A 176,997-nucleotide genomic window follows, 5' to 3' on the forward strand; every position below is an offset into this window, starting at 1 on the left:
TTTCTTCATTTCGTCTCCGCTTCCTTCCTATTAACAAATAAGAAGAAAAACGAATTGACGACAGGCTATTTTGTTTAGTTTTCAAGGTTCGATGTATTTATATGGTGGGCCTGAGTGGACTTGAACCACCGACCTCACGCTTATCAGGCGTGCGCTCTAACCGAACTGAGCTACAGGCCCATATATGGAGCGGGTGATGGGAATCGAACCCACAACATCAGCTTGGAAGGCTGAGGTTTTACCATTAAACTACACCCGCAAGATCTATTATCTATAAATGGTGCGCCCGAGAGGAGTCGAACCCCTAGCCTCTTGATCCGTAGTCAAACGCTCTGTCCAATTGAGCTACGGGCGCTTATTGCGACAACCACTATAATATCAAATATAATAAGTGATTGCAAGGATAAAATTAAGTTTGTTAAATGGTGCGGCCGAGAGGATTTGAACCTCCACGGGGAAAACCCCACTAGGCCCTCAACCTAGCGCGTCTGCCGTTCCGCCACGGCCGCAAGTGATAGGCTTAGAAAGTTCAATAGATCCTCTTAGAATGACCTTACCCTTATTCTATAAAATCAATCTATTGATTAAAAGACATAAAAAAAGACTTAATTTCATTTATTGAATTGTAAAAAATATTGGCTGGGCCAGTAGGATTCGAACCTACGCATGACGGCACCAAAAGCCGTTGCCTTACCGCTTGGCCATGGCCCAACGTAATATAAAATGGCGGTCCGGACGGGACTCGAACCCGCGACCTCCTGCGTGACAGGCAGGCATTCTAACCAACTGAACTACCGGACCAAGTGACCCGTACGGGATTCGAACCCGTGTTACTGCCGTGAAAGGGCAGTGTCTTAACCACTTGACCAACGGGCCATTTTAATGGCGGAGAAGGAGGGATTTGAACCCTCGCGCCGCTTACGCGACCTGCACCCTTAGCAGGGGTGTCCCTTCAGCCACTTGGGTACTTCTCCATGGCTCCAGCGGCAGGATTCGAACCTGCGACCAATCGGTTAACAGCCGATTGCTCTACCTCTGAGCTACGCTGGAATATTTTCAAAGTGTGAATTGGCTCAATGCAGAAATTATTATAAATTGTTTCGCCATTCATGTAAAGTGTTTTTTTACATTTTATTTCGTTTTCAATGTTGCTATTTCATGGTGTAAAACGCTGACGTTTTTCAGCGACATTTAGTATCATATAACATCTTTATTTTCCTGTCAATTAGTTAAAAAGAAAATAGTATATTTTCGAGTGAACTTTTTGCTCCGTATTTTTGACAGCTTTCATAATGTATCATTTAACTAAAATGATTGTCAATCACCTGAAACCAATTGTTTAATACGGCCTCCACACTTACCACAACGATATTGTTGTGTGTTAACTCGTCTCTTTCGTTCAAAGATTAAATCGCAATCTGTACATTTATATTGTAGTCGCTGCTTACTCACTTCTGATGGAAGCTGTTCACAAAACCGCGGGGAATCTGTTTGTTTCATTAGCTCACGGAATTCGTGACTACGATGATGAAATGGTTTGCCTTCAATATGTAGGTGATAATGGCAAAGCTCGTGTTTAATAATACCAATCAATGCATCTTCCCCTAGCTCACCTAAGTATTTGGGGTTAATTTCGATGGTACGAGTCTTAGGAACATAACGTCCACCTGTCGTTCGGAGTCTGCTGTTAAAGATAATGTGATCTTTGAATGGTTTTTGAAAATAGCGATTAGATAAATCAACTGTGAGTTTGTGCAATCTATGTTCGTCCAAGGAAAATCACTCTTTTCTAGAATTATCATCTTTATATAACCTACATATAATAGAATAAAACGATTGTAGGTGATGTTTATGCCTAATTGGTTACAGCTACAATTACAACGCGCTTTCGCCAATAAAAATAAACGGCAAATAGTGACACTCAATCAATGTTGGTACTATTATAAACTTGATATAGAATAAACCTGCGAACATCCCCGTGCTCGCAGGTCCATTCAAATTAACTTGTCATCGGAATCATCGTTAGGGCAATGCGCTGTCGTTTCTCATCGACTTCTTCAATCCATACAGTGACGATATCACCAACTGCTACCACATCTAACGGATTACGGACAAACTGATTAGACAGTTTTGATACGTGAACTAATCCATCTTGTTTCACGCCAATATCCACAAATGCACCGAAATCCACAACATTCCGTACTGTTCCTTGTAACTCCATCCCCTGTTCTAAGTCTTCCATGGATAAAACATTCGTTTTCAGTAAAGGTTTGGGCAGTTCATCACGCGGGTCACGATTTGGTTTTTTCAAATCTTCTACAATATCTTGTAATGTTAAACGACCAACATCTAAACCTTCACCTAATTGCTCTAATGATTTTTCGCCTAATGTTTGGCGAATCTCTTCTGTTCCAATGGCTTCTACCGTCATATCATTATTAGCTAATAATTGTTTTGTCACATCATAACTTTCAGGGTGAATGGATGTGCGGTCAAGTGGTTGATTGCCGTCCAAAATTCTTAAGAAACCAATCGCTTGCTCATATGTTTTATCACCTAGACGCGGTACTTTCTTGATCTGTTTGCGATCTGAAAACCGTCCATTTTCTTCACGATAAGCGACGATATTATTGGCAACTGTTTTATTTAAGCCTGAAATATATTGTAGTAATGAAGATGACGCTGTATTTACGTTAACACCCACTTGGTTTACTGCTGTTTCAACAACAAATTGTAGGGAGTTCGCCAGCTTCTTCTGACTAACATCGTGTTGATACTGACCTACACCGATTGATTTCGGATCAATTTTAACAAGCTCACTTAATGGATCTTGCACGCGTCTTGCAATCGAAACCGCTGAACGTTCTTCAACTTGTAAGTCAGGAAACTCTTCCCGGGCTAATTTTGACGCTGAATACACACTCGCGCCCGCTTCATTTACGATTAAATAAGCGACATCTAGATTATGCTTTTGAATCACATCAGCAATGAACTGTTCCGTCTCACGTGAAGCTGTCCCATTCCCAATCGCAATTAATTCGATCGGATATTTATTTAAAAACTGCAACACTTTCTTCTCGGCACCTTCTACATCTTTCTTAGGCGCTGTAGGATACATGACATCTACTTCTTGCATTTGTCCTGTATCTTCGACGACTGACAACTTACAACCTGTACGAAAAGCCGGATCAACGCCTAGAATTGTTTTACCTTTTAATGGTGGCTGCAAGAGTAAGTTGCGTAAGTTCTTCGCAAAAATATCAATAGCATGCTCTTCAGCATCGTCCGTTAAAGACGTACGGATATCACGCTCGATCGATGGTTGGATTAAACGTTTATAACTATCTTGAATCGCTTCGTCAATGAGTTGTGCCTCTTCTGTATCTTGATTACGAATAACCGCTCGTTTAAGATAATCCAACACTTTATCCGCAGGTGGCTCAATTGATACTTTTAGGACTTTTTCTTTTTCGCCACGATTTACTGCCAACACGCGGTGAGGCACGATTTTACGAATAGGCTCTTCATATTCGTAGTACATCTGATAAATCTCTTGTTCGTCTTCGGCGTTCTTCTTCAACTCAGTTTGAAGTAACCCATGATGGTATGTAAATGCACGAATATCATCACGGAATGCCGGTTCATCCGAAATCCACTCAGCTATAATGTCATTAACACCTTGAATGACAGCATCCACATCAGGCAACTCATTTTCCTCAGAAAGAAAACTCTCTGCCTCCTGGCGTACATTCATACCTTGTTGTGCCCATACTTTTAATGCCAGTGGCTCAAGACCTTTTTCCTTGGCAATCGTCGCGCGAGTCCGTCGTTTTTGCTTATAAGGGCGGTATAAATCTTCCACTCGCTGCAGTTTTGTTGCTTTCATAATGTCTTGTTTTAATTCATCAGTTAGCTTTCCTTGTTCGTTTATTAAACGAATGACTTCTTCTTTTCTTTCGTGTAATTGTTCTTGGTAATCGTAAGTTTCTTGAATCGCTTGGATTTCTGTTTCATCTAATCCTTTAGTTTGTTCTTTACGGTAACGGGCGATAAACGGGACCGTATTGCCGTCTGATAATAATTGAACAACGGTTTGAACAATCGATTGATCTAGTTTTACTTGTTTTGAAACAACATCGATTAGTTGTGTTTTAACTTCTGTCACGTTCGTCTTCCTCCTCAAATCATAATCCTTTTAAAGTATAACAAAAATCAACGCACATCACATATAGGCCTATAATACAAGGTTTTGTCAAAGTCCGTTGTTGTTATTGTGAATCGCTTTCGGTGGACGCTTTCCACGGGCACGGCTCGAGCCAGGCAACTACATCGAGTAAGCTTCCTTGGAACTTGCACCGAGAAAGCATGCTTCGAAGCTTTGCTAGAAGACGCAGGTGCATCCCTCGGCAACTAAAGGATCTTCGGCTAAATACCGGACGTCCTGTCCGAACGCCGAAGTGACCCACATCCTGTGGGCCTCTGGGGGTCTCGAGACACGTGCTGTTCCCGTAGGAGTCGCCACCTACGCTCATCACAATACAACAACTAAGCATTTACCTTAATATTTCTAATCAACGTTAAGATTTAACAGAGACTAATACAAAAAAAGAGGCAGCACTCTGCTACCTCTTTTTAGCCAAGATACTTCATGGCTATTAATGTTGTATCATCTTCCATATACTCATCTTGTTGTAAGTTAAACCATTCCACTGTTAAATCCATTGAATTCTGATTGTAGAATTCCTTTGTTAATTGTTGTTCGTTAACACCATCTGAAAACATAAAGAATAAGGCACCTGGTTCAAGTGGTTTGGTATGAACATGAACTGGTGCATCCACACCTGATAGATAACCAGGAACTGGGATATTCCGTTGTTTTTTACCTTCAGCATTCACCATAAAAACACTGATATTCCCGACTAAAGCATAAGAAAAAGTGTTTTCATGGTAATTGATTTTCAACAACCCTAAAACACAACCACGTAATTCTTGGCCGAATAAAACATGATTTGCTTTTTCTATAATCTGTTCTAAAGGCTCATCATGATGGTGTTTAATGACTTCAATGACAGCATCTGCTGATTTCTTTGCAATCTCACCACTGCCTAACCCATCTGACAGGGCACAGAAAAAACCATCTTCTGTTTCGTGATAAAAAAAAGAGTCACCTGAGTGATAGTTACCTTTCTTCGGTTTTTGAAAAGTCGCAACCTCCATACGGTCTCGCTTTTCAATCAAAATAAAACCTCCAAGTCTTCTTCACTCATTGACTCTCTTAATTTCCTTAAGGCACGTCTTTGCAGGCGTGATACGTGCATTTGCGATAAGCCTAATCGTTCACCAGTTTCTTTTTGGCTTAAATTCTCAAAGTACGTACATTCAAGGATTTCACGTTCACGATCACTCAATAATGGTAACATCTTTTCTATAAGCAATTTATGGTCGATTTGTTCATAACCTTCATCTTGTTGCCCTACAAGATCCAATATCGTCACTGTACTACCATCCGCATCAGCTTCAATTTGTCTATCAGTTGATAGTGCATTGTAGCTTTTGCTCATTTCCATAGTTTCTAGCACTTCTTCTTCACTAGCATTTAAATAATCCGCAATCTCGCGTACAGATGGCGACTCTTGGTGATCAGTCGTCAACTCTTCAACGGCTGCTTTAATTTTCGGGCCCAATTCTTTAATACGTCTAGGCACATGTACACTCCATGTCTTGTCCCGAATAAACCGCTTGATTTCACCTATAATTGTGGGAACAGCAAATGATTCAAACGATTTACCATAAGAGCCATCATATCGTCTGATTGCAGCCATTAAACCTAGCATCCCGACTTGTACTAAGTCTTCATGGATTTCACTGTTCTTAGAGTACTTTTTTGCTAGAGAATGCACCAAATTCTCATATTGGTATATGATCCGTTCTTGAATTTCCTCGTCTTCTGGATGGTTATGCAAGTACGTGATGAGTTCGTAAATATCTTCCTCATTATTGTGTTGTTGAGATTTGGTCGTCATTCTGCCCCACCTCATTTTCATACAAGAACTTCGTCATGATGACAATAACACCATGATTATTGTTAATTTCGACTTTATCCATTAGGGCATCAATTAAGAAAAGACCGAAACCTCCTTCTCGCATTTCTTCTACTGAAGTTTCTCCATCATTATATGGACCAATTTGTTCGCGGATTTCTTTCAAATCAAAACTGCCACCACGATCAGCAATCATGATTTCAATACGATCATCATACATACCAAACCCAATCGTCACTTCACCTGTGTCTTCATCATAATAGGCATGGTTTACTGCATTCGTGATCGCTTCGGATGTCGCTACTTTCAAATCCTCAATTTCTTCATAAGAAAAACCCATACGGTTAGCGAGGCCAGAGATTGTAAGCCTTAAAACACCAACGAATTCTGATTTAGCCGGCAGTTTCATCTCAACAAAATCGAAAGCTTGCTTCATGTTATTTCACCCTCAACTGTATTTTCAATATTGATCACTTCATTTAAACCAGTAATATTGAATAATCGATAGACATTCTCTTGTAAATTCACTAACTTAAATTCATGACCTTTTTCTTTCGATAATTTCAGCGCACTAATAAAGACGCCTAATCCTGTACTGTCCATGTAACTTACTTTAAGTAAATCAACTTCAACTTTTTGTTTTTCCTCTACTAAACTTAGTAACTTTTCTTTCAGTTGTGGAGCAGTATAAGCATCGATTTCACCTGATAGTTTTAATACACCCACATCTTGTTCAAGATGATCATCGATATGTAAATTCATCATTAATCCCCCATTCTTAATCTCTTTAAGCATTCATACCCGTTTCAGTTATTACTCAAACATACTAATCTTTTCTTTTTATGACAAGTAACGTGAAGTCATCACGTAGTTGAAAATCTTGTAGACGTTCAAAATATTTAAACACACCTTCTACAATGCCTTGAGCATCTAGGTGTGCGAACTGATTTATAATATCTAGAACTTCTTCTTGTTCAATAAAACGTCCATCCACTCTGCATTCAGTCACGCCGTCTGTCAGCAAAATAATTAAATCGCCTGATCGGACGTCAACTTGGCGTTCTTCATATGAAACTTCACCACTCACGCCTAACAGAAGACCCTTTGCATCAATTTCCTCGAATTCACCTGTATCATACCTTAGTATGTAGCATGGTTCATGACCTGCCGAAGAATAATAAAATTGATGGTCAGTTGTATCGTAAAATCCATAAAACATCGTCACGAACATGCCTTCTTCTACGTTACGACCGACCACTCGATTCAAGGAATCTAATACACGTTGTGGATTGATTTCGTTCTCTGAAAAACTTTCCATCGCAAACTTAATCATCGACATGCAAAAAGCAGCTGGAACGCCTTTTCCGATTACATCTGCAATGGCGATCCCGATATTTCCATCTTCATCTTTAATAAAATGATGATAATCTCCGTTCATTTCTTTTGCTGGTACTGATTTCACCCCAATGTCAACTTTTTCATCAGATGGTACAGTAGTTTTCAACAATGTTTCTTGCATATTAGCCGCTACACCAATTTCCGAACGTAATTCGATTTGTTTCTCTCTAAGAACTTGATGTTCTTGGTAAGCTAAGCCATAAGCAATCATTGTTTCAATCAAAAACTGGAATGAATCACGCACACGTTCGCCCATATTAGGCATGACTTCTTCCAAAGCTTCATAATGTACATTTACGATTTCGTCTGGAGATATATTTTGTTGAATCGATTGTTTACTGAATTGTTCAGCTTGATATAAAATGGCTTCATCACGCGTTTGTAAATATTGCGATAATAACTCTTTATAGTTCTGCATATCAGATTCGATTGAGCTCAAAACGTACCCCTCCTACCGAGCCCACTTAATCGCGGTCACCTTGGTTCCATTTTCATCAGATTCTAGATCAAAATGGTCCATCAAACGCTTAACGCCAGGTAAACCAGCGCCTAAGCCGCCCGATGTTGAGTAACCGTCTCTCATAACGGCACTTAAATCTTTAATACCAGGGCCTTGATCTTGTGCTATAATCTTTAAACCAACTTTAGGGATGTCACGCACTTCTTCAAATGTAATTTCACCTTCTTCAGTGTACAAATAAATGTTACGTGCTAATTCTGAGATAGCCGTCGCAATTCGAGCTTGATCAACCGAACCAAAACCTAGGTCTTGCGACACTTGTCTGCCTGCTTGTCTTGCACCGACAATATCCCATTCTTGCTTAATAACAACAGAGGATAGAGTTCCCTTCATCACTTCTCCTCCAATTCTTGTCTTAACTTAATAATACCCTGCTCCAGATCGAGTGCAGTCGGTACCTCCTTTAAATATATGCCTAGTTCAATTAATGTCATCGACACCGCTGGTTGGACACCAGTAAATACGACTTTAGCACCCATCAAATCAGCCATGGAAACGACATCCCCAAATACTTTTGCGATAAATGAATCTACGACTTCGACTGATGTTAAGTCGATTACTACACCTGACGCACCAGTATCATGTATTTTACCTAGTAAGTCTTCTTGGAATTTCATAGCTGTTTGGTCATCTAATTCAATTTGAATGGAAACTAATAAATAATTATGGAGTTTTAGAATAGGTACACGCAACTCAATTACTCCTTCCCGACTGAATCTAATATTTCTTCAATATCTTCTGATCTAGAATCCTTTGAGACGATTTGTTGCTCTGTCATTTGAAGAGCTGTCTCGAATCCTTTCTTAAGTGAGCTTTTCGTTGGGAATTGACTTAAATCAATACCTAGATTCACAATAGTCTGCGCAATTTCTGGACGAATGCCAACTAAAATACAGGTTGCTCCGAGCAATCTTACCGCTTCAGCTGCTTGAATAATATGGTGCGCGACCATCGTATCGACTACAGGAACTCCCGTAATATCAATTAATACAACGTCTGTGCGATTTTTTACGACACCATTTAATAAATTTTCCATGATTAGTTTCGCGCGGTCAGTATCAATCGTACCTACTAATGGCATAACCGTAATCTCGTCCATTACAGGAATAAGTGGCGCTGATAATTCTTCTAACGCTAATTTCTGCATCGATAGAATATTGTTCCAATTAGTCGAATATTGATTCATTAATCGAATCTTCAGTGGATCAATCCAATTGTTCACACGTTCCATTACTTCAACAAATTCGTCCTTTTTATCAGTTTCTAATTGATCAAGTACGAACTTAGTACTTTCCGTACGAAACGCTTGAAGTCCTTCAGCAATGTAACCAAACGGCCAACCTAAATTAACAACCTTCTCAGCAAATTGATCTAAAGCTTCAAGTTGATTATTCTCTTCTTTCAAGCTCTGCATGACAACTTCAGCAAATTCTTTATTCATTTGCTCAACCATGTCACCAGAAATTGTTGATGTGTAATCTTGTAATGAGTCGTTCTCCAACTGACTAATCCAGCGATCAATTAACTGATCACTATTCTCTAATACAACTTCTTTTACGTTCATGTCGTTCCAATACCTCCATAAATAGACTATTATTATCAATTTACCATTAAATTATATCATTTTCTACATTTTTCAGAAAATTTAAGCCTTTTACGCACTTGTGCTTATTATATCTTTAATTTCAAGAAACATAAAGTCATGACAGCTAATTACATAAAATAGCCAATAATCATGTACCACCATACACATGAAAAACCACCTATTGCAAACAATAGGTGGTTCATATGATGAATTATAAATCCATAAGTCCAAGGCTAATTTGCAAGGCGTCATCGACTTGTCCCATCAAAAATTCGTCTAACGTTGTAATTTGATCAGTTAAACGCTGTTTGTCGATTGTTCGTATTTGTTCCAGCAAAATAACCGAATCTCGTTCAAATTCGTACTTTTCAGAGTCAATTTCGACGTGTGTCGGTAGTTTTGCTTTTTGTATTTGTGCTGTAATTGCTGCTACGATGACGGTTGGACTAAAACGATTTCCAATATTGTTTTGTATAATAAGAACCGGGCGAACACCGCCTTGTTCAGATCCTACTACGGGCGTCAAGTCTGCGTAGTAGACATCGCCTCGTTTAACGTACAAGTTATTTACACCCCACTCACTAAGCGCTCAAGAGTGGTTTCAGCCTCCTCTTCAGCTTGGAAAGCTTCAGATGCGATATCTAAGTTGATATTTTTCATTTCTACGTAACCACGGCGCATCTTTTCTTTGATTTGACGTTTCTTCTCTTCTTTGACGTAGCTGTGAACAGCCTGCAAAATGAGTTCTTGATGATTAGAGTGATCTTGCTCTGAGCCAACTAATTCATCGCACTCATTAAGTAAAGACATCGGCAGTTCGACAACCACCTCTTGTGAATTATCAGACATCCTTACACCCCCAACAATTTACGAACAGCAAATCTGTAAGTAGCATAACATTATTCGCTAAGTTTCGTAAAGCGAAATTACGAATAAAATGGGATTTTGACGCTATTTCATCTATTCACGTTATGATAAACTCTCGGAACACGCTGGTTAATCATACAAGGAATTTCATAGTTGATTGTATCTGAATGCCTTGCCACATCGTCTGTTGTGACAGCGTTCCCTTGTTGTTCACCAATAATAACTACTGGTGTGTCAACTGGAAAATGTTGATCAAGTTTCACCATAAATTGGTCCATGCAGACCCGGCCAACAATCGGATATTTATTGCCGTTTACTAGAACATGAAATCCTTGTAATTTACGAATCCAGCCATCACCATATCCCAATGGAACCGTACCAATCCATTCTTTCTCCCGAGCGGTATAAGTCGCTCCATAACTAATCGTTTCACCTGGTTCAATTTGTTTAACATGGATCAATCGGCTCTGTAGTGAAAATGCGGGTTTTAATGGAATCTTAGTTTCATCGCGTACTAGATCAGAAGGATACAAGCCATACATACCAATCCCAAACCGAACAGCGTCATACATTGATTCCGGAAAACGCATTGCTCCCGCTGAATTACCTAGATGAACTTCTATTTCATCAGTCAAGTAATCTTGGAATTCTGTGATATATTGCTGAAAGCGTGTCATTTGCGTTTCTAGCAAGAGTCGTTCGTCTTCATCAGCTGTTGCAAGATGAGAATAGACCCCTTTTAAAACTAAGGATGTTGATTTCATCGTTGTTAATAAAGCATACGCTTCATCAGCCGACTTTATACCTTGACGGTTCATACCTGTATCAATTTTAAGGTGAACGTGTAACGGTTCATCCAAGTATTGATCTGCTTTTAAAACCCATTCCGATTGAAAGATTGTCACCATTAAATTGTGTTCTGCCGCAACAGGTGCTTGTTCCGGACGAATCCTACCCAATATAAGAATCGGTACTTCTGGAAACTGTTTTCGTAAATGGACCGCTTCATCAAGCAAAGCAACCGCAAGTTGATCAGCCCCCGCTTCCAAAGCCGCTTGCGCTACTTCAACATCACCATGTCCATAAGCATTAGCCTTAACTACAGCGTATACTTTTTTAGGTGATGGATATCGGTTCTTCATTTGCTTCATATTAAACCGGATCGCGTCTAAATCAATATCAGCCCACGTATCACGGTAAAATGATTGCGTCATCTAGGACCCTTCTTTTTCTTGAATGTTTGTTATTGATATTATCTACCGCTAAATTGCAGGCTGTCAATCACGAACCTTCCTAAAATAAAAACCCGCCTTAAAGACGGGTTGATCTAATCACTCGCTTTACTTCACAACTTGTTGATCAACAGATTGAGCCACTTGAATCATTTCATCTACAGTTAATGAGTCACTCGCGATCACAAAGCGGTTTCCTTCATATTGCCATTCAAGTGAATGATTATTTAAATGACCAACAGCAAACCCTAAATCAACCATGTCACCACTTGCAGTAACAGGGACTTGCAGGCTTGTCGGATAGGATTCGAATTGTTCTTGAACGATAGTGAATGGTTTCTCGCCTTCATAAGACATCATGACGCGTTCACCATTTTCAAATTCAATAACTTCTTCCTTCGCTAATTCGACACCTTCTGGGACGAAATTAGGTTTGTAAACAGTCGCTTCTTGTTCCTCTAATTCTGTCATCGTCGGAACACTGACTGCTCCTTCAGATAAATTCTCATCTGTATCAAATTCACGATCTTCAATATCTGTATTGAATTCAAATGATTCGAAGTCAACTTCTACCATTGTTTCACCGTTTTGATCTTGTACACGAACTAAAGCGGGCTTGTACGAGTCCTTATGGAAATAGACTTCTTGATACGGTAATTGTTGATTACCTTTGTAATTCGTTTTGACCTTAAATACATAGTAGTTATCTGTCATTTGGAATTCTCGGTCACGATCATTCAAAACGTCATTCACAAGCGATGTGTACATATACGGCTGACTATGTTGATTAGGCCAATCGTTTTGAAATTTGTAGCTCTTGTTAATCGAAGGAGTTAATACAAAGACACCTTCATCATTTCTGAGAATCACTTGATTTCCTTTTTCATCTTCAGCATTGTTCATAACCACTTTGAAATAATCATCAGCCTTATGCATGACGTCCACTTCATATTGCTCTGGCTCATCTCCAGTCGACATCGTCATACTAGCTTTCCCTTTAAAGCTTGACATGTCAGCTACTTGGTCGTCTAATGCTTGTAAGACATCATCCACTGTCTCCTCACCACAGGCAGTCAATACCATTACGGCAACCACCGCAGTTACAAAGAGCATTAGTTTTCTTTTCATGCAAACAACTCCTCCGTCTCATTGTTTTATGGCTTGTATCATAGAAACAAGCAATCTATTCAGTTGCGGTGACAATGTGCACATCAGACCTTTTTGTTACCCGCAATACACTATATGAGACAAGGAGTTGGAATATGCAGACGAGCTATGAAGTCTCTTCAATAATTACTTGAGCTATGACATAGTGATCACTATGGGATAGCGAAACATGGACATGTTGACTATAAACGCCATTAATATAAATTATAGGCCGTCCAGTACCATTAGAAAGTAATTCTATCGATTGGAATGAAACATCTTTTCCTATGCCACACCCCGCTGCCTTACTATATGCTTCTTTCGCAGCAAATCGTCCAGCAATAAACTCTAATCTACGCTTTTCATTTGTATAATGTGATAACACGCTTCGTTCTCTTTCAGTTAATACGCGTTCGATCAGGCGAGGTTGTCGCCATAATAACGTTTGAATCCGTTTCGTTTCAGTCAAATCAACACCAATACCTTGGATCATGATTGTTCACCTGTCTTTCTTATTGCAAGATTGGCAAAAGATTAGTATTCTTAAAGGAAATAATGTGTTTAATAAAGCGAGGCTAACAAGGATGTTTTTCGTACGAACAGAGAGCTTTAAGCAATTTCTTAAATTTTACCCAGTGATATCAACCCTTGTAGCAATCCATATCATTGTCTTCATGATATCAAGTCTATCTATGCCTTTCCGAGAACTCATCGTTGGTTCGAACTTACCGATCTTACTTGACCAACAATACTGGCGGCTTGTCACGCCAATTTTCACACACTTTGAACCCATGCATCTATTATTTAACACGTTTAGTTTAATTATTTTCGGGCCTGCCTTAGAGGTCATGCTCGGTCGGATTAAATTCATTTTAGCATATCTTGCAGTTGGCATAATGGCTAATGTCGTGACACTATTTTTAGCAGAGATGACTTATGCTCATGTAGGTGCTTCAGGCGCTATTTTTGGCTTGTTCGGTATTTACTTATTTTTATTATTAATGCGCCCCGAATTAATTGATGCTAATAGTCGCCAAATCATTATTGTGATCATTATTGTTGGGGTTGTCTTAACATTTAGACCTGGCATTAATATTTACGCTCATATTTTTGGCTTAATCGGAGGTTTAGCACTCGGTCCGATTTTGTTCGCTCGTTATAAAGGGCATTTCCGCATTTAAGTTGAATCACAGATAAGGAGTGACACGATGAACAAACAAACAATTGCACCTTATATAGCGATTGTGATCGGCGTTTTAGCTGTTTCCACCTCTGCTATATTTGTTCGACTCGCTGATGCTCCATCGTCAATCACTGCCAACTACCGCTTATTACTAGCTGTGATTATTATGTTACCGTATGTATTATTAAGAAACATCGGTGAATTCCGCAATATATCTAAGCGTGATTGGATTTACTCAGCTGCTGCAGGTGTGTTTTTAGCTTTTCATTTCATCTTATGGTTTGAATCACTCAATCATACATCTGTTGCCAGTTCAGTTGTTCTTGTGACGACACAACCCATTTTCGCATTCATTGGAACGTATTTATTCTTCAAAGAACGATTTACTAGCGGGGCAGTTCTGAGCATGTTAATCGCCTTCACAGGTAGCGCGATCATTAGTTGGGGTGATTTTCAAATTAGTGGTTGGGCGCTCTTCGGTAATTTCCTTGCCTTAATGGGAGCAATCGCGGTTACAGGTTATTTCTTATTCGGACAAAACGTTCGCCAACGCCTATCACTGATGACCTATACTTTTATCGTCTATGGTATTAGCTCTGTTACGTTAATTTTGTATAATCTAGTACTATCTCAACCATTTACAGGGTATTCTAATGATACATGGCTCGTCTTTCTAGCATTAGCTATTATTCCAACATTCTTTGGCCATACTTTATTCAATTGGGCGATTAAATGGGTGAGCGCTTCAACGATTACGATGGGGATTTTATTTGAACCTGTCGGCGCCTCAGTCTTGGCCTATTTCGTACTAGGAGAACTGGTCACGTGGTCACAATTTTTAGGTGGTTCCATAGTTATTGTTGGTTTAATGTTATTTATTATTAGTACATCAAAGAAACGAAAGGTTAAAGTAATTAACGAAAGACAAAATAAGCAATTAAATAGAGGTGAATAAAATGTCTTTTCAACTAATGGTCGATGGCGGTGTTGATCTGCCACAAGGTTTCGCAGACAAGTTTAACGTCAAAACAATCCCACTTAACATTCATTTTAGTGATGGCGTCTATAAAGCAGGCGTCGATTTAACGACAGAACAATTTTACGAAAAACTTGGTGACACAGATGATTTAGCCAAAACATCAGCACCAAGCCCGAACGATTTCTATGAAGCTTTCAAATCTGTTGATCCAAACACTCCGATTCTATTATTATCCTTATCCAAGAATATCAGCGCCACTTATCAAAACGCTGTTATCGGACGGGATATGTTACTTGAAGAGGATGCAGATCGACAAATCGAGATTGTTAATACCACAAGTGCTTCATGTGGAATGGCTCTCTTATTAAATGAAGTTATTAAACTCAAAATGAAACAGTTTGAGTTTCAAGACATTGTTAACCAAACACGACAAAATGCTGAACGCACAGTGACGCTTTTCTCCCTTAGAACGGTTGAAAATTTAATTAAAGGCGGACGTCTCGATCGTTTTCGCGGTGCTATTGCTAAAACATTAAATATCAAATTACTTATGCGCGCCTCTGAAGAAGGTGAAATTGAAGTTACTGAAAAAATACGTGGCGAGAAGAAAGCACTTCGTCGTTTAGTCGATCAAATTGGCGAATATACTAAATCACTTGAAGGCAAAACAATTGTCATGTCACAAAGCCGTTGTGAATCAAAAGCCAAGCAAATTATGGACCAAATTAGAGACCGTTATCATCAAGATGAAGAGTACATCGTTGAAATGGGTCCACTCATTGCCAATTATGCTGGTGAAGGCGGACTTGTTATTTCCTTCTTACGTGATGATCAATAAATAAAGCACGACGAGCCTTTCCTCGTCGTGCTCTTTTTATATCTTATTCAGATTTTGGTGCTGGAGAAATAAAGGCAAATATGGCGGCCAACACTGGTAAGGTTAAGGATATTAATAAAATCTCAGAATAGCCACCCAGCCAATCATAAAATATACCGAATGGAAGTGGGCCTAAAGCTGAACCAACAACCATTACAGATTGCGCTACACTACGAATACTTCCTAAATGTTGTTTACCAAAATAGTTCGGCCAGACAATATTCAGTGTAATCCGCTCAAAACCATGAGCAATTCCCCAAATGACGCCATAAATAATAAAGGCGATATTCGTTTGTGTCTGCCATAACCATAGGATCGCAACGATATGCACCACAAATGTCATCGATAACACAATATTAACTTTAAACTTGTCCACTAAATAACCTGTTACAAATGTAATCGGAAAACCAACAATGGCCATTAATGATAGAACAATCGCGGATAATTCAACAGATAGGCCCTTTCCTTCAGAAATAGAGACAAGATGAAAAGTAATACCTGTGTTGGTCAGAGCTGGCACACTAACACAGAATAAAATCATCCAAAAAGCTCGTGTTTTGGCCGCTTCACGTAACGTCCAGCTTACTTCACGGTCTTCGTTTTCAGGTTGTGAACGCTCATGTTCCTCTGGCGATTCATCTAATTGTTTCACTTTGAATTGACGGTGACGCATTACATAAAAAGCCGTAATCACTAGGGCAGTAAACAATAGAATTCGCCAAAAGGCTGATGGTAACCAACCTATCCAATCTATAAATGCTGTCTCAATGGTCGGAATTAAAGTGATTAACACTAATAATGCCACACCAATTAAAGCAAACGAAGGTAACCGTGACGGATAACGACGATGCCCTTTATGCGGAGTCGATCCATCAATAACTTCACCAATATCTGCCGGTTTATTACGAACAATGAGTAAGACAGCTGGAATAAATATGAGAGCAATAGCTCCACCCCAAATTAACCAAACCGTTCGCCAATCAAACGTTTGAATTAAAAAGGTGTTAAGGGGTGGAATTAAAGCTGCGCCTGCGAAACCACCAATTGTCATCACGCTCAATGCACGTCCACGCTTATGCATAAACCATTGTGGCACCAAGGTATTGGGTAATAAAGTCATCGATCCTTGTCCAAAAATCCTCAACATGAAGAAACCAAAGAACATCATAACTGGCCCTACAATCATGGCATTCCAAACCGTCGCAAATGCTAGTGATGAACCTATGACTAACATCATAATTCTTTGACCATATAAGTCTGTTAATTTACCAATTGTAAACAACAGAAATCCCGCACACAGTGTCGCGGCTGAATAAAGCCCTGACACTAGCGATCGCGAATAATCAAAATCCTCTATGTAATATTCAATAAAAATCGATATGGCATATGTTTGGCCTGGGCCTGAGAAAAATACGCCCAGCGCAGAGACGACTACAATAAGCCAACCATAATAGAACGGTGTTTTAATAGGTGGTTGATTCTTCATCATGATCATCCTTCTTTCGATTGTAATCATTCGTAACCCTAATTAGTTTAACATAGATGCTTTACTTATGAACCCTCTATGAAGATGATAGATTAACAAAAAATACGCCGCATTTGACTAAGCTTTGCGGCGCATTGGACTTATTCATTCGGGCGAACAAATGTAGATAAAGTTTTAACTATAGGCGATACTTGTTGGCTCAGATGAACCACTTGCCCTAATGTTTTTAATACTTTATCAAGATCTATTTCACCGTCTTCTTTTTGGAAATAATGCCACAGCCATTCCATCTGATTCGTACTAACCATTGAGTCATTCGGTAAATATGGCGCTTCCATTTGTGTCTGGTATCCCCATTCAGCATAAACAGTCGGATCGTAATAATATACGACCGGACTCTGCCATCCGTTATATACATTGGGAGACATCGACCTACCACCTTTCACCTAAGAAGCCTTGATACTCACATTATATGAAGGACACAAGTAGGTGTGCGTCACGAATCCTCATGCATATGGTTTTCCGCAGAACGACCAAGTTTCTTCATAAGCGAAATCGCTTCTCGTTTTTCCTCTTCTGTCAATCCATCCATAAACTGCTCGATTGCTTGCCAATGTTTCGGAAAAATTTCGTTCAGCAAGTCTCGGCCAGCTTCTGTAATTTCAGCATAAGTCACGCGACGATCATTCGGTGACGGCACTCGAGTTAGCCAGCCTTTTGCTTCTAAGTTATTCACGACATATGTAATACTCCCGCTAGTTAGAAGGATCCGTTCGCCGATCTTTTGTAAGGGTTGACGTCCTCGGTGATAAAGCAATTCTAATAAGGCAAATTCACTAGGGTTCAAGCCATAGCGTGTCATATCATGTTGTGCTAAATGATTTAGCGTTCCCGATGCTTTTGATAAAACGACAAATAATTTAAGTGACGGGTCTTCTTTGCGGACTTTATATTCTTCTTCATTCATCCTCATCATCCTTTATCTATGTTACATTAATTATAGATTTTTCCTACGCACCCGTCAAAAACATTTGGCAATTATTTGAACTAATCGGTTTATTAAGGTTCGTTGTTGATATTGTGATCCGCTTTCGGTGGACGCTTTCCACGGGCACGGCTCGAGCCAGGCAACTACATCGAATAAGCTTCTTTGGAACTTGCACCGAGGAAGCCTACTTCGAAGCACTACTAGAAGACGCAGGTGCATTCCTCGGCCGAAAAGCGTGGCCTGTGGGGTCTCGAGACACGTGCTGTTCCCGTGACGACCTGGATGGTCTAATGTCGACGTTGGTCACAGGACGTGACCGCTTTTAGTCGACCAGGAGTCGCCACCTTCGCTTCTCACAATTCAACAACTAAGTGCTAAACCTTTGCAACAAAAAACGCTAAAATTTATAGAACCAAACTAATGAACAACCCTTATAAACAAGGAGGAACAATCATGATTGAAGATACAGGTGAACGTGTCATCCCTAAAATGATGGATCCTTTAAATCCGCTACTTTTAGAACATATTGCACGCTACCAATTTGCTTTGCCATATTTACACGGACGCGTCCTTGATTTATCGTGCGGGGCTGGTTATGGCAGTCATATGATAGCAAAACGACGCAAAAAACAAGTCGACGAAGTAGTCGGTGTGGATCTTGATTCTGAGATCATCCAGTACGCAAAGGGTGAATATTATCACCCGAAAACACAATTTGTGGTTGAGAATGCGATTGATGAGACGTTAGTTGATCGATACGGCACTTTCGATGCAATTGTTAGCTTTGAAACCATTGAACATATAGCTGAAGAACAAGCCTTACTCGATAATTACAAACGATTACTAAAGCCTGGTGGCACATTAATCGTGTCTACTCCATTCGGTCAGGGACGTGGCATGCCAGTCGGCTCACCGTTTCATGTCCATCAATTAACCATCGCAGAATTCCAAGATCTATTTTCTGATTATAATCATGTAGAATTTTACTACCAAAACGGTGTCCTAATAGAACCAGGACGTGAAGGTGTACACTATCCACTAGGGATTGCTGTTGCTCAATCGACACAATAAGACAAAAGTTCTAAAAAACGGATTTACTTTCCATGACTTTATTATTATACTAAAAACAATAATAACCGTTTTAGGAGTGTCCATTATGTTTAAACGTCAGAAGCAAGCAGCACCTGTTCTAAATCCAGAAAACTACTTAAATGAAGTCAAAATGAATGCTCATCAAGAAGTAGACTTAAAGAAGCAATTAAAAATGGTGAACCTAACATCATATGATCTTGCAACCCTAAAGTCACTCAAACCTCTTGTGTCAGAGCATATTGAATCCATTGTTGCACAGTTTTATGCCAATATTGAGCATGAACCTTCTTTAATGAAAATCATTGAGACTAATAGTTCCGTTGAACGACTAAAACAAACTCTAACCCGTCACATTCAAGAAATGTTCAACGGGGTAATTGATGATTCTTTCGTAGAGCAACGTAAGTATATTGCTTATGCTCATGTCAAAATTGGACTCATGCCTAAATGGTATTTATGTGCCTTTCAAGACTTATTGAATTCTTTTCACGAGATTTATTTCGACCACTTTGAGCATGTGGATGATATTCGCATCGCCCTATCTGCAACATCTAAAATCTTAAACATTGAACAACAACTTGTTTTAGAAACATTTGAACAAGAAAACAACCGAGAACGTCAAGAACATAACAATCGCCAGCAAGCTCTGATTGAGGAAATTGAACGTATGTCAGATGAGCTCGTCGCTGTTTCTAATCAAACAGACGAAGCAACCAAACAATTACTAGAGCATTCGAATGAGATCCATTCATTCTCTCAAACAACAGTTGAAACAGCTTCAACCGTTGAAGATCAATCCTCAACAGGCAAAGCTGACTTAGAACAACAGTTAGTTCAAATTGATTACATAGAAGATCAAATGAATGCCATTTATCGAGATATGGCAGAACTTGAACAAGCATCATCTAAAATCAACGAAATGCTTAACTTTATTACAGATGTATCAGAGCAAACGAATCTCTTATCTTTAAACGCCTCCATCGAAGCTGCACGGGCGGGTGAATTAGGTAAAGGCTTTGCGGTGGTAGCAGAAGAAGTGAAGAAACTATCGGAACAGACGCGAGGTTCAATTGATCATATTACCGAATTAATCGAAACGACAAATAATCAAATTAATCGTGTGTCAGAAAGGGTCTCTGAAACGACTAATCATATCCAAAAGAATAGCGAAAGCATGAAACGTATGGATGCTTTCTTCGATGGCATTCTATCAAATACACATGAGAGTAAAGCCCTTAATGATGAAATGGGTAACAAATTAGCGCATATTAACGAGATTATTCAGCAACTAAGCGAATCTTATAGTGAAGTCAATGAATCAGCTGAACAACTCGCGCAATTAGCTAAAGAACATCATTAGCAAGCATAAAAATAGGTTGGGACTAGCCCTTATAATGCAAAGTAAAACCCGAACGATTTAATTGAAATAATAAAACGTTCGGGTGTTCTACTTGTATAACGCTCCATCAAAATGCTTCGCTTTCCGCGGGCACGGCTCAAGCCTCCTCGGAAACTAATGGAACTTCGGCTAACTACCGGACGTCGTGTCCGAACGCCGAAGTGACCCACATCCTGTGGGCCTCTGGGGGTCTTGAGACTCGTGCTGTTCCCGCAGGAGTCTTCGCATTTTGATTCCGCTTCATAAGTGCTTAACTGTTATGATTTCAAACATTCATTTTTGTACAATTAAACAACCTTTTGTTACAGCTTCTTTTCATTTTTTACTTCATAATTCTTATAACCTTCGTTCAAATCGTAGCCAACTATATAATCGGTATAAAGGATACAGTAAAACTAATACATACGCTATAGTTGGGACTTCAATAATAAAGATAAACAACACATATAACACTAAAAAGATTGCCGTCATGATGTTCGCATAACGCCCGTTAAACGGTGTTGCATCAAAAAACATTGAGGCTGATTCTTTCTTCTTTTCTACGCGCTTCTGGAAGCAGTCTTCATGAAACGGCCTAACAAGCATTTTAATGTTAGCCGTTCTTAAATTTTCTCGTTCGGTAATTGGTTTATTACACCAATAACAGGTGATTGGTTTATTTCCCATCGCTCTTCCCCTCATTCTATAGGCAAATCAATTGAATTTTCTCTTAATATCTAAAACAATTATAATCATAACTTATTTTGCAAAGGGTGTCATGTATCATGTTAAAACTAAGTGTACTCGATCAATCACCATTATTACATAATCACACGTCACAAGAAGCCTTACAGCAAACCTTAACTTTAGCACAACACGCTGATGAGTTAGGTTATACACGTTTTTGGATGAGCGAACACCATAGTACAACGAGCTTAGCTGGGTCAGCACCTGAGATGCTCGTCCCTACGGTTGCTGCTCACACAAAGCGCATTCGTGTCGGCACAGGTGGCGTTCTGCTTCCGCATTACAGCCCATTTAAAGTGGCCGAACAATTTCGCGTTTTAGAAGCTATGTATCCAAATCGAATTGATTTAGGAATTGGCCGAGCACCAGGGGGACAACCTGGCGTTAATTATGCGCTCAATCGTGGTCAATATCCCGACACCAAAAATTATTCGACTGATGCTGGACATTTAATCGATTATTTATTGGGTCATGATCCACAGGGTTATCAGGTTAAAGCAACACCAATGAGTCCAACAACACCACCAGTATGGATGTTAGGTTCAAGTGGTTCCAGCGCTCAAGTGGCGGGCGAACTCGGTACATCTTATAATTTCGCCCAATTTATTAACCCTGAAGATGGCCGTGATGCTGTCGAGCGCTATTATGACCATTTCATTCCGTCACCACTCCAGGAAGAACCATACGCAAGTATTGCCGTGTTCGTCGTCGTTGGTGATACAGATGAAGAAGCTGAATACTATGCTTCGAGTTTGGATACTGCCTTACTAATGGCTGATCAAGGTCAACGACGCGATCATTTTCCAAACCCTGAAGAAGCCAGTCAAATGACGTTTAATCATTTCGAACAAAAACGAATTGTCGAAAATCGTGGCAGGATGATTCTGGGAAATGTCGAAAGTGTTAAACAACAGCTTATCGACTTAGCAAGCCATTATCAAGTTAGTGAAGTCATGATTAATTCAATTGTCGCGCCATTCGAACAGCGACTAGCAGCTTATGAAAAGATCGCACACGCTTTTCACTTATCTTAAATTGGAGGGATTTATGTGACAGCTTTTGACCATCTTGTCATACACTCTTTCAATCCGAAGCAACATAAAGAACTATTCTCGCAAGTTCATCAATTACAAGGAACAGCTGGCGGAAAGCACGATGCTTGGGGGACTCATAATCATTTAGCCTTTATGCAAAATGATTGTTATATTGAATGGCTTGGAGTTGATGATGAAACGATTGCGAGATCATCCGAAAATCCACTGATTCAATCAACCATTCAAGCGTACGACCAAAAGCATGAGGGCCCGTTTCAATTCGCTTTACGAGTCAATCATTTAGATGACATCATGAATCGTTTAACACAAGAGCAAGTGTCATTTGCGGGACCTTTTCCTGGACAACGAACCAAACCAGACGGATCAGAATTAGCTTGGCGCATGTTATTTCCAATGGATGAATCACTTAATAGACCGCTCCCCTTCTTAATAGAATGGGACGTTGACATTAATCGACCAGGGGATTCCAGTTTGATTAACCAGCGATCGTTCTCAAACATTGAAATTGGTGTCAATGATCCTGGACGTTTTTTAGATACTCTAGCAATCATTGAACCTAGTTGTCGGCAAGACGATCATATTATTCTAGATAATGGTCAAATTTCAGTCGATACTGGTAATCATTTGGTAGCCCAGTTTGAACATATTACATTTAAATAAAGGATAACTTATGAAACAGATTATACTATTAATAGGGGGATGCTTTCTGTTGAGTGCTTGCTCTGATACGCTACCAGCTGACATGCATCCAGAAATAGCCCCATCCACTCATGAAAAAGAATCATTACAATTACAAGACCATTCTATAACCATTAATCACTATGACCGCACCCCTTCTGAATGGGGTGAATTTGTTAGTGGCGTTAAAACTCAACTCGATACCAATCAAAAACAAATGGCCTTAACATTTGATGCTTGTGGTGGTGCGCATGGCAGTGGCTATGATCAGGCACTCATGGATTACCTAATCGAACAAGAGATTCCAGCGACGTTGTTTATGAACAAACGCTGGATTGAAGAGAATCCTGAGACCTTCAAACAACTAGCCAATAACCCATTATTTCAAATCGAAAATCACGGCACTCATCATAAACCTCTCTCTGTAACAGGAGAAGAAGCTTATGGAATTAACGGTACGGAAGATGCACAAGCAGCATATGACGAAGTGATGGTCAACCAAGATCATATATCCTCCATAACTGGAGAAGAACCGTCATATTTTCGTTCCGGAACAGCTCATTACGACGATGTCGCCGTTGATCTTGTAGAAGCCTTAGGGTTGGAAGTCGTTAACTACGACATTCTCGGTGACGCTGGTGGAACTTACTCTAGCGATGAAGTTGAGGAATCCCTTTTACAAGCCGAAGCAGGCTCAATCGCATTATTACACATGAACCAGCCATCAAGCGGAACTAGTGGTGGTGTTCAAGCCGCCATTCCCCAATTACAAAATGATGGATTTGAATTCGTTAAATTGGATGAAGCAAACCTTAAATAATTGCTTCTTACGCATTTCAAGAACTATATATGCTAAAAATGCATTTAGATTTTGATGTAAGATAAAACAGCTCAGTTCAATTTTACTGAGCTGTTTCTTATATCTAATTTTATTATTTTGTATCGTTACACTGTAAACAAAGGATTTTATGATTCTTCGCCCAGCTCTTTAAATTTGTTATACCATTTAACTCCCCTGCTTCAACTATAATCGCTATCTTATCAGTTGATTCAATTTCTTTATTGCAATGACTACACTTAATCTTTGATGAAAACATACAAACTCTCCTTAATATACTTATTTAACATAACAAACAAAATCCGAACTAGGTGGACGCCCAAATTCTATATGTCAGTATTTTATTTAAAATAACTTTTCAATTAGCTTACTTGCTACACCACTTAGAAAAACAGTTACACCAATAACTATTGCAAGTATTTTTGCCTTCTTACTAAGTGTCATATGAATCATTCCAACTTTCATCATTTAGCATCATAAAAATTATCGCTACTTAACATATACTAATTTTTGCAAAGGCTTTTCTTTGCTAAATTAATGCAAATTCTAGTTGCTGCACATATGATCGAACAATTTATAAAGGTGTCTGTCTAGTTATGGTGCAAATCCATAAAACATCAGTATAAATATAAAGGGTAGAACAAACCCTATTCCTGCTAATAGAACAAGCCAAAGTATAGACATCATTATTTTTGCCCAAATTGATTCAAAAACTTTATTAGTGAATTTAAATAACTTATATCCCAATAAAATAAACAGAGGAATGAAATATAAATACAAAAATACATACACCCAGTCAAACTTTTTATCGAAACCACCGTCAATGGGATCGTGGGACAACTGATAGGTTGATGATATATAGTTTAATCCAATTATGAATACAATCGATAATAAAGAAAAATATATGAGAAATGTGAACTTGATGCTATTCCTTTCGTTTCTCAGCAAAACATACATCAGTCCCAAAAAGATAATCAAAAAAATGATTTTAAACATTTGATCCTCCTCTCCGTCGTAATAACTTTGTTTTTTCAACAATATGATTCTATTGTGTTTTTACTGTTTAATGATCAAGCCATTCAAATGAAACCATTAATTCCAGTATTTAGAATTATCTTAACATAAATAAGTATCCTTAACGTATTAAGCTTTTGCTTTTTTCCCCACTGTATGTAAACGACTTAATAATATGGGTCGTTTTTTTTGATTTTTCTGTATCTATTTGTTAAAGTGAGTATATAATAAAACGTAGTAAATTTATCTGAATTATAATACTTTGAAGGAGCGATTGTTTTATGAGTGAAGAGCAAGAGTATCAAATGCCACGTATTGGTGATGATGCCCCTTATTTTGAAGTGCAAACCACACAAGGTCCGATTAAATCAACTGATTACAAAGGAAAATGGCTTGTGCTATTCTCACACCCAGCGGATTTTACACCTGTTTGCACAACAGAGTTTGTCGCATTCCAAGAAATCTTACCTGAACTTAAGGAATTGAACACAGAGCTACTTGGTCTAAGTATCGACAGTAATCAATCTCACCTTGCGTGGGTTCGAAATATTGAAGAAAATTTCAATGTTAAAATCGAGTTTCCTGTAATTGCTGACTTAAGTAAAGATGTGGCTAAAAAATACGGCATGATCCATCCGAATGACAGTGGTACTGAAGCAAACCGTGCGGTATTCGTCATTGACGATCAACAGAAGATTAAATCCATCATTTATTACCCGTTAACAACAGGGCGTAATATGGCTGAGATTGTCCGTTTAGTTAAAGCACTACAAACAACAGCTAAGCACCAAGTTTCAACACCAGCAAATTGGACTCCAGGCGATCAAGTCCTCGTTCCACCACCTGCTACTCAACAAGATGCAGATGCTCGAGTGAACGATGACAGTGTTGAAGTGATTGACTGGTATTTAGCGAAAAAAGATTTAAATGAATAATGTTTGATTTAATCGCGCAACTTGGATGTTGCGCGATTTTTTTGTTGAATTTATTTCTAGTTTCGAAATTTTCTTCACTCGAACTAATGAGTATGCTATACTATCGTTGTATTATTTAGAAAATTATGAAACTAAACAGGAGGTTCGTTGCATGCCACAAACAAGTTATCCGATTGTCTGGGATTTAGAGACATTTTTTAAAGGGGGCAGTGATTCTAAAGAGCTGCGCCAACATTTAGATGAGGTTAAAGACCGTCTAAAAACATATTCAGCAAAACTAAATCAATTTGAGACCCCAACATCGAGTTCTGAAGCTGATGACATTGCTTCACTTATAGAAGAAGGTTCAAATGTTAGCCAACACATTCGTCAGGCTGGTGCTTTTATTACGTGCTTAGAAGCTCAAGATATGACGGATCATAAAGCAAGTACCCTTCGCAGTGAAGTGATGGAACTAAACGCCACTTATGGCGCAGCTGTTAACCGTTTCAAGCAAAAGCTAGCCCAAACTGAAGCGTCCGTTTGGCAAGAATTACTTAAACACGAGCAATTAGCTGACCTTTCATTTGTCTTAAATGAATGGCGTGAAGCGGCACAAGAACAGCTATCAGAAGATGAAGAGTCCTTAATTACAGCTCTGTCTGTTGATGGTTATCATGCCTGGGGTCAGATGTATAACACCATTGTTGGTGAAATGACTGTTAACGTGACAGTCGACGGTGAAGAAAAGGAATTATCAGTCGGGCAAGCCAATAACTTACTTTCACATGAAGACCCAAATGTCCGTAAACAAGTCTATGAAAAGCTTGAAGCTGCTTGGAAAGAGAAAGAATCACTATTTGCGAACACATTAAACCATTTAGCTGGTTTCCGCTTAAACGTTTATGACAAACGTGGTTGGGACAATGTGTTAAAAGAACCCCTCGATATTAACCGTATGCAACAAGAGACGCTTGATGCGATGTGGGGTGCCATCACGAAACACAAACAACCTTTTGTTGATTTCTTATACCGTAAAGCAAACTTACTAGGTAAAGAGAAACTGGAGTGGTACGACTTAGGTGCACCAACTCAAGAAAACACTCAGACTCTATCTTATGATGAAGGTGCTCAGTTTATTTTGAAACACTTTAAGCAGTTTAGCCCGAAACTAGCTGATTTTGCAGAGCATGCTTTTGAAAATGGATGGATTGAAGCTGAGGACCGTTCAGGAAAACGCCCTGGTGGTTTCTGTACTGGATTCCCACTAAGCGAAGAATCACGAATCTTCATGACTTACAGTGGTTCTATGTCTAACGTCGCTACCTTAGCACATGAACTTGGTCACGCTTTCCATACACATGCTTTAAAGCCCGTTCATCCATTAAATCGTCGCTATGCCATGAACGTTGCTGAGACAGCTTCGACCTTCGCCGAAATGATCGTAGCTGATGCATCTGTTAAAGAAGCTGAGTCTGATCAAGATAAAATTGCGTTATTAGAAGATAAGTTACAACGAAGCGTAGCGTTTTTCATGAATATCCATTCTCGCTTTTTATTTGAGACTCGTTTTTACGCAGAACGTAAAAATGGATTCGTCCCAGCTGAGCGATTGAATGAATTAACGGATCAAGCACAGCGTGAAGCTTATCAAGACGCTGTACGGTCTACGAGTCCAAGCTATTGGTCTAACAAACTACATTTCCATATTACGGGCGTGCCTTTTTACAACTTCCCGTATACATTCGGTTATCTATTCTCACTTAGTATCTATGCGAGAGCACTTGAAGAAGGCGTGAGCTATGAAGACAAGTACATGGCATTATTGCAGGATACGGCTCGAATGAGTGTTGAAGATTTAGCCATGAAACACTTAGGTGAGGATATTACGAAAGAAGCGTTCTGGGAAAAAGGCATTGAGCTTTGTAAACGAGACGTTGAGGAATACCTCGATCTAACATCTAAATAATAGGATCAAACCTAAAAAAGGCCAGACAATTGCAAAATGCTTTGTCTGGCCTTTTCAATTTAGTTTATGAGGAATGAATCTTCTTTTCGTAATAATAGAATGGTTCGGGAAACTGCCCATGGTATTGTTTATCTACTAACGTATAATTGCCTTTTTGAAATAGTCTCAGAGCCGCTTCATTTTCCCCGTTAGTATCCGTACGAATGTAAGGAATATCACGCTGAGCGGCTAATTGTTCAGCATACTCGTAGAAAGCCAACCCTACTCCCTTTTGTCTCGCTTGTGGCGATACAGCGACACGTTTCAAACAGAGAAATGCATCAGCTTCTGACCAAGCAATTTCATGATACTCTTCATGTCCTTTGTTACTAATACATGCCACACCAATAATTTGCTGATCTTGTTCAAACACGTACAGCTCTTGATTATGTAAGTCTTTTTCATAGTGTTCACGAAGCGGATACGTCTCTCCCCATTGTGTTAAGCCAGCCTGAGCCATCACTTGTTTAGCCTCTCCGACAATCTCTTCTATTTGATCTAAGTCTCGCTCTGTTGCCTCTCTTATCATCATGATCACCTTTAACTTTTTCCATTAGTTTATCATATCACCACGCTAAAGTGAACGGTTGCGCTTGACATTCAAACACTCATTTGAATATAATACAATCAAATACTGGTTTGAATGAAAGAAGGCGACTTATTATGAAATTAACGAATTGCACGTCCGAAATCACAGATGAACAGTTAACCCATATTCATAAACAAGTTAGTCAAACAGAAACGCCATCCGTTGCTCAATTATTCAAAGTGCTTGCTGACCCTACACGCGTTAAAATCGCCCAAGCGTTAACAATTGAAGACGAACTCTGTGTTTGTGATGTGGCAGCTGTCACTGAAACATCTGTTGCGACAGCATCACATCATTTAAGAACATTAAAACAACACGGGCTCACCAAAACCCGTAAACACGGAAAAAATAGTTATTATTCTTTGGATGATCATCATGTCGTCCAACTTATCCAAGTAGCTGTTGAACATCAACACGAACAGGAGGCCTTATCATGACGCAAGAAACCTATTACGTACAAGGGATGACTTGTTCTTCATGTGCTAAAACGTTCGAAGACAATGTTAAAGAGATTAAGTCTGTTGAAGACGCTGAAGTTAACTTCGGCGCCTCCAAGATTACGGTTTATGGTGAAGCGTCAATTAATGACCTCGAGAAAGCCGGTTCATTCGAAAAATTAGCCGTTTCTAAAGAATACAACAAACAATCATTTGATCTCATGCAAACCTTGAAATCAAACTGGCATTTAGTCACGTCATTCATTTTGCTTCTAATTGGATTAGTCACATTAAATCAATTAGGTGAAGAACACATCGTTACAAGAACAATCTTCCTGGGTTCAATAGCAATCGGCGGATATTCGTTACTTCAGACTGGTGTACGTAATCTAATCAAGTGGCGTTTCGATATGAAAACACTGATGACCATTGCCGTCATTGGCGCTGTCATTATTGGCGAATGGGTTGAAGGAGCTGTTGTTGTCATATTATTTGCGATCAGCGAATGGCTCGAGGAATTCTCAATCGACCGCGCACGTTCGTCGATCCAATCACTCATGGATTTAGCACCTGATACAGCCACCGTCAAACGAAACGGGCAAAATGAAGTCGTCAATGTCAAAAACATCGAAGTTGGCGAGACTATCATCATTAAACCCGGTGAGAAAATTCCTGTTGATGGCGTTGTCTCAATAGGCGAAAGTTCGATTAATCAAGCAGCTATTACAGGTGAGTCTGTTCCTGTCTATAAAGCTGAGGATGAAAATGTATTCGCTGGTACCCTCAATGAAGAAGGCTATTTAGAAATCACGGCGCAAAAGCGTGCGGATCAATCAACGCTAGCCAAAATTATTCATCTCGTTGAAGAAGCTCAAAATGAAAAAGCCCCTGCACAGCAGTTAATCGACCGATTCGCGGCTTATTACACACCACTTATTATGGTTATTGCCCTTGGCGTTGCGACGATTCCACCGCTCGCATTTGGTTTAAGTTTTGAAACCTGGCTATATCAAGGCCTGGCCGTTCTAGTCGTTGGTTGTCCATGTGCCCTTGTGATTTCCACGCCTGTTGCGATTGTCACAGCAATTGGAAGCGCTGCCCGTAACGGCGTGCTTGTTAAAGGGGGCTCATTCTTAGAAACTCTCGGTCGAATTAAAGCGATTGCGTTTGACAAAACAGGAACCATTACACAAGGGAAGCCTGTTGTTCAACAATATGAACTCTTCAGTGATCAAGTATCATCAGAGCGATTTTTCCAGTTAGCTAGCGCTCTAGAAATGAAATCTCAACATCCATTAGCACAGTCGATTATTGATTATACAGATAACCAATTCGAAATAAACGAAACGCTCACCGTTGAATCTTTTCAATCCTTAACAGGGAAAGGTGTTCAAGGGACAATCAATGGCACTCACTATAGGATTGGAAGCCCTGAAATCTTCGAGCTAACTGAAAATCAACAAGCTAGAATCCAAGAAGCACAGGAACAAGGTTACACTGTGATTATTTTAGGTGATCAAGAACGTTCACTTGGCTTTATTAATATCGCTGATCCATTACGTTCTATTGCTAAAGACATGATTGAACAATTACAAGAAGCCCAATTAACTGAAACGATTTTATTAACAGGTGACCATGATCGAACAGCTCAATCAATCAGTCAACAGGTTGGTATACACCAATATATCGCCAAACTATTGCCAAAAGATAAACGGACGCAAATTCAACAATTACAACAGAGACATGGGACTGTTGCGATGGTAGGTGATGGTGTCAATGATGCGCCGGCCCTTGCGACTGCTGATGTCGGCATTGCGATGGGAAGTGCTGGAACCGACACAGCATTAGAAACAGCCGATGTCGCCTTAATGGGAGACGATTTAACAAACCTCCCTTACACCGTGAAGTTAAGTCGGAAAACGTTAAGAATCATCAAACAAAACATCGTCTTTGCTTTAAGTACCAAAGCTCTTGCTTTACTACTCGTCATCCCAGGATGGCTCACATTGTGGATTGCGATATTAGCTGACATGGGAGCAACATTACTCGTTACACTCAACGCCTTACGTCTCATGAAGCAGAATAAGTAAATTATTTTGGCTCGAGCATTATAATCTTAATTGTATAATAAGCGACTGTTTAATATTTATTCGTTATAATAGAGCACTTATGAAGCGGAATCAAAACACGTAGACGCCTGCGGGAACAGCACGCGTCTCGAGACCCCGGAAGCCCCGCTTTTGGGCTGAGGGATGCACCTGCGTCTTCTAGCAAAGCTTCGAAGTAGGCTTCCTCGGTGCAAGTAACAAAGAAGCTTATTCGATGAAGTTGCCTGGCTCGAGCCGTGCCCCGGTAAAGGAAACACGGCGATTGCATTAGCAGAGCCGATGTTGAGCTTATGTCACGTAGAACCAAGCGAAGTGCTTTGATGGAGCGTTATTTAAGCAAAAAAACCTAAGGATTTACTTCTCAATTAAATCCTTAGGGTTTTAATTTACTTTATGAGGTTTTGCCTTAATCTCATGAGATAAGTGATTGAATGATATCAATCAAACGCTTCATTTCGTCATCTGTTCCAACTGAAATTCGAACATAACCTTCTAATCCTGGCTTATTAAAATAGCGAATATATACCCCTCGAGCTTTTAATTGTTGATATAAGGTTTCGGCTTCAATTCCCCTTGGCTTAACAAATAGAAAGTTGGCTTTAGAATTCGATACCCAAAATCCTAACTCCTTTAAGTCATGCTTTACCCATTCACGCGATTTGACGATGGCTTGCAGAGTCTCAGCATAATACGGTTCATCAGCTAATGCCGCTTCAGCTCCAGCTAAAGAAACACGATTCATCGTATAAGAGTTAAACGAATTCTTAATCCGTTCTAACCCTTCAATTAACGCTACATCACCTACCGCGTAACCAACTCTTAGCCCTGCTAAAGCGTGCGATTTAGATAACGTCTTCGTCACTAATAGATTCGGATATTGCGTGGTTAGACTTATAGCGGATTCTGCTCCAAATTCTACATAAGCCTCATCTACAATCACCACTTGATTGGGATTATGAGCGACAATAGTTTCGACTTCTTCGCGCGATAACGCTAAACCAGTCGGCGCATTCGGATTAGGAAAAATAACGCCGCCAACTGATCGCTTAAATCCTTCAACATCAATCGATAAATCATCTTGTAATGGTATTTGTTGAAAAGGAATATCATAGAGATTCGCATAAACAGGATAAAAGCTATACGTAATCTCTGGCATCTTAATCGCTTCATTCGGGTCGAAAAACGCTTGAAACGCAAACGCTAGCACTTCGTCTGAACCGTTTCCAACAAAGACTTTATTGACATCCACACTTTCTCGTTTAGCAATCACTGTTTTTAAGCGATCCGCTGTAGGGCTTGGGTATTTCTTCAAATCAGCATTGATCGACTGTTCCATAGCCTCAAGCGCAAGAGGTGATGGTGGAAATGGATTCTCGTTTGTATTTAACTTAATAACATTGGCATCACTAGGTTGCTCCCCTGGTACATAAGGCTTCGCTTCTCGAGCTGTCCGACTCCAGAATTTACTCATTGGAATCCCCTTTCATCCGTTCGGTCAAAACGGCTTTAACGTCATCTGTACTCAAACCACGCTCAGCCATTAACACAAGCGTATGATAGGTTAAATCTGCTATTTCCATCGCTAGATTTTCATTATCTTGATTTTTGGCTCCGATAATGACTTCTCCTGCTTCTTCACTTACTTTCTTCAGGATTTTATCAACGCCTTCATCAAATAGATAATTCGTATATGAATTTGCTTGAGGATGGTCACGCCGGTTTTGAATAGATTCAAAGACACGTTCAACTATTTGAGAATCAACCGTTGATGGCTCACCTAAGTCCACTTCGCGGTAAAAGCAGCTCTTCTCACCTGTGTGACAAGCTGGGCCAGTTTGTTCAACTTTTACAAGTAGAGCATCTTGATCACAATCGTAGTATAATTGTTTAACATGCTGCTCATTTCCAGATGTTGCCCCTTTTTGCCATAATTCTTCGCGGCTACGGCTATAAAACCATGTTCGCTTGGTTTCGATTGTTTTATTTAACGACGTTTCGTTCATATACGCTAGCATTAATACCTCACCTGTTCGCACGTCTTGTACGATGGCTGGGACAAGGCCTTGTTCGTCGAATTGAATATTTAATGATTCCACCTATGATCACCCTAACCTAATCGGAAGTTCATGATTATATAAATACTGTTTTAGATCGCTTAATTCTATTTCATTAAAATGAAAGACAGAAGCGGCTAAGGCTGCGTCTGCTTTTCCATTCGTTAATACATCGAGGAAATGTTCTTCTTTACCTGCACCACCTGAAGCAACAACAGGGATGTTAACGTGGTCACTTAACTGAGCCATCACATCGCTTCGATAGCCTTGTTTAACGCCATCAGTATCCATGACATTTAAAACAATCTCGCCAGCGCCACGTTTTTCCCCTTCTATGGCCCATTCGATTAACTTCTTACCCGTGTTCTCTCGGCCGCCTTTCACAAAGACGTACCATTCACCGTCCGCTTCTTTCGCATCAATCGATAAAACAACGCATTGATTGCCAAAACGGACAGATGCTTCATCGATCAGATCTGGATTCGTGACAGCCGCACTATTGATCGACACTTTATCAGCACCAGCTTGAAGAACAGCCCGAAAATCATCGACCGTTCGAATGCCGCCGCCGACTGTAAATGGAATGTGAACTTCTTCTGATACACGTTCGACCACGTCTAAGAAAATATCGCGTTTTTCATGGGAAGCCGTTATATCATAGAATACTAATTCATCAGCACCTAGTTCACTGTACCGCTTACCTAACTCAACCGGGTCAGCCACATCTTGAATATCAGTGAACTTCTTGCCTTTTACCACACGGCCATCTTGTACGTCTAAACATGGGACAATGCGTTTGGCTAACATGTTGATGGCTCCTTCATAATCGCTGCTAGATTCACTTTGTTTTCATATAACGCCTTTCCAACAATCGCACCGTAAAGTTTCACGTCATTAAGCGCGCGTATATCTTTTAAGGAAGTCACACCACCTGATGCGATGACATTAAGCGACGTGGCCTCATTCATTTCGTAAAGCGCATCGATATTGGGTCCTTGGAGCATGCCGTCTTTAGCAATGTCAGTATAAACAATCGTTTTGATTCCATAAGACTGCATCTGGACAGCAAAGTCAACCGCTTCTAATTCAGACGTTTCGATCCAACCGTCCGTTGCTACATAACCATCACGTGCATCAATCGAAACGACAACACGGTCACCACCAAATTGTGCGGCTGCTTCTTTAGCAAACGCCGGATCCTTCACGGCCGCCGTCCCTAATATAACTCGCGTCACGCCTTTATCTAATAATGTTTGAATACGCTCTAAATCGCGCACGCCTCCGCCAACTTGAACTGGAATATTGACGTGACTCACAATTTGTTCGATTACCTGGCCGTTCTCAGAAGGGTCCCCTTTAGCTGCATCCAAATCGACTAGGTGTAAGTAGCTCGCGCCATCACGTTCCCACTGTTCCGCCATCTCAATAGGATCACCATAAACGGTTTCATCGTTATAGTCACCTTGCTTTAAACGAACGCATTGTCCGTTTCGTAAATCAATCGCAGGAAAAATTCTCATTGCACCATCTCCCCGAAATTTTTTAGTAATTGCATTCCGACACGCGAGCTTTTCTCTGGATGGTATTGCATCCCCATCACGTGACCTCGTTTCACAGCTGACGTGAACGACTTTCCATAAACCGTTTCATGTAAAATATCTGCTTCATGTGTCGCTTGAGCATAATAGGAATGAACAAAGTAAACATAGTCCTCATCTTGAACACCTTCATTAAGCGATGTCATTTGTTTTAATGCTAACTGATTCCAACCCATATGCGGGACTTTCACATCGTCAGAAAACCGAACAATCTCACCCTCTATCAAGCCTAAACCAGCATGTTCACCGTGTTCATAACTTTTGTCGAACAACAATTGCATCCCTAAACAAATCCCTAAAAGAGGCGTTCCCTTGTCTACTTCTTGTTTAATTGTATCGACAAAACCACTTGCTTCAAGGCGTTTCATCGCTTCACCAAAAGCACCAACACCAGGCAAAATCATCCCGTCTGCTTGAGCTAGATCACTTGGATCATCCGTAACGAATGCATCAATTTCTAATAGTTTTAATGCGTGTTTCACATTTTTTAAATTACCTGCTCCGTAATCAATAATGGCTATCATGGCTGTACTCCTTACTCTGATAACGTTCCTTTTGTAGAAGGGACGGATCCGTCTCCATGTTTAATCGTGACCGCTTCATTTAATACGCGACCAAATCCTTTAAAAATCGATTCAATGATATGGTGATTATTCGAGCCGTGCATCAATTTAATGTGTAAAGTCACACCCGCTTGATTGATAAACGCACGGAAGAATTCCTCAACGAGTTCTGTATCAAACGCCCCTACTTTTTCACCTAAGCCATCTACATCAAAAACGAGATATGGACGATTGGACACATCGATTGACACTAAGCTTAAAGCTTCATCCATAGGTGTAAAATCAGACGCATATCGGGTAATCCCAGCTTTATCACCTAGCGCTTGCTTAAACGCCTGGCCTAAGACAATCCCGACATCTTCCACGGTATGATGATCATCTACAGACGTATCGCCATCAGCACTTACGGTTAAATCAAAAGACCCGTGTGCGGCAAATAGCGTTAACATATGATCTAAAAAACCAACACCTGTCTCAATATGAATGTCTTGTTTGCCATCTAATCCGTAAGCTAAACTAATCGCCGTTTCACTTGTTTCTCGTTTAATCGTTGCTTGGCGCATATGATAACCTCCCCTTATTCATTAAATCGAATCCGGACCGACTCTCTATGACCATCAAGCCCTTCTTGATCAGCAAATCGCTCAACTTGATGTCTCACTTGGTTTAACGCACTTTCTGTATAATAAATCACGCTAGATTTTTTCATGAAATCATAAACCCCGAGCGGCGAGGAAAATTTAGCTGTGCCATTTGTCGGCAATGTATGATTCGGCCCAGCGAAGTAATCACCGAGTGGCTCTGGTGTATAGTGTCCTAGAAAAATAGCACCCGCATGTTTCACATGAGCTAACCATTCGAACGGTTCAGCTATTTGTAATTCCAAATGTTCTGGTGCCCAGGCATTCACGAATTCCATCGCTGTCTCCAATTCTGACACAACATAAATCCCGCCTTGTTGCTGAATCGACTCTTGTAAAATAGCCTGGCGAGCACGTTTTTTCATCTGTCCCTCTACTTCTCGTTGTATGGCTGATGCGATCGCTTCACTTGTCGTTACAGCGACAGCCGATGCGAGTTCATCGTGTTCAGCTTGTGCGATTAAATCGGCAGCAACAAAAGCTGCGTCTGCCGTTTCATCTGCTATAACACACACTTCGCTCGGTCCAGCAATCATATCAATGCCTACATCACCAAAGACATACTTTTTGGCACGTGCTACGTACGCATTCCCTGGCCCGACAATTTTATCAACAGCCTGGACTATTTCCGTACCATAAGCTAAGGTTGCCACACCATGAGCGCCTCCAACTTTTAAAATCTGACTTGCGCCCGCCAAATCAGCAGCAACTAATGTCATCGGATTGATCGTTCCATCAGGTTGTACTGGCGTTGTCACGATAATATCACTTACCCCTGCTACAACAGCCGGCATGATATTCATCAGAACCGTCGACGGATAGGCAGCTTTCCCACCTGGGACATAAACGCCTACACGCTCAATTGGCGTCACCTGTTGGCCTAACCACGTCCCTTGCGCATCTGTCGAATACCATGAAGTCTCTTTCTGTTTAGCATGATAATCTTTAATATTTGCTTTCGCTTCGTTTAGGACGTCGATCATATCCTCACTTACGATTTGATAGGCTTCCTCTATTTCTTCTTGTGTCACGATATAATCGGTTAGATGAACGCCATCTAATTGATGGATATAATGTTTAACCGCTTCATCGCCATCTTGTCTAATCGCTTGTACGATCGTTTTAACACGGGCATCAATCTCATCGTATTGAACAGCGTCTCGACTTTTGCGATTCTTGATAATTTGAGGAATATCATTTGTTTGGATACGATTAATTTCCATTTGTGACACGTCCTTTTTCATCAACGATTGATTTGACTTGATCGATCACTGGACGAATGGCTGTACCTTTTGTCTTGAAACTGGCTTTGTTCACAACGAGTCGTGCGCTAATGGATAGCATCGTCTCGATTACTTCAAGATTGTTTTCCTTAAGCGTACTCCCAGTTTCTACAATATCAACAATGACATCACTCAAACCGACTAATGGTGCTAATTCAACCGAACCGTTTAATTTTATGGTTTCTACTTGGCGTCCTTGTGCTTGGAAATAGTCATTGGTAATCTTCGGATATTTCGTTCCAATGGTAAGTGGTTGATGAGCAGACAATTCCGTGCCTGGTTGACCAGCCACTGCAAATTCACAACGACCAAACCCTAAATCAATCACTTCAAACACATCTGCACCTGCTTCAAGCAATGTGTCTTTTCCAGCAACACCTATATCAGCAGCCCCATTTTCTACATAAGTACCCACATCCATCGCCTTGACTAAAATCAGTTCATAGTTTCCGTCATCACTTATAAACGTTAATTTACGTGTTTTTTCATAGTAAGATGAAAATGATATACCGATTTGTTCAAGTAGTTCTAGACTTAAATCAGCCAAGCGGCCTTTAGCGAGAGCAATTTTAATCGTTTCCATTCGTTAAACCTACCTTTTCAAAAACGTCATCTAGTTGGTGATAAGGTTCCTGTTCTCCGTTCATATTCATCGTTTGATTCACAACATCGATGACTAATTCAGCCTGATTGATTGAATCTTGATCAGAAGCTAACGTCGTCACGACATTGTATTCGCGTAGCTGTTGGGCTAACTCCATCGCTGTTTTAATCGTGTCATCATTCGTCATAACCACAGCTTGTGTTGGTCTCGGTAATGAGACAGCTTGCTGTTGTTTGACGATTCTTAACAAGTCATCGATATATACGCCAAAACCAATGGCACTTGTTTTGAGGTTAAAATACGTCATCAATTGGTCATAACGTCCACCTTGAATCACTGGTTTACCATACCCTTCGATATAACCTTGAAACATAACCCCTGTATAATAATTCAAATGATTAACTAAACCAAGATCAATCGATACATCTTCAGCATAACCTAATTCATCCAGACGCTCCACTAAACGGGTTAAATGATCTAAAGCTTGCGTCATTTCACTGTTTAAGACGAGCGTCGTCGCTTGTTTTAATACATCACTAGGTTTACCAAATAATTGCGGTAATTGAAGTAACGCTTGCTTCACCGTTTCTGATACATTTAATTCATCCAATAAATCACTTAGTTCATATTCATTTTTCGCTTCCAACTTCGCCTGTATTTGCGCTTCCGCTTCAGCATCTAAATCTGTTTCACTCATCAAAGCCCGGAAGAAACTTGCTTGACCTAGTTCGAGTTGAATAGCGTTTAAGCCAGTATGTTTCAATGATTTAATCGCTAAGACAACCATATCTAAATCATTTAATTCACGACCATCGTCAAACCATTCAACGCCGACTTGGGAAAAGGAGCGAGACGTTCGGTCTGATTCACCACTTTCCATCCGAAAAATATTCGTGACGTAATACATTTTATTTAATAATGGTGCATCTGACGTCGCCTGTGAGGCCATGCGTGCAATCGGAACCGTGGCATCAGGCCTTAATACAAGCACTTTACCATCACGATCAATTAATTTAATCATTTGATCGTCATCCATTGTTCCGGGTATATTTTTAAATAAATCATAATACTCAAATGTTGGTGTCTGGATCGGCTGACACCCATACACATGATAAAGTTGTTTAAGTCGATCTATTAATGTTTGTTTTAATTCATAATCCTGTGCGTATAAATCAGTTACCCCTTGTGGCAACGGTTGATTCAATGCCATATAAACACCCTTTATCACTCTATTTATTTATCACTTTATCAGAATAAAGTTATGTAAAATATTTTAACGATTGCCCTATTAACTGTCAAGCCATTACAATGAGATTGATAGAAAGGATGAGACCATGTTTGATAATCATATGCATTCGAATTTTTCAGCTGACTGCGACGCACCCATGGAAGACATGATTGAAGCGGGTATCAAGCGCGGGGTCAAGGAATTGTCATTCACCGAACACATTGACTATGACTACCCTGATCCGACGATTCACTTCGACGTTAATTTAGATCAATATGAACAAAAAATACGTGAGATGCAACAGACATACGGTAAGCAAATCACGATTCAAAAAGGAATTGAGCTTGGCTTTCAACCTCATTTAACGGAGCGTTATCAACAATTATTACAAGAACATTCCTTTGATTTTATAATTGGCTCAATGCATACGACTGACCATAAAGACTTACATTCCGGACGCTTATTCGAAGGCCAATCATTAAATGAGGCCTACGAAAAATACTACACCGAATTATATGAATGCGCTAAAGCATTTGAACAATTTAGTATTTTAGGCCATATTGATTTAGTCACTCGTTATAAATATGAACCTGGCGTCTATCATTTTCATGACGTAATCGAAGAAATTTTTAAAGTCATTATTCCACGCGGCCAAGGGATTGAGATTAATACATCTGGGTACAAGTACGGCATGGACCGTGTTCACCCAACCCGTGACATTCTGCAATTGTATTACGATATGGGCGGCGAAATTATCACAGTTGGTTCGGATGCTCACAAACCTGAGCGCGTTGGGGATCACATCGAATCAAGTTATGAACTACTGCGCGACGTCGGCTTTAACTATGTTGCCACATTCGAGCAACAAAAACCGCAATTTCATAAATTATAGAGACGAAGCAGAAGTTGCTCATTTATTATAAGAGTTCGCACTTTTAAATTGGATCGCGCTCAATTATATTGAATCCCGCTCAATTATGAATCATTGCGCCCAATTATTGGACGAGTCGCACATTTATTTGTACAACTCGCACAATTGTAAACAACTTACACAACAGTCTGATACAAAAAACTGGGCTCATCCTACTTGCATAGGGTAAGCCCAGTTTTCTGTATTTATGCTTGATGTTCTAATTTACCTAATAAGGCCGCCACATAGAGCCCTACACCGATCAGCGCGATACTCATGACATTTAAAACAATACTTGGTTGAAAACCTGGATAAATCACGACCACAGAACCAACAACGAGTCCAATAATTAGCGCATACGTCTGGTAAAAATAGTGCGATAAGAAATACCGAATAATTTTACTCATCACAAGTAACCCAAATCCAATCCCGAGCGCTAGTGGAATCAGTCCTTGAATTACAATATCTTCTAACACGTATGTAAATGTCGGATACATGCCAACGAGTAGTAATAGCAACGAGCCGCTGATTCCCGGTAAGATCATCGCAGAACTCGCTAACCAACCTGATAAAAATAACAAGACATATGTGCGAGCATCAAACGTCGTAATCGGTTCACCTGCAGCTTCTTGAAAAAATGCTGTCGAAGCGATCAATACAGCAGCTAGTCCAAACAATAAGTAATGCTTGCGGCCAAAAGTTCTTTTAAAATCAGCCTTTTTCAATAACATCGGAATAATGCCAATAATTAAACCAATAAATAAAAATAAGATTTGATTCGGATAATGGTCAAGTAACCAATTAATCACATTCGCTAATGTGAATATAGCCAGTAATACGCCCAATCCGAGTGGAATCAAAAACCCAAGATGTTTCTTCCAGTCACGTGTTAAAACACCATTAATCGCTTCAATTAGCCGTTCATAAATACCTAAAATAACAGCAATCGTTCCACCACTTATTCCAGGGACAATATCACTGATCCCCATAATAATACCTCTATATAAATTCCGCCATTCCATACAAACGTCAACTCCTATTCCATGTTACATACCTTCACCTATTCTATTATACATAACATGGTCGTTGGAAGATGCCCTTATAATAAAATTTGTGGAATATCTTTGACAGGATGACGAACAATTTCGGGCTTCGTTTGATAAACCGCTTCTAATGTCTCGGTATTCAAGATATCATCACTCGCCCCTTGCTTCACGATTTCGCCTTGATTAAGCAAAATGAGTCGATCACAGTACTGTGCAGCAAGATTCAAATCATGTAACACCATCAGTACCGTTAAACCTGTTCGCTCTTGCCACGCCTTTACGATATTTAAGACTTCCGTTTGATATCCAATATCTAAAAAGGATGTTGGTTCATCGAGTAATAATAAATCAGGATCCTGAACCATTGCCTTCGCAATCGCAACGCGTTGACGTTCACCACCACTCAATGTATCAAGCATTTGATCTTTTAAGTTCATTAATCCTGTCATAGTTAACACATGATCAACCCGGCTTAAATCATCTGCACTTTCACGTTGGAAAAATTTCAAGTGTGGATAACATCCCATCATCACCGTTTCATAAACCGTCATAGGATATGGCGCGAGCCCATCTTGTGTCAAAACAGATACGCGTTGAGCCTTTTTCTTATGCGACCACCGTTTCACGTTTTGGCCAAACAATAGCACTTGCCCATCTGTCACTTCATACATCCCGGAAATTAATTTCATTAATGTTGATTTTCCGGCACCATTAGGTCCAATTAAACCAACACACTGCCCCGCTTCCACATCAAAGGATACATCAGAAACAAGTGTCTGCTCATCAACGGTTTTCGATACATGTTGTAAGGAAAGCATATCGATTCCTCCTAAAAGTACTCGCGTTTTGCCTGACGCAATAAATAAATGAAAAATGGTGCACCTAAAAAGGCTGTAATCACACCGAGTGGCAACTCTCTTGGTGCTAATAACACACGCGCTAATGTATCAGCACCAACAAGAAAGATCGCACCACCAATAATCGATAAAGGCAAGATTAATCGGTAGTCAGATCCAACGATTAGCCGAATCATATGGGGTACGACTAGTCCGACAAAACCAATCGCACCTGAGACGGCGACAGCTGCACCTGTCATAAGAGATGCCAAGACTAATAGGACAAATCGGGTTCGTTCGACAGATACACCAGAATGATACGCTACTTCTTCACCTAGTCCAAGCATGTTAAGTTCTCGCGTGAACATCATGGCCACAATTGCTGTTAGTGCAATCACTGGTATAACAACCGCATTATAACTCCAATCCGTCAATGTCAGACTACCCATCATCCAAAACACAATCGTCTGCAATTTCTCATTCGCTAATGACATAACTAATGATAAACAGGCACCTAGAAATGCTTGAACAACTACTCCTGCTAAGATAATCGTTTCCATTCTGACCTTTTGACCGATTCGAGCAATTGAATAAACAATCATTAACGTTGCAAACCCACAAATGAACGCAACGACAGGTAATGTCATCTGCCCGATCCATACCATTTGAATCCCAAAAACAAATGTCATCGCTGCCCCAAAAGATGCGCCAGAAGAAACACCTAATATAAATGGGTCAGCAAGTGGATTACGAAGCACCCCTTGGTAAAGCGCACCTGCCAGTGCTAAGGCTGCACCCACAACGGCCGCAAGTAAAATCCGTGGCATTCGCAAATCTAACACAATTGTCTCTGTTGAATCAGGCCAATCACGTTCGATCCACCCGTCTATTATAGGAACATGTGACAAGATGACGCGCCAAACATTAACAAAAGAGATTTGGGCTGATCCAAGTGATACGGATAAAGCCATCAATATCACTAAACCTATTAATAAACTGATTATCGTTAACCATAAAGTCGAACGTTTCGCCATCATCAACATCCATTCATTTTACGTTTATTCCATTTCTTCTGGATACAAGATCTCTGCCAGTCTTTCCACACCTTGTGCCAACCGTGGTCCAGGTCGTGATAGAAGACTGTTTTTGATGTCATATATTTCTTCATTTTGAACGGCTGAGATACTATCCCAACCATCACGATTCATAATGGTCTCATGTGCTCCCTCAGTCGTTTGACCGTAAGTTGTAACAATAACATCTGGATTTTGCTCAATAACGACCTCTTCACTTACTTGTGGCCAACCTTCTTGATCGCCTATAATATTCTTACCGCCGGCTAACGTTAGGACCTCATGTAAGAAGGATCCTTCACCGCCAGAAAACAGTTCTGGCCCTACTTCAATCCACACTTTTTTACGTTCTTCTTCTGGAATATTACTTACAGTATCTTGAACGTCACTGACCGTTGTCTTCATATCATCAATGACTTCTTGAGCTTGATTTGTTTGACCAGTTGCTTGACCAACCATTTCAATATCTTGATAAACCTCGTCTAAACTCTGAGAACCTATGACTAACACTTTTAATCCAGCATCACGCATAGCTTGAATGTCGTCAGCATTTTCAACATCTGCGACGACTAAGTCTGGTTCTAAACTAACAATTTTTTCGATATTTAGATTCATATCCCCAACGGTTTCCACGTCGGATACTTCTTCTGGATAATCTGCCCATTCAGACACACCATCTACTTTATCACCAGCACCTACTGAATAAACAATTTCCGTCGCACTTGGAATAACCGATACGACTGACTCAGGTTCTTCTTCAATCGTAACTTCAGTATCTGTTCGATCGGTTAACGTTACGGGATACGACTGCTCCTCAGATTCACTTGAACCATCGGATTCACTGGATTCTTCAGATTCATTTTCGCTTGTCTCTTCTCCACTGTTTTCTCCATTACTTGCTTCTTCGGACCCCTCATCGCTCTGGCAAGCTGTTAACCCGACAACTAACACGATTAATAACGTGAGAAGCCATTTTTTTAAGTTGCTTTGCATCATCTTTACCGCTTCCTTTCTATCATTAAAAAATGCGCCTATTTCCTTCGTGGATCGAAGAAAACAAGCGCATGTCGCTTTACTATATATAAATCATCCGATTGATATATAGCGTTCCCTTTGACCCCGAAGGAAATCAGCTAAAATATATAGGCAGGTCTCCTGGCTCAGGATCTTAGCGTCTAACCCCTTCCCGTCGATTCGACAGTGGTTTGGTTAGTTGCTCCCCTACACAGTGGCGGGACCGCGCCGGATTCACACCGGACTTCCCTATTAAGTGAATGCTCGTCATCATTCACACCTATATATTCTATTGATTAAGTTAATCTATTTTAATCTTAAGCTGAAACAACATGAACGTCAAACAAATTTTGTTATTTTCTTGAGATTTAACTTTAAAAAATAACTCGCCGTCCGATATTAATCTAGTAAGAAATATCGATGAAATTCGACATATTTAACAAGTTTAGGAGGTTGTTTATGAAACGAATCAAAATCACTGTTCTTCTGCTATTCGCGCTAATGATGACAGTCGCCTGTTCATCAAACGGTGAGGATATAGACTCAAGTGAGGACACCCTAAGTGCTGGGCTTCTCGTCACAGAAAGCGGTATTGGTGATAATGCCTTTAGTGACTTAGCCTTCCAAGGATTAACACAAGCACGAGATGAATTAGATGTGGTTTTTGATTACCGCGAACCATTAGATGAGAACTATGAAGAGAAACTTCAGGAACTCATCGACCAAGATCATGATGTCATTTTTGGTCTAAGCTTCACAACTTCTCCAGCGATTAAAGCTAAGGCAGAAGAATATCCAGACCAACAATTTGTCGTGATTGATGACACGATTGACCTACCAAATGTAACGTCAATTACCTTTAAAGAAGATGAAGGAAGCCGTCTTATTGGATTAATTGCAGGGATGCGCACCGATAGTGACGTCGTTGGATTTATCGGTGGTGTCGAAAGCGACGTAATCCAGAAATTCGAAGATGGCTTTAAACAAGGTGTTCAAGAAGCAAATCCAGATGCTGAGATTTTAACTGAATACGCGGGTTCATTCGATGACGACCAATTAGGGGCTGAGATTGCAAGCGACATGATTGATGAAGGTGCCGATTACATATTCCCATCTGCAGGTTTTACTGGAACAGGTGCTTTACAAGAAGCACAAAGTCAGGGCATTCATGCATTTGGTGTCGATACGGACCAATACACGATTGCTGAAGATGCCGTTGTTTCATCCATGGTCAAGAACGTCAATATTGCCATTTATAATGTAATGGAACAGCTCAGTAACGGTGAATCACTAGAAGGAAATCACCGCGAATTAGGACTAGAAGAAGAAGGCGTTGGTTTAGCGCCAATTCGCGTCATAGAGCTAACGGATCAACAACAACAGACCTTAGATGATGCACAAAATTAATCCGGAAAGGAGTCTTTGAATGTCCATTAAAAAACGATTGTACATAATGACATTGACACCGCTTATATTGAGTTTACTAATCGTGTCATTTATTGCTTATCAGATGATTAATTTACAAGATTCATCACAAGATGACATTGATGTCTTACTTGAAAGTAAAGATATCTATTCTCAGCTTCAATCTACTGAACAGGCTTTGTCTACTTACTTCTACAGCCCTTCTGCAGCAACGAAACAAGAGGCTGAATTGCAAGTAGAGCAAACAAATGAAACAATTCAAGGGATTATGGATTTAGTTGAGACAGAGGAGCAACAACGCTGGGCTAGCCAAGCTCAAGAAAAGTATTCAAATTGGCAAACAGCAACCAATGAAGCGCTTGAATCCGAAAACATGAACAACGTCCAACAACAAGCATTAAGAACGGCAGGTCTTGTGAATGATGCTTACATGTTAGAGCGTGCGAGTAATAATTGGTATGATCAGAATATCGAAGAACAACAAAATATGATTAGTGGATTACTGACGATTATTTTAATCGCAAGTATTATCCTGATTATCTTCACGTTGTTCTTAACCCTTAGATTATCGAACCGCATTGCTAACCCACTACAAGCGTTATCACGACAAGCACAAGAAGCGGCTTCTGGTAAACTATCATTAGACATCGACGTTGATGAGAAAGAAAAAGATGAGGTCGGTCAGCTTAAGCGTTCATTTAAGACCATGATTGAAAACTTAAAGGACACCGTCGAATCCATCCATTCTATAAATCGACGTGTAGACGACTTTAGTACACAACTAAATGATGAAATTAAAAGCTTAACAGAAGGTAGTGAACAAGTCGCCAGTTCTACCGACGAACTAGCACAAGGTAGCCAATCCATTTCTAACGATGTGCAAGATGCGGTCACACTTGTTGAAAATATGCAACATGACTTTGAAGCGAATGCTGAAGAAAGTGATGCAGCAAACGAAGAAAGTACCCATGCACAACAAGCGGTCCAAGACGGGCATAAAGCACTTGTTTCGCAGAAAACGATTATGGATCAGAACCAGGAAGCGATGGCGGAAGTTCGTTCATCAGTAGAACAATTCACACATTACACGGAACAGATTGAGCAAGCTGTTGCCCTTGTAAACGATATTGCTGAACAAACGAACTTACTTGCTTTAAATGCAGCGATCGAAGCTGCGCGTGCTGGTGAACACGGTAAAGGTTTCGCCGTTGTAGCTGATGAAGTTCGTAAATTAGCTGATCAATCAACCTCAGCGACAGATGATATTAAACAAATGGTTGATCAAATTCGCCAAGGTGTCGATAAAATCAATGTTCAAACAGAAGAAACAACACGTCTAAGCGAAGAACAAGTGAATGCAGTCGATACATCTGAGCAATCGTTTAATAATATCGCTGAGCACGTCAGTCAAATCTATGATCGTCTAGAGAGACTATCACACAATATGAACGAATCACGTAAGCAATCTGAGCAAATCACCGCAACAATGGAAAGCATTAGTTCTGTTACTGAAGAAACAGCCGCAGGTACTGAAGAAATTTCAGCTTCAGCAAGCGAACAACAAAATGCCTTCCAAAAACTACAACAAGAAGCGGAGAAGCTTGAAATGATGATTGAAGAATTAAATGAAAAAACCTCACATTTTCATTAAATAAATCTATCCCTTTCGACAACATAGTAGTTAAGTCGAAAGGGATTTTTTACATTTGCTACCTTTTTGCTTACAATATTATTTGAAGGTAAAATCATACAATTGTTTTATAACAGACTATCCTACCCAGATAAATTAGGTGAAAAAATGTTTAATGTTAGTTCATTCATTCAATATCATAGGACAAATCAAGGTTTATCCCAACGAGATCTCGCAGAAGGAATATGCTCAATCTCTTATTTGAGTAAAATAGAGAACGCTACGATTGAACCGAGCCAGGATTTATTTAATGAGTTATGCGAGCGATTGGGTGTGTCACTTGAATCTTTTAATAAAATGACTAACTATGCTATTGAAGACGAAATCATGTGGCTTTATAAACTTATTTCGAAAAAGAATTTCAATGAAGCAAGTTCCTACTATCAATTTTTAAAAAACCAATTAACTCCTTTTCACCATGAAAAAATCATCCATTTATTTAAGTTAATCGAACTTTATTATTTTATTGAAATGAAAGATGACCGAGTTAATTACTATGAAATAGATGAGCTATTACGAATGGAATCAAGCTTCGAGGAAGAAAAACGCTACTACTTTCTTAAAATCATGGGCGTTTACTATATTCACCTTGCTTATCCTCACCAAGCGATTCTTTATCTCATCGATGCTGAACAAGTCCTAACGCGTTATGCGATGAAAGGTCCTGACTTGTATTACTTAATTGCTGCTACTTACACCAGATTATCTGAACCTGCCCGCAGCAATCACTATTGTCAAATTGCTAAAGAACAATATATCAATGTGTTTATGTATCCCAAAATTACCAATTGTTACATCTTATTCGGCATCAATTATACATTATTGCAAGCATTTGATATTGCAGAACGCTATTTCTTTCAAGTCTTAAACTCAAGACCGATGATGGATTCAGATCATGTAACGGCCAATGTACAGTATAATATTGGCTTCATGTATTGTGAGAAACAAGACTGGGAACGAGCGTTGAACTACTTACATCAAGCTTTTTCAGGATTTTATTCTACTTTTGAAAAGCTCCATTGTGTTCAACTGATCGCAAAAGCTTATCATCATTTGCAGGAATATAACGAAGCCATGTCGTATATTGAATATGGTAAACAATTAAGTGATCAAATTGGTGACCAGAAAATTCGTTGTTTATTATGGCTGTTAGAACATCGAATTTATGATACCCTTCACACAACACAGTTTACTAATGAAGCTGAACAATATTGGCTTAATTATTTGGTTGAACGAGGAGAAAATAGAACACTAAAACAACTATATTTCTTCCTTGCAGAGTCACTAGTCAGTCAAAATCGCGACAGTGAAGCAATTACGTATTACAAAAAGTTGATGCAAATAGGCATCTAAACTATTAAAAGTGAGGGATTCTATGTCTAATCTCGTGTTATTAACCGAAGAAGATCATGTGACGACTATTACCTTGAATCGTCCTGAACAAGTGAATGCTTTAAACGAAGAAATGTTAAGTGCTTTAGCTGAACGCTTAAATGAAGCATTCCATAATGATTCTAAGATTGTCGTCTTAGAAGCGAATGGGAAAGCGTTTTCAGCAGGTGGCGATTTAAACATGATGATAAATTCAGATGCTGGCGGGCATTTCGAAAACATTATGAACACCATTGAGGACATTGTCTTAACCCTTTATCAAATGCCTAAAATCACGATCGCTGCTCTGAAAGGTTCAGCTGCTGGATTAGGTCTTAGTTTAACACTTGCTTGTGACTACGTTTTAGCTAAATCAGATGCTAAAGTCGCTATGAATTTTATCGGAATAGGGTTGATTCCTGATGGCGGCGGCCATTTCTTCATGCAACAGCGTATTGGAACCGTACGCGCGAAGCAAACCATCTGGGAAGGTAAACGATTAGAGGCTGATGAGGCAAAAGGATTAGGTTTAGTTGACTTTGTGATCAACTCTGATATGGATCAAGTGGTTAACCAATATATTGATAAATTGAAGAAGTCACCAATCCTAGCGATGATTGAATCAAAAATGATTTATCATCACCAATCGATTGATCAACTCAAATCATTCTTGGCTGCTGAGACAAAAGGTCAGACGGCTATGCGACAAACTTCAGATCACCAAGAAGGTGTTGATGCGTTTCTTAATAAGCGCCATCCAAATTTCACTTGGGAGTAAGATCAAATTAATTCCTTAATAAAAATCCCTTAGCCTTCATACCCGTATGTATGAGTTGGCTAAGGGATTTTAATATAGACTCTAATTTGTTGGTGTAGATACACAATGTAGTTAAGCATTGGGATAGAGTCCGTTGGCTACAAGCGCTCCGCTTACGGTGGATGCTTGCCGCGGGCACGGCTCGAGCTTCCTCGGCCAAAAATGCGTGGCCTGCGGGATCTCGAGACGCGTGCTTTTCCCGTGACGGCCCGGACGGCCTAATGTCGACATTGGTCACAGGACGTGACCGCTTTTAGTTGACCAGGCGTCACCACCTACGCTCCTCGCTTGAAGCCAACTTAGCACATTGTTCGCGTACGTTGAAAAGTTTTATAGTCCCATAAAAATAAAAATATACAAGACCAAACAGCACAGATGAGAAGTATTTTTAAAGAAGCACCCTAACATTAGACTTAGAGCTTAAATATATTCCAAAACTCAGTTATCTAACTCGTCCATTATATAATCATAAAGTGGTTCGTCTGGGCTTAGGCCACACACGTCTTCTAAGACTTGTGCATAACCAGATTCTTGAACCGTTTGTTGTAATTCCACCGCTTCAGCGTCTGCTTCGTTACTATAGTTTAGGGCACTCAGAATCACTTTAATCAAATATTTAGGAGCCTCATTAAACAATTCCACATACTGAAGAGCTGGGCGAATCAAGCGATCTTTCTCTCCTAATTTACGCTTCGGTCCACGTGCTACTCTCGTAATCTCATCGTTTAAATAAGGGTTTTTAAAGCGATTAACAATCTTCTTACGATACTTCTTATGCGTCGCGCCATCAAAGCCATATAATTGAATGAGGACATGTCCTGTTTCTTGTAGAGCGCCATTCACAGTCGTTATAATCTCCTGATCTTGGGTTGCCTCCTTAATGGTGTCATATCCAAATTGGTCACCTAGATAAGCAATCGCTGCATGACCTGTATTAACCGTAAATAATTTGCGTTCAATATATGATGTTAAATCTTCAACATAAGTGATTCCTTTTATATCTGGAACCTCACCTTTCACATCATTTCGTGAGACCACCCATTCAAAATAAGGCTCAACTGTAACGGCTAACAGATCCTCATTTTCTTGATTAGGGACAATGCGATCAACAGCAGCATCTGGAAACCCTACCCGCTCTTCTAACAACGCATGATACTCTTGTGGCAAATGTTCTAGCACTTTTTCTTTGAGTAATGAGCTGCCACCGATCATATTCTCACAGGCGATGACATTCAGGTAATCGTTCTTTTCATCAAACCGTTTCACTAAGCCTTCAGCAATATTTCGGGCAATAATCGGAAGTACTTGCGGTCCAACGGCAGTTGTGACGATATCTGCTTTAGCAATATTTTCACTTACTTCTTCTGGCTGTTCAGTACTGACAATACCTGAAATATTGCTCACAATTTTCTCTTGCTCTTCTTCTCCTGCTAAAATCACAGGATATTGCTTGCGTTCATTAATTTCCTGAATAATAGTTTCATTAACATCGACGAACACGGTATGGTAATTCGCATCAGAGAGCAACGTCCCAATGAATCCCCGACCAATATTACCAGCGCCAAAATGCACAGCTAGCATTAATTAACGCCTCCTAAAATCGTTAGAATTTCGTCTTTTGTTTCAGCGTTGATCAACTTTTGAATATTTTCTTCTTCAGAACAAACGAGTGCAATTTTAGATAGGATCTCTAAGTGCTCATTTCCTTTACCTGCGATACCGATTAAAATATTGACCTCGTTCCCGTCAAAGTCTACACCATCCGGTACAATCACAACAGATAGACCCGTCTCATTAACGGTTGATTTCGCATCCTCTGTACCATGAGGAATCGCGACTTGATTGCCAATATAAGTCGTAGATACTTCTTCACGTTCTAACATTTTGTCAATGTAACTCGCTTCTACATACCCTTGATCATTTAAAATCTGCCCTGCATATCGCACAGCTTCCTCTTTACTATTTAGTTCTGCATTTAATACAATATTGTCTTTCGTTAAAATATCATTAGCCATTGTCATTCTTCCCTTCTATTTGATGTTAAGAGTCGCTTAAGTCAATTGCTCCACTAAATAAGCTTTGATTATTTCTTCCTCTTGAGACTCGAAAACAGAAATCGCTTGATCATCCTTAACGAGTAATTCACTAATCGAACTTAGAACTTCTAATTCATATTGACCAACAGATTCTGGTGAGATCATAACCATCATGTGCTTCATTTCCATCCAGTGATCGTCCATTCCCTTTACCTTAATAGGCGTCTGTAATGGATAAATTGTTAAGGAAGGCTTCACAACCTCATGATTCCGTGTATGAAATAACGCTAAAGATGTGTTGGGGATTCCGACCCCACCGCTATTCAACCTTTTTAACAACTGATCTGAAACAACTTGATCATCGCGGATCACATCCTGATCAAGCAATAATTCACAAACCTTTTTCACCGTTTGTTCTAAACTTAATGTTTCCTGAATCGGATCAACTGAAACATCATCAATAATGGGGAGTAGATGATGTTTCAGTTCAGAAGCTTCTACTTCAGCACTATGAGCCGATCCTGCTTCAGATTGATTCCTTCTTCCTACATTTCGACTCACGCGTTGTTTATGAATAAAACGATTAATCTCACGAATGTCATCTTGGTCTAACATAGGTGATACCAGCACATATTCATAAGACATGTTTTGAATGGGGACAGTTGATACCACAAAATCATATTTCTCTAAGTCTAAGCGTTCGATATCAAACAAAGAACCATGGTCAACTGAACTGATCTCCGTAAATTGTTGATTAATTTTAGTCGCTAACATTTTCGATGTGCCGATCCCACTCGAACACACAACTAATACATCAAAACGTACATCCTCTTCCATCTTTAGCATCGTCGAGGCGAAGTGTAATACTAAATACGCCACCTCTTCTTTTGGAAAAGTTAAATGAGGAAAAACTTGATGAACTCCCTCTTCAATAATCTCGAATAAGACAGGGTGATCGGTTTCAATTTGTGATGCTAAGGGGTTTTTAATATTCATCCCTTGCGATAAACGGAAAACAGCAGGTTTTAAATGAGCCACCAAATCATTTAAAATCTGATCTTGCTCAAATACAAACCGCTCCATTCTGCGATTAACAAAATCAATTAATTCTTTAGCTTTAAAAGCCATATCAAGTGAAGATTCTTCTAGCAAATAATCATGATCATAACGCAACTTTGCCCCTAGAAGATGCATCGTGATATACCCAATTTCATCACGAGGGATCGTCATATCAAACGCCTTCTCTAGCTTTTCTATCATCTTTTGAGCTATTTGAAACTCTCTCGAATCTTCTAACTCGGTCAAATACGCCTGATCAAATTGAATCGTCTCACCTTTTTGTAATCGTTCCATAGCCAACGCTAAGTGAACAATCAAACCAATGTACGCATTGTCTGCTAGTTCGTACGGTAAATCCGCATTCGTTTGATTGACCGCTTCTTTAACCCGCGATAATTTATCATGTTCGACTAAATCAAGAAGACGATGCGAAATCGAATTCATCTGTTGCGAGTCTTGCTCTATATGTTTACTTAACAAATGAATGAGCTCTGATTCATCGACATGTTTAGATATGAAATAACTCATCGCTGAGCGTTTTTGCTTTTCTTCACCATCAATCTTCACGCCATACCCTCGCTTACGAATTAAACTTAACTCGTATTGCTCTAATACAGGCTGCAAATAATCGAGGTCATGACTAACCGTCGCAATGGTAACCTGTAGTTCATTCGCCAATGCATACAATTTAATCGGGTCTTGAGCTTCTAATAACGTCGTCAGTATAATAGATTGTCTCTCTTCGGGTGTGTAATCAGTGTGCTCAAGTTGTAAAATCGCATGCTTCAACCGTTCTTGATCATCTTTGTCTCCTGATAACTCAACGCCCACACCAGATTTCTTATGAATCGTTAAGTGATAATCTTGAATGATTGATTCAAGATTATTTAAATCACGGTGAACCGTTCTGACACTAACATCTAATTCTTCTGACAACTGATTAACAGGAATTGGTTCATCGTAAGATAAGAGTGTCTCAATTAATTTACGCTCACGACCAGAAATGTACACTGATTCACACCCCCTTCTGACATTTCATCTAAATGCCCACTATTATTGTAACTACCCTAAAACTGCTTAAGCAATTCAATCTTCTTGCTATTTAGACATAATCATTGTTGTCATCATTAAACAACTTAATTATTTAATGCGCATAGAAAAATCGTGGAAATCACTCTAGAAAGGCTATTCCACGATTTTTTGTTAGATTATTGCTTTTTAATAGTTTCAACTAACTCATCATATTTAGGACTATTCAAGAAGTTTTCTACTGAAATATGATAAGCACCTGGCATTTTCGTTCTAGCACGATCAGTAAGGTCTTTATGCGTGATAATAATATCAGCATCACCAGGCAATTCATTAATGGCTGTATTATTTACCTCAATACCTTCAATGTCAGCTTTTTTGAATTTGTCTTTTAAGAGCGAAGCGCCCATCGCACTTGAGCCCATACCTGCATCACACGCAAAGATGACTTTATTAACGTTCTCAGGCACTTCAGCAGGCTCCTCTTCGGATTGATGGTCTTCGTTTGTTTCATCAGATTGAGCTGATTGTTGATCTTGTTTTAACTGTCCAGAGACCGAACTCTCTTTACCTTTAAGTGATTCCATTTGGTTAGTTGCATTCTCTAACTCTTCAGAGCCATCAGTCTTACTCGCTTTCAGAATAACAGAAGCAATTAAGAATGAAACAGCTGCTGCAACAATCACACCTAATAAGACACCTAAATGATCACCTCTAGGAGTCATTGCCATTAAAGCAAAAATACTACCTGGAGATGGCGTTGCTGTTAAACCAACATCCATGATACTAAAGGTGAATACACCACTTACACCACCAGCTACTACCGCTAATAACAATGATGGTTTCATTAAAATATAAGGGAAATAGATTTCATGAATACCGCCAAAGAATTGGATAATAGTCGCACCAGAGGCAGAACTTCTTGCCATTCCTGTACCAAACACAACAAATGCTAGTAAAACACCTAAACCAGGTCCTGGGTTCGTTTCTAATAAGAAGAGAATAGACTTCCCGGTTTCAGATGATTCTTCTAAACCTAACGGGCTTAAAATACCGTGGTTTATCGCATTGTTTAAGAACAGAACTTTACCTGGTTCAATAATGATATTCGCCAATGGCAATAATCCTGCATTCACTAACACTTCAACGCCTGATGCTAACACTTGGTTTAATGCAGAAACTAATGGGCCAAAGACTTTCAATGCCAATCCTGCTAATATTGCACCTAATATACCTGCTGAGAAGTTATTATAAAGCATTTCAAATCCTGAGCGAATACGATGTTGAAACGCCTCGTCCATTTTACGAGTGATATAACCACCGAGTGGACCTAGGATCATAGCACCTAAGAGCATGGTAATGTCTGTACCCACAACAGCACCAATTGTCGCTGTTGCACCAACTACGCCACCTCGGCCACCGTGTATCATTTTACCGCCGGTATAACCAATTAAAAGCGGTAATAAATAGGTGATCATCGGTCCTACGAGCTGAGCCAATGATTCATTTGGAATCCAACCGTCCGGAATGAATAAGGCCGTGATTAAGCCCCATGCAATAAAAGCTGCGATGTTCGGCATAATCATACCACTTAAATAACTACCGAAACGTTGAATCTTTTCGCGCACACTATTTTGTGCCATACTTTTTCCTCCTCAAGTTACTTATAAAATGATTTTAACTGAATCTAATATGATTGCTAATGTCTATGGTAAAGCGTTTTCATTACCTTCACAATCTTCTCTTAAAGCATTTTTGACAACATGAATGTTGACACCATTAAAAAAGTACAGGTCTAGACCTGTACTTTTAGGGGAAATATCTATCAATTTCATCATTTAGCAACTTAAGAGTATAAATGATCGCCTTCTTTAATCGCCTGACTCATCGGTAAATAATGTGAAAATACACGAGCCATTTCATAAATGCGATGTTTTACACCTTCCGCAATTAATTCATTAGTATGGGAGAATTGAGACGAATCGGTATAGACATAATTAGGCGTGATTAAACACTTAAAGTAATCAAAAACAGGTTTCAGTTGGTTCTCGATCACTAAATGATGTTGTACCGTTCCACCATTCGCCATAAGTGAGACGGGTTTGTAGCGCATCGATTGAGGTGACACAAGATCGAGAGCATTTTTTAGCGAACCTGGAATAGACCCTTGGAAAATAGGCGTCGCCACAATAAAACCATCCGCTTCTTCCAATTTTTTAATCAACGATTGTGTCACTTCAGAATAATCTTCTAATCCCCGCCCGTCTGCAAAATCGACAGGATATTGTTCTAAATCTATAGATTCAATTTCAATTTCGTTTGATATATTTTTTAAATGTTGCTCCGCTTCTAATAAAAGCGTCTTTGTCTTTGAGCCAACCATAGTTCCATTCAATAATACAACTTTCACTAATACCCCTCCCATTAGGATCTTGACTTTATTTTAACCCTTTGTGACAGCCTTTTCAAATTGATGAAATAGTGCTTTTAGTCTGTTTGTTAAAAATTTTTAGATTCTTTTCAGGCATGTCATCAAACTGTTATACATTTGTACAAGCACTGTGATTGACCTGTTACTTGTAACTGTTATACTACCCCTCGGGCTCAAAAAAGAAAACCAAAGTCCTATTGTCAATTTGTTCAATTTACGGAGGTATGAACATGAATAAAACTATTGTACTAATGCTTGGTGCAGGGATCCTGATTGCCACTCTATTAGTAGCATTTGATTCTAATATAAAAGACGCTAATTCAAGCCAAGATACAGATGCAGAAAACACAGAAGAAACAGATTCATCGAAGACAAGCTCAAATAACTACCAAGCCATTTCAACACATCTCTCATCAAAAGAGAGCATTACTGTTGTGAAATCAGAATCTAAAACAAAAGTAGCTAACAAACAATCTAGTAATCAAGCTGATAACGAAGAAAAAGAATCAAAACAAAACAATGAGCAACAATCTCAAGAGTCAAACCAAAATAATAACCAAGAACAACAAACACAAGAAACAAAGCAACAAGATAATTCTGGTGAGGTTCAACATGTCAGTGAATCCAATGATGTGAAAGAAAGAATGTATATGGAAGCAACTGCTTACACAGCATATTGTGATGGTTGCAGTGGTATAACAAAAACAGGTATAGACCTACGTGCTAATCCAAATCAAAAAGTCATTGCCGTTGATCCGAACATCATTCCATTAGGGGCTAAAGTCTGGGTTGAAGGCTATGGTACAGCTATAGCAGGAGATACAGGCGGCGCCATAAAAGGTAACCGCATTGATGTGTTTATGGCTAACGAAGCAGATGCGAACCGATTCGGAAGAAGACAAGTTCAAATCAAGATATTAGAATACTAATGAACGTAGCCAGTTAAGGAATCGATTTCTTAACTGGTTTTATTTTTATGCTATTTATTATTCATGTGACTTAGTTCAACTTTGAAGAAGCTTGATTCATCTTTTGGGGTGGTTGATTCAACTTTTAAGGTTCTTGATTCAAAAAAAGGTCTGTGGCTCGAACAGCCACAGACCTTCTTATTACACATTTTTATTTAACAACCGCTTCTAACTCTACATCAATGTTATCGCGCGTTGCTTTAGAGTATGGACAAACTTTATGCGCTTCTTTCATCAATTCGTCCGCTTCATCTTGAGAAACACCACTAATTTCAGAAATCAGTTTCACACCAACTTTGAAGCCACCATCAGATTCATCTTTCATGAAACTAACTTCACCGTGTGTTGTTGATTCAATGTCTTTCTTTTGATTCTTAGCAACTAAGTTAAGAGCCCCGTCATAGCATGCTGCATAACCGGCTGCGAATAATTGTTCAGGGTTTGTCCCTGTTTCATCCGTATTCTCTGTCGGCATAACTACGTTTAAATCAATCACGCCATCTTCTGACTTAACGTGACCACCACGTCCGCCTTGTGCTGTTGCTTTTGTTGTAAATAAATGACTCATATTTAAACACTCCTTTATATAAAGTCTATCTAATCTATACCCGAAAAATCAAATTTTCATGCATGCAATATTATATTAATTTAATAATTTTTCTTGATAGGAAGTATTCCAGTCCATCAATTCATGAGCTGAGATCGGCTTTCCGAAATAGAAACCTTGAATTTCGTCAGCAGAGGTTTGTCTAATAATATCAAGCTCTTCAACTTCTTCAACACCCTCAATAACAACACCAAGGGATAAAGTTGAACCGAGATCAATCACCTCCGTTAAAAATTGTTGAGCTAATGAGTCTTCTATAACCCCTTCTAAAAAGGACTTATCAATTTTCATCTTATCGATTGGGAGTTTACGCAAATAAGTTAACGATGAAAAACCTGTCCCAAAGTCGTCTAAAGCAATCGTTGCTCCTAATTCACGCAGGCTTTTCATTGTCATGAGTGCCACTTTTTCCTCTTCAATTATACTTGATTCTGTGATTTCAAATTCTAGTAAACTTGGATTAACCTGATATTTCTCAATAATACGTTCAACATCAACAACAAAGGTATCTTCTATAAGTGTTCGGTTTGATAAATTAATAGCCACTTTACCCACATCAAATCCTGCCCACTGCCATTCCTTGATTTGTTTACAAACATGTTCGATAAGCCATAATGTAATAGGATGAATGTCGCCTGTTTTTTCTGCAATCGGAATAAATTGTCCTGGCGAAATAAACCCAAGTTGTCGATCATTCCAGCGTATTAAAGCTTCAACTCCAATGAAATCGTTGCTATGATTCGCAATTTTTGGTTGATACTTCACGACTAGTTCTTCATCATATTCAATTAAACGTAATCGTTCCAATAGTTTTTCTCGGAGACCTTCGCTGTGTGTTGTACCTTGGTAAAATGCAAAATCATTAATTAAATCCAAGCCCTTTGTATTAATGACAGCATAAGCCTGATCGACTAATTCTAATGCATCTTTCGTTGTTTTTGGTTTAGATGCCAAAGCTACACTAACATTAAGTCCTGCAACAGTCTCACTTTGACATCGATTAATTAAGTCTTTAGAGAAAACTCCTAATTTTTTTGATATAGTAAATTCACTAGCAATGACACCGATTTTTTGATTACTAATTCGATAAATTAAAAATTCACGTCTAGAGAATATCTGTCGATAGGCTTGTTTAATTAAATCAATTAAAACTTTGATTGTTTCATCACCTTGTTGATAACTATACTTATTATTAATTGTATCGAGATCATGTAGATGAATGACCGCAAGACCAATCTCATTCATATTCTTAAATTGATTCATTTGTTGATTAAAAACTTTACGGTTAGGTAGATTGGTCAATGGATCGTATAATTCCAGTCGCCTTTTTAATTGACGGTCAAACATAGTACTAAATATTGAGAAAAAGACGATAGCCAACACACCCACTACAACACTCGAGATGAGAATACCAAACAGTTCATGCGTCCCTTGAGCCTCTAGAACTACAGGATCTGCCTCAAATGACGTCGCATACATACCCGTATAATGCATACTAGATATCCCGAAACCTAATAAACTCGCAATCGCCACTTTATTAAGAAACTTCATGCGTTCAGGTTGGTTAATCAATATGAGAAGCGCAATTAATGAAATAGCTACCGCTAGTATGATAGAGAGAAAGACATAGCCAGCATGATAGTCCATGGTGACATTAGGTATTCGCATCGCTTCCATACCTAAATAATGCATAGATGCAATCCCTATCCCCATAATCATAGCAGCGATCAGCATATGTAAGTACTTACGCTTACGGTAATAAACCATCCAAAAAGCTAATAATGCAGCAAAAATCGCTGGCAAAACGGACAAAATGGTTAATATAGGATCATACGTCATCGGCACGCCTAATTGATAAGCGCTCATGGCAATAAAGTGCATCGACCAAATACCAGCTCCCATCGTCAATGACGCTAAACCAATCCAAAAATAAGGATGAATTAGACCACTATGATATAAACGCTCATTTAAGGACAATGCTGCATAAGAGGCAATAATCGCAATCAGAATTGATAAACTTACTAAAAACTGATTGTATGTACCATTGATTGTTACTGTCATGATCAAATTATAGTCTAATAAACCCATCTAATATTCCTCACAATTTCTTGTAACATCTATCCATATTTTAATACAGTTAAGACAAAATGACTATGATATTTCGACAAAATTCGTAACATTAACTGCACCACTACATGCTTTACCTGTCGCCACTTGATTTTAGCCAATAAAAAAGACAGCAAACTAAACCGTTCGCTGCCATTAACTTTCTAATATTAATTTAAAACCTGCCTGACCTCATAATTGAATATAACATCCAAAGAAACATTAATAATGCTATCACAAACCCAATTTCAATCGCAGGAATACTCCAAACCATGGAATGTTGTTCGTTTAATGCAGAACCAATCATTAACCCGACCATAATCAAACTAAACGCTAATAACACAATACTGAATGATAATCGATTACTCACTTGATCTAATTTCCGCATAAATGTGTCTGCTTTAGAGAAATTCATCTCAATCGGAACTTTGCGTTTCTTAGCCATAGCATTAATCTCTTGTAAGACTTCTGGTAAATCTTCGACAGCCTCTCCATATTCACCTAATTGGTCAAATATCTTCTCAGCTGTTCGTTTCGGGTTGTACTTTTGACGAAGTAAGTCTCGCCCGTATGGCTCAGCAATCGCAAACATATCCAGATCAGGCGCAAGCGTTTCAATGACTGATTCCATGGTGAACATCGTCTTGCCCACTAACGATAAGTCAGGTTGAATATAGATTTGATGTTGCTGAGCAATCTTATACATATCCGTGATCGATTCACCAATGCTAATATCTTTTAATGGGACATCATAATACTTGATCATGAGCTGATCAATATCTCTTCTTAGAGACGATTCATCTAGATGATCTGGTGCAATTCCTAGTTTCTTAATTGTCTTCACGATTTTATTAGCATCTTGGCGCACAATCGCAATGACCAATGAAGCCAATCTCGATTTCATATCACGGGACAGCCTTCCAACTAACCCAAAATCCATTAAAGCGATTTGTTGATCTTCAGTTATAAAGAAGTTTCCTTGATGAGGATCCGCATGAAATAATCCATCTTTAAAAATTTGATGATACAGGGCTTGGATCATGTTTTCCGCAATCGTATCAAGGTCAAAATTCGCTTCTTTCATCTCATCAACTTGGTTTAGCTTATACCCCTCTACAAATTCCATCGTTAACACACGCTTAGAGGAGTAATCCCAATAGATATCAGGAATTTTAATTGTATCCCATTCCTCGAATTGCTTGCGCATTAAATCAGCATTTAATCCTTCTGTTTCATAATTAAGTTCATCAATAATAGCACTCTTAAATTCTTCTAACACACCTGTAACTTGATACTGCCCGGCCCAATCAAAACGACGTTCAGCACGTTTGGCTAACTCTTCTAAAATTTCAAGGTCTGTATGTATTTGTTCGAACACGCCTGGCCTACGCACCTTAACCGCAACACGTTGACCATTAGGTAATGTCGCTTCATGTACTTGACCAATAGACGCTACACCAATTGGTTCAGGGTTGAATTCATCAAATAAATCTTCAACACGTTCCCCGAAATCTTGCTCGATCATCATTTGAACATCTTCGAATGAAAATGGTTCTAGCTCATCCTGTAAATAAGACAATTCACGAATGACATCTTTAGGTAATAAATCAGGACGCATACTAGCAATTTGGCCAACCTTAATAAACGTCGGGCCTAGCTCTTCTAAAAATGACCGTAGTCTCATCCCTAATTGTTGGGATGTTTCACTATGTCGTTGGTTAACATACACGCGACGTGGTAAAGAAAACACTTGATCAAGCCCTACTTCTTTTACGAAGTATCCAAAGCCATTTCGTGCTAGTGCTGCTGCTATTTCTCTATACCGCCGCATGTGCTTCATTCGTTTACCAATCATGGAATGCCTCCATCGCTATTAATTAGGACTCTTCGTTCGTATCATGTTTCGCTTCTAATTCAGCAATACGTTTTTCTAATTGATCATAATCTTCACGTGTCGGTATGTTCAATTCATGTAGATACGACTTAAGCTTATCATGAACTTTTTGATCCAGTTCTTCTTGCCGTTGTTCACCTTTTTGACGAACTTCATTTAATAAATTGGTTAATTCTGATTTGGATAACTCACCTTTATCATACATTTCATCTAATACTTTATCCACTTGCTCTTTACTTGCCTGTGCTAATCCCAAACCTAATGATAATCCTTTTTTAAAAGTATCACGCATAAATTGTACCTCCTAATCGTCCATTTAAGTTCTCATTTACCATTACCCTGAAATTTATTCATAAAAACTTATGTATATGGAGAGGTTTATATAAAGCCTAGAAGATACAAAAAAAGGTGTGTAGCTAAAGCTACACACCTTTTTAATCAGTCTATTACTGAGCAACAACGTTTGCTGCTTGTGGTCCACGGTCGCCTTCAACAATTTCGAATTCAACTGTTTGGCCGTCTTCTAATGTTTTGAAACCTTCCGCTTGGATAGCTGAGAAGTGTACGAATACATCGTCACCGTCTTGGCGCTCGATAAATCCGAAACCTTTTTCTGAATTAAACCATTTAACTGTACCTGTCATATATAATGACCTCCTTAATTGTGTTGACAAAAATTGAATCTCGTTACTTACGACATCAATTAAGAGAGGCCTTTCAGTAATCATCGATATCAATCATTTGTTCAACTCTTACTTTACACACTTCTGAACTAAATTGCAACCCCAAACCCTTTAAAATACAAAAACTTTTTTAGAACACCCTATAAAACATGCGTTAATAACACTTTATAACAATCATATTACATTTTATTTTCAAGCAGGGTTTTGGCTTGTACTAGTCTAAACCCTCTGCTACAATTCACTAACGAAACATTTTATAAACAGCAAAGGATGTGTATTAACATGAAAAAGACGCTTTTACTCTTCGTATTAGCGATTCTCGCCAGCGTAATGGTCGCTTGCGGCGGTGATAATAACGATGAAGGCGATTCAAGCAACTCAGAAAATGAAGGTACATCAGAAGAAGAAAGTAACAATGAAAATGGTAACAGTAATGAAGAAAATAGTAATAGCGAAGATGGTAGCAGTGAAGAATCATCTAACGGCGAAGGTAACTCTGAATCATCAAGCAAAGGTGTTTCAGACGTTGGTGAAGATGAAGTCGTCGCAACTGTTGGTGGAGAAGACATCTTAGGTTCTCGTCTACTTCAAGCTGAACAAACACTAAGTTCACGCTATCAAATGATGGGACAAGATCCTAGTAAGAACGCTGGCGCAATTCGTGATGCAGCTATGAATCAGGTTGTTAACTCAAAAGTAATTGAACTAGCAGCACTTGAGGCTGGTCTTGAACCTTCTGAAGAAGAAGTGACTAAAGAAGTTGACTCACAAATTAGTTCAATGAAAGAAAAAAATAAGCTTGAATCTAAAGATGCTGTATACGAGCAACTTGGTATGAGCAAAGAAGAGGTAAAAAGTCAAATTCGGTCATCTTTATTAATCCAAAACTATTTGGATGAAAACATGGAAGAACCAAATGTTTCAGATGAAGACATTCAAAAAGCGTATGAAGACTACAAATCACAAATGAAACAAGCGGATCAAGAAGCAGAAAGTTTAGAAAAAATGCGTAGTAAATTAAAATCACAAGTCAAACAACAAAAACAACGTGAACAACAACAAACGTTAATTGAAAATCTAAAAGAAGACACTGAAGTTAACGTTAAAATTTAATTAATTAAAAAGGCTACTCCGAAAAGTCGGAGTAGCCTTTTTTTATTAATATTGATACGATTGTCCGCCATCAATTGGAATGACTGAAGCATTAATAAAGTTAGCTTGATCAGAGAGTAAGAAAGCGACTAAATATCCGACTTCTTCAGGTTTACCAAACCGCTTCATTGGGTTAGGCTCAACAAACTGTTCGCCAACTTTTTCCCAGTTATCCGGATCGATCTGTTTTAAGGACCCTTCAACCATTGGCGTCATAATCGCTCCTGGTGCAATAGCTTTAATGCTAACGCCATATTGACCATATTCAATACCTGAGTTTTTCGTTAAGCCTACAACACCATGTTTACTTGCCGCATAACCAGATTGATTACCAACTCCACGAATACCTCCTACTGAGGCTGTGTTAACAATTGAACCAGATTCTTGTTTCTTCATCACTTCTAGTACATATTTCATGCCATAGAAAACACCGTTCAAATTGATATTAACAACTTTCTCAAATTCATCAGAACCATAATCCTGTGTTAAGTTTTGCTTCCCTTCGATTCCTGCATTATTAAAGAATCCATCAATTTGTTTAAATGTTTCTACTGTTTGATTAACGTAATTCTTAACTTCATCTTCATTGGAGACATCTGCTCTAATAACGAGTACTTCAACTGAAGGCGCTACTTCTTGAACTTTCGCTTTTGTCTCATCCAATGCTTCTTGATTAAGGTCTACTAAAGAAAGGCTCGCCCCCTCTTTTGCAACTTGAACTGCTGCAGCCTGCCCTAAACCAGACCCTGCACCTGTAATCAATACAACTTGATTGTCGAAACGTTTTTGCATGAATAAACCTCCTTGGTTTACTTTATTATTGGGTAAACGCTTACATCAAACGACCAAAATTTCATAGCTTTAAATTATGTCATGTCGCTTAATGTTCGTTTATAATTAAAGTATACAACGCTTAGATAATCGTACAATCATTAATCTTTAAACATTTGTCTATTGTTTAGACAGATTAGTTTCATTTGTCTAAATAAAGGGAGGAATATCATGCAAGAGGAATCCATTCGACAAAACCGAACAAAGAACCATTTCAAAATCGCCTTAACTGAATTAATTAAAGAAAAAGGCTTCCACACGATTACAGTAAAGGATCTCGTTCAACAAGCACAATATAATCGGAGTACCTTCTATGTTCATTACCATGATAAGTTTGAATTAGCAGAAGAACTCCTACATGAACTGTTAGTCGGATTAGATAAGGCTGTGCAACTTCCCTATAAGCGCCGTCGAGAAATCAACACTGAGAAATTGACAACCTCAAACTTTGAAATTATTTCTTATGTCTACCAACAACGTTTCTATTTTGATTTAATTAACTATGACGATACACTACCTGGTCTCCATCGCAGTCTCCCTAATAAATTCTTAGACATTTATAAAAACTATTTCACATTCGAAACAATCGGTGACCAACCTGTTAATATGGATTATTTTAAACATTATATCGCCCTCGGCTTCTATGGATTGATTCAGAGTTGGATTCAAAGCGGATTTCAAGAAAGCCAGGATGACTTCATCCATGAAGTCATCGAGTTATCCAAAACACATATCCGTTCTGTACAATATATTGGTGACATAAAAAATGGGTAAGTTTTATTGTTTCTGTAACATCGTTAACCACATAAAAGTTAAGCTTTGTTTTAAATCTTTCGGTAATTGCTCAAGCATGCTATCAGATACAGCTTCCTTATAGATTCCTTCTGAACCAATAATATGATAACCCTCACGTTCAGCTAATTGCTCGAATTCCCACGGCATCATGGTATTCATAATGACATCTTCCCCGTATAGTCGCTCAAAACTATTAGCTCTAGGTCCTGCTGTAGGGCCTAAGATGCCAAAACATAAATAGCCTCCAGATCTAACGACTCGCCCTATTTCTCGAAAAGTCTCAGATGGCTTTTCAGTCCACTCAAGTGAATTGATAGCTAGCACACTATCAAACACACTATCTTCAAATGGTAACTGAGCCATATCAGCTTGTTGAAACTGCAACTGATCCATATCCTCAGTCAGACGCTCACGACATAAGTCAATCATATCATCCGATAAATCAACGCCTGTTACCTTATAGTCTAACTGCCACAACTTATAAGAGCCGTAGCCATCACCACAACCTAAATCTAGAACTGCACTATGCTCCGGCACGAACTGATTAAAAAATGGGATAATGTTACGTCGGCTTCCCTCTTCCCACATGGATTGACTTCTAGCGTGCCAGAAATTTGCACGTTCGTTCCATTGTTCTTTTGCTTGATTATGCCAAATGTTCTTTTTCACCTTATACACCCTCTTAAATATAGTTATGTTCCTCACCATAATCCTTTAATCGCTCGAAAGGATTTTGATAATCCAGTCCTAGGCATTCACAGAACGCCGCTTCGGTTGTGAATCCTTCTCTTTTTAAATGACGTACATCCTCCATAAACTCTGGATGATCCATCAATATGTGTGCTTCGACCATCATATGTAAATATGCATTTTGCCGCGTTGTGAGTTGATTCATACCAAATAACTCAAATTCAAAGCCATAAGCATAGAAATTAGCTTTAACGACAGCTGACCCTTTGACTTCAATTGTTTTGAGTGAAAATGACTTAAATGACTGATAAGCCTCACTTAACCGTCTAGCAAAATCATCGAGATCATGTACATAAAAAATAATATCAAGATCAGAATCTCCGTCATGGACATTCAATGGAATCGTACCACAAACAATCGGATCGTATGATGCTAACTCATCTAAAACGCCAAGCTTTTGAATCGCTTCATAAGCTCGTCTTTGATACGGACTACCTTTCTTTAAAGCTAATAATGAATCAAACACCGTTTCTCCCCCACATAAAAAAGCCTTATTGGTCTCTATTGTACCAATAAGGCTTCCAAACTTCGATTTAAGATTCTTTTTCAATTGTTTCAAGTAATTGTTCAAAGCGTGGCCAGAATCCGTCGCCTGCTCTCATCGGGTAGTGATAATCGATCACGACCACGTTATCACCCAGCGTGCCTGCAACATAACCTTCACCCGAACGGTAATAGTGCTTGCCTTCAAGCGACGTGTCATAGTTCTCCAAATTCTCTTCTCCTTCAAATTCACCGTCATCAACTGTCAATGGATTCACCGCTTCATTAACAGTCATATTGGTAAATACTTGGAGGTTAATCGCTACATCAACTGATTCCGCATTGTTATGGTGAGTAACGATGCCATCTTCTACGTTATGAGGTGTAAGCCATTCATCCATTTGGTATGTGATACCGTAAGGATTCAACCTAAATGTTGTTACCTCCGTCTGCTCTTCCATCCCTTCAAGCATGATCGTCCCTTCATCAACTGACACAACCTCAGTCGACAATTCCTCTGTCGTATTTGATGCTTGCTCGAACCGTTCGAGTAATAATGAAGCTGTTTCATTATCATTAGACACTTGCAAACTAATTTCTCCTGAATTTGGTAGTTCGGATTCAGGTATTGTAACATTCATCGTAAAAGATTCATTCGTCACAGATTCATCCATGGTCAAATCTGAAATAATAACTGTCTCACTACTCCACGTAATCTGATGCTTAAGATCATAATAACCATCACTAACACCAATTGGGCCAGTAATCGTATAGTTACCATTTTCCCCTTCAATTTCTGCTTTCTCTACAAATTCTTCAGGTGATATTTTCGCTTCCGCCTCTTCAGAGCTATGATTAGGAGCAACATTTTGCTGACCTTCATCACCGTCGCTCATTATCCCCAACGTCACAAAAGCAAATAATGCTGCAGCTGCGACACTTGTTCCTGCTACCATCCAACGTTGGCGTTTTTGACGTTTTTGTTTTTTATGAGCATATTGTTGAATCGATTGGCGCATCTGTTGTTTTCTTTGTTGGTCCATTTGCCATTCCTTCGATTCTTCTTTCAAAACATCTAATTCATCATGATTCTGACTCAAAAGCAACCCCTCCTTTACGCTGAAGTGCTTTAATCGCACGATGATAAGTGGTGCTCACTTTATTTTCGGACCATCCTAAGACTTGTGCGGTTTCTGTAACCGAGAATTCTTCGATGCCTCGCAGAAAGACAACATCCCGATAATTAGGCTTTAATTGATTGATTAATTCTCGAACATAAACTTTTAATTCAGCATTTTCCACGACTGTCTCGGGCGAATCAACTGTTTTGGGTTGATAGTCTTCCTCATCTATCAATCGTCGCCAATCTCTTACTTTGTTTTTACGCATTTGATCTGTAGCTAAATTACGAGCAATGCTAATAAGCCATGTTTTAGGGTTCGCATCGCCACGAAATGACTGATGGTGATTAATCGCTTTAATAAATACATCTTGGACTAAGTCTTCAACATCTGGCGTCCCTAATCGAAAGACTAAGAATCGATAAATATCATCAGCATATTGATCAAACCATTTTATAATCAAATCATCATCCATCTCACGCCCCCACTTTCTGTCTGGATTACTTATTAGACGTTACGAATCAAAAAATCTTACACGTTAATAAAATCTTCATAATTTCAAACTGTTTTTGTGATATATATCACAAATTAAACCTTCTATAGATTAGATAATGAAATTAACTCAAATATGGAGGGTTTCAAATGTTAACAGAACAACAAAAAGATACCATTAAAGCAACAGCTCCAGTATTACGTGAACACGGCACCACGATTACAACACGTTTTTACCAATTGCTTTTCGAGAAACACCCAGAGCTCTTAAATATATTCAATCAAGCGAATCAAAAACAAGGTAAACAGCAACGCGCTTTAGCTAACTCTATTATCGCATCAGCTGAACACATCGACCAATTAGAATCGATTATGCCTGTTGTCGAACAAATTGCACACAAACATCGTAGTTTAGGTATCAAACCTGAACATTACCCAATCGTTGGCGAAAACTTACTTATTGCGATTAAAGACGTATTAGGTGATGCTGCAACAGATGACATCATGCAAGCTTGGGAAGATGCTTACCAAGTGATTGCTGATATTTTCATCAGTGTTGAAGCAGATTTATATGAAGCAACTGAACAACAACCAGGTGGATGGAAAGACTTCAAACCTTTCTACATTTCGGATAAAGTTGTTGAAAGTGATGTCATCACATCGTTCTATTTAAAACCAGTTGATGAACAACCACTACCAACTTTCAAATCTGGTCAATATATTAGTGTTAAACTTGATATTCCAAGTGAAACCTACACGAATATTCGACAGTACAGTCTTTCATACAAACCGAATCAAGATTATTTCCGAATCAGTGTTAAACGTGAAGATGAGCACGATCCGAACGGTGTGGTCTCGAATTATTTACACAACGAAGCATCCATTGGTGACCAAGTAGACGTCAGTGCACCTGCAGGTGAATTTACGCTAGACACGAATAGTACAAAACCACTCGTTCTGATGGCTGGTGGCGTTGGCATTACACCGCTTATCAATATGCTCCATACAGTCGTAGAGCAACAACCGAATCGACCAGTCTCATTCGTGCATGCTGTTCGTAATGGTAATGTTCAAGCTTTCGAACTAGAATTAACGGATTTAGTGTTAGATCATCAACATGTTAACCTTTATACCATTCTATCTCACCCAACAGCGGATGATGAGGCCAATAAACATTACCATCATAAAGATTTCATCACCTACGATTGGATGAAGGATCACTTGCCAATGGATGAAGCTGACTTTTATTTCTGCGGTCCGAAGCCGTTTATGGAAGCTGTTATGAATCATTTAAGTCAACACGGTGTGACCGAAGACCGTCTTAACTTTGAATTCTTCGGCCCACAAGAAGAACTAGAAACAGTGCAATAACCTCAACCATATAAAACACCTCAGCTTCAAGTTGAATTTCATGAAGCTGAGGTGTTTTGGGTTTTATTTATGATTCTTCAATGATTCAATTCGACGTTTGATATCATCTCGAACATCACGAAAAACTTGATTTACTTCTTCTTCGCTTCCTTCTGCTTTAGCTGGGTCAAACAGCCCCCAGTGATCCGTCTCAACATTTGGCGGTGTAACGGGGCAATTTTCTTTCGCATCACCACAGAGCGTGATCACTAAACTCGCTCTATTCAATAGATCACGATCAATGACAGCTGATTGCTGATCTCGTATATCAATGCCAACTTCATCCATCATTTCAATCGCTTTTGGATTCACACCATGCGCTTCAATCCCAGCGCTATGAACCTCCCACTCATCACCTAATAATTGACGTCCTAATCCTTCAGCCATTTGACTACGACAAGAATTACCCGTACACAAGAAATAAATAATAGGTTTACTCATACAAAACACTCCTTATTAATTCACTAAAATAATTGAGACATACAAGCCGAGTAACGTGATAGCTAGTACTGGAATCGTTAAGATTAACCCGACTTTAAAGTAGTAGCCCCACGAAATCTTAATCCCTTTCTTCGATAACACATGCAACCATAACAATGTCGCAAGTGAACCAATTGGTGTGATTTTCGGACCTAAGTCACTTCCGATCACATTGGCGTAAATTAATGCTTCTTTAATCATACCTGATGTATTCGAGGCCTCAATAGCCAAAGCATCGATCATGACAGTTGGCATATTGTTCATCAGAGAAGACAAGATCGCAGCAAGAAAGCCCATCGACATCGTCGCAGCCAACAGTCCTTGGCCTGCAGCTGCATCAATCACATTGGCGAGGACGTCTGTTAGTCCAACATTCCGCAACCCATAAACAACGACATACATTCCAACCGAGAAGAAGACAATATCCCATGGTGCACCTTTGACAACATCGGTTGTTGGAACAGCTGGGCTTCGTTTCGCTAAAATGAGAAAGATAACAGCAATCGCCCCTGCCACGAATGACACGTAAAGAAAGTCAACCCACTCACTTGCAAAGTACCCAACGAGTAAAACAGCTAAGACAAACCACGAAATACGGAACATCTTATGATCTTTAATCGCTTCTTTAGGTTCTTGCAATTCGCTTAAATCATAATTCTTTGGAATAGATTTTCGGAAGAATAGATATAATACCGCAATACTTGCAATCATTGAAAATAAATTCGGAATAATCATCCGTAATAAATACTCTAAAAAGCCGATTTCAAAAAAGTCAGCCGATACAATATTCACAAGGTTACTAATCACTAAAGGGAGTGATGTCGTATCAGCAATGAAACCACTCGCCATAATAAACGGCAAAATCATCGCCTCTTTGAAATTAAGAGCACGCACCATTGATAAAACAATCGGTGTCAAAATCAATGCCGCTCCATCATTCGCAAATAACGCAGCCACAGCAGCACCAAGTAATGTCACAAGCACAAACATTTTCACACCATTACCACCGGCGAGTCGTGCCATATGTAAAGCTGCCCATTCAAAGAAGCCAATTTCATCTAAAATTAGCGAGATAATAATAATCGCAACGAATGCGAATGTCGCATTCCACACAAGCTCCGTTACATCAATGACGTCTTGCACGTTTACAACACCAAAAACTAATGCAAGCAATGCACCAGCACAAGCTGTCCAACCAATCCCTAGATTCTTAGGTTGCCAGATGACAAATGTTAACGTAACTAAAAATATGATGATAGCTATGAATAAATCCATGACGTAAACTCCTTTATTTATGACATATGACGTTTAGTCCATCTTGTTCAAGTTCATCCAACTCACCTTGGACACTTGGTAAAGATTGAAGAATTTCTTTTATTAATTCAATAGTTGCGTGTTCATCATTCATTCGATAAAACACCCATGATCCTTTTCGCTGTTCCATAACGAGACCACCATCTCGCAACTTACGTAAATGTTGACTGATAGCTGGTTGTGATAGATTGATCAATTCTACTAATTCACAAACACAACATTCACGTTCATAAATGAATTGCATCATTCTAAGACGATTAGAATCTCCTAATAACTTTAGAGTTTGAGACGTTTGTTGAATAGATTGAGGTTTTAACATCATATAAGCATCCCCTTATATAAGATAATACTTATATGATTATAAGTTATAGACTAATAACTGTAAAGAGGTTGTCGATAACGTTAAATCCTTTATTTCTCCTTGATTAACCGCTATAATATAATTATCGAAATTTGTATTTTTGTGAGGGAAAGCTATGCACCCATCTGATTATTTTAATGACTTCTATGAGGCAGTACTAACTGGTAATACAAATGAAGCTCAGAGCGTCATAAAATCCCTATTGGAACATGGTGATACAGTGGATGCTTATCGCATCGTCTCACAAGCAATGTATGAAGTCGGTAAGCTATGGCAGGAAAATAGCCTATCAGTTGCTCAAGAACACTTAGCAACGGCTGTATCACAATTCGTGATTACACAATTAACGATTCAAGCAATAGAAGCAGATCAAGAATACAACCAGTCTGTTGCTTTGTTCTCTGTTGAGACAAATCAACATAATTTAGGCATTCAAATCGTTCGCAACATGTTTTTAGAGCATGGATTTTTGACTTATTATTATGGCGCGGATATTCCGAATCATCATATAATCTCATCATTGATTGAACATCAACCAGACTATATTTGTTATTCGATGACGTTACCTAACCATGTAACAAAAGCGAAAGAGCTCGGTGAAATGATTCGCAACGAGGAAAGATTAGCCCATACGAAAATACTGATTGGCGGTTACGCCTTATTACAGTATCCTGAGCTCTATAACCAACTTGAACATGACTATAATTTTGAAAACATTGATGACCTTCATCAGTGGTTGATTGGAAAAGGTGATTAAGATGTATATTGTCGACTCCACTGTCGTCGTACCAGAAGACAAAATTGATGAGCTAATTGGAATCTATCAAAATCGATCACGTCAAGTAGATGAACAACCTGGCTTCATTAAATTTGAATTACTTCAAAACGACAAAAAACCTCATGAGTTAACCGTGCATACTATTTGGGAAACAAAGCAAGATTATTTGAATTGGGCTCGTAGCGAACAGTTTAAGCAAATTCATGAACTAGAAAAAAATTATCCCGATCAAGAGCTAGCTCAAATTGTTCCTAAAGTCTATCGATATAAGGTGGTGGCGACGTAATGTACCCTGCAGAACTTATGCAGCATGCCCCTTATCAACAACTTGTTGATGCTGTTGTGGCAGACATCTACAAGGAAAAACCGGAACTGTACGATCGCTTTGGTGATAAAGGGGTAGAACGTTGTCGGGAGGATAACTATTTCCATTTGCAGTATCTTACAACAAGTTATCACTTAAAATCGACATCTATTTTTCTCGATTATACAGCTTGGCTAAACGAAGTATTAACAAGTCGTGGCATTGATTCAGGGCATATCGTGCAAAACTATCGATTATTAATTGAACATATCCCAAAAACTATTACGGATTTTAATGAACAACATTTTTTCATCACATGCTTAAAAAAAGCTATTGCTCAATTAGACCCTGGAGGAGATTTCTATTCACAATAACAATAAGAACCTTATGCAAGTTCTGAATCAATCCGATACATTGATTATCCAAACTAATCAAGACGGTGAAATATTAACCCGAACAGGGAAACAAGCAAAGAATATGTATCCTTCTCAATCCATTTTTGACCTTGTGGATGAGCAATCTTTAACTAGAATGAAGCGAATCTTAAACCATGAAGAACAATATACATCAGATATTTATTTAAAGCTAGATGATGAGTCAGTTCCTTATATAGTAGAGGTTCAACATGTAAAAAAAGAATTCTGGTTAATCATGACACCTTTTCCAGAATCATTTTTAGAATCAATTGCCAATATTTATGATACGACCAACCAACTGAATGAATTGTACGTTGAAAAAGCCTTAAATGAGAAACAATTAAATGATGCAATCAAACAATTAAAAGAAAAGAGTATGACTGATCCTTTAACAGGTTTGTATAACCGACAGCATTTCTATGATCAAATCGCTAAGCTTTACAACGCAAATCAACTGCCACCCCGTTTAATTCTCTCAGTGATTGACTTTAACAATTTAAAACAAATCAATGATCATTATGGTCACCTCGCAGGTGATGGACTGCTTAAATTGTTTGCTACGATCGTTGATCAGTATCAAACAGACCGAACACAGGTGTTTCGTTTTGGTGGAGATGAATTTTTGTTTATTACAACAGAGTATAATCTCGCTGATATTAAACAAATCATTCACGATATTGATCAACAGTTTAAAGAAGAATCCAGGGAATGTTCGTTATCTTTTGGCTTTGTGGAATTAACCGCCAATGAAATTGAATCCCTGTATGATGAGCAAAACATTGAATTCTATATTTCAAAAGCTGATCGTGCGATGTATGATTATAAGCAACAACTTAAATCAAATGAAAAACGTCTCGGACAAGATTAATTGTCTGAGACGTTTTTCCATGTAATCACAATTGAGCCACTTATATTATGACCGTGATATTTAATAGGTAAATCACCTGACTCAGTAGATTCGAATTGGTATAACCAATCCTCATCTTCACCGATATAATCTAAGTTACCGTAGTTACTTGTAGCCGAATGGCGTTTTAGGCCATAATTATTCCCTGAGTCATCGGCTAGGTCCCATTCAACCTTCACTTCATAATTTTGACCGGATTCCACTGGGATATATACCGTTTCCTCACCATTAAATTGATCAAAAGTTACTTCATACTGACCTTCATCATATGTTTCAGAAAATCCAGATTTAATCGCAGGATTCCAGGTCATAATAATAATTAGAATGAGAATCGCAGGAACCCCCACGCCAAATGGACGTCTTTTCGAACGACGCACAATGCGTTCAATAAAATAAAACAATAAAAACGCAAATACTGTAAATAAACTACTATAAAAAATCATGTAAAGGTATGCCGCTATAGAACTCATCGCTAAAGGGATATAAACAAGTACCCAAATAAACATGGCTGAAAGCATATACAACGACACAAACGTCCGTTTTGAGTCATCATCCAGCTTACGTGCTGCCCATTCATTTACATAAGAGGAAATCACCAAATAAACAATGAAAATCAACCAAATAAATGGATTAGACACAAGATCATAAGCTTCTGACAAACGAAAACCTGAATATAGTAAGTAAGCGATATATGTTAAGACCATAGTCAAAAAAGTTGTTGCCATTCGACTACTTATATTATGTAATTTATGCATGAATTCGCCTCCAATCTTTTCTTATCATACACCATTTTCGTGAAGTTAGAAAATGTTCATAAATAAAACTTACTTTTTTCTAGCATTCATACTATAATTTGTGATAGATGTTATTTGTAAAAGGAGATCTATCCATGCAAAAACAAAGCGAAAATACTGCGATTATGATATGGATTGTGGCATTAATTGCTACACTCGGTTCTTTATACTTCTCAGAGATTCGTCAGTTCGAGCCATGTTTATTATGTTGGTATCAACGGATATTCATGTATCCACTCGTCATCATCATGATAATCGGTATCGTCGGGAAAGATCGTCACGTTTTCCAATACAGCATGATCTTATCAGGGATAGGACTAGCTATCTCGATATATCATTACACGATTCAAAAAATTGCTTTTATGCAAGATAATGCTTTAAGCTGTGGTGAGGTATCTTGTGTCGCACAATATATTAATTGGGGTGGATTTATTACAATCCCATTCTTAGCAGGGCTTGCATTTGCGATTATACTTACGCTAAGCGTCTTAGGTAACCGTAAGATCAAGCAATCTCATTAATTTATGCTGATCTAACTTAGGAGGATTTAAGTTGAAAAAAATATTAATTTTTGGCGGTATTATCATTGTCTTATTTGTCGTCTTAATCTTATTAACAAACCAAGAATCTGACACATCTAATGCAGAATATTATAGTCAAGCGGTCGAACCAGACCAATTAGAACAACAGATTGCAGAAGAAGATTCCTTAACAGTGTACTACTTCAGTCCCGAATGTCACCATTGTCAAGAAACAACACCACGATTGATGCCATTAGCTGAAGATATGGATGTAGATATGACATTATTTAATCTTCATGAACATGACCAAAGCTGGAGTGATTTTAATATTGAAAGCACACCAACTGTCGTTCATTATGAAAATGGCGAAGAAGTCAACCGTATAGTCGGTGCTGCACCAAACGAACAATTCGAATCCTTTTTCAATCAAGTTGTCTTAGACTAAACAACACAAAAATCTCCGAGCTGACCACCAGGCTAGCTCGGAGATTTTTTTAGATTTCAATTCGTTTAACGTTAAGTCGATTCATGATTACCATAATTCATTCGCTGCTGACTTCGAATTTTCAACCATTTTTGTGCCCAGACTGTATTCATTTCAATGATCGGCTGGGTGAAGATTAACACATATCTTGATGATAAAAACATGACAATGGCACCAGCGATAATCCCTAAAGCTAAGACATCCAAATTCTCATTCATTCGAAGCAATCCTAGCTCGCGAACAAATTGAATAATCACACCGTGAAGCAAATAGACGTAAAGTGTATAAGGCCCCATTGCCGTGATCTGATAGTTCTTATTTGGAATTAAGGCTAATACAGAAAACACCATTAGAATCGCTAAAGCGTATAAGCTTAGCCGTGCTATAATTCCAATCGATTCCATCCCTAAAGCGCTATAAGAAGCTGATCCAAACAGTAACTCATCAGGGATAACGGGCATAACTAGACTGCCTACAAATAAGGTGGCTAAGATTAAAACGGCTACAACCTTGAACTTCATTTCTTTTAGATACGTGATTAATGTTTGGTCCATCCAGTAACCCATTAGGAAAAATGGGAAAAACACAAAGGTTCTCGACACACTAAATTCATGCCCGATAAATGGGACAAGACCAATGCCTAAACCAATACTAAAAGCGATCATCAAACCTTTAATTGGCGATAAGTGTTTGAAAACAATTAGTAGAAGATGCCAACAAAATAGACTTACTAGAAACCACAGACTCCAATGAGGCTCATATAAAGCGACATACCAAGGGTCATTATTACTCAAAATAGGTACAATGGAATATAGTACTTGAAATAATAAGAATGGTAGTAACAGCTTTTTCATCATTTTAACTAGAAAACTTTGATCGCCTCTTCCTTTAGCGAAATAACCACTCATTAACACAAATCCAGGAATATGAAATATATAGATCCATTGATACAGTGCATCAACACTGATCAACTCACCTTGCATAGGTTGAATTAAATGTCCAAAAACAACTAAAAATATAAAAAAGACTTTGGCGTTGTCAAAAAAGGCTAGTCGTTGCATAATCTTTTCGCCTCCCATCAACCAAAGACATAATACCCCACCTCTATGATTGATTAAACCCATACAACCAAATTGTTATTGATTTATTATATCGTTGTAATATTTTGTACTATTTGGCTTTGTTAAGGTCCGTTGTTGAATTGTGATCCGCTTTCGGTGAACGTTTTCCGTGGGCACGGCTCGAGCCAGGCAACTTCATCGAATAAGCTTCTCTGGGACTTGCACCGAGGAAGCCTACTTCGAAGATTTGCTAGAAAACGCAGGTGCATCCCTCGGAAGAAAAGCACTTCCTGCGGGGTCTCGAGACACGTGCTATTCCCATGACGGCCCGGACGGCCTAATGTCGACGTTGGTCACAAAGGCTGATTTCATAAGCTTCTTTGCCTAATTCTGCGCCGAGTACTCGCAGGCGCAGGACGTGACCGAACTTAGTCGACCAGGAGTCGCCACCTTCGCTCCTCACAATTCAACAACTAAGTGCTAAACCATTGTAATATCAACACCTATCTTAAACAGTACCTAACATTTTGTTAGAACTTAATCTCGAAGTGATAAAAAAGGCCGACATGCACGTTTTTAAGTGCATGTCGGCCTTTAACAAATGGCTTGGGCTACTCATTGTTTTTGTCAGGATCTGATTGATCATTTTCTTCATCTTCAGGTAAAGGATCGACGGTATGTTCATAGGCATACCCTTTTGATATTGCAATAATTGTTAGAACAGCTACAACAATAACAATCACAATTGAAATAATTAATACCGTAAACATGTTCAAACTCCTTCAGTCTTTTTGTTTTAATAATTAACAAACTATGCCTTCTCTAACAAAACTATATCATATTCAACGTCAAAAGAGATGTTTAAGCTACGAAACATATGTGGTAACCATGAATAAGAGGTGAAACTTATGAAAATAATGCAATATATCAATCAATTGATCAATATATTAGTCTGGATCGTTCAGATACTCTTAGGATTACGAATTATCCTAAAATTATTCGGTGCGTCTGAGACGGCTCCATTTGTGGAATGGATTTATCAAACAAGCGCGCCATTACTCTTTCCGTTTGAAGGGATCTTTCCTTCAAAAGTGTTAGATGGCATTTATGTCATTGAATTCTCCGCTATTTTTGCCGTTCTAGTATACACCTTACTCGGCAATTTCTTATCATCATTAGTGATGAGTTTTAACAAACGAAAGAACCGTGAAAATGATTAATCATTTTCACGGTTCTTTCTATGCGGTTGAAGCTTGATTTGACGGTTTTAAAGTCAGGAGCAATATCGCTCCTAATAACAACACAATTCCAAAACCAGACACGATATTTAATGGCTCGCCTAGCCAAATAAACCCGAGCATAGCAGCTGTTAAAGGCTCTGCTAAGGCAAGCGTGACAGCAGCAGAAGCGGAAACACCTTTTAAGCCAGCTGCAAATAATAAATAGGCCAAAGCAGTGGCCAGCAACCCTAAGTGTAGCATCGTCACAAGCCCCGTTGGTTCAAAAACCCAGGCTAAATCAGATACTACTAAAATAGGTAATAAGAATAATGCTGCCGTACTAAACACCACTGCTACAACCGTGTCTGATCGATAAGATGCGACAAGTTGTTTACTCGTTAATGTATAAACAGCAAAGGCTACCCCAGCAAGCAAGGCGAGAATCATTCCCCTCGGGTCAAAGGCGACCTTTTCACTTGCTGAAAATAATAAGACACACCCAAGAATAGCTAAAGCTGTTGCTATGACCCATAGTCTTTCTGGAATACTTCGAAATTTAATGGCTTCGAATAATCCAGCTATAATTGGAGCGCTACAAATCGCAATGACTGTTCCAACAGCAACTCCTGTCATTGCGACACCTGAAAAAAAGAATGGTTGGTATAAAGCCATAGCAATGGCACTTATTAATATGGGTTTCTTAGGTAAATGACGAAATGAAAATCGTTTTTGTAATGAAACTAAAATAAATAAAGAGCCACCACCAATGAGTAAGCGTAATGCACCTACTACAAGTGGTGATGACTCATTAGGTGCGAGTGCTTGCGCCGTTCCTGTCGTTCCCCACAAGATTGCGCCAGCTAAGACAAGAAACATATAACGCATGGACATGCCCCACCTTTATAATAGCAAATGCCGTTCAAATCGAATAAATGAATACAAACGCATGAATAACACAATGGATAGAACAACTAATAGTGGAATTTTAATATAGTCTATTTCAGCAAAATAGACCATGATTAAACCTGCCAATGTCATTAACGCTAGGAAATTTGAATAACGTCCATTCAGTGGTGTATTGCTCACTGCAAGTGATGACACCTTTTTAATGCGTTCAAAATAACATGTTTGACAATAAGCTTGAATCATAAAGAAGATTTGAGTTGTAAATAAATCTCGTTTGGATTCGATGTGTTTTCCACAGTTTTGACAGTATACTTTTTTCATTTTTTATTGGCACCTACCATATCAATTTCTTATGACGTGTGAATTGGTTTTAAAACTTTTTCAATACGGTTCCGTTTCGGTTCTAAAAATGGTGGTAAAGCAAGTGACTCACCTAGATGATGAATATCTTCATCAGTTGCAAAACCAGGACCATCAGTCGCTAATTCAAATAATACTCCATTCGGTTCGCGGAAATAGACGGATTTAAAATAATGACGATCAACAAAATTAGAATGGCCAATTCCATTCGCAGTTAAGGTTTCAATCCAACGATTCAAACTCGACTCATCTTCAACACGGAATGCCACGTGATGAACGCCACCACGACCCAATCGTTCAGAAGGAAGATCCGTGCGATGGTGGACATGTACTTCTGCACCTGTGCCACCTTCGCCCATCTCATAGACATAAACCGTTTCATGTTGTTCACCTTGATACTCGCCAATATGACGGAATTCCAGAACGTCGACTATTACTGATTCTAGTTGTTTAAGGTCAGGCACAGTTAAATGAATAGGACCAAGACCAACAATGCCATGCTGCGGGCTTGCGGATGATTTCTCCCAAGCCTTGCCGCCAGCTACACCGTTATTCCCTTCATCAGACACCAAAATTAACCGTTGTTTCTCATGATCTCGAAATGGTAAGACCTTACGACCAAATTGTTCCTGAACCCCATCATGTTCTAGATTAGCTGAGGATAATCGTTCCTCCCAATAAGTCAAGGCTTCGTCAGTAGGTACGCGAAGCGATGTTGCCGAAATACTATTATTGCCATCATGATTCTGACCAATTTGCGGAATTTCAAAGAATGTGAATTCAGTCCCTGGTCGACCAACTTCGTCACCGTAAAAGAGGTGATACATCGATGGGTCATCTTGATTGACCGTCTTTTTGACCATTCGCATGCCTAATAGTTTCGTATAGAAATTAACATTTAATTGAGCTTGTTTCGCCATGGCTGATACATGATGGATTCCTAAAATACTCATATGTTCACCTCCATGTTTTAATACATGATGTTTTTCTATTAATCAATCGATTGATTTGTTTAATTTAATTCTTTGTTTATACTTAACTTCGTAAATCAATCCAGAAGCGTCTAACCACTTCACCGTTTTCTTTGGTAAATGGCAGGCCTTGCATACCGCCAACCTTTTCATAAACGCGTTGTACAGTTGAGTCGCCATCCTGACAAGTGACTAAGGCACGAGGAATGCTAAATGATTTCAACATTGCCATCGCTTCATTCAACATAAACGTGGCATGCCCTTCATTTCGCTCAGATGGACGTACGCCGAAATCGACTAAACCATCGACTTCTACTAAGGAACCAACTAGTTCATGGCGAATAACACATGCACCGATAATTTTATATTTTTCATCAACGAGCCAACGTGTCGAAGCTGGGACCTCTTCTCCTGTTAGACCAACCCCTTTTTCATGGTTTAATAATTGTTCAACTAATGCCTCGAATTCTGATGGTTTTGCATCTAAAACAGACGGTACAACACTTTCACCCGCTTCATGCCAATCATTTAAAAAATCCAGATAAGCTGATTCAAGTGATGCTGTCGGTTTAATTAATGTTAATTGACTCATAAATAACCCTTCCTATTTCTTGGTCACACGTTCCCAATTTTCGAGTTCGCCTTCTACAATCGAAAATAAAGGGTGTGCTTCAATTGATTCGTGTTTCATTTCTTTTAACGATTCAAAGCGCTCAGGATCACGCACTTCTAATTTTGCCAGTAAATGATGCCATTCATATTCCAATTGTCCCTTCGTTACCTTTAGACGAAGCGTTTGGTCGACATCATAGATTTTACTCTGATCAAAGTTATAGCCACGTTGCAAAGCTTCATCATACACATACTGCAAATACGTGCCAATCGTATGAAGTGGGTTCTTCTGATCACGAAAACGAACGAGTTGAGGATGATTTCGATACCCTTTTGTTTCACCTTTTAATACTTTTTGAGCTAACAAGGTCTCACGCCACAACGCCACTAAGCCTTTAGCATCTAAGTATTTCGGGTGAACAGACCATATGCGCATGTCATCCCCTCCTAGATTCGCTCGCCTAACCGTTTAAATTCAAATTCATTAAATTTAGCGATTATTTTCTCACGTTCTGGCTGATATAGAGCTTCATTCAAATCACATGACACATCTGCATCACACCGAATTTCGGCTAGTTGTCTTGATAAATGAACCATATCAAGGTCAGCTTCAAATTTTGTCCGCTGGGCTCTCGTTAGAGTATCTAAATTATTAAGAATGGCATCAAGTGACCCGTGTTGGATTAACAATTTCAAGGCTGTTTTTTCACCAATGCCTCGAACACCTGGGTAATGGTCACTCGTATCGCCCATCATTGCCTTAAGTTCAATCATTTGTTTCGGTTCAATGCCTTTTTCCTCTACAAATCGTGGCGCCTCATAAGTATCATAGTTGCCGTATCCTTTTTTCAGAAGGGCAACACGTACATGATCATCTAATAATTGCAAGATATCTTGATCCCCTGTAAGGATCGTGACATCTGCCTCATCCTGATAATGACTTGCTAATGTGCCAATACAGTCATCTGCTTCATAGCCAGGAATCCCTACATTCGGGATATCCATCGCAGTTGTCACTTCTTTCACTCGATCAAACTGTGGCACGAGATTTTCTGGTGGGGCACTACGATTGGCTTTATAGTCTGGGAAAAGGTCATTTCGAAAGGTGTGACTTCCCATATCCCAACAACTAATCACATGTGTTGGATTAAAAGTATCAATTGCCGTTAATAAATGTCTTGTAAAGCCATGAATCGCATTCGTTGGAAGGCCTTGGCTATTAATCATAAAATTATTCATCATCGCTGTGGAATAGTAGGCACGAAATAATAAAGCCATTCCATCAACGAGTAATACATGTTTTCTCATTGTGTTCCTCCATTACTTGATTTCAACTTTACGGAATTCATGAATTAAATGTTCAGGATTTTCTTTTATTTGAAAGGTCATAACCCCTTTTGTGGTGTGTAAATATAAGAACCCATACTGACCTGATAACATCTTATAAGACATATCAAAGATCATGCTTATTTCATACGTGTATTCAGCTGTTTCAATACGATCTTCATATAATCGAATATAATGGGTATCTTCGATGTTTTTCTGTTGAAAATGAACATGATCAATTTCACGTCTGAACGTAATATAGGGATGTTCGCAAATCATGGTTGGACTCCTTTAAACAATCTATGGTTGTCATTATAGCATTGATTAATGAACGTGTCTTTTGAAGTAAATGACCTATCATATTAAAAGACAAACCCTTTATCCCTCAGATAACACGACCTGCTTATTGAGACACTTGTCCGTAACGACGTAATAACATAGCTAAAAGAGCACTACGTTTCGGAAGTTCGTGAATGATCACATGCTCGTGCTTCGCATGAGCCCCATCCCCCACTGCACCTAAACCATCTAGAGTTGGCTCTAATGAAGCAGTGAAATTCGCATCACTTCCTCCTCCCGTCGATTCTTCTTCTAACTCAATGTTTAAGTATTGTTTCGCTAACGCCTGAGCATGCTCGAATAACACCTCACTATCATTGGTACGTTCAAGAGGTGGACGGTAAATGCTGCCTTGTATATCAATGCTAATGCCATCATTGATCGGCTTAATTGTTTCAATTTCAGACACCACTCGGTTCATTTCTGCTTCAGATTGAACACGAACATCGACCACTGCATGCGCCTCTTCTGCGATCATATTTTTCGATGAGCCACCGTCAATCACACCGACATTGACAGTCGTTCCTTGATCAATATCAGTTAGATTGGATAGGTATGTAATCTGTTCAGCTAACTCTTCTATAGCACTGACGCCTTTTTCAGGTTCAATCCCAGCATGAGAAGATATCCCATGAACCTTAAGTTCATAAGTCCCCACCCCTTTTCGAGCGGTTTTCAGAGCACCACGCTCTCCTTGTGCAGGTTCTAAAACAAAAACCGCATCGCTTTTCGTCGCTTCCTCTTCTATATAGGGCTTAGACGTCGGGCTCCCTAATTCTTCATCACTCGTCATTAATAGAATAACTTTCTTATCCATTGTTTGAATAACCTGCTCAATCGCTTGAATCGCAAAAAGCGCTTGAACAATCCCTGCCTTCATGTCAAATGAACCTGGTCCATATAGTTTACCTGTTTCTATATGACAAGGCATGTCTTCCAATGTACCTTCAGGCCAGACCGTATCTAAATGTGTCACAATCAACAACTGCCCGTCTCCCTCACCCCATTCAGCCTTTATATGAGGCGCATATGGTTCACCTGATAGACGTGTCACATCAGCCTCAATCATCGAATTCACTATTTTGTACAAATAATCTCCCATTGCATTCGTCAACTTAGTATCATTGGAAGGTGACTCCATTAAAACCAATTCACGCAACAACTCTACCATGTCACCTTCTCGATCTTGTAAATATTGAACTAAATCATCCATGTATTATATAGAGCCTCCGTTGTTCATTTATATTTACTCTATTATACACTGATTAATAACTTAAAGGTTATAATATTCATAAATCATGCAACCGCTTTTGGCTTTACGACGTCTAATAAGTAAAACAGAAAGGAGGCTCGTTATGTCGGTTTCTGAATTAACTGCACTAGAAAAAGATTCTTTAACCGAACAAGACCGGCTCGACATCTTGGATTATTGCATGCAATATTACGGGTCTGATATTAAACGTGTCGTGCTTTCATATGTGAAGAACGAAGCCGATGCAGAAGACGTGACACAAGATGTATTTATTACGGTCTATCAAAAGATTGATCAATTTAACCAACAATCTCAATTAAAAAGTTGGCTCTTTCGGATTGCGATTAATAAAAGCAAAGACCATTTACGATCATTTAAACAGCGACAACAACGAATTCGAGATAAATTGATGCAATCAGCACAGAAAGATTCGATTGAAACCCAAACACCTGAATCCATTTCAGTAGAAGCTGATGAAAATGAGTTATTACTACAACGCGTATATCAATTATCGGAAAAATATAAAGAAGTGATTATTTTATATTACTTTGAGCAATTATCCGTACAAGAGATTGCATCAATTTTAGACACGAAATCTAATACAATTAAGGCTCGGTTAAAACGAGGACGAGAAAGACTCAAAACCATCATCGAGTCTGGAGGTGAAGAAAATGGATCAAAAGCTTAAAGATTTACGTGAAACTTATCGAAATCAAACATCGTTTACGAATGATGATCGTAAACAAGTTTTAGCGAAATTAAATGAACCGAAACGAAAAGAAAAGCAGCCCATGTTTCCATTAAAAGTGATCATTCCACTTGCGGCAGCTTTACTACTAATGTTCACCATTTTTGCAAGTTTAGCAACTGATGATAGCCCAAATACAGCCAATGAAGGTGAAGAAGAAACCATGACGGCACCTGAAGGCGACCCTGATGTCGAAGGGTATGTCGTTGAAGAAGAAGATACCCGGATTCTTGTAACGGGAAGTGAGCAGAATGAAAGCGGTCAATACCCTGCCACTTGGTACTCTGATGTAGAGGAAGATGTTCAATTAGGTGACGAAGTCCGTGTATGGCATTCTGATTTAGCAGAATCTTATCCTTCCCAAGGTGAAGCCGATCACCTTGAAGTTGTTGAAGAAAGTGAACAATCCGATATGTCACAACAAGAAGCTTTAGCATCAGCCTTACGCACTATAGAGGACTACACGGTTAAAGTAGTGAGTAACGTTGAATTATTAAGTGAGGAAGGCTACTGGTTAATCGATATTCAAGATGCTGGAATGGAAGGTCAATCCGCCAGCTTCGCAATCGCAGTCGATGGTTCTAGTGTCAGTACCACTTATGGAGAAAACCAATCATTACTTGGCGCAAAACAAGTTCAACTTGATTTATCCTTATCACAATTAATCAATGACGACTATAGCAGTGTTAACTATCAAGGATTTGAAGCCGAAGAACAAATGCTAACGATCAACCTTGATAACGCAGGCGATATCGATCAAGATGCACTAGTTGATGACATTGGCAATACCGTGTTTGAATACGACTCCATCGAAGCGATAACAGTGAATTTTAGTGACCAGAGCATGACAGTATCACGCTCAGAACAACAACAAGACGAAAATGAATCCAACTCAGATGAATCTAACTCAGAACAGTCTGAATCAGAAGAACAAACGAACTCCCCTTCCGAACCAAATATAGAAGATTTATTGAATGAGTATCACGCTGTTCAGGATAGAATATTGGAAACTGTGGAAGGTGAGAGCCATCGCTTAGCGCACTATGACAGCAAAGAAGAGATCATCAATGACGTGAGCGACACTTTATCCGAAACACGAGTTAATTACCTATTTGAAAGTTTCATTGTTGAAGAAGATATTACAAGTGATGCTTCAGAAGGCTTGTATATTCGTCCAACAGGTGGTGACACACGCATCAACCTCGAGGAAGATTATCAAGTTGAACAACCGTCTGATACGACTTATCGTGTTACTCAAGAAATAGAAAATGAACTTTCAGGACACGTTCGAGTCATTTATAACATCAGCTATCAAGATGACAACTGGATTTTAGAAAATGTTGATTACGAACAACTATAGCACTTAAGATGAGGCTGGGACAAAACCCCATAAAGCAAAGTGAAACCCGAACGATTTAATTGAAAAAATAAATCGTTCGGGTTTATTGCTTGAATCACGCTCCATCAAAACACTTCGCTTGCCGCGGGCACGGCTCGAGCCTCCTCAGCCCAAAAGCGGGGCTTGCGGGGTCTCGAGACGCGTGCTATTCCCGCAGGCGTCTACGTGTTTTGATTCCGCTTTATTACTGCTCACCTATAACTATTTCAAACATTCGCTCTTTGTATAAAAGATTATTCTTTTGTCTCAGCCTCTTCTTTTTTATTTCATAGATTTCATATTGCTGTTACCTACTAATAGCCATGTGATAAGATAGAGTATATTTCTAAGCTATATTATTCTCCCATCATTGTAGCAATCACGGAGGCCATCATATGCGTTATATTTTATCATACTTAACACCGTACTATTTCCATATGATCATCGCTTGGAGTCTGATGTTAATCGAATTATCAGTCGAGCTAATGTTGCCATTTTTCCTTGGCAAAATGATTGATAACGGTATTCTCAACCAAGACCTAAACGTCGTCATATACTGGGGCTCAATCATGATTGGGCTTGCGATTTTATCTTTTGTAGCAGGAATCGGAAACTCCTTCTATTCATCACATGTGACCTATAAATTTGGTTATGATATTAGAGGCTATTTGTTCGATAAAGTCCAATCATTTTCGTTTAAAAACCTAAATGAACACCCGACATCAACCTTAATCACTCGCTTTACCAATGATATTAGACAAATTCAAAGCGGGCTTTTCTTAGCCTTAAGAATTATGTTCCGTGCGCCACTATTAGTTATTGGCGGCATAACCATGTCGTTTATCGTTAACTGGCGAATCGCGCTCATATTTCTAATATCCGTCCCTATTCTTATCTTACTACTAGGGATCATTGTAAAAATCAGTAGCCGACTTTTCACTAAAGTCCAAGGTTATTTAGATAAAGTGAACCGTGTGATGCAAGAAAATCTAAGTGGCATTCGATTAATTAAGGCTTTTCTAAGAAGTCGCCATGAAAAAAACCGTTTTGTAACAGCTAATACTCATCTCATGAACGAAACGAAAACAGCTTTTCGTGTGATTGAAGCATCCTCTCCGATTCTATTATTAATCATGAACCTGAGTCTTCTGTTCATTCTTTGGTTTGGTTATGAGGAAATCAATCAAAATAATGCCCAAGTGGGTGAAGTTGTTTCAATTATTAACTATGCCTTACGAGTTTCTCTAGCGATGAATATGTTTGGCTTCTTAACAAGAGCATTCGCTCGTGCTAAGGCTTCTTCAGAACGTTTAGAACACGTTTTCACAACAGAAGTCGATTTACTCGAAGACCCATCAGTCGACCAGAATCAACATTTCACTGCAGGTAACATTCAGTTTAATCAAGTATCATTTCACTATCCAAACGCTCATGACAATGTCTTGGAAGATATTAATCTTGAGATTCAGGCACAAGAAAAAGTGGCTATTCTCGGGGCAACAGGGTCAGGGAAATCAACATTGTTTCAATTGATTCCGCGTTTATATGATACAAGTGAGGGCCAATTATATATTGATCATCATCCAGTTCAATCTTATTCATTCGATCAATTAAGGCAATCAATTGGATACGTACCGCAAGATCCACTCTTATTCACAGGAACAGTCTTTCATAATATTGCTTGGGGGAAAAATGGCGCCTCACTTGAAGATGTTCAACAAGCAGCACAAGATGCGCAAATTCACGATACAATAGCATCATTACCAGATGGCTATCAAACGAAGATCGGACAAAAAGGGGTCAACCTTTCTGGGGGTCAGAAACAACGTATTTCCATTGCCCGAGCACTCATTCGTAAACCGACGATTCTCATGCTCGATGACAGTACGAGTGCATTAGATTTGAAAACGGAAGCCCAACTACTCAACGCTATTGATCATTATCAGTGCACGACTTTGATTGTGACTCAGAAAATCTCTACAGCTATGAAAGCTGACCGTGTTTTACTCTTTGATGAAGGTCAATTAATGGCTGAAGGCACCCACGACCACCTATTGCAACAATCGACGATGTATCAACAAATTGTTGAGTCACAATTCGGAGAGGGTGAACGCCATGAGTCTTAAACAAAAACTATTAGAGCCATTTCAATATGAAAAAATTGATTTAAGTGAAGCTAATCAGTCATCAGCAGGGCGAAAACCAAAAGTCCGTGATTGGAAAGGAACGATTAAGCGTATTTGGTTTTATTTGTGGCGTCAAAATTGGCTTTTACTTGGCGTCATGATTCTCGTCATGTTTAGTGCAGCCTTTTCCATTCTTGGGCCATATTTAATTGGTCGAGGTGTTGATGATTTCATTGTGGACCGTCAGTCAGATGGGTTTACGAGATTCATTCTTATTTTACTTGTCATTTATCTCAGTTACTCAATCACAATGTTTACACAAAACTTCCTCATGATTGGCGTTGCTCAAAACGCTGTTTATCGTTTACGTTCTCAATTATTTAATCACTTACATGAGCTGCCGATCTCATTTTTTGATAAGCGTCAGTACGGGGAAATTATGAGTCGTGTGACAAATGACGTCGATAATATTAGTAACACATTAAATCAATCGTTTATTCAAATATTTCAAAGCATCTTAACCCTTGTTGGAACTGTCAGCGTCATGCTTTATTTAAGCCCACCATTGACGCTCGTTACCTTAACCATTGTGCCTTTACTTGTGTTCGGGATTAAATGGATTACGAAACGAACTAGACCTTTATTTAAAATCCAACAAAATCGTATTGGTGACTTAAATGGCTATGTTGAAGAAACGATTTCAGGTCAGCCTATTGTTAAAACATTCTCCCAAGAAAATCGAGTGATTCGCGAATTCGAGGCTAAAAATAACGCTGTCATGCATTCCAGCTACTGGGCATCTGTCTTTTCTGGATTCATTCCTAAAGTATTAAATATGCTGAACTCGTTAAGCTTTGCCCTTATTGCCTTTGCCGGCAGTGTTTTCGCATTAAATGGGATGGTGACAGTGGGTACCATTGTGATTTTCACAGAATTAGCGCGCCAATTCACACGTCCATTAAACGAACTTGCCAATCAATTTAATCAATTATTAACCGCAGTAGCAGGGGCAGAACGTGTTTTTGACATCATAGATGAAGAGAGCGAGGAAAAAGACGAGACTCATGCGATTGATATTGATGAACCTCGTGGGGACATCACATTTGATCATGTTCATTTTGCCTATGACAATGAAAAAGTATTAGACGATGTCTCTTTTCAGGTCGAATCTGGTAGTATGGCAGCCCTGGTCGGTCATACTGGTGCAGGTAAAACAACGATCATTAACCTATTATCTCGATTTTATGAATACGATCAAGGCCGAATACTACTAGATGAAACCGACATAAAGGATATAAAACGATCAAGTTTACGCCAGTATATGGGCTTTGTCTTGCAAGATGCCTATCTATTCGAAGGAACGATTCGGGACAATATTCGTTACGGACGTTTAGATGCAACGGATGAAGAAGTCACCGAAGCGGCTAAACTTGCCAATGCACACGACTTTATCGCGAAATTACCTGATCAATATCATACCATGCTTGACCAAGAAGGTAGTGGTATTAGTCAGGGCCAGAAACAATTAATTACAATTGCTCGTGTGATCTTATCGGATCCGAAAATTTTAGTGTTAGATGAAGCAACGAGTAGTATTGATACGGTGACTGAAATTAAGATTCAACAAGCCATGCGCCAACTCATGCAAGGTCGTACGAGTATCGTCATTGCCCACCGTCTTAATACGATACGCCATGCTGATGAAATTATTATGTTTGAAAATGGTCAAGTGATTGAGAAAGGTTCACACGAGGAGTTAATGCAACAAAACGGTCATTACGCTGATTTACACCAAGCTCAGCTCAACAATCAAGCTCAATAAATGCTTGAGGATCCCGTTGAATCACAATAAAAAATGAACAAAACCTACTAATTTTGAATCATCATTCACACAGAAAAACCCGATTGTTTTATAGGATTATTGAGTAGACCGTTTCCTTGCAAACTATCTACTGAGTGAGAGTCATTCATCCTACATAAATCATTCGGGTTTTAATTTCATTATTGCTACCATAACCTTATGATTGTTCATCTTCTGGTATTGTGTCGTTTAAACTTCTAATATCACGATAAAACATCATCAATAACCCAACGATCATAAATCCGATACTTAAAAAGTATGGGACATTCACCATGGTTGCTTCCATGACATGACTAAGTTTAAAACTATTTATTTCGTAAGGCACATAATTAGCAATCGCAAGGTGCATAAGTCCAAACAGCAAGATGCCCGATGCGAATAAAACGGTGCCCAAAATTTCTACCCTATTCAGTTCCCTCACCCCTTTTTATCATCAAGACTTATATGATATTTATATTAACATATTTTTCATATATTTCAGATAAGTCTGTTCAAGTTCCTCACTATCCAGTGTTTAAAATTTAAATATTCCGACAATTATTGCTATAATAGATATAAATACCTTATGAGAAACGCTTCAAAAAAGGGGGATGATTCATGAAAGTGCAAATCTATGAGATACGATCAATTGAAGATGCGCAAAAGGCTATTGAAGCAGGAGCTGATCATCTAGGCATCCCATATGATCAAAATCCGGCTTACCCTGGCCATCTGACATGTGAAGAAGCAAAGGAAGTTTTTGAATTTATTCCTTCTAACATATTAAAAATCGGACTAACTATTTCAGAAGATATCAATCACATCCAACAAAATTTACAAGCTGTCATGCCAGATGTACTTCATCTTTCTGGTAATATCAAAGCCATTTCACCTGAAGAAATTGAGCAACTAAAGCAAGCGTTTAAACCATTAAAAATTATGCAAGCGATTCCAGTCTACGCTGATCAAGATTTGGCCAACCAAAAGACACTTGATTATGTAAGACGTTATGAGGGCGTTTCAGACTATTTTCTAATCGATACAAAATCACATTCTGAAAATGTAATCGGAGCAACTGGCGAAATACATGATTGGGAGATTGATCGGGCCATCATTGAATCAACAAATGTCCCTTGCATTATAGCGGGTGGTCTTTCGAGTGAAAATGTTCAAGAAGCAATCCGTATCTCCAAACCATACGCCGTTGATTCATTCACTTCAACCAATGAAGACAATCCTATTGACGAAAAACATATTAAGGCTTTCAAAAAAATACGTGCATTTGTGGAGGCGGCTCAGGATGCTTGAACAAAACTTACAAGTCTTAGTGATTGGCGATGCAGGTATAGATATAGTCGTTCATTTACCTGAAATTAGTGAAGATGGAAAGGCTGACTTTAAAGAACCCTTTTTACTCGGAGGTGGCACTTCAGCCAATACAGCTGTTGCCCTAAGTAGATTAGCGATGAGTACATCTTTTCTAGGTACCATAGGTGACGATGCTCAAGGTAAGCAGGTGATTGAAGAGCTTCAACACGAAGGCGTTAACATCGATCACTTAATGGTCAACAATGATCTAAATACGTTTTCAACATTCGCCTTTATTGATCAAGATGGTGAGCGACACCCTTATATTTGGCCTAAACATGACTTGGCATTTCAGTCGTTAAACCGTAATCAATTAAATCACAATATCTTTCAAAACGTCTCATGGGTTCATTCATCAGGCATTTCGATGCTTGAGGACACTTCAGCTCGACAGACAATCTTATCACTATTTAAAGAAGCGAAAGAATTGGGGTTAACAACCTCATTCGATTTAAATTTAAGGGTGGACAGTGATCTTGATTCAGACTATTACAAGGCAATCATGGAGACGATTCAATACACTGATTATGTTCTAGGCTCGGGTGAAGATGAATTCCATTATTTGTCCACTGAACAGAACTGGTTAGACACGGTTAAACAATTGGTATCAGCAAACCAAACCTTCATCGCACGTATGGGAGACCAAGGAGCATTAGCCGTTCAACAGGCAAATACGATTAAGGCTTCAGGCTACCCTATTGGAGTTGTGGACACTCTTGGTGCAGGAGATATCTTTAATGCTGGTTTCATCTACGCTTGCATGAAGGGTTATTCCATAGAAGAGAGTCTTAAATACGCCAATGCCACGGCTGCATTCAGTGTCAGAAAAGAAGGCGCCCGTTCATCTCCAACAATCGATGAGCTTGAGACATTCTTATCTTCTTATTGATTAAAGATCAGCACTGCTAGTATGCTCACCTTCTAGCAGTGCCTTACATATAAAAATCTAACCCCGTCGCATCCTCTAATTCTAACCTTTTAAGCCATTCATCTTGAATCAAGTCCTCTAATTCCTGCATGGGAACGTATATTTCAGGCAGTCCAGCCGCTCCACTCAAGACTTCATACTGATCAAAATGGAAAACAGCCTTTCCATCATCAATGAACATATTCGAAAAATGATAATCCGTTTGAGCTAACCATCCTTCTAACTCTGGTTCCAAAATATAATCACGATATTGTTCTGACGTGTAGAGTTGCTTTTCAATTAAGGCAAACACCGTATCCTTGGCTTTTTCCGTGTCCTTAAATAAAGATTTGCGATCAAATAACTCGCCCTCTTTTAAATCCACCATCCATGATTTCACTTTTTGATTAACGGTTGCACCGCCTGTATAAGATTCTTCATGAAATTGTATCGAATATAGCCCCTCGCCTGCTTTAGCGATTTCAACGGTTAACTTCAATTCAGCTGGAACGTCATGATTCAGCTGTTGCTTCTGTTCAACAATATGAAAGAATTGATTCATCACCTGCTCGACATAATCACCAAAAAATTGGTCTAAAGTCGCTTCCTGAAACACTGGTGTCTGAACATATAGCTTATATTGCTCATCTTCTCTTGAAACAGTTCGAATTTGAATATCAGGATACGTTGTGTCTTCTAATTCATCCGTTTCTTCAGCCTGTAGCGCCCCAGGATTCTCACTAGGCGCAAACAGAAATAAACCAATAATATAACTGATTGCTAAGGCTAACAAAAAATAACGCAGTGTTTTCTGCCCCATGACCATCATCCTTCATTAATCATTTATTATTAGTTAGCCCGAACAACCCTAAATCTATACAAAAAACACACCGAATTTCGATGTGTTTTTCAGATGATTATAAGACTTTATCTAAGAAATTCTGTGCACGTTCAGTTTGAGGTTGATCAAAAAAGGTCTTCGGTTGTGTTTCCTCTACGATCTTACCTTGATCCATAAAAACCACACGATCAGCCACTTCTTTCGCAAAGCCCATTTCATGCGTGACAACAGCCAATGTCATACCAGAGTGCGCTAAATCCTTAATTACGTCCAACACCTCTTTGACCATTTCTGGATCCAGAGCTGATGTCGGCTCATCGAACAACATTAATTCAGGCTCCATCGCTAAAGCACGCGCAATAGCGACACGTTGCTTTTGCCCACCTGATAAACTATTCGGATAAGCATTGGTTTTATCACTAAGTCCTACTCGCTCTAACAGATCCTTTGCTTTACGAACCGCTTCATCCTTCTTCATCCCCTTTACCGTCATCGGTGCATAGGTTAAGTTATCTAAAACCGTCATATGCGGAAATAAATGAAAGTGTTGAAAAACCATACCGATTTGCTCTCGTACTTTGAGAATATCCACTTTCGGATTAGTAATATCGGCATCATTAACGAAAACGTGACCTGAAGTGGGTTTCTCAAGTAAATTTAAACAACGTAAAAATGTTGATTTCCCTGAACCAGATGGCCCAATTATTGTTACAACCTCACCACGTTCAATTGATGTATTTAAATCACTTAATACTTCATTGTCTCCAAAACTTTTGTGCAACTGTTCGACTTTAATCACTTGCTCTCATCCTTTTCTCTACATACTTACCAGCAATTGTGAGAATCATGACCATAATGTAATACAAGACCCCAACAAATAATAATGGTTCGAAGTTACGGTATATATCTGAGGCAACCACTTGCGCACGACGCATTAAATCTAAATAACTGATGACAGAAACAATCGCTGATTCTTTCGTCAATGTAATAAATTCGTTCATCAAAGCTGGTAAAATATTTTTCATTGCTTGTGGCAAAATAATTTTAAGCATCATTGGTCGATATGGGATCCCAAGAGCCTCAGCTGCTTCACGTTGCCCTTTATCGACAGCTTGAATCCCTGCACGGATAATTTCTGATACATATGCTGATGAATTCAAACCAAACGTTAATATGGCTGATAAGAACGGTGAAATATCATATCCCGTTAACTGTGGAATCGCATAATAAATCAATAATAACTGCAGAATCAATGGCGTTCCACGAAATACGGATGTATAAGCATCTGCTAGAAATTTCAACCATTTAATATTGCTGATTTTTACTAATGCAACTAATGATCCTAAAATAAAACCAAATATAATTGATATAATAACAAATTGTAACGTGACCCATACTCCTTCTAACATAAAAGGAATATAAGGCACGATTTGGCTAAAATCCAAATTCATGCCTTACTCACCCCTAACTCTTTCTTTTTATTTGTTTAATTCCCATTTCTTTTCAAGTTCTTCGACCGTACCGTCTTCTAGAAATTGTTCTACAAGGCTATTTACTTCGTTATAAAATTCTTCATCGCCATCTTTTGGAAAAGCAATGGCCATGCCTGGTGCTGCTTCAGTTGGATCATCGAATCCTGCTAGGTTCTGCTCTTCGATATATCCTTCTGCAACGGTTTTATCTAGATAACCAACATCAATACGTCCTGTTTTAAGCTCTTGAATAATATTCGTTGCTTTGTCCATGGCTTGAATTTCAAAATCATAATCTTCTTGTAAGTTTTCTGCTCCCTCTTCTTGGATCGTACCAAGTTGAACACCAACTGTTGTGCCATCTAGATCTTCAATACTAGTAATATCAGAATCCGGATTGGTCACGAACATCTCACCTGAACTATGATAAGACGTTGAGAAATTCACATTTTCAGAACGTTTTTCGGTAGCTGACATACCAGCCATCACCATATCCGCACGTCCTGATTGCAATGCTCCAATCAACCCATCAAAGTTCATATCACTAATCTTCAATTCATAACCTAATTCATCTGCAATTGCATTCGCTAAATCGATATCGAAACCGACAATGTCACCCTCTTCGTTAATCGATTCAAAAGGAGGATAGTCAGCAGATGTTGCTAATTCAATCACTTGCTTTTCATCCTCGCCATTTCCTTCACTATTTCCACTTGCATCACCACTCTCACCGTCACTAGCACTACCTGCACCACATGCTGATAATACGATTAAAACTATTCCTAGTAGAAAAGCTAATCCCCATTTGTTTTGTTTCATGTTTATCGCCCCTTTTGTATATTTATACGTTTAAATGTATATTAACACATTATATGTAGTTGTCAAAGCTATATTCTGCATAAAAATAAAGTTTAAATATTCAGATTATTGGAAGGGGTTACATACGGAGTTCTAATTCAATTGTTTTTATAACCAAATTTTTATAACTAATTCATGAATTGAGGCTTAATGATATTCATTATAGGGAAAAGAAGGTACATGTCTTCTATATGGGGTAAGTAAATGATCGATTTATTATTTATCATATTGTCTATTATTTGGCTATCAGAATTCACTGTCTTTCGTAATCGTAAGGTGAACGACTCAACTGATCGACGAAGCTTTTCTTGGGTGTTAATAGCTGTTCTCATTATTATTACAGCATCACTTATTTCACGTGAGATGAATTTCTGGGTGATCGACTGGCCCATTGCAGCATGGTTTGGAATAATTATCTTCGCCAGTGGTATTACCTTAAGGTATTGGGGGATTCGAACCCTTGGTAAACAGTTCACCCGACATGTCTATGTTGATCAAGCAGATGTATTAATCAAGCACGGCCCGTTCAAATGGTTACGTCATCCCCTCTACACTGGGTTACTATTAATTATGACAGGATTCACTCTTATCAACTTAAGTTTTATAGGTTTTCTATTAGTCTTCAGTTGGTTTATTCCTACCATTATTCATCGAATACAGTTAGAAGAAAGCATACTTATTGAATCCTTTGGTCACTCATACGAACAGTGGATGAAACAGCGCGCACGACTCATTCCTTTTATTTATTAATCTTTGGAGGTGCTTTATGAAAAAGAAAGCCGTTATTATTGGAGCAGGATTAGGTGGTCTATCCAACGCGATTCGTCTAGCTGGTGATGGTTATGATGTCACTGTTTTAGAACAAAACGAGACAATTGGTGGGAAACTCAATCAACGCTCAGGAAAAGGCTATACATTCGACACTGGGCCTTCGATTTTAACGATGCCTTGGGTTTTAGAGCAATTATTTAATTCTGTCCATCGTCGGTTAGAAGATTATATGACGATCGAGCGCATCGAGCCACAATGGCGTACATTTTTCGAAGATGGCGTTTCCTTGGATGTAACAAGCGATCTGCCACAGATGATCAACGAAATGGAGAAGGTCACAGATGCACCCGCTTCACAGCTAACCTCGTTTTTGAGCTACAGTGAACATATGTATGAACTATGCATGAAAAGCTTCTACAAATATAGCCTATCGGGACTAGCTGACCTTAGAAAGTCACATAAAATGAAAGAATTACTCGCGATGGACCCTTTTCATACTGTGGCTCAAGGAACACACAAGCACTTTAACAATCATTACTTAGAACAGATCTTTAACTTTTTTGTGATGTATGTAGGCTCGAGCCCTTATCAAGCACCTAGCATCTTCAATCAACTTGCCTATGTACAATTAGGCTTAGGGATTCATTATGTTCAAGGTGGCATGTACAACATCGCTCGCGGTATGAAGAATGTATTAGATGAATTAAGAGCGACAGTTAAGACCGAAACCCCGGTTTCCCATGTGTTAACGGAAAAAGGTAAGGCAAAAGGTGTCGTGACAACATCAGGTGACGTTTACCATGCTGATGTGGTTGTATCGAATCTCGAAGTCATTCCAGCCTATGAAACGTTGTTCCCGCAAAGTAAACGCACCAAAAAAGAAGCGAAAAAATTAAGTAAGACCTATGAACCAACTGTATCAGGATTAGTCTTATTACTTGGTGTCGACCGAGAATACAACCAGTTAGAACACCATAATTTCTTCTTCTCTGAAGACCCTGAATTAGAATTCAAACAAATATTTGATCAAGGCCGACCCGCTGATGATCCGACTGTCTATATTGGCGTGTCCAAGAAAAATGATGATTCCCAAGCTCCAGGTGGGAAGGAAAATCTATTTGTCTTAACACATGTCCCACCTAAAACATTAACGAATGGATCAGTTGATTGGGAAGATTACCGACAAGTGGTGATTAATAAATTAAAACGTATGGGACTCACTGATTTAGAGGAGCATATTGAGTTTGAATACCGCTTCACGCCTGACACACTTGAATCACTCTACGGCGCGAATGGTGGTTCCATTTATGGTGTAGCAGCCAATAAGAAAACAAACGGCGGATTTAAAATCCCCGCCAAAAGCGACCAGTTCGAGCATTTATACTTTGTCGGCGGCTCCACTCACCCAGGTGGTGGAGTTCCTATGGTGACATTATCAGGTCAATTAACTGCTGACTTAATATTGAAACATGAAGGCAAAGGGCACATCTAACACATATATAAAGGCACGTCAGTATGTTTTCGACATAGCTGACGTGCCTTTAATTTATGACGTCACACGCACATCATAATGACTAAGCCAATAGTTCACCTGCCAAAGATGTGCCAATAATTGGGGTCCTGTCATTAGCTGACCATACCATGGTTTGCGATAAGCTTTTCCCTCTGTTTCTATTAATTCAGTGATCTGTTCTTTCGAAACAAAATCAAATATAGGCGATTGTGAATCTTTCAAAACGTCATTCATCATCGAAACGACCAATTCTGTGTACTTCGGTTGGAAAGTCTTCGGATAAGGACTTTTCTTGCGATATAAGACCTCCTGCGGTAATAAGCCTTCTAGAGCATAACGCAATAGCCCTTTTTCATAGCCACCTGCTTGCTTCATTTCCCACGGAACATTCCAAACATATTCAACTAAATGATGATCCGCAAATGGAACCCTTACTTCTAGTGTTGCGCCCATACTCATCCGATCTTTCCGTTCAAGCAATTGCGCCATAAACCACTGCATATTCACATAAAAAAGAGCCCGCCGCTCTTGATCTTGGTTACTCTCGCCCATTAATTGTGGTGTCTCAGCTAATGTTTCATGATATCTCATGTTTGCATATTCCTGTATATTTAATCGTTTCCGCCATTCAGGGCTTAATAAGTTCTCTCGTTCCGCCAATGAGCGAATCCACGGAAATCCACCATGACTTTGATCAAAACCATCTTGAAACCAAGGGTACCCACCGAAGATCTCATCTGCACATTCTCCAGATAAACTAACAGTCGTCTTTGATTTTATTTGCTCACAAAACCATAATAATGATGAATCCACATCTGCCATACCTGGTGCGTCTCTCATGATCACGGCATCCTTTAAGTAACCAGCCAAGTTTTCTTCACTGATATAACAGTTGTGATGGTCCGTGCCAAATCGATCAGCGATAATTGAGGTAAAATCAGCATCTGTTGTCGGTTGAAAGGCATTCGATTCGAAATGATCTCGATTTCCAAGATAATCAACTGAGAATGTTGGCAAATTCCCTTTACCTTGCCCTTCAAAGTGATTCGCCGCAACAGCTGTAATCGCACTCGAATCAACGCCGCCCGATAAAAATGTTGAAATAGGTACATCAGAAACCAATTGTCGTTTAACTGCATCTGTGAACAACTCACGAACATTAGTCACGGTCTCTTCAAACGAATCCATGTGCTCACGACTTTCTAATTGCCAATAGCGCCACACACGAACACCTTTCGTCGAACAAGTTAAAGCATGACCTGAACGCAATTCACGAATCTGTTTAAATAACCCATGGCCAGGCGTACGGGATGGTCCGAGTGCAAAAACCTCTGCTAATCCGCTCTCATCAACAAGAGGCTCTATATCAGGGTGTTCTAATAAAGCTTTAATTTCTGATCCGAATAAGAATTGACCACCAATTTCACTGTAGAATAGTGGCTTCACCCCTAGTCGGTCTCGTGCCATAAACAACTCCTCTTCTGCATCATCCCAAATAGCAAAGGCGAAAATTCCATTCAAATAATCTAAGCAATCTTTTCCCCAATGAACATAAGCTGTTAACAAAACTTCTGTATCACAGGTTGTTTGAAATTCAAATCCTTCGCGCTTTAGTTGTCGTCTTAACTCCTCCGTGTTATAAAGTTCCCCATTATAGACAATCGTATAGCGATTGCGATTATGTTCTACCGTCATTGGCTGCCTACCGTAATCTGGGTCAATGACAGCTAATCGTTGATGACCCAATGCGACGTGATGATTCATAAAAAAGCCTTGATCATCTGTTCCTCTGTGTTGAAGTGTCTCTGTCATTTTTTTTAACACTGGATACTGATTAGGGTTTGTCTGATTCCAATGAAACCACCCCGTTAATCCACACATACGAACCGACTCCTCTCCTAATCTTCTATGTCGTTATCATATGTGATGAAGAACAAAAGTTTCATAAATAATTTTAATAACATTAGACTAAAGGGAATTAAGATTGGTATGATAAACATTAGAACATTATAAAGTGGGTTAAAATATGAAAAATCGTCATCAAAAAGCACAATTTGCATCAATTATTGGCATCGTCACTAATTTAATTCTTGCCATTATCAAAGGTGTGGCGGGTGTCTTTGGTAATAGTAAAGCCTTGATAGCTGATGCCTTTCATTCAGCATCGGATGTTGTAAGCTCAGTTGCCGTCTTAGTTGGGATACGTGCAGCAAGAAAACCACCTGACCCTGAGCATCCATATGGGCATGGTAAAGCTGAGAATATCGCAACTTTAATTGTTGCGATTTTACTGGTTGTTGTTGGTTTCGAGATTCTCCTTGATTCCATTACATCTTTAAGAGAACAACAAGAAAGCGCCACAAAGACGATTGCTTTATATGTCATCATCTTTTCGATTATTGTGAAAGAAGTTCTGTTTCAATATAAGAAACGACTCGGCGATAAAATTAATAGCCCTGCACTGATAGCTGATGCATGGCACCACCGATCAGATGCACTCTCTTCCTTTATTGCTCTGGCGGGTATTGGCATTGCGATGATTGGTCAACGTGCTGGCATTCCAGTTTTACAATATTTCGACCCAATTGCGGGTGCTTTAATATCGATTCTCGTCATGTGGATGGGCTTTAAAATTGGTCGCGATGCGGTCAGTGTGACGCTAGAAACAGTGCTGGATCACGGTCGAACGAAAAAATTCGAGATCACCACTGAAAAAATCGATGGTGTTAAGCGACTCGATTTATTAAATGCCAGAACCCATGGCTCCTATGTCATCATTGACGTCAAAATCAGTGTCGACCCTAATATTACAGTCGATGAAGGTCATAGTATTGCAGCTCGAGTCAAAGAACGGCTTATGGAAGATCATCAAGAAGTGCAAGACGTTTATGTTCACGTTAATCCTTATCATGAATAGTTATCTTGAACGCAAAAATGCCAGGAGGTTTCCCTCCTGGCATTTATTTATTGTTGCATCTCTTGCTTTCTAAGTTCGATCCGTCTAATCTTGCCTGACGTTGTTTTCGGCAGTTCTTTGATAAACTCAAGATCACGTGGATACTTATACGGCGCCGTTAAGTCTTTAACATGGTCTTGTAACTCTTTAACAAAACCTTCACGTTCGTGATTAACGCCATCTTTCAAGACAATAAATGCTTTCACAATCGCACCACGTACTTCATCAGGGCTAGCGACCACAGCACATTCTTGAACATCGGGATGCTTTACTAAGGCATCTTCTACTTCAAATGGTCCAATCGTATAACCAGAACTAATAATAATATCATCACTTCGACCTTCGAACCAGAAATATCCGTCCTCATCTTTTGTCGCTTGGTCGCCGGTTAAATAATACTCACCACGGAAAGTAGCGCTTGTTTTCTCTGGATCTTTATAATACTTCTTAAACAAGGCAGGCGTCGACTGGTGAACAGCAATATCTCCCACTTCACCAACTTTGACTGGATTACCGTCTTCATTAATGATATCCACTGAGTTACCTGGCGTTGGTTTACCCATCGAACCAGGACGAACTTCCATTCCCTTGGTCACACCGACAAGTAACGTATTTTCCGTTTGACCATAACCATCACGTACCGTTAAATTGAAATAATGCTCAAATGTATCGATCACTTCACGATTTAATGGCTCACCAGCTGACACAGCACTATGAAGTTCACTTAGATCATAACCTCCTAGTCCGTCAACTTTTGCCATCAGACGATACTCTGTCGGTGTACAGCATAAGACGTTTATACCGTAAGACTGTAGCAATGATAGGTAAGTCGTAGGTGAGAATTTACCTTGATAAACAAAGCCCGTCGCCCCTGAGCCTAATACTGATAAAAATGGACTCCACAACCATTTCGCCCAACCAGGACCAGCAGTTGCCCATACAAGATCTTTTTCTTGAATGCCTAACCATTTCGGCGCAGCTGTTTTCAAATGCGCATAGCCCCAACCATGTGTGTGTACGACACCTTTAGGGTTGCCCGTTGTACCAGACGTATAGGATAGAAATGCCATATCATCACGCTTCGTTTGTACCGTTTCAAACTCAGTAGAGGCTTGATCAGCTAATTCATCTAATCGGTGCCATCCTGTTTGATTGCCACCCAATATAAAGCGCGTTAGATCACTAAACTGATTAACCGCTTCAAACTCATCTGTATGAGGATAATAACTGACGACAGCTTTAACGTCACCATGCTGAATACGATACTGTAAGTCTTTTGTCTTCAACATTTCAGAACTAGGAATAACAACAAGTCCTGCTTTTAAGGCTGCAACATACACTTCATACGCCTCAATTAGGCGGGGGATCATCACCAAGACCTTATCCCCTTTATGTAAGTCTGCTTCTGTAAACACATTCGCAAATTGATTCGCTCGATTAAATAACCCTTCATAGGTTACCTTATCCTTGTTACCGTTTTCATCTTGCCACAAAATCGCATCACGTTGCGGGTCTTTTAGATACTGTTCAAATTCATTTACGATGTTGTAATATTCAGGTGCTATTAGTTGTTCTCTATTCATATAATCACCCTTTCATTATTGTATAAATCTGATTATACCAAATTTTCTTAAAATATAAATAATTATTTTATAATTATCTTAATTGTCATTTTTCGTTCGGGTATTCTTTTGCTAAGATAGAGTTAACACGAAAGGAGCGATTCGATGAAAAAAGTTTATGCAACAAGTCAAGCACCAGAAGCGATTGGTCCCTACTCTCAAGCCGTTGAGGTCGACAGTACGATCTATATTTCCGGTCAGATTCCTCTCGTCCCAGAAACAATGGAGATTGTAGGCGAATCTGTTGAAGAGCAAACCCACCAAGTGATGAAAAACATTGGTGCTATACTTGATCAAACGGGGTTAACGTATGATCACCTAGTTAAATTAACCATCTTACTTGATGACATGGGTGATTTTGCGACGGTAAATGATATCTATGCGAGCTATTTATATGAACCTTATCCTGCTCGAGCGGCATATGAAGTCAGCCAATTACCGAAAAACGTTAAAGTCGAGATTGAAGGCATCGCCAAACGCTTCTAAACTGGCCGATTATGAGGTACTAAGAATTCATGGTACCTCTAAGGTCATTTCACTAGCCAAATAATAAAAATCCATGTATCATAAAAAGTGTAAATTTATTTGATTTTTTTGAGAACTATCAAATAGTTTCAATTAAATCTATTAGTCTTTTGAGCTACTTTTTCACTATAGTTTTGTCACAGTTTATTTATAATTATTTTAATTTACAAATCTATATAAATTAGTTAATATAATAATGTATCATTTAATTCTAAGGAGGAATTATTTTATGGTAGACAAAAACAATCGTCTAACGACGTCTAGTGGCGCCCCTGTCGGCGATAATCAGAACTCTATTACAGCTGGCAAACGTGGTCCAACACTAATTCAAGATGTTCATCTACTTGAAAAGTTAGCACACTTTGACCGCGAACGTATCCCAGAGCGTGTCGTTCACGCAAAAGGTGCAGGCGCTTTCGGTTATTTCGAAGTAACTAACGATGAAATTTCTAAGTATACAAAAGCAGATTTCTTAAACGAAAAAGGTAAACGCACACCAATGTTCGCTCGTTTCTCAACAGTTGCAGGTGAACAAGGTTCTGCTGATACACTACGCGACCCACGCGGTTTCGCATTAAAATTCTATACTGAAGAAGGTAACTATGACTTAGTTGGTAACAATACACCAATCTTCTTCATTCGTGATGCGGTTAAGTTCCCGGACTTCATCCACACACAAAAGCGTAACCCACAAACAAACTTAAAAGACAAAAACATGGTTTGGGATTTCTGGAGTAATTCACCAGAGTCACTACACCAAGTGACGTACCTACACGGTGACCGTGGTATTCCAGCGACTTACCGTCACATGAATGGTTACGGTAGCCACACGTATAAGTGGGTTAACGAAGAAGGAGAAGCATTCTGGGTTAAATATCACTTTGTTAGTGACCAGGGTGTGAAAGGTATGGACGAAAGTGTCGCTGATGAAATCGCAGGTACAAACCCTGATTATCATACAGAAGACCTTTTCAATGCGATTGATAAAGGTGATTATCCTTCTTGGACACTTTACGTACAAATCATTCCTTATAACGACTTCAAAGACTATGAATGGGATATTTTTGACGTTACTAAAACAGTAAGCAAAGAAGATTATCCTCGTATCGAAGTTGGTAAGATGGTCTTAAACCGCAACCCTGAAAACTATTTCGCAGAGGTTGAACAAGCAGCATTATCACCAGCTCACGTAGTGCCTGGTATCGAAGCATCACCAGACAAAATGTTACAAGGACGTCTATTCTCTTACTCAGATACTCAACGTTATCGTTTAGGCGTTAACCATGAACAATTACCAGTTAACCGTCCAGTAAATGAGCAAAACAACTATCAGCGTGGCGGTTACATGCAATATGGTGATCACGGCAGCAACATCAACTATGAACCAAATAGCTATGATGACGCACCGAAAGAAGATCCAGACAGCAAAGTACAACAATTTGATGTTGAAGGTGAAGTACTACAAGCACCTTACCCTAACTCTGATCATTACACACAAGCTGGTGACTTATATCGCCTTATGAGCGCTGATGAAAAAGATCGCCTCATCGAAGCAGTCGTAGGTCACTTAGGCCAGTGCACAATGGAAGAAGTTAAGAAACGTCAAATCGGTCACTTCTACAAAGCAGACCCTGAATACGGTCAACGTGTTGCAGACGGTCTTGGCATGGAAGTACCTGAAGATGTAAAAAAATAAACTTTGACTGATAAACCAGCCGCATAACGTTGCGGCTGGTTTTTTGTGTGTTCATTTTCTCCATACGGCGAGTTGCTTGCTCCATACGGCGAGTTGCTTGCTCCATACGGCGAGTTGCTTGCTCCATACGGCGAGTTGCTTGCTCCATACGGCGAGTTGCTTTAAAAAAGGATCGAGCGCAACATGCGCTCGATCCTTTTTTAAAACCCACTATATGAATCTCTTGTAAACTGACCATTAGCTTGATATAAATACTTTTCTGGTATTTGTTCTTCCACTTTCGGAAATAGATCACGTTCTTCAAAACGGATATGATCTTGTAATAATTGACCTAACGTTTGCATCTCTTCTGTCATAGCACGCGTTGAGTGTCTAAGTTGATGAATATAGCCACGAACCTGCGCATGCTCATATAACATGCGTTTTACTGATTCATGATCAATCTCTTCACCATACGCGAGATAAAGAGGAATCAGCACTGTTTCTTCATCATGAAAATGTTGATCACCGTCTTTCTCCCAAAACTCAATCAACTGCCTCAACATTTCACGATATGAGTGCTTCTGTTTATCCGTACCCACTTGAGTCATATTCACAGCCATCACTAAGGCATGATGGTGGTGATGGGACAGAGGATATAATGATTCATGTCGTTTCATATTAGAAGCCTCCTTTTATATTACCAGAATTTATAACCTGGAGAACCTGGTGCAGGATTTTGAATAATATCAAATACTGGGATGGTATATGCAACTAAAATCAACGCAATCGCAATCCCAATCCACAGTTTCCAGTTTTCCAAAAGTTTCGGAGGGTTAGTACTTTCATCTAAGGCTGTGCCAATTGGAAATTCTTCTTGACCTAATGGTTCAGTTTTAGCTAAGCGAATAATTAATATGATAAACATAAAGATTGAGAACAATAATAATGTTCCACCTACAGCCATCGCCGTCTCATAACTCCCCCACTGGCTAGCGACTTCATGACCGTTGTAATCAGTGTTTTGCGTACGACGCGGATTGCCTGATAATCCTGAGAAGTGCATAGCTGCTGACATGATAAACATACCTATTGTCCACAATACAATTTGGAAATTAGCCAAACTGTTCATTCGTTTCGTCAGCACGCGCCCTTTCAAATGCGGCACCAACCAATAAGCAATTCCAAAGAACGTTAAGATCACTGTTGCTCCTATTGTAATATGGAAATGACCTGTGACCCAAATTGTATTATGAATGACTTGGTTCATTTGATGACTCGCATTAATAATACCGCCTGCTCCAGCTGGAATGAAGAATGCCATACCAATAAATGCCGAAAGAAAACGGACGTCACTCCACGGTAAACCTTTAAACCAACCGAATACTCCTTTATATCCTTTTTCACGTCCAGCCAACTCAAAGCTTGCAAACATAGAAAAGGCAGTCATTAATGATGGTAGGATCACTGCGAATGTTAAGATAACTTGTAAGAACTTCCACGCCTCACTGATCCCTGGTTCTGTTAGCTGATGGTGGAAACCAACAGGGATTGAGAATAAAATAAATAATAAAAAGGCTAATCGTGCTAATGAATCACTAAATATTTTACCACCAATCACTTTTGGTACGACTACATACCACGCCATATAAGCTGGTAGTAACCAGAAGTAAACCAATGGATGCCCAAAATACCAGAATAATGTTCTACTTAAGGTAACATTGATCTCCTCAGACCAACCCAATGACCAAGGAATAAACTGAAAGAGGACTGCCGCAACTACGCCTAATGTTGCAATTAACCATAAGACGATTGTTGCAACTGCCATAAACGCAAATAAAGGCGTCTTTTGACCAGGATTGGCTTTTCGCCAACCATTATATTGAGAAATGATCGCATAACTAGCAAAATACGTTCCGACAATTAATAAAGCTAATGCTATATAAAACAAAGGTGATGCTTGTAAAGGTGCATAGAAGGTATAAAGTACGGTTGCCTTATTCATTAAAATCATCACGACACCAAGAACCGTACCAACTATCATTAGAAGGTAACCAATCCATGCTGCTTTACGTCGATGCGATGTGAATTCACCTGTAGTGCGTGATATCCCAGCATACATAAAGCCAAAAATAAACAATGTCGTAAACACTAATGCTAACAATACGCCGTGAGCTGTTAAAACTTGATAATAATTTAATTTAAAAGGTAACGTAATTGATTCACTACGTACTAAAGTCTGTAATAACCCTAATGATCCGCCAATAAATAGTGCGACAAACGCCGCGTAAATATGATATAAGCTTAGCTTTACGTCATTTTGATGACCCACTTACTTCACCTCCAATTGAGCACTCATGAAATGGTGACCCGTTCCACAATATTCATTACACAAGATTAAATACTCGCCCGTCTCATCAAAGGTATAAGTTGTTGAATTAACATACCCAGGTGTTGCCATCATATTGACTGTTGTCCCCGCAATTTCAAAACCATGCACTACATCTTTTGAGGTTATTTTAAAGTGCAACGTTGCACCTTCAGGTATTGTGATCTCATTAGGAGTGAATCCATAAGACTGTAAAATCATCACTAACTCATATTCATTTTCCCCAATTTCATGTAAACCTGGGTCATCAAACGGTTCCGTTTCTTCAAGATTTTGCGGATCCACTTTTGTTAAATCACTCGGAGCCCCGTGTCCAGAAGCAAAAGCTTGAATACCGACAGTTGTTAAAAATGCGACTAACGTGATAAATCCAATTGCTAACCAAACTTTCTCTAACTTGTGTACATGCATAAACTCACTCTCCTCTCTTATTTATGAATTACATAAATCCAATAAAGATTCCGATCCACATCAATGTAATAATAATTCCAACGATTAAAACCGAAATAAACGTGCCATAAAGCTTCGGTTCATTTTGGTCCGACTTCTTTCTTGAGCTCATATCAATGCCCCCTCTTAAGAATCTAATCTCATCATACTAATCCTTAGGAGAATAATTTGTGATTTATATCACATTTGGAGCATAAAAAAATGACAGCTTTGTGATATTTCTCACAATGCTGCCAATTCATTAAAAGGCTTTGAAAAGATTCAACTGTTATATCCGTTCTAATAACGCTTCATAATCGTGGACGATCACATAGTTTCGGTCATATGTAATAATATTGGATTTCTTAAGTTGATTAAATGTCCGATTCACTGACTCACGTGTAACCCCGACCATATTAGCTAAGTCAGTATTCGTAATCGGTAAGTTTAAAGTAATTTCACCACTTGTTTCATTTTCACCTAACTCATCTGTCAATTGAATTAGCATCGAAACCGTTCGCTCAAACACTGTTTTCGTACTAATTTGCTGGACACGAGATTGTAAATCTAAGATTTTCTTTCCCATCACTCGCATCACTTTGATTGAAATCTTGGGCTTTTGAATTAATAAATTCTCAAAAGCCTCAATTGGAATTGCAAGCAAGTGTGTATCTGTTAATGTAACAGCAGTTGCAGGATAAGGGGAATCATCAAAAAAACCTACATGCGGAAACATATCATTTGAGTGAATGAAATTAATCACTTGTTCTTGGCCACTCTCACTCACTTTATAAATTTTGATCAATCCAGAGATCACAAAAAAGACAGCATCTCGCGCTTCTCCTTGATGAAAAACAACATTTCCTTTTTTCATATCACGCTGATTAGCAATATCATTCACTTCTTGTAATTCTTCATCAGCTAAATCCTGAAAAATCGGAAATTGGCGAAAGAATCCCATTGAATAAGTCATGATATCTCCCTTTCTAGACGATGACACCTCATAACTCTTACAAACTTAATGGTGCATATTAAGACGAACGACCCATTCGTCTCAAGAAATTCAACCAGTCACTTCGACTAGGTAATCGCCAGTCATACATAACTGAGAGCATTCTTAACGTAATGATTAAGGACAATAATATCATATACTCCATCATCTCATCAGCTAAGCCAACACCAATTACAATCGCACCTAATACAGCCCACATCGCATAAATTTCTTTATGTAATACAAGTGGTTTCCGACCCGCAAGGACATCTCGCACCATCCCGCCCCCTGTTCCTGTAATGACACTTCCTACAATAATGGCTGGTAACGGATATCCAGCTGCCACAGCAAAGAGTGCCCCTTGAACAGCAAAGGAGGATAAGCCAATAGAATCAAAGAATGCACCCCATTTGGCCCAACCTGTTAAAAACCAATGAAACGGGATGAAAAATAATAACGTTAACGTGATAAATGCAATTAAAAACAACATGCTTTGATTCCATACTTCTGAAACTGGTAACCCTAAGACAACGTGTCGTATGAGGCCACCACCAAAGGCAGTCGTGAAACCAAGTAAATAAACACCAAATAAATCATATCGTTCTTCCAAAGCGACAATCGCTCCACTAATAGCAAACGCCATTGTACCAATCACATTTAGAATTTCCCACGTCATATCATCACCCCCATTAATTACAACTTTAAACAAAGACTTATATTATTTTAACAAATAATGTCGGGATGTGTGACGTGTTCAAAGAAAACTTTATAAAAGAACTAAAAAAAGGCCGACATATGTCAGCCTTTTCATTTACTTCATCGGTTTCTGCGCTTTAGCAATACCTGAATGCATCGATTCATGAGATGTTGCAAATTTAATCGCATCTTCAACTGTTTCTAAGTGGAACATATCGAATGCCATTGATTGATCTAATTTACCTGAAACTAATTCTTGTAATTTCTGATTATGCAAGGATAATTGTTCAATTAACGCATCTTTCGTAGGTACTACTTTATCTTCCCATTCGTTTGGACTCGTTCCACGTGCGAATAGCTCAGCATAACCATCTGGTACTAAGCTACTTTCACCTAACGCACCTGTGACCAAGCTATCTGTTGTGACTAAAGCATGACCAATGTTCCAACGCGGATTGTTGTTAAAACCTTGAGGAATTCGATCTAAATCTTCTTCTGTCATCGATTCTGTTAATTTAATTAGACCATTGCGCCAAAAGTCCATATCTGCAAAAATTGTTTGTTCGTTCATTTCCTCATCCCTCCTGACTTCATCATAGCAAAAGCTCAATTCAAACGAAAATAACCTGCATAAGAAAAGCATCTCAACCTGAGGATTGAGATGCTTCTCATTAGTCTAAAATTCGATTGTTTTCATCAACATTGCTTAAGTGACGATTATCCTCTTGGTCATAGACTGAAACAAAACCGTCACCGCCACAAACTGTGCAAGTATAGCGCCATTCCTCATCGTCCATTAATAGACCAGCGCCATCACATGCTTTACAACGCGAATCCTGTGAACCCATTTAGACACCACTTTCTTGTTTGTTTTTCACCCAGTTAATAATGCCTCCTGCTAGTATTATGTCCAAATGGCGATCAGTTAAACTGTGTTTAACTCGAATTGTTTCATCTTTTCCTTTGATGCCGACTTCAAATTCATAAGACTCTTGGATTTTCTTACGGACATCGGTGAATTCTAAGACATCGTCTTGTTCGACCTTATCATAATCACTTTCATTCACGAACGTTAGCGGTAAAATACCGAAGTTAATTAAATTTTGTAAGTGGATTCTTGCAAAGTCCTTCGTTATAGCAGCTTTCATACCAAGATATCTCGGCGCAAGTGCAGCGTGCTCCCGGCTTGAACCTTGACCATAGTTATATCCGCCAATTACAGCGTGACCACTTTCATTTCTAATATTCATTGCCCGTTCGTAGTACTGATCATCAACGATTTCAAACGTAAAGGCACTAATCTTCGGTAAATTACTACGGTACGGTAGCACACGTGAACCACCAGCTAAGATTTCATCTGTTGAAATATTATCTCCCATTTTCAGTAGAACTGGCACTTCAAATTGATCCTGTAATGGATTCATTTGTGGGATCGAGCTAATATTAGGCCCTTTCTCAAGTTCCACTTTTAACCCTTCAGCAGGTGTTGATGGTGCTTCTAACATGTGTTTTTCTTTTTGGAAATCGACTTTCGTTGGTTCCTTAATTTTCGGATAACTCATATCAAGTGTACGAGGATCCGTGATTTCACCTGTTAGAGCAGATGCAGCTGCTGTTTCAGGACTACATAAGAATACACTGTCTTCTTTCGTACCTGAACGACCAGGGAAGTTACGAGGCGTCGTTCTTAAACTGTTTTTCCCAGAAGCTGGCGCTTGCCCCATACCAATACATCCATTACAACCCGCTTGGTGAAGACGAGCTCCAGCTTGAAGTAAGCTTGCGATATGGCCATCTTCCACAAGTTGCGTTAGGATCTGACGAGATGATGGGTTAATATCAAGCGATAACCCTTCAGCAATATGTTTATCTTTAACAATCTCAGCTACAATAGCAAAGTCACGATAACCAGGGTTAGCTGATGAACCAATGTATGATTGATAAAGCGGTTCTCCTGCAACTTCACTAACAGGTACGACTTTACCTGGACTTGAAGGTTTAGCAATTAACGGCTCTAATTGTGAAAGATCAATCTCTTCTTCAATATCATATTCAGCGCCACGATCAGCTGATAGTTCTTCAAATTCTTCTTCACGACCTTGCACTTTCATGAAGTGTTTCACTTCTTTATCCGCTGGGAAAACCGTGCCTGTTGCACCAAGCTCAGCCCCCATATTCGCAATTACGTGACGATCCATCGCTGATAATTCTTTGACACCTGGACCATAATATTCGATCACCTTGCCGACGCCACCTTTTACATCATGACGACGTAATAACTCAAGAATCACATCTTTGGCACTGACCCAATCAGGTAGCTTACCAGTTAGCTTAATGCCCCAAACTTCTGGCATTTTAATGTAATAAGGCTCTCCAGCAATTGCTAAAGCAACATCAATACCACCTGCGCCCATCGCAAGCATTCCCATAGAACCGTTTGCACACGTATGACTGTCTGAACCTAATAATGTCTTACCTGGACGAGCTAGTTTTTGCATATGAACAGGGTGACTGACCCCATTACCTGGGCGACTATAATAAATGCCAAAACGATTAGCTGCACTACGTAAGAACATATGATCATCTGGGTTACGATAATCATCTTGGATTAAGTTATGGTCAACATATTGAGCTGAAACTTCTGTTTTAGCTTGATCAATGCCCATCGCTTCAAGCTCAAGCATGACCATGGTACCCGTCGCATCCTGCGTTAATGTCTGATCAATTTGTAACCCGATTTCTTCACCAGGTGTCATCTCACCTGAAACTAAATGTTCAGAAATGAGTTTTTGTGTTACGTTCATTTTCATAAGCTTAAATCCCCTTTCAATAATGATCCGTACTTTCACTCTACATATTGTTCAATATACCCTTCTTCTAAATATCTTAAACACCCACCACATCAGCTATTACCAACTATATCCTGTTCAAGTTGACGAAAATTAGTCAAAAAAATATAAAAAAGTATTTGTTTAGATTCACAGTCCATGTTATATTCTTTATAATTCTTACATAACTTTAATAGATAAAAGCGTTTAAGCGATTTAGTATAAAAGCGCTAAAAAGGAGAGGTAATATGCAGACAATTGAAGCGAAATCAGTCCCTAAACATCTACGAAAATACACGGTTGACCAGAACTATGAAAACTATACATCAATTAATCATGCTGTTTGGCGTTATGTGATGCGACAAAATCATAATTTACTAAAAGATAAAGCTCATGAAGCTTACACAGATGGACTTAAAGCATCTGCTATATCAATTGAACAAATTCCTAATGTCGAGGAAATGAATGAAAGTTTAGCCACATTTGGTTGGGGAGCCGCGACAATTGATGGTTTTATTCCAGGCGTGGCATTTTTCGAATTTCAAGCACAAGGTATTCTTCCTGTCGTTAATGAAATACGGAAATTAGAAAACATATTATACACACCAGCGCCTGATATTATTCATGAGGCAGCGGGGCACGCTCCGATTTTAGCCGACCCTGAATACTCTGCTTTCGTCAAACGATTTGGCGAAATTGGGATGAAGGCATTAGCGACGAAAGAAGAACATGATCATTTTGAAGCTGTTCGCCACTACTCCAATTTATTAGAAAAAGGTGAAGCGACAGATGAACAAATTCTTGCTGCAAAACAACAAGTAGAGGAACGTGAAGCACAAATTACCGAATTATCTGAAGCGCAGATCGTTGGACGGTTCTACTGGTGGACAGTTGAATTTGGACTTATCGGAACACTCGATGACCCTAAAATATATGGTGCCGGCTTACTATCTTCTGTCGGAGAAGGATCTAACGCATTAAGTGATGAGGTAGATAAATTACCATTTGATAAGGAAACAGTCATCAAAACAGATTTTGATATTACAAAACCGCAACCTCATTTATTTGTATGTGAAAGTTTCGCACAATTATCAGAAGCTGCTGAAGAACTCGCGCAATCAATGGCCTTTATGCAAGGCGGTACTGAAAGTTTAGATAAAGCCGTTAAGTCAGGTCATACAGCAACAGCAGTGATGTCATCAGGTATACAGATTACTGGCACAATCGCTGATTTAATTAAGAACGACCAAGGAGAAGCGATTTGGCTCACGACAGACGGAGCAACAGCTCTAGCCGTGGATGATAAACAATTAGTCGGACATGGTTCAGATCAATATCCAGAAGGGTTTCAAGCGCCAATCGGGGAAATCATCAATTTAGACCAACCACTTGAAACATTAACGGATGATGAATTAATAGCTAATGGTATTCATGAAGGTGAACGAGTCTCGTTGATTTATAATAGTGGAATAGAAATCAATGGTGAGGTTGATTCGATCATCAAACGAAATGACAAAGTTGTTCTCTTAAGACTCAAGAACGGCCATGCGTCACTAGGTCAACATTCACTTGTGACATTTGATGAAGAGACATTTGATTTAGCTATTGGAATGTCTGTTACATCTGTATTTGCAGGTGCAGCAGATGGTGAGAGTTTTCATACCGTTCACGAAAATGAAAACGAAAGTACAGAATCAGCTGCTGACACGCCATTAAATGCCTTGTTCGCAGAAATTCGCGAGATTCGTGAGAACAATCCGACTGTGGAAGCCATCAAAAAAGTCCACCAAGAATTAAACGAAAACCATCCTCATGAATGGTTATCACGGCTTGAGTTGTTCGAAATATTAAACGACATAGCGCCAAACGATCCATTAACAACCAGAGTCGAAACGGAATTGCATGAATTACAAGAAGTTAATGATGAATTACACACTTTAATTGAACGAGGATTATCCATAATAGAATAAACAATAAAAACGGGAGAGAATATGATTACTCTCCCGTTTTGTATGTTCAAAAACTACTGAGCCGTGATAAGCTAACAATAAAGCAGGTGATCATGATGCTCTTAAGAAAGTTTTACGCCTTTTTACTAACGACAATATGTTTAATTCCGATCGTGACGATTACATTAAGTTTCACAAGCACTATTTCTTTCACCATTCTATTACTGATGGTTGCTTTATATGTCATCGGTTGCCTCATTTCCTATGGCATTCCCTCATCCGTATTAAGCGATGTTTTAACTTATAAATTAAAACCTAAAAACCGTAAAAAATCAGCACTCATTTGGCATTTGATATTCGGATTTAACTTTATTTTTATCCTCGGTTTATTAGCAGACCCCTCTAAACTCATGCAGGAATTTAACCATTATATTGCAGACATGTATGGTCTGCTTATAGCTAGTGTGTTAGCCGCTTTTACGCTTTGGTTCTTTGACGAACGAATCCGTGAAAAACGCTCAACTCACTAATTCTCTAATGCGTAATCAACAGCACGTGTGACATGAATTTGGGATGTATCAAAAACAGGCACTGTCACATCGTGTGACTTAATCAATAACCCAATTTCTGTACAACCAAAAATAACGCCTTCAGCACCCTGTTGTACAAGTTGATTAATCACATCTATATAATACTGTCTTGAATTTTCATGGAACTCACCTAAAACTAACTCATCAAAAATAATATGGTGAACATGGTCCTGGTCAGTCTCATCAGGTACTAACACGTCTAAATTCTGTTCAGCGATCTGTCCTTTATAAAATTCTTGTTCCATTGTATACTTCGTCCCTAATAATGCGACACGATTTAGGCCCTGTGCTTTTATGGCGTCAGCTGTTGCATCAGCAATATGAATAGTCGGAACTTTAGTTGCCATGTCAATCTGATCGATTACTTTATGCATCGTATTTGTAGCTAAGACAATCACGTCAGCTCCAACTAATTCAAGCTTCTTCCCTGCTTCTGCTAACACTTGTCCCGCTTTATCCCACTCACCTTCAGCCTGATAACGTTCAATCTCAGCAAAATCCACACTATAGATTATGCACTCAGCAGAATGAAGCCCACCTAAGCGTTCCTTCACCTGTCTATTCATTTCCTGATAATATTCAGCGGTCGACTCCCAACTCATACCACCAATCACACCAATTGTTTTCATTAAAATACCACCTTCCGACAAAATAAAATTATTTCCCGGGTAATATGACGTATTTCGATGATTATTTCCCGGCAATGAATTTAAACTGTACCTTCAGCCTAATCCAGTAAATTATTAGAATTATGTTAGTTCAAGTACTATTATAAGTCAAATATCTAAGACGCTTCATACTCCATGTATCAAACTGGAGTTATCCAAGGAATTCGAATAATTAATGATTGAAACAACGTATTATTGAGTGGTATGATTTACAAGCGATTTAGCTACAATATTCGCTAACAAATACAGCAGTTACCCAAAACCTGCTATAAAAAAATTAAGGAGATGACAAAATTGAACGAGATTTTATTTTTTGTGACTTTAGCCATTAACTTTATAGGAATATTGTTATTCTATAAATTATTTGGAAAAACTGGATTATTTGCTTGGATTGCTTTTGCAACAGTGATTGCGAATATAGAAGTTGTTAAGAGCGTCAATATATTCGGTTTAGAAGCAACGCTCGGAAATGTCGTCTATGCGACGATCTTTTTAGCCACTGATTTATTAAATGAGAAGTACGGAAAAGAAGAAGCACGGAAAAGTGTATTTGTTGGACTAGCCTCGATGGCTTTTTTCGTCATCATGATTCAAGTCGACTTAAATTATGTGCCGAACTCTGAAGATTTCGCGCATGAACCCATGGAAACATTGTTCAGCATCACACCAAGAATCATGATCGCAAGCTTTGTGGCCTACTTCATTTCTCAACTACTTGATGTGTATATATTTGATGCCATTAAACGTAAAACAGATGGTAAGTTTTTATTTATTCGAAATAATATCAGTACCGCAACAAGTCAATTAGTGGATAGCTTTATATTTACATTCATTGCATTTCTTGGAGTATTTGGATTCAGCACAGTTGTTATGATTGGAATTACAACCTATTTATTAAAACTCCTTGTAGCGATCTTAGACACACCGATTTTATATCTTGCACGTAAAATGAATGGTCCAGTAAAAGAATAAATAAACCTAACCACCGTCCTGATTAGAACGGTGGTTATTTTATGATTTATTATTCATCATTCTTACATATCAGACCACCCATAAGCACATACTACGCGTGTTAACTTTCAGAAAGGGTGAACATGATGGGAAAAGATGAACACAAAGGAAAAAGTAAAAAGCCACTTGGGCAAACACCACAAAATCAACAAGTCGAGTCTAAGGATGTTGAATTTGCAGAAGACTTAGCTGATAGCGCTGATTTCGAAGCACAACGAAGAGCTGCCGAAGCTGAAGAACGTACGCGACAGGAAAAACATAATAAACGACGATCATTATAATACTAAAGCCCCGAAGCGACTATTTACTTATTGAAAAGTCACTTCGGGGCTTTTTAATGTTTGGGTGCATTCAAAACTAAAGTCACAGAGTTCTATCATTCAAACTACTTCTGCCGACTCACCTGAGTAGTCAATAATAAACCTAACCATAACCCAAAACCAATCACAAAAAACACTGTAAAAGCAGCAAAACCAACAAATAGTTCACCTGTCGCTAATCCTGAGGTAATCGCTGTGAAAATCGCAAATAACATAAAGCCAATTGCAACAGAGTAAAGTGCAGCACGCAAGCGTTGCATGGCGTACATCGTCTGGGTTTCGCGTGTTAGAATACCGTAAGTCAAAAAGACACCACCAATGACCGCAAATATTCCCGCACCAGGCACCGCTACAGGTTCAACGTCCATAAACATCATGCTCATAGACATTAGCAATCCAAAAACAATCAACATCGCCCCGATTACAAGAGCGCCAACTGCCATTCTATTCGTCATCGATGTATAGACGGTTTGTTTTGATGTGTCTGCACCGTGTTGTCTCATATCTTCTACTAATCCACTCATATCTCCCATCGATGCTTTAGTTTCCCGAAAAGCTTCTTGCTCACTCATGCCTTGCTTCTGATAGTCACTAATTCGAGCATGCATATTGGTAATTAACTCTTGCTTTAAATCAAAGAGTTGCTGACTTTCGCCGACATCTTTAAATAAATCGTCTATATAGTGTTGGACATCTCGATTAAGACTCATCGTCATCCCCTCCTGTTATTAATTTGTTTAAGACTTCTTTAGCGAAAAGCCAATCTTGTCGGTTCTGTTCATACGTATCACGTCCTGCTTGAGTCAAACGGTAATACTTCCGCCGACCTCCTTGGGTTTCATCTCCCCAATACGATTCGATCAAGCCATCCTTTTGTAAACGTCTAAATGCTGTATAAAGTGTTGCTTCTTTCAATTCGTATTCGCCATTACTTAGGGCAATAATTTGTTTATAAATCTCATAACCATAACTATCGCCTTGACGTAGAATATTTAAAATAATCGTTGATGTATGTCCGCGAATTAAATCTGTTGAAATATTCGATGCCAAATATCTCACCTCCACAATAACAATGTACAACATATTACTTTGTCTGTCAAAGTAATTTATCAGAACAAGTACTATATCATAAAAAATACCGATCAGTTGTTATACTGATCGGCACCTATAAACCGTATTAAAATCTGTAATTTAAACTTATCATTTTCCGATTTACCATTTCATGAATGGCGTATTTGACGCCTTCATAGCCATAACCTGATTGTTTTCGACCTCCATATGGCATATGGTCAAAACGTAATGTCGGAACATCATTTACCAGTACCTGACCAACTTCTAGACCATGGGCCATATCGATTGCTTGCTTCATATCATTACTAAATAGACCAGCACTTAAGCCGTATTGACTGTTATTCATCGCTATTAACGCCTCATCGCCACTGGCTACACGATTAATAATAACAACAGGTCCAAAAGCTTCTTCTTTCATGATCTTCGCACCCTCTGGAACATCTGTTAAAACAGTTGGAGCAATGCCGTTATCCTTAGCTTTTCCACCTGTTAAAACTTTTGCACCTTGTTGCTCAGCATCTTCTATCCATTCGAGTAAGGTCTGTTGTGATGATTCATCAATTAAATTACAAACATCTGTCTCTTCATCAAGTGGATCACCAAATGTAAGTTGTTCAGCACCCTTAACAAATTGTTCTGCAAAGATGTCAGCAATATCTTCATGCACATAAATGCGTTGTGTACTAATGCAAACCTGTCCGTTATATGCGTAAGATCCATGCACGGCTTTTGGTACGACATCATCCATACGATCATTCATGCTTTTATCGACATATAGTGCTGAGTTATTACCCAATTCAAGGGTAACCTTCTTAAGGCCCGCGTTCGATTTAATTTCACGACCAACTGGTGGGCTACCAGTGAATGTAATCTTTTGGACCGCGTCACTTTTAAGTAAGACATCGCCTAACACTTTGCCTTCGCCTGGTACGACATGGTAAGCATCTTCAGGTAATCCCGCTTGTACCAACGCTTCACGTAATAAGATCGCTGATAGAGGTGTTTTTTCAGCAGGTTTTACAATGACTGTATTACCAGAGGCAATCGCAGGCCCAACTTTATGCACGACTAAATTAAGTGGGAAATTAAATGGTGTAATGGCACCAATGACGCCAATCGGTTCAAAGATCGTGTAAGCGTCACGCCCAGCACCATTTGGCGCAGCATCCATTGGAATGGATTCACCTTCTAGCTTTCGTGCTTCAACTGAGGAGAATTTCAACGTCTGCACAGTGCGGTCTACTTCTGCTAAAGCATACTTCATCGGTTTCGCCGCTTCTTGAGCAATCGTTTCAGCGACCATTTGTTTATTTTCCTGTAAAATGTCACTTGCTCGATTTAAAATATCACTGCGTTCGTGGGCAGGCATATTCTTAATTGTTTTGAATGCTTCATCTGCTTGTTTAATAGCTTTCTCCATCTGCTCTTCTTTACAAATCGGCATTCGAGCAATTTCTTCTTTTGTATGCGGATTAACTAACGCTTGGGATTCAGTTGTATGATTCGCTAACTGATCAAGATAAGGTTGATATTGCAACATATATGTCATCACCTTTCATTTATAATAATGTTCTATAACACTATTCCACATTTAAACCAAAACGTAACACGATTTATGATTTTCCATCCCATTCAGCATAAAATTGTTCTAAATATGTTTCCATAAATTGATGACGCTTCTCTGCCATACGGTAACCTTCAGCTGTATTCATTTGTTCTTTTAAGGTTAATAATTTTTCATAAAAATGATTAATCGCCGTATTGGTTTCATAGCGGTACTCATCTTCTGTCATATTGTCGCGTGGTGACTCTTCGGGATGATGGATGAGATGCCCTTTAGACCCTGCATAGGTGAAACTTCGAGCAATACCAATAGCACCAATTGCATCTAAACGGTCCGCATCTTGGACGACTTCCGCTTCACGGCTCAGTAATGTCTTGTAACCATGCTTAAATGAGATTGTATCGATGATGGCAAATATATGGTCAATTTGTTGCTCTGAAACGCGTTGATCTTCTAACCATTTCATGAGGTCTTGTCGACTCCCTGTAACATCATGAGTGACTTTATCATCGATTAGATCATGTAATAAAGCCGCCATCTCTACAATCCACTTATCAATATCTACTGTATCAGCTATTTGTCTAGCATTGTTAACAACACGCTGGATATGCCACCAGTCATGTCCAGACCCCTCTGACACTAACTGACGATGGACGAATTTTTCCGTATTCTGAATCACTTGCTGCTCCCGTTCATTCACTCGACATCACCCTTTATGACATGACCAACGACAAAGACTAGCAATCTTAGACGTTTACAATCATGCTTTCATTTATTATGATGTAAGTATAACAAAACTGCATACGTGATGAACATGCACTAGGGGAGCTACGTCAAGTGGCTGAGAAGGTTGGACCTGACCCTCAAGACCCGAACTAGGTAATACTAGCGTGGGGAAGTGCAGTGAAGCTTAATCTACCATAAGTGTTACGACACAATAGCTGAACTGCATTCCCACGGGATGCAGTTTTTTTGTTATAAACAGACACTTTATAAGGAGGCGATTCGTCATGACGAATCAACAGTGCAACACAAGTCGTATTGCAGGGGTTCAATTCACGCTCTACCCAATGAGCGACAACTTTGTCGATATTATTTTGTCCGCTCTAGATGAAGTTGACCAATCGAAAGTATGGAAGGAAACCGATGATGTCACAACTTGTGTAAGAGGTAAAATTGTGCATATCTTTGATGTAACAAAGGCTATCTTCTTACACGCCGCTAAAACAGGTGAACATGTTGCCATGACAGGAACTTATTCGATCGGGTGCCCTGGTGATAATGAAGCTGACGTCTATATGGCAGAATCAGATGCACCAGCGAATGCTCCTCAATTAGCCAATGCACCACAACGTGCTGGTTGTAAGTTCGCGATTCATCCACTTGGACGGGAAGACTATATGGACAAAATCTATGAACAAATTGATCTGTCCAAAGCACGTGGCGTGGATGTCAGTGCTGCTCATTATATGACGCGCCTTGATGGTGATGTGCAAGCTATATTTGATGCTATGCAAGATGCGTTCGAATCTGTCCAGCAAGAAGTATCACACACAACAATGACCTTTACTATTTCGGCAAATAGTCCGTCAAATAAATAGGAGGTAAGCCATGACTAAACAATGGAAACTGAAAGAAATTGTGTTGCTGTCGATTTTAGGCGTCGTATTTGCGGTAATCTATCTATTAGCCTTTGGAATCGGCCAAGGACTTGTCAGTGCTCTAACACCTTTTGGCATTGGACCTCTTGGCTATGAATTTATTTATGGCATTTGGTTCATTGTATCGATTATTGCCGCTTATATTATTCGCAAGCCTGGCGCAGCCTTTATGTCAGAATTGATTGCTGGGGTTGTTCAAGTCTTAATTGGAAGTCCAGCTGGCCCACAACTTATAATCAGTGCAGCAGTGCAAGGACTTGGTGCAGAAACTGCTTTTGCTGTGACGAAATGGCGGGATTACCGGACACGTGTGTTACTTTTAGCCGCTGTACTAACAGCGATTGTTAGTTTTGCTTGGCATTACTATTCAGCAGGTTTCTTTGCCTATGAAGCGTGGTTAGTTGGCGTTATGCTGATCACACGCATTATAAGTAGTATGTTAATTATGGCCCTACTTGGTAAATGGATTAGCGATCAATTAGCGAAGACTGGTGTTCTTCGTGGCTACGCGTTAGGAAAGGAGCGTCAACAAAACCGTGAACAAGATGCAGCTTAGTCCCGTCATATCCGTTCACAACTACAGCTTTAGCTACGAGACGTTAGACGAACCACTTCTGAACCAACTAAACTTTACGTTATATGAAAATGAAACAACACTTCTAATCGGTCCAAGTGGATCTGGTAAGTCTAGCCTATCACTTTGTTTAAACGGATTATATCCTGATGCAGTCGAAGGCACTGCATCAGGGGTGATTCGTTTCCGTGGTCAACCTGTTCATGATTTCGAAAAAGGACAGATTAATCAACAAATTGGCATCGTGTTCCAAGACCCCGATAGTCAATTTTGTATGATCACCGTTGAAGATGAACTCGCTTTTACACTCGAAAATATTCAAACTCCGCGTGAAGAGATGGAAGCGCGAATTGATGAGATATTAATGACAATCGGGATGTATGACTATAAGCACGAAGCGATTCATACCCTTTCAGGTGGCCAAAAACAAAAAATCGCCCTAGCTTCTGTGCTATTACTAGAACCAGACGTGCTTATTCTCGATGAACCAACAGCTAACTTAGACCCGATGAGTCAGCTCGAATTTATTCAGTTAATCGAACAATTACAATCAGCTATGCAACTAACGATTCTTTTAATCGAACATCAAGCTGATGATTGGCTCTATTTAATCGACCGTGTTCTAGTATTAAGTCGACAAGGGGAACTAATGGAAGATGGTGAAGTCGAATCTATATTCCAAACGAAACAACAGCAACTAATCGACCATGGTATTTTCATCCCAAAACAATATCTTAACTCACCACCCATTTCAAAACCGATTAATCATTCAAACAACACAGAGCCGTGTTTTACGATGGAAAGCACCTCGTTTTCCAGAAAGAACAAACCAATCTTAAAAAATATTAATCTAACACTGAAAAAAGGTGAAATGACAGCAATTGTCGGTGAAAATGGTGCAGGTAAGTCCACCTTATTACAATTAATGGCAAGGCTCTTACAACCAGAAGCAGGCACCATGACTTTCTTAAACAAGCCACTCACCAAGTGGAAGGAACAGTCATTACGTCAGCATATGGGATTTGTCTTTCAAAATCCCGAACATCAATTTATTACAGATACGACCTACGAAGAAATCGCCTTTAGCATGACATTAAACGGGTATGATGCTGAAACAATCGACACAAGAACTAGAGAATTACTAAGCCATTTTCACTTAATTCATGAACAATCGCAGAATCCTTTCGCCTTAAGTGGTGGTCAAAAACGACGGCTTAGTGTTGCGACTATGTTAGACGAAACGCCTGATCTATTACTGTTTGACGAGCCGACATTTGGTCAGGATGCCCAAACGACTCATGAATTAATGGAGATCATGACCGAAATTCAGCAACAAGGTACAACGATTGTATTCGTTACTCATGATATGGATTTAGTCGATCAGTTTTGTGATTCGGTTTATGTTCTTAATGAACAATCAATACAATATCACGGGCACCCAGCTAAGCTGTGGGAACATGATGAGTTATTAAACCAGGCAAGATTAAGAAAACCATTTCGACTGGAAATGCGGGAGAAAGTTGGTGTTGCTCATGATCTCGGCCATTAACCCCACTGTTAAAGCAATTGCGGTGTTGATTCCTGGTATTTTACTAGGTCTAACATTTGATGTGTTCACACCACTTGTTTATTTAATTTTTATTTTAACTGTGACCTTATTACTGTCAGACATTCCCTTTAAACGATGGATTAAATTTTTCGTTCCGTTCCTTTTATTTATCGCATCGTTTTCTTGGGCACGTTTACTATACACCAGCGAAACATTCCAAAATGGATCCGTGCTGTTTTCATTTTGGACATTCGAAGTAACCACAGGTGGTCTTCTTGTTGCGATTAGTTTGGCATTAAGGTCGCTATGTTTTATTGCCTTGTCACTACTATTTATCATGACAACAGATTCGACGAAATTTATGTTAAGTCTCATGCAACAATTGCGACTCTCACCGAAAATCACGTATGGCGTGTTAGCGGGTTACCGTTTCTTACCGACATTCAAACATGAACTTGAAGTTCTAAGGCAAGCTCATCGCGTTCGTGGAGTGGGTCGGGCAAAAGGCATTCGAGGCCGCATTAGACAATTTAAACGTTACAGCATTCCCTTGCTCGCTAATTCAATTCGTAAAGCTGAACGCGTCGCTAACGCTATGGAATCAAAAGGATTTACAGGGGAACATGATCGAACACATTATCACCAAATGACGGTCACCAAACGAGATTGGCGTTTTCTCGGTATGATGGTTGGCGCCCTATTCTTGGCGTTTGCTGCATCATACTATTTCGGATATTTAAATATTTTCGGTTATCAAGTAAACTAAATAAAATATAATAGTGAACTGTACCATTGTAAAGTCAGTAATTAACCATTGAACGTGACTAATAAAAGGAAATCCTGGTCATTGTCTTATAAGTTCCCAAAAAAATAATTTAGGTCATATTCATTAAGAATATGACCTATTACATAAATTGATTTGAGACCAGTACATCTGTGTTAAATGCCCCAATTAAGATGGTCGAAAATGGATAATAAAGGAGTGATTGATATGTGGAATAAAATATTTTTTTTTAGTACATATGGCCTTTTTGTTCCGATCATTATATTTACAGAACTTTCTATGTTCGAATATTATACGCCGGATTCAAAACGAATAACCATCATATTTTTTATTTATTTTTACTTATCGGCCCCCATTTTTATTGTAGGAGAAAAACTCAATGTATTTAGTCCAGGTCCATCTAAACACAGGATAATTATTAATTCTTTATTACTTGTTTGGGTCGTTGGTTTAATTGTATTCGCTTATTTTATTATGCCAAATGTGGTTGAATTTGATTTATAGGTTGGCATTTACATTCTCCTTCAATTTAATAGTAGTTAATTCTGCATCACATTAAGAGAACTTCCATGTTTTCATGAAGCTTATTTTTTAATGGAGATTATTTAAAGTTCATAAAAAATCAGGCTGCCGAAAAAATGTCGACAACCTGAATCTGGACCACTGCCAGCTTTTATCTTTATTGTCTAATTTCAATCATTCTTAAAACCACATCAGGTGTTTTCGTGATAATCCCATCCACATCGTACTGTAAGACTTGGTTCGCTGTTCGGTCGATATTCGTGGACCAGACCCAAATACCATAACCATCGCGTTTGAGCTCATTCACTAGATCATCTGACAACATGGTTTGATGAACCGTATAAAAATCGACATCTAATCGAGATAAATCCCCTACTGCCGTGAATACAATCTGACCAATTTCAATCTCTTCATTTTCATCTCTTATGGATTGTAAAAACTGATTATTGAACGATTGAACATACGTTTCGCCAATCATTTCTTTTTCTTCAAGCAAGATTGCTAAATTTCGTGCTAAAGCTTCCTCATTTTCATCGGGTTTAACATCTAGTAGTAATTTAACGCCTGCTTCTTGAGCGACCTCAAAAACATCCTCCAATCTAGGAATCGATTCACCCGCAAATTCTTCAGAAAATGAAGAACCAATATCATGAGTCCGTAATTCGTTATAAGTTAAATCACTCACGCGTTCAGGCGCTCCTGCTGTCCGCAGTAAAGTTTTGTCATGGTGTAATACCAATACGTTATCTCGTGTTAATTGCACGTCGACTTCGACCACATTCAAGCCTTGTTCAATGGCTGATTCAACAGCACTCATCGAATTCTCTGGAGCATTCTTTGAGTCCCCTCGGTGCGCCGCCACTTCAACATTCCAATCTAAGTAAACAAGATTGCCGCTTATTGTTTGGTTATAAGCAAATACACCTGTGACATAGACGATGACCAATAATGAGATTAATAATCGTCTACGTCTAAAAAATGAATAAGCTTTGCGCTCAGCAACCGCCAACCTTATACTACGTGATAATTCCAGGTCATCCGTTACTTCTTGTTCTTCTTCATGTTTGTACTGATAGAATAAACGAGTCAACATAATCACATTGACAGGAATTAAAACAAGCGTCGATAAAGTCGCAATAATACTTGTGATCGTCACCAAGTAATGTTCAATTAATTCTCCGATGATCGTCCCCGTCATGACATTCGGAATTAGAGATAGCAAATACAATATGAACGTACTCGCTACAACAATAAGGACATTAATCGATAAAACATTAATTAGAATCGATTTTTGATGACGCTTGGTTAATTTCATGCTGCGTTTGATTGCATGTCGAACATTGTTTTTTTCAATAACAATAAAATGAATCACGAAAATCCAACGCAAAATTATATAAAGAACAAACATTAATATGGAGAAATACACTGCCAACGAAACATAGGATAAAGATAAGTGACCCGAGTATAAAATCGACATATTCAAGTCATAGACAATTTCGTTTAGCGGTGTTCTGATAAATGGCGTGAGTAATAACAGCACTAGAATCAAAGGCAGCACACTAATGCTTAACAATTTTTTCGCTCGTGCAAACCCTGTTATAAGGGCATTAGCCACGGTAATTGGTTTTTTAAAGTATTGTTTCTGAGCAATCACAATAAATACAGCGAATTGTATAAATAATAATATAAAAACGATGAGTCCAACTAATATTAATATCGAGATGCCCGTGTAACTCAGTGCCACTGAGTAAACTTCATTATTAATTAGTGTAGGGGCATCAATATACACAAGAATACGGTTAAAAAAGATCGAAGCCACGGGTACAAAAATAAAGCTCGTCAGTAACATGTAAAAAATAGCAAACGCTAAATGTTGTGGGTATGTTGTTTTAAAGTCATCTAAGCTGCGTTTAAACAAGCGAAACATATGACCCTCCACCTCGACTTATTAATACGTGAAACTTCCCTATTATAGCTTATGCTAAACGATTAGCCCTGCAAACACAATTAAGAAACAATAACATATTTTTAAGTTTTTATGTTGACATTGTCATCTCATTCAATTATGCTATGAATTAAATCTTAAAACGGATTGGCAAAGATGAAGAGAAGTAATTCAGCCTGTCACTTCAGAGAGCTAGTGGTTGCTGTAAACTAGCGTGAACGACTGAACGAATGGACTTCTGAGCCTCCAACCGAACGCTTAATAGGAGTTATTAAGGTTGGCGAATGTCTCATCGTTACAAGAGACGCGTATTAAAGCTTTCACGCTTCGATACGACTAAGTGGACTGCAACGGTAGCAGTCAAACAAGGTGGCACCACGGGTATTCCGTCCTTTTCTATAAGGATAGAATACCCTTTTTTTATGATTAAAATCACTATAGACTAAATCGTTGAGTAAGAGGAGTAGACGATTCGGATTCATGACAGAGAGCTAGCGATGGTGAGATGCTAGCATGATACGATTCGTTGAATGGACTTACGAGAGGTTCTCTGAACTCGAGTATGAGAGCCCGGCATTCCACCGTTAACAGGATAGGGTATCGGAAGGATTATTATTTTCCCCTTTTTAAAACCATTAATCCTTCCCGTACCCGAAATGAAGTGGAGCAAGTGTTAATCACGTGTTCAATAGAGGTGGCACCGCGAGCCGATCGTCCTCTGCATACAGCTGAAGTATGCAGGGGATTTTTTTATACCATAATCAGGAGGTCAATAACCTATGAAATATCGTCACGACGTAATTGAAGGCGACCAAAATACACCTATTTCAATATACTCTAACTTAACAGGAAATCGAAAATTTCTTTTAGAAAGCTCTTTGAAACATGAAGATAATGGCCGTTTTTCATTTATTGGAGCGAATCCATTCTATGAATTTATCGCATACGGTAATCAAATTACAGAAACTGATTTAATCAACGAACAAAGTACAACAACAAGGCAAGATCCATTAATTGCTTTAAATGCCTTAATTGATGAACAGGTCACATTAGATATCGAAATTCCTTTTTTCGCAGGGGGAGTTGGTTATCTGGCTTATGACTTAGGGAAGCAATTCGAATCAATCGGAATTAATCAGCACGATGATGCCAACATGCCCGATGTTCATCTTATGTTTTATGAAAAAGTCGTGGTTTATGATCATTTATTACAAAATATTCATTGTTTCATCTTTGATCGTTGGATTACTGGAGAATCAATTGATTTCGAGACCGAAGCTAACCGCCTATTGCATGATATTCAGTCAGGACAGCCAGAAGATGAAACTGCCTTTACATTAGGTGAGTTTCAGTCCAACTTTTCTCAAGCTAAATATAAACAGTACGTAGATCTAATTAAAGAGAGGATTAAAGCAGGTGATGTCTTTCAAACAGTGTTATCGCAAAGATTGACTGCAACATGCTCAGGTGACGCCTTTCAATTCTATCGACAACTTCGTAAACAAAATCCATCGCCATATATGTATTATATCGATTTTGTAGATTATCAAATAATCGGCGCATCTCCTGAAAGTCTCGTCAAAGCACAAGACAGAACCGTTTCGACCAATCCTATCGCTGGTACAAGGAAAAGAGGTCAAAATCCTGACGAAGACCAGGCACTTGCAGACGAATTGCTCGCAGACGAAAAGGAGATTGCTGAACATCAAATGTTAGTCGATTTAGGTCGTCACGATATTGGCAGAATCGCAAAACCTGGCACCATTACTTTAACCAAATACATGGTGATTGAACGCTATCGATTTGTTATGCATATTGTTTCCGAAGTCAGTGGCCAAATGAATCCTGACATATCATCTCTTGAAGCATTAAAGGCCACTTTACCTGCTGGAACAGTAAGTGGTGCACCGAAGATTAGAGCTATGCAATTATTAAATGACTTAGAGCCAACTAAACGCGGTGCCTACTCAGGTGCTGTAGGTTATTTGAACATTAACGGTAACTTAGATTTTGCCTTAGCGATTCGAACGATGATTATTAAAGACGGTCTAGCACATGTGCAAGCAGGCGCAGGTGTCGTACATGACTCTGATCCCGAAAGCGAGTATCAAGAAACATTAAACAAAGCCAAAGCGCTTATGGAGGTGTTATAAATGATCCTGCTCATCGATCATGACGATTCATTTACGTATAACTTATATCAATATCTAGAAGAACTCGGCGTAACTGTTATCGTAAAACGGCACAACAACATTGATATCACCACAATCAACGAACTTAATCCAACAGCAATCGTCCTATCACCTGGGCCAGGGAAACCTGATGATTACCCGAACACAGGCGAGATCGTTAATGAATATTATCAGTCGATGCCGATCTTAGGCGTCTGTCTAGGTCATCAGATCATTGCCGCTACATTCGGAGCTGAGGTCAAGAAAGCCGATATTATTATGCACGGAAAGAAATCGTTAATTCTTCATAAAGGACACGGTCTTTTCAGTTACCTAAGTCAGCCCTTACATGTCATGCGTTACCATTCACTCGTTGTTGACGAAAAAACCGTCCCTCCCTTTTTCAAACGGCAAGCTATATCGATGGATGACGGTGAATTAATGGCCATCACACATGACAATTACCCATTGTTTGGTATCCAGTTCCATCCTGAATCGATTGGAACAGCAGAAGGCAAACAAGTCTTAGACCGTTTTCTGAATCATACGCGAAAGGAGAATCTTCATGGAACAACTTCAGAAATTAATTAATGGTGAAAAACTAACTCAAAATGAAATGACATCAGTCGCTTATCAACTATTCGACGAACAAACCACCGAAAGTGAAATCGCCTCTGTCCTAACCGCCTTAAAAGTACGCGGTGAATCAGTCGAAGAAATCACAGCCATTGTTGAAGTTCTACGTGACAAAGCCATGCCGATTCAAAAACATTTGGCAGATGTCACAGATAATTGCGGAACAGGTGGTGATGGCGCACACACCTTTAATATTAGCACAACGTCAGCCTTCGTATTAGCTGGCGCTGGGGCGAAAGTTGCTAAACACGGTAACCGTAGCGTTTCAAGCCGTACTGGAAGCGCGGATGTTTTAGAAGAACTCGGGGTTGCGCTCGATTTTACAAGTGATGAAGTCGAGCATTTAATCGAGACGAATGGAATCGCTTTTCTTTTCGCACCTCATGTGCATCATCAATTAAAACGTATTATGCAGGTCCGAAAAGCATTAAACGTACCAACCATTTTTAATCTAATTGGTCCTTTAACAAATCCAGTTGCCTTAGATACGCAATTCCTAGGCGTTTACCGTCGCGATATGTTAATGCAAATGGCAGCTGTCCTACAACGTCTAGGTAGAAAACGTAGCGTTGTCGTTAATGGAGCTGGTCACACTGATGAAGCAACACTTGCAGGCGAAAATCATTTTGTCTTATTAGATGAAGGCGAACTCATTTCATTCACCTTAAGTCCAGAAGATGTTGGTCTAAACACGTATTCAAACGAAGCCATTGTCGGCGGTGATTCGAAAGATAATGCTCGTATATTGCTAGACGTGTTAAATGGCGAGCGTGGTCCTTATTTCGAAACCACCTTATTCAATGCAGGAATCGGATTATTTGCCGCTAATAAAACAAACTCAATCCGCGAAGGAGTCGATCTAGCACGAGAAGCAATCGACTCAGGCAAAGCCTTAGCTAAACTTAATCACCTCACCCATTTCAGTGAGGAGCGTAAACGAAAGGGGATTTCATAATGGATACATTTCTCGACCGGATCTTAGATAAGAAAAGCGAAGAGATTCAAGCACTTTATGACCAGGACATTTTAATAAATCAACCATTACCAGTCTCAACTAAACCGTCATTATATGAAACATTTAAACAGGACGATCAGTTATCAATTATTGCAGAAATCAAACGTGCCTCACCTTCGAAAGGCGATATCAACTTAGGAATCGAGCCACCTGAACAGGCGCGATTATATGAAGAATCAGGTGCTTCGGCGATTTCCGTATTAACAGATGAACCTTACTTTAAAGGGTCAATCGAGGATTTAAATCATGTTCAATCAAAGGTGAACTTACCTGTTTTATGTAAGGATTTCATTCTCGACCCCATTCAATTAAAACGGGCCAAACAAGCAGGAGCGAGCGTTGTCTTATTAATTGCCGCAGCCCTATCACCTGAACGATTACAGTATTTATACGATGAAGCTATTAACCTTGGATTAGAAGTACTGCTTGAAGTACACAATTCAGCAGAATTAAACCTAGCTTTAGCAACAGGAGCTACCATCATTGGTATTAACAACCGCGATCTGACGACATTTCAAGTTGATTTAGACACAACTGAAACACTAATTAACCAAATCGACGACCCAGACATTGTCGTTATTAGCGAAAGCGGCTTTAAAACTTCTGATGATGCCAAACAAGTCGCAGATATAGGGGCAGATGGCATATTAGTCGGAGAATCCTTTATGAAAAGCGATAACGTCTCAGAAGCACTTAGTGAGATGCGTGTCTCAACCACAAGGAGGGTTCAATCATGACTGGGGTAAAAATTTGTGGCATTCGTCAAACAAGTCATGCAGAAGCAGCAGAAACATCGGGAGCTGATATGATTGGGTTCGTCTTTGCTGAGAGCAAACGAAAAGTGTCAATTGAGCAAGCCAAGCATATCGCGTCAACACTGCCAGCATCTATCCAAAAAGTAGGTGTCTTTGTTAATGCATCGAAAGACACTTTAGAACAAACAGCTTATGAAGTTGGCTTAGATTATGTGCAATTACACGGGGATGAACCACCTGAGTTTTGTGAGCAATTGAATGTTCCCTATATTAAATCGTTTCGGATTAATACAGTGGCAGATTTAGAGAAAACCAAGCCATATACGAAAGCGAGTTACTTATTACTCGATAGCGCAAGTGGTCCTTATCAAGGCGGGAATGGCACGACTTTCGATTGGAGTGTTTTAGATCATCTACCATTCGACCGAAGTCAACTGATTCTCGCAGGTGGCCTTAACACACGTAATATTAATCAAGCGATTGAACAAACAACACCAGCGATCGTGGATGTCTCAAGTGGTGTTGAACAAGACGGACAAAAAAGTAATCAATTAATCAAGAATTTTATTAAACTTGTAAAGGAGAGCTAACCATGGAACAATCTCAAGGGTCAAACGGTATGTACGGTCCATATGGTGGCCGCTTCATTCCTGAAACATTAATGGGCGCTGTACAAGAATTAGAAGAATCATACGAGGAAGCGATACAAGACGAAGCTTTTCAAGAGCGTTTACAACAATTACTCAAACAATATGTTGGTCGCGAGAATCCCCTTTATTATGCAGCTAACTTAACCGAAGAAATCGGTGGCGCAAAGATTTATTTAAAACGCGAAGACCTGAATCATACAGGCGCTCATAAAATCAATAACACTATCGGGCAGGCATTACTCACTGAACGAATGGGTAAACGTAAAGTCGTAGCTGAAACAGGTGCTGGTCAGCATGGGGTTGCGACAGCTACAGTCTGTGCCTTGCTTAACTTAGACTGCGTAATCTTCATGGGAGCCGAAGATATGAAGCGTCAGAAACTGAACGTCTTTCGTATGGAATTACTTGGCGCTAAGGTCGAAGCAGTCGAACAAGGAAGTGCAACACTTAAAGATGCCGTGAACGAAGCTCTCCGTTATTGGGTAAGCAACGTCGACGATACCCATTACATTATGGGATCTGTACTAGGGCCTCATCCTTTTCCTAAGATGGTTCGTGACTTTCAAAGTGTGATTGGGCGTGAAACAAAACAACAGCACCTAGACGTGGAAGGTCAATTACCCGATGCCGTCGTCGCTTGTGTCGGTGGTGGGAGTAATGCGATGGGGATGTTCTATCCATTTATCGATGATCACGTCGCCTTATATGGAATTGAAGCTGCGGGTGAAGGCGTTGAAACTGATCACCATGCAGCCACTTTAACAAAAGGATCACCAGGCATTTTGCATGGAGCGATGATGTATTTATTACAAGACGACGCAGGACAAATTCAAGAAGCGAGTTCTATTTCTGCAGGGCTTGATTATCCTGGTGTTGGACCTGAACACAGTTATTTAAAAGATACAGATCGTGTCCAATATCTCGCAGTTACAGATGATGATGCCCTTGAAGCGTTTCAGCTATTATCACGTACAGAAGGGATTATTCCAGCATTAGAAAGTTCGCATGCGGTTGCTGAAGCGGTTAAGATCGCCAAAACAATGAGCCCAGATGAATCATTGGTTATTTGTTTATCTGGACGTGGCGACAAAGACGTCGAAGCTGTTCAAGAGCATTTACAAGGTTAGGAGGCCTATCATGGAAACGATCACGCACGGTAAACAATATATGCAAGCTGTTTTTAATCAAACGCTTGAACAAAATGAAAAAATCTTTGTTCCCTACATCATGGCTGGTGATGGCGGGATTGAATCACTTATGCCTACATTACAGCAGCTCGATCAAGCTGGCGCTACTGCCATTGAAATTGGTATTCCTTTTTCAGATCCAGTAGCTGATGGCCCCACCATTCAAGAAGCTGGTAAACGCGCCCGTGAAACAGGGGTGACTTTACATCAGATCCTTGATAAACTGGCAGAGGAACGCCATTCAATTAAAGCGCCAATTATTGTCATGACCTATCTAAATCCTATATTTCAATTTGGTGTCGATCGCTTTATGGAAGTTGCTCAATCAGCAGGAATTGATGGCCTGATTATTCCCGATTTACCACTCGAACACGAAAGTTTTATTCGAGAGGCAAAAGAACAGCACGGCTTAGCCCTAATCCAACTTGTTTCATTAACAAGTTCCAAAGAACGGATTAAACAAATTGCTGAAGCGTCAGAAGGATTTTTGTATGCTGTGACGGTTAATGGGATTACGGGAGCGCGTCAAACATTCACGGAAGATTTAGCAACCCATTTCGAATTACTCCAAACATATAGTGATGTCCCTGTATTGGCTGGTTTCGGCATATCAACACCAGACCATGTTCAATCCATGACAAAAGTCGCTGACGGTGTAGTCGTTGGAAGTCAGATCATTCAAAGCTTACAAGCCCATGACACTAATCATATCCACGCTTTAATTAATGCAAAAGACAATCAATAGAAAGATGTGACATCCCATGTTAGAGATCATCATCCTCTTTTTCGTCGGAATAAGTGCAACTATCTTAGGAACACTTGCCGGCGGAGGGGGATTAATCAGCTTACCAGCAATGCTTGCACTAGGAATCCCTGTCCATTCAGCTATTGGAGCCAATAAAGTAACTAATTCAATCAGCTCATTCATCATCTTTTTCATGGTATTACGTCATCGGGGCGTAACGCTTAATGAAGGTTTAAAAATCGTACCCATTAGTTTAGCAGGCGGTATAACAGGCGGCTATGTAGCGTCTATTATTCCACCTGATCTAATGTATAAGATTGCAATTGGTCTATTAATCTTTGCGTTTTTATTTTCATTTATTAGTAAAACATCATTTGACGGCACGAATACATTTCGCTTTAAAACACGCGGTACACCACTCTTATATGGGATCGGTATATATGACGGCATGTTCGGTCCAGGTCAAGGTACCCTAATGTTATATGTGTTCTCATACTTGCGCATAGCTTACTACCGAGCGGTTGGCCTAATGCGTGCTGCTACTTTTGCCAGTTGCTTTGGTGCCGCGATCAGTTATATTGCCTCAGGTCATGTGGTTTGGTCCCTCACCTTCACCTTAATCTGCGGTTCATTAATTGGAGCCCAAATTGGTGTGCGCCTAGCTGGCAAACTTAATCCTGACCACATTAAACCACTCTTACGGATCGTAACAGCAATATTAATTGTTTATGTCTTAATCGACAATGTTTGGTTAACCTAAATCCCTTCTTCTTTCCATCTCCTAAAAATAATTGAAAATAATTCTCAATTTCTGTTGACTCTCCACCCACTGGAGAGTTTATTATTCAATATAGATTGATAATCATTATCAATTAAACGAGAATGTCATTAGAAAGTTTGTGTCCTATGAAACAACGCTACTTACTCATTGTACTAGTTTTGTTATCCGTTCTTTCAGTCTTTATCGGCGTAACAAATCTAAACATTAGTGATATCACTAGCCTAACAGACCAACAACAGCAAATTCTTTGGCAAAGCCGGATTCCTCGGTTGATCAGTATTATTATTGCTGGTGCTACGATGGCTGTAGGTGGACTAATTATGCAACAACTAAGCCGAAACAAATTCGTTTCCCCTACTACAGCAGGCACGATGGATTCTGCAAGGCTTGGTATTCTCGTTTCACTTTTAGTATTCACATCAGCCAGCCCTATGCAACAAGCACTTACCGCCATGGTATTCGCCGTTCTGGGCACCATGGTGTTCATGAAAATACTCGATAAAATTAAATTCAAAGATGCTATTTTCATTCCGCTTGTTGGGATTATGTTTGGTAATATCATCGGTTCTATTACGATGTTTTTCGCCTATCAACATGATCTAATTCAAAGCATGTCATCATGGTTACAGGGCGACTTTTCTATGATACTAGCGGGACGTTATGAATTATTATACATAAGCATCCCGCTTCTGGCAGTGGCTTATGGTTATGCGAATAAATTCACGATTGCTGGAATGGGTGAGGATTTCTCAACGAACTTAGGGTTAAATCACAAACAAGTCGTGAACGTTGGTCTGATTATTGTGGCAATATCAACATCTGTTGTCGTTCTAACAGTCGGGCTTATCCCGTTTTTAGGATTGATTATTCCAAATATCGTATCGATTTATCATGGGGATCATTTACGCAAAAACTTGCCCCATACCGCCCTACTTGGTGCCTTATTTGTTCTAGCGTGTGACATTCTCGGTCGCGTCATCATTTACCCTTATGAAATTCCAATCGGCTTGACTGTTGGCGTGATTGGTAGCGGTACATTTATCTATTTATTGTTAAGGAGAAAGGCATATGCATAACCGAACGAAACTGGTCATTCTCGGAATTCTCTCACTCGGGTTAATCGCGATATTCCTTTTCTCAAACTTAGATGAGCATTGGGGTTATGTGCTACCTAGACGGGCAATGAAAATTTTCGCCATCGTTTTAACAGGTAGCGCCATTGCATTTTCAACAGTCATTTTCCAAACAGTCACGAATAATCGCATTTTAACACCAAGTATTATTGGGTTAGATTCACTCTATTTACTCATTCAAACTGGTCTCATCTTCCTGTTTGGCTCAACTCATTCACTTATGAATCAATACGTTAACTTTTTCATTTCAGTTGGATTGATGATTGTCTTTGCATTATTACTCTATCACTTTTTATTTAAGCGTGAGGGTGAAAACATTTATTTCCTTTTATTAGTAGGATTGATTTTCGGAACGTTTTTCAATAGTTTATCAGAGTTTATGCAAGTATTAATCGACCCAAATGAGTTCCAAGTCGTTCAGGATCAAATGTTTGCGAGCTTTAACAATGTAAATACTGACTTATTCTATATCTCATTAATCGGTATGGCAGTTACAACCCTATACTTCTTGAAGTTCGCTAAGTTTTTAGATGTCCTATCACTTGGCAAGGATCAAGCGATCAACCTAGGTGTTGATTATGACCATATCGTAAGACACATTTTTATCATTGTAGCTATTTTAATTTCTATTGCCACTGTCCTTGTTGGCCCGATTACGTTTTTAGGTCTATTAGTTGCTAATGTCGCTTACGAATTCTTAAAAACCTATCGCCATCGTGTGCTGATTTTAGGGGCGATTTTGGTTAGTATCATCGCTTTAGTCGGCGGGCAATTAATTGTTGAACGTGTCTTCACATTTTCAACAACAATCTCAGTCATTATCAACTTCGCTGGCGGTGTGTATTTTATTTATCTTTTATTAAGGGAGAGTCGAGCATGATTGAAGTAAAAGAGCTATCGAAAACATATGGTGACAAACCTGTCGTAAACAATGTCTCGGTCAATATCCAAAAAGGGAAAATTACGTCTTTCATCGGCCCGAACGGTGCAGGCAAAAGCACCTTATTATCAGCCGTTAGCCGACTGATTAAATATGACATTGGCAATATTGATATCGACCACCAATCCATCAGTCAGTGGAAAAACCGGGAATTATCTAAGAAGATGGCGATTTTAAAACAGGCAAATAATATTACCGTTCGACTAACCGTTCGCGAGCTTGTCTCATTTGGTCGTTTCCCTTATTCACAAGGCAACTTAACATCAGAGGACATCGACCACATCAACGAGGCCATCGCCTTTATGGAATTGGAAAACCTAGAGAACCAATATCTAGATGAGTTAAGTGGCGGACAGAAGCAACGGGCTCATATCGCCATGGTTATTGCTCAAGATACGGATTATATCTTGCTCGATGAACCGTTAAATAATTTAGATATGAAGCATGCCGTTCAGATTATGAAAGTTTTACGCCGACTTGTTGATGAGCTTGGGAAAACAGTTGTCATTGTGATTCATGATATAAATTTCGCTTCGTTTTATTCAGACTATATCGTCGCTTTAAAAGAAGGAGAAATTATTAACCAAGGACCAGTCGATGACATTATTGAAGAATCATCACTTAAAGAAATATACGATATGGACATTCCAATCAAGCAACTCGATCGTTGTAAGGTATGTGTGTACTTTGGATAAAAAATTATATGAGGTGATTATGATGAAACGATTCGTATTATTATTAACTTTAGGCGTTATCGCTTTATTTCTAACAGCATGTGGTTCAGCTGATGCTGAGGAAGGAGATAATAGTAGTGAAACCGTAACGATTGAACACGAATTAGGAACAGCAGAAGTAGATAAAAACCCTGAAAACGTTGTTGTCTTTGATTTCGGTATGCTTGATATGCTTGATGCTTTCGACCTGCCTGTTCAAGGTGTCCCGCAAGATAGTTTACCAGACTACCTATCTGATTACGGTAGTGAAGATTACGAGAATGCAGGCGGGTTAAAAGAGCCTGATTTCGAAGCGGTTAATGCAATGGACCCTGACATGATTATCATTTCCGGTCGTCAACAAGATCTATATGAAGATTTTGCAGAGATTGCACCAACGGTTTATGTTGAAACAGATTCAGAGAACTATGTTGATTCCATTGCTCATAACGCTAAAATTATAGGTGACGTCTTTGGCGTTCAAGATCAAGTCGATCAACGTATCAGTGATATAGAAAATCAGGTATCTGAAGTAAATGATCTTGCATCAGATAGCGAAGAAACTGGATTAATCACCTTAGCAACTGGTGGTAAAGTCAGCGCTTATGGCTCAGGTTCCCGCTTCGGTATGATTCATGATGCATTGGGTGTTAAACCTGTTGATGACTCAATCGAAACATCGACACATGGACAAAATATTTCTTTTGAATATATCGTTGAACAGGATCCTGACCATCTCTTTGTAATCGACCGTGATAAAGTCGTTAATGGAGAAGCTGCAGCCAAAGAAACGATTGAAAACGACCTAATTAAAGGAACAACTGCTTATCAAGAAGACCAAATTCACTATCTCGACCCACAGTATTGGTATCTAGCTGACGGTGGTTTACAAGCAGTGGAAAACATGATCGAAGAAGTCCATAACGCATTGCAATAACAATTGAGGTGGCAAGTATGAAAGATCGCTTTACTATTGGCGAAATCGCTAAACTACACAATTTATCAGTTAAAACACTTCGTTATTATGATCAAATCGGCTTATTCAAACCAGCCGAAATTGACCCGAATAACAATTATCGATACTACTCAACAGAGCAGTTTGAACATTTAAACACGATTAATTATTTACGCAGTTTAGGTGTACCTTTAAAAGATATCAAAAAACAATTCGAGGAACGTCAATTAGACGATTTCCTCGAACTATTAAAACGTCACCAAGTAGAGATAGCTCAAAAAATCTCAGAATTACAGCAAATTCATCAACGTGTCGATAACCGGATTAATGAGATAGATCTAGCAAAGCAGTCCAACAATATTCATCAACCATTTATTAGATACTATAATGATCGACATATATTACAATTAAATCATGATATTCAATCCCAGTCAGATTTAGAGCTATCATTACGGAAGATTGAAAACACATCTCATTTAACTTCATCCATTTTTATTGGATCAGTTGGTGTCACTCTGCCAATTGAACGAATAAATCAGATGAAATACAACGCCTATAACTCAGTTTTTATTGCTATAGATGATGAACATATAACGAGTGAACTTAAATCGACATTGCCAGCTGGTAAATATGTTTGTCTATACTGTCAGGATGCACGTATTCATTCGCCGTCATATTATGAATGTTTGTTCGAATATATTAAAAAACATCAATTAACGATTACTGGCGATGCCATTGAACGGACAATTATTGATCAGTTTATGACAAATAATCCAGAAGAATATTTATCTGAAATTCAAATACCTATACTTTAATAATCAATAAAAATGATATTCATCACCAAAAAACGCGAACGATTTACTTAGATAAATCGTTCGCGTTTTATATTAAAATAATAGTTAATAAAATATTCTTTGTCTTCGTCTTTGTCTTGATAATAACCAATAACCAAGTAAGGCCATCAACACACCTACTTGCCATAAAGCTCGTTCGGAGTCCTCCAATAAAATATATGTAACATAATTCATGAGTGATGACCAATCATCTGTGATCGATTCAACCACAACAAACAATAATCCCATTACAACCGAAAGGATGCCAACAACCATTATGACTTTCGCAAAACCTTTCAACACGATTCCCCCATCAATGGATTGTTTATCTCAAAAACGTATTCTCTAAATTATCAGACTTCTAAATCATTGTAGCATAAAATAAAGATATGAACAGAAAATATGATCAATTCGTTTTAAATTTTTTAAAACAAATTCTTTTTGAATAAGATTAACGGGTTATGAGTTATCATTTTGAGATAAGTTTTGTATATACTTCTCAATGGCCTTAAGTAATGGATCAGCTAGCGGTTGTTCTGGTTCTTGATAATTTGAGGTATCTTCTACGCTATTAGCTTGCTTAAGCACGTGATCCATTCCTTCTACCATGACCAATTTAGCCTGATTATTTGCTGCTGCTAATTGCTCAGCATCTTCCTCAAAAACTTGGCGATCATGAGTACCTTGAATAACTAATGATGGAATACTCATTTGAGTCATCAATTCAGCTGGATCATATGACATCCATGACATAAGAAACGGTTGAATCGTTGGTCGAAAGATACTGTATAGCTCACTACTGATCTCTTCTTCCTCTACTAATTCACCTTCTCTTAGTTGGTCTAAGATACTTTGAGCCTCTTCTTCTAGATCTTGAGGTAACTGATTTGATAATTGATCGTTTAAGACATCATCAATCGTACGACCTGCTCCCGCTAAGGAAACAAAACCATCAACTCTCGTTTGCAGTGCTGCTAATTGACCAACAAGCGCTCCTTGGCTATGACCTATTATAATGACTTGCTCATAGTCATCCTTTAAACGTTCCACCCATGCCACTGCATCTTCAGACATACGTTCAATCGTCATTTCTTCTTCTGGTATGGTCGCTTCTTGGTTCTCACCCACGCCTCGCTTACTATAACGTAGACTAGCTGTGCCTTGTTCAGCTAAAGATTCAGCCAATAATTTTAATGTATCCGATTCTGTTCCAGCACTATTTCCATCGCGATTAACTGGTCCTGAACCAGGTATAATTAAAGCCACTCGGTTTGTTTGTTCATTATTAGGTTGTAGTAACTCACCTTTTAAGTCACCAATTTCTGATGAAATCGTTAACCAATTAATATCATCACTCGCTTGTTCAGGTTCAGTCTCAAGTTCGCCGCGCTCTAACTCGAAATCAAATGTATGCCCCTGCTGACTAAATTCACCTGTTAACGTATGATCATGAGGTAAATCACTCACAAATTCCACAAATTGGCCAGGGATATCCATTTTAAAACGAACCTGTTCCTCTTCAAGCTCTAGCTCAGATAATGGGTATTGATTAATCCCTTGCGCAGGAATATCAATAAAACCAACAATTTCTTCGCTCTCGTCATCCTCTTCAAATGTTAGCTGTATTTCCAATGGCATATTCGGCACTTCAATTGCTCCATGCCATTTCCCCAACAATTCATCAAACGTCTGCTCTTCAGTTTCTTGCTCTTCCTCACTTGTACACCCAATTAATACGATGATTAAAGCTAGCCATATCCACTTTCGCATGGGTGCTCCCCTCATTTCTTAATTTAATTAAAAAATAATCACAATGAAAAACCAGACGACCATAATAGTCACGACAACAAATTTAGCTAATGCTCCACTTAGAAAGCCGATTAATGAGCCAAACACAGCACGTAATGCTTCCATCACTTGTCGGTTTTGCATGAGTTCAACAACGAAAACGGCGACTGCTGGTACGATCAGAATTCCAAATGGAGGAATAACGAATGAACCTACAATCACACCAGCCGCAGCTGTCCATTCACCAAGTTTAGAACCGCCATATCGCTTCACAAAATAACTATTCGCAATAATGTCGGCTACAATTAAGACAATCGTCAGTATCGCCATAGATAACCAGAAAACCCATGTAAGCTCGTCTGAATTTACCCCAAATTGATAAACGAAAAAGCCAGCCCACAACACAATTGGTGCTGGAATGACGGGGAAAATAACTCCTGCGTAACTTAGTGCAAATAAAGCAATGATGGCAATCCACCAAATAATATCAAGTATTTCCATATATACCTCGCTCTTTCATCAATAATTCCTTAGTTAAATCGTAATCCAAAGTTTCATGAATTACAATAATAGTGATAGGATTTGGTAAATAATACTGAACATCCTGCTCTAATTAGCTTGTACCAGAGACTAATTAATATTGTGATTGAGACAAAAGTTAATAATACAAAGCTAAACCCGAACGATTAATTGTTCGGGTTTTCTGCTTGAATCACGCTCCATCAAAACACTTCGCTTGCCGCGGGCACGGCTCGAGTCTCCTCAGCCCAAAAACGGGGCTTGCGGGGTCTCGAGACGCGTGCTGTTCCCGCAGGCGTCTACGTATTTTGACTCCGCTTCATAAGTGAATAACTGGTATGATTTTCAAACATTCGTCTTTTGCACAATTGACTATCCTTTTGTCCCATCCTTATTTCATCATGACGTTTCAGTTAAATTAATCGATCGGATTCGCTTCGTATTCGGATGAAAGACCACATCTCCTCTGACAGTCATATCACCTTCTGATGTACCTAATGTGAACAAATACGACTCTTTCAGGTAACCCCCTGATACATTCTCTTCTTCTTGCCACTGACTATTTTTTATTGTGGCTCCTGGATAAGTTTGCCCGAGTACATTCCATAAAACATCACGTAATTGACCGTTTCCGTCTGTTGGAACGACCGCAATTCGAATTGGTATAATTCCCCAATCTAAATTAGCCCCTAAGGCTTCAAACACTTGTCGATGTAAATTCAAGCGATTCTGTGGATAACCTGCTACCGTATCCACCACTTTCACCGTCACTTCTTTACCTGTGTCTTCGAATCTCACATTTAATAATTGACCACAAGTATATGGACTGTCAGTACTAACAGCCGTTGTCATATGATTCATATCCGACCAAGCTAAATTACATTTCGTAACAGGACCACCTTCAGTCCATGTTGCGTCACCACTTATACTTTCGCCTTCATAATTCTGTCTCATCGGTGCATATAGATAAGTGGGTGGGACAAGATATTCTTCATCATTATAATACATAACCATTCCTCCTTCGTGATCTTAAACCATACATTATTCATCATATGTTCTAGACGTCTGAATCGTTTTACTATTTCGTTAAATTGTCATACTTAAGGAAGCTTTTACATTTTCGCTGTCTTGTTTTCGTGGTATAATACAAATGGACGATTAAGAAAGGAAGGGAAGTATAGTGGGTAAAAGAATCTTATTTTTCTTATTAACAAACATTCTCGTATTAACAACGATCGTCATTGTTTGGTCAGTCATCAGATCATTTACAGACATTGGTCCAATGTATAATAACAGTGGTGGCTTAGGCATCGGTTACGTTTCACTAGGTGTATTCAGTATCCTAATCGGTTTCGCCGGTGCATTTATCTCCTTAGCAATGTCCCGTTGGATGGCTAAGAAGATGATGAAGGTACAAGTCCTTGATCCAAATGATAATTTATCGACAGCTGAACGTCAGCTCGTTGAACGCGTTCATCGTCTCTCTCGTTCTGCTGGTTTAATGCATATGCCAGAAGTGGGTATTTATCGTTCACAAGAAGTGAACGCATTTGCAACAGGGCCATCGAAGAAAAAATCACTTGTTGCTGTTTCATCTGGACTACTCAATTCAATGGATGACGACGCCGTTGAAGGTGTGTTAGCACACGAAGTGGCACACGTTTCGAATGGTGACATGGTCACGATGACATTATTACAAGGTGTCATTAACACCTTTGTCGTCTTCTTATCACGTATTGCTGCATCGATTGTATCGAACTTCGTAAGCGAAGAAATGCGTTTCATCGTGCACATTGGTTCGATTATCGTTTTCCAAATCTTATTCTCGATTTTAGGCAGTATGGTCGTCATGGCGTACTCACGTCACCGCGAATTCCACGCTGACCGCGGCGGTGCCGACTTAGCCGGTAAAGATAAGATGCAACACGCACTGCAATCACTGAAAAACACAGTGAACAATGCAAAAGACAACACGAATGATGATGCGATCCAAACAATGAAAATTAATAATAAAGGCGGATTCATGAAATTACTTTCATCTCACCCTGATATGGATGAACGTATCCGCCGTTTAGAACAAAAATAAAACAGGTTAGTCTCATAGCGAGGCTAACCTGTTTTATTTATAGTGATTTAATTTGAGCCAGCTTAAATAATTCATTTAGCATTTTTTGATAATTATTAACCTCTACCTCTGGTACTTGTAAGTTACCATCTTCATCGATCAAATCAAGTACACCACTGATCATCACACGAGGCTGAGCTGGAACTTGAATCCCTAAATGGCTCAATACTTCTCTAAGATGTAATTGCGCTTGCATCGTACCACTTTGACCAGGTGTGCAACCGACAATGCCAGCCACTTTTCCATAGATTGAATTGTCGCCTCCTGGGCGTGTCATCCAATCAATCGCATTCTTTAGGTTCCCTGGAAATGAACCATTGTATTGAGGCGTCGCAATAAGCAATATATCGGCGCGTTCAACCTGATCCTTCATTCGTTGAACGGGTTCAGGGACAGGTTTTTCAATATCCTGGCTGAACACTGGCACATCTTCATATTCTAAAGATTCATACTCCACATAATCCGGAAACATTGTTTTAGCTAAATCTAGTAACCTTTTATTTGAAGAGTCTTCGCGCAGACTACCACATATACCTACGACTTTTAAGTTGCGTTCCATAATTTGAGTCACTCCTAAGCTATTTAATTCACCACATCCATCATAACGATTCACAAGAATATTCTCAAATTAAAAGAAGGGGTCACTCCCCCTTCTTAGTGTGCATTTAATTGGTCAATAAACTGCCAAGCCGCTTCAAAATCGTCAGCTGTGTAGTTTTGTTGACTCTTAACGGTTTGCACTTTTTCTTCGATTTCATCCTTTGAGAAATCCTCAAAGTAAAGCATGGTCGAGACTAATTCAAGAAATTTCGAACTATGTTCATCCATTTCTTCAATTAGAGTTGTCATATTCTCTGGTCTTAAATCTGATTGCTCTAAAAAGTGAACGCCTCGGTCCGTTAGTTGATAACGATATTGATAATAGCCTTTTTCTTTTTCGCGTTCTTCTTCGATGAATCCTAAATTGCATAACTCTTCTATTCGTGTCGATAACTCTTCAGAATATGGACCATAAAAATGAAAAGTATAACGTTCTGAAAAATCAAAGCCACTTTTCTTCAGAATATAAACCATCTTTTGCAGTCGTTTACGTCCGACAATTTCATCTGCCTGTTCAAAAAACGCCATCAACTTTGCATGATCCTCTAACATGAGCACAACTCCTTACCCTTTTAAAATGTCATATATCCGCTGTTTACTAACATCGTCATCTGGCAATTGATCAATTAAATCCTTCGCAAAATACAACTTATGGTCGGTTCGTTTTTTACCGGAAATGGATTCAACAATTTCAGATTGCCTAGAGAGTTCCTTCAATTCACCTGAAGGTAACTGTAAATGAATCGGCAAGCGCTCTTCCTCTTCACCAGGGCGATAAAAGTCATATGGTAAATCAGAAGAGGAATCAACCTCTAAATAATAAGTTGGATCAACACCTGCTTGAATGAAACTTTCTTTTAGCTCGATTAATTGTTGATACTGATCAGCTGGATCAAATTCTATATATTTAAATAAGTCACGATCAACAAATCGGCGACATAAATCCGCTAAAATCTCGTCATCTTCCTCCTGCCAAATATGAAAGTAATAAAACACCACATTTTCATCCAGTTTCAAATAATCATCTAAGGTCACTTCTTGCTCGAAGAAACTTTCAAAATGGCGAGGTTTTAATTTAAACTGAAAATCATCAGCAAAATACAATTCTTTAGCACGATGTAAGATTTTCGATAAGATCACTTCTGCACTTCGAGTCACAGGATGGAAATACACTTGCCAGTACATTTGATAACGACTCATAATATAGTCTTCTACGGCATGCATTCCACTTTCTTTAATTACCATTTGATCTTCCTTCGGTCGCATGACACGAAGAATTCTTTCCATATCAAAATGTCCATAACTAACGCCAGTGAAATACGCATCACGCTGAAGATAGTCCATTCGGTCCGCATCAATTTGGCTCGAAATCAAACTCACAACCAACTTATTAGAATACGTCTTATGTATAACATCAGCGACATCTTGCGGAAATTGCGGGTCAACACGTTTTAAAATAGCATTAATTTGCGTATCACCTAAGATAATTTTCCGCGTGAAATCTTCATGATCTAAATCGAAAACTTTCTCAAATGAATGGGAAAAAGGGCCATGGCCTAAGTCATGTAAAAGCGCCGCACACAAACATAACAACCGCTCATCATCGTTCCAAAATGGTTCTTCACGGAAGTTCTCTATAATCCGTCTCACAATCTCATAAACTCCTAATGAATGATTAAAGCGACTATGTTCAGCGCCATGAAAGGTCAAATAAGTCGTTCCGAGTTGTTTAATACGTCTGAGTCGTTGAAATTCACGTGCGCCAATAAGATCCCAAATGACGCGATCACGGACATGAATATAACGATGGACAGGATCTTTAAATACTTTTTCTTCGTCTAATTTTTCATCACGATATGCCATTTTCCCCGACCTTTCTTTTCACAACTCTTATTTCGTTTTCTCTAGTCATATTATAGCTTGTTTCGACATCCATTAAAACCCAACCTCCTACCTAACATCCTTCATCAAACCGCTTACTTACTAGGCATGCCAACTGCTTAAAAATTTATTATTTTTCTTTCCAGGGTTGTAGTAATTGATCAACATCATGGATCGATACGCTTTGAAATCGAATCGTTGAGCCTGGTCTTAACTGAGCACATTTCCAGTGATCAGCCGTAATGACCGTGCCAACCGTTGTGTAACCACCTGTTGTTTGCCGGTCTGCCAATAGCATCATTGGCTGCCCACTTGCAGGCACTTGAATTGTCCCAAAACTCACGACATCAGAAACCATATTGTCATTCGTTTGATGAATTAAAGGTTGATCATGATGTAGTTGGCACCCCATACGGTCGCCTTTTTGAAACGTATAAGTCACCTGAAAGAAGTGCTCCAAAGACTCGTTCGATAAACGTTCAGCGTAGGGACTTAAGATAACTCGTAATGTCATGTGTTTCGTATATTCAGGAATTAATTCGGGTGATAATTGTTGTTCGACTACTGCTTCCGTGACTTTGTCGGTAGCATACACCTGATCACCTGTTGTTAATTTCCGGCCTAACTGACCTTTCTCGAACACCGATTGACTACCTAACCAAGTTTGAGAATCAATACCTCCTGTGACACAAAGGTAAGCACGCGCCCCTTTCACCGGACGCTCGAAAGAAAGTGTCTGTCCAGATTCAACTTTGAACGTTTGCCATAAAGGAATAATTTCTCCATCTAATGTTGCATATAAGTCTGCACCTGTTACACAAATGACGGCTTCCTCTATAAAAGTAAGTGTTACGCCACCTAGTGTGATTTCTAATGCTGCATGTCCTTGATCATTATTCAATAGTTGATTCCCCGTAATTAACGCATAGCGGTCCATTGCGCCAGAAACAGGAATGCCTAAATGCTGATAACCTGGTCGACCTAAGTCTTGTACCGTTAAAGGCAATTGGGCAGATTCGACTCGTAATAATGGTCGTGTCTCATTAGTCATGGGAATCACATGCCTTAATCACGACTCCTTCATCTTGCAAATACTCTCGAATAAATCGTGCGTGTTGATACGCATCTTCTCCGTCACCATGAAAACAAATCGTTTCGCCTTTTAAATGAATTCGCTCGCCACCTGGGGTTCTGACACCATGGTAAAAAACAATTTGCTGGACCTGTTCTTTTATATCATCCACCTCAGTCAATACAGCTCGATTTTGACCACGTGGTGTCAACAAACCTTCCTGTGTATACGTTCTGTCAGCGAATACTTCTGAAACCACCTCTAGACCAATAGCCTCTCCTGCCTCAAGCAAAGCGCTATTAGCTAATCCAAATAACAATAAATTATGATCGACATCAAAAACAGCTTGAGCAATAGCACGAGCGACTTCTCGGTCTTTAGCAGCTAAGTTATATAAAGCACCATGGGGTTTCACATGATGTAACGATGTCTGATGCGCGCGGCAAACAGCTTGCAGTGCTCCAATTTGATACACCATTAATTGATAGATTTCTTCTGAGGTCATTTCGATATGGCGACGTCCAAAACCGATTAAATCTGGATAACCAGGATGCGCACCAATTTTCACATTCTTATCAACAGCTTGTTTAACGACCTGATGCATGACACGGTAATCACCACCATGGAAACCACAGGCGACATTGACAGACGAAACAACATCCATCAGACGTTGATCATCACCTATCTTATAAGGTCCAAAACTTTCACCAATATCAGCATTTAAATCAACTTCCATTCTCACCCCTCCTCAATAAAGTCTTCTATTCGACCATCTTGTTTAATTGCTTCGTATGTTTCTTTAGTGACCGACTGGAACGTTAACCAATCACCCATTTTAATCAATGTCGGATCCTCAGATTCTGGATTATACAGTTGAATAGGGGTATGTCCGATGATTTGCCACCCCCCAGGGGAATCTACTGGATAAACACCCGTCTGTGCACCTGCAATCCCAACACTCCCAGCTGGCACATGAGCTCTCGGTGTCGTTAACCTTGGAGTTTCTAATGTTGAATCTAAACCACCCATATACGGAAATCCAGGTAGAAACCCGATCATATAGACACGATAATAGGGTGCCGTGTGGCGTTCGATGACTTCTTTCTCCGTTAACTGATGAGCTTGTGCAAGTTGAGCTAAATCAGGAGCATAAAGCGCTTCATCATAACAAACAGGCAAATGAATCGTCCGCCGTTGTGGCGAGCTGTTAGATGAGTCATCTTGATTCAATATGTCTTGAATCAAATCTGTCATCTCATCATAATCTGTTTGGCGCCAATTATAATACACAGCAATGGATCGATAAGTGGGAACGATATCTGTGACATAATGCAAATCTGCCTGTTGAATCATTTGATAATGATGCACCACATCATCATGAATCGCTGGCGATATCGTTTCACCTAGGACTACAACGACAGCTTCATTGCCCAATGGATACATGGAAAATCGCATTATGAATCGGCTCCAATGGTATTCAGACATATTTCTACAGCTCGTTGTAAATCTGACTGCGACCAACTGGGTAGTTTTCCATGCTGAATCGCCAGTTCATGAGAAGCCGGCATATGAATGAAACCACACGATATCTGTTCAGCTTGCGATTTAATTGTATAAAGCGCTCGATACATCACATGATTACACAGATAAGTCCCAGCTGAATTAGATATCTCAGCTGGATAACCTGCTTCTTTCATTTGATCGACCATTTTTTGAATCGGTAATGTTGAGAAGATCCCATCTGGACCATCTTCTACAATTGGTTCTCCATCAGGAATATAGCCCTGATTATCCGCTTCAACGCCTCCATTGCAATTAATCGCAATTCTTTCAGGTGTAACCTTATGCCGACCTCCCGCTAAACCTAATGCCACAATCGCATCAGGTTCTAAGTCACTAATAGCTTGAGTTATTGCTTCGCCACTTGTCGCAAAATCAACGGGTAATATACGGCTAATAATTTCATATTCACCTATTTGTTGCCCATCTAAAGCTTCGGCAATTGTTTTCGTTGGATTAATTGGGAAATTTAAAAATGGTTCGAAACCTGTTAATAGTAATCGTTTCATGATTGGTCCACCTTAACTATTTTAAAATTATCACTATTTTAACATTTTTCGCCCCTTCCATTAAGCACTATTAGTTTTTGTTTTAGTATTAATTTGTTGAGTTAATATTTAAATAGTTTAGCACTGAGTTGTTGAATTGTGAGAAGCGAAGGTGGCGACTCCTGGTCAACTAAGTTCGGTCACGTCCTGTGACCAACGTTGACATTAGGCCGTCCGGGCCGTCACGGGAACAGCACGTGTCTCGAGACCCCGCAGGCCATGCCTTTAGGCCGAGGGATGCACCTGCGTCTTCTCGTAACGCTTCGAAGTAGCTTCCTCGGTGCAAGTAGCAAAGAAGCTTATTCGATGTAGTTGCCTGGCTCGAGCCGTGCCCGCGGAAAGCGTCCGCCGAAAGCGGATCACAATATCAACAACGGGCTTTACAAAACTTTTCTTTTAATTGTTCAAGTTTGCTATAATGAAGGAAGTTCAAACAAAAAGGATCGATGAAGATGAATCATGCGTTATTACAATTTAACCAGTTGCGTCTCGTTGATGATAGTGATATTAACCAATCCGATATCATGACGTCATTTGCGATTGATGACACGCTGTGCTTAACCGCAACTGAAACCAAACAACCCGCGATCCATTTATGGGTTCACCGCCCTACTGTGGTATTAGGAATTCCTGACAGTCGAACACCCTACATAAATGATGGCATTCAGTTTTTAAACGAAACAGGATACCAAGTGATCATTCGAAACTCTGGGGGACTAGCTGTTTTGTTAGATGAAGGGGTACTTAATCTTTCGCTTATTTTCCCTGAAGAAAAACAATTCGATATCCATGACAGTTATCAAGCCATGGTCGAGTTTATTCGTTGGTTATTCGAAGACGAGCCATATACAATCGATGCTTATGAAATCTCCGAATCGTACTGTCCTGGCACTTACGATTTAAGTATTAATGGCCAAAAGTTCGCTGGTATTTCACAACGACGCGTCAAACAAGGAACAGCTGTGCAAATTTACTTATGCATTGAAGGTAATGGACAACAACGAGCAGACGTCATCAAGCAATTTTATGATAAGTCTGTTCAAGGCGAAGAAACGAAATTCACCTATCCTTCGATCCGACCAGAAGTGATGGCTTCTTTAGAACAGTTACTGGGCAAATCTTTATCAACGAAAGAAGTAAAAGATCAGCTCATGACAAAGTTAGAACAGCGAAATATCGAAGTCTTTAATCAAGCATTTACTGAAACAGAACAGCAATGGTTTGATAATAGGTTGAACCTTATGTACAAACGTAATCGAACCATTTCGAGTTAACAAAACGTTCATATGTATTTCTTTTAACCCTAGACATGCCTTGTGTTATAGTAGTTAATGGATGATTTATTTGAAGGAGAGTGACACAAATGCCAGAAGCAGTTGAAACATTAGACGGTTGGTACATGCTTCATGATTTCCGCCAAATTGATTGGACCGCTTGGAAAAAAGCGAGCCAAGAAGAACGCGATCAAGCCGTTAGCGAACTTAATCACTTAATGGCATCATGGCAAGATGTTGAAGGTGACAAACAAGGTAGCTTCGGTTTCTATAAAATGATTGGTCATAAAGCGGATTTATTATTCTTAAATGTTCGACCGACAACTGAAGAGTTAACTGACCTTGAATTTGCCCTAGACAAAACCAAAATGGCGGAATTTTTCACTCAACCGTATTCCTACATTTCCGTCGTTGAATTATCAACTTATATGGCTCAAGGTAAAGATCCTGAAACAGACCCTGAAATACAGGCTCGACTAAAGCCAATCTTACCTAAATGGAACCATATTTGTTTCTACCCAATGGATAAACGCCGCGAAGGTGATGACAACTGGTATATGCTTCCGAAAGAAGAACGCGGTAAGCAAATGTATCAGCATGGCATGACTGGACGTAAATACGCTGGTAAGGTTCGTCAAATTATTTCCGGAAGTCAAGGTTTAGACGACTGGGAATGGGGCGTAACCTTGTTTGCTCATGATATGCTTCAATTCAAAAAGCTTATTTATGAAATGCGTTTCGATGAAGTGAGCGCTCGCTTCGCTGAATTTGGATCCTTTTATATCGGGCATCGCCAAGAACGCGATCAATTAGAAAAACTCTTACAAGTTTAATAAGCACAAACATCCATAACCCTTAAGCCAATATCCGGCTTAAGGGTTATTTTTTTAACTAAAACCTATCATGAATTACGTTAGCCTACATATACATGAACTAGTGATGAAAATTGGCCCTAATAAAGGTGTGATCTTATGGCCGCAATTAAATATACAGAAGCACAACTAAAAGAACTCGCTCGACTCATGCGTGCTGAAGCAGAAGGGGACGGCCAACTTGGTATGTTACTAGTCGGAAATGTTGGAGTTAATCGAGTATTAGGAAATTGTTTAGACTTTGAAGATATTCGATCACTCCCTGACATGATCTATCAATCACCAGGTGGATTTGAAGCCGTTCAAGAATCTTATTTTTATCAACGAGCTCGTGAAAAAGACATTCGCTTGGCCAGAAGGGCAGTGAGGGGTGAAACATTCAGTCCTGGACAATTCTCACTGTGGTTTTTCCGTCCAGAAGGAGAATGCCCTCCCGAATGGTTCGGGCAACCACTGTCTGGCAGATACAAATCGCATTGTTTTTATAATCCGTATCCGGGAGAATGCCCTAATATCTTATAGTCGGGCTTAACTTCATTAACTAATTTAAGGAGGTTGATTATTTTGGATCAGTCTAACAATAATCAGGATCACCAAAACGACAATGAACGATCTCAACCATCATTCAAAAAAGAACCCTACAAACAGCCCGCTCAAAAACCTTACCAACCTAAACAAAACCAACAAGGATGGTATCCAAACAAAGGAAAACAATCATCGAACCAAGGTGGATCATCTTATAAACCACCTTACAAAGGAGGACAAATGGGAATGAACAAAGGCGGACCAAACAATAAACCATGGGGCTTCAACCCTAATGTCAAAGGAGGAAATATGCCTCCATACCAAGGTTCTCCTTCCCAACAAAATCAATGGCAAGGTCAAGGCCAAGGACAGCATATGCCTCAACAACAAATGCCACAGCAACAAATGCCACAACAAAATATGTACGGCCAGCAAATGAATCCTAATATGCCCCCTCAATCCAATATGGGACAGAATCAGGGCATGCAGGGAATGCAAGGTATGCCACCTTGGATGCAAAATGGAAGTGGTCCTGGAGGCCCAGGCGGTCCAGGTGGTCCTGGATCAATCAGTGGAATCCCGCGTGAACAATCATATATTGAAAACATTCTACGTTTGAACACAGGAAAAGAAGCTACCTTTTATATGACATTTGAAAATAATGAAGCATGGAACGATATGACGTTTACTGGCATTATTGAAGAAGCAGGTAAAGATCATATTGTGGTCAGAGATCCACAGAACGGAAAATGGTACTTACTATTAATGATTTACCTTGATTATGTTGAATTTAATGAAGAGATTAACTATCAATATCCATTTGGTTAATCCTGATAAGCGGTTTATCACTTTATGTGGTGAACCGCTATTTTTTTAACACCTTAGGCAGGGGGTAAACGATTGTATAGTTGAAATCCTATCAGCTGATTTGTAGAAAATTCACCTATAATGTTAAAAAGTCATGACTTTTTGTAAATAACTGCTTTAATTTGATAGAAAAAAGCATTATCTCAATATTAATTCACGCAAAACCTGAAATGACAAATTTGTAAAAGTTAATTACAGTATTACTTGAAGGCCGGCCTCTTAATTAGAGGAGCAAATAAATGAAAACCGATCATTTCGACCAAATATTAGACCAATACAAACGAATGATTCATTATCATATCCATCGTTTAAATATTCGCGACCCTCATGGAGACTTCTATCAAGAAGGTATGCTTGCACTATGGGAAGCATGGAAGAAATATGGGGATACGGATACTTTTTCAAAAATGGCTTCGATCCTCATACGTAGTCGATTAATTGATTTAATCCGTAAACGGACACGCATTCAAGACCGCGAAGTTATGAAAGAATTTATGGAAGAGCAATCCTTTACGCCAATAGAGATGGAGCAATTCGATCCACATTTTTGGTCATCTGTACGTTCCTACTTAACCGATAAACAATGGTTGTTTGTTGAAAAGCGAATCATCCAAGGCTATGGACTTGCCGAAATTGCCGAAAAAGAAGGCGGGACAATTGATGCCGTTAAAGGGTGGGGACAAGCTGCCAAACGAAAATTACGTATTCTTTTGAAAGATAATGACTATTATCTATAATTCTACTTCACTAGAACGGGTATTTTATCTATTTATGGGCTTGGTTGTTTGCGACTAGGTATTTTTCCAGCGAGTTAAAGATATTTTCAATCGAGTTTAGGTGAAATACCAGTGAGTGAGCGAGCCTTTCCATCGAGTGAAGGCGCAATACCAGCGAGCGGGCGTCATATATCATCGCCCACCATATATTCTATTAAACAAAAAAGAGCGAACATACCACATGGGTTATGTTCGCTCTTTTAATGATGCTTAATCTACGATAAATTGTGTTTGGCTGTACCCGTCCATCGTTTTTGAAACCTCTAACACAGCTGGTATAGCTGATTTTAGAGCATCGACATGCGAAATGACACCAATCATTCTTCCGGATTGCTGTAGATCAATTAACGTATCGATTGCTTTATTAAGAGATTCATCATCCAATGAACCAAAGCCTTCGTCAATGAACATCGTTTCTATCGAGATGCCTCCTTGATAGCTTTGAATCACATCAGACATACCAAGCGCAAGGCATAAGGAAGCATTAAACTTCTCTCCGCCTGACATAGTCTTCACATCTCGTTCTTGACCTGTGTAAGCATCAAACACATCTAATCCTAAACCACTTTGCCTACCCCGCGCTTCTTGACGTTGACTTCTTACCAAGTAAAACTGACCATTTGATAAATGACGTAATCGCATATTAGCTGCTTCAATAATTTGATTTAAATAATCAATTTGTAAATAACGTTCAAATGATAAGCGTTGTTCATTGTGACCACGAACCAAATCATGCAGATCAGTGAACTGACCTAGTTGCTTTTCTTTCTCAGCGATCGTCTCTTGGTTTTCTTTGAGATTATTAATGAGCTCATCAATTATCTCAAGTTGCCGCAAATGTGTATTGTAGTTATTCAGTGTTTGTTCATAAGCATTTTTCACAGCTTGTAATTGTTGCTCTAGCGTTTCTATATCTTCGAGTTGTTTCCCTTCTAAGCGCTGTTTCAACTCTTCAACTTGCTCTTTTAACACAGACACTTCTTGTCGGTATTGCTCGGTAACTTGTTTCATTTGTTCTCGTTTTTCAGTTGATAACTTAGCCTTTTCATAATCCTCAACATTCGTAAAGCCTGCTTCTTGACGTTTAGATTCAAACACTGAATGTAGACGAGTTTGTTTATCTTCAAGTTGGTTTAATTGATGACGAGCTTCGTTTAATTGAGTATCAATGGTCGTTTTTTGTTCCTGTGCCTGCTCATAGGCTTTCTGTGCGTTTTCCCAATCCTTCTGAAGTTGGTTTTGCTCAGCTTCTAATTGAGCAAGCTTCTCTTCTAACTGGGAAAGTTGACGCACTTCTTCGGGTATATCATTTAATAAATTATGGTAAGTCCGTTCTTCAGACTGTACATCTGCCGTTAATTTTTGATGTGCTTCGTTCTGCTTTTCCTTCTGCTGGCGAAGTGTGTTGAGATGGTCTTCAACCAATTTCACATCTTGCCTTAATTGTTTTAAATCCTGATTTTGTTTGTCTTTCTGTTCTACTTGTTCTTTTAATTTTTGTCCTTCACGTTCTATTCTTTGACGTGTTTGATCAATATCCTCTACCGTCTCTCCTGTTTCAATCACTTGGTGTTCAAGTGATTTCAAATGCGAATCAATCGTTTCTTTTTGTCCTTCCAGCTGATTAAGTTTTCCGTAGACTTGATCCATCTTCTGCTTTGTTTGTTCTAACTTTTCATCTGAAGGAGCATCAATTGTCGCAGTCTGCTTATCTGGATGGTCCACACTGCCACAGACTGGACACGCCTCACCATCGTGTAAATGAGACGCTAATACGCTCGCTTGACTATTTAACCAGTGATTCTGCAGTGCATCATACTCTGCCTTAGCCTGTTCATAAAGTTGCTTTTGTTCTTGAATTGATTGCTCCAACGCTTGTTTTTCTTGGGATTGTTTCGCGTAATCCCTTACGAGTTGGTATTGTTCGCGCTTTGTTTGGCGTTGTTCAACTAATGATAAATAATTCTCAACCGCTTGTTCTAGTTGTTCAACTTGTTTTCGTTTTGATTGTAGAGCATCCTCATTCTCATCATATTGTTTATTTAAATCAGAACTTTTCTTCTCTGCATTTTTTAAGTTAATTTTCATTTGATCAAGCTTTGTTTCTTGTTCATGAAGAGCTTGGACTTTGGGATGTATGTCCTTTAATCGGGTGAATTCAACATGGATTTCTTGTCGTTTCGTTTCTTTGGCCTTTTCTTGTTGATAAATTGTTGTTGCGTGGTTTAAGTGTTGCTTCGCTTGTTCTTGTTGCTGTGTTAATGCTTCCACTGTCTTTTGTTGGTCTGTTAACTCTTGTTTGATATCACGATATTGCTGTTCATAAGGTTCGATCTGTGCGGCACGTTCAGCTTGTTGTGATGATTGTTCCTTTTGTTTCATCTCATCTTCTTGTTCTAATAAGTGATTTAAACGCGTCGACTTTTGCTCTAAATTCTTGGTTTCTTCTTGTGTTGTTTTAGCTTGTTGAATATGACTTGTTTGCTTTTCAATTTCCGTATTCAAACGTTGCTTTTCCAGTTCAAGTTGGTTCACACGCTCAACATAATGTTTTCTTTCCTCAGTCAAACCAGCAATAACCTGATTAATGTTGTAGTAGTCTTGGTTTAAGACATGAAATAAGTGAGAATCACGTTCAGGTAATTTGTTCAATATCGCATGTACATAATGATCACGCATTTTAAGAGCATGTTCATTTTCTTTTTTGGCTTCTTCACGCTTTTCTTTGAGTCGTTCACTTAGTTCTTGATAAGGAATAGTATTAAATATTCGTCTTAGTATCGCTTCTTTATTCTCCGTATCAGATGTTAACAGCTTCCTGAATTCACCCTGTGGCAACATGACAATTTGACGAAATTGATCTTGGGTTAAACCGACAATTGCTTTAATCTGCTCATCGACGTCAGACTTTTTTTGCCGGTCAACAAAAGGTACTTCCCCGTCTTCAGTTAAATGATATAGTTCATGTCGCCCTCCTGTTGCTGTCTTGTTCCCCTCTTTAACGTGGGGCATTTGTCGGTAAACACGATATCTTTCGCCACCAATTTCAAATGTTAAATCAACACTAGTATGTAATTGATCATTGGCGAAATCACTTCTTAACGATTGTTCATGGTCACGGTCTTCCCCACTAGCTGTCCCATAAAGCGCATAACTAATTCCATCAAAAATGGTTGTCTTACCAGCACCTGTTTTACCAGATACAACGAATAAACGATGATGTTTTAACTGTTGAAAATCAATCACTTCACGTTCGCGGTAAGGTCCAAATGCCGTTAAAGTTAAGGTTAAAGGTTTCATGCCGTGTTTCTCCTCTCATTCTAGTCTTGATTTAATACATCATGGAAAACTTCTGCCATAATAGCCTCGTCTTCTTCAGAAGGATTCTCTCCTCTGACATCCTGATAGAATGCCTGAAATAATTCCATGTCTGACATACGATGGCGTGCTGCCCGATCTTCTTGCTCTATATGATGACTAGACTGAGGTAATTGCCTTTCAACATGTAAGGCATTCGGAAACACTGAACGTATTCGCTCCATTGGAAATTGAACCGCTTCTTCATCTAATAAACGAACGAACACATAATCTTCATTCACTTCTTGTTTAAGCAAGTCGTCTATGTAGCCTTCAACCGTACGCATATCATGTTTCGGTTGTAGCGAGCGCTTTTCAATGCTAACTGTTCCATCTTGATCTAAATCAACAACTAAATACCCTTTTTGGTGGTTTTCTTCAGAAATGGAATACTTCAAAGGCGAGCCTGAATAGCGAATCGTTTCTTGTCCGACAAAATGCGCTTGATGCAAGTGGCCTAAAGCCGTATAGTTAAACACTTCAAATAGTGATGCATCCACATGCTCTGCTCCACCAATAGCCAGTGGTCGTTCCGAATCACTTGTATTATCCTGCTCTTGTCCTTTAGGAGTTGCAAACAAGTGACCTACCATAACATGGCGTGCAGATTCATCCATTGTTTCTTTTAGAGAGTTAACCAGGGCTTCTGTTGCATCATGATGACTTTTAATCGTGTCATCATTAAATAAATGCCTAACTGTGCCAGGCTCTGTATAAGGGATCAAATGAAAATGAACCGCTCCAGCATCATCATGTAATACCACAAGATCAGGCTGTTTCGATGGCTCTGAAACAATATGAAGCCCTTGATCTTTCATCATCTGACTACCGAACCGTAATCGTCCTGGGCTGTCATGGTTACCAGAGATTGCAACAACCGGAATATTCAATTCCAAAACAATATGCGCTAAACATTGATCTAATGCGTGTACCGCTTCGGTAGGTGGCACTCCACGATCGTATAAATCACCTGCTATCACAACCACATCTGGTCGATCTTCAGCAACATCCCTTACAAATTGATCTAATATATACTTTTGATCTTCCGTCATGTAAACACCCTGAACAATTTTACCAAGATGCCAATCAGCTGTATGGAATATTTTCATAGAAATCCCCTTTCACTATGAGCGCACAAAATTAACAAACATACGTTCGCTTTTCTTAGTATTCTATCATGACCTCATTATAAAATCCAGCCATAACTGAACCAATCTTCAGCCTTTCTTAAAATTTTTGTCGGACGATAGACCTAAATTTTCATTTTTGTATGTTTTCTGAAAATTTTAACATTATGTTAAATTGAATAGTCATTCATTGTCAGAAAGTTTTATATAATTAGACATCTAAAACAAAATGAAACTTTTTATATTTTTTAAGCGCCAAATTGTTTACAAATACATAAGATGTGGGTATACTTAATTATGGATAAACGAGAGAAAAAATTACCACTCGCTACAAGGAGGCGATTAACATGTTTGATCATCAAATGTTACGCGATGCTATTGTGACTGATAAGAGAAATCAATACACACAACCAAGTAAAAAAGTAGAAAAGCCATCAAGCTCAATCTTTCACTTTTTCAAAATCTTTTAATTAGCGCAACCAAACAAATACAGCAAGAATAGCTCCATAGAATAGTAGTTTGTTAGATATAGATATAGCAAAGCCATCAACCTTCCCCTTTTGGTTGATGGCTTTTTTTATGACTTAAACTGTCCTGTTTCTAAAAATTGCTGGACTTGTTGGAAGGTTTCTACGTCATGATGAATCGTTCGATGCGTAAGTGGTAATACTTTAAAATCTCGTAAACCTGGAAAGTAAACAGAATCGACTTCAACAAATCCATCATTCTCACCAGAAATTAGTGGGTCAAACCCGAGCTTGCTTTTATTACCTGCAATTGCACCTATATCAATACCAGTTTCGTTTTGAAACTCAATATTATCCAGGTATTCTTTGCGTAAGGATTTTACGGTTTTAAAGATATTAACATAACCTCGTATTTTACTCGCTAAGTCGGCCAGTTGACTACCGCGATTCGGGGTGCCGATTAGAACACAGCGACCAATGGCATCTAAATACTTTGTATCCGTTAATAATTTTCGAATCACGAGGCCACCAGTGCTATGTCCTACCAAATGAATCTCCTCACCAGGTGACAAACCTGTTTTAACAATCGCTTCGAGCAAATCCTCTACTTGTGAGACGATCACATCAAATTCATTAAAAGTCAGGGGCAAATTAGGGGTATAGCATTCATAATTTTCTCGTTTTAAATAATTCGCCATGTCTTGCATATCACGGTCAGACCTGAAGAAACCGTGAATTAAAATCACTTTCATGATGATTGCCCCCTTTAAACGTCATTAATTATACTTTACTAAAATAATAGACGATATTTCAAATAGATTGTGGAAATTTTTAGGGTTCATCGTTTATTCTGTTTACTCACTAAAAGAAATATTAGACAAAACAGTGTGAACGCCAATAATTCTAACGTCACAATATACCACGGATACGGTCCCATAAGATCAATCAATGTTGCTTGTGCTGGTTTTTCACTTAAAAACATATAATTAGCATCAAATAAGCCATTCACCATAAATACCAATACGGCAATTACGTTTAAAGCCAAAAAGGATTTTAAAACAGACGTCCAACTTAATGCCATTCGTTCCACAAAAAGCATATAAAAACAACCCACCACAATAGCGGCATGCACTATAAAGAATTGAAAAAATCGTATATGCGGGAAGCCGAAAAACAATTCTGGTGTCATCATGGCGATCAGTCCACCCGTAATGCCAATAAAAAATGTGATCTCAAATAACCATCGCCGCTTCAACAGTAACATGAACACCACTAAATAAACCGAGATTGAACTCAACTGCAGGGGTAAATTAACGGCTAGATCCCATTCTCCATATGTGACATACCAAGCATGGAAGCTGATTTCTCCTATTAGCAATATAGCTATCAGACTATATATCCAAAGCTTACGCGATTGTTTTCGAAGAGTGTCACGAAAATGATAGAGCGACCAAATAATAGCTAAACAAAAAAGGAGCGCCACCATATGCGGTACGCCGAATAAATCAAATGGATACAATTCACGGTCCATTGTGACAAGTTCGCGCATGGTGATCACTCCTATTATCAAATCATTAACCTTGATGTTTTTCTAAGAAATCAAGCATCGTTTGATAAACCTTGATTTCATTTTCTTTTTTCGAAAACCCATGACCTTCATCTTCGAGCACGAGATAATCAACATCTCGACCTTGGCCACGTAATTTCTCAACAATCTGATCTGACTCTTCTTTGACAACTCTCGGGTCTTTAGCGCCTTGTATGACGAGCATCGGTCTCTCCATACTATCTAAATAAGTAACAGGAGAATCTTTGACAAAGCGGTCGTAATCTTCCTCCGGGTCACCCAACCAGTTCTTCATCATCGGCTTCCAATGATCTGGTACTGAATTAACAAAGGTGAACAGGTTTGACACGCCGAAAATATCGACAACCGCTTTAAAATATTCTGGGTGGCGACCGTGTAATAGCAGGGCCATATAACCACCATAACTACCGCCAACTAAGAACAAGTTATCTGGACTTGAAATCCCCTGGTCAAACAACCACTCAATGCCATACACATTATCTAATCGCGGTCCTTCGCCCCAATCATGCTCTACTAGCTTCACGAATGAGGAACCATAACCTGTACTACCTCTAAAGTTCGGACAGAAAATAGTGTAGCCTTGATTTAGGAAGCATTGGAACATCGCACGATACGTTTTTTCTTCTGATGCCTGGGGACCACCATGTGGCCAAAACACAGTATAACCATTATCATTTTCCGGTTTTGCTCTATATAATAGCGCTTCAATCTCCATACCATCAAAAGACTTATATGACACAACTTCTGGGTCAACCATATCTTCAGGTGTAACCCCTAAGACATGATTTGCCGTCAACTGTTTCCACCCTTGATTATTTAGGACAAAAATATTATGTGGAGTGACGGCGCTTTGACCTAACATGTAGACATTACCTGACTTCGCTACATGCAGTTTGCCGATATGGTCTACAGGGATATCGAGACTTTCTAATGTTCCATTTTTTAAATCATAGCGATAAAGAAAGTTTTGAACCCCTTTGACCGTCCCGATATAAAATTGCTTATTTTCTTGATCATATTTCAAATTATTGATGCTTTCGCCTTCAAGTGATAGCACTGACTCGAACGATTTCGATTGGAGATTAAACTTGGCTAAGTAATAATATTCACTGTCATAGTTCGTCACGAAGTAAATATCATCTCCAACAAACGTAGCACCACCTGTTACATGAGCGCTATCAGGATCAGGTGTTAAATAGTGTGTCTCGCCATTTACTTTCACAAAACCTAACACGTATGTATTCGCATAAAGCGTTGTGAACACAACAGCTTCTTCATCATCAGAAACAGTTGCTAAGAATGTGGCCCCACCGTCTCCTTCATGTAATAATGTATCGTGACCTGACTCTAAATCACGGACATAAGTATTCAAATAACTCGGATTTCCCTTGGATGTGTAGTAATACAAGCGATTACCATCTTCAGATAAATGACCGAATAAGTATTTATCCTCATCTTCTCCGGTGATTAAAGGTTGGGGCAGCCCGCCCTCTGGTGGCAATGCATAAAGCTGATGATTTTCATCCCCCTCGTGATCATAGTTGGCAATAACATATCGTCCTTCAGGATCAACTTTCAATGCACCAACAGACTGGTTATGATGTGCGAATAAATAAGGATATTGATTCGGTAAGTTCATCGCCCATACGTTCATCTTGCCGTCCAAATTGGATGCGAATAATAACTTGTCTTCATTCGGACTTACGGTAAAATCAGAGATGACATATGAGCGAAAAAATTGCTCAACAGTCGGATTCGGAAACTTCATCATTAAGATTCCCCCAATAAATATTTTTTGATAATTTAAACATTTCTTATTATTATAACTTAAGATAGGGATTGTTGGAATAAAAATGAAGGAAAAATTTCGGGACGCTAAGGAGAGGTATTATGAACATACAAAATGTAATTGGAAGTATTGATGACGAGACGCGTTGCAAGCACTATCAATCAGAAGTCGATCGGATTGCGATTAAATTCAAATGTTGCAACACGTATTTTCCCTGTTACGAATGCCATCAAGAACACACGGAACATGAGATTGAACGGTGGAATAAAGACGAACGTCATCATGAGGCCATTTTTTGTGGAGCTTGTCATTCGGAATTGACTATTGAAACCTACTTAAACAATCCAAGCGTTTGTGCAAACTGCCTGGCACCATTCAATCGGCATTGTCGGAACCATCACCATTTATATTTTGAGTTATAATTCAATGACGCCAGCGAAACCTAAAATCGCAACTAGCATGAGTAAGCTTGCTGCAAACAGAAAAGAACCTGCTTGAAATTTAAGCCCATTTCTTACATTTTCAACACCAATCAAGCCAATAACGACACTGACTAAACCGGTAATAATAAATGGAGATGTTTGGACTGAATCGGTAAAATAGTTTAATAAAATCAAGACGAACACGGTTAACGAAAGTATAAAATTAAAACGAACTAGCATATCTGACACTCCTTCTTGTCAATCTAATTCTATCTTACTAAATTTCAATCATGGCTTAAATATTTCTAAAATGATGTCACTAAATCGACTCTATTTCCGTCTAATGTTATAAAGCCAGCGAAGAGGAGTGCTATTTATATGATAAGGTTTTTAACATTTACTTTTACAACATTAGTCACACTAGGATTAATTATTCTAGTTTATTCATTTGCAACAGATCAAGCAGGTGAAGACGAGGTCGAAGCAAAAGAATCATCAGGTTACGAGGAGCAAGAGAATACTGATTCAGACAAACACACCATTACAATTGGAGAACCAGAAAAGGAAGAGCAAACTGAAGACAATAATCAATCTGAAGAAAACAACTCATCTGAGAAAAACAATGAAACAGACGAAAATAGTGGCAAAGCGGAAGAGGACAATTCTTCAGATGAAAATAGTCAATCAGAAGAAGGTAACCAATCGGTTACAACTGAATCCGAGGCAGAAGAACGTGTTCTGGAATCAATCGACCTCCCAGACGAGGGCAATTACCAAGTAAAATTTGACCACAAAAATGATGACAACGATTATGTTGTTCAAGTATTCGAAGTCGTTGAGCGTGAAGAAGGTTCGCATACAGCAACCTATGGCTGGTATATCGTTAATGCTGATAATGACAAGGTTGAAAGTATGTTTTAAAAGAAAATATTAATATGCATTCTCTTCAAACCATAAAATATGGTAGGATAGTAAGCAATCGGTTCGACATGTGAGGATTTATTGATTATAACAAGTATTCGATTTCTACTAAATCTTTGCATGTCACGGACTGACTTCGCTAAATTCTGGTTCACTTTAGGTGTGTTGTCACGATTACAAACAACTGACTTTACCTATCGTGACCTGTAATGTTTAAAGAGAAGGAGAATGTATATGTCAACACCTTCACCAGCAGGTTTTTGGATACGATTAGTCGCTAATATTGTTGATAACATCGCCGTTAGCGCTGTTTTAGCATTATTATCTATTGCTATTTATGGAGAGTTTGTATTGGATGAAACTTCGCCATTAGATTTAATAAGCATGCTTTATTTCTTAATCTTACCAGTTGTCTGGTATGGTTATACACTAGGCAAGCGAGCAATGGGCGTCCGCATTGCGCGTCTTGATGGTGAAAAAGTCACGATTGGTACGATGCTATTGCGCCAAATAGTGGCAGCTATAGTGTATGCATTAACACTAGGGGTCGCACTCATTGTTAGTGCAATTATGGTTGGGGTTCGTGAAGACAAACGTTCCATGCACGACTTTATGGCCGGTACATATGTGACGTACGAAAAGCCTGACGCATTAAAACAAAATTCTCAATCAAACGAACAAGAAGAGCTGGCTTAAGTCACCAGCTCTTCTTTTATATCTTCTGAATAATAACTTGGATGACGTGACCTAACCCTAAATGACGCTTTCCTTCAACTCGATCAGCTTCGCCATAATAGAAATGCAGACATTTGTAATCATCAATCCAATCTAATACTTCACTCGGATTATAAAGCATTTCTTCTGTTTTCGGTCCACCTGAACGATAAGGCAACTGGTGCTCAGAGTATACTTCGAACATAATGTAGCCACCTGGCTTAACTGAGTCGATCATGCTCTGAACAAGAAATACTTGATCATCTTTTGGCACGTGGCCAAACACCATAATAGCACCTTCGTATAAGTAAGGATCTACTTTTTCAGCTGTTAAATCTTTCTGAACCGTTCGAACTGAAACACCTCGTTCTTCAGCTAACTGTTTCGTCTTCTCAAGGCCCATTTCAGATTGATCATACGTGGTGACCTCGTAACCCTGTTCAGCTAGAAAGATTGCATTGCGCCCTTCTCCTTCTGCAAAACAAGCGATTCTTCCACCCTCAGGTAACACCGAATAATGCTCTTTAATAAATTGATTCGGTTCTCGCCCATAGACAAAATCTTCATCAGAAAAACTTTCATCCCACATCTGCTTTGACATGATAGTCACCTTCCTTTCTCATAAAATTTATACCATATTGTCATGGATTACGTGAAAACTAATGCTCAAAATAACAACTTAATCATCACAAAATTTTACAATATCAAACATAACTCTTGATTGTTTATTTTTTGTACCAAACGTACAATAGAGTTAGCCTGAATTTTCTGGCAAAAGGAGTTAACGAATATGACAACCCTCAATATTATTGAACGGCTAAAAACAGACCGAGGCGATTTGCAATTACAACAACGTGGTGAACACTATGAAATTATTAGTAATGGCACGTTTTTAATGGCGACCTATAATGGAGAATCTGAGCGAGAACTGGTACGCTCAGCATTGGCAGAATTAAGTGGTGACAAACGAGTTCTAATCGGAGGGCTTGGCGTAGGCTTCTCACTACAAGAGGCACTGAAAGATGATGCTGTTTGTGAGGTGAAAGTCGTTGAAATTGAAGACGCAATTATTAAATGGAATCATGAAACTTTAGCTCCAATAACGAATCATGCTATTGAAGATAAACGAACAACTATTATTCACGCTGACTTAACTGAATGGATTTATCGCACAACCGATCGGTTTAACGCGATTTGTCTTGATATAGATAACGGACCTGACTGGACAGTGTACGACGAGAATGGGTCCCTATATGAACCGCGAGCTTTAAAGCAACTTAGAAAACTTCTTCTTCCAGGAGGGGTCATCGCCTTTTGGAGTGCTCAACCATCTGAGGACTTTGTTCGTATGTTAAACGACTATTTTGATGACGTTAGGACTGTGTCTATTTCCCAGCCAAAAGGGCCTGATGATATCATCTATTTAGCTAAAACAAACCCTTCCTCATCCGACTAAGACTAGTTACTTGAATCCGTGTGAACGATGCAGTAAAATAATCTTGTGACCAACAAGTCACACAATGACCATATAGTCAATATTTGAAGTGAGGCGATGTAAGCGATGTTTTTTCATCCAATGGATATATTAATATTTGCGGCACTCGGATTAGCCATGTGGGCGCAATCAAAGGTCAAAGGGAATTTTGAAAAGTGGTCACAAGTCCAGGCATCGGCTCGAATGAACGGAGCTCAAGTCGCACGTCGTATACTGGATGCTGAGGGGCTTCATCATGTACAAGTGACACACTCGAAACAAGGAGCTCTCTCTGACCATTACGATCCAAAAGCGAAAACCATTCGTTTATCTGACCCAGTCCATAACGGCAACTCTATTTCATCATTGTCCGTAGCAGCGCATGAAGTCGGTCACGCTATTCAAGACTCAACGAATTATTCAATGTTATTATTGCGTCATAAACTATTCCCAGCTGCCAATATTGGGTCGCAAATGGCGCCTTTTCTACTCATCGGTGGTTTTCTTTTAGAAATGGCGAACTTAATAACCGTGGGGATTATACTCTTTTCGGCTGCGGTGTTATTCCAAGTTGTGACGTTGCCTGTTGAATATGACGCCAGCCGTAGAGCAAAGAACCAGCTCGTCCAACTCGGCATGATCTCTAATCAAGAAGTCCGTGGCGTCGGAAAAGTGTTAAATGCTGCTGCATTGACTTATGTAGCGAGTACACTCATGGCTGTCTTGCAGTTAATTAAATTTATTATGATTGCTCGAAGCCAGCGTTAAAGGAGTGATGAAAAATGAAACTGTTAACACCGAAAAAAGCATCTCCCTATGTTAAGCAAGGGTTTAGTGAGATGGAAAGCTATTTATCACCTATACTTAAAAAGAGTATTATCTATTCGATGATTGCCTTTCCACTGATTACGATATCTGTGTTTAACCTTATCTATCTATTAACCACCACTTCAATTAATCAGGATTCGGCTGTGATCATTGGTATACTGGCTGTTCTCGGCGCTGTAGGAATGGCACTATTCAAAGAGTCCATGCATCATAATCGTTCATTGCAACAGCAAAGTTTAAACTATATTTACAAACGCATTCAACAAAGTGAAACTGTACCTGCTCAAGCCATTGAACGTTATATACGCGACCTTAAAGCCAATCCAGGTCGTGCTTATCAAACCTTTCAAGCTTTTTTACAACATGAGGAAAGGTTGACACGCCATGACTGATAAAGAACAAATCATCCTAAACAATGCCATTAAGCTATTCTCTCATAAAGGGTTCTCTCAAACATCGATGCAAGCAATCGCCGATGAATGCGACATTTCTAAAGGGGCGTTATATGCTTATTTCAAATCGAAGAACGATTTATTATTTGCTGCATTAGAATACTATTTTGACAGTATATTAATCCGGATTTCGACCATTGCAGAACCTAAGGATCCGCATGAACGATTAGTCGCTCAATTAACCTATTTTTTCGAAAATGTGATTGAACACCGCGAATTCATGGAACTCCCTTATGAACAAGGGGGTTATTTAAGCGAATCGATCCGTCAAGTCATCCGAGATAAATACACTGACGTTCATCGATTTTATATGCAAGGGTTAGAGACTCTATATGGTCAAGCTATCAAACCCATTCTATATGATTTAGCCTTAATGCTAGAAGGTATGATTCGCGCTTACATCCCTGTCATCATTCACGCTAATTCACATTATGACATGGAATCACTCATACGTTTTGTGCTCAAGCGAATTGATGACATTATCGACGGGTTTAACTTGCGTGAAGATCTACCTTTTTTAAACGACATTCAAGTAAAACAATTATTAAAAAAAGCGCATGATCAACAGCTATCGTGGTACGATGCCATTGAACTGCGCTTATCGAAGTTAGAAGAAGTCGTACAAAACTTATCTCAGGCTAGCGATTACCAAGTTTCGATTGATGTCATTCGGGATGAAATAAACCGAAAACAAGTCAGAAAACCCGTTATTACAGGGATGCTTTCTAATTTAAATGACGTCCCACACGCCCATCGTTATGTTCATGAAATTGAAATGGTTCTGTATCATGATATGTCGATTTAAGATAACCAAATCAGAAAGCTTATAAAAACAACTATTAGAATGCGATTAATGATGATCAACCAATGCTCTTTAGATTCTGGATTATGTATGAAAGATAGAACCGCGGATACAAAAAAGTAAGCCAATAACAAGATTAGGAACACATTTTCTATTATATCTGATATATTTGTTTCGATTAGTGAAGAAACCAATAACAACCCTATAAAAATCTGCATGATTCTATTTTGTATCCGTTTTTTCTGATCGTGATATGGTTGCTGGCGAAAAATCGCATCACCTGTCGCTTCCATGCCAAAGACGTACCGAAAACCGAATTGAAACATTAACATGAACAATCCGAAGACACATGTTAAATAAATAATCATAACACCTGGCATCTTAACACCCCAAAAACAAAATTTTACAGTTTTATTTAATCATAATTTTTATTAAATTTAAAGGAGTGACGACATGACTTACCCATCTCGAAAAGATATTTGGACCGCTATATTATGGTTTGGCATTATTGCAATTGCTCTAATCTGGACATTCATAAATAATGATATGCTTTTATTAAGCATTAGTGTCATTGCATTAATTGTAGCGGTTTGGTTCTGGCTGACAGTTCGCTATCATGTAGAAGAACGCCATTTGACCGCTTATTATGGACCGTTTAAAAAATCAATCGACATTCATGATATTGAAAAAATTCGTTTAGTTCGTAGTCTTAAGTTTTCACCAGCACTGGCGCTGACAAGACTCGAAATTACATACGGATACGATCACCAAGTGATTCGCGTCTCCCCTTCAGATAATAGTTTATTTGTGAAACAACTAATGTCGGTTAATCCTGATATTGAGTTTGAATAAGTGATCAGTTGGTAATGTAGAATTGATCGAGTTTATGATACTTTTGTGCGAGTGGAACAAAAAAAGGTTGGCGCCTAATTAGCGCCAACCTTTTTCTTATTATTCGAAGTTATTTTTGACTAAGTTGACTAGTGTATCAATAGCTTCTTCTTCATCTTCGCCTTCTGCTTTAAGGCCAATTGTCGTCCCTTTTTCAATTCCTAGCGTCATAACGCCGAGAATACTTTTAGCTTCAGTTTCTTTCTGCTCTTCACCTGTTACAATTTTAATATCAGAAGAAAACTTGCTAGCTTCTTGCACAAATTGTTGTGCTGGGCGAGCGTGTAAACCTGTTTCATTTTGAACGACTACTTCTACTTGCTTCATGATAGGTCCTCCTTATGCTTCGAGCGCTGCTAACAACTCGTCACTTGAAGAAGCGTCTTGTAACTTCTGACGGAAATCTTCATGCATGAGTTTTCGTGATAGTTGCGACAAGATTTGTAAGTGTTCATTCCCTGCTTGCTCTTCAGGAATCGCAATCATAAATACTGACGTCACGGGGTTACCATCTAATGATTGCCAATCGATTTCATTGGTTAAACGAGCAAAGGCAAGACCCGGTTCACTAACACCTGTTGATTTGCCGTGTGGAATCGCCACACCAAAACCAATTCCTGTCGATCCTTCTGCTTCACGATTTAGCACCGCTTCTTTATAGACGGCTGCATCTTCTACAACGCCTGTATTTTGCATGACTTTGATTAATTCGTCAAGACTTTCATCTCGAGAATTTGCATCAAGATCAAGTAAGACATGTTCTTTTTTCAATAACTCTTTTAATTCCATTTAAATCGAACTCCTTTTTGTATCTTGCTGTATTAAGCTTCTGTGACTTGTTCGGGTTTTCTCTTAAATAATGCAACTAATAAAGCTGTTACAATAGCACCAATTGCAATCGCTAATGCGTATAAGAAGACGTTCGTTACAGCATCACCTATAAATAACACGAAGACTCCCCCGTGATTCACACGTAATAATACATCAAATGCCATTGTTAATGCACCTGCTGTGGCTGAACCAACTACTAATGCCGGAATAACACGGAATGGATCAGCCGCCGCAAATGGAATCGCGCCTTCAGTAATGAATGATATCCCCATAACACCAGCTGCTTTACCAGCTTCGCGTTGTTCAGGGTTAAATTTATTTTTCACAAATACAGTTGCTAACCAAACACCTAACGGCGGCGTCATACCAGCTGCCATGACTGCTGCCATTGGGCCAAATAATTCACTTGCAAGTAAACCTGAGGCAAAGGCGTAAGCTGTTTTATTAACAGGACCACCCATATCTATAGCCATCATTCCACCTAAAATAAGACCTAATAGAATTGCGTTAGCTCCAGACATTGATTGTAACCAATTTTCTAATCCTGTCATCATCGCCGCTACAGGATCATTAATAACATAAAATAACGATAGACCTGTGATTAGAGTAGCTAATAACGGTATGATTAATACAGGCATAAGTCCTTCGAGGTTTTTCGGAACTTTGAAGTACTTTTTAATCGCAAGGGCGACATAACCTGCTAAGAAACCACCAATGATACCACCTAAGAAACCAGTTCCCACTTCATCCGCAATCAAACCAGCAACTAAACCAGGCGCTAAACCAGGTTTATCCGAGATTGAATACGCAATAAAACCAGCTAAAACCGGAACCATCATCGAGAACGCTAGTCCGCCGATTTCATTTAGATAGAAAGGAAGTGACCCTTCTTCTGGTGAGTCTTTCACACCAAAAGCAAATGATAAGGCCATCAGTAAACCACCAGCTACAATCAATGGAATCATGAAGGAAACACCGTTCATTAAATGCTTATAGAACCCTTTTCCTTCATTTTTTTCTTGTTTACTGACTTGTTCGTCATGTTCTTCAGTTGATTTCTCTTCCATGTTTACAGCGCGATCAATTAAGCCATCCGCATTTTTAATCGCTTCACTAACACCTACGCGAATGATATTTTTCCCAGCAAAGCGCTCTTCATCCACATTCGTGTCAACGGCTAAAATGACGGCATGAGCTTCGCGAATGTCTTCTGCTGTCAGTTCGTTTTCAGCACCGACACTCCCTTGTGTTTCCACTTTCATTTCAATGTCTTTACCTTTTGCGGCTTGGTCCAATGCCTCGGCTGCCATGTAAGTATGGGCAATACCCGTTGGACAAGCTGTGACTGCTACTAACTTTGTCATGTTTCTAACCTCCCCAAATCATTTAATCCTATTTTCTCAACAGAAACCGACTCGACATGTGCTTCGATTTCCTCTAAGGTGCAAACCGTTGTCCCTGCTTTCGAAGCCGTGATCGTCCCTGCTGTTGTCGCCCATTTGGCTAGTGTTTCAAAATCATATCCTTGGCTGAGCGCATACACCATAGCGCCAACCATTGAATCCCCTGCTCCAACTGTGCTCTGTGGTGTGATTGAAAACGGTTTTACTTGATAAGCTTCTTTTTCACTAACAAATAGTGCACCGTCTCCACCTAAAGAAACAGCAACTATCTTGATACCTGACTCAACTAATTCCTGACACGCTTTAACAATTGCTTCAATCGATTCAAAAGTTTTATCAAATAACTCCTCTAACTCATGAATATTCGGTTTGATGACATGTGGCTTAGCTTTAACCCCTTCTTTTAGATTAGGACCACTTGCATCTAAAATCGTTTTTACACCATATTCTCTTGCTAAGTTGATATAACGCTTGTATTGATCATCGTCTACACCATCCGGGGTGCTTCCACTTAAAACTAAGTAGTTTGTATCAGCTAATAATTTAGTTAATTTTTGTTCGAATGCTTGTAGGTCGTTGTCAGATACCTTGATACCTGGTTCATTAATTTCTGTCGTGACGCCTTTAGACTCATCAACGATTTTCAAGTTGGTTCTGACATCTCCAGAAACTTGTTGGAAATCATAATCAATCGATAACTGAGTTAACGCATTTTCAATCATGAGGCCAGTTGATCCGGCGCTAAAACCAGTTGTCTGTGTTTTCATATCTAGCTGTGTTAATACTTTAGCGACATTAATTCCTTTGCCACCTGGATCAGTCACAGGATCTGACTTCAAACGATTTAAACCACCTATTTCAAATTCGGGTAATGAAATCGTTTTATCCAAGGCGGGATTAAGTGTCACTGTCAGTGGTTTGGTCATGATTTAATCCTCCTGAAGCTTTACAATATCTAATTTGACACCTATCTGATCTAATTCTGTTTGATACCAATCATCAACACGATCATCTGTAATTAAATGATGAATCATACTAAGGTCCGCAAATTTCGCAAACGTAATTTTATCAAACTTACTATGGTCAGCTAATACGATCGCATCCGATGCTTGTTGGACCATCAATTGCTTAGTAGAAGCTTCGATTAAGTTCGGTGTCGTGAGTCCATCTTCCAAATCAATACCGTTTGTTCCGATAAATGCTTTATCAACATGCAAAATGGATAAGGTTTGATCAGTGATTGGTCCGACTAATGCTTGCGTTTCATGACGCAGACGACCACCTGGAACGATCACTTCAAACTGGGGTGAATCTTTTAACAGCTCAGCATGGACAACCGAATTCGTGACAACTGTTAAGGATTGAAACTGTTTTATTTCATAAACTAACGGAAGTGTTGTCGTTCCTGCATCGATTAAGATGGTGTCACCTTCTTGAATATACGATGCTGCGCGTTTGGCAATGGCTTGTTTTTCTGCTAGAAACCGATCAGATTTTTCTGTAACAGTCGGTTCGAAATTGACACTTTCAAGCGCAATGGCGCCTCCATGCGTTCGTTTGATCACGTGATCTTGTTCTAATTCTTTTAAGTCACGACGAATTGTCGATTCTGACACATTGAATGCATCACACAATTGTAGAACTGAAGCCCGTTGATGTTTTTCGATATAATTCTGGATTAGCTGTTTTCGCTCTTCACCATAAAGCAAATAAACAACACCTCTCTTAATCACATATATGATCACTTTTGATTGTTTATGATTGTATTTGACTGATTTTGATTATAATAGATGATGTAAGCGGTGTCAAAGATTTTGTTGAAAGTTGACTCCCAACACTTCATCCATTTATGATAAAATTCACTCAAGGAGTTGATTGATTATGACTGAAATTAAAGGCATCGGAGCCTCTAATGGCGTTCAAATAGGAAAAGCCTTTGTACTTCAAGACCCTAAATTAACGATTAATGAAGATAAAGCTAGCGACGTCCAACAGCAAAAAGATCAATTTAATGATGCTGTGGAACAAGCTAAGCTTGATTTAGAACGTATTCAAAAGCATGTCGAACAGGAAATGGGCGAGGATCATGCGAAAATCTTCGGTGCTCATTTGCTCGTTTTACAAGACCCTGAGCTTCTGAATGCGGTCAATACAAAAATTGAGTCCGAGCAAGTTCATGCCGACAAAGCATTAAATGATACAGCAAACCAATTCATTTCCATGTTCGAAAGCATGGACAATGATTATATGAAAGAACGTGCAGCTGACATTCGCGATGTCTCAAAGCGCGTCATCTCGTATTTATTAGGTGAACCTTTAGTCACAACGAGTGACATTACAGAAGAGGTTATTTTAGTAGCACATGACCTGCTTCCTTCTGATACCGCTCAGCTTAACCGGAAGTATGTTAAAGGAATCGTGACGGATATAGGTGGACGAACATCACATTCAGCGATCATGTCCCGTTCAATGGGCATTCCAGCTGTTGTAGGTACTTCGGAAGCCACGAATTCAGTAAATGCTGGTATGACAGTCATCATTGATGGTCAAACAGGCGATGTCATCATAAATCCGACTGACGACCAACTCAATTCATACCGAGCGAAACAACAAAAAGAACAAGAAGAAGCCGAACAATTGAAGAAATTAATCGGCCAACCTGCTACTACAACGGATGATCATACTGTCGAATTAGTGGCTAACATAGGCTCACCGAAAGATTTAGAAACCGTTATTGAAAATGATGGCGAAGGAATCGGGTTATTTAGAACTGAATTCTTATACATGGATCGTGACAGCCTGCCAACAGAAGAAGAACAGTTCCAAGCTTATCAACAAGTCCTATCGACGATGGCCAATAAACCTGTTGTGATTAGAACTTTAGATGTTGGTGGCGACAAGGACTTACCTTATTTAGACTTACCAGAGGAACTAAATCCATTCTTAGGCTTTCGTGCATTACGTTTATGTCTAGAAAGAGATGATTTATTCCGCGTCCAATTACGCGCTTTATTACGCGCTAGTGTCTATGGTAATCTCAAGATCATGTTCCCGATGGTTGCTACATTAGAAGAATTCCGTCAGGCTAAGGCTATACTTGAAGAAGAGAAGCAAGGCTTAATTCAAGCAGGTCATGACGTTAGTGATGATATTGAGGTTGGTATTATGGTTGAGATCCCATCCACTGCTGCCTTAGCTGATCAATTCGCCAAGGAAGTTGATTTCTTCAGTATCGGTACGAACGATTTAATCCAGTATACAATGGCTGCTGATCGCATGAACGAACATGTCAGTCATCTCTATCAGCCATACCATCCAGCAGTCCTTCGCTTAATTAAGCAAGTCATTGATGCTTCTCATGCAGAAGGTAAATGGACAGGCATGTGTGGCGAAATGGCTGGCGATGAAGTAGCTATCCCGATTTTACTCGGTCTAGGCTTAGACGAATTTAGCATGAGTGCTTCAGCTGTCTTACCAGCACGAAAGCAAATTCAAAACTTAAGTTATAGCGCATTACAGGAAGCAACAACTGAAATCCTATCCCAATCAACGAACGCTGATGTTAAAGCGTATGTAGAAAAGCATTTCATAAACTAATGACTTTATAAAATGACTTTGTTAAAGTCCGTTGTTGATATTGTGATCCGCTACCGGTGGACGCTTTCCGCGGGCACGGCTCGAGCCTCCTCGGCCTAAAAGCGTGGCCTGCGGGGTCTCGAGACACGTGCTGTTCCCGCAGGAGTCGCCACCTTCGCTTCTCACAATTCAACAACTAAGTGCTACATCATTTTGAAAATCAACATTAAATTTTTACAGCAAGTATAAGATTAATACCAAAATCAACATTAAAATATCGGAAGTAAACATGAAAAAAAGGGTTAAATTGCTATGCAATTTAACCCTTTTTCTTTGTTATATCTATATTTTGAGTGTTTATTGAAAGGATCTGTTAAAGTCTGTTGTTGTTAATTTGATTAAGAGGAACTTCTGTTCTGTAATAGGTCTAACTATATTAAAATCGGTGATGAACGTGAGAGCAACTGATATTCTTTAAGCCATCAACATCAAAGGCATCCTATTACGATGAATGACTTGATGATAAAAGGGAATTTAATACAAATATCGAAACATATGATACGCTTAGGCTATCTAGTTTCACGATATAAACATTACTGCTTGTTCATTTAACAGGGCAGATTACTTAAAGAAAGAATTAGTTTTTCATAAGTTCTTCATATAGATGGGAGTGGTTTAAATTGTTTGTTGGTCGAACGTTATATTTAATGGGAATGGCTTTTGTCTTCTTTAGTGTAGTGGTTATGATTATGGTTCCTTTTTCAAATGGTGGTGGCGGTATAACCCTTCCGATATTTGCTTTACTAAATGGATTTATTGCAATGGGTGTCGGAGATATTGTTATAGATTTAAATTACAGAAAAAAGGTTGAAAAGATGAACAAAGAATAAGGTATGTCTATTCCACTAACGGGTGCGTTAGTCTACAAGCAAATATTATAAAAATGGAACTTCCGCCTATTAGGAAGTTCCATTTTTATAAATAATATCAACATTAAACTTTAACAGAGCCATTGAGAAAAGACTTAAGCTTTTAAATAACACTAGTTACTACAAGTACATTAATTCAAAAGCCTTGATTATAGTAACTCCTTATTTTTCTTGTATGATCGTTTTAAAGAAATGTAGTTAGTCAAAAACCAAAACAAAGAAAAAACTACTAATATTCCAATGATATCAATCCATTCATTTTGACTGCTGGGTACACCAATAAACACTAAATATAACAGAATAAAAATACCTGCAAAACTACTTGTTTTAAACATAATATGCCTTAACTCTTTACTGTAAGCTCCTACTGTTGCTATATCGGTATATTCAATACCAGACAGTGTATATCTCCCTGTGACGTAAATAAGGAATACAGCAATAGCCATTAAAAGAGCAGTTTCAGCATCTAAGTGAAAATAGTTATTTAAGATAAGTAGTCCTACAAGGGTAAATAACAGGAGTATTCCTCCTTCTGCGAAAAAATACAATACCCTCTTTTCCTTATATTCATCATCCGGTAATAAAAAAGATATCCAAGACTTCATGACAACTCATCCTCCCAGAATAGATCATCTAATGTTTTATCTAATTCTTTCGCAATAGCGATACACAAGTTTAAGCTGGGATTGTATTTTCCCTTTTCAATCAATCCAATTGTCTGCCTCGTAGCATTAACTCGCTTTGCAAGCTGTTCTTGAGTATAATCCTTTTGCACTCTTGCTGACTTCAATTTGTTGACCATATAATCCCTCACGCACACTGTGTAATATATATTTTACTTAATGTTAAATATATATTACATCCTATCCTGATAAAATGCAATATATCCTCCTTTTAAAATAGGCTCTGTTAAAGTTTAGTGTTGATTTTCAACTGATGAAGCACTAAGTTGTTGAATTGTGAGAAGCGAAGGTGGCGACTCCTGCGGGAATAGCACGAGTCTCGAGACCCCGCAGGCTGCGCTTTTTGGCCGAGGAGGCTCGAGCCGTGCCCGCGGAAAGCGTCCACCGAGAACGGATCACAATTTCAACAACGGACTTTAACAGAGCCTTAAAATAAAAAATAGTTCAGTTAAGGGGCAAATAATAACTTTGCTCGCCAAAACTGAACTATATGCAATTAAGCGTGATTTTGCTTTTAATTACGAAGCTAAATCTTGATTTTCTTTTCGACTGATTCTTGTCATAAAGAACGCTAACACTAAGCCAAGTAGTGAGAATAGACCAGCTAAGAAGAATGAGGCATTCACCCCTTGAAGCTGTCCTTGAACACCGCCATCTGGATCAGCTAACGTGACCATCACTGTCACCATCAATGCCGTACTAATGGCACCTGACATTTGTCTAAATGTATTATTCATCGCTGAACCATGTGCAATTAAATGCTCTGGCAAAACGTTTAGCCCAGCTGTCGTCACGGGCATCATCACCATTGCAATACCAAACATGCGAACTGCATTAACGGCAACTAAATAGAAATAACTCGTTTCTGGCGTTAAATTGGCGAACATGAATGTGGTCACCGTCGTCAGTGTCAAACCGACATACAATAACCATTTAGGTCCGAATTTATCAAATAAACGACCCGTAATAGGATTCATCATCCCCATCAAAACAGCTCCAGGCATCAGCATAAATCCTGCTTCAAGCGCTGTATAACCCAGCGTATTCTGCATCATAAGCGGTAATACAATCGCTCCGCCAATCATAGCAAAGAAAGCAGTCATACCAATCACTGTTGCAATCGTAAAGATTTTATATTGAAAAATACGAAACTCTAATATAGGTTGTTCCAATTTCAGTTGTCTTAAAATGAAAATCGTTAGGGTAATCGCTCCGATAACCATGGAAATATAAACGTCAGGTGAGCCCCAACCTTCATTTCCGGCAACACTAAAGCCATATAATAGGCCACCAAAACCAAGTGTCGATAGAATAATAGATAACACATCGATTTTCGGAAAATCTCGTTTCGTTACATTCTTCAAAATAAAGAACGCGACAATAATATCAATAATTGCAATCGGTAAGACAACCCAGAATAGACTACGCCAGACAAACTGTTCTACTAACCAACCTGATAATGTCGGTCCAATTGCTGGCGCAAAGGCAATTACCAAGCCGAACAAGCCCATTACTTGTCCACGTTTTTCGATTGGAAAAATTAAGAATATGACTGTCTGCATGAGCGGCAGAATGATACCTGCTCCGGCAGCTTGTAAAATACGTCCACCTAATAAGAATCCAAATGTCGGCGCAATGGCACACAATAAAGTCCCGACTGTAAAGGAACCAATTGCTGTTAAAAATAAGGCCCTTGTCGTAAATCGGCCAATTAGAAAGGCCGTCACGGGGATCATAACCCCGTTCACTAACATAAATATTGACTGTAACCACTGTGCGGTAGATTCATCAATTTGTAAGTCCCGCATAATATGTGGAAGTGCTGTTCCCAGTAATGTTTGGTTTAATATCGCAACAAACGCGCCTGAAATTAAAACAAGCATTAAGGGCGCACGTTTGATATCATCTTTTTCTTGTTGGTTTCCTAGTGACATTATTATTCCTTCTTTCTATAAATTAATCACCAACAATTAATCATAGCAAAAATATTTCGTTTTACGAAAGGTTTTGCTTAAAAAATGGTTCTAAGTCAAATGTTGGGGTGCTCTCTTAAGAGCACTCCTTACTTATGCCATTTGGCCTTGTATATCCTTATATTTATGATGCAATAAGACT

189 protein-coding genes, 9 tRNA genes, 1 pseudogene, 2 riboswitches and 2 other annotated features are annotated in these 176,997 nt (G+C 39.1%); of the genes and pseudogenes, 79 read left to right on the plus strand and 120 right to left on the minus strand.

The genetic code is table 11. The annotated features are described in order from the left end of the window. Positions 1–102: 102 nt before the first annotated feature. The 10 genes from FHR85_RS06390 to FHR85_RS06435 all read right to left on the minus strand — a co-directional run bounded on the left by FHR85_RS06390 (position 103) and on the right by FHR85_RS06435 (position 1,773). A tRNA-Ile gene (locus tag FHR85_RS06390) sits at positions 103–180 on the minus strand. 5 nt (positions 181–185) lie between these two features. Beyond that, positions 186–259, minus strand: a tRNA-Gly gene (locus FHR85_RS06395). 19 nt (positions 260–278) lie between these two features. Beyond that, positions 279–355, minus strand: a tRNA-Arg gene (locus FHR85_RS06400). Positions 356–423: 68 nt separating this feature from the next. Further along, positions 424–509, minus strand: a tRNA-Leu gene (locus tag FHR85_RS06405). A gap of 127 nt (positions 510–636) precedes the next feature. Then, positions 637–711: transfer RNA gene (locus FHR85_RS06410), tRNA-Gln, on the minus strand. A 13-nt stretch (positions 712–724) separates the two neighbouring features. Then, positions 725–801, minus strand: a tRNA-Asp gene (locus FHR85_RS06415). A gap of 3 nt (positions 802–804) precedes the next feature. After that, positions 805–876: transfer RNA gene (locus FHR85_RS06420), tRNA-Glu, on the minus strand. 7 nt (positions 877–883) lie between these two features. Beyond that, positions 884–974: transfer RNA gene (locus FHR85_RS06425), tRNA-Ser, on the minus strand. Position 975: 1 nt separating this feature from the next. Next, a tRNA-Asn gene (locus FHR85_RS06430) sits at positions 976–1,050 on the minus strand. Between the two features lie 267 nt (positions 1,051–1,317). Next, a complete protein-coding gene (locus tag FHR85_RS06435) occupies positions 1,318–1,773 on the minus strand; it encodes a SprT family protein (protein ID WP_167262046.1) in 456 nt (151 codons plus the stop codon). Positions 1,774–1,851: 78 nt separating this feature from the next. Between FHR85_RS06435 and cmpA the strand changes: the two genes are divergently transcribed. Beyond that, positions 1,852–1,962, plus strand: a complete 111-nt coding sequence (gene cmpA, locus FHR85_RS06440; RefSeq protein ID WP_167262047.1) for a cortex morphogenetic protein CmpA — start codon at positions 1,852–1,854, stop codon at positions 1,960–1,962. A gap of 37 nt (positions 1,963–1,999) precedes the next feature. On the opposite strand, the gene FHR85_RS06445 is transcribed toward cmpA, so the two are convergent. From FHR85_RS06445 to acpS, 14 genes are all read right to left on the minus strand, one after another. Next, positions 2,000–4,165: a helix-hairpin-helix domain-containing protein gene (locus FHR85_RS06445; protein WP_167262048.1), complete on the minus strand. Its 2,166-nt coding sequence runs from the start codon at positions 4,163–4,165 to the stop codon at positions 2,000–2,002. Positions 4,166–4,632: 467 nt separating this feature from the next. Continuing rightward, a complete protein-coding gene (locus FHR85_RS06450; RefSeq protein WP_243864182.1) occupies positions 4,633–5,238 on the minus strand; it encodes a PP2C family serine/threonine-protein phosphatase in 606 nt (201 codons plus the stop codon). Then, complete coding sequence (gene sigB, locus FHR85_RS06455) at positions 5,235–6,023, minus strand: RNA polymerase sigma factor SigB (RefSeq protein ID WP_167262049.1); 789 nt, start codon at positions 6,021–6,023, stop codon at positions 5,235–5,237. The genes FHR85_RS06450 and sigB overlap by 4 nt, the downstream gene beginning before the upstream one ends. Next, positions 5,995–6,477, minus strand: a complete 483-nt coding sequence (rsbW, locus tag FHR85_RS06460) for an anti-sigma B factor RsbW (RefSeq protein ID WP_167262050.1) — start codon at positions 6,475–6,477, stop codon at positions 5,995–5,997. Before rsbW ends, sigB begins: the two co-directional genes overlap by 29 nt. Then, positions 6,474–6,803 carry an STAS domain-containing protein gene (locus FHR85_RS06465; protein WP_167262051.1) on the minus strand — a complete coding sequence of 110 codons (330 nt, stop codon included), beginning with the start codon at positions 6,801–6,803 and terminating at the stop codon, positions 6,474–6,476. Before FHR85_RS06465 ends, rsbW begins: the two co-directional genes overlap by 4 nt. A 64-nt stretch (positions 6,804–6,867) precedes the next feature. Further along, a complete protein-coding gene (locus tag FHR85_RS06470; RefSeq protein WP_279588349.1) occupies positions 6,868–7,878 on the minus strand; it encodes a PP2C family protein-serine/threonine phosphatase in 1,011 nt (336 codons plus the stop codon). Between the two features lie 12 nt (positions 7,879–7,890). Further along, positions 7,891–8,292, minus strand: a complete 402-nt coding sequence (locus FHR85_RS06475) for an anti-sigma regulatory factor (RefSeq protein WP_167262052.1) — start codon at positions 8,290–8,292, stop codon at positions 7,891–7,893. Next, the gene (locus FHR85_RS06480; RefSeq protein ID WP_167262053.1) at positions 8,292–8,651 is read right to left on the minus strand and encodes an STAS domain-containing protein; all 360 of its coding nucleotides are present in this window, start codon (positions 8,649–8,651) and stop codon (positions 8,292–8,294) included. The genes FHR85_RS06475 and FHR85_RS06480 overlap by 1 nt, the downstream gene beginning before the upstream one ends. 5 nt (positions 8,652–8,656) lie before the next feature. Further along, positions 8,657–9,523: an STAS domain-containing protein gene (locus FHR85_RS06485; protein ID WP_167262054.1), complete on the minus strand. Its 867-nt coding sequence runs from the start codon at positions 9,521–9,523 to the stop codon at positions 8,657–8,659. A gap of 232 nt (positions 9,524–9,755) precedes the next feature. Further along, on the minus strand, positions 9,756–10,106 hold the full coding sequence (locus tag FHR85_RS06490) for a type II toxin-antitoxin system PemK/MazF family toxin (protein WP_167262055.1): 351 nt from the start codon (positions 10,104–10,106) through the stop codon (positions 9,756–9,758). Between the two features lie 5 nt (positions 10,107–10,111). Then, positions 10,112–10,393 carry an antitoxin gene (locus FHR85_RS06495; RefSeq protein ID WP_167262056.1) on the minus strand — a complete coding sequence of 94 codons (282 nt, stop codon included), beginning with the start codon at positions 10,391–10,393 and terminating at the stop codon, positions 10,112–10,114. A 107-nt stretch (positions 10,394–10,500) separates the two neighbouring features. Continuing rightward, on the minus strand, positions 10,501–11,625 hold the full coding sequence (gene alr, locus FHR85_RS06500) for an alanine racemase (RefSeq protein WP_167262057.1): 1,125 nt from the start codon (positions 11,623–11,625) through the stop codon (positions 10,501–10,503). Between the two features lie 126 nt (positions 11,626–11,751). Next, complete coding sequence (locus FHR85_RS06505) at positions 11,752–12,771, minus strand: LolA family protein (protein WP_167262058.1); 1,020 nt, start codon at positions 12,769–12,771, stop codon at positions 11,752–11,754. Positions 12,772–12,916: 145 nt separating this feature from the next. Beyond that, on the minus strand, positions 12,917–13,282 hold the full coding sequence (gene acpS, locus FHR85_RS06510) for a holo-ACP synthase (protein WP_167262059.1): 366 nt from the start codon (positions 13,280–13,282) through the stop codon (positions 12,917–12,919). Positions 13,283–13,373: 91 nt separating this feature from the next. On the opposite strand from acpS, the gene FHR85_RS06515 reads away from it, so the two are divergent. From FHR85_RS06515 to FHR85_RS06525, 3 genes are read left to right on the plus strand one after another with little or no spacing between them, the layout of a single operon-like run. After that, entirely contained in the window at positions 13,374–13,970 is a 597-nt protein-coding gene (locus FHR85_RS06515; protein ID WP_167262060.1) for a rhomboid family intramembrane serine protease, read from the plus strand. Positions 13,971–13,997: 27 nt separating this feature from the next. After that, a complete protein-coding gene (locus FHR85_RS06520) occupies positions 13,998–14,927 on the plus strand; it encodes a DMT family transporter (protein WP_167262061.1) in 930 nt (309 codons plus the stop codon). Between the two features lies 1 nt (position 14,928). Beyond that, positions 14,929–15,789 carry a DegV family protein gene (locus FHR85_RS06525; RefSeq protein WP_167262062.1) on the plus strand — a complete coding sequence of 287 codons (861 nt, stop codon included), beginning with the start codon at positions 14,929–14,931 and terminating at the stop codon, positions 15,787–15,789. Between the two features lie 43 nt (positions 15,790–15,832). On the opposite strand, the gene FHR85_RS06530 is transcribed toward FHR85_RS06525, so the two are convergent. The 3 genes from FHR85_RS06530 to FHR85_RS06540 form a co-directional block, all read right to left on the minus strand. Then, on the minus strand, positions 15,833–17,317 hold the full coding sequence (locus FHR85_RS06530; protein ID WP_167262063.1) for an MFS transporter: 1,485 nt from the start codon (positions 17,315–17,317) through the stop codon (positions 15,833–15,835). Positions 17,318–17,454: 137 nt separating this feature from the next. Continuing rightward, on the minus strand, positions 17,455–17,742 hold the full coding sequence (locus FHR85_RS06535) for a YppG family protein (RefSeq protein WP_167262064.1): 288 nt from the start codon (positions 17,740–17,742) through the stop codon (positions 17,455–17,457). 68 nt (positions 17,743–17,810) lie between these two features. Then, on the minus strand, positions 17,811–18,281 hold the full coding sequence (locus FHR85_RS06540; RefSeq protein ID WP_167262065.1) for a MarR family winged helix-turn-helix transcriptional regulator: 471 nt from the start codon (positions 18,279–18,281) through the stop codon (positions 17,811–17,813). Between the two features lie 474 nt (positions 18,282–18,755). On the opposite strand from FHR85_RS06540, the gene FHR85_RS06545 reads away from it, so the two are divergent. Beyond that, positions 18,756–19,373, plus strand: a complete 618-nt coding sequence (locus FHR85_RS06545; protein WP_167262066.1) for a class I SAM-dependent methyltransferase — start codon at positions 18,756–18,758, stop codon at positions 19,371–19,373. A gap of 85 nt (positions 19,374–19,458) precedes the next feature. Beyond that, positions 19,459–20,754, plus strand: coding sequence for a globin-coupled sensor protein (locus tag FHR85_RS06550; RefSeq protein WP_167262067.1), 1,296 nt, complete (start codon positions 19,459–19,461; stop codon positions 20,752–20,754). A 375-nt stretch (positions 20,755–21,129) separates the two neighbouring features. On the opposite strand, the gene FHR85_RS06555 is transcribed toward FHR85_RS06550, so the two are convergent. Continuing rightward, the gene (locus tag FHR85_RS06555) at positions 21,130–21,459 is read right to left on the minus strand and encodes a hypothetical protein (RefSeq protein WP_167262068.1); all 330 of its coding nucleotides are present in this window, start codon (positions 21,457–21,459) and stop codon (positions 21,130–21,132) included. A gap of 98 nt (positions 21,460–21,557) precedes the next feature. On the opposite strand from FHR85_RS06555, the gene FHR85_RS06560 reads away from it, so the two are divergent. From FHR85_RS06560 to FHR85_RS06580, 5 genes are all read left to right on the plus strand, one after another. Continuing rightward, entirely contained in the window at positions 21,558–22,553 is a 996-nt protein-coding gene (locus tag FHR85_RS06560; RefSeq protein ID WP_167262069.1) for an LLM class flavin-dependent oxidoreductase, read from the plus strand. A gap of 15 nt (positions 22,554–22,568) precedes the next feature. Next, positions 22,569–23,234, plus strand: coding sequence for a VOC family protein (locus FHR85_RS06565; RefSeq protein WP_167262070.1), 666 nt, complete (start codon positions 22,569–22,571; stop codon positions 23,232–23,234). 49 nt (positions 23,235–23,283) lie between these two features. Continuing rightward, on the plus strand, positions 23,284–24,072 hold the full coding sequence (locus FHR85_RS06570) for a polysaccharide deacetylase family protein (RefSeq protein WP_243864183.1): 789 nt from the start codon (positions 23,284–23,286) through the stop codon (positions 24,070–24,072). A gap of 1,313 nt (positions 24,073–25,385) precedes the next feature. Continuing rightward, positions 25,386–26,039 carry a peroxiredoxin gene (locus FHR85_RS06575; protein ID WP_167262072.1) on the plus strand — a complete coding sequence of 218 codons (654 nt, stop codon included), beginning with the start codon at positions 25,386–25,388 and terminating at the stop codon, positions 26,037–26,039. Between the two features lie 151 nt (positions 26,040–26,190). Continuing rightward, the gene (locus FHR85_RS06580) at positions 26,191–27,987 is read left to right on the plus strand and encodes a M3 family oligoendopeptidase (protein ID WP_167262073.1); all 1,797 of its coding nucleotides are present in this window, start codon (positions 26,191–26,193) and stop codon (positions 27,985–27,987) included. Between the two features lie 64 nt (positions 27,988–28,051). Here FHR85_RS06580 and FHR85_RS06585 read toward each other — a convergent pair whose 3' ends face one another. Beyond that, positions 28,052–28,558 (minus strand): GNAT family N-acetyltransferase, encoded by a 507-nt coding sequence (locus FHR85_RS06585; RefSeq protein WP_167262074.1) that lies wholly within the window; start codon positions 28,556–28,558, stop codon positions 28,052–28,054. 131 nt (positions 28,559–28,689) lie between these two features. Here FHR85_RS06585 and FHR85_RS06590 point away from each other — a divergent pair, with 131 nt between their 5' ends. Both FHR85_RS06590 and FHR85_RS06595 read left to right on the plus strand, forming a co-directional pair. Then, positions 28,690–29,052, plus strand: a complete 363-nt coding sequence (locus FHR85_RS06590) for an ArsR/SmtB family transcription factor (protein WP_167262075.1) — start codon at positions 28,690–28,692, stop codon at positions 29,050–29,052. After that, positions 29,049–31,142, plus strand: a complete 2,094-nt coding sequence (locus tag FHR85_RS06595; protein WP_167262076.1) for a heavy metal translocating P-type ATPase — start codon at positions 29,049–29,051, stop codon at positions 31,140–31,142. The genes FHR85_RS06590 and FHR85_RS06595 overlap by 4 nt, the downstream gene beginning before the upstream one ends. Positions 31,143–31,572: 430 nt before the next feature. Here FHR85_RS06595 and hisC read toward each other — a convergent pair whose 3' ends face one another. Genes hisC through hisZ form a run of 9 tightly spaced genes read right to left on the minus strand, consistent with a single transcriptional unit; the run spans position 31,573 to position 39,113 of the window. Then, positions 31,573–32,631 (minus strand): histidinol-phosphate transaminase, encoded by a 1,059-nt coding sequence (gene hisC / locus FHR85_RS06600; protein WP_167262077.1) that lies wholly within the window; start codon positions 32,629–32,631, stop codon positions 31,573–31,575. After that, positions 32,624–33,256, minus strand: coding sequence for a bifunctional phosphoribosyl-AMP cyclohydrolase/phosphoribosyl-ATP diphosphatase HisIE (gene hisIE, locus FHR85_RS06605; RefSeq protein WP_167262078.1), 633 nt, complete (start codon positions 33,254–33,256; stop codon positions 32,624–32,626). The genes hisC and hisIE overlap by 8 nt, the downstream gene beginning before the upstream one ends. A 6-nt stretch (positions 33,257–33,262) precedes the next feature. Then, positions 33,263–34,021, minus strand: coding sequence for an imidazole glycerol phosphate synthase subunit HisF (gene hisF / locus FHR85_RS06610; RefSeq protein ID WP_167262079.1), 759 nt, complete (start codon positions 34,019–34,021; stop codon positions 33,263–33,265). After that, positions 34,015–34,734, minus strand: a complete 720-nt coding sequence (gene hisA, locus FHR85_RS06615; protein ID WP_167262080.1) for a 1-(5-phosphoribosyl)-5-[(5-phosphoribosylamino)methylideneamino]imidazole-4-carboxamide isomerase — start codon at positions 34,732–34,734, stop codon at positions 34,015–34,017. Before hisA ends, hisF begins: the two co-directional genes overlap by 7 nt. Then, on the minus strand, positions 34,731–35,336 hold the full coding sequence (gene hisH, locus FHR85_RS06620) for an imidazole glycerol phosphate synthase subunit HisH (RefSeq protein WP_167262081.1): 606 nt from the start codon (positions 35,334–35,336) through the stop codon (positions 34,731–34,733). Before hisH ends, hisA begins: the two co-directional genes overlap by 4 nt. Before the next feature lie 11 nt (positions 35,337–35,347). Further along, a complete protein-coding gene (gene hisB / locus FHR85_RS06625; RefSeq protein WP_167262082.1) occupies positions 35,348–35,938 on the minus strand; it encodes an imidazoleglycerol-phosphate dehydratase HisB in 591 nt (196 codons plus the stop codon). A 14-nt stretch (positions 35,939–35,952) separates the two neighbouring features. Next, positions 35,953–37,239: a histidinol dehydrogenase gene (hisD, locus tag FHR85_RS06630; RefSeq protein WP_167262083.1), complete on the minus strand. Its 1,287-nt coding sequence runs from the start codon at positions 37,237–37,239 to the stop codon at positions 35,953–35,955. Further along, positions 37,229–37,882: an ATP phosphoribosyltransferase gene (gene hisG, locus FHR85_RS06635; protein WP_167262084.1), complete on the minus strand. Its 654-nt coding sequence runs from the start codon at positions 37,880–37,882 to the stop codon at positions 37,229–37,231. Before hisG ends, hisD begins: the two co-directional genes overlap by 11 nt. Further along, a complete protein-coding gene (hisZ, locus tag FHR85_RS06640) occupies positions 37,869–39,113 on the minus strand; it encodes an ATP phosphoribosyltransferase regulatory subunit (protein WP_167262085.1) in 1,245 nt (414 codons plus the stop codon). Before hisZ ends, hisG begins: the two co-directional genes overlap by 14 nt. Before the next feature lie 124 nt (positions 39,114–39,237). Between hisZ and FHR85_RS06645 the strand changes: the two genes are divergently transcribed. Further along, positions 39,238–40,023 (plus strand): histidinol-phosphatase HisJ family protein, encoded by a 786-nt coding sequence (locus tag FHR85_RS06645; protein ID WP_167262086.1) that lies wholly within the window; start codon positions 39,238–39,240, stop codon positions 40,021–40,023. A gap of 224 nt (positions 40,024–40,247) precedes the next feature. Here FHR85_RS06645 and FHR85_RS06650 read toward each other — a convergent pair whose 3' ends face one another. From FHR85_RS06650 to FHR85_RS06665, 4 genes are all read right to left on the minus strand, one after another. Next, entirely contained in the window at positions 40,248–41,063 is an 816-nt protein-coding gene (locus FHR85_RS06650; RefSeq protein ID WP_167262087.1) for a DUF368 domain-containing protein, read from the minus strand. Between the two features lie 77 nt (positions 41,064–41,140). Continuing rightward, positions 41,141–41,905, minus strand: coding sequence for an ABC transporter ATP-binding protein (locus FHR85_RS06655; protein WP_167262088.1), 765 nt, complete (start codon positions 41,903–41,905; stop codon positions 41,141–41,143). A gap of 11 nt (positions 41,906–41,916) precedes the next feature. Continuing rightward, entirely contained in the window at positions 41,917–42,957 is a 1,041-nt protein-coding gene (locus FHR85_RS06660) for a FecCD family ABC transporter permease (RefSeq protein ID WP_167262089.1), read from the minus strand. A 24-nt stretch (positions 42,958–42,981) separates the two neighbouring features. Further along, positions 42,982–43,992: an ABC transporter substrate-binding protein gene (locus FHR85_RS06665; RefSeq protein WP_167262090.1), complete on the minus strand. Its 1,011-nt coding sequence runs from the start codon at positions 43,990–43,992 to the stop codon at positions 42,982–42,984. Positions 43,993–44,124: 132 nt separating this feature from the next. Then, positions 44,125–44,309: riboswitch (cobalamin riboswitch) on the minus strand. Positions 44,310–44,469: 160 nt separating this feature from the next. Between FHR85_RS06665 and FHR85_RS06670 the strand changes: the two genes are divergently transcribed. The 4 genes from FHR85_RS06670 (at position 44,470) to FHR85_RS06685 (ending at position 49,274) form a co-directional block, all read left to right on the plus strand. After that, complete coding sequence (locus tag FHR85_RS06670; protein ID WP_167262091.1) at positions 44,470–45,417, plus strand: BMP family lipoprotein; 948 nt, start codon at positions 44,470–44,472, stop codon at positions 45,415–45,417. A 19-nt stretch (positions 45,418–45,436) separates the two neighbouring features. Then, entirely contained in the window at positions 45,437–47,086 is a 1,650-nt protein-coding gene (locus tag FHR85_RS06675; RefSeq protein WP_167262092.1) for a methyl-accepting chemotaxis protein, read from the plus strand. A 147-nt stretch (positions 47,087–47,233) separates the two neighbouring features. Beyond that, positions 47,234–48,478, plus strand: a complete 1,245-nt coding sequence (locus tag FHR85_RS06680) for a helix-turn-helix domain-containing protein (protein ID WP_167262093.1) — start codon at positions 47,234–47,236, stop codon at positions 48,476–48,478. A gap of 22 nt (positions 48,479–48,500) precedes the next feature. Beyond that, positions 48,501–49,274, plus strand: coding sequence for an enoyl-CoA hydratase (locus tag FHR85_RS06685; protein WP_167262094.1), 774 nt, complete (start codon positions 48,501–48,503; stop codon positions 49,272–49,274). A gap of 477 nt (positions 49,275–49,751) precedes the next feature. Here the strand turns inward: FHR85_RS06685 and FHR85_RS06690 are convergent, their stop codons facing one another. The 5 genes from FHR85_RS06690 to FHR85_RS06710 form a co-directional block, all read right to left on the minus strand. Next, positions 49,752–50,894: a mannitol-1-phosphate 5-dehydrogenase gene (locus FHR85_RS06690; protein WP_167262095.1), complete on the minus strand. Its 1,143-nt coding sequence runs from the start codon at positions 50,892–50,894 to the stop codon at positions 49,752–49,754. Next, positions 50,894–51,328 carry a PTS mannitol transporter subunit IIA gene (locus FHR85_RS06695; protein ID WP_167262096.1) on the minus strand — a complete coding sequence of 145 codons (435 nt, stop codon included), beginning with the start codon at positions 51,326–51,328 and terminating at the stop codon, positions 50,894–50,896. The genes FHR85_RS06690 and FHR85_RS06695 overlap by 1 nt, the downstream gene beginning before the upstream one ends. A gap of 36 nt (positions 51,329–51,364) precedes the next feature. Beyond that, positions 51,365–53,419: a PRD domain-containing protein gene (locus tag FHR85_RS06700; RefSeq protein WP_167262097.1), complete on the minus strand. Its 2,055-nt coding sequence runs from the start codon at positions 53,417–53,419 to the stop codon at positions 51,365–51,367. A 197-nt stretch (positions 53,420–53,616) separates the two neighbouring features. Next, a complete protein-coding gene (locus FHR85_RS06705) occupies positions 53,617–55,080 on the minus strand; it encodes a PTS mannitol transporter subunit IIBC (RefSeq protein ID WP_167262098.1) in 1,464 nt (487 codons plus the stop codon). A gap of 203 nt (positions 55,081–55,283) precedes the next feature. Then, on the minus strand, positions 55,284–55,847 hold the full coding sequence (locus tag FHR85_RS06710; RefSeq protein ID WP_167262099.1) for an NAD(P)H-dependent oxidoreductase: 564 nt from the start codon (positions 55,845–55,847) through the stop codon (positions 55,284–55,286). Between the two features lie 251 nt (positions 55,848–56,098). On the opposite strand from FHR85_RS06710, the gene FHR85_RS06715 reads away from it, so the two are divergent. Continuing rightward, positions 56,099–56,797: a 3D domain-containing protein gene (locus tag FHR85_RS06715; RefSeq protein WP_243864184.1), complete on the plus strand. Its 699-nt coding sequence runs from the start codon at positions 56,099–56,101 to the stop codon at positions 56,795–56,797. 190 nt (positions 56,798–56,987) lie between these two features. Here FHR85_RS06715 and FHR85_RS06720 read toward each other — a convergent pair whose 3' ends face one another. The 5 genes from FHR85_RS06720 to FHR85_RS06740 all read right to left on the minus strand — a co-directional run bounded on the left by FHR85_RS06720 (position 56,988) and on the right by FHR85_RS06740 (position 62,087). Then, positions 56,988–57,404: an organic hydroperoxide resistance protein gene (locus tag FHR85_RS06720; protein WP_167262101.1), complete on the minus strand. Its 417-nt coding sequence runs from the start codon at positions 57,402–57,404 to the stop codon at positions 56,988–56,990. Between the two features lie 75 nt (positions 57,405–57,479). Then, positions 57,480–59,531: an EAL domain-containing protein gene (locus FHR85_RS06725; RefSeq protein ID WP_167262102.1), complete on the minus strand. Its 2,052-nt coding sequence runs from the start codon at positions 59,529–59,531 to the stop codon at positions 57,480–57,482. Between the two features lie 193 nt (positions 59,532–59,724). After that, positions 59,725–61,404 (minus strand): ABC1 kinase family protein, encoded by a 1,680-nt coding sequence (locus tag FHR85_RS06730; RefSeq protein WP_243864185.1) that lies wholly within the window; start codon positions 61,402–61,404, stop codon positions 59,725–59,727. Positions 61,405–61,426: 22 nt separating this feature from the next. Beyond that, complete coding sequence (locus tag FHR85_RS06735; protein WP_167262103.1) at positions 61,427–61,735, minus strand: phasin family protein; 309 nt, start codon at positions 61,733–61,735, stop codon at positions 61,427–61,429. Between the two features lie 154 nt (positions 61,736–61,889). Beyond that, positions 61,890–62,087 carry a cold shock domain-containing protein gene (locus FHR85_RS06740; protein WP_167262104.1) on the minus strand — a complete coding sequence of 66 codons (198 nt, stop codon included), beginning with the start codon at positions 62,085–62,087 and terminating at the stop codon, positions 61,890–61,892. Between the two features lie 321 nt (positions 62,088–62,408). Here FHR85_RS06740 and FHR85_RS06745 point away from each other — a divergent pair, with 321 nt between their 5' ends. Next, positions 62,409–63,239 (plus strand): SurA N-terminal domain-containing protein, encoded by an 831-nt coding sequence (locus FHR85_RS06745; protein ID WP_167262105.1) that lies wholly within the window; start codon positions 62,409–62,411, stop codon positions 63,237–63,239. Between the two features lie 45 nt (positions 63,240–63,284). Here FHR85_RS06745 and FHR85_RS06750 read toward each other — a convergent pair whose 3' ends face one another. After that, positions 63,285–64,070, minus strand: coding sequence for an SDR family oxidoreductase (locus FHR85_RS06750; protein ID WP_167262106.1), 786 nt, complete (start codon positions 64,068–64,070; stop codon positions 63,285–63,287). 210 nt (positions 64,071–64,280) lie between these two features. On the opposite strand from FHR85_RS06750, the gene FHR85_RS06755 reads away from it, so the two are divergent. Beyond that, positions 64,281–64,883, plus strand: coding sequence for a TetR/AcrR family transcriptional regulator (locus tag FHR85_RS06755; RefSeq protein WP_167262107.1), 603 nt, complete (start codon positions 64,281–64,283; stop codon positions 64,881–64,883). A 3-nt stretch (positions 64,884–64,886) separates the two neighbouring features. Here FHR85_RS06755 and FHR85_RS06760 read toward each other — a convergent pair whose 3' ends face one another. The 4 genes from FHR85_RS06760 to FHR85_RS06775 form a co-directional block, all read right to left on the minus strand. Then, on the minus strand, positions 64,887–65,573 hold the full coding sequence (locus FHR85_RS06760; protein WP_167262108.1) for a methyltransferase domain-containing protein: 687 nt from the start codon (positions 65,571–65,573) through the stop codon (positions 64,887–64,889). Positions 65,574–65,586: 13 nt separating this feature from the next. Beyond that, complete coding sequence (locus tag FHR85_RS06765; protein WP_167262109.1) at positions 65,587–66,120, minus strand: DUF4269 domain-containing protein; 534 nt, start codon at positions 66,118–66,120, stop codon at positions 65,587–65,589. Positions 66,121–66,187: 67 nt separating this feature from the next. Beyond that, positions 66,188–67,237 (minus strand): hypothetical protein, encoded by a 1,050-nt coding sequence (locus FHR85_RS06770; RefSeq protein ID WP_167262110.1) that lies wholly within the window; start codon positions 67,235–67,237, stop codon positions 66,188–66,190. Beyond that, entirely contained in the window at positions 67,221–67,733 is a 513-nt protein-coding gene (locus tag FHR85_RS06775) for an RNA polymerase sigma factor (protein WP_167262111.1), read from the minus strand. Before FHR85_RS06775 ends, FHR85_RS06770 begins: the two co-directional genes overlap by 17 nt. 167 nt (positions 67,734–67,900) lie before the next feature. Between FHR85_RS06775 and hmpA the strand changes: the two genes are divergently transcribed. Next, on the plus strand, positions 67,901–69,121 hold the full coding sequence (gene hmpA, locus FHR85_RS06780) for an NO-inducible flavohemoprotein (protein WP_167262112.1): 1,221 nt from the start codon (positions 67,901–67,903) through the stop codon (positions 69,119–69,121). A 63-nt stretch (positions 69,122–69,184) separates the two neighbouring features. On the opposite strand, the gene arsC is transcribed toward hmpA, so the two are convergent. The 3 genes from arsC to FHR85_RS06795 are packed head-to-tail and all read right to left on the minus strand — an operon-like array spanning position 69,185 to position 71,276. After that, entirely contained in the window at positions 69,185–69,601 is a 417-nt protein-coding gene (gene arsC, locus FHR85_RS06785; RefSeq protein ID WP_167262113.1) for an arsenate reductase (thioredoxin), read from the minus strand. A 15-nt stretch (positions 69,602–69,616) separates the two neighbouring features. Then, entirely contained in the window at positions 69,617–70,915 is a 1,299-nt protein-coding gene (locus tag FHR85_RS06790) for an arsenic transporter (protein ID WP_167262114.1), read from the minus strand. A 13-nt stretch (positions 70,916–70,928) separates the two neighbouring features. Continuing rightward, on the minus strand, positions 70,929–71,276 hold the full coding sequence (locus FHR85_RS06795) for an ArsR/SmtB family transcription factor (RefSeq protein WP_167262115.1): 348 nt from the start codon (positions 71,274–71,276) through the stop codon (positions 70,929–70,931). Positions 71,277–71,430: 154 nt separating this feature from the next. On the opposite strand from FHR85_RS06795, the gene FHR85_RS06800 reads away from it, so the two are divergent. From FHR85_RS06800 to FHR85_RS06815, 4 genes are read left to right on the plus strand one after another with little or no spacing between them, the layout of a single operon-like run. Further along, a complete protein-coding gene (locus FHR85_RS06800; RefSeq protein ID WP_167262116.1) occupies positions 71,431–72,072 on the plus strand; it encodes a cobalamin B12-binding domain-containing protein in 642 nt (213 codons plus the stop codon). 1 nt (position 72,073) lies between these two features. Next, positions 72,074–72,379 (plus strand): antibiotic biosynthesis monooxygenase family protein, encoded by a 306-nt coding sequence (locus tag FHR85_RS06805; RefSeq protein ID WP_167262117.1) that lies wholly within the window; start codon positions 72,074–72,076, stop codon positions 72,377–72,379. Then, a complete protein-coding gene (locus tag FHR85_RS06810; protein WP_167262118.1) occupies positions 72,379–72,771 on the plus strand; it encodes a hypothetical protein in 393 nt (130 codons plus the stop codon). Before FHR85_RS06805 ends, FHR85_RS06810 begins: the two co-directional genes overlap by 1 nt. 13 nt (positions 72,772–72,784) lie before the next feature. Then, complete coding sequence (locus FHR85_RS06815; protein ID WP_167262119.1) at positions 72,785–73,681, plus strand: GGDEF domain-containing protein; 897 nt, start codon at positions 72,785–72,787, stop codon at positions 73,679–73,681. On the opposite strand, the gene FHR85_RS06820 is transcribed toward FHR85_RS06815, so the two are convergent. Next, positions 73,678–74,475, minus strand: a complete 798-nt coding sequence (locus tag FHR85_RS06820; protein ID WP_167262120.1) for a hypothetical protein — start codon at positions 74,473–74,475, stop codon at positions 73,678–73,680. The genes FHR85_RS06815 and FHR85_RS06820 overlap by 4 nt on opposite strands. Before the next feature lie 134 nt (positions 74,476–74,609). Here FHR85_RS06820 and FHR85_RS06825 point away from each other — a divergent pair, with 134 nt between their 5' ends. Both FHR85_RS06825 and FHR85_RS06830 read left to right on the plus strand, forming a co-directional pair. After that, positions 74,610–75,035 (plus strand): disulfide oxidoreductase, encoded by a 426-nt coding sequence (locus FHR85_RS06825; protein WP_167262121.1) that lies wholly within the window; start codon positions 74,610–74,612, stop codon positions 75,033–75,035. A gap of 31 nt (positions 75,036–75,066) precedes the next feature. Beyond that, a complete protein-coding gene (locus tag FHR85_RS06830) occupies positions 75,067–75,480 on the plus strand; it encodes a thioredoxin family protein (RefSeq protein WP_167262122.1) in 414 nt (137 codons plus the stop codon). Between the two features lie 71 nt (positions 75,481–75,551). Here the strand turns inward: FHR85_RS06830 and FHR85_RS06835 are convergent, their stop codons facing one another. Next, positions 75,552–76,580, minus strand: a complete 1,029-nt coding sequence (locus FHR85_RS06835) for an acyltransferase family protein (protein ID WP_167262123.1) — start codon at positions 76,578–76,580, stop codon at positions 75,552–75,554. Positions 76,581–77,191: 611 nt separating this feature from the next. Then, positions 77,192–77,350, minus strand: a complete 159-nt coding sequence (ytzI, locus tag FHR85_RS06840; protein ID WP_167262124.1) for a YtzI protein — start codon at positions 77,348–77,350, stop codon at positions 77,192–77,194. Positions 77,351–77,488: 138 nt separating this feature from the next. Between ytzI and FHR85_RS06845 the strand changes: the two genes are divergently transcribed. Beyond that, entirely contained in the window at positions 77,489–77,800 is a 312-nt protein-coding gene (locus tag FHR85_RS06845; protein WP_167262125.1) for a YggT family protein, read from the plus strand. Between the two features lie 18 nt (positions 77,801–77,818). Here FHR85_RS06845 and FHR85_RS06850 read toward each other — a convergent pair whose 3' ends face one another. The 8 genes from FHR85_RS06850 to FHR85_RS06885 form a co-directional block, all read right to left on the minus strand. Then, the gene (locus FHR85_RS06850) at positions 77,819–78,685 is read right to left on the minus strand and encodes a DMT family transporter (RefSeq protein ID WP_243864186.1); all 867 of its coding nucleotides are present in this window, start codon (positions 78,683–78,685) and stop codon (positions 77,819–77,821) included. A 15-nt stretch (positions 78,686–78,700) separates the two neighbouring features. Beyond that, the gene (locus tag FHR85_RS06855; RefSeq protein ID WP_167262127.1) at positions 78,701–79,027 is read right to left on the minus strand and encodes a hypothetical protein; all 327 of its coding nucleotides are present in this window, start codon (positions 79,025–79,027) and stop codon (positions 78,701–78,703) included. Between the two features lie 29 nt (positions 79,028–79,056). Then, a complete protein-coding gene (locus FHR85_RS06860; protein ID WP_167262128.1) occupies positions 79,057–80,019 on the minus strand; it encodes a ring-cleaving dioxygenase in 963 nt (320 codons plus the stop codon). 82 nt (positions 80,020–80,101) lie between these two features. After that, entirely contained in the window at positions 80,102–80,629 is a 528-nt protein-coding gene (locus FHR85_RS06865; protein WP_167262129.1) for a GNAT family N-acetyltransferase, read from the minus strand. Positions 80,630–80,641: 12 nt separating this feature from the next. Beyond that, positions 80,642–81,085: a pyrimidine dimer DNA glycosylase/endonuclease V gene (locus FHR85_RS06870; protein WP_167262130.1), complete on the minus strand. Its 444-nt coding sequence runs from the start codon at positions 81,083–81,085 to the stop codon at positions 80,642–80,644. 11 nt (positions 81,086–81,096) lie between these two features. Next, positions 81,097–81,957, minus strand: a complete 861-nt coding sequence (locus tag FHR85_RS06875) for a 5'-3' exonuclease (protein WP_167262131.1) — start codon at positions 81,955–81,957, stop codon at positions 81,097–81,099. Between the two features lie 12 nt (positions 81,958–81,969). Then, the gene (locus FHR85_RS06880) at positions 81,970–82,254 is read right to left on the minus strand and encodes a hypothetical protein (protein WP_167262132.1); all 285 of its coding nucleotides are present in this window, start codon (positions 82,252–82,254) and stop codon (positions 81,970–81,972) included. A 124-nt stretch (positions 82,255–82,378) separates the two neighbouring features. Further along, the gene (locus tag FHR85_RS06885) at positions 82,379–83,527 is read right to left on the minus strand and encodes a M20 family metallopeptidase (protein WP_167262133.1); all 1,149 of its coding nucleotides are present in this window, start codon (positions 83,525–83,527) and stop codon (positions 82,379–82,381) included. A gap of 142 nt (positions 83,528–83,669) precedes the next feature. On the opposite strand from FHR85_RS06885, the gene FHR85_RS06890 reads away from it, so the two are divergent. The 4 genes from FHR85_RS06890 to FHR85_RS06905 all read left to right on the plus strand — a co-directional run bounded on the left by FHR85_RS06890 (position 83,670) and on the right by FHR85_RS06905 (position 89,640). Continuing rightward, positions 83,670–84,254, plus strand: coding sequence for a sigma-70 family RNA polymerase sigma factor (locus FHR85_RS06890; protein ID WP_167262134.1), 585 nt, complete (start codon positions 83,670–83,672; stop codon positions 84,252–84,254). Continuing rightward, entirely contained in the window at positions 84,238–85,674 is a 1,437-nt protein-coding gene (locus tag FHR85_RS06895) for a DUF3221 domain-containing protein (protein ID WP_167262135.1), read from the plus strand. The genes FHR85_RS06890 and FHR85_RS06895 overlap by 17 nt, the downstream gene beginning before the upstream one ends. A gap of 413 nt (positions 85,675–86,087) precedes the next feature. Further along, a complete protein-coding gene (locus tag FHR85_RS06900) occupies positions 86,088–87,818 on the plus strand; it encodes an ABC transporter ATP-binding protein (protein ID WP_167262136.1) in 1,731 nt (576 codons plus the stop codon). Next, positions 87,808–89,640, plus strand: coding sequence for an ABC transporter ATP-binding protein (locus FHR85_RS06905; RefSeq protein WP_167262137.1), 1,833 nt, complete (start codon positions 87,808–87,810; stop codon positions 89,638–89,640). Before FHR85_RS06900 ends, FHR85_RS06905 begins: the two co-directional genes overlap by 11 nt. Before the next feature lie 196 nt (positions 89,641–89,836). On the opposite strand, the gene FHR85_RS06910 is transcribed toward FHR85_RS06905, so the two are convergent. Continuing rightward, positions 89,837–90,073: a hypothetical protein gene (locus tag FHR85_RS06910; protein WP_167262138.1), complete on the minus strand. Its 237-nt coding sequence runs from the start codon at positions 90,071–90,073 to the stop codon at positions 89,837–89,839. Between the two features lie 203 nt (positions 90,074–90,276). Here FHR85_RS06910 and FHR85_RS06915 point away from each other — a divergent pair, with 203 nt between their 5' ends. Further along, positions 90,277–90,966, plus strand: a complete 690-nt coding sequence (locus FHR85_RS06915; protein WP_167262139.1) for a phosphoribosylanthranilate isomerase — start codon at positions 90,277–90,279, stop codon at positions 90,964–90,966. Beyond that, on the plus strand, positions 90,959–91,915 hold the full coding sequence (locus tag FHR85_RS06920) for a carbohydrate kinase family protein (RefSeq protein ID WP_167262140.1): 957 nt from the start codon (positions 90,959–90,961) through the stop codon (positions 91,913–91,915). Before FHR85_RS06915 ends, FHR85_RS06920 begins: the two co-directional genes overlap by 8 nt. A gap of 43 nt (positions 91,916–91,958) precedes the next feature. Here the strand turns inward: FHR85_RS06920 and FHR85_RS06925 are convergent, their stop codons facing one another. The 4 genes from FHR85_RS06925 to FHR85_RS06940 form a co-directional block, all read right to left on the minus strand. Next, complete coding sequence (locus FHR85_RS06925; protein WP_167262141.1) at positions 91,959–92,753, minus strand: DUF3298 and DUF4163 domain-containing protein; 795 nt, start codon at positions 92,751–92,753, stop codon at positions 91,959–91,961. A gap of 97 nt (positions 92,754–92,850) precedes the next feature. Next, positions 92,851–93,573 (minus strand): ATP-binding cassette domain-containing protein, encoded by a 723-nt coding sequence (locus FHR85_RS06930; RefSeq protein WP_167262142.1) that lies wholly within the window; start codon positions 93,571–93,573, stop codon positions 92,851–92,853. After that, positions 93,566–94,225, minus strand: a complete 660-nt coding sequence (locus FHR85_RS06935) for an amino acid ABC transporter permease (protein ID WP_167262143.1) — start codon at positions 94,223–94,225, stop codon at positions 93,566–93,568. The genes FHR85_RS06930 and FHR85_RS06935 overlap by 8 nt, the downstream gene beginning before the upstream one ends. Before the next feature lie 27 nt (positions 94,226–94,252). Continuing rightward, on the minus strand, positions 94,253–95,065 hold the full coding sequence (locus tag FHR85_RS06940) for an ABC transporter substrate-binding protein (protein ID WP_167262144.1): 813 nt from the start codon (positions 95,063–95,065) through the stop codon (positions 94,253–94,255). Positions 95,066–95,308: 243 nt separating this feature from the next. On the opposite strand from FHR85_RS06940, the gene FHR85_RS06945 reads away from it, so the two are divergent. Both FHR85_RS06945 and FHR85_RS06950 read left to right on the plus strand, forming a co-directional pair. Continuing rightward, a complete protein-coding gene (locus tag FHR85_RS06945) occupies positions 95,309–95,854 on the plus strand; it encodes a methyltransferase family protein (RefSeq protein WP_167262145.1) in 546 nt (181 codons plus the stop codon). A gap of 16 nt (positions 95,855–95,870) precedes the next feature. Continuing rightward, positions 95,871–97,367: a phytoene desaturase family protein gene (locus FHR85_RS06950; RefSeq protein WP_167262146.1), complete on the plus strand. Its 1,497-nt coding sequence runs from the start codon at positions 95,871–95,873 to the stop codon at positions 97,365–97,367. A gap of 54 nt (positions 97,368–97,421) precedes the next feature. On the opposite strand, the gene asnB is transcribed toward FHR85_RS06950, so the two are convergent. Beyond that, positions 97,422–99,269, minus strand: coding sequence for an asparagine synthase (glutamine-hydrolyzing) (gene asnB / locus FHR85_RS06955; protein ID WP_167262147.1), 1,848 nt, complete (start codon positions 99,267–99,269; stop codon positions 97,422–97,424). A 145-nt stretch (positions 99,270–99,414) separates the two neighbouring features. Here asnB and FHR85_RS06960 point away from each other — a divergent pair, with 145 nt between their 5' ends. Beyond that, positions 99,415–100,305 (plus strand): cation diffusion facilitator family transporter, encoded by an 891-nt coding sequence (locus FHR85_RS06960; RefSeq protein WP_167262148.1) that lies wholly within the window; start codon positions 99,415–99,417, stop codon positions 100,303–100,305. A gap of 47 nt (positions 100,306–100,352) precedes the next feature. On the opposite strand, the gene mbcS is transcribed toward FHR85_RS06960, so the two are convergent. Beyond that, positions 100,353–101,927 (minus strand): acyl-CoA synthetase MbcS, encoded by a 1,575-nt coding sequence (mbcS, locus tag FHR85_RS06965; protein ID WP_167262149.1) that lies wholly within the window; start codon positions 101,925–101,927, stop codon positions 100,353–100,355. A 144-nt stretch (positions 101,928–102,071) separates the two neighbouring features. Here mbcS and FHR85_RS06970 point away from each other — a divergent pair, with 144 nt between their 5' ends. Both FHR85_RS06970 and FHR85_RS06975 read left to right on the plus strand, forming a co-directional pair. Beyond that, a complete protein-coding gene (locus FHR85_RS06970) occupies positions 102,072–102,452 on the plus strand; it encodes a RidA family protein (protein WP_167262150.1) in 381 nt (126 codons plus the stop codon). 268 nt (positions 102,453–102,720) lie between these two features. After that, complete coding sequence (locus tag FHR85_RS06975; protein ID WP_167262151.1) at positions 102,721–104,187, plus strand: catalase; 1,467 nt, start codon at positions 102,721–102,723, stop codon at positions 104,185–104,187. Positions 104,188–104,387: 200 nt separating this feature from the next. On the opposite strand, the gene FHR85_RS06980 is transcribed toward FHR85_RS06975, so the two are convergent. The 9 genes from FHR85_RS06980 to FHR85_RS07020 all read right to left on the minus strand — a co-directional run bounded on the left by FHR85_RS06980 (position 104,388) and on the right by FHR85_RS07020 (position 111,481). After that, complete coding sequence (locus tag FHR85_RS06980) at positions 104,388–104,846, minus strand: hemerythrin domain-containing protein (RefSeq protein WP_167262152.1); 459 nt, start codon at positions 104,844–104,846, stop codon at positions 104,388–104,390. A 20-nt stretch (positions 104,847–104,866) separates the two neighbouring features. Next, positions 104,867–106,498 carry a cbb3-type cytochrome c oxidase subunit I gene (locus FHR85_RS06985; RefSeq protein ID WP_167262153.1) on the minus strand — a complete coding sequence of 544 codons (1,632 nt, stop codon included), beginning with the start codon at positions 106,496–106,498 and terminating at the stop codon, positions 104,867–104,869. Further along, positions 106,499–106,966: a cytochrome c oxidase subunit II gene (locus FHR85_RS06990; protein WP_167262154.1), complete on the minus strand. Its 468-nt coding sequence runs from the start codon at positions 106,964–106,966 to the stop codon at positions 106,499–106,501. Positions 106,967–106,994: 28 nt separating this feature from the next. Then, positions 106,995–107,117: a cytochrome c oxidase subunit 2A gene (locus tag FHR85_RS06995; protein ID WP_167262155.1), complete on the minus strand. Its 123-nt coding sequence runs from the start codon at positions 107,115–107,117 to the stop codon at positions 106,995–106,997. Between the two features lie 156 nt (positions 107,118–107,273). After that, the gene (locus tag FHR85_RS07000) at positions 107,274–107,957 is read right to left on the minus strand and encodes a Crp/Fnr family transcriptional regulator (protein ID WP_167262156.1); all 684 of its coding nucleotides are present in this window, start codon (positions 107,955–107,957) and stop codon (positions 107,274–107,276) included. A 58-nt stretch (positions 107,958–108,015) separates the two neighbouring features. After that, positions 108,016–108,651, minus strand: coding sequence for a trimeric intracellular cation channel family protein (locus FHR85_RS07005; protein WP_167262157.1), 636 nt, complete (start codon positions 108,649–108,651; stop codon positions 108,016–108,018). A 135-nt stretch (positions 108,652–108,786) separates the two neighbouring features. Continuing rightward, a complete protein-coding gene (locus tag FHR85_RS07010) occupies positions 108,787–109,242 on the minus strand; it encodes a DinB family protein (RefSeq protein ID WP_167262158.1) in 456 nt (151 codons plus the stop codon). A gap of 100 nt (positions 109,243–109,342) precedes the next feature. Beyond that, the gene (locus tag FHR85_RS07015; protein WP_167262159.1) at positions 109,343–109,519 is read right to left on the minus strand and encodes a hypothetical protein; all 177 of its coding nucleotides are present in this window, start codon (positions 109,517–109,519) and stop codon (positions 109,343–109,345) included. Next, positions 109,520–111,481, minus strand: coding sequence for an aconitate hydratase (locus tag FHR85_RS07020; RefSeq protein WP_167262160.1), 1,962 nt, complete (start codon positions 111,479–111,481; stop codon positions 109,520–109,522). 266 nt (positions 111,482–111,747) lie between these two features. Here FHR85_RS07020 and FHR85_RS07025 point away from each other — a divergent pair, with 266 nt between their 5' ends. Further along, on the plus strand, positions 111,748–113,469 hold the full coding sequence (locus FHR85_RS07025; protein ID WP_167262161.1) for an aromatic amino acid hydroxylase: 1,722 nt from the start codon (positions 111,748–111,750) through the stop codon (positions 113,467–113,469). Positions 113,470–113,564: 95 nt separating this feature from the next. Continuing rightward, on the plus strand, positions 113,565–113,978 hold the full coding sequence (locus tag FHR85_RS07030; protein WP_167262162.1) for a hypothetical protein: 414 nt from the start codon (positions 113,565–113,567) through the stop codon (positions 113,976–113,978). Here FHR85_RS07030 and FHR85_RS07035 read toward each other — a convergent pair. After that, positions 113,975–114,667 (minus strand): aspartate/glutamate racemase family protein, encoded by a 693-nt coding sequence (locus FHR85_RS07035; RefSeq protein WP_167262163.1) that lies wholly within the window; start codon positions 114,665–114,667, stop codon positions 113,975–113,977. The genes FHR85_RS07030 and FHR85_RS07035 overlap by 4 nt on opposite strands. A 333-nt stretch (positions 114,668–115,000) precedes the next feature. On the opposite strand from FHR85_RS07035, the gene FHR85_RS07040 reads away from it, so the two are divergent. Then, positions 115,001–115,678 (plus strand): queuosine precursor transporter, encoded by a 678-nt coding sequence (locus FHR85_RS07040; RefSeq protein ID WP_243864187.1) that lies wholly within the window; start codon positions 115,001–115,003, stop codon positions 115,676–115,678. A 125-nt stretch (positions 115,679–115,803) separates the two neighbouring features. Continuing rightward, positions 115,804–115,998 (plus strand): YfhD family protein, encoded by a 195-nt coding sequence (locus FHR85_RS07045; RefSeq protein ID WP_167262165.1) that lies wholly within the window; start codon positions 115,804–115,806, stop codon positions 115,996–115,998. Between the two features lie 104 nt (positions 115,999–116,102). Here FHR85_RS07045 and FHR85_RS07050 read toward each other — a convergent pair whose 3' ends face one another. The 4 genes from FHR85_RS07050 to FHR85_RS07065 form a co-directional block, all read right to left on the minus strand. Continuing rightward, positions 116,103–116,747, minus strand: coding sequence for a permease prefix domain 1-containing protein (locus FHR85_RS07050; protein ID WP_167262166.1), 645 nt, complete (start codon positions 116,745–116,747; stop codon positions 116,103–116,105). After that, the gene (locus FHR85_RS07055) at positions 116,737–117,087 is read right to left on the minus strand and encodes a PadR family transcriptional regulator (RefSeq protein WP_167262167.1); all 351 of its coding nucleotides are present in this window, start codon (positions 117,085–117,087) and stop codon (positions 116,737–116,739) included. The genes FHR85_RS07050 and FHR85_RS07055 overlap by 11 nt, the downstream gene beginning before the upstream one ends. A 127-nt stretch (positions 117,088–117,214) precedes the next feature. Continuing rightward, a complete protein-coding gene (locus FHR85_RS07060; protein ID WP_167262168.1) occupies positions 117,215–118,648 on the minus strand; it encodes an aldehyde dehydrogenase family protein in 1,434 nt (477 codons plus the stop codon). A 73-nt stretch (positions 118,649–118,721) separates the two neighbouring features. Continuing rightward, positions 118,722–119,372, minus strand: a complete 651-nt coding sequence (locus FHR85_RS07065) for an HD domain-containing protein (protein ID WP_167262169.1) — start codon at positions 119,370–119,372, stop codon at positions 118,722–118,724. 111 nt (positions 119,373–119,483) lie between these two features. Continuing rightward, positions 119,484–119,586, plus strand: a riboswitch (TPP riboswitch). Between the two features lie 96 nt (positions 119,587–119,682). Here FHR85_RS07065 and FHR85_RS07070 point away from each other — a divergent pair. From FHR85_RS07070 to FHR85_RS07085, 4 genes are read left to right on the plus strand one after another with little or no spacing between them, the layout of a single operon-like run. Beyond that, positions 119,683–120,273 carry a YkoF family thiamine/hydroxymethylpyrimidine-binding protein gene (locus tag FHR85_RS07070; protein WP_167262170.1) on the plus strand — a complete coding sequence of 197 codons (591 nt, stop codon included), beginning with the start codon at positions 119,683–119,685 and terminating at the stop codon, positions 120,271–120,273. Positions 120,274–120,283: 10 nt separating this feature from the next. Next, positions 120,284–120,889: an ECF transporter S component gene (locus FHR85_RS07075; RefSeq protein WP_167262171.1), complete on the plus strand. Its 606-nt coding sequence runs from the start codon at positions 120,284–120,286 to the stop codon at positions 120,887–120,889. After that, positions 120,879–122,456, plus strand: a complete 1,578-nt coding sequence (locus FHR85_RS07080; protein ID WP_208379634.1) for an ABC transporter ATP-binding protein — start codon at positions 120,879–120,881, stop codon at positions 122,454–122,456. Before FHR85_RS07075 ends, FHR85_RS07080 begins: the two co-directional genes overlap by 11 nt. Beyond that, complete coding sequence (locus FHR85_RS07085; protein ID WP_167262228.1) at positions 122,440–123,222, plus strand: energy-coupling factor transporter transmembrane component T family protein; 783 nt, start codon at positions 122,440–122,442, stop codon at positions 123,220–123,222. The genes FHR85_RS07080 and FHR85_RS07085 overlap by 17 nt, the downstream gene beginning before the upstream one ends. A gap of 697 nt (positions 123,223–123,919) precedes the next feature. Here the strand turns inward: FHR85_RS07085 and FHR85_RS07090 are convergent. Beyond that, complete coding sequence (locus FHR85_RS07090; protein WP_167262173.1) at positions 123,920–125,689, minus strand: glycerophosphodiester phosphodiesterase family protein; 1,770 nt, start codon at positions 125,687–125,689, stop codon at positions 123,920–123,922. A 162-nt stretch (positions 125,690–125,851) separates the two neighbouring features. Further along, positions 125,852–126,104: a binding site (T-box leader), on the plus strand. A 44-nt stretch (positions 126,105–126,148) separates the two neighbouring features. Beyond that, positions 126,149–126,429: a binding site (T-box leader), on the plus strand. Between the two features lie 57 nt (positions 126,430–126,486). Here FHR85_RS07090 and trpE point away from each other — a divergent pair. The 13 genes from trpE to FHR85_RS07155 all read left to right on the plus strand — a co-directional run bounded on the left by trpE (position 126,487) and on the right by FHR85_RS07155 (position 138,203). Then, entirely contained in the window at positions 126,487–127,860 is a 1,374-nt protein-coding gene (trpE, locus tag FHR85_RS07095; protein WP_167262174.1) for an anthranilate synthase component I, read from the plus strand. Continuing rightward, positions 127,861–128,469: an anthranilate synthase component II gene (locus tag FHR85_RS07100; RefSeq protein ID WP_167262175.1), complete on the plus strand. Its 609-nt coding sequence runs from the start codon at positions 127,861–127,863 to the stop codon at positions 128,467–128,469. Further along, positions 128,444–129,469: an anthranilate phosphoribosyltransferase gene (gene trpD / locus FHR85_RS07105; RefSeq protein WP_167262176.1), complete on the plus strand. Its 1,026-nt coding sequence runs from the start codon at positions 128,444–128,446 to the stop codon at positions 129,467–129,469. The genes FHR85_RS07100 and trpD overlap by 26 nt, the downstream gene beginning before the upstream one ends. Then, positions 129,469–130,266 carry an indole-3-glycerol phosphate synthase TrpC gene (trpC, locus tag FHR85_RS07110; RefSeq protein WP_167262177.1) on the plus strand — a complete coding sequence of 266 codons (798 nt, stop codon included), beginning with the start codon at positions 129,469–129,471 and terminating at the stop codon, positions 130,264–130,266. The genes trpD and trpC overlap by 1 nt, the downstream gene beginning before the upstream one ends. Continuing rightward, positions 130,263–130,874, plus strand: a complete 612-nt coding sequence (locus FHR85_RS07115) for a phosphoribosylanthranilate isomerase (protein WP_167262178.1) — start codon at positions 130,263–130,265, stop codon at positions 130,872–130,874. The genes trpC and FHR85_RS07115 overlap by 4 nt, the downstream gene beginning before the upstream one ends. Before the next feature lie 2 nt (positions 130,875–130,876). Then, complete coding sequence (trpB, locus tag FHR85_RS07120) at positions 130,877–132,061, plus strand: tryptophan synthase subunit beta (RefSeq protein WP_167262179.1); 1,185 nt, start codon at positions 130,877–130,879, stop codon at positions 132,059–132,061. A gap of 10 nt (positions 132,062–132,071) precedes the next feature. Next, positions 132,072–132,866 (plus strand): tryptophan synthase subunit alpha, encoded by a 795-nt coding sequence (gene trpA / locus FHR85_RS07125; protein WP_243864188.1) that lies wholly within the window; start codon positions 132,072–132,074, stop codon positions 132,864–132,866. Positions 132,867–132,882: 16 nt separating this feature from the next. Next, on the plus strand, positions 132,883–133,626 hold the full coding sequence (locus FHR85_RS07130; protein ID WP_167262180.1) for a sulfite exporter TauE/SafE family protein: 744 nt from the start codon (positions 132,883–132,885) through the stop codon (positions 133,624–133,626). Between the two features lie 146 nt (positions 133,627–133,772). Beyond that, positions 133,773–134,723 (plus strand): ABC transporter permease, encoded by a 951-nt coding sequence (locus FHR85_RS07135; RefSeq protein WP_167262181.1) that lies wholly within the window; start codon positions 133,773–133,775, stop codon positions 134,721–134,723. Continuing rightward, the gene (locus FHR85_RS07140; RefSeq protein ID WP_167262182.1) at positions 134,716–135,660 is read left to right on the plus strand and encodes an iron chelate uptake ABC transporter family permease subunit; all 945 of its coding nucleotides are present in this window, start codon (positions 134,716–134,718) and stop codon (positions 135,658–135,660) included. The genes FHR85_RS07135 and FHR85_RS07140 overlap by 8 nt, the downstream gene beginning before the upstream one ends. Continuing rightward, complete coding sequence (locus tag FHR85_RS07145) at positions 135,657–136,415, plus strand: iron ABC transporter ATP-binding protein (protein ID WP_167262183.1); 759 nt, start codon at positions 135,657–135,659, stop codon at positions 136,413–136,415. The genes FHR85_RS07140 and FHR85_RS07145 overlap by 4 nt, the downstream gene beginning before the upstream one ends. A 22-nt stretch (positions 136,416–136,437) precedes the next feature. Continuing rightward, on the plus strand, positions 136,438–137,370 hold the full coding sequence (locus FHR85_RS07150; RefSeq protein ID WP_167262184.1) for a siderophore ABC transporter substrate-binding protein: 933 nt from the start codon (positions 136,438–136,440) through the stop codon (positions 137,368–137,370). A gap of 17 nt (positions 137,371–137,387) precedes the next feature. After that, the gene (locus FHR85_RS07155; RefSeq protein WP_167262185.1) at positions 137,388–138,203 is read left to right on the plus strand and encodes a MerR family transcriptional regulator; all 816 of its coding nucleotides are present in this window, start codon (positions 137,388–137,390) and stop codon (positions 138,201–138,203) included. 84 nt (positions 138,204–138,287) lie between these two features. Here FHR85_RS07155 and FHR85_RS07160 read toward each other — a convergent pair whose 3' ends face one another. From FHR85_RS07160 to FHR85_RS07175, 4 genes are all read right to left on the minus strand, one after another. Continuing rightward, a complete protein-coding gene (locus FHR85_RS07160) occupies positions 138,288–138,521 on the minus strand; it encodes a hypothetical protein (RefSeq protein WP_167262186.1) in 234 nt (77 codons plus the stop codon). A 159-nt stretch (positions 138,522–138,680) separates the two neighbouring features. Continuing rightward, positions 138,681–139,991, minus strand: a complete 1,311-nt coding sequence (locus FHR85_RS07165; RefSeq protein WP_167262187.1) for an alpha/beta hydrolase — start codon at positions 139,989–139,991, stop codon at positions 138,681–138,683. Positions 139,992–140,018: 27 nt separating this feature from the next. Further along, positions 140,019–140,510 (minus strand): DUF456 domain-containing protein, encoded by a 492-nt coding sequence (locus tag FHR85_RS07170; RefSeq protein WP_167262188.1) that lies wholly within the window; start codon positions 140,508–140,510, stop codon positions 140,019–140,021. Positions 140,511–140,927: 417 nt separating this feature from the next. Then, positions 140,928–141,536, minus strand: a complete 609-nt coding sequence (locus FHR85_RS07175; RefSeq protein WP_167262189.1) for an RlpA-like double-psi beta-barrel domain-containing protein — start codon at positions 141,534–141,536, stop codon at positions 140,928–140,930. A gap of 172 nt (positions 141,537–141,708) precedes the next feature. Between FHR85_RS07175 and htpX the strand changes: the two genes are divergently transcribed. Continuing rightward, positions 141,709–142,614, plus strand: a complete 906-nt coding sequence (gene htpX / locus FHR85_RS07180; RefSeq protein WP_167262190.1) for a protease HtpX — start codon at positions 141,709–141,711, stop codon at positions 142,612–142,614. 37 nt (positions 142,615–142,651) lie between these two features. On the opposite strand, the gene FHR85_RS07185 is transcribed toward htpX, so the two are convergent. From FHR85_RS07185 to pcp, 7 genes are all read right to left on the minus strand, one after another. After that, complete coding sequence (locus FHR85_RS07185; protein WP_167262191.1) at positions 142,652–143,212, minus strand: NADPH-dependent FMN reductase; 561 nt, start codon at positions 143,210–143,212, stop codon at positions 142,652–142,654. 95 nt (positions 143,213–143,307) lie between these two features. Beyond that, positions 143,308–143,805, minus strand: a complete 498-nt coding sequence (locus FHR85_RS07190) for a YwgA family protein (RefSeq protein ID WP_167262192.1) — start codon at positions 143,803–143,805, stop codon at positions 143,308–143,310. A gap of 12 nt (positions 143,806–143,817) precedes the next feature. Beyond that, positions 143,818–145,116, minus strand: coding sequence for an HD domain-containing protein (locus tag FHR85_RS07195; RefSeq protein WP_167262193.1), 1,299 nt, complete (start codon positions 145,114–145,116; stop codon positions 143,818–143,820). Between the two features lie 148 nt (positions 145,117–145,264). Beyond that, entirely contained in the window at positions 145,265–146,185 is a 921-nt protein-coding gene (locus FHR85_RS07200; protein ID WP_167262194.1) for a 5-oxoprolinase subunit C family protein, read from the minus strand. Then, positions 146,178–146,942, minus strand: coding sequence for a LamB/YcsF family protein (locus tag FHR85_RS07205; protein ID WP_167262195.1), 765 nt, complete (start codon positions 146,940–146,942; stop codon positions 146,178–146,180). Before FHR85_RS07205 ends, FHR85_RS07200 begins: the two co-directional genes overlap by 8 nt. Positions 146,943–146,944: 2 nt before the next feature. After that, positions 146,945–147,661: a 5-oxoprolinase subunit PxpB gene (gene pxpB, locus FHR85_RS07210; RefSeq protein ID WP_167262196.1), complete on the minus strand. Its 717-nt coding sequence runs from the start codon at positions 147,659–147,661 to the stop codon at positions 146,945–146,947. After that, complete coding sequence (pcp, locus tag FHR85_RS07215) at positions 147,661–148,275, minus strand: pyroglutamyl-peptidase I (protein ID WP_167262197.1); 615 nt, start codon at positions 148,273–148,275, stop codon at positions 147,661–147,663. The genes pxpB and pcp overlap by 1 nt, the downstream gene beginning before the upstream one ends. A gap of 491 nt (positions 148,276–148,766) precedes the next feature. Here pcp and FHR85_RS07220 point away from each other — a divergent pair, with 491 nt between their 5' ends. From FHR85_RS07220 to FHR85_RS07240, 5 genes are all read left to right on the plus strand, one after another. Further along, positions 148,767–149,588, plus strand: coding sequence for a lipoate--protein ligase family protein (locus FHR85_RS07220; RefSeq protein WP_167262198.1), 822 nt, complete (start codon positions 148,767–148,769; stop codon positions 149,586–149,588). Positions 149,589–149,677: 89 nt separating this feature from the next. Beyond that, entirely contained in the window at positions 149,678–150,421 is a 744-nt protein-coding gene (gene hemQ / locus FHR85_RS07225) for a hydrogen peroxide-dependent heme synthase (RefSeq protein WP_208379631.1), read from the plus strand. Positions 150,422–150,559: 138 nt separating this feature from the next. Beyond that, positions 150,560–150,982 carry a cell wall hydrolase gene (locus FHR85_RS07230; RefSeq protein WP_167262200.1) on the plus strand — a complete coding sequence of 141 codons (423 nt, stop codon included), beginning with the start codon at positions 150,560–150,562 and terminating at the stop codon, positions 150,980–150,982. Positions 150,983–151,294: 312 nt separating this feature from the next. Then, positions 151,295–151,813, plus strand: coding sequence for a spore coat protein GerQ (gene gerQ / locus FHR85_RS07235; RefSeq protein ID WP_167262230.1), 519 nt, complete (start codon positions 151,295–151,297; stop codon positions 151,811–151,813). Between the two features lie 278 nt (positions 151,814–152,091). Then, a complete protein-coding gene (locus FHR85_RS07240; RefSeq protein WP_167262201.1) occupies positions 152,092–152,589 on the plus strand; it encodes a sigma-70 family RNA polymerase sigma factor in 498 nt (165 codons plus the stop codon). Between the two features lie 249 nt (positions 152,590–152,838). Here FHR85_RS07240 and FHR85_RS07245 read toward each other — a convergent pair whose 3' ends face one another. Continuing rightward, the gene (locus FHR85_RS07245) at positions 152,839–155,928 is read right to left on the minus strand and encodes an AAA family ATPase (RefSeq protein ID WP_167262202.1); all 3,090 of its coding nucleotides are present in this window, start codon (positions 155,926–155,928) and stop codon (positions 152,839–152,841) included. A gap of 20 nt (positions 155,929–155,948) precedes the next feature. Next, entirely contained in the window at positions 155,949–157,094 is a 1,146-nt protein-coding gene (locus FHR85_RS07250) for an exonuclease SbcCD subunit D (RefSeq protein ID WP_167262203.1), read from the minus strand. 365 nt (positions 157,095–157,459) lie between these two features. Here FHR85_RS07250 and FHR85_RS14490 point away from each other — a divergent pair, with 365 nt between their 5' ends. Further along, complete coding sequence (locus FHR85_RS14490; RefSeq protein ID WP_279588350.1) at positions 157,460–157,582, plus strand: hypothetical protein; 123 nt, start codon at positions 157,460–157,462, stop codon at positions 157,580–157,582. Positions 157,583–157,689: 107 nt separating this feature from the next. On the opposite strand, the gene FHR85_RS07255 is transcribed toward FHR85_RS14490, so the two are convergent. The 3 genes from FHR85_RS07255 to FHR85_RS07265 form a co-directional block, all read right to left on the minus strand. After that, positions 157,690–158,331, minus strand: coding sequence for an esterase/lipase family protein (locus FHR85_RS07255; protein WP_167262204.1), 642 nt, complete (start codon positions 158,329–158,331; stop codon positions 157,690–157,692). Between the two features lie 86 nt (positions 158,332–158,417). Continuing rightward, positions 158,418–159,128, minus strand: coding sequence for a YwaF family protein (locus tag FHR85_RS07260; RefSeq protein ID WP_167262205.1), 711 nt, complete (start codon positions 159,126–159,128; stop codon positions 158,418–158,420). 25 nt (positions 159,129–159,153) lie between these two features. After that, positions 159,154–160,938: a S9 family peptidase gene (locus FHR85_RS07265; protein ID WP_167262206.1), complete on the minus strand. Its 1,785-nt coding sequence runs from the start codon at positions 160,936–160,938 to the stop codon at positions 159,154–159,156. Between the two features lie 119 nt (positions 160,939–161,057). Here FHR85_RS07265 and FHR85_RS07270 point away from each other — a divergent pair, with 119 nt between their 5' ends. Then, positions 161,058–161,378, plus strand: coding sequence for a CHY zinc finger protein (locus FHR85_RS07270; protein WP_208379632.1), 321 nt, complete (start codon positions 161,058–161,060; stop codon positions 161,376–161,378). On the opposite strand, the gene FHR85_RS07275 is transcribed toward FHR85_RS07270, so the two are convergent. Continuing rightward, complete coding sequence (locus FHR85_RS07275) at positions 161,373–161,618, minus strand: hypothetical protein (protein ID WP_167262207.1); 246 nt, start codon at positions 161,616–161,618, stop codon at positions 161,373–161,375. The genes FHR85_RS07270 and FHR85_RS07275 overlap by 6 nt on opposite strands. Positions 161,619–161,756: 138 nt before the next feature. Here FHR85_RS07275 and FHR85_RS07280 point away from each other — a divergent pair, with 138 nt between their 5' ends. Continuing rightward, positions 161,757–162,299: a hypothetical protein gene (locus FHR85_RS07280; protein ID WP_167262208.1), complete on the plus strand. Its 543-nt coding sequence runs from the start codon at positions 161,757–161,759 to the stop codon at positions 162,297–162,299. Positions 162,300–162,533: 234 nt separating this feature from the next. Beyond that, a complete protein-coding gene (locus tag FHR85_RS07285; RefSeq protein ID WP_167262209.1) occupies positions 162,534–162,995 on the plus strand; it encodes an RDD family protein in 462 nt (153 codons plus the stop codon). Positions 162,996–163,011: 16 nt separating this feature from the next. On the opposite strand, the gene FHR85_RS07290 is transcribed toward FHR85_RS07285, so the two are convergent. Beyond that, on the minus strand, positions 163,012–163,614 hold the full coding sequence (locus tag FHR85_RS07290) for a class I SAM-dependent methyltransferase (protein WP_243864189.1): 603 nt from the start codon (positions 163,612–163,614) through the stop codon (positions 163,012–163,014). Positions 163,615–163,803: 189 nt separating this feature from the next. Between FHR85_RS07290 and FHR85_RS07295 the strand changes: the two genes are divergently transcribed. The 4 genes from FHR85_RS07295 to FHR85_RS07310 all read left to right on the plus strand — a co-directional run bounded on the left by FHR85_RS07295 (position 163,804) and on the right by FHR85_RS07310 (position 166,572). Then, complete coding sequence (locus tag FHR85_RS07295; protein WP_167262210.1) at positions 163,804–164,469, plus strand: spermine/spermidine synthase domain-containing protein; 666 nt, start codon at positions 163,804–163,806, stop codon at positions 164,467–164,469. 105 nt (positions 164,470–164,574) lie between these two features. Further along, a complete protein-coding gene (locus FHR85_RS07300; RefSeq protein WP_167262211.1) occupies positions 164,575–165,255 on the plus strand; it encodes a zinc metallopeptidase in 681 nt (226 codons plus the stop codon). Between the two features lie 14 nt (positions 165,256–165,269). After that, positions 165,270–165,707 (plus strand): DUF5392 family protein, encoded by a 438-nt coding sequence (locus FHR85_RS07305; RefSeq protein ID WP_167262212.1) that lies wholly within the window; start codon positions 165,270–165,272, stop codon positions 165,705–165,707. Next, positions 165,700–166,572 (plus strand): TetR/AcrR family transcriptional regulator, encoded by an 873-nt coding sequence (locus tag FHR85_RS07310; protein ID WP_167262213.1) that lies wholly within the window; start codon positions 165,700–165,702, stop codon positions 166,570–166,572. The genes FHR85_RS07305 and FHR85_RS07310 overlap by 8 nt, the downstream gene beginning before the upstream one ends. Here the strand turns inward: FHR85_RS07310 and FHR85_RS07315 are convergent. Then, positions 166,569–166,949, minus strand: a complete 381-nt coding sequence (locus FHR85_RS07315; protein ID WP_167262214.1) for a hypothetical protein — start codon at positions 166,947–166,949, stop codon at positions 166,569–166,571. The two genes, FHR85_RS07310 and FHR85_RS07315, sit on opposite strands and share 4 nt — an antisense overlap. 73 nt (positions 166,950–167,022) lie before the next feature. Here FHR85_RS07315 and FHR85_RS07320 point away from each other — a divergent pair, with 73 nt between their 5' ends. Next, positions 167,023–167,421 (plus strand): PH domain-containing protein, encoded by a 399-nt coding sequence (locus FHR85_RS07320; protein ID WP_167262215.1) that lies wholly within the window; start codon positions 167,023–167,025, stop codon positions 167,419–167,421. A gap of 99 nt (positions 167,422–167,520) precedes the next feature. Here the strand turns inward: FHR85_RS07320 and FHR85_RS07325 are convergent, their stop codons facing one another. From FHR85_RS07325 to FHR85_RS07345, 5 genes are read right to left on the minus strand one after another with little or no spacing between them, the layout of a single operon-like run. Beyond that, positions 167,521–167,787: an HPr family phosphocarrier protein gene (locus FHR85_RS07325; RefSeq protein ID WP_167262216.1), complete on the minus strand. Its 267-nt coding sequence runs from the start codon at positions 167,785–167,787 to the stop codon at positions 167,521–167,523. Positions 167,788–167,799: 12 nt separating this feature from the next. Further along, positions 167,800–168,249, minus strand: coding sequence for a PTS sugar transporter subunit IIA (locus FHR85_RS07330; RefSeq protein ID WP_167262217.1), 450 nt, complete (start codon positions 168,247–168,249; stop codon positions 167,800–167,802). A gap of 32 nt (positions 168,250–168,281) precedes the next feature. Then, on the minus strand, positions 168,282–169,655 hold the full coding sequence (locus FHR85_RS07335) for a PTS fructose transporter subunit IIC (protein ID WP_167262218.1): 1,374 nt from the start codon (positions 169,653–169,655) through the stop codon (positions 168,282–168,284). After that, positions 169,652–170,620, minus strand: a complete 969-nt coding sequence (gene pfkB, locus FHR85_RS07340; protein WP_167262219.1) for a 1-phosphofructokinase — start codon at positions 170,618–170,620, stop codon at positions 169,652–169,654. The genes FHR85_RS07335 and pfkB overlap by 4 nt, the downstream gene beginning before the upstream one ends. Before the next feature lie 3 nt (positions 170,621–170,623). Next, complete coding sequence (locus FHR85_RS07345) at positions 170,624–171,427, minus strand: DeoR/GlpR family DNA-binding transcription regulator (protein WP_341770940.1); 804 nt, start codon at positions 171,425–171,427, stop codon at positions 170,624–170,626. A gap of 148 nt (positions 171,428–171,575) precedes the next feature. On the opposite strand from FHR85_RS07345, the gene ptsP reads away from it, so the two are divergent. From ptsP to FHR85_RS07355, 3 genes and pseudogenes are all read left to right on the plus strand, one after another. Continuing rightward, positions 171,576–173,291 (plus strand): phosphoenolpyruvate--protein phosphotransferase, encoded by a 1,716-nt coding sequence (gene ptsP / locus FHR85_RS07350; RefSeq protein WP_167262220.1) that lies wholly within the window; start codon positions 171,576–171,578, stop codon positions 173,289–173,291. Positions 173,292–173,747: 456 nt separating this feature from the next. Beyond that, a pseudogene (locus tag FHR85_RS14360) lies at positions 173,748–173,860 on the plus strand (IS1595 family transposase); the annotation flags it as partial. A 90-nt stretch (positions 173,861–173,950) separates the two neighbouring features. Continuing rightward, complete coding sequence (locus FHR85_RS07355; protein WP_167262221.1) at positions 173,951–174,160, plus strand: hypothetical protein; 210 nt, start codon at positions 173,951–173,953, stop codon at positions 174,158–174,160. A 188-nt stretch (positions 174,161–174,348) separates the two neighbouring features. Here the strand turns inward: FHR85_RS07355 and FHR85_RS07360 are convergent, their stop codons facing one another. The 3 genes from FHR85_RS07360 to FHR85_RS07370 all read right to left on the minus strand — a co-directional run bounded on the left by FHR85_RS07360 (position 174,349) and on the right by FHR85_RS07370 (position 176,816). After that, the gene (locus FHR85_RS07360; RefSeq protein ID WP_167262222.1) at positions 174,349–174,804 is read right to left on the minus strand and encodes a DUF3278 domain-containing protein; all 456 of its coding nucleotides are present in this window, start codon (positions 174,802–174,804) and stop codon (positions 174,349–174,351) included. Further along, positions 174,801–175,001 carry a helix-turn-helix transcriptional regulator gene (locus FHR85_RS07365; RefSeq protein WP_167262223.1) on the minus strand — a complete coding sequence of 67 codons (201 nt, stop codon included), beginning with the start codon at positions 174,999–175,001 and terminating at the stop codon, positions 174,801–174,803. The genes FHR85_RS07360 and FHR85_RS07365 overlap by 4 nt, the downstream gene beginning before the upstream one ends. A 399-nt stretch (positions 175,002–175,400) precedes the next feature. Beyond that, positions 175,401–176,816, minus strand: a complete 1,416-nt coding sequence (locus tag FHR85_RS07370; protein ID WP_167262224.1) for a DHA2 family efflux MFS transporter permease subunit — start codon at positions 176,814–176,816, stop codon at positions 175,401–175,403. Positions 176,817–176,997: the final 181 nt, after the last annotated feature.

Source organism: Alkalibacillus almallahensis (genome assembly GCF_011761495.1).
In the GTDB taxonomy this organism is placed as follows: domain Bacteria; phylum Bacillota; class Bacilli; order Bacillales; family Alkalibacillaceae; genus Alkalibacillus; species Alkalibacillus almallahensis.

Coding starts and splice junctions, on each gene's coding strand:
- cmpA (WP_167262047.1), top strand. CDS start 1,852: ATGCCTAATTGGTTACAGCTACAATTACAACGCGCTTTCGCCAATAAA.
- sigB (WP_167262049.1), bottom strand. CDS start 6,023: ATGACGACCAAATCTCAACAACACAATAATGAGGAAGATATTTACGAA.
- rsbW (WP_167262050.1), bottom strand. CDS start 6,477: ATGAAGCAAGCTTTCGATTTTGTTGAGATGAAACTGCCGGCTAAATCA.
- FHR85_RS06465 (WP_167262051.1), bottom strand. CDS start 6,803: ATGAATTTACATATCGATGATCATCTTGAACAAGATGTGGGTGTATTA.
- FHR85_RS06475 (WP_167262052.1), bottom strand. CDS start 8,292: ATGAAGGGAACTCTATCCTCTGTTGTTATTAAGCAAGAATGGGATATT.
- FHR85_RS06485 (WP_167262054.1), bottom strand. CDS start 9,523: ATGAACGTAAAAGAAGTTGTATTAGAGAATAGTGATCAGTTAATTGAT.
- FHR85_RS06495 (WP_167262056.1), bottom strand. CDS start 10,393: ATGTCTGATAATTCACAAGAGGTGGTTGTCGAACTGCCGATGTCTTTA.
- alr (WP_167262057.1), bottom strand. CDS start 11,625: ATGACGCAATCATTTTACCGTGATACGTGGGCTGATATTGATTTAGAC.
- FHR85_RS06505 (WP_167262058.1), bottom strand. CDS start 12,771: ATGAAAAGAAAACTAATGCTCTTTGTAACTGCGGTGGTTGCCGTAATG.
- acpS (WP_167262059.1), bottom strand. CDS start 13,282: ATGATCCAAGGTATTGGTGTTGATTTGACTGAAACGAAACGGATTCAA.
- FHR85_RS06515 (WP_167262060.1), top strand. CDS start 13,374: ATGTTTTTCGTACGAACAGAGAGCTTTAAGCAATTTCTTAAATTTTAC.
- FHR85_RS06520 (WP_167262061.1), top strand. CDS start 13,998: ATGAACAAACAAACAATTGCACCTTATATAGCGATTGTGATCGGCGTT.
- FHR85_RS06525 (WP_167262062.1), top strand. CDS start 14,929: ATGTCTTTTCAACTAATGGTCGATGGCGGTGTTGATCTGCCACAAGGT.
- FHR85_RS06530 (WP_167262063.1), bottom strand. CDS start 17,317: ATGATGAAGAATCAACCACCTATTAAAACACCGTTCTATTATGGTTGG.
- FHR85_RS06535 (WP_167262064.1), bottom strand. CDS start 17,742: ATGTCTCCCAATGTATATAACGGATGGCAGAGTCCGGTCGTATATTAT.
- FHR85_RS06540 (WP_167262065.1), bottom strand. CDS start 18,281: ATGAATGAAGAAGAATATAAAGTCCGCAAAGAAGACCCGTCACTTAAA.
- FHR85_RS06545 (WP_167262066.1), top strand. CDS start 18,756: ATGATTGAAGATACAGGTGAACGTGTCATCCCTAAAATGATGGATCCT.
- FHR85_RS06550 (WP_167262067.1), top strand. CDS start 19,459: ATGTTTAAACGTCAGAAGCAAGCAGCACCTGTTCTAAATCCAGAAAAC.
- FHR85_RS06555 (WP_167262068.1), bottom strand. CDS start 21,459: ATGGGAAATAAACCAATCACCTGTTATTGGTGTAATAAACCAATTACC.
- FHR85_RS06560 (WP_167262069.1), top strand. CDS start 21,558: ATGTTAAAACTAAGTGTACTCGATCAATCACCATTATTACATAATCAC.
- FHR85_RS06575 (WP_167262072.1), top strand. CDS start 25,386: ATGAGTGAAGAGCAAGAGTATCAAATGCCACGTATTGGTGATGATGCC.
- FHR85_RS06580 (WP_167262073.1), top strand. CDS start 26,191: ATGCCACAAACAAGTTATCCGATTGTCTGGGATTTAGAGACATTTTTT.
- FHR85_RS06585 (WP_167262074.1), bottom strand. CDS start 28,558: ATGATGATAAGAGAGGCAACAGAGCGAGACTTAGATCAAATAGAAGAG.
- FHR85_RS06590 (WP_167262075.1), top strand. CDS start 28,690: ATGAAATTAACGAATTGCACGTCCGAAATCACAGATGAACAGTTAACC.
- FHR85_RS06595 (WP_167262076.1), top strand. CDS start 29,049: ATGACGCAAGAAACCTATTACGTACAAGGGATGACTTGTTCTTCATGT.
- hisC (WP_167262077.1), bottom strand. CDS start 32,631: ATGAGTAAATTCTGGAGTCGGACAGCTCGAGAAGCGAAGCCTTATGTA.
- hisF (WP_167262079.1), bottom strand. CDS start 34,021: ATGTTAGCCAAACGCATTGTCCCATGTTTAGACGTACAAGATGGCCGT.
- hisA (WP_167262080.1), bottom strand. CDS start 34,734: ATGAGAATTTTTCCTGCGATTGATTTACGAAACGGACAATGCGTTCGT.
- hisH (WP_167262081.1), bottom strand. CDS start 35,336: ATGATAGCCATTATTGATTACGGAGCAGGTAATTTAAAAAATGTGAAA.
- hisB (WP_167262082.1), bottom strand. CDS start 35,938: ATGCGCCAAGCAACGATTAAACGAGAAACAAGTGAAACGGCGATTAGT.
- hisD (WP_167262083.1), bottom strand. CDS start 37,239: ATGGAAATTAATCGTATCCAAACAAATGATATTCCTCAAATTATCAAG.
- hisG (WP_167262084.1), bottom strand. CDS start 37,882: ATGGAAACGATTAAAATTGCTCTCGCTAAAGGCCGCTTGGCTGATTTA.
- hisZ (WP_167262085.1), bottom strand. CDS start 39,113: ATGGCATTGAATCAACCGTTGCCACAAGGGGTAACTGATTTATACGCA.
- FHR85_RS06645 (WP_167262086.1), top strand. CDS start 39,238: ATGTTTGATAATCATATGCATTCGAATTTTTCAGCTGACTGCGACGCA.
- FHR85_RS06650 (WP_167262087.1), bottom strand. CDS start 41,063: ATGGAATGGCGGAATTTATATAGAGGTATTATTATGGGGATCAGTGAT.
- FHR85_RS06655 (WP_167262088.1), bottom strand. CDS start 41,905: ATGCTTTCCTTACAACATGTATCGAAAACCGTTGATGAGCAGACACTT.
- FHR85_RS06660 (WP_167262089.1), bottom strand. CDS start 42,957: ATGGCGAAACGTTCGACTTTATGGTTAACGATAATCAGTTTATTAATA.
- FHR85_RS06665 (WP_167262090.1), bottom strand. CDS start 43,992: ATGATGCAAAGCAACTTAAAAAAATGGCTTCTCACGTTATTAATCGTG.
- FHR85_RS06670 (WP_167262091.1), top strand. CDS start 44,470: ATGAAACGAATCAAAATCACTGTTCTTCTGCTATTCGCGCTAATGATG.
- FHR85_RS06675 (WP_167262092.1), top strand. CDS start 45,437: ATGTCCATTAAAAAACGATTGTACATAATGACATTGACACCGCTTATA.
- FHR85_RS06680 (WP_167262093.1), top strand. CDS start 47,234: ATGTTTAATGTTAGTTCATTCATTCAATATCATAGGACAAATCAAGGT.
- FHR85_RS06685 (WP_167262094.1), top strand. CDS start 48,501: ATGTCTAATCTCGTGTTATTAACCGAAGAAGATCATGTGACGACTATT.
- FHR85_RS06690 (WP_167262095.1), bottom strand. CDS start 50,894: ATGCTAGCTGTGCATTTTGGCGCTGGTAATATTGGTCGGGGATTCATT.
- FHR85_RS06695 (WP_167262096.1), bottom strand. CDS start 51,328: ATGGCTAATGATATTTTAACGAAAGACAATATTGTATTAAATGCAGAA.
- FHR85_RS06705 (WP_167262098.1), bottom strand. CDS start 55,080: ATGGCACAAAATAGTGTGCGCGAAAAGATTCAACGTTTCGGTAGTTAT.
- FHR85_RS06715 (WP_243864184.1), top strand. CDS start 56,099: ATGAATAAAACTATTGTACTAATGCTTGGTGCAGGGATCCTGATTGCC.
- FHR85_RS06720 (WP_167262101.1), bottom strand. CDS start 57,404: ATGAGTCATTTATTTACAACAAAAGCAACAGCACAAGGCGGACGTGGT.
- FHR85_RS06725 (WP_167262102.1), bottom strand. CDS start 59,531: ATGGGTTTATTAGACTATAATTTGATCATGACAGTAACAATCAATGGT.
- FHR85_RS06730 (WP_243864185.1), bottom strand. CDS start 61,404: ATGATTGGTAAACGAATGAAGCACATGCGGCGGTATAGAGAAATAGCA.
- FHR85_RS06735 (WP_167262103.1), bottom strand. CDS start 61,735: ATGCGTGATACTTTTAAAAAAGGATTATCATTAGGTTTGGGATTAGCA.
- FHR85_RS06740 (WP_167262104.1), bottom strand. CDS start 62,087: ATGACAGGTACAGTTAAATGGTTTAATTCAGAAAAAGGTTTCGGATTT.
- FHR85_RS06745 (WP_167262105.1), top strand. CDS start 62,409: ATGAAAAAGACGCTTTTACTCTTCGTATTAGCGATTCTCGCCAGCGTA.
- FHR85_RS06750 (WP_167262106.1), bottom strand. CDS start 64,070: ATGCAAAAACGTTTCGACAATCAAGTTGTATTGATTACAGGTGCAGGG.
- FHR85_RS06755 (WP_167262107.1), top strand. CDS start 64,281: ATGCAAGAGGAATCCATTCGACAAAACCGAACAAAGAACCATTTCAAA.
- FHR85_RS06775 (WP_167262111.1), bottom strand. CDS start 67,733: ATGGATGATGATTTGATTATAAAATGGTTTGATCAATATGCTGATGAT.
- hmpA (WP_167262112.1), top strand. CDS start 67,901: ATGTTAACAGAACAACAAAAAGATACCATTAAAGCAACAGCTCCAGTA.
- arsC (WP_167262113.1), bottom strand. CDS start 69,601: ATGAGTAAACCTATTATTTATTTCTTGTGTACGGGTAATTCTTGTCGT.
- FHR85_RS06790 (WP_167262114.1), bottom strand. CDS start 70,915: ATGGATTTATTCATAGCTATCATCATATTTTTAGTTACGTTAACATTT.
- FHR85_RS06795 (WP_167262115.1), bottom strand. CDS start 71,276: ATGATGTTAAAACCTCAATCTATTCAACAAACGTCTCAAACTCTAAAG.
- FHR85_RS06800 (WP_167262116.1), top strand. CDS start 71,431: ATGCACCCATCTGATTATTTTAATGACTTCTATGAGGCAGTACTAACT.
- FHR85_RS06805 (WP_167262117.1), top strand. CDS start 72,074: ATGTATATTGTCGACTCCACTGTCGTCGTACCAGAAGACAAAATTGAT.
- FHR85_RS06810 (WP_167262118.1), top strand. CDS start 72,379: ATGTACCCTGCAGAACTTATGCAGCATGCCCCTTATCAACAACTTGTT.
- FHR85_RS06815 (WP_167262119.1), top strand. CDS start 72,785: ATGCAAGTTCTGAATCAATCCGATACATTGATTATCCAAACTAATCAA.
- FHR85_RS06820 (WP_167262120.1), bottom strand. CDS start 74,475: ATGCATAAATTACATAATATAAGTAGTCGAATGGCAACAACTTTTTTG.
- FHR85_RS06825 (WP_167262121.1), top strand. CDS start 74,610: ATGCAAAAACAAAGCGAAAATACTGCGATTATGATATGGATTGTGGCA.
- FHR85_RS06835 (WP_167262123.1), bottom strand. CDS start 76,580: ATGCAACGACTAGCCTTTTTTGACAACGCCAAAGTCTTTTTTATATTT.
- ytzI (WP_167262124.1), bottom strand. CDS start 77,350: ATGTTTACGGTATTAATTATTTCAATTGTGATTGTTATTGTTGTAGCT.
- FHR85_RS06845 (WP_167262125.1), top strand. CDS start 77,489: ATGAAAATAATGCAATATATCAATCAATTGATCAATATATTAGTCTGG.
- FHR85_RS06850 (WP_243864186.1), bottom strand. CDS start 78,685: ATGCGTTATATGTTTCTTGTCTTAGCTGGCGCAATCTTGTGGGGAACG.
- FHR85_RS06855 (WP_167262127.1), bottom strand. CDS start 79,027: ATGAAAAAAGTATACTGTCAAAACTGTGGAAAACACATCGAATCCAAA.
- FHR85_RS06860 (WP_167262128.1), bottom strand. CDS start 80,019: ATGAGTATTTTAGGAATCCATCATGTATCAGCCATGGCGAAACAAGCT.
- FHR85_RS06865 (WP_167262129.1), bottom strand. CDS start 80,629: ATGAGTCAATTAACATTAATTAAACCGACAGCATCACTTGAATCAGCT.
- FHR85_RS06870 (WP_167262130.1), bottom strand. CDS start 81,085: ATGCGCATATGGTCTGTTCACCCGAAATACTTAGATGCTAAAGGCTTA.
- FHR85_RS06875 (WP_167262131.1), bottom strand. CDS start 81,957: ATGAGAAAACATGTATTACTCGTTGATGGAATGGCTTTATTATTTCGT.
- FHR85_RS06880 (WP_167262132.1), bottom strand. CDS start 82,254: ATGATTTGCGAACATCCCTATATTACGTTCAGACGTGAAATTGATCAT.
- FHR85_RS06885 (WP_167262133.1), bottom strand. CDS start 83,527: ATGGATGATTTAGTTCAATATTTACAAGATCGAGAAGGTGACATGGTA.
- FHR85_RS06890 (WP_167262134.1), top strand. CDS start 83,670: ATGTCGGTTTCTGAATTAACTGCACTAGAAAAAGATTCTTTAACCGAA.
- FHR85_RS06895 (WP_167262135.1), top strand. CDS start 84,238: ATGGATCAAAAGCTTAAAGATTTACGTGAAACTTATCGAAATCAAACA.
- FHR85_RS06900 (WP_167262136.1), top strand. CDS start 86,088: ATGCGTTATATTTTATCATACTTAACACCGTACTATTTCCATATGATC.
- FHR85_RS06905 (WP_167262137.1), top strand. CDS start 87,808: ATGAGTCTTAAACAAAAACTATTAGAGCCATTTCAATATGAAAAAATT.
- FHR85_RS06915 (WP_167262139.1), top strand. CDS start 90,277: ATGAAAGTGCAAATCTATGAGATACGATCAATTGAAGATGCGCAAAAG.
- FHR85_RS06920 (WP_167262140.1), top strand. CDS start 90,959: ATGCTTGAACAAAACTTACAAGTCTTAGTGATTGGCGATGCAGGTATA.
- FHR85_RS06925 (WP_167262141.1), bottom strand. CDS start 92,753: ATGGGGCAGAAAACACTGCGTTATTTTTTGTTAGCCTTAGCAATCAGT.
- FHR85_RS06935 (WP_167262143.1), bottom strand. CDS start 94,225: ATGAATTTGGATTTTAGCCAAATCGTGCCTTATATTCCTTTTATGTTA.
- FHR85_RS06940 (WP_167262144.1), bottom strand. CDS start 95,065: ATGAAACAAAACAAATGGGGATTAGCTTTTCTACTAGGAATAGTTTTA.
- FHR85_RS06945 (WP_167262145.1), top strand. CDS start 95,309: ATGATCGATTTATTATTTATCATATTGTCTATTATTTGGCTATCAGAA.
- FHR85_RS06950 (WP_167262146.1), top strand. CDS start 95,871: ATGAAAAAGAAAGCCGTTATTATTGGAGCAGGATTAGGTGGTCTATCC.
- asnB (WP_167262147.1), bottom strand. CDS start 99,269: ATGTGTGGATTAACGGGGTGGTTTCATTGGAATCAGACAAACCCTAAT.
- FHR85_RS06960 (WP_167262148.1), top strand. CDS start 99,415: ATGAAAAATCGTCATCAAAAAGCACAATTTGCATCAATTATTGGCATC.
- mbcS (WP_167262149.1), bottom strand. CDS start 101,927: ATGAATAGAGAACAACTAATAGCACCTGAATATTACAACATCGTAAAT.
- FHR85_RS06970 (WP_167262150.1), top strand. CDS start 102,072: ATGAAAAAAGTTTATGCAACAAGTCAAGCACCAGAAGCGATTGGTCCC.
- FHR85_RS06975 (WP_167262151.1), top strand. CDS start 102,721: ATGGTAGACAAAAACAATCGTCTAACGACGTCTAGTGGCGCCCCTGTC.
- FHR85_RS06980 (WP_167262152.1), bottom strand. CDS start 104,846: ATGAAACGACATGAATCATTATATCCTCTGTCCCATCACCACCATCAT.
- FHR85_RS06990 (WP_167262154.1), bottom strand. CDS start 106,966: ATGCATGTACACAAGTTAGAGAAAGTTTGGTTAGCAATTGGATTTATC.
- FHR85_RS06995 (WP_167262155.1), bottom strand. CDS start 107,117: ATGAGCTCAAGAAAGAAGTCGGACCAAAATGAACCGAAGCTTTATGGC.
- FHR85_RS07000 (WP_167262156.1), bottom strand. CDS start 107,957: ATGACTTATTCAATGGGATTCTTTCGCCAATTTCCGATTTTTCAGGAT.
- FHR85_RS07005 (WP_167262157.1), bottom strand. CDS start 108,651: ATGACGTGGGAAATTCTAAATGTGATTGGTACAATGGCGTTTGCTATT.
- FHR85_RS07010 (WP_167262158.1), bottom strand. CDS start 109,242: ATGAACGAACAAACAATTTTTGCAGATATGGACTTTTGGCGCAATGGT.
- FHR85_RS07015 (WP_167262159.1), bottom strand. CDS start 109,519: ATGGGTTCACAGGATTCGCGTTGTAAAGCATGTGATGGCGCTGGTCTA.
- FHR85_RS07020 (WP_167262160.1), bottom strand. CDS start 111,481: ATGAAAATGAACGTAACACAAAAACTCATTTCTGAACATTTAGTTTCA.
- FHR85_RS07025 (WP_167262161.1), top strand. CDS start 111,748: ATGCAGACAATTGAAGCGAAATCAGTCCCTAAACATCTACGAAAATAC.
- FHR85_RS07030 (WP_167262162.1), top strand. CDS start 113,565: ATGCTCTTAAGAAAGTTTTACGCCTTTTTACTAACGACAATATGTTTA.
- FHR85_RS07035 (WP_167262163.1), bottom strand. CDS start 114,667: ATGAAAACAATTGGTGTGATTGGTGGTATGAGTTGGGAGTCGACCGCT.
- FHR85_RS07045 (WP_167262165.1), top strand. CDS start 115,804: ATGGGAAAAGATGAACACAAAGGAAAAAGTAAAAAGCCACTTGGGCAA.
- FHR85_RS07050 (WP_167262166.1), bottom strand. CDS start 116,747: ATGAGTCTTAATCGAGATGTCCAACACTATATAGACGATTTATTTAAA.
- FHR85_RS07060 (WP_167262168.1), bottom strand. CDS start 118,648: ATGTTGCAATATCAACCTTATCTTGATCAGTTAGCGAATCATACAACT.
- FHR85_RS07070 (WP_167262170.1), top strand. CDS start 119,683: ATGACGAATCAACAGTGCAACACAAGTCGTATTGCAGGGGTTCAATTC.
- FHR85_RS07075 (WP_167262171.1), top strand. CDS start 120,284: ATGACTAAACAATGGAAACTGAAAGAAATTGTGTTGCTGTCGATTTTA.
- FHR85_RS07080 (WP_208379634.1), top strand. CDS start 120,879: ATGCAGCTTAGTCCCGTCATATCCGTTCACAACTACAGCTTTAGCTAC.
- FHR85_RS07085 (WP_167262228.1), top strand. CDS start 122,440: ATGATCTCGGCCATTAACCCCACTGTTAAAGCAATTGCGGTGTTGATT.
- FHR85_RS07090 (WP_167262173.1), bottom strand. CDS start 125,689: ATGTTTCGCTTGTTTAAACGCAGCTTAGATGACTTTAAAACAACATAC.
- trpE (WP_167262174.1), top strand. CDS start 126,487: ATGAAATATCGTCACGACGTAATTGAAGGCGACCAAAATACACCTATT.
- FHR85_RS07100 (WP_167262175.1), top strand. CDS start 127,861: ATGATCCTGCTCATCGATCATGACGATTCATTTACGTATAACTTATAT.
- trpD (WP_167262176.1), top strand. CDS start 128,444: ATGGAACAACTTCAGAAATTAATTAATGGTGAAAAACTAACTCAAAAT.
- trpC (WP_167262177.1), top strand. CDS start 129,469: ATGGATACATTTCTCGACCGGATCTTAGATAAGAAAAGCGAAGAGATT.
- FHR85_RS07115 (WP_167262178.1), top strand. CDS start 130,263: ATGACTGGGGTAAAAATTTGTGGCATTCGTCAAACAAGTCATGCAGAA.
- trpB (WP_167262179.1), top strand. CDS start 130,877: ATGGAACAATCTCAAGGGTCAAACGGTATGTACGGTCCATATGGTGGC.
- trpA (WP_243864188.1), top strand. CDS start 132,072: ATGGAAACGATCACGCACGGTAAACAATATATGCAAGCTGTTTTTAAT.
- FHR85_RS07130 (WP_167262180.1), top strand. CDS start 132,883: ATGTTAGAGATCATCATCCTCTTTTTCGTCGGAATAAGTGCAACTATC.
- FHR85_RS07135 (WP_167262181.1), top strand. CDS start 133,773: ATGAAACAACGCTACTTACTCATTGTACTAGTTTTGTTATCCGTTCTT.
- FHR85_RS07140 (WP_167262182.1), top strand. CDS start 134,716: ATGCATAACCGAACGAAACTGGTCATTCTCGGAATTCTCTCACTCGGG.
- FHR85_RS07145 (WP_167262183.1), top strand. CDS start 135,657: ATGATTGAAGTAAAAGAGCTATCGAAAACATATGGTGACAAACCTGTC.
- FHR85_RS07150 (WP_167262184.1), top strand. CDS start 136,438: ATGAAACGATTCGTATTATTATTAACTTTAGGCGTTATCGCTTTATTT.
- FHR85_RS07155 (WP_167262185.1), top strand. CDS start 137,388: ATGAAAGATCGCTTTACTATTGGCGAAATCGCTAAACTACACAATTTA.
- FHR85_RS07165 (WP_167262187.1), bottom strand. CDS start 139,991: ATGCGAAAGTGGATATGGCTAGCTTTAATCATCGTATTAATTGGGTGT.
- FHR85_RS07170 (WP_167262188.1), bottom strand. CDS start 140,510: ATGGAAATACTTGATATTATTTGGTGGATTGCCATCATTGCTTTATTT.
- FHR85_RS07175 (WP_167262189.1), bottom strand. CDS start 141,536: ATGTATTATAATGATGAAGAATATCTTGTCCCACCCACTTATCTATAT.
- FHR85_RS07185 (WP_167262191.1), bottom strand. CDS start 143,212: ATGGAACGCAACTTAAAAGTCGTAGGTATATGTGGTAGTCTGCGCGAA.
- FHR85_RS07190 (WP_167262192.1), bottom strand. CDS start 143,805: ATGTTAGAGGATCATGCAAAGTTGATGGCGTTTTTTGAACAGGCAGAT.
- FHR85_RS07195 (WP_167262193.1), bottom strand. CDS start 145,116: ATGGCATATCGTGATGAAAAATTAGACGAAGAAAAAGTATTTAAAGAT.
- FHR85_RS07200 (WP_167262194.1), bottom strand. CDS start 146,185: ATGACTAATGAGACACGACCATTATTACGAGTCGAATCTGCCCAATTG.
- FHR85_RS07205 (WP_167262195.1), bottom strand. CDS start 146,942: ATGGAAGTTGATTTAAATGCTGATATTGGTGAAAGTTTTGGACCTTAT.
- pxpB (WP_167262196.1), bottom strand. CDS start 147,661: ATGCGATTTTCCATGTATCCATTGGGCAATGAAGCTGTCGTTGTAGTC.
- pcp (WP_167262197.1), bottom strand. CDS start 148,275: ATGAAACGATTACTATTAACAGGTTTCGAACCATTTTTAAATTTCCCA.
- FHR85_RS07220 (WP_167262198.1), top strand. CDS start 148,767: ATGAATCATGCGTTATTACAATTTAACCAGTTGCGTCTCGTTGATGAT.
- hemQ (WP_208379631.1), top strand. CDS start 149,678: ATGCCAGAAGCAGTTGAAACATTAGACGGTTGGTACATGCTTCATGAT.
- FHR85_RS07230 (WP_167262200.1), top strand. CDS start 150,560: ATGGCCGCAATTAAATATACAGAAGCACAACTAAAAGAACTCGCTCGA.
- gerQ (WP_167262230.1), top strand. CDS start 151,295: ATGCCTCCATACCAAGGTTCTCCTTCCCAACAAAATCAATGGCAAGGT.
- FHR85_RS07240 (WP_167262201.1), top strand. CDS start 152,092: ATGAAAACCGATCATTTCGACCAAATATTAGACCAATACAAACGAATG.
- FHR85_RS07245 (WP_167262202.1), bottom strand. CDS start 155,928: ATGAAACCTTTAACCTTAACTTTAACGGCATTTGGACCTTACCGCGAA.
- FHR85_RS07250 (WP_167262203.1), bottom strand. CDS start 157,094: ATGAAAATATTCCATACAGCTGATTGGCATCTTGGTAAAATTGTTCAG.
- FHR85_RS14490 (WP_279588350.1), top strand. CDS start 157,460: ATGTTTGATCATCAAATGTTACGCGATGCTATTGTGACTGATAAGAGA.
- FHR85_RS07255 (WP_167262204.1), bottom strand. CDS start 158,331: ATGAAAGTGATTTTAATTCACGGTTTCTTCAGGTCTGACCGTGATATG.
- FHR85_RS07260 (WP_167262205.1), bottom strand. CDS start 159,128: ATGCGCGAACTTGTCACAATGGACCGTGAATTGTATCCATTTGATTTA.
- FHR85_RS07265 (WP_167262206.1), bottom strand. CDS start 160,938: ATGATGAAGTTTCCGAATCCGACTGTTGAGCAATTTTTTCGCTCATAT.
- FHR85_RS07270 (WP_208379632.1), top strand. CDS start 161,058: ATGAACATACAAAATGTAATTGGAAGTATTGATGACGAGACGCGTTGC.
- FHR85_RS07275 (WP_167262207.1), bottom strand. CDS start 161,618: ATGCTAGTTCGTTTTAATTTTATACTTTCGTTAACCGTGTTCGTCTTG.
- FHR85_RS07280 (WP_167262208.1), top strand. CDS start 161,757: ATGATAAGGTTTTTAACATTTACTTTTACAACATTAGTCACACTAGGA.
- FHR85_RS07285 (WP_167262209.1), top strand. CDS start 162,534: ATGTCAACACCTTCACCAGCAGGTTTTTGGATACGATTAGTCGCTAAT.
- FHR85_RS07290 (WP_243864189.1), bottom strand. CDS start 163,614: ATGTCAAAGCAGATGTGGGATGAAAGTTTTTCTGATGAAGATTTTGTC.
- FHR85_RS07295 (WP_167262210.1), top strand. CDS start 163,804: ATGACAACCCTCAATATTATTGAACGGCTAAAAACAGACCGAGGCGAT.
- FHR85_RS07300 (WP_167262211.1), top strand. CDS start 164,575: ATGTTTTTTCATCCAATGGATATATTAATATTTGCGGCACTCGGATTA.
- FHR85_RS07305 (WP_167262212.1), top strand. CDS start 165,270: ATGAAACTGTTAACACCGAAAAAAGCATCTCCCTATGTTAAGCAAGGG.
- FHR85_RS07310 (WP_167262213.1), top strand. CDS start 165,700: ATGACTGATAAAGAACAAATCATCCTAAACAATGCCATTAAGCTATTC.
- FHR85_RS07315 (WP_167262214.1), bottom strand. CDS start 166,949: ATGCCAGGTGTTATGATTATTTATTTAACATGTGTCTTCGGATTGTTC.
- FHR85_RS07320 (WP_167262215.1), top strand. CDS start 167,023: ATGACTTACCCATCTCGAAAAGATATTTGGACCGCTATATTATGGTTT.
- FHR85_RS07325 (WP_167262216.1), bottom strand. CDS start 167,787: ATGAAGCAAGTAGAAGTAGTCGTTCAAAATGAAACAGGTTTACACGCT.
- FHR85_RS07330 (WP_167262217.1), bottom strand. CDS start 168,249: ATGGAATTAAAAGAGTTATTGAAAAAAGAACATGTCTTACTTGATCTT.
- FHR85_RS07335 (WP_167262218.1), bottom strand. CDS start 169,655: ATGACAAAGTTAGTAGCAGTCACAGCTTGTCCAACGGGTATTGCCCAT.
- pfkB (WP_167262219.1), bottom strand. CDS start 170,620: ATGACCAAACCACTGACAGTGACACTTAATCCCGCCTTGGATAAAACG.
- ptsP (WP_167262220.1), top strand. CDS start 171,576: ATGACTGAAATTAAAGGCATCGGAGCCTCTAATGGCGTTCAAATAGGA.
- FHR85_RS07360 (WP_167262222.1), bottom strand. CDS start 174,804: ATGAAGTCTTGGATATCTTTTTTATTACCGGATGATGAATATAAGGAA.
- FHR85_RS07365 (WP_167262223.1), bottom strand. CDS start 175,001: ATGGTCAACAAATTGAAGTCAGCAAGAGTGCAAAAGGATTATACTCAA.
- FHR85_RS07370 (WP_167262224.1), bottom strand. CDS start 176,816: ATGTCACTAGGAAACCAACAAGAAAAAGATGATATCAAACGTGCGCCC.